Genomic DNA, 228433 nt, shown 5'->3' on the forward strand with positions numbered 1-228433 from the left:
TCTGGCGTTGATTTTTGGCACGCTGTTGAGTTCTCAAGGAACGGACGCTTCCTTCGTACTCACCCTCGCGGGCTTTCCTCCGGGCTTTCGTTCTTTCTTCGTTTCCGACTCTATCAGATCCTTTCGGGCCTGACCCCCAGTCAGCGGGGTTTGTCTTCCGGGCTGTTGGGCCCTTCCGACTCCCAGAACTCTAGTGGATTTCCCGGCCGATTCATAATCGGCCTTCCGGAATTCATTCGGGTACGCCGAATAAGCCCCCGGGCGGGAGATCTTGCTGAGTTGGGTGCCGCGACGAGGCGGCTGGATGGCTGCTCCCCGAACCTTTCGGCTCTGGAACAACCCACAGAACGCTACGGAACCCCGAGGTGGTTGTCAACCCCCCGGGCGGCGGCTTCGTCAGCCGCGGGACTGGAGGTCCTCCACGCGGTCCAGCAGGCGGGTGAGCATGTCGCCCAGCACGCCGCGCTCCGCCGTGGAGAGGTCCTGGAGGAGGTCCTCCTCGAAGACCGTGGCCGCGCGCATCGCGTCGAGCCACTTGCTGCGGCCCTCGTCGGTCAGCTCCACGATCACGCGGACCCGGTTGGACTCGTCCCGCTCGCGGGTGACCAGTCCCTCCGCCGTCATGCGGTCGATGCGGTGGGTCATGGCGGCCGGTGTCAGGCCGAGCTGCTTCGCGAGCTCGCTCGGGCCCATCCGGTACGGGGCCCCGGAGAGGACGAGGGCCTTGAGGACCTCCCATTCCGCGTTGCTGATGCCCAGGGCGGCGGTCTGGCGTCCGTACGCGACGTTCATGCGGCGGTTCAGGCGGCTGAGCGCCGATACGACCTTCTCGACCTGGGGGTCCAGGTCCTGGAACTCGCGCTGGTAGACGGCGATCTGCTCGTCGAGGCTCGGCTCGTGGACGGGCGCAATGCCGTCGGGGGTGTCACCCATGGTCCGAAGTATCGCATGACTCCGTTGGCGTCTAACTCCTTCGATGTGTAGAGTTAAGCATCGAATTTTAGGTGTGAAGACTTCGGGCTTCAGGACTCAGGCAGGTGAAAAGTGACCAAGGTGATGGGCGCCGCGATGCGGCGGATCCAGGCCGGCAACGCGCTGACGGCGTTCGGCATCGGCTTCACGGTTCCGTTCCTCTACATCTACGTGGCGCAGGTGCGCGGGCTCGGCTCGATGGCGGCCACGAGCGCGTTCGTGGCCTTCGCCGTGAGCGCCCTGGTCGCGCTGCCCTTCACCGGTCGCGTCATCGACCGCCGCGGCCCCGTCCCGGTGGTCGTCGGTGCCGCCGTCGCCGCGTCCGTCGGCGCACTGTCGCTCGGGCTGTCCACCGGCATCGTGCCGATCCTGCTGTCCGCCCTCGCGCTGGGCGCCGGGCAGGCCGTCATGCAGCCGGCGCTCGCCACGATGATCGTGTGGTGCTCCACCCCGGCCACGCGGACCCGCGCCTTCGCCCTCCAGTTCTTCATGCAGAACCTGGGACTCGGCATCGGCGGCCTCATCGGCGGCCAGATCGTCGACGAGAGCCGCCCCGGCAGCTTCACCCTTCTGTTCGGCATCGAGGCCGTGATGTTCCTGGTCCTGGCCGGCGTCATCCTCACCGTGCGGATGCCGCACGCGCCCGCCATCACCGACGCCCTGCCGAAGGACCCGGCGCAGGCCGGCGGCGGGTGGAAGCGGATGCTGGAGCACCGGGCCATGGTCAAGCTGCTCGTCCTCGGCTTCGTGATCTTCTTCGCCTGCTACGGGCAGTTCGAGTCGGGCCTGGCCGCCTTCGGCACCGAGGCCGCCCGGATCTCCCCCTCCGTCCTCGGCTTCGCGCTGGCCGCCAACACCGGGGCGATCGTCCTCGCGCAGTTCGTCGTGCTGAAGCTGGTCGAGCGGCGCCGCCGGTCGCGGGTGATCGCGCTGGTCGGGCTGATCTGGACCGCGGCCTGGCTCATCGCCGGGTTCTCCGGGCTGGGGCACGGCAGCGCCGTGATGGCCGCCGCCGCGTTCGTCAGCACGTACGGGCTCTTCGGCATCGGCGAGGCGATGCTGTCGCCGACGCTGGCGCCGCTGGTGGCCGACCTGGCGCCGGAGGGTTCGGTGGGCCAGTACAACTCGGCGTTCGCGCTGGTCAAGCAGATGGCGCTGGCCCTGGGGCCGCTGGGGGTGCCGCTGGGTGCGGGCCTGCCCATGCTGTACGTCGCGGTGTTCGTCGCGGTGTCGCTGGGGATCGCCTGGCTGGCGCTGCGCCTGGGCCGGCAGCTGAGCCCGGCGCAGGACAGGCCGGCGCTGCTGCGGGCGGAGGCGCCGGAGGCTCCGGCGGCGGTGGCCGTGGGGGCCGCTGCCGAGCCGGTGGCCGTGGCCGTGTAGGCCTCCTCCGGTTCCGCCCGTGCCTGCGGAAAGGGGTCCGGTCCTTGTGACCGGGCCCCTTCTGCGTCGTCTTCCTGCCGTGCCCTCCGTTACGCGGGCGGCTTCCGGTCCGGCAGGGCGAACTCGCACCAGACGGCCTTGCCCCCGCCCGGGGTGCGGCGAGAGCCCCAGGCCGAGGCGATCGTGGCGATGATCGAGATGCCGCGGCCGGTCTCGTCGCCGGGTTCGGCGCGGCGGCGGCGCGGGAGGTGGTCGTCCCCGTCGGTGACCTCGATGATCAGGCGGCGGTCGGTGCGGCGCAGCCGCAGCCGCATGGGCGGGGTGCCGTGCTGGAGGGAGTTCGCGACGAGCTCGCTCGCGGCGAGGACGCCCAGATCGCACAGCTCGACCGGGAAGCGCCAGGAGGTCAGGACGCCCTGGGCGAAGGCGCGGGCGCGCGGGGCGGCCTCGGTCCCGCCGAGGAGTTCCAGGGCGGCGTTGTGGAACAGCTCGGCGTCCGCGCCGGTGCGGCTGGGCTGCTGCAGGACCATGACGGCGACGTCGTCGTCGTGGTCGGCATCGATGCCGAGGGCGCGCATCAGGCGGTCGCAGATGACGGCGGGGGTGCCCTGGGCTCCGGCGAGGGCGCGTTCGAGGGCGGCGACGCCTTCGTCGATGTCCTCGCCGCGGCGCTCGACGAGGCCGTCGGTGTAGAGGACGGCGGTGGAGCCGGGGCCGAGGGCGATGGTGCCTGAGGTGTGGAGCCAGCCGCCGGTGCCGAGCGGCGGGCCGGTGGGGTCGGCTGCGCGGCGTACGGTGCCGTCGGCATCGCGGACCAGGATCGGCAGGTGGCCGGCGGAGGCGTAGGCCAGCAGGCCCTCGTTGGGGTCGTGGACGGCGTAGACGCAGGTGGCGATCTGGCTGGCGTCGATCTCGGCGGCGAGGCCGTCGAGGAGCTGGAGCACCTCGTGCGGGGGCAGGTCGAGGCGGGCGTAGGCGCGGACGGCGGTGCGGAGCTGGCCCATGACGGCGGCGGCGCGCACGCCGCGGCCCATGACGTCGCCGATGACGAGGGCGGTGCGGCCCGCGCCGAGGGTGATGACGTCGTACCAGTCGCCGCCGACGGCGGCTTCGGTGCCGCCGGGCTGGTAGGTGGCGGCGATGCGCAGGTCGTCGGGCTGTTCGAGCTCCTGCGGGAGGAGGGAGCGCTGGAGGGTGACGGCGGCTTCGCGCTGGCGGCGCTCGCTGGCGCGGAGGCGTTCGACGGCTTCGGCGTGGTCGGTGACGTCGGCGAGGTGGATGAGGACGCCGGTGTGGTGCGGATGCGGCTGCGGGTCGGCGTCGTGCCCGGGGACGGCCTTGGGGAAGTCGACGGGGGTGCAGGTCACGGTGTAGGTGCTGCCGCCGCCGGGGGCGGTGCGGTTCTTGGCGGTACGGGGCTTGCCGCTGCGCTGGACCTGGTCGAGGAGCGCGAGGAGGCCGAGCTCGCCGAGCTCGGGGAGGGCGACGCGCGCGGGGTCGCCGGCGGGGCGGGGGCCGAAGCCGGCGGTGTAGGCGTCGTTGACGTAGGCGACGCGGTGCTCGGGGCCGTGGACGAGGGCGACGAGGGCCGGGAGCCGGCCGAGGGCCTCGCGTACGGACAGCTCGTCGAGGGAGGGCACGGCGGGGGCGGTGCCGTGGGCCGGCTCGGGGCCGGGCCCGGTGGCGGGGCCGGTGCCCGGGTCGGCGGCTCGGCCTGTGCCGGTGCCGTGGCCCGTACCGGAGACGGTGGGGTCGGCCGGGCCGCCGTCGGCGGGCGCACCGGGACGGCCTGCTGCGCCGCGGGCCGCCGGGACGGCCCCCTCGCCGCGCTTGGCCTGGGCGGCGGCGTGTTCGGACCGGGCGGCGGCGCGGCGCTGCGTTCCGGGAAACCGGGCGCTCCAGCGCGTGAAGTTCACTGCGTTCAAGCCTCGTGGTGTCGCAAGTGGTCGCTGTATCGCTGGGGTGGGTCGCGGGGCGGTGTCACTGTGGGCATGTCACTCTGTGCAGGGGTGAGCACACCTATGGTCACACGCCCAGTGTGGACGACCGCACTGACAGCGTCAGCTCTGGCGGTCCTGCGGGGGGTCGGGGGCGGGTGGTGGTGCGGGGGGCCGGTGGCCGCCGCCGGCGGCGAGTTCGAATTCTGCCCTGGGGTGTTCGAGCGAGCCCAGGGAGACGATCTCGCGGGCGAAGAGGCCGGAGAGGGTCCATTCCGCGAGGACGCGCATCTTGCGGTTGAAGGTGGGGACCCGGCTGAGGTGGTAGGCGCGGTGCATGAGCCAGGCGGGGTAGCCCTTGAGCTTGCGGCCGTAGACGTGGGCGACGCCCTTGTGGAGGCCGAGCGAGGCCACGGAGCCGGCGTACTTGTGGGCGTACTCGGTGAGGGCCTCGCCGCGGAGGGCCGCGACGAGGTTCTCGGCGAGGGTCTTGGCCTGGCGCACGGCGTGCTGGGCGTTGGGGGCGCATTCGCGGCCGGGTTCGGGGGCGGTGATGTCGGGGACGGCGGCGGCGTCTCCGGCGGCCCAGGCGTGTTCGACGCCGTCGACCGTGAGGAAGGCGGTGCAGGCGAGGCGGCCGCGTCCGTTCCTCGGCAGGTCGGTGGCGGCGAGGACCGGGTGGGGTTTGACGCCGGCGGTCCACACGACGGTGCGGGTGGGGAAGCGGGCGCCGTCGCTGAGGACGGCGACGCGGTCCTCGCAGGACTCGAGGCGGGTCTCGAGGCGGACGTCGATGCCCCGGCGGCGCAGTTCGCGGACGGTGTAGACCCCGAGTTCGGGGCCGACCTCGGGAAGGATGTGGTCGCTGGCCTCGACCAGCACCCACTTCATGTCCTCGGGTTTGACGTTGTGGTAGTACCGGGCGGCGTAGCGGGCCATGTCCTCGAGTTCGCCGAGGGCCTCGACGCCCGCGTAGCCGCCGCCGACGAAGACGAAGGTGAGGGCGGCGTCGCGGACGGCGGGATCGCGGGTGGAGGAGGCGATGTCCATCTGCTCGAGGACGTGGTTGCGCAGGCCGATGGCCTCTTCGACGGTCTTGAACCCGATGCCGTAGTCGGCGAGTCCGGGGACGGGGAGGGTGCGGGAGACCGATCCGGGGGCGAGGACGAGTTCGTCGTACTCGATCTCGCGGGCGCCGGTGCCCTCGTCGGCGGTGGCGAGGGTGGTGACGGCGGCGGTGCGCTTGGCGTGGTCGATCCGCTGGACCTCGCCGATGACGATGCGGCAGGTGGGCAGCAGGCGGCGCAGGGGGACGACGACGTGGCGGGGGCTGATGGAGCCTGCGGCCGCTTCGGGCAGGAAGGGCTGGTACGTCATGTACGGCTCGGGGGTGACCACCGTGACCTCGGCTTCGCCGGCTCTGAGCCTTCTCTGGAGCTGGAGCGCCGTGTACATGCCGACGTAGCCGCCGCCCACGACGAGGATGCGCGTGGCGGGCTCGGTACCGGGGGCCGTGCCTCGGGAGTTAGCAGCCTTCACCACCCCATGACGCAACGTGGCCGGGAGTTTGTCCACAGGCCTGACGGATTGTGTGACCGGAGGGAGCAGTGGGGCGGGGCTCCCGGACGGCTCGGGCGGGGCGGGAGTTCCGCAGGTCAGAGGGTGCGAAGGGGGTGGTCTTGGGGGTGCGGAACGGAAAAGTGGGGGCGAATGCTCCGATCGGGCGGTGCTCGTACGGGGGCTGCCTCTTCTGAATTGACTCTGGCTCAACTATGTTCGTATCCCGTCGAGGAGTAGGACCGGAGCCGATGACCGTGGCTCACCTCGACACGAAGGCGGGGATGTCTCCGGGGGGAGACAAGTGATTACCGGGGGATACATATGAACATTTCCGATTTCCATGGCTCTGCGACCGCGCTCTCAGCCGAGAGCAACGGCCGCGTGATCGCCGGCACCACCGCCACGGCCGCGGCCGGGGTGGGCCGCTCCACGCCGCTGCGCGTCGACGCCCAGCGGAACCTCGAGCACGTGCTGCGCGCTGCCCGCGAGGTCTTCGGCGAGCTCGGCTACGGGGCGCCGATGGAGGACGTGGCACGGCGCGCGCGGGTCGGTGTCGGCACGGTGTACCGGCGCTTCCCGAGCAAGGACGTCCTGGTCCGCCGGATAGCCGAGGAGGAGACCGCCCGGCTGACGGAGCAGGCCCGGACCGCGCTCGGCCAGGAGGAGGAGCCCTGGCAGGCGCTGTCGCGGTTCCTGCGGACCTCCGTGGCCTCGGGCGCGGGGCGGCTGCTGCCGCCGCAGGTGCTGCGGGTCCGCTCGGCCGAGGAGGCCGCCGCCGAGGAGGCTTCCGAGGCGCGGGTTCCGCAGCAGCGGCAGGCCGTTGTGGCGGGCACGCCGGAGCTTCGGGTCGTGGGCGGGCGCACCGCCGCCGACGACGAGCCGTCGGAGGACGCGGGCGCGGGTGCGCTGCTCGAGGTCGTCGGCAAGCTGGTGGAGCGGGCCCGGGAGGCCGGCGAGCTGCGGACCGACGTCACGGTGGCCGATGTGCTGCTGGTGATAGCCACGGCCGCCCCGGCGCTGCCCGATGCGGCGCAGCAGGCGGCGGCGTCGGCCCGGCTGCTCGACATCCTGCTCGAGGGTCTGCGCTCCCGGACGGCCTGAGCCGTACGGGGCGCCGCGCCCGCGCAGCCTCCCGCCGGTCCGGGCCACCGCCCGGCGGGAGCGCCTGCGCGGCCGCGGCCTCCCCGGTGAGGCGGGAGGCGGCGCGGACATGACTCGCTCGAACGGGTGAGGGTTGGTACAGCGTTTCGCCTGCGGCGCCCGGACGGGTGGAAGGCGTGGAGACCGGTTCGGCGCGCGCCCCCCGTGTGACAGGCTTGAACGGTGTACCGGTTGAGTGTGTCGTGCGGGAGCCTTTGCGATGGGCGTTGACGGGCGCGACGAGCCGACCGGCGGTGCCGGCGGCGAGGTCGGGGCGGACAGCCCGCCCGTACGGCAGGTCCCGGCCCAGCGCGAGGCGCGCGGCCGGCACGCGGCGGCACGGACTGCGGCAGGGGGCGAACTCCCGCCGTCGGACGGTGACTTGATCGCCCGGTTGCGCGGCGGTGACGACGGCGCGTACGCGGAGCTGTTCCGGCGGCACGCCGATTCCGTACGGCGCTACGCGCGGACCTGCTGCCGCGACGGGCACACCGCCGAGGACCTGACCGCCGAGGTGTTCGCGCGGACGCTGCAGGCGGTGCGGGGCGGGGCCGGGCCGGACCAGGCGGTGCGGGCGTACCTGCTGACCACCGTGCGCAGGGTTGCGGCGGCCTGGGCGAAGACGTCCCGGCGCGAGCAGCTCGTCGAGGACTTCGCGGTGTTCGCGGAGCAGGCGGCCGCGGGCACCGAGACCGGCAGCGGGCTGTCCGGCCTGTCCGGGGACGACACGCTCGAACTGGGTGCGGACGTCCGGGCGATGCACGAGGCCGAGCAGTCGCTGGCCGTGCAGGCCTTCCGGAGCCTGCCCGAGCGGTGGCAGGCCGTGCTGTGGCACACCGCGGTCGAGGAGTCCTCGCCCAGTGCGGTCGCCCCGTTGTTCGGGCTGAGCGCCAATGCGACGGCGGTGCTGGCCGGCCGTGCCCGGGAGGGGCTCAAGCAGGCCTATCTGCAGGCGCACGTGAGTTCGGCGCTGACGGCGGGCGGGGACTGCGCGCGGTACGCGGACCGGCTGGGCGCCTATGCCCGCGGGGGGCTGCGGATCCGCGCCGAGCGCGGGCTGCGCAAGCACTTGGAGGAGTGCGTCCGGTGCCGGCTGGCCGCCGGGGAGCTCAAGGACGTCAATGCGGGCATTCCCGCGCTGCTGCCGGTCGCGGTCATCGGATGGTTCGCCGCCGGGTACGCGGCGAAGGCCGCCGGGGTGGTGGCCGGTGGGGCCGTGGCCGCCGCGGGGGCCGGGGCTGCCGCGGCCGCGTCTTCGGGCGGTTCGGCCGCGGGTGGCGCAGCCGCGGGTGGCGCAGCCGGGGGTGGTTCGGCCGCGGGTGGTTCGGCCGCGGGGGCCGGGGCCGGTGGGGCGGCGGGTGCTGCGGGGGGCGCCGGGTCCGGGAGCGGTGCGGCGGTGGTGTCCGAGGGGCTCGGGGTCTCCGCCAAGGCCGCGCTGGCCGCCGGGATCGCGGTCGCCGCGGCCGCCGGGGTGGTGTTCGCACTCGTCGGGGACGGTCCCGAGCCGGTGCCCCGGGCGAGGCCCGCGCCGGGTGTGGCCGCCTCGGCGGTGCCCGTGCCCGGGCCTTCGTCCCCGGCCGTGTCGGAGCCGCCGGCCGCGCCGGATCCCGTACGGCCCGCCTCGCCCCCGGCCTCGGCTTCGATGTCCGCGGCCGTGCCGCAGCCGGCGCCGTCGCCCGCGCTGCCCTCGCCCCGGCCGTCGAAGGCGACGCCGAGCGCCTCGGCCAGCCCCGCTCCCGCGAAGCCGTCGCCGTCGCCGTCGCCGTCGGCCACGGCGGTCGAGCCGGCGCAGGGGTTCCCGCTGGCCCGGCTCGTCCATGCCGCGGTCGGCGACCACAGCGGGCCCGAGGTGGACACCTGGCGCAGCAGCTGGGTCTGGCAGCGCCGGGGGCTGCGGATCGCCGACGTGCGCTACGCGCAGGGCATCACGGTGCACTCCCGTTCCGCGGTGCAGATCACGCTCAACCGGCAGTGCACCTCCTTCTCGGCGCGGGCCGGGGTGGACGGGCTGTCGCTGTTCACCGACGGCACCGTGCGGTTCGCCGTGTACGCCGACGGGGAGCGGCTGTGGCGGTCGGAGCCGCTCGGGTACCGGGACCCGGCCGTGCCGGTGGACGTGTCCCTCGCCGGGCACAGGACGCTGCGGCTGGTGGTGGAGCCGGCCGGGCAGGGCAGCCTGCCGACGCTGGCGAGCTGGGCCGATGCGGTGATCAGCTGCCGGTGAGCAGGGTCGCCACCTCCGGTGGGGACAGGCGCGCCCCGGCGGCCGCCTCCCGGGCGTGGGCTTCGGGGCCGAGGGCGGCGCGGGTGCGGGCAGGGAGCTCGGCCACCGCCGTCTGCTCCGGGACGGAGCGGGGGTGGCCCGCGCGCCAGGCGGTGGCCGCCGCAAGGACCCGGGCGCTCTCGGCGGGGCGGCCCGCGGCCTCGAGCAGGACGGCCGCGGTGTCGGCCATCGAGGCCAGGACGCGTTCGGCGCAGCGCGCGGCGGTCGCGGCGGCCAGGGCCGGGCCGATGCGGGCCAGGCCGGCCGCCGGACCCTGTTCCCGGGCGGTGAGGAGGGCCTCGGCGTTGTCGAGGCCGGCGGTGAACTGTGGGGGCATGGGTGCGTCCGGGGCGGCGGCGCGGGCGAGGTCGTAGTGTTCGCGGGCCTGCGCCAGGTCGCCGCGGCTCATGGCGATCAGGGCGCCGAGCAGCCCGCCGTACGCGCAGATCTCGTGGGCGGTGCCGTGCTGCGCGGCTTCCCGGTGTGCCTCGACGAGGAGCCGCTCGGCCTCGGCGTACTCCCCCTGGCAGAGGGCGGCCTCGGCGATCCGGGCGATGGCGAAGGGCACCTCGGTGTAAGCCCCGACCTCGCGGGCGAGGCGCAGGCACTCCTCGTACTCGGTGCGGGCCCAGTCGTAGCGGCCGCGGGAGAGGGCGACCTCGCCGGCGGCGCTCGCGACCTGGGAGCGGATCCAGCGGTCGCCGACCCGGGCGGCGATCTCGTGGAGTTCGGCGAGGTCGGCGTCGACGGTGCGCAGGCCGCCGGTGGTGTCGATGGCGACGTGGGTGCGGAGCATGAGGGTGACGGCGAGTTCCCAGTCGCCACCGTGGAGACGGCAGTTGGCGACCGTGGCGTCCAGGCCGGCGCGGTGGTCGAGGGTGCCGCCGGTGAGGAAGTGGGTCATCGGCCAGAGCATGGAGGGGAAGCGGGCCGCTTCGGGGCCGCCGTTGCAGTAGGCCTGCCGGATGCGCTCGGCGAGGGCGAGGTGCTGCGGGGTGGTGAACTCCTCGGGCGGCCGGCCGTCGGCGTCCAGGCTGAGGTGGAGGTGCTGCAGCCGCAGGAGGCGCCAGTACGCGGGGGTGCCCCGGGGTGGTTCGGCGGGGGTGAGGGCGGCGGCGCGCGCAGCCCAGCGGGCGCCCTCGCGGCGGTAGTCGCGCAGCCACCAGAACCAGCCGAGGGCGAGGGCGAGGCGCTGGGCGGTCTCGGCGGCGTCGGGCCCGACGGCGTCGTGCTCGACGGCCTCGGGCCGGGCGGCTGCCGTCTCGGCGGCTGCCGTCTCGGTGGTGTGGTGGAGGGCGACGCGGAGGTTGTCGAGTTCGGTCTCCATGCGCCGGATCCACGGGAGTTGGGCGGCCGAGCGCAGGAGGGGCTCGGCCTCCTCGGCGAGGGCCAGGAAGTGCGCGGCGTGGCGGCGGGCGGTGGCCTGGCGGTCGGGGGCGTGCGCGGCGGCGCGTTCGGCGGCGTACTCGTGGATGGTCTCCAGCAGGTGGTAGCGCATGCCGTCGGGGCCGGGGGCGGCGACGACGAGGGACTTGTCGACGAGGGCGCCGAGGGCGTCGGCGACGTCGAGGGGCCGGCCGCTGCGGGTGCCCGTGCCGCTGCCGTCGCCGCAGACGGCCTCGGCGGCGGCCAGGTCGCAGCCGCCGGAGAACAGCGAGAGGCGGCGCAGGACGGTGCGTTCCCCCTCGGCGAGGAGGTCCCAGGACCAGTCGACCACGGCGCGGAGGGTCTGCTGGCGGGGCAGGACGGTGCGGGCTCCGCCCGTCAGCAGGCGGAAGCGGTCGTCGAGGCGGTCGGCGATCTGGCGCGGGGTGAGCAGGCGGAGCCGGGCCGCGGCCAGTTCGATGGCGAGCGGGAGGCCGTCGAGGCGGCGGCAGATCTCGGCGACGGCGTCCGGGTCGTCGGCGGGGGTGAAGCCGGGGCGGACGGCGGCGGCGCGGTCGGCGAACAGGCGGTGTGCGGGGTCGGGCGGGAGGGGGTCGACGGGGCGGACCGCTTCGCCGGGCACGCCGAGGGGTTCGCGGCTGGTGGCCAGGATCCGTACGCCGGGGCAGCGGGTGAGCAGCAGCTCGGCGAGTTCGGCGGCGGCGCCGATGACGTGCTCGCAGTTGTCGAGGACGATCAGCAGGCGGCGGTCCGCGCAGCCCTCGACGAGCTGGGTCGCCGGGTCGGCGGCGGAGGCGGGCTTCTCGCGGGCGATGAGGGTGTTCTCGCGCAGGCCGAGGGCGCTGACGACGGCGCCGGGGACGGCTGCGGGGTCGTCGAGGCGGGCCAGTTCCACCAGCCAGCCGGGTTCGGGGTGCGCGACGGCCGCCTGCTCGGCGAGGCGGGTCTTGCCTGAGCCGCCGGGGCCGGTGAGGGTGACCAGGCGGGATCGGGCCAGGTCGGCGTGGAGGGCGGCGAGTTCGGGTTCGCGGCCGACGAAGGAGTTCAGGCGGGGGCGGAGGTTCCCGCCCCCTGCGGGCGCGGCCGGGGCCGGGCTCGGGGGCCGGGGCGGCGCGGGTGGGGCCGTCGGGGGCTGGGGGGCCAGGAGCTGCGCGTGGAGGGCGGTGAGTTCGGGGCCGGGGTCGGTGCCGAGGGCCTCGGCGAGGGTGCGGCGGGTGCGCTCGTACGCGGCCAGGGCGTCGGCGGGCCGGCCGGCCGCGCGCAGGGCGCGCACCTGCTGGGCGCGCAGGGGTTCGTCGTACGGGTGCTGCGCGATCAGCGCCTCGATCTCGGGCAGCAGCCCCGCCGGGTCGGCTGCCCCCGCGCGCAGGTCGGCCTCGATGCGGTCGCGCAGGGCGGCGGTGCGGTGGGCCTCCGGGGCGGCGGCGTGGGCGCTGCGGGCGGGCTCGGGCAGGTCGGCCAGGGCCGGGCCGCGCCAGAGGTCGAGCGCGGTGCGCAGGGTTGCGGCGGCGCGGGCGGGATCGGAGGGGAGGTCGGCGCGGCCGGTGCGGACCAGGCGGGTGAAGCGGTGCAGGTCCACCTCGTCGCGGTCGGCTATGGCCAGGCGGTAGCCGCCGGCCGGGTCCGCCAGGACGGTGTCGCGGCCGCCGAGGGCACGGCGGAGCCGGGCGACGAGGGCCTGGAGGGCGGCGGGGGCGTCCTGGGGCGGGTCCTCGCCCCAGACCTCCTCGACGAGGTCGGCCACCGGCACCGCCGCCGGGCCGCCGGCGCGCAGCGCGAGCGCCGTCAGCAGGGCGCGCAGGCGGGCACCGCCGATGGGAACGGGGGCGCCGGACGCGTCACGGGCTTCGGCGCCGCCGAGGATGAGATACCGCACCGCCCAATTCTGCCGTGTCGCTCCGCGGGGGGCGCGGGGTTATTGCGGCGGGCCGGCCGTCCTGCCGGTGCGGCCGGCGGCCGTTCCGGCGGTGCGGCCGGCGGCCGTTCCGGCGGTGCGGCCGGCGGGCGTTCCGGCGGTGCGGCCGGCGGCCGTTCCGGCGGTGCGGCCGGCGGGCGTTCCGGCGCGGGGAGTCGGGCGCGCCCGGGGGCATCGCAGGGCCGACGCGGGCGGGGTGCGGGAGGGCGGTGTCCGGCGAGGCCGGGTCCCCGGGGCTCCGCCCCGGACCCCGCGCCTCAAACGCCGGCGGGGCTGAATGGGCTGGCCCCCCGCTCCGACAGATCCCCCGAGGGCCCGGACCCTGGCGATGACGAGGGATCCGGCCGCGGGTCCGGGGGCAAGTGGTCAGGAGAGGGCTGGGCGGGGGACGGGGACGCCGTTCGGGACGGCTCTGCGGCGGGGGGTGGTCGTGCCCGTCCAGCAGGTGCCGCGGCGGGAGAGGAGCCGGGTCAGCCAGAGTTCCATGGAGACGAGTTCGGCCAGGCCGTCCAGCGGGACCGGGTGGCCCTCCGCGGCGTCGAGGAGCGCCTGTTGGACGACTCTCGCGTCGATCAGACCCGCGTCCGCCAGCAGCGGGGCCGTGAAGAGGGCCAGCAGTGAGGTGAGCGCCTCGCGCAGGCCCAGGCGGGTGGCCGTTTCGTTCGGGGTGTGGGCGGGGGCGCCCCAGCCGGGCGGGAGTTCGCGGACTCCGGCCGAGGTGAGGACGGTGCGCAGGATCGCCGCCCGGGCGCCGGGCTGGACGCGGAGGGATTCGGGCAGGGCGCGGGCGGCCCGTACGACCTGGTTGTCCAGGAAGGGGGCGTGGAGGCGCTGGCTGCGGACCTCCGCGGCCTGTTCGAAGACGCGGTGGTCGGCGGCGTGCCGGGTCAGGGCGGCGCGGGCGCGGGCTTCGCCGGGCCGCAGCGAGAGCGGGGGCCGCCCGGCGGCAGCGGCGAGGCGGATCGATACTTCCGCCAGCGCCTCCCCGGTCAGCCACCCGGCGGCGGGCCCGGGCCGGGACCAGGTGAGGGCGGCGAGCGAGGCCCCGACCGGGCCGTCGGCGGGGGCCGCGGCGCGCAGGTCGCCCTCGCGCAGCCGGGCCGCGGCGGCTTCCATGCCCGCGCGGTACGGCGTACGGGCGAGGCGGCGGGCCGCGGAGTACACGGAGAAGGGGACCAGGAGGGAGGAGGAGTCGCCGGGGGTCGAGCGGACCAGGGCCGCCATGGGGCGCAGGAGGTGCCGGCGGCGGCGGTCCATCAGGAGGTCGGCGAGCCGGGCGGGGTGGGCGTCGAGGACCTGGCGGGCTCCGTGTCCGACGAAGTGGTCGGCGGAGCCGGCGGCCAGGCGGCGGCGTTCGCGGGCGGCGACGACCAGCGAGGGCCCGGGTTCGTCGGTGAGGGGGCCGTCGAGGTCGGCGTACGGGAGGGCTTCCTCGGCGGCGGCGACGACCACGTGGTGCAGCCGGGGGTCGGCCGCGATGGCCCGGGCGCGTTCGAGTTCGGCCTCGCGGCCCTGCGGGGTGGCGAGGTCGTTGAAGGTGACGGCGAGGAGGCGGGATCCGGACCCGGGCAGGGTGCCGGGGGTGCCGGGCAGGCCGGCGGCGAGGAGGGCGAGGGTGGCGGAGGCGCTGCCCCCGGAGAGGTCGGCGCCGACGCCGGGCGCGGGGGCGCCGCGGGCCGCGCGCCGGTCGGCGGGGCCCATTCCGGGCACCGGGCCCGGGTCGTACGGCAGGGTGTCGGGGGCATGGCGGGGCGCCGTGAGCCGGGCGCGCACCGCTTCCACCAATGCTTCCCGTACGCCCTCCACCGCGGACCCCGGGTCGGCGGCGGGCGCGGCCACGGCGAGGGAGGCGACCGGCTCGTAGCCGGTGATCTCCCGCGAGCCCTCGCGCAGGATCAGCGCGTGCCCCGGCGGGATGCGCCGCACGCCCGCGTACGGTGTGCCGTCGCCCAGGGCCTCGGGGCTGTCGGGGCAGGCGAGCAGGGCGGCGAGGTGGCCGATGTCGAGCTGTGCCTCGATGAGGTCGGCGAGGGGCAGCGCGGCAGTGGCGTACGCGGTGCCGCCGGCCCATGGCGTGTAGAAGACGGGGCGTGCGCCGGCGAGGTCGCCGACGACGGTGATGCGGCGGCCGGCCTGGACGACGGCGGTGTAGCTGCCGGGCCACTGGGTGAGGTGGCGCAGGGCGCCGCCGCGGGCGGCGAGGAGGGCGCGGCGCAGTTCGGTGTCGTCGGCGCCGCAGCAGCCGAGGACGGCGATCCGGGTGAAGGGGTCGGCCGGGTCGGCGGCGAGGGTGCGGATCTCGTCGGGGCGCCAGTCGCCGACGGCCCACAGGGGGTCGGGGTCGCCCCACAGGAGTTGGGCGCCGACGGGTACGACGGTGCGGTCGGCGTCCTGGCCGGCCGGGTCGTCGGGGTGGGCGGCGTCCGCGATGCCGCCGGTCACCGGCCCTTCGTCGGCGGAGGCAGCGCGGTCGTGGTGCGGGTCCCGGCCGCCGCGGCCGTGGTGGTCGGCGACGCGGCCGGCCGTGCCGAAGCTCGCGGCGATACTGCTCCACCCGACCAACCAGCGCACCGCCGCCTCCCCAGCCCGTGGGCAATCGACCGGGGTGTGGACGGCTCGATCGGCTCGATCGGCTCAGGCGGCGCCGGGGGCGGCTGAGGGCGACCGAGGGCGCGGTCGGCCGGACCCCGGGTGGCTCGGGGTCCATGCTGCCACGAGACGGGCGTGCGGGAGTGACCGCGGAGGACGCGTGTGCCGTCGAACGTGCCGCGGTCACACGGTATTTGACGTTCCGTTCCCACCGCCCCATAGGTCGGTTTCGGCCATTCTTCGGTCGCGCCGGGCATGGCCCGCGCGCCCGGGGGCGCCCGGCCGCGGCGCTGCGCGGGCGCGGTCCGGGAGGCGGGATCCACCCCCCGGACCGTTCCGCCACCCGCGGGGATTGAGGCAGCGGCATCCCCCGGCCCGCCGGATCCACGCAGCGGGCCGACCCACGCACCGCACATCGAATCGCCGGGTCCGGAGACCGGCCAGAGCGCACGGGCGGGCGCACGGCCACACGGGCGGAGCACGGACGGGGGCGCGCGCCGTCGGCGCGGGCCCCGGCGCGGCTGTGCGGGCGGACAACAATCCCGCCATACGGAAGTCGGGGCCTTAACGCTTGGGAGGCGGGGAACTACGCTGGGTTTACGAAATGCCGGGCGCCTATGCCCGGCGGTGCACGAGTGCGCACGAGCGCGCCGGCTGCGGTACGGCCGCGTCCGCGTGCGTGCGTGCTCGTGGCTGCGTGTGAGTTGTGTGCGTTCCGCGCGTGACGAGGGGTGGCGCATGTCCAGGGAGCTCCGCGAACCCAACGAGAAGCTCGGCGCCGTCCTCGCCCTGGCGGGCATCAGCAACGCGGGGCTGGCCCGGCGCGTCAACGACCTCGGCGCCCAGCGCGGTCTGACGCTGCGCTACGACAAGACATCGGTGGCCCGGTGGGTCTCCAAGGGGATGGTGCCGCAGGGCGCGGCCCCGCATCTGATCGCCGCCGCCATCGGGGCGAAGCTGGGGCGGCCGGTGCCGCTGCACGAGATCGGGCTGGCGGACGCGGACCCGGCGCCCGAGGTGGGGCTGGCGTTCCCGCGCGACGTCGGTGACGCGGTGCGCTCGGCGACCGACCTGTACCGGCTCGACCTGGCCGGGCGCCGGGGCGGTGGCGGGATCTGGCAGTCGCTGGCCGGCTCGTTCTCGGTGTCCGCGTACGCGACGCCCGCCTCGCGGTGGCTGATATCCCCGGCGGACGGTTCCGTGGCGCGCGAGCCCGCGCCGCCCCGGGAGGCCGCGGCGGCCCGCGGGGGCGCAGCGCCCGGCACGCCGGCGGCGGGCGCGCCCGGCGCCCCGGGCCCCTCGGGCGCCCCGGCCGCGTCGGGTACCTCGGCCACCTCGATCGCCTCCCTCGCCGGCGGGTCGGCGACTGCGGCGGCATCGCCGTCCACCGTTGTGCCCGCACGGCCCTCCGGCGAAACTCCGCACGCCCCGCCCGCGGCCGGGCCGGCGCCCGTGGCGCCGTTCGTCACGGCGGCGGACGCCTCGCCGCAGCGCGTCGGCCACAGCGACGTCAGCAAGCTCCGCGAGGCCGCGGAGGACGCGCGCCGCTGGGACTCTAAGTACGGCGGCGGGGACTGGCGTTCGTCGATGGTGCCCGAGTGCCTGCGCGTGGACGCGGCGCCGCTGCTGCTCGGCTCGTACAGCGACGAGGTGGGCCGCGCCCTGTTCGGCGCGACGGCCGAGCTGACCCGGCTCGCCGGCTGGATGGCCTTCGACACCGGGCAGCAGGAGGCGGCTCAGCGGTACTACATCCAGGCGCTGCGCCTGGCCCGGGCGGCCGCGGACGTGCCGCTCGGCGGGTACGTGCTGGCGTCGATGTCGCTCCAGGCGACGTACAGGGACTTCCCGGACGAGGGCGTGGACCTGGCGCAGGCCGCCGTGGAGCGCAACCGCGGGCTGGCCACCGCCCGCACCATGAGCTTCTTCCGGCTGGTGGAGGCCCGGGCGCACGCGAAGGCGGGCGACTCGGCGGCGGCGGAGGCGGCGCTGCGGGCCTCGGAGGGCTGGCTGGAGCGGGCGCGGGCGGGCGATCCGGATCCGACCTGGCTGGGCTTCTACTCGTACGACCGCTTCGCGGCGGACGCGGCGGAGTGCTACCGGGACCTGAAGCTGCCCCGGCAGGTGCGGCGCTTCACCGAGCAGGCGCTGTCGCGGCCGACGGAGGAGTACGTGCGCTCGCACGGGCTGCGGCTGGTGGTGAGCGCGGTGGCCGAGCTGGAGTCCGGGAACCTGGACGCGGCCTGCGCCGCCGGGACCAGGGCGGTGGAGGTCGCGGGCCGGATCTCCTCCGCCCGGACGACCGAGTACGTACGGGACCTGCTGCACCGGCTGGAGCCGTACGGGGACGAGCCGCGGGTGGCGGAGCTGCGGGAGCGGGCCCGGCCGCTGCTGGTGGCCCCCGCGTAGCCGCTGTGTCAGTGGCGGGGTGCAGTATGCAGGGGTGGGAGGTGGCAGCTTGGGCGGCGGCGTGAGCGGCGACGGAACGGTCCGGGGACGGGCACGGGTGCGGGCACGGGCACGGGAGCGGGTCGACTGCGACGTGCTGGTGGTCGGTGGCGGCATCGTCGGGCTCTCGACGGCGTACGCCCTGTCGCGGCTGGCGCCGGGGACCCGGGTGGTGGTGCTGGAGAAGGAGTCCGGCCCGGCCGTGCACCAGACGGGCCGCAACAGCGGGGTGATCCACAGCGGCATCTACTACCGGCCCGGGTCGCTGAAGGCGCGCTTCGCCGTGAGCGGCGCCGCCGAGATGGTGAAGTTCTGCGCGGAGCACGGGATCGCGCACGAGGTGACCGGCAAGCTCATCGTCGCCACCGGGCGGGAGGAGCTGCCGCGGCTGCACGCGCTCGTGCAGCGGGGCCGGGAGAACGGCATCCCGGTGCGGGAGCTGGGGCCGGCGCAGATCGCGGAGTACGAGCCGGAGGTGCAGGGCCTGGCCGCGATCCACGTCGGGACCACCGGGATCGTGGACTACGGGCAGGTGGCGCGCCAGCTGGCGGAGTCCTCCGGGGCGGAGGTCGTGTACGGCGGGGCCGTGGACCTGATCGCGCGGCGCCCGTCCGGGATCGCGGTGCGGACCTCCGCGGGGGTGGTGGTCCGGGCCCGGGTGCTGGTGAACTGCGCGGGCCTGCAGTGCGACCGGATCGCGCGGCTGGCGGGCGACGACCCGGGGATGCGGATCGTGCCGTTCCGGGGGGAGTACTACGACCTGGCGCGGCCGGAGCTGGTGCGGGGGCTGGTGTACCCGGTGCCGGATCCGGCGTTCCCCTTCCTCGGGGTGCACCTGACCCGCGGGATCGGCGGCGGCGTCCACGTCGGGCCGAACGCGGTGCCGGCGCTGGCCCGCGAGGGGTACGGGTGGGGGGTCGTCCGGCCGCGGGACCTCGCGGACGAGCTGGCCTGGCCGGGATCCTGGCGGATGGCCGCCCGGCACTGGCGGTACGGGGCCGGGGAGATCCACCGCTCGCTGTCGAAGGCGGCCTTCACGGAGGCCGTGCGGCGGCTGCTGCCGGGGGTTTCGTCCGCGGATCTGCGGGCCTCCGGGGCGGGGGTGCGGGCGCAGGCCGTGCTGCGGGACGGGACGCTCGTGGACGACTTCCTGATCCGGGAGGGGATGCGGGCGGTGCACGTGCTCAATGCCCCGTCGCCGGCCGCGACCGCCTCGTTGCCGATCGGGCGCGAGATCGCCCGCCGGGCCCTGACCACGCTCCGGGCCGCCTGACCCCTCCCTCCGGGGGGCCGCCGCCCGAGCCGCCGCCGGGCCTTGCCGGCTCGGTGAGGCCTTGCCGGCGCCGTCGGGCCCTGCCGGCTCCGTCGGGAGCCCGGGCTTGCCGCCGCCCGGCGGTGCACCGTCGACTGCGGGGGGGCGGGCTGCCGCTGCGCGGAGCCGTTCCCCTCCCCGCCCCTTCCCGAAACCGGGGCTCCGCCCCGGACCCTCCCCCCAGACTCCGCCCGGGGGGACCCCCAGGGCGCTTCGCGCCCGGTGCGCTCAAACGCCGCGCGGGCTGGATTGTGCCGCTGCGCGGCAATTCCAGCCCCGCCCGGCGGGAAATCCAGCCCCGCGGCGTTTGAGGCGCGGGGGTACGGGGGCGGAGCCCCCGACTCTTTGACGGGTCCGGGGGGAGCTCGCCGCGCGGGGCGGGCGGGGCGCGGGTGGGGGACGTAGAATTCCTGGATTGTGTCTGAGTCCCATTCCACCCAGCCCAGCGTCCCGGAAGCCGCGCCGGAGGCGAAGTCCTACGTGCCGCCCAAGTGGCGCACCGAGCCCCGGTTCCCCGACGGCCCCGCCCCGGACCCGGCCGGCTCGCACCACGAGCGCCGCATCCGCAGCTTCCAGCCGCGCCGCAGCCGGGTGACCACCGGCCAGGGCGAAGCCCTCAAGCGGCTCTGGGGGACCTGGGGCCTCGACATCGACGGCCGCCACGTCATCGACCTCGACCGCATGTTCGGCGGGCTGCCCGTCGTGCTCGAGATCGGGTTCGGGATGGGCGAGGCCACCGCGCAGATGGCCGCCGCGGACCCCGACACCGGGATCCTCGCCGTCGACGTGCACACCCCCGGCCAGGGCAACCTGCTGGCCCTCGCCGAGCGCAACGGGCTGACCAACGTCCGCGTCGCGAACGGCGACGCGATCATCCTGCTGCGCGAGATGCTGCCGCCCGCCTCCCTCGCCGGGATCCGCGTGTACTTCCCGGACCCGTGGCCGAAGGCCCGCCACCACAAGCGGCGCCTGATCCAGCCCGAGTTCCTGGACCTGGCCGCGACCCGCATGGCGCCCGGCGCCGTGCTGCACTGCGCGACCGACTGGGAGAACTACGCCGAGCAGATGCTCGAAGTGCTCTCCGCGCATCCCGAATTCGAGAACACCCAGGCGGACGGCGGCTACGCGCCGCGCCCCGACTTCCGGCCGCTGACCCGTTTCGAGGGCCAGGGCCTCGACAAGGGGCACGTCGTCCACGACTTGCTCTTCCGCCGGGTGAAGAAGGACTGATGTCACTGCGCGTGGCGGGGCGACTCGTTAGAGTCATCGCGTGTTGCCCGCCGCGCCTCCCCCGGTTCGTGTTCGTGCGTGCCTGCTCGGCGCCCTCGGCGCCTCGGGCGTGGCGATCCTCGAGCTCGTGCGGGAGCAGACCGGCACCGCCGGTTTCCTCGTCGGGCTCGGTCTGGCCGTGCTCCCGGTGCCGCTGCTCATGGCGGCGTTCCGGTGGCTCGGCCGGGCCGCGCCGCGCCCCTGGGCGCAGTTGCTGTTCTGCTTCGGCTGGGGCGCCTGCGCCGCGGCGCTGATCGCCATACTGGCCAACAACTTCGCCACGGAGTGGATCTCCGCGGCGACGGCCGATCCCGACCATGCCGACGAGCTCGGGTCGGTCGCGATCGCCCCGGTCGTGGAGGAGAGCGCGAAGGCCGCGGCCCTGCTGCTGGTCTTCGTGTTCCGCAGGCGCCAGTTCACCGGCGCGGCGGACGGCTTCGTCCTGGCGGGCTTCACCGCCACCGGGTTCGCCTTCACCGAGAACGTGCTGTACCTCGGCAACGCCTTCGGTGAGGACGCCGGCAGCGGGGTCGGGGCCCTCGACTCGGTGACCGCCGCCACCTTCTTCGTACGGATCGTGCTGTCGCCGTTCGCGCACCCGCTGTTCACGGTCCTGACCGGCCTCGGCTTCGGCGCCGCGGCCGCACTGCCCCCCGCAGCCCCGCGGATCGCGCGCACCGGGCTGCCGCTGCTGGGACTGGCGGGCGCGATGGGCCTGCACGCGCTGTGGAACTGCTCCTCGCGGATCGGCGAGTACGGGTTCTACTGGATCTACGGCTGCGTGATGGTCCCGGTGTTCGGGCTGCTGCTGGGCCTGGCCGTCCGCATAAGGCGGCGTCGGCTGCACGCCGTGGCCGGGGAGTTGGCGGTGTACGCGGCCGCAGGCTGGCTGGCTGCGGCGGAGGTGCCGGCGCTGGCCTCGATGCCGGCCCGCTCACTGGCCCGGTCGCTGGCCCGGCACAGCGGGGGACGGGCCGCGGGCCGCGCGGTGGCCCGGTACGAGGAGGACGCGGCCGCGCTGGCCCTGCTGCGGCACCGGGCGCGGACGGGTCCGGCCTGGGACGCGGAGTTCGCGGGCCGGGAGCGGGAGCTGCTCCAGCGGCTGTGGCTGCGCAGGGCGACGGCCGGGCCGGCGCTGGCCCGGGCGGCGGTGCTGGAGGAGCTGCTGCCGCCGCGGACGGGCCCCGGGGAGCGGGTGTTCGTCCCGGCGGCCCGGCTTACGGGTTCAGGCCCTTGGACTGCAGCCACGTCAGCGGGTCCGTCGTCGCCCCGCCCTTGCGTACTTCCAGGTGGAGATGGGGTCCGGTGACGTTGCCGGTGGCGCCGACGCGGCCGATGGTCTCCCCGGCACCGACCTGGCCGGAGGTCACCGACATCGAGGACAGGTGGCAGTACCAGACCTCCGTGCCGTCGGCGAGGCGCAGCACGATCCGGTAGCCGTACGCGCCGGACCAGCCGGCCGAGGTGATCGTGCCGCCGGCGACGGCCTTGACGGGCGTGCCGGTGGGGGCGGCGAAGTCGAGGCCGGTGTGGTGGCCGGAGGACCACATGGAGCCGGCGGCGCCGTAGTGCGAGGTGAGGGTGTAGGAGGAGGTGGGCAGGGAGTAGCTGCCGCTGTTGCTGTCGGCGGAACCGGACGCCGGCCCGGAGCCGGCGCCGGCGGTCCGGTCCTCGTCGGCCTTGGCCTCGGCAGCCTCCTGGGCCGCCTTCTCGGCGGCGGCCTTGGCCTCCGCCGCCGCCTGCTCTGCGGCCTCCCGCTTGGCCTTGGCCTCCGCGGCGGCGGCCTCCTGCGCGGCGCGCTCGGCCTCGGCGCGGGTCTGCGCGTCGGCGGCGTCCTGCTGGGACTCGGCCTGCTGGAGGATGCGGGTGCGCAGCACCTCGCCGGCGTCGGCGTGCTGCTGCGCCTGCCGGTCGTGCTGCGCGAGGACGCCGGTCGTGGGGGCGGCGGCGTCCGCATCGGAGCCGGCCTTCGCCTGCGCGGCCGCGCCGGTGTGCGAGTCGCCGGACGGTCCGGTCAACGAGGGTATGGAGATCGGGAGTTGGGGGCGGTCCTGCGCGGTGGCGAGGGGGGCCGCGCCGACCGCGGCGATGACGCCGACGCCGAGCACGGTGGAGCTGCGCGCAAGTCCCCCGCGCTGCTTGACGACCCGGTGCTTGCCGCGCAGCGGACGCGCGGAGTCCTCGGTGGGGTTCCACTCGCCCCAGGCGCCGGCGGACGGCTCTTCCTGGACCGCTGTGCCTTCGTGGGCAGGCAAGTTGGAGGCCACCGGGGCACACTCCTCAGGGATACGCACGCGCAGGGCACCGCCTCTGCGACGGCTGGGACGACCGCGCTGCGTTATCGAACGGTAATAGACGCGGGGGAATGATTCCAAGCCGCCGTGATTGATCGTTTCGGCCAAGCGGACGCCGAACGAACGGATGTTGACCGCACTTATGCTCATTCAGTGGGGCAAACAGGGTGAAACGCAGCCGAATTCTGTATCTCTCTGGTCACACGGGCCTCTTGACGGTTCGTCACCACACTTGCATTGTGCGGCCGTTCGGTTACGCCGTGTTACGACTCTGAGGCCGGTGCGGCACGCCGCTCCGGCTGCCCCTGCGCCGGCCGGCCCACCGCGAGCAGCGCCATGTCGTCCGTCGTGCCACCCCCGGTGTGCCGGCGCACATCGCTGCTGAGCGCACTCAGCAGCGCGTCCGGCCCGGGGAAGACCCGCCCGCGCAGCCGGACCGCCGGATCGTAGAACTCCCCCGCGGCGTCGCGGGCCTCGGTCACCCCGTCGGTGTAGAGCAGCAGGGTGGCGCCCGCCGGGAACGGCCACTCCTCGGCCCGTTCCGCAGCCGCGGACAGCTCCCCCAGGCCGAGCGGGAGCGCGGGCTCCGCGGGCGCGAGCACCGCCAGGCCCCCGTCCGCGTACAGCAGCAGCGGCTCGGGATGGCCGCGGTTGAGCAGCCGCAGCACGCCCGGGCCCGCGTCGGCGTCCCCGCCCGTCGGGATCTCGCCCAGCAGGCAGGTGGTGAAGCCCTCCACCGCGTCCAGGCCGACCCGCCGCGTGCCCTCGCGGGTCAGGGCCCGCTCCAGCCGCCCGGCCAGGGCCTCCAGCGTCGGCTCGGTGTCGGCCGCCTCCCGGAACGCCCCGAGGACCACGGCCACGGCCTCCACCGCTCCCAGCCCCTTGCCCCGTACGTCGCCCACCGCGAGGCGGACCCCGTACGGGGTGTCCTGGACGGCGTACAGGTCCCCGCCGATCAACGCGTCGGCCTGCGCGGCCTCGTACCGGGCGCTGACGTGCAGCCCGCCGATGCGGTCGGACGGCGTCGGCAACAGGGCCCGCTGGGCGGCCTCCGCGATCCCGCGCGCCGAGGCGAGGCGCTCGCCGCTGCGCCGCACGACGCGGTTGGTCAGCAGGGCCAGTCCGGAGACGGTCATGACGGTGACCAGCTCGGTCAGGGCCTCGACCTGCCAGGTGGTGCCGTTGTGGACGTGCAGCAGGAACACGGCGAGCGAGGCCAGCACACCGGTGACGGCCGTGGCCCGCAGCGAGGAGAGCGGGGCGGCGATCAGCGGGGCCGCGGAGAAGAACGGGGAGCCGGTGTAGCTCGGCGGGGTCAGCAGGTCGAAGGCGAGCCCGAGCACGATCAGCGCCGCCGGCAGCGCCCGGACCACCCTCCGGGCGGCACCGCCGGCCGCGTCGTCCGCCGCCTCCGCCTCGCCGCTGCCCTGCCGCACCCCTCAAGGCTGGCCGCAGCTGCGCCGGTACGGCGACCGGGCCGGGCCGACCGGGTGAGCGGCGGCCCGGAGACGAGAAGGCCCGGACACGACGAAGGCCCGGCTTCCTGGGAAGCCGGGCCTTCGTACTGAGTAGCGGGGACAGGATTTGAACCTGCGACCTCTGGGTTATGAGCCCAGCGAGCTACCGAGCTGCTCCACCCCGCGTCGGTAGGTACAACCCTACGGCATCCGGGGCACCCCTCACCGCCATATGACGGCCGAATCGGCCACCGGGACCACATGTGCGCAGGTCAGAGGGGGTGGCGAGAGCGCAAAGAGAGCTGCGTCATCCGGCGGCGAGGCGCAGCAGCGCCAGCGAGCCGATGCCGAAGGCGATCGTCAGGTGGAAGTTCCGGGTGTGCCAGGCCGGCAGCAGCGTCGGCACGGCGAGCCACAGGCCGAAGTTGGCCGGGCCGGGGCCGGCAGGGCGGCGATGACCGCGGGCGGCACCTGCCGCAGCCAGGCCACGACGGGGGCGGGCAGGGCTGCCGCCGCGAGGAGGAGGGTCGGCAGCAGCCGCGGCCCGAAGCTGACGGCCGCCATGCCGGCGATGGTGAGGGCGAGGGCGGTGTCGCTCATCGGCCCTGGTGTTGGTGGTCCGGCTGCGGGCCGGTGGTGGCCGGTCGCACAGTTCCCCGCGCCCCTGGGGGCTGGGGCTGCGGGGTGGGCGCGGGCGTCAGTGCAGGCCCAGCGAGGCGTAGGTGGCGTCGAGTTCGGTGACGTCCAGGCCGGCGGCCTGGCGGACCAGGCGGATGGCCCGGTAGATCTGGTTGAGGTGCGCGATGTCGTGGCCGACGACCTTGCGGATCATCACCTCCATGGTTTCGCCGCCCTGTTCGCCGTGGCGGCCCGTGCGCTGCCGGTCCTCCGGGGTGAGCGCGGCGAGCAGGGCCACGTTGGAGGCGCGCAGGCCGGTCCAGGCGTCGAGCATCTGGCGGAACGGGAGGCGGGGCAGCGGGGCCCACAGCTGCTCGTCGTAGCCGGGGTAGACCGGGTTGTCCTCGGTGGCGACGAGGCGCCAGCGGAAGCCGTAGACGATGTCGACGTCGAAGAGGTGCCCCACGATGAAGGCGGCGGGCCACTCGCCCGGCTCGGGGACGGTCTCGGCGAGTTCGGTGGGCAGGTCGGCGAAGAGGGCTGCCGCCCAGACGGGGGTCTTGGCGATCACGTCGAAGGGGTCGCGGTCGGCGGCGACGTCGAGGAGGGCCTGGACGTAGGCGGCCGGGTCTTCGGTGGCGGAGGGGATGTCGATGCGGTGGACTCCGTCGGTGGTGGGGGTGGTCTGGGTCTGCGGCTGCGTCTGGGTGGTCATGCGGGTTCCCTTCGGGTGGGTCGGTGTTTGCCGGCCGGGTGCGGGCCGGTGAATGGCTGGTCGCGCAGTTCCTCGCGCCCCTGGGGGCGGTGCCCGCCGTGCGTTCGGTGCGGGGGCGTGGGGGTTGGGCGCGCAGTTCCCCGCGCCCCTGGCGGGGGCACACGCCGTGCGTTCGGTGCGGGTGCGTGGGCTGAGTGCGCAGTTCCCCGCGCCCCTGACGGGGTCGACCGCCGTTGAGCGCGTGGTTTCCCGCGCCCCTGACGGGGCCGACCGCCGTTGAGCGCGTAGTTCCGCGCGTGCCTGGCGGGGCGGGGTCAGGGGGTGTGGGCTGGTTCGGGGATCGGGGTGGGGGTGGTGGGGCGGGGGGTGGGTTTGGCGCCGAGGATCAGGAGGGCGCCCAGGGCGGCGACCGCGGCGCACACCGTCCAGTGGAGGGGGGCGCTGATGCCGTACAGGAGGCCGCCCGCTGCCGGGCCCAGGGCGCCGCCGAGGGTGTGGGCGATGCCCTCCGCGCCCTGGTAGCGCCCGCGCAGGTGCGGCGGGGAGAACTCGGCCGGGTAGGCGTTGGCGATCGGGGTGTAGATCGTCTCGGCGACGGTCCACACGACCACGGTCAGGGCCAGCAGCCACACGCTGTGCACGGCTCCGGTCAGGGCCATGCCGAGGCCGAGCAGGGCCAGGCCGGCCGCGATGACCCGGCGCGGGTTGCGCCGCTCGGTGTGCCGGGTGAGCGGGAGCTCGATCACCACGCAGAGCAGGGCGTTGAGGCCGAGCAGCAGCCCGTAGGTCTTGTTGTCGAAGCCGGCGTCGGTGACGTGCAGCGGGAGGGTCGCGGTGGACTGCCCGTAGACGAACGTCGCGGCGACCATCGAGCCGAGGAAGAGCAGGTACGGGCGGTCGGAGAGGACGGTGCGGTAGCCGCCCTTCGGTCCGGCGGCCCCGGCCGGTGCCGCCTCGTGCGGCGTCGGGCGGCCGCCCGGGAGTGTCAGCAGGGACAGCGCGCCGAAGGCGAAGGAGAACAGGGCGTCGCCGAGGAAGACGTACGTGTACGAGGCGCCGCTGAGCAGGCCGCCGACCAGCGGTCCGACGGCCATGCCCACGTTGATGGCGAGGCGCAGGACGGCGAAGGCGGTGACCCGCTGCTCCTGCGGGACCACGTCGATCAGCAGGGCGCCGGCCGCCGGCCGGTACAGCTGGGCGAAGACCCCGACGAGGCCGACGAGTGCGGTGGTGGCGACCAGTCCGTCGGTCAGGGGGACGAGGGCGGTGGCGGCGCTGCTGCCGAACATCGACACCGCGATGGCGGTGCGCCGGCCGAAGCGGTCGGCGACGGTTCCGCCCACCGCGTTTCCGACGAAGGCGCCGACCCCGACCGCGCCGAGGGCCGCGCCGGCCTGGAACGCGGAGAATCCCCGGGACACCAGGAAGAGCACCAGGAATACGTTCAGGAAATTCCCGAATTTGATGAGGAACATTCCCGAGAAGATGACCCAGGCGCTTCTGGGCAGGTCGCGCAATCGTCGGCGCAAGGGGTCCTCGCCGGCCATGGTGGGGCTCCTTCCCGGTGGGGGATGAGGGGGGATGCGGTGGTGGGCACCATGGAAACCGCCGGTCAGGGCGTCTGCATAGGGGTCGGGGGTGGCACGATTCGTGCTGGCACATTCCTGCCCGGGCCCCGCCGCCGGACGCCGCTGCGTCTTTTGTGCCGGGCATTCTTGTGCCAGCCGGAAGGCATTCTCCGGGCCGGATTCCTGCGGCAGTGTTCCGGCCATGACCGAACACAAGCTTCTCGTCGTCGGCGGACGGATACAGACGCTGCGCAAGGCGGCGGCCCTCGGAATCCGCTTCGTACTGATCCAGCACAAGGACCAGTTCGTGCCGGAGGCCGCCCGGCTCGCCGAGGCCGTCCTCATCGCCGACTACACCGACTGGGACGTCACCCGCCCTCTGGTGGAGGCCGCGCACCGGGCGTACGGGTTCACCCGCGTCGCCTCGATCACCGAGCCGGGCCTGGTCCCGGCCGGCCGGATCAGCGACCACCTGGGGCTCGGCAACACCTCCGGGGAAGTCGCGGAGCTGCTGCGGGACAAGTACGCGATGCGCCGGCACCTGGCCGCCTCCGCCTCGCCCGAGGTGCGGGCGCTGTCGGTGGCCGCGGCCGAGGTCGACGGGGCGGAGGCGCTGGCCGCCTTCGGTGCCGAGCACGGCTATCCGTTCGTGCTCAAGCCGGTCGACGCCACCGCCAGCCTGGGCGTCGTACGGATCGACGGGCCCGGGCAGGCCGCCGAGGCATGGGCCGGGGTGGAGGCGCTGCGGGCCCGTACCGACCTGCAGTGGGGTTCGTTCTTCACGATCGGCCGGTTCATCGCCGAGCAGTACATCCCCGGGCCGGAGTACAGCGTCGAGACCTTCTCCTTCGCCGGCCGGCACATCGTCCTGGCCGTCACCGAGAAGCTGACCGGCGAGGGGTTCGTCGAGCTGGGCCATGCCCTGCCGGCCCGTCTGGAGCCCGCCGACGAGAAGGGCATCGAGCAGGCCGTCGCCCGCTTCCTGGACGCGGTCGGGCTGACCGACGGCGCCGCCCACACCGAGCTGCGGCTGTCCCCCTCCGGGCCGCAGATCATCGAGAGCCACAACCGGATGGGCGGCGACCGCATCTTCGACCTGCTGCGCTCGGCGTACGGCATCGACCTCGAGGAGTGGATCGTCGCCTGGCAGTTCGGGCTGATCCCGGCGCTCACCGAGCGTCCGGCCGCCCGCCACGCCGCGGCCACCCGCTTCCTGTCCGCCGAGCCCGGCACCGTCGTGGAGATCCAGGGGGCCGAGGAGGCCCGGGCCCTGGACGGCGTCATCGACGTGGAGACCACCGTGCGGCCCGGCGACACCGTCGGGGAGCTGCGCGGCAACTGGGACCGGGTCGGCCAGGTGCTGGCCACCGGGGCGGACACCGCCGCGGCCGTCGCCGCCGCCGAGCGGCTCACCGAGAAGGTCACCGTCGTCACCCGCCCCCGCCCCGGCACCTCCGGAAAGGCCTGAACCGCACCATGAAGATCCTGCTGATCATGCGGAACACGTACGCGTGGCACCGCGAGCACATCGAGACCCTCGAGCGGATGGGCCTGGAGATCCACCTCGCCACCAAGGTCGCCCAGGCGTCCGACGACGGCCGCTTCGCGAACGTGGTCCCGCTCCGCGAGGACCTAGAGGGCGCCGAGCTGGCCGAGTACTGCGCGGCCGCGGCGCGCCGCCTGGGCATCACCTCGGCGATCACCTTCTACGACAGCGACATCGCGGTCACCTCGCGGGTCAACGAGCTGCTGGGGCACTCCTGGCCGCGTCCCGAGGCCGACCTGATCTCCCGCGACAAGCAGCTCCAGCGCACTTTCCTCGCCGAGCACGGGCTGCCGGCGCCGCGGTTCGCGGGCGTCGTGAGCGTCGAGGCGGGTCTCGCGGCCGCCGAGGACTTCACGTACCCGTTCATCGTCAAGCCCAGCGCGCTGGCCGCCAGCATCGGCGTCAGCCTGGTGCGCGACCGGGCCGAGCTGGAGCGGGCGCTGACCGACGTCGCCCGCCTCGCCGAGGAGTGGGCGGGCTACTTCCCGAGCGACACCCCGGAGATCGCGCTGCTGGAGGAGTTCCTGCCCGGCAAGGAGGTCACCCTCGACGGGGTGGTCCTGAACGGCACCTTCCACCTGGTGGGCGTCACCAACAAGATGCAGATGCCGGGCCCGTACTTCGAGGAGGACTTCTACACCCTCCCCTTCCGCACCCCGCAGGAGGAGCCCGGGCTCGTCGCGGTCGCCGAGGGCATCACGGCCGCGCTGGGGGTGCGCCACTGCCTGTTCAACGCCGAGTTCCGGCAGGACTCCGAGGGCCGCTACCGGGTCGTGGAGTTCGCCACCCGGATGAGCGGCGGGCAGAACTACCGCAACCTGCGCGAGGTCCACGGCATCGACCCGGTCCGGCTGTACGCCAAGGCGGTCCTCGCCGGCGACGACGCCCGGGCGCTGGCCGCCCTGCTCGACGGCGAGGTGCCGCGCAGCGCCGTCCCGCGCGCCGCCACCTGCATCAAGTTCGCCTACCGGACCGGCACCCTGGTCCGCAACAACGCGGGCGACGCGGCGCACTCCCCGCACTTCCGCTCGTACATCCCCGCCTCCCGGCCCGGCGACCGGCTGCGGCGCGCGCCCGAGGGCTGGTACGAGATCGCCGGCTCGCTGGCGGTGGCCGCGCCCTACCGCAGTGCCGCCGACATCGACCGGGTGGAGCGGCTCGCCGCCGAACTGGACGAGCGGCTCGACGTGGTCGTCGTACCGGGGCGGGCTCCGGCGGACACCGCGCCGGCGGCCTGACCCGCCCCCGACCGGCCGCGTCCGCACGCCCCGGCCCCGGCCCGGCCCCGGCCCCCGCCCGGCCCCGGCCGCCCCCGGCCCCCGCCACACCCACACCCCGAAGCGGAAAGAGCCCCACGTGCACGCCAACGACCCCGTGTTCCGCATGGGAATCACGGAGCCCACCGCCATCGACCCGTACAAGGCCCAGGAAGGCGAGGGGATCCTCGTCTGCAAGGCGCTCTTCACCGGGCTGCTCGCCCTCGACGAGGACGGCGCGCTCGTCCCCGCCACCGCCCGGTCCTGGGAGAGCGACCCGTCCGCCACGACCTGGACCTTCACCCTGCGCCCGGACACGGTGTTCAGCAACGGAGAGCCGGTCACCGCCCACAGCTTCGTGCGGGGCTGGGCGCGGGCCCTGGACCCCGAGGCCGACACGGAGACCGCCTACCACCTGGCGGGCGTGCGCTCCTTCACCGCCGTCGACGACACCACGCTCGTGGTGGAGCTGTCCGAGCCGGACGTGCAGTTCGACCTGAAGACGCTCCAGCCGATCTTCAGCCCGGTGCCGCTGTGCGCCGGACCCGCGCTGGACCCCGCGTACAACGACCTGCCCATCGGCAACGGCCCGTTCAAGATGGCCGGCCCCTGGGAGCACCACCGGGCGATCCGGCTGGAGCGCAACGACCTGTGGTTCGGCCCGGCGCCCGAGGTCCGCGAGGTGCACATCGACGTCCTCGACCCGGTCACCGGCCTGGACGACGAGTACGAGCGCTTCCTCGACGGCACCTACGACTACGCCCGGATCCCCCCGGCCCGCACCGCCGAGGCCGCCGCGGGCGAGGGCTTCCTGGAGCAGGAGGGCGCGGGGCTGTTCTACCTGATCCCGTTCTGCCACCAGGCCCCCATGGACTCGCTGGACGCCCGCCGGGCCCTGTCGGCGGCCATCGACCGGCAGGGGTTGATCGACACGTACTTCCAGGGGCGGCGCACCGCGGCCCACTCGCTGCTGTCGCCGTGGTTCGGCAAGGCGCACACGCCGCGCGCCGAGCTCGCCGCCGGCGCTGCTGATGCCGTGGGTGCCGCTGATGCGGACGCTGATGCCGCCGCCGCGGACTGGACGGCGTACGACCCCGAGCGGGCCCGCCGCGCGGCGCTGCGGGCCGGGCTCGGCCCGGGCAGCCGGGTGGAGTTCGCGTACAACACGGGCGCCGGCCACGACGACTGGGTCGCGGCCCTCGCCCGGGGCCTGGAGCAGGAGCTCGGCTGGCGGGTCGCGCTGCTGCGGACCGATGCCCGCGGGCTGGTCGACCACCGCACCTCGATCGCGGCGGCCGGCTTCTGCCGGGCCGGCTGGGCCTGCGACTACCCGACGCCCGACAACATGCTCTTCCCGCTGCTGCACTCCTCGTGCACGGCGCCCGACGCCGACGGCACCGCCCACGGCGACAACGAAGGCCGCTACGCCAACCCGGAGTTCGACGCGCTGCTGGCGCGCGCCCGGGCCTGCGCGGACCCGGCCGAGCGGGCCGACGCCTGGCGGCGCGCGGACCGGACCGCGATGGCGGACCTGGCGCTGATCCCGCTCTGGTACCGCACCGACCAGCGGGTGCACGCGGCCGGCCGGATCACGGGCCTGCGGATCGACTTCGACGGAAACCCCACCCTCACCACTGTCAAGGCAAGGAAGACCACGCGATGAGCGCGACGACCCCGACCGCGGCGACCACGACCGCGACTGCCCCGGCGAACGCCGCCGCGAACCCCGTCCACGACATCCTCGGCATCGGCTTCGGCCCGGCGAACCTGGCCCTGGCCATTGCCCTGGAGGAGCGCAGCTCCCCGCTCACGGCGCGCTTCCTGGAGGCCCGGCCGAGTCCGCAGTGGCAGCCGGGGATGCTGCTGGACGGCTCCGACATCCAGAACCACCCCAGCCGCGACCTGGTCACCCTGCGCAACCCGCGCAGCCGCTACAGCTTCCTGAACTACCTGCACGAGCAGGGCCGGCTGCTGCGCCACCTCAACCTGCCCTCGGAGTTCCCGCTGCGCAAGGAGTACGCCGGCTATATCCGCTGGGCGGCGGGCTTCTTCTCCCACCTGGTCGACTGCAACCAGCGGGCCGAGCGCGTCGAGGTCGTCGAGGAGTCCGGCGAGCGCGTGTACGCCGTCACCACCCTGTCCGGCAGCCGCTACCTGGGCCGCACGCTGGTCATGGGCCCGGGCCGCACCCCGTACGTCCCGGCCCCGTACGACAGCCTGCGCACCCCGCGGATCTTCCACCTGACCCAGTACCTGCCCAAGCTGGCCGAGCTGACCGGCGGGGGCCGCGAGCCGGAGTCGGTGGCGGTCATCGGCGGCAGCCAGAGCGCCGTCGAACTCGCCCTCGACCTCAGCCGCCGCTTCCCGCGGACCAAGGTGACCACGTACACCCGCTCGCACTCGCTGAAGCTGAAGGACACCAGCCCCTTCAGCGAGGAGGGCTACTTCCCCGAGTTCACCGACTACTACTTCCGGGCCTCCCGGCAGGGCAAGCAGGCGCTGGACGCGTACATGCACGGCACGAACTACTCCTCCGCCGACGGCGACGTGCTGCGCGAGCTGTACCTGACCATCTACGAGCAGGAACTCGACGGCGACCAGCGGGTCTTCGTCCGCGGCAACCACGAGGCCGTCGGCGTGGCCCCGGAGAACGGCGACCGGATCGCGCTGGACTTCCTGGAGCGCACCACCGGCGAGCGGATCAGCGAGACCGTCGACTTCGCCGTGCTGGCCACCGGCTTCCGCAACATGGGCCCCGGCCCGCACGAGGAGCTGTGCCCGCCGCTGATGGCCCCGCTCGCGCCGCTGTTCGCGACCGAGCCCGACGGCCGCCTGGCGGTGAACGGCGACTACTCGCTCAGCCCGGTCGGGGAGGGCACCCCGCCGCTCTTCCTCAACGGCCTGTGCGAGTCCAGCCACGGCATCGGCGACGCCGGCTCCTTCAGCCTGCTGTCGCTGCGCGCGGCCACCCTCGCCGACGCCCTGACCGCCCGCCTGAGCGCCGCCCCCGCCGCCGACTGCGCCGCCGTGCTGGCCGCCGCCTGACCGCCGACCAGGTCGACCGAACCGACCGAACCGACCGAACCGACCGACCGGATCCCGAAAGGACCACGTTCTCCCATGACCGCCACCATCGACACCCCGGTCGAACCGGTCTACAGCGCTCCCGCCGTCCACGGCCCGCTGCCCGGACCGCGCAGTGCCGAGCTGCTGGACCGGCAGGCCGGCCGGGAGTCCAACTCCCGCTCCTACCCGCGCAAGCTGCCGATGGCGATCCGCCGCGGCAGGGGCTCCTACGTCGAGGACCTCGACGGGAACGTCTTCCTCGACTTCCTCAGCGGCGCCGGCGTGCTCTCGCTGGGCCACAACCACCCCGAGCCGCTCGCCGCCGCCCACCGCCAGCTCGACGAGTTCGTGCACGGCCTGGACTTCCCGACCCCGGTCAAGGACGAGTTCACCGACCTGACCCTCGGGATGCTGCCCGAGCCGATGCGCGGCCGGACCCGGATCCACTTCTGCGGGCCGACCGGCGCCAACGCCGTCGACGCCGCGCTGAAGCTGTGCAAGACGGCCACCGGGCGCGAGGAGGTCATCACCTTCCAGGGCGGCTTCCACGGGGCGACCCTGGCCGCGCTGAGCGTGACCGGCCTGGTCGAGCAGAAGGAGCCGGTACGCGGCCGGATGCCGGGGGTCCACTTCTTCCCGTACTCCCACTGCCACAACTGCCCGCTCGGCCTGACCCGGGACACCTGCCGGGTCAACTGCGCCGCGTTCCTGGAGAAGGCGCTGACGGACGTCAACGGCGGCATCACCCTGCCCGCCGCGGTGATCATGGAGCTGGTGCAGGGCGAGGGCGGCGTCATCCCCGCCGAGGTCGAGTTCGTCCAGCGGATCCGCGAGGTCACCCGGCGCCTGGGCATCCCGCTCATCGTGGACGAGGTGCAGAGCGGCTGCGGCCGCACCGGGACCTGGTTCGCGTTCGAGCAGTACGGCATCGAGCCCGACGTGGTCTGCGCCTCCAAGGCGCTGTCCGGGATGGGCCTGCCCGCCTCCGTGATCCTGTACGACGAGAAGCTCGACGTGTGGAAGCCCGGCGCGCACTCCGGCACCTTCCGCGGCAACCAGCCCGCCTTCGCCGCCGGCGTCGCCACCATGAAGGTGGTGCGGCGCGACCGGGTCCTGGAGAACGTCCGGGCCCGCGCCGACCAGCTGATGGTCCACCTGCAGGGCCTGCGCGCGCTCAGCCCGTACGTGGCCGACGTCCGCGGCCTCGGCCTGATGACCGGCGTCGAGCTCACCGACCCGGCGACGGGGCTGCCGGCCGACGCCCTGGCCAAGCGGGTCCAGTGGGAGGCCGTCAGCCGCGGCCTGATCATCGAGCTCGGCGGCCGCGACGACTGCGTCGTGCGGATGCTGCCCCCGCTGAACTGCTCGGCCGAGGAGATCGACCACGCCGGGCGGATCATCCGGGAGGCCCTTCTCGCCGCCCTCGCCGCCCTCGACCTGCCGGCGGAGGCCGCCTGATGACGACGTACGACCACATCACCGGGGACACCGGGGTCCAGGACCTGGTGGTGGCGGGCTTCGGGCCCTCCGGGATCGCGCTCGCCGCCGCCGTCGAGGACCACGACGACGCCACCGGCGCCGCCCCGCTGGCCGCCCGCTACCTGGAGAAGGCCGCCGACTCCGCCTGGCAGCCCCACCTGGTCCTGCCCGGCACCGACATCCAGCACCACTTCCTGCGCGACTTCGCCACCCCGCGCGACGCCCGCTCCCGCTTCACCTTCCCCCACTACCTCCAGCAGAGCGGCCGCTTCTACCCGTTCACGCTGATGAGCGGCTACGTCAGCCGCCTGGAGTGGTCGGACTACGTGCAGTGGGCCGCCCGGCAGGTCCGCGGCACCGTCGACTACCACCGCGAGGTGCTGAGCGTCGAGCCGGTCACCGACCCCGACGGCCGCGTGCGCACCGCCCGCGTCACCAGCCGGGACCCGCGCGACGGCTCCCTGCACACCGTCCTCGGCCGCAACGTAGCCCTGGCCACCGGCCACGAGGCGTACGTACCCGAGCTCTTCCGCCCGCACCTGGGCGAGCGCGTCTTCCACGCCTCCCGGCTGCTGCCGGGCCTCGCCGCCCTCGGCGACGCCCCGCTGCGCAGCATCGCCGTGATCGGCGCCGGCCAGACCGCCGGCGAGATCGTCCTGCACCTGGCCGCGCAGCACCCCGACGCCGAGATCCACTCGGTCGTACGGCACGCCGGCTTCCGGATGTACGAGCTCGGCCACTTCAGCAACGAGGTCTACTTCCCCGACGAGACCGACTACTTCTACGGCCTGGAGGGCGAGCAGCGCGAACGGGCCCTGGACCAGGCCCGCGCCACCAACTACGCCGCCGTCGACCCCGACGTGTCCACCGCCCTCTACCAGGCCGTCTACCAGGACCGGTTCACCGGGCGGCACCGCCTGCACATGCACAAGCGGACCGAGGTCACCACCGTGGGCCGCACCGCGGACGGCCGGGTCCGGCTGGAGGCCGAGGAGGTGTTCACCGGCGGGCGCACCGCCCTCGACGCCGACGTGGTGATCGTCTGCACCGGCTACCGGGAGTCCCCGCTGCCCCGCCAGCTCGCCCCGTTCGCGCCGCACCTGCGCCTGGACTCCGCCGGCCGGCCCGAGGTCACCCGCGCCTACCGGGCCGAGACCTCCGCCGACTGCGAGGTCGGCCTCTACCTCGACGGACTCACCGAGTGGCGGCACGGCATCGGCAGCGCCACCTCCTTCAGCCAGATGGCCGCCAAGGCCGACACCATCCACCGCGACCTGCGCGCCCGCCTGCGCCGGCCCGCCGCGCCCGTCGCCGCCTGATTGGAACCCGTACCCCATGCACATCTTCACCGCCCACGAGGACGACATGGTCTTCGAGGAGGCGTACAACGTCAGCGGCCGCCGGATCTTCCCCTGGCCCGAGGCCGTGGAGGAGCCCGACTGGGGCGGCGCCTGGGTCGACGTGGCGCCCGGCGCCACCTCCACCCCGCACGACCACGACGAGAACGAGATGTTCTTCATCGTCGAGGGCAGCGGAGTGATGCGCATCGGCGGCGAGACCCGCCGCGTGCGGGCCGGCGAGACCGTCTTCATCACCCCGCACCAGGACCACGACCTGACCAACGACGGCGAGGGCCGGCTGCGCTTCGTCACCATCTGGTGGGGCGGCTCGGAGGCCGTCGCCCGGGACCGCGCCAAGTGGGCCGCCGTCTTCGGCATCGAGGACCCGGGCGCCGGCGAGCCCGCTGCCGCGTCCGCACCCGCACCCGCACCCGCGCCGGACCCGCACGCACCGGGCCAGGGGGAGGCATGAGCCCCATCGTCCACGCGCACGCCGACGCCATCGTCGTCGGCGGCGGCGTGATCGGTGCGGCCATCGCCCACCAGCTCGCCCTCGCGGGCGTCGGCCGGATCGTCCTGTGCGACCAGGGCCGGGTCAACGCCCAGGGCGCCACCTCCCGCTCCGGCGGGCTGCTGCGGCTGCACCACACGGCCGTCGCCGACACCCGTCTCGCCGCGCGCAGCCTGCCCGTCTTCGAGCAGTGGTCGGACATCATCGGCGGCTGCTGCGGCTACCGCCGCACCGGCTTCGTCATGATCGTCGGCGAGAACCACGCCGACGACCTGCGCCGCAACGCCGCCGCCGCGAGCGAGGCCGCCGGCTACCGGCGCGTCGAGGTCATCGACCCCTCCGAGCTGCGCGAGATCTACCCCGGCCTGAGGACCGAGGGCGTGGCGCTGGCCGCGTACGAGCCGGAGGGCGGCTACGCCGACCCGATGGCCGCCTCCGCCGCCCTGCTGACGGCCGCCTACCGGCTCGGGGTCTCCCCGTCCGAGGGCATCCGGGCGGTGAAGGTGCTGGAGAAGGGCGGCGCCGTCACCGGGGTCCTCACCTCCATCGGCCGCATCGACGCCCCGCTGGTGGTCCTGGCCGGCGGAGCGTGGGGCTCCGCGCCGGCCGAGTACCTCGGCATCCACATCCCCGTCACCGCCCGCCGCATCGGCCTGGCCCAGGCCGAGCTGCCGGGGGCGGGGCGGCGCGGCTCCGCGGCCTCCGTACCGACCTGCATCGACGACACCACCGGCAGCTACTTCCGGCCCGACGGGCTGGACCGCTTCTACTTCGGCGTCCCCAGCAAGCCCGACACCGAGCTCGGCCGGGACGTCGAACCGCTCACCGAGACCGAGCTGGAGGCCGCGATCGGCGCCATCGCCCACCGGGTCCCCGCCGCGGCCACCGCCCCCCTCGCCGGCACCCGCTCGGGGCTGGACGGCTACACCCCCGACAAGCGCCCGGTCGTCGGCGCGGCCGGCCCCGACGGCCTCTACCTGGCCCTCGGCTTCAGCGGCGGCGGCTTCAAGCTGGCGCCGGCCGTGGCCGAGCTCGCCGCGAAGGAGATCACCGAAGGCGGGGCCGTGCCCGGCAAGGCGGTCCAGGAGCTGCTGGAGCCGTACCGGCCGCAGCGGTTCCTCGCCGGCCGCCCGATCCGCCCGGAGGCCCCGTATGACCACATGTGAGACCGCCACCGAGGCTTCCGAGACCGGCGAGACCGCGGAGCACGAAGGGACCGGCGGGGCCGGCGCCCGCCGCCCGCTGCGGGAGGTGCTGCGCGAGGACGTGCAGACCGTCCTCGACAAGGACCCCGCCGCCGGCTCCCGCGCCGAGGTGCTGCTCTACCCGCACATCCACGCCCTGTGGACGTACCGGGTCGCGCACTGGCTGTGGGGCCGCGGCCACAAGGTCGCCGCCCGCGCCCTGTCCCTCCTCGCCCGCTCCGTCTCCGGCATCGAGATCCACCCCGGCGCGCGGATCGGCCGCCGCTTCTTCATCGACCACGGCACCGCCGTCGTGATCGGCGAGACCGTCCGCATCGGCGACGACGTGATGCTCTACCACCAGGTCACGCTGGGCTCGGTCGGCTGGTGGAAGGACCTGCGCCGGCCCTCCGGATCGCGCCGCCACCCCGTCGTCGGCGACCGCGTCGTCATCGGCACCGGGGCCAGCGTCCTGGGCCCCGTCACCATCGGCGCGGACTCCCGCATCGGCGCCCACTCCGTCGTCCTGGACGACCTGCCGCCGCGCAGCCGCGTCGTCGCCGCCGCCTCCGCCGCCCTGCCGCCGCTCGACACCGCGGCCCCCCTCGACTCCTCCGCCCTGATCCTCCCCGAAGGAACCCACGCCTCATGACCTCCTACGTCGTCACCAGCGCCCCGCCGAACCCGAACGGCGACCTCCACCTCGGCCACCTCTCCGGCCCCTTCCTCGGCGCCGACGTCCTGACCCGGCACCTGCGCCAGCGCGGCCACGACGTCCGCTACGTGGGCTACTCCGACGAGCACTCCTGCTACGTGCCGCGCCGGGCCGCCGAGATCGGCTCCACCGCGCACCCGACCGCGAAGCTCTTCGGCGACCGCATGGAGGAGACCCTCTCCCTCGGCGCGATGCACCACGACTGGTTCACCCGCCCGCTGACCGACCCGGTGCACACCGAGTTCGTCCAGCGGTTCTTCCGCGACCTGTGGGAGTCCGGCGCCCTGGAGGTCCGGGAGCTGCCCGTCTTCCACTGCGAGCCCTGCGACCGGTACCTGTACGAGGCCGAGGTGCGCGGCGCGTGCCAGTTCTGCGCCGAGCCCTCCGACGGCGTGTACTGCGAGGCCTGCGGGCTGCCGCAGGACCCGGCCGGCCTCGCCGCCCCCCGGTGCACCGCCTGCCGCACCGAGCCCGCCACGAAGACCCTGCGGCGCATCGTCTTCCCGCTGGAGCGCTGGCGGGAGCGGCTCGAGGCGTACTACGCCGATGCGCAGGCGAAGGCGGAGTGGCGGCCCCGGCTGGTGGCCTACCTGGAGGGCCTGTTCGAGCGGGCGCTGCCCGACACCCCGATCAGCCGCGAGGCGGACTACGGCATCCCGGTTCCGCTGCCCGGCTGGGAGGGCCACGTCCTCGACACCTGGTTCAGCGGCATCTGGGGCTACGCGGCCGCCACGGCGCGCCTCGCCGAGGCGAACGGCGACCGGTCCGAGTGGGAGCGGCTGTGGACCGACCCCGAGACCCGGATCGTCAACTTCATCGGCTTCGACTGCTCGTTCTCGCACGCCGTGCTGTGGCCGGCGCTGCTGCTGGCCTCGCCGGACGGGCTGACGCTGCCCTCGCAGGTCGTCATCAACGAGTTCTACCGGCTGGAGGGCGACAAGTTCTCCACCAGCCGCGGACACGCCATCTGGGGCGGGGAGTTCCTGCGCCGGGTGAACGCGGACGCGCTGCGGTTCCACCTGTGCCTGACCGGGCCGGAGCGGGCGCAGAACAACTTCTCGATGAAGGAGTTCTCCGACACGCTCAGCACGGTGCTGGCGGGGGCGCTGGAGCGCTGGACGGACACCGTGCTGGACCTGCTGGCCCAGGACTTCGACTCCGTGCTCCCCGCGGCGGACGGCGTGGATGCGGGCCCCCTGGCCGCCGAGCGGGCGGAGCTGCCCGGGCGGATCGCCGGCGCGCTCGGCGCCGAGGCCTTCTCCCCGCAGCGCGCGGCCGACGCCCTGGCCGTGGCGGTCGAGCGGGCCGACGCCGACCTGCGGGAACTGCCCCTGCTGCGCGCCGCCGGCCGGCGCGAGGAGTACGCCGCCCGGCTCGCCGCCCACGCGGAGCTGCTGGCCGCGGTCGCGGTCACGGCGGCGCCGCTGATGCCGGGCTGGTCCGCCTTCCTGGCCGGGCACCTGGGCCTGCCGGTGGACCTCGCCACCCGGATGCCGTCCTGGGACGCCCTGGACGCCCCCCTCCTGCCCTCGGGCAGCCCGCTCCCGCCGGCCGTCCCGCTGTACTTCCACGAGCTGTCGTGACGCCGCAGCCGCCCGCCGCCGCTCCTGTCCCGGGCTCCGGAGCAGGGGTGCTCGCGGGGGCCCGGCAGGTGCTCCAGGGGGTACTGGGGCTCGGGGTGTTGCTGTTGCCGCTCGGGCTGGCGCCGGTGGATCCGGCGGCGGTCCTCGCCGTGGCGGTGGCGTCGGCCGGGTGGTGCCTGCTCGTGTCCCGCGCCGGGGGGACCGCGGGAGCGGGGGCCGTCGGGTTCGTGCGGGAGCGGCTCGGGCCCCGGGCCGGCCGGGCCGCCACAGCGCTGTACTTCGGCGGCTTCGCCACCGGCCAGGCGGCCGTGGCCCTGGGAGCGGCCGACTTCGCCTGCGCCGCGGCCACGGCCGCCGGGGCCGGCGCCGCCGACGGCGACTCCGGCTGGCGCTCGTACGCGGCCGCCGGCGGCATCCTGGCCGCCGCCGCGGGCCACGCCTGGCTCACCGCGCGCGGCCCCTCCCCCGCCGCCCGGCGGCTGCGGCTCGCCGCCGTCCTCGCGCTGGCCGCCGGCTGGCGGGCGCTCGGCGGGATCCCGGCCGCCGGGGCCGGCACCGCGGGCCGGGCGGCCGCCCTGGTGGCCCTGCCCCTGCTCTTCGGCTGGGTCGGCCTCGAGGGCGCCGTCCCCGGCCCGCCGCACCGCCGCCGGGCGGCGCTCGCCGGGACCCTGCTGGGCCTCGCGACGGCAGCCGCGCTGTACGCCGTACTGCTGGGCCCGCTGCCCGGGGCCGCCCCGCCGCGCCACCCGGCCGCGGCGGCCGCCCTGGGGGCCGCCTCCGCCACCCTGTGCTGGGCCTACTGCCGTACCAACCTCCAGGCCACCGCCCTGCGTTGGACCGAGCTGACCGGGCGCTCCCGGCGCGGCGGCGTCCTCGTCGGAGCGCTGGTCGCCCTCTGCGCCCTGGCCCTCGCCGGGGCCGCCCACGGCGGCGTGTCCGTCCTGCTGCTCGGCCCGGGGGCCGCCACGGCGGCCCTGTTCTGCCTCATCGCCCTGGCGGCCCTGCGCCGCCCCCGTCCGAAGGAGTCCCTCCGCCATGACCACGAACACCACCGCCACCGCGTCCTCCAAGGTGCTGCGCGTCCCGCCGGCTGACCCGGCCACCGCCGCCGCCCACTTCCACCGCCGCTTCACCTTCGAGGCCGACGTCGCCGACGTCCACGCCGACGTGGAGTCCGGCGCCGGCGGCTTCGTCCTCGTCGACAGCCGCAGCGCCGAGGCCTGGGCGCAGGGCCGCATCCCCGGCGCCGTGCACCTGCCGACCGACGAGATCGCGGCCCGCGCCGCCGGGCTCGTACCGCCGGGCAGCGTGGTGGTCACGTACTGCTGGGGGCCCGGCTGCAACGGGGCGACCCGCGCGGCCCACGCGTTCGCCGCCGCCGGCTACCGCGTCAAGGAGATGCTGGGCGGCTTCGAGTACTGGTCCCGGGAGGGCTTCCCGGTCGAGGACGCCGCGGGCCTGCGCCGCTCCGCTCCGGATCCGCTGACCGCGCCGGTCTCGGGCGGGGGCGCGTCCTGCGGCTGCTGAGGCCGCACGGGCCGTGGGGGCGCAACCGGAGCTCCCGGCTCAGAGCAGGCCCTCCTCCACGGCCCGCTGCCCGAGCTGGAACCGGCTCTGCGCGTCCAGCTTCTCCATCAGCTCCGAGATCAGCCGCCGCTCGCTGCGCAGGGAAATCCCCAGCCGGCGGGCGGCGGCCTCGTCGGTGTAGCCCTGGGCCAGCAGCCGCAGCAGCTCGCGCGGCTGGGAGCCGGGGTCGTCCAGGCTGCGCCGCGGCGGCTCCCCGAACGGCAGCGCCGTCTCCCACACCGAGTCGAACAGCGCGCAGAACGCGGCGACGGCCCCCGGCTCCCGCAGCAGCACCGCGCCCAGCGCACTGTCCGCCGGGTCGATCGGCAGCAGCGCGAACTCCCGGTCGGCGATGACCATCCGCATGGGCAGCGACGGCGCCGTCCGCACCTCGCCGCCCCGTTCGGTCAGCCACCGCGCGTGCTCCAGGCTGGCGGGGTCGTTGCGGATCGCGTCCTGGTAGATGGTCCGGATCTTCACACCGCGCCCGATGAGATCCTCGGTGATCGGCTCGCTGGCCCTGAACTGGGCCGCCGGCACGGGCCCGCCGGGGTGGAAGCTGATCGACTCGCGGCGCGTACGGGCGGACAGCTCGCTCAGTTTGGCCCGGACCGCCTCGACGCCGAGGAACCGCTCTGCCTCGTGCAGGGGCTGGGCGGGGTGGAGTTCGGCGTACTGCGACAGCAGCGCGCTGGCCGCGGCCTGGCTCTGGGCGAGGGCGCGGTGCCGCTGGGCGATCTCGGCCTGCTGGTGGGCCAACAGCGAGTCGAGCGCGGCCTTGGGGTTCACGGCGCGCAGCCGGCCCGAGGTCCGCCAGGACGGGTCGAGCAGCGAGAGGCGGGTCAACTCCTCCAGGTCCGCGCACACCTCGTCCTCGGGGCGCGCGAGCTCCGCCGCGACGTCGGCGACGGCGAGATCCGGCCGTCTGAGGACGAGTCGGTAGAGCGCGTCCGAGCGCTCGGTCAGCCCAAGAGAAACCAACAAAGGGAGCCCCCCAGCTCGCGGTTCGGAGCGGCAGCACGGGCGCGGACCGACAACGCTGGCGGCAGGATGCGCGGCCCTCCGAGGGCCGATCTTGCACCCTGGATTGTCCATACCGGCCACGGCCCGCACAAACGCCGTCCATCACGCGGACATGGAAGGCCGGCCCGCGGACGTCTGGCACGGTTGTGTCAGATCGCTTTGTGCCACGCGAAAAGCGGCGACAGGGACTCGCCCGGCTGGGCACGATGGCGGCACGCCGGACGCCAAATCCGGCCAACCGCCCACCGTCCGCCCCGGTTCGATAAGAGGCCCTCCGCCATGCGTCGCAAGCTCGTCACCCTCATCACCGTCACCGCCGCAGCCCTGATCGCCGTCATCGGTACGAGCGGCACCGGTCAGGCCGACGTCCTGCGCCCTGTGGCCGCGGCGGCCGTACCTCCGGTCCAGGGCGAGCCGGGCTGGTCGGTCGTCACCCCGCTGGAGCCGGGCTGGTCCTGAAAAACGCCGGAGCGCCCCGCCGGGCCGAAACCCGCCGGGGCGCTCCACAAGCCGTAGGCCATGTCGGACTCGAACCGACAACCAACGGATTAAAAGTCCGCTGCTCTGCCAATTGAGCTAATGGCCCTCACGTGCTCACCCCAGAGCATAGCCGCAGAGCACCCGCAGGCCGATCGAGTATCGACCTACCGGCCCCGACGGCGCGTCCGCGCAACGGGAAGGGCCCGTCCGACACCTCGTGTCGGACGGGCCCTTTCGCTGGGGTCAGCTCAGTGCTGCCGCAGGTCAGCCGTTGCGCTTCCAGCGCGGCTTGTCGTCGCGGCGGCCGCCGAAGGAGCCGGAGGGACGGTCGTCGCGGCGGAAGCCACCGGACGGACGGTCGTCACGGCGGAAGCCACCGGACGGACGGTCGTCACGGCGGAAGCCGCCCCGGTCGCCGCGGTCGTCGCGGTTGAAGCCGCCCGACGGACGGTCGTCACGGCGGAAGCCGCCCCGGTCACCCCGGTTGTCGTCACGACGGTCGTCGCGGCGGAAGCCACCGGACGGACGGTCGTCGCGACGGAAGCCGCCGCGGTCACCGCGGTCGTCACGGTTGAAGCCGCCCGACGGACGGTCATCCCGGCGGAAGCCGCCAGAGGGACGGTCGTCACGACGGTCGTCGCGGCGGAAGCCACCGGACGGACGGTCGTCACGGCGGAAGCCGCCCCGGTCGCCGCGGTCGTCACGGTTGAAGCCGCCCGACGGACGGTCATCGCGGCGGAAGCCGCCCCGGTCACCCCGGTTGTCGTCACGACGGTCGTCGCGGCGGAAGCCGCCCGACGGACGGTCGTCGCGGCGGAAGCCGCCCCGGTCACCGCGGTCGTCACGGCGGTTGTCGCGGCGCTCGTAGGTGCCCCGGTCGTCGCGGCGCTCGAAGCTGCGCTGCTCCTGGGCGGCGGCCTGCGCGGCCTGCTCGGCGACCGCTGCGGCGACCTCGGCCTCGGCGGCCTCGGCTACCTCGGCGACCGCGGCCTCCGGGTCCTCGCCGCGCTCGCGCGCGGAGCGGGCGACCAGGCGGTCGGCCTCCTCGCGCAGCTCGGCGGCGCGGCGCGTCATGCGCTCCAGCTGCCGGGTGAGCTCGGCGACCTCGCGCTCGGCCTGCTTGGCGGCGTTGTTCGCGGAGTCGGCCTGGACCTCGATCAGCGAGCGGGCGCCGGTGATCTCGGCGACCTCCGGGTCGAAGGCGCCGGCACCCTGGACGATGTGGCGCGAGGCCTCGACGCCCGCGTCCTCCATCAGGCGGAAGATCTGGCGGCGCTGGTGCGGCAGGGCGAGGGAGACCACGACGCCCGACTTGCCGGCGCGGGCGGTACGGCCCGAGCGGTGCAGGTAGTCCTTGTGGTCGCCGGCCGGGTCCACGTTGAGGACCAGGTCGATGCCGTCGACGTGGATGCCGCGGGCGGCGACGTCGGTGGCGACGAGCGCGTTGACGTAGCCGTCCTTGAAGTCGGCCAGGACGCGGGTACGGGCGCCCTGCGTCATGCCGCCGTGGAGCGCGTCGGCCTTCACGCCGGCCTCGACGAGCTGCTCGGCGATGCGGTCGGCGCCCAGCTGGGTGCGGACGAAGATGATGGTGCGGCCCTTGCGGGCGGCGATGGCGGCGGTGACCGGCGCCTTGTCCTTCGGCTTCACGACGAGGACGTGGTGGGTCATGGTGGTGACGTTGCCCTGGGCGCTGTCGACCTCGTGGCTGACCGGGTTCGACAGGTAGCGCTTGACCAGGGTGCCGATCTCGTTCTCCATCGTGGCGGAGAAGAGCATGCGCTGGCCGCCGGCCGGGACCTGGTCGAGCAGCTCGGTGACCTCGGGCAGGAAGCCCAGGTCGGCCATCTGGTCGGCCTCGTCCAGGACCGCGACCTCGACGTTCTCCAGGGAGCAGGCGCCGCGGTTGATGATGTCGCGCAGGCGGCCGGGGGTGGCGACGAGGATGTCGACACCGCGCTCCAGGGCGTAGATCTGGTTGCCCATGGAGGTACCGCCGCAGACGACCTTCATCTTCAGGCCGAGGACGTCGCCGTACGGCTGGAGGGCGTCCGCGACCTGCATCGCGAGCTCGCGGGTCGGGGTGAGGATGACGGCGCGCGGCTTCTTCTTCTCGGTGGAGCCGCCCGCGAGGCGCGCCAGGGTCGGCAGGCCGAAGGAGAGGGTCTTGCCGGAGCCGGTGCGTCCGCGGCCGAGGATGTCCTTGCCGGCCAGGGCGTCCGGGATGGTCGCGGCCTGGATCGGGAACGGGACGGTGACACCGTTCTGGGCGAGCTTGCGCACGACGCCCTCGGGCAGACCGAGGTCCGCGAAGGTCACCTGGGGCTCGGCGTCGGCGTCTGCCGCGTCCTCGTGCGCGTCGTCGGCGGTCACATCGGCCTCGAGGGCCTCGATGATCTCGTCCGCCTCGGCGGCCTCCATGGCCTCGGTCACCACGAGGGCCTCGACCGCCTCGACGATCCCGTCGGAGTCGTTCTCGGGCATGACGGCACGGTCAGAACTGGAAATGGACATGCGAAATGCGAAACCTTCCGGAGTCTCGGCACGCGCCCAAACTCCGTGAATCGCAAATCGACCGCCTCGATGCGGTCAGCCACGGCTAGGGAGAGTACGCGCCACACGGCGCTCTTCGGATTCGGCGCCGGGCAATGGGATCAAACGATCTATAACCATACGCACCCATCCGGGGGTCTGGCAAGTCGTTCCGCCCCGATCCGCCCTGACCTGCGGCGATACCCGGTACGCCGCGACCGGGCGCCGCGGCCTGCACGGCGCCCGGCTAGGCGCTGGCCGAGGCGCTGGGCTCCGGCTGCGGCGGCGTGGGGGCCGGCGGTGTGGGGGAGCTCACGGGCGGCTCCGGCGTCGGCGTCTGGCCGGGCGGCGTGGCCGGCCCCCCGCCCGAACCACCGGCCCCGCCCCCGCCCGAGGGCGGCTGGTGCGGCCCCTGGCCGGCCCCGCCCGCCGCCGGGCCGGCCGACGGCGAGGGAGCCCCGGGCTTCCCGGCCGGCGCACCCGGGCTCGGGGTGGCCCCGGTCGCGCCGGAGGCCTTGCCGTCCTCGGCGGCCTTGCCCTCCTGGCCCTGCGCACCGGCCTTCGCGCCGTGGCCGGAGCCGTGGCCCGCGGCGGTCCGTCCGGCCGCGGCGCCCGCCGCGCCGTCGGCGCCCTGGTGGTTCCCGGCGGTGGAGGGGCCGGGCTTGGCGGCGTCCTCGCCGACGCTCATGCAGCCCGCACTGGCAGCGACCGCGAGCGCGGTGGCGGCCAGTCGGAGGGAAGCGGACAACGGGCGCACGGGAGCACCTCCGAAGGGGCGGTCGGGCCCGCAGGGGTGAGCGGGTCAATATGCCCAACTCCCTTTGCCCCGTAAGAGACACGCTCTTGGGGACACCGGCTGTCCGCAATCCGCCCGGACGCCCGCGCGCGCCCCCGGGGCTCAGGCCAGCAGCTGCCGCGCCACCTGCGACCCGAGCACCACCGCCCCCAGCCCGGCCAGCACCGAGGCCGCCACGTTCGCGGACGCCAGGAAGCGCCGGCCCTGCTCGGCCAGGCGCAGGGTCTCGTACGAGAACGTCGAGTACGTGCTCAGCGCCCCGCACAGCCCCGTCCCCACCAGCAGGCCCAGCCGGGAGGAGACCGCACCGGCCAGCGCCGCCCCGGTCAGCGCTCCGAGCACCAGACAGGCGGCCGTGTTCACCACGAACGTCCCCCAGGGGAACACCGAGTCGTGGCGCACCTGCACCGCACGGTCCGTCAGGTACCGCAGCGGCGCCCCGACGACGGCGCCCGCCACCACCAGCAGCCAGTTCACCCGCGCCCCCGGCCCGCCGCACGGCGCACCGCGAGGCGGGTCGCCGAGGCGGCCGCCCAGACCGCGGCCAGCGCCGCGGCCACCGTGAGCCCGGCGTAGCCGAGCGCGAGCTCGGCCTCGCCCCCGTCCAACAGCCGCGCGAAGTCCGCCGCGTACGTGGAGAAGGTGGTGAACCCGCCGAGCACCCCGACCCCGGCGAACGGCCGCAGCAGCGGGTGCGGCGGCTTCCGGCCGCCCTGCCCGATCAGGACCATCAGCACCCCGATCAGCGCGCAGCCGGCCGTGTTGGTCCAGAACGTCGCCCACGGGAAGCCCGTCGGCGCGGCCGGCCACAGCAGCACCAGCCCGTACCGGGCGGAGGCCCCGAGCGCGCCGCCGGCGGCGATCGCCGCCAGCACCGGGCCCTGCGGCTCGGCGCGCTGCGCCGGCACGTGCAGGTCGACGTCCGGGTCGATGGCCTCGGCATTTTCGACCGGCCGCGTCACCCGTACCCCAGGGCGTGCAGCCGGGCGTCGTCGATCCCAAAGTGGTGCGCGATCTCGTGGACCACCGTGATCTCCGTCTCCGCGATCACGTCGTCCCGGTTGTCGCACATCCGCAGGGTGGGGTTCCGGTAGATGGTGATCCGGTCCGGCAGCACGCCGGCGTACCACTCGCCGCGGTCCGTGAGCGGGGTCCCCTCGTACAGGCCGAGCAGCTCGGGGTCGTCCGCCGGCGGCTCGTCCTCCACGAAGACCGCCACGTTGTCCATCAACCGCGTCAGCTCCGGCGGGATGCGGTCCAGGGCCTCGGCGACGAGCTCCTCGAACTCCTCGCGTGTCATCTCCAGCACGCGGTCATTGTCCCTCCGCCGGGGGCCCTCCCCGGGGGCGGGAGGAAACCGTTTTGGCGATAGCTCCCCGCATCCCATATGCTTCTCACGTCCCCGACGCGCTGGAAAGCGCCCCGGCGGGCCTTTAGCCCTCATCGTCTAGTGGCCCAGGACGCCGCCCTTTCAAGGCGGTAGCACGGGTTCGAATCCCGTTGGGGGTACGCATTACCGTGTGCAAGACTGGTTCTCGCACACTGCATGGTCCTGTGGAGCAGTTGGTTAGCTCGCCACCCTGTCAAGGTGGAGGTCGCGGGTTCAAGTCCCGTCAGGATCGCTGAGACCGGAAACGGTTTCGTGGCTGGGTAGCTCAGTTGGTACGAGCGATCGCCTGAAAAGCGATAGGTCGCCGGTTCGACCCCGGCCCCAGCCACAAAAGGAAGGCCCCGTCCCTCGGACGGGGCCTTCTGCTTTACCCCTCCTCCGCCGGCGCCGCCCCGGAGCGGGCGGCGCTGCGCCGGCGCACCAGGGCCACGGCGAGCGCGCCCACGGCGACCGAGGCCAGCAGCACCCAGTCCGGCACCGCCCCCGCGACCCCCTGCACCCGCTGCTCCACCGCGTACGAGTCGTCCACGTCCAGCAGCCCGGGAAGGGCGCTCGCCCCGTCGTACGCGAGGAACAGCGTGCCCAGGGCGATGAAGAACAACCCGGACAGCAGCGAGGTGGTGTGCAGCTCCAGTCGGCCCAGCCGGAGCGGGCGCCCGCGCAGCCAGCGCCGCCGCCCGAGGTCGAAGCGCTCCCACAGCAGGGCCAGCAGGAACAGCGGTACGGCCATCCCCAGCGCGTACGCCGCCAGCAGCAGCCCGCCGTAGACCGGGCTGGCGCTGACCGCGGCCACCGTCAGGACGCTGCCCAGGATCGGGCCGGCGCAGAACCCGGCCAGCCCGTACACCGCGCCCAGCGCGTACACCGACACGGCGGTCGTCGGCCGGATCCGGCCCGAGAGCTCCGAGATCCGCCGCGGGGCGAAGCCCAGGCCCAGGACCTGTACGACCCCGAGGGCGACGATCAGCCAGCCGCCGGCCAGGACGAGCGCGTCGCGGTGGCCGTGGAAGAACCGCCCGGCGGTCGAGGAGGCCGCGCCCAGCGGGACGAGGGTGGTGGCGAGGCCCGCGTAGAAGATCCCGGTCCGGGCCAGCAGCCGGCTGCGGGAGTCGATCGAGTACGCGAAGAAGGCCGGCAGCAGCAGTGCGCTGCACGGGCTGAGCAGGGCCAGGAGGCCGCCCAGCAGGGCGGCGAGGTAGCCGATGCCGGTCACCGCGCGGCCCCGGCGCCGGCCGCGGCCCCGGCCCTGGCCTTGGCCTGCTCGATGGCCGCGGCGAAGGCGGCCTGCGGCTGGGCCCCGGCGATCGGCCGGCCGTTCACCAGGAAGGACGGGGTGGAGCTCACCCCGATGCCGTATCCCTCCTCCTGGTCCTTGTGCAGCGCCGACGCGGCGCCCTCGCCGGCCATGTCCCGCCGGAAGCGCTCCAGGTCCGGCACCCCGGCCTCGCGGGCCAGCTCCAGCAGCCGCGCCTCGCCGAAGCCCTTCTCCTTGGCTCCCTCGGCGTAGGCGGCGGCGTGGAACGGCCGGAACCGGTCCTGCTGGCCTGCGGCCCACGCGGCCCTGGCCGCGGCCTCGGACTCCGCGCCGAAGATCGGGAAGTTGCGCCACTCGATGCGCAGGGTGCCGTCCTCGACGTACTTCGCGATCAGCCCGGGCTCGGTGTCGCGGGTGAACTTGCCGCAGTAGCCGCACCGGAAGTCGGAGTACTCGATCAGCACGACCGGGGCGTCCGCGCGGCCCACGGCCAGCTTGTCGCCGGCGTCGCGGCGGGCGAGGGCGGCGAGCCCCGCGCGGGTGTCGGAGCCGGCGGACCGGGGCTGCGCGGCGGAGGACCCCCGGTCGGCGCGGTCCGCGCGGTCGGCGGGCTTGGTGGCCTGCCAGGAGGCGAGCCCGAGGGCGACGGAGGCGGCCGCGACGGCGGCCGCGATCAGCAGCGGCTTGCGCCGGGCGGCACGGCCGGACCAGGACGGGGACGGGGACGGGGAAGAGGGCATGCGGATGCTCCAGAGCTGCGGAGTGAAGGATGGGGACGAGGAGGAAAGACGGGCGCCACAGCGGGCGACCGGCCCTCCTACACCCGCATCACCGACAGCTCCACCGGCCGGGGCGCCGGCCGGTCGGGCCCGCGTACGCAGACCAGCGCACGCGGGAGCGCGCAGGGGGCCCAGCCGCCACGGGGCGCCGTCCGGCTCCCGGCCGCGACGCCGTGCTCCGTGTGGCCGCCGGCCCGCGCCGGCACGGCCGGGTCCCGGTCGGGCGCCGCCGGCCCGGGACCGCACTGCGGCGCCCCCCGGTCGGCAGCCCGTACCACCGCGGCCGCGGGGACCGCCGCCGCACCCTCGGGGCCCGCCTGGACCGCCGCGGACGTACGGGCTCCGGCAGCCCCGACCGGGGCGGCCGCTCCCGCAGCGGACCCCGCACCCGCGGCCGCGCACAGCAGCGCCAACAGGGCGCCCGCCAGCAGGCACCACACACGGCGGCGCGGGCTGCTCGGCATGGGCGGGACCTCTCACGGAAAGGCGTCGGGGGACTCGTCCCGAAATGTTACGGGTCCGCCTGACAAATGCGTTCGCCACCCGGAGGGAGCAGGTGAGATCCTCGAGCAGGTATGTCTACTTCCTTCGCCGCCCTGCAGACGCTTCTCGGTGAGATCTCCCTCCGCGACGCGCACCGCCTCGGCCGCCGCCTCGAAGGCGCCCGCCGCATCCGCAAGCCCGAGGCCAAGCAGGCCGTGCTCGACGAGATCGCCGCGGAGGCCGAGAAGGCCGCCGCGCGGCTGGCCGCGCGTGCCTCGCGGATGCCCGAGGTCACGTATCCCGAGTCCCTGCCCGTCAGCCAGAAGAAGGACGAGATCGCCGAGGCGATACGCGACCACCAGGTCGTGATCGTCGCCGGCGAGACCGGCTCCGGCAAGACCACGCAGATCCCCAAGATCTGCATGGAGCTCGGCCGCGGCGTCCGCGGCATGATCGGGCACACCCAGCCCCGCCGGATCGCCGCGCGCACCGTCGCGGAGCGGATCGCCGAGGAGCTGAAGTCCGAGATCGGGCAGACGGTCGGCTGGAAGGTCCGCTTCACCGACCAGGTGGACCCGGACGCCACCTTCGTGAAGCTGATGACCGACGGCATCCTGCTCGCCGAGATCCAGACGGACCGCGAGCTGCGCGCGTACGACACGATCATCATCGACGAGGCGCACGAGCGGTCCCTGAACATCGACTTCCTGCTGGGCTACCTCTCCCAGCTGCTGCCGAAGCGCCCCGACCTCAAGGTCGTGATCACCTCGGCGACCATCGACCCGGAGCGCTTCTCCCGCCACTTCGGCGACGCGCCGATCGTGGAGGTCAGTGGCCGCACGTACCCGGTGGAGGTCCGCTACCGGCCGCTGCTGGAGGAGGGCGACGAAGACGCGGCGGACAGCGACCGCGACCAGATCACCGCGATCTGCGACGCCGTGGACGAGCTCCAGGCCGAGGGCCCGGGCGACATCCTGGTCTTCCTCTCCGGCGAGCGCGAGATCCGCGACACCGCCGACGCCCTCATCAAGAAGAAGCTCCGCTCCACCGAGGTGCTGCCGCTCTACGCCCGCCTCTCGCACGCCGAGCAGCACCGGGTCTTCCAGCCGCACAGCGGCCGCCGGATCGTCCTCGCGACGAACGTCGCGGAGACCTCGCTGACCGTCCCCGGCATCAAGTACGTGATCGACCCGGGCACCGCCCGCATCTCCCGCTACAGCCACCGCACCAAGGTCCAGCGCCTGCCCATCGAGCGGATCTCGCAGGCCAGCGCCAACCAGCGCAAGGGCCGCTGCGGCCGCACCAGCGACGGCATCTGCATCCGGCTGTACTCCGAGGACGACTTCGCCGGCCGCCCGGAGTTCACCGACGCGGAGATCCTGCGCACGAACCTGGCCTCCGTCATCCTCCAGATGACCGCGGCCGGCCTCGGCGAGATCGAGAAGTTCCCCTTCATCGACCCGCCGGACCACCGCAACATCCGCGACGGCGTCCAGCTCCTGCAGGAGCTCGGCGCGCTGGACCCCAAGGAGAAGGACGCCCGCAAGCGGCTGACCCCGATGGGCCGCCAGCTCTCGCAGCTCCCGGTGGACCCGCGGCTGGCCCGCATGGTCATCGAGGCGGACAAGAACAACTGCGTCCGCGAGGTCATGGTCATCGCGGCGGCCCTGTCGATCCAGGACCCGCGCGAGCGGCCCTCGGACAAGCAGACCCAGGCCGACCAGCACCACGCCCGCTTCAAGGACGAGACCAGCGACTTCCTGTCGTACCTGAACCTGTGGCGCTACGTGCGCGAGCAGCAGAAGGAGCGCGGCTCGTCCTCGTTCCGCCGGATGTGCAAGCAGGAGTACCTGAACTTCCTGCGGATCCGGGAGTGGCAGGACATCTACTCGCAGCTGCGCACGGTCGCCCGCGGCATGGGCATCCACGTGAACGAGACGGACGCGCCCGAGCAGCACGTGCACGTGTCGCTGCTGGCGGGCCTGCTGTCGCACATCGGCCTGAAGGACACCGACAAGAACGAGTACCTCGGCGCCCGCGGCGCGAAGTTCGCTGTCTTCCCGGGCTCGGCGCTGTTCAAGAAGCAGCCGAAGTTCGTGATGTCGGCGGAGCTGGTGGAGACCTCGCGGCTGTGGGCCCGGGTCAACGCCAAGGTGGAGCCCGAGTGGGTCGAGCCGCTGGCACAGCACCTGATCAAGCGCACGTACAGCGAGCCGCACTGGGAGAAGGACCAGGCGGCCGTGATGGCGTACGAGAGGGTCACGCTGTACGGCGTGCCGATCGTCGCCCAGCGGAAGGTGAACTACGGGCGGATCGACCCCGAGGTCTCGCGCGAGCTGTTCATCCGCAACGCGCTCGTCGAGGGGGACTGGCGCACCCACCACAAGTTCTACGCGGACAACCGCAAGCTCCTCACCGAGGTGGAGGAGCTGGAGAACCGGGCCCGGCGCCGCGACATCGTCGTCGACGACGAGACCCTGTTCGACTTCTACGACCAGCGGATCCCCGAGCACGTGGTGTCCGGGGCGCACTTCGACTCCTGGTGGAAGCACAAGCGGCGCGAGGAGCCCGAGCTCCTCGACTTCGAGCGCGAGATGCTGCTGACCGAGAAGGCGGCCGGGGTCACCAAGGCGGACTACCCCGACTCCTGGCGGCAGGGGCAGCTGAAGTTCCGGGTGACGTACCAGTTCGAGCCGGGCGCGGACGCGGACGGCGTGACGGTCCACATCCCGCTGCAGGTGCTGAACCAGGTCACCGGCGAGGGCTTCGACTGGCAGATCCCGGGCCTGCGCGAGGAGGTCGTCACGGAGCTGATCCGCTCGCTGCCGAAGCCGATCCGCCGGCACTACGTGCCCGCGCCCAACTACGCGGCGCGCTTCCTGGACACGGCCGTGCCGCTGCAGGAGCCGCTGACGGTCACCCTGGCGCGGGAGCTGCACCGGATGGTCGGGGTGCCGGTGACGGCCGACGACTTCGACACGGCCCGCATCCCGGAGCACCTGAAGATCACCTTCCGGATCGTCGACGAGCGGCGCCGCAAGATCGCCGAGGACAAGGACCTGGAGGCCCTGCGCCTCAAGCTCAAGCCCAAGGCCCGCCAGGCGCTGTCCAAGGCGGCCGCGGCCACCGCCGAGCGGGCGGGCGGCGCGTCGGTGGAGCGCTCCGGGCTCACGGACTGGACCATCGGCACGCTGGAGAAGGTGTTCGAGACCCGGCGCGCGGGCCAGCCCGTGAAGGCGTACCCGGCGCTGGTCGACGAGGGCGCGAGCGTGGCCGTACGGCTCTTCGACACCGAGGCCGAGCAGCAGCAGGCGATGTGGCTGGGAACCCGCAGGCTGATCCTCCTCAACATCCCGGTCAACGCGGCGAAGTTCGCCTCCGACCGGCTGACCAACCAGCAGAAGCTGGCCCTGTCGCGCAGTCCGCACGGCTCCGTCCAGGAGCTGTTCGACGACTGCGCGACGGCCGCGACCGACAGGCTGATCGCGGACCACGGCGGTCCGGCCTGGGACGAGGCGGGCTTCCGGAAGCTGTACGAGGCCGTGCGCGCCGACCTGGTGGACACGACCGTGCGCACCGTCGGCCAGGTGCAGCAGGTACTGGCCGCCTGGCAGGCCTGTGAGCGGCGCCTGAAGGCCACCCAGAGCCTCGCCCTGGTGGCGAACCTCCAGGACGTCAGGGAGCAGCTGGCGGCCCTCATGCCGCCCGGTTTCGTGACGCGGACGGGGCTGCGCCGGCTGCCGGACCTGATGCGCTACCTGGTGGCGGCGGACCGGCGGCTCCAGCAGATGCCGACGGCCGTCCAGCGCGACACCACGCGCATGGAGAAGGTCCACGAGATGCAGGACGAGTACGCGTGGCTGCTGGAGCAGCTGCCGAAGGGCCGGCCGGTCCCGGAGGCGGTCACCGAGATCCGCTGGATGATCGAGGAGCTCCGGGTCAGCTACTTCGCGCACGCGCTCGGCACGGCCTACCCGATCTCCGACAAGCGGATCGTGAAGGCGGTGGACGCGGCGGCGCCGTGACCCCGGCCGTCCGGCCGCGTCCGGCGGCGTCCGGTTCGACCGCACCCCCGGAACTGCTGTACAGTCTGATGCGCAGCCACGCGAAATCGGCTGCGCATCGAGGTCCTGTGGAGCAGTTGGTTAGCTCGCCACCCTGTCAAGGTGGAGGTCGCGGGTTCAAGTCCCGTCAGGATCGCAATCGCAGCAGGGCCCGCATCCGCAGGATGCGGGCCCTGCTGCATGTGCGGCCCCGGTGCGGGGCAAGCGGGTTCGAGGGGGCTTCCGAGGGGCTCTCGAGGGGGCTTGCGGGCCGCACCGGCGGCGGACCGGTCGCATCCGCAAAAAATCCCCCGTCGGTATGAAGCGCGGTGCGCCGCCATTCCCCTACGAGTGGAGGCGGCGCTGCACAAGAGTGACAAGATGTGACCGGAGTCACCACGCGAGTTTTTGGGATGCGCACATTTATCGCACCCCTACGTGCGCTCGATTTAATATGTGCAATGGCACCCCATCCGGCCATGCATCACCGCCGGCACGATCGGCCCCGACCCGGGCACAAAAAGATCGCGCTGGACCCGGCGGAGTCCAGCGCGATCGAACGGCCGGGAACCTGTTGGGGCAGGTCCGGCCGCATGAACCAGTGGGGTTCATCGGATTGGGGGATCCGATGCAGTCCCGGTCAAGCAATAAAACAGGGGTGCTGTGCGCGACCTCAGGCCTCGCTGCGCTGCTGCGGAATTCCCGCGAGCAGGGCGCGAACCTCGGCCTCGCGGTAACGGCGGTGCCCACCCAGGGTGCGGATGGACGTGAGCTTGCCGGCCTTGGCCCAGCGGGTCACCGTCTTCGGGTCCACGCGGAACATCGTGGCAACCTCAGCCGGGGTCAGCAGCGGCTCGGCATCAGGGGTGCGAGCGGTCATGAGCGGCCTCCTCGGGAGAACCGAACCATCTCGGTTCTTTCCTCTAAATTCTGCACCTTGGCCCGCGTTGCCCGAAATGGACATACGCGGGCCGAGTCGGTTATAGGACGAACGGCTTGTCCTCGGCACTACAACTACACCATCCGTCCAGCCTTGACGGCCAAACCGACGGAATTGCCCTCCGAGGTGTTCATCAGCGGCGGAAGCCGATGGACCGCCCTATAACGGACAGTCACCCCACTGTGACGATCAGTCACAGAGCGATCAGGAGTCCTCAGACCCCCCGTAGCGTGCAATGCCGAGCATTCCGCCCTTAGTTGGGCGGAAGGAACCCTCCCCGGACTCCTTGTCCTATTTTGGCACGAGGGTAGGGGAACGGCGCAAGGGTGTGTTTAGTGCAGTCCGTCACGCTTGGGCCAATGGCCCGTATCGGGACGTAGGTCCCGGCCCAAGGACTCGGCACGACACCGAACGGCTGTTTTTACCCGATCGGCCGATGGGTGCGATAGATCCGGCATGAGATCGACACACCTTTTCCGCATCCCGCACCCGCATCACCCGCCTCTTCAGTTCGCGAACAGCCGCTCCCGCACCTCCCGCCAGCGCTCCGACAGCTCCTCGTACGCCTCGGCCGCCGCGACCTCGTCCCCGGAGCGCAGCGCCGCGAGGCCGACCGCCACGTCCCGGGCCGAGCGGTCGGCGGCCAGCCGGTCCCCCGACAGCGCGTGCACCAGCCCGCCGTAGTCCAGCTCGACCATGGACCGCGGGTGGAACTCCTCCAGCCAGCTGCCGACCTCCACCAGGGCGTCCGCGAACCCCTCGTACCCCTCCGCCTCCCGCAGCGTCCGCAGGCCGCGTGCCAGCCGCCGCCGGGCCTGCACCATCGGGGTCCGGTAGCGCAGCCGCTCGCCGGGCACGTACTCCCGCTCCTCGTCGGCCACCAGCACGAACCAGCGCAGCGGCACCTGCCACACCGCGGTGCGGATCCACGGCCGCGCGTCCGGGTTCCGCTCGCGCCAGCGCTCGTACTCCTCGGCCGCCCGCTGCCTGGCCGGCGGCGGGAGCGCCGCGTCCAGCACCGGCTGCGGGAACTCCTCGACGAGCTCCTTGAGCGCCAGCCAGCCGCGCAGCCGGGTCCGCCAGGGGCAGACCAGGAGCACCCCGTCCACGCGGGCGGTGAACGCGTCCGCGCTCTCGTGGACCGGAACCCCGACCACCGGGACCCGCACCAAGTCCGCCAGCGAGCGACGCAGTTCGTCCTGGGCCGTCGGCACCGCCGCCCGCCGGGCGTACGAGGCCCAGTGCGTGCGCTCCGGCTCCGCGAAGGCCGCCAGGGGCTCGTAGACGCGCAGGTAGGAGGCGTACGGGACGGTCGGCGCCGAGCGCGCGGACGGCAGCTCGGTCTCGGAGGATTCGCTCACGCTCTTCGTACTCCCCCGCGCCGCCCGGGCCTACTCCGCCCCGTGCCCGCCCGCGTACGCCCGCCCGCGGCCCCCGCCCGCTTGCGCTCCGGGCGGCGGGGTAGGTACTCCGCGAGTGTTCCGATCTTTGGACAGGTCGAGTGCGCGGGGCCGTCAGGTCTTACTCTGCTCCCAGCACGCCCTCCCCCACCCGCAGGGCGGGCGTCTTTCCGCCGCATCTCTTCCATGGGAGTCACCACCGTGACCGAAATGACCGACGGCGTCCTGCACACCCTGTTCCGCACGGAACAGGGCGGCCACGAGCAAGTCGTGCTGTGCCAGGACCGAGCCACGGGCCTGAAGGCCGTCATCGCCATCCACTCCACCGCCCTGGGCCCCGCCCTCGGCGGCACGCGCTTCCACGCGTACGCCTCCGACGAGGAGGCCGTCCTCGACGCGCTGAACCTCTCGCGCGGCATGTCCTACAAGAACGCCATGGCCGGCCTCGGCCTGGGCGGCGGCAAGGCCGTCATCATCGGTGACCCGGAGGTCGTCAAGACCGAGGAACTGCTGCTGGCCTACGGCCGGTTCGTCGAGTCCCTCGGCGGCCGCTACGTGACGGCCTGCGACGTCGGCACGTACGTGGCGGACATGGACGTCGTCGCCCGCGAGACCCGGTGGGCCACCGGCCGCTCCCCCGAGAACGGCGGCGCCGGCGACTCCTCCGTGCTCACCGCCTTCGGCGTCTTCCAGGGCATGCGGGCCTCCGCCCAGCACCTGTGGGGCGACCCGACCCTGCGCGGCCGCAAGGTCGGCGTGGCGGGCGTCGGCAAGGTCGGCCACTACCTGGTCGAGCACCTCCTGGAGGACGGCGCCGAGGTCCTCATCACGGACGTCCGCGAGGAGTCCGTGCGCCGCATCCTCGACAAGCACCCGCAGGTCACCGCCGTCGCCGACACGGACGCGCTGATCCGCGCGGAGTCCGTCGGCGGGCTCGACATCTACGCCCCCTGCGCGCTCGGCGGCGCCCTGAACGACGACACCGTCCCCGCCCTCACCGCGCAGATCGTCTGCGGTGCGGCGAACAACCAGCTCGCGCACCCGGGCATCGAGAAGGACCTCGCGGACCGCGGCATCCTGTACGCGCCCGACTACGTGGTCAACGCGGGCGGCGTCATCCAGGTCGCCGACGAGCTGCACGGCTTCGACTTCGACCGGTGCAAGGCCAAGGCCACGAAGATCTTCGACACCACGCTCGAAATCTTTGCGCGCGCGAAGGCCGATGGCATTCCGCCGGCCGCGGCGGCCGACCGGATCGCGGAGCAGCGGATGGCCGACGGCCGCGCCGCGAAGGCGGCGCAGGCCTCCTGACGGCCCTGCGGCCCCCTGCCGTGTGCGCCCGCCGGGGTGCGGCGAGACGGAACTCACTGCACTTCGGCGGGTCGCCCGCCAGGAAAGAGTTAAAATCGCAGCTGACCAGCGAGGACGGGGCGCCTCGATGGTCCTGCGCCGAGGCGCGTCATGCGGGCGGCGTACCGTATGGCCCCGGAAGCAGGTACCGTTAAACCCCTACGGACGGTCTCTCCGCGGAGAGTCCGCTCCGAACCATGAACGCGTGTCAGACTCTGGGGCCGTCGAGCCCCGTCACCGAGGGGGTCGAGCCATGGGGCGCGGCCGGGCCAAGGCCAAGCAGACAAAGGTCGCCCGCCAGCTGAAGTACAACAGCGGCGGGACTGACCTTACGCGTCTGGCCAACGAGCTGGGCGCATCGCCGACGGCGCCGCTGCTGCCTGTCAGCGAGCCGGTCGACGTCGATGACGAGCTGGACGAGGACGACGACCCGTACGCCAAGTACGCGGATCTGTACAACAGCGATGACGACGAGGACGAGGACGACGAGTCCGGCCCGTCGACTCAGCAGCGCCGCGGCGCTTGACTGACGCTGTCCCGTCCGCAGCACGCAGGTGGCACGGCGTGACCACCATCGGCTGAGCACGGAGCAACACGGCAGACACACGAAACCCGGTCCAGGGCCACGCCCCGGACCGGGTTTCCGTGCTGTCTCAGCTCGCGTACGCGCCGGTCAGGGCCGCACCCTCGGCGTGCTCGCCGCGCTCGGTGATCTCGCCGGCCACCCAGGCGTCGACGCCCCGGTCCGCCAGGGCGGTGAGGGCCACCTCCACCGACTCCTGCGGGACGACGGCCATCATGCCGACGCCCATGTTCAGGGTCTTCTCCAGCTCCAGCTGCTCCACCCGGCCGGCCTTGCCGACGAGGTCGAAGACCGCGCCCGGCGTCCAGGTCGAACGGTCGACCGCGGCGTGCAGGTGGTCCGGGATGACCCGGGCCAGGTTCGCCGCGAGGCCGCCGCCGGTGATGTGCGAGTAGGCGTGGACCTCGGCCGTCCGGGTGAGCGCCATGCAGTCCAGGGAGTAGATCTTGGTGGGTTCGAGCAGCTCCTCGCCGAGGGTCCGGCCGAGCTCCTCCACGTGCTGGTCGAGGGACATCCCGGCCCGGTCGAAGAGCACGTGGCGAACCAGCGAGTACCCGTTCGAGTGAAGGCCGGAGGACGCCATCGCGATGACCGCGTCCCCCGTACGGATGCGATCCGCGCCGAGCAGGCGGTCGTACTCGACGACACCGGTGCCGGCGCCCGCCACGTCGAAGTCGTCCGGGCCCAGCAGGCCCGGGTGCTCGGCGGTCTCGCCGCCGACCAGGGCGCAGCCGGCCAGGACGCAGCCTTCGGCGATGCCCTTGACGATGGCCGCGACGCGCTCCGGGTGGACCTTGCCCACGCAGATGTAGTCGGTCATGAAGAGCGGCTCGGCACCGCAGACCACGATGTCGTCCATGACCATGGCGACCAGGTCGTGGCCGATGGTGTCGTAGACGCCCATCTGGCGGGCGATGTCGACCTTGGTGCCGACCCCGTCGGTGGCGGAGGCCAGCAGCGGGCGCTCGTAGCGCTTGAGGGCGGAGGCGTCGAAGAGGCCGGCGAAGCCGCCGAGGCCGCCGAGGACCTCGGGGCGCTGCGTCTTCTTCACCCACTCCTTCATCAGCTCGACGGCGCGGTCGCCCGCTTCGATGTCGACGCCGGCGGCTGCGTAGCTGGCACCGGTGGTCTTCTCTGTCATGACAGGCGAGAGCTTTCGTGTCGTTGCTGCGTGTGGTGCCGGGCCCTGGGAGAAGCCTCAAAGACAGGGCCCGGCGCAGGTGGAGCGGGGTGCGGCGCTACGGGCGGCGCAGCGCGTCGGCGGCGTCGGCGCCGCCGGCCAGCTCGGTCTCCAGGAGCTGCTTGCCCAGCAGCTGCGGGTCGGGCAGCTCCATGGGGTACTCGCCGTCGAAGCACGCGCGGCAGAGGTTCGGCTTCTGGATGGTCGTCGCCTCGATCATCGAGTCGAGCGAGATGTACGCGAGGGAGTCCGCGCCCAGCGAGGTGCCGATCTCCTCGACGCTCATGCCGTTGGCGATCAGCTCGGCCCGGGTGGCGAAGTCGATGCCGAAGAAGCACGGCCACTTCACCGGCGGCGAGGAGATCCGGATGTGGACCTCGGCCGCACCGGCCTCGCGGAGCATGCGGACCAGCGCGCGCTGGGTGTTGCCGCGGACGATCGAGTCGTCGACGACCACCAGGCGCTTGCCCCGGATGACTTCCTTGAGGGGGTTGAGCTTGAGGCGGATGCCCAGCTGGCGGATGGTCTGCGAGGGCTGGATGAAGGTCCGGCCGACGTAGGCGTTCTTGACCAGGCCGGAGCCGTACGGGATCCCGCTGGCCTCGGCGTAGCCGACGGCGGCGGGCGTGCCCGATTCCGGCGTGGCTATGACCAGGTCGGCGTCGACCGGGGCTTCCTTGGCCAGACGGCGGCCCATCTCGACACGCGAGAGGTAGACGTTCCGGCCGGCGATGTCGGTGTCCGGGCGCGCCAGGTAGACGTACTCGAAGACACAGCCCTTGGGCTTCGCTTCTGCGAAGCGGGAGGTGCGCAGGCCGTTCTCGTCGATCGCGATGAGCTCGCCCGGCTCCACCTCACGGACGAAGCTGGCGCCCACGATGTCGAGGGCGGCGGTCTCGCTCGCGACCACCCAGCCGCGCTCCAGGCGGCCGAGGACCAGCGGGCGGATGCCCTGCGGGTCACGGGCGGTGTAGAGGGTTCCCTCGTCCATGAAGACGAGGGAGAAGGCGCCCTTGACCTGCGGGAGGACCTTGGCGGCCGACTCCTCGATCGTCAGGGGCTTGCCGTCGTCGTCCGTCTGGCCGGCCAGCAGGGCGGTGACCAGGTCGGTGTCGTTGGTGGCCGCCACCTGGGTGGCGCGGCCGTCCTGACGGGGGAGGTCAGCGACCATCTCGGCAAGCTCGGCGGTGTTCACCAGGTTGCCGTTGTGGCCCAGGGCGATGGAGCCGTGGGCGGTCGCGCGGAAGGTGGGCTGAGCGTTCTCCCAGACGGAGGCTCCGGTGGTCGAGTAGCGGGCGTGACCGACCGCGATATGACCCTGGAGCGAGCCGAGAGAGGTTTCGTCGAAGACCTGGGAAACGAGGCCCATGTCCTTGAAGACGAGGATCTGGGAACCGTTGCTCACAGCGATACCCGCGGACTCCTGTCCACGGTGCTGCAGCGCATACAGTCCGAAGTAGGTGAGCTTGGCGACCTCTTCACCCGGAGCCCAGACACCGAAGACGCCGCAAGCGTCCTGGGGGCCCTTTTCGCCGGGGAGCAGGTCGTGGTTGAGTCGTCCATCACCACGAGGCACGCCACCGAGTGTAGGCGAGATCGACCACTGGTCCGAATTGGGGACTGCCGGGAAAAGTCACAGTGCGGACAGTCGGGTAACACCTGCGGAGGGTGACCGTCTCGATATCCGGAATGCGCAGGTTGACAGCCTGCGGGCACGCCGGACAGGCTTCCGCCCCATGCAGCCCATCGGTGACCGAGCCGTCACCCTCGTCGAGCGCCGGCACGTGGACCTGGTCCGTGTCGCGAGCGCCATCTGTCGCTGCCCCGCGTAGTCCCACGCGTTCCCCGCTTTCCTTTCGGGGATTTTTTCCTGCTCTTCGCCGGTTCTTTGCCCTTCTGCCGGTTCTTCCCCTTCTTCCTTTCCTGCTGCTGCCCGCCCGGGCCGCCGCTGGCTTGCCGTGCCGCGCGCCGTCCCGCGCCGCCCGCCGGCCGGCCGGCGTCCCCCGTGGCGGGCCGGCGGGCCGTGCCCTGGAGTACCCGTGACCTCGTACGAAGCCCAGCAAGCCCAGCAAGCGCAGCCCCGGCTGTCCCGGCTGTCCCGGCGCGCCTTCGGCGGTGCCGTCGGCGCGGGCGCCGCCGCCGCGGCCGTCGGCGCGGCAGCCGCCGCGGGCCCGGCCCAGGCGGCCCCGCAGCCGGCGCCCGCCGACCCGGGAGCGGCTCCCGCCGAGCGGGAGTTCCGCGCCGCCCGCGGCCGCCAGTCCCGGCGGCCCAACATCCTGTTCATCCTGGGCGACGACCTCGGCTGGGCGGACCTGTCCTCGTACGGCTCGCCGCACATCAGGACGCCGAACCTGGACCGCCTCGCCCGCCAGGGCGTCCGGTTCACGGACGCCTACTCCGGCTCGGCGACCTGCTCGCCGACCCGGTTCAGCCTGTACACCGGCCGCTACCCGGGCCGCACCAAGGGCGGGCTCGCCGAGCCGATCGCCGACCGGTCCGCCGGGCTGGAGCCCACGCACCCGACGCTGGCCTCGCTGCTGCGCGACTCCGGCTACGCCACCGCGCTGATCGGCAAGTGGCACTGCGGCTACCTGCCGGACTACAGCCCGACCCGGTCCGGCTGGGACGAGTTCTTCGGCAACTTCGGCGGGGCCCTGGAGTACTACTCCAAGCTGGGCCTGGGCGGCGAGTACGACCTCTACGAGGGCGACGCCGCCTACAAGGACCTGCGCTACTACACCCGGATCCTGACCGAGCGGGCCTCCGAGTACGTCGCCCGCGACCACGGCGGCAGGCCGTGGCTGCTGAACCTCAACTTCACCACCCCGCACTGGCCGTGGATCGCCGACGGCGACACCGCGGCGAGCGCCGAGGTCGAGCGCCGGATCAAGGCCGGTGACGCGCGGGCCCTGTGGCACCAGGACGGCGGCTCCGTCGAGAAGTACCGGCAGATGGTCGAGGACCTCGACCGCTCGGTCGGCGCGGTGCTGGACGCCCTGCGCCGCTCCGGCCGGGAGCAGGACACGCTGGTGTTCTTCTCCAGCGACAACGGCGGCGAGCGGTTCTCGTACAACTGGCCGCTGTCGGGGAACAAGGCCTCCCTGCAGGAGGGCGGCATCCGGGTGCCGAACATCGTGCGCTGGCCGGCCCGGATCGACGGCGGGCAGGTCAGCCGGCTCCCGGTGTTCACCCCGGACTGGACGGCGACGCTGCTGGAGCTGGCCGGGGCCCGGCCGCACCCGGCGTACCCGCTGGACGGGGTCAGCCTGGCCGGGTACCTGCTGCGCGGCGAGCAGCCGGCCGAGCGGGACCTGTTCTGGCGGGTGCGCGGGGAGCGGGCCCTGCGGCGCGGGAACTGGAAGTACTACCGCGGGAAGGCGGGCCGGGACCAGCTGTTCGACCTGGCCGCCGACACCCGCGAGCAGGCCGACCGGGCCGCACTGGAGCCGGCCCGGCTGGCCGAGCTGCGCCGGGCCTGGGAGGCGGTGGACGCCGGCCTGCTGCCGTACCCCTCCTGACCCCCGGCCCCGGGGGCGGGCGGGCCGTCATTCGGCGGCGGAGGCCGCCTCGGCGGTCAGGCCGTGCCCGTCGGCCGCGCTCAGGGTGAGGGTCCGGGCCTGGATCCGCCAGGTGAGCGGGCCGCTGCCGAACAGCTCGGTCAGCGTGCGCTCCAGGTCGCCCGCCGGTCCGGTGCAGGCCATCCGGGTCGTCACCAGCGGCCCGAAGGTGAGCGAGGGGCCTTCGACGGTCACCGGGGCGCTGAACCGGTTGCAGCCGAGGGTGCCGCTCGCGGTGGAGTCGGAGCCCAGGGTGAACACGGCCTTGCCCTCGGTCCCGGCCGGGACCGGGGCGACGGTGCCGCCGCCGGCCAGCCCGCTGACCGTCCATGCGGTGGCGGTCAGGGGGGCGTCCGGCGTCGGCGGCTGCGCGACGAGGTCGAGGGTGCTGCCGTCGGCGGCCTTCAGCACGAGGTGGTCGGCGGAGGGGCGGCGGACCTCCAGGCGGCCGCGGAAGAGCTTGGCGAAGGCGGTCTCGAACGGCAGGCCCTCGCAGGCCATCGCCGTGGTGTCGCCCGGGGTCACGGTGATGGCCGACCGCTCCGGGCCCGTCCCGTACGCCACGGCCGCGCGGAAGCCGTTGCAGCCGTAGTTCCCGGAGGCCTGCGCCCGGCGCGGGTCCGTGCCGGGCTCGACGGCCAGGCGGGCGGCCGGCGGTGCGGTCAGGGTCCTGCCGTTTGCGGTCAGGCTGCGGACGGCCCAGGAGCCCTCGACGGCGGGGCCCGGAAGGGTGCCGGCGGGACCGGAGCCCTCGGCGCAGGCGGTGGTGGCGGCGGAGAGGGCCAGGACGGCGGCCAGGGCTGCGGGGAGGTGCCGGAGGGTTGGCATGCCTCTGGGACGGACGGCGGGGCGCGGCGGTTCCCGCGGGCTCACCCGTGCGGGTGCGTCAGCTCATCACCGGCAGGAGCGCCGCCAGGTCGGCCCGCTCGCCACTGGCCCTGACCTGCGCGTCCGCCACCGCCGAGGCCCAGTCCGTACGGCCGGTGGCCAGCCGGATCCAGGTCAGCGGGTCGGTCTCCACCACGTTGGGCGGGGTGCCGCGCGTGTGGCGGGGACCCTCGATGCACTGGACCACGGCGAAGGGCGGGATGCGCAGCTCCACCGAGCCGCCCGGCGCCTTGAGCGCCAGGGCGTCGGCGAGGAGACGGGTGCCGGCGGCCAGGGCCTGCCGCTCGATCGGGATGTCCGTCCCGGCGGCCCGGTTGAGGTCGTCCGTGTGGACCACCAGCTCCACCGCCCGGGTGACGAGGAAGTCGGCCAGGGTCATGTCCCCGACCCACAGGTCCAGGACCCGGTGGCCCGGGTTGGCGGCCAGCGCCTTCTCCATGCGGGCGCCGGCCTGTTCGAACAGCTCGGGCAGGGGCGCGCCCTCCAGGGTCTCCTTGGCCGCCTCCGCGATCTTCCCGGCGAGGGAGGCGGTGGCGAAGGGCCACTCCACGGCCGCCAGCTCGGGCACGGCCGCCGGCGGGCGGGCCAGCCCGGCGGCGAGGGAGTCGGCGATCCACGCGATGTGCGCGGCCAGGTCGGCCACCGTCCAGGCGCCGAGCCCGGTGCCGCGTCCGAGCTGGTCGGGGGTCAGTTCCCGGACGGCGTCGCAGATGTGGCCGAACTGCGCGGTGACGGCCGCGCGGATCTTCGCGGCGTCGTAGCTACGGGTGCGGGTCCTGGATGCCATGCGGCGAGTCTGCCCGATCAGTCGCCGCCGCCGCAGCCGCCTCCGCAGCTGCTGCCGCAACTGCTCCCGCAACTGCTGTCGCTGCCGCAGCTCGATGACGACCCGCAGCCGGAGCCGCCGCCGTCGGACGAGGACCGCTCGGCCCGGCGGGCCTTCTCCTCCTCCGCCTCCGTGCGGCGCCGAAGGCGGTACGAGGTCCCGGCGGGGCTTCCGGCGTACCGGCCGCCCCGGCGGCCGGCCAGCAGGGGAGCGGCCGCCACCCAGGTGGTGATCCGGGTGTTCCCGCCGAAGACCGCTCCCTCGAGGACCACCTCCGCGCCCTCGTACGGCGTCCCGTACATGATCGCCTCGAAGGGCTCGCTGTGGTGGTCGATGTCGTGGTGGTCCCTGCGCAGCTGCTCCTCGGTGCCGCCGAGCAGGGTCCGCTCCCCCTCGCACGTGTTCGCGAACCGGTCGCGGCAGGCGATGAGCGGCAGCGCGGAGGAGGTGCGGGCATCGGGGTACAGCCAGAGGCGGAAGTCCAGGTCGGCACGGACGCCGACGACGAGGGCCGGCTGCGGGGCCTTCCGCAGGCGGCGGGCGGCGAGGTGGGCGGCCACGCCCCGGCCGAGCAGCGGAACGCCGGGGACGAGCAGCAGCATGGCGAGGACCTGCTGGCCCGCGGCGTCGTACGGGATGCCCGGCCCCGCGCCGAGGTCCCGGGCCAGTCCCCAGGCGAGGAGGGCCGCCGCGCCGAGGCTGAGCACGCCGCCGGTCGCGATCAGCGGCAGGCCGCGGCGGCGGTGGCCGTCCGGGAGCTTCCCGGGCAGCGGGTGGCGGGCCTTGCCGGCGGCGGCGAGCACGAGGTCCCGCCGGCGCCTGCGGGAGCGCAGCCGCACCAGAACCCCGGTGAAGGCGTACGCGCACACGGCGATGACCAGCCCGTTGCCGGCCCGGCCGGCGGTGTCGTCGGCCGCGCGCCCGGCGAACCCGAACGCGGCGTACCCGGCGAGCACCGGTGCGGCGAGAGCGGTCGCGACCGGGATCAGCCGGAACCACAGGGGCAGGCCGAGCAGCAGGACCGCCGGGAGGTAGCCGTACCAGGAGGTGCCGACCTCCTCCACTGCCGGATCGTTCCACCCGAGCAGGACGGCCGCCGCGCAGACCAGCGCGGCCAGCGCCCAGCCGCCGGCGGCGGGGGCGAACACCGGGGGAACGCCCGCCCGGCGGTAGCGCTCGGCAGCGACGGGATCCCAGCTCGCAACGCCGCCGAGGGGTATCGCGGCTGGGGGAAGGTACTTGACGTGGTCGGACACGGGGTCAGTATGCGAACGGGCAGGTCACGGCCCGAGGGGCGGCGCGCTACGGAACCGCAACGACCGCTTCGGCCGGCGAGGGCGCGCGGCGAACGGCCGGGGCCCCGCCCACGGCGTGGACGGGGCCCCGTACCGCTCGAACGGGAACGAACCGATCAGGCCAGCAGGGCCGGGATCGTCGCCTCGTGGGCCTCGCGGAGCTCGGCCAGCGGAATCGTGAACTCGCCCTGGACCTCGATCTCGTCACCGTCCACCACGCCGATGCGGGTGGCGGGCAGACCGCGCGCACCGCACATGTCGGTGAAGCGGAGCTCCTCGCTGCGCGGGACGGCCACGATGGCCCGGCCCGCCGACTCGGAGAACAGGAAGGTGAACGCGTCCAGGCCCTCCGGCACCACGATCCGTGCACCGTTGCCGCCGCGCAGACAGGACTCGGTGAGCGCCTGGACCACGCCGCCGTCGGACAGGTCGTGCGCGGCGTCGATCATGCCGTCGCGGGAGGCGGAGATCAGGATCTCCGCGAGCAGCTTCTCGCGGCCCAGGTCCACCTTGGGCGGCAGGCCGCCGAGGTGGTCGTGGACGACCTGCGACCAGGCCGAGCCGCCGAACTCCTCGGCGGTGTCGCCGAGCAGGTACAGCAGCTGGCCGGCCTCCGCGAACGCCATCGGCGTACGGCGGTTGACGTCGTCGATCACACCGAGGACCGCCACGACCGGGGTCGGGTGGATCGCGGTGTCGCCGGTCTGGTTGTACAGCGAGACGTTGCCGCCGGTGACCGGGGTGCCCAGCTCCAGGCAGCCGTCGGCGAGACCGCGGGTGGCCTCGGCGAACTGCCACATGACGCCCGGGTCCTCCGGCGAGCCGAAGTTGAGGCAGTCGGAGATCGCGAGGGGCTTGGCGCCGGTCGCGGCGACGTTGCGGTACGCCTCGGCCAGGGCCAGCTGCGCGCCCGTGTACGGGTCGAGCTTGGCGTAGCGGCCGTTGCCGTCGGTGGCCATGGCGACGCCGAGGTTGGACTCCTCGTCGATGCGGACCATGCCCGCGTCCTCGGGCTGCGCGAGGACGGTGTTGCCCTGCACGAAGCGGTCGTACTGGTCGGTGACCCACGACTTCGAGGCCTGGTTCGGGGACGAGACCAGCGCCAGGACCTGCGCGCGCAGCTCCTCGGAGGTCTGCGGGCGGGGCAGCTTGTTCGCGTCGTCGGCCTGGAGGGCGTCCTGCCACTCGGGGCGGGCGTACGGGCGGTGGTAGACCGGGCCCTCGTGGGCGACGGTGCCCGGGGGCACGTCCACGATCTGCTCGCCGTGCCAGAAGATCTCCAGGCGCTCGCCGTCGGTCACCTCACCGATGACGGTGGCGATGACGTCCCACTTCTCGCAGATCTCCATGAAGCGGTCGACGTGCTGCGGCTCGACGATCGCGCACATGCGCTCCTGCGACTCGCTCATGAGGATCTCCTCGGGCGAGAGCGTCGCGTCGCGCAGCGGGACGGTGTCGAGCTCGACGCGCATGCCGCCGGAGCCGGCGGAGGCCAGCTCGGAGGTGGCGCAGGACAGGCCGGCGCCGCCGAGGTCCTGGATGCCCGCGACCAGCTTCTCCTTGAAGATCTCCAGGGTGCACTCGATGAGGAGCTTCTCCTGGAAGGGGTCGCCGACCTGGACGGCGGGGCGCTTGGTGGGCTTGGTGTCGTCGAAGGTCTCGGACGCGAGGACCGAGACGCCGCCGATGCCGTCGCCGCCGGTGCGGGCGCCGTAGAGGATGACCTTGTTGCCGGGGCCGGAGGCCTTGGCGAGGTGGATGTCCTCGTGCTTCATCACGCCGATGCAGCCGGCGTTGACCAGCGGGTTGCCCTGGTAGCAGGCGTCGAAGACGACCTCGCCGCCGATGTTGGGCAGGCCCAGGCAGTTGCCGTAGCCGCCGATGCCCGCGACGACGCCCGGCAGGACGCGCTTGGTGTCGGGGTGGTCGGCCGCGCCGAAGCGCAGCGGGTCCACGACGGCGACGGGGCGGGCACCCATGGCGAGGATGTCGCGGACGATGCCGCCGACGCCGGTGGCCGCACCCTGGTAGGGCTCGATGTACGAGGGGTGGTTGTGCGACTCGACCTTGAAGGTGACCGCGTAACCCTGGCCGACGTCGACGACGCCGGCGTTCTCGCCGATGCCGACGAGCATGGCGTCGTTCTGGGGGGCCTTCTCGCCGAACTGCTTCAGGTGGACCTTGCTGCTCTTGTACGAGCAGTGCTCGGACCACATGACGGAGTACATGGCGAGCTCGGCGCCCGTGGGCCGGCGTCCGAGGATCTCGCGGATGCGCTGGTACTCGTCCTCCTTGAGGCCGAGTTCCTTCCAGGGCTGCGCCGAGTCCGGGGTCTCGGCGGCGTGCTTGACGGTGTCCAGAGTCATGCGGAGACCAGCTTCTTCAGGATCGAGGTGAAGAATCCGAGGCCGTCGGTACGGCCGGTACCGACCAGCGGCTCCACCGCGTGCTCGGGGTGCGGCATGAGGCCCACGACGTTGCCCGCGGCGTTGGTGATGCCGGCGATGTCGTTCAGCGACCCGTTGGGGTTGAAGTCCAGGTAGCGGAAGGCCACGCGGCCCTCGCCCTCCAGTTCGTCCAGGGTGCGCTGGTCGGCGACGTAGCGGCCGTCCATGTTCTTGAGCGGGACGGAGATCTCCTGGCCCTGCTCGTAGTCGCCGGTCCAGGAGGTCCCGGCGTTCTCGACGCGGAGCTTCTGGTCGCGGCAGATGAAGTGCAGGTGGTTGTTGCGGAGCATCGCGCCCGGCAGCAGGTGGGCCTCGGTGAGGACCTGGAAGCCGTTGCAGATGCCCAGGACCGGCATGCCGGCCTTGGCCTGCTCGATGACGGTCTCCATCACCGGCGAGAACCGGGAGATGGCACCGGCGCGCAGGTAGTCGCCGTAGGAGAAGCCGCCCGCGAGGACGACCGCGTCGACCTGGTGCAGGTCCTTGTCGCGGTGCCACAGCGAGACCGGCTCCGCGCCCGCGAGGCGGACGGCGCGCAGCGAGTCACGGTCGTCGAGCGTTCCGGGGAACGTGACGACACCGATGCGAGCGGTCACGACTCCACCTTGACGACGAAGTCTTCGATGACGGTGTTGGCGAGGAACGTTTCGGCCATCTTGTGGATGCGGTCGAGGGCGGCCTGGTCGACCGGACCCTCCACTTCCAGCTCGAAGCGCTTCCCCTGGCGGACGTCGGCGATGCCCTCGAAGCCCAGGCGCGGCAGTGCACGCTGCACCGCCTGGCCCTGGGGGTCGAGGATCTCCGGCTTGAGCATGACGTCGACTACGACGCGTGCCACTGGCACTCCCGATGGGTGGTTGGTGCGAAGGCGGTTCCTTCAGCGTACCCGCCCCAAATTTCTACGCGGGTAGATTTCCCCGGGCCGCCGTCCGGCCCCCGTTTCGGCTTCACCAACGCTTCGCAAAATCCGCCGGAAAACCGCGCACCCGGCATTGCGGCGGGACACGCGGAGAGAATTAACTGGGCTTCGCAATGCAATGGGAATCGAGGTACAAAGGAATCCCCGAGGCGGCGGTATTTGCCGTTCCGCAACGGGGACGGAAAGATGCATTGCTCCGAAACATCCACATCAGCGACATCGCCGCACGTCAACGCGGGACGACGTCGCACGAAGGGACCGATATCCGTGGCGCAGCGCGTAGTGGTCACGATCTCCGACGACATCGACGGCGGAGAAGCGGCGGAAACGGTCGCGTTCGGGCTCGACGGTAAGTCGTACGAGATCGACCTGAATCTGGCCAACGCAAAGAAACTGCGGAAGACGCTCGCCCCGTACGTGGCCGCCGGCCGCCGCAAGGCCCGCTCCGGGAAGGCCTTCAAGCACACCTCCCTGGCCCCGGACCCGGCGGTCGTCCGGGCCTGGGCCCGCTCCCACGACTTCGACGTGCCGCCGCGGGGCAGGATCCCGAAGCGGGTCTACGAGGCGTACAACGAGGCCCACTGAGTCCACGGCCGACGGTCCCGGGGCGGGCCCCGGGGGCGGGCCGGCGCGGACCTGCGGGCGGATTTGGCATCCACCCCCTCCGATCCGCTAGTGTGTGGATCACGCCGAGGGGCGAGACCGCAGGTCAGAGCCTCGAAGGTCGTGCGGGTGTAGTTCAGTAGCAGAACATCCCCCTTCCAGGGGGAAGGCGCAGTGTGCGATCCCTGTCACCCGCTCTGCAACGCTTTACCGACCACTCCGGTGGATCGGGTAGAGTGATGCACGCATCGCCCGGCGGTACCGCCGAAGCGGGCATGCGGACGTAGCTCAGTTGGTAGAGCACCACCTTGCCAAGGTGGATGTCGCGAGTTCGAGTCTCGTCGTCCGCTCAGAGGACAAAGGCCCTGATCATCGATCAGGGCCTTTGTCGTATGCGCGAAAGCACGGCGCAACCGCCCGGCCCTGACAAATGTCATCAGGACCGATGACCGCGGCACGCGTGCTGCGGCCGGGGAGCCGCCAGGCTTGGGTCATGGGGAACGACGCCCGCCGAGGGCGAGGGGGAATCGGGGATGGGAAGCGTGTCCAAGCTGACCGGGTGGTGGCAGGGCCGCAGCAGCGCCGCGAAGGTCGAGCTGTACACCCGCTGGTCGTTCCACTTGATGATGGCCTTCCAGACACTGGGCATACTGACCGGACTCGGGCCCGAGATCCCCTCGACCGCCTCCACCATGCTCGTCGTGCCCTGCGTCGTGCACATCGCGCTGTGCGGACTGCTGTCCTCCAGGGCGCTGGACTGGGCCCTCGGCCGGCGCGAGCGCCCCGTGCGGCTGGCCACCGCCCTCGGCGCGCTCACCGCCGCCGAGATCGTCGGGCTGCTGGCGCTGCGCGCCGCCGGGGCGATCACCCAGGAGGGGGCCACCCCCGCCCTGGTCGTCAACCTGGTCGCCTTCGCCTCGGGTTCCCTGACCCTGGCCCTGCCCAGGGTGCGGCACATGCTCTGCATCCCGCCCGCGGCCACAGCCCTCGCCGCCTGCGCGGCGCTGGCCGCCGGCCGCTCCGCCGGGGAAGCGGCCGGCTACGCGCTCGGCGTCTTCCTCACCAGCCTGCTGCTCACCCTGGCCTGCGGCTTCTCCTCCTGGCTGCTGCGGACCGTGTACGAACTGGACCACGCCCGGGACGCCCAGGCCCGGCTCGCGGTGGCCGAGGAGCGGCTGCGCTTCGGGCGCGACCTGCACGACGTGATGGGCCGCAACCTCGCGGTGATCGCGCTCAAGAGCGAGCTCGCCGTCCAGCTGGCCCGGCGCGAACGGCCCGAGGCCGTCGACCAGATGGTCGAGGTCCAGAGGATCGCCCGGGAGTCGCAGCGCGAGGTCCGCGACGTCGTCCGCGGCTACCGGGAGGCCGACCTCGCCGCGGAGCTCGAGGGCGCGCGCGGCGTGCTGGCCGCGGCGGGGATGGACTGCCGGGTGGAGGTCGACTCCGGCCGCAGCCTGCGTCCCGAGGTCCAGTCGGCGCTGGGCTGGGTGGTGCGGGAGGCGACCACGAACGTCCTGCGGCACGGCGACGCCCGCTCCTGCCTGATCCGGCTCACCGCCCCGGAGGCGGGCGCGCTCACGCTGGTGGTGGAGAACGACGGCGCCCCCGAGGCCCCGGCCGGGCCGCCGGGATCCGGCCTCGCCGGGCTGCGGGAGCGGCTCGCCGTGCTCGACGGCACCCTGGAGGCCGGCCCGGCGGGCGGCGGCCGGTTCCGGCTACGGGCCCGGATCCCCGAACGGCACCTGCAAGAACCGGAGGCACGGGTGTGAGCCCCGTACGCGTACTGCTCGCCGACGACGAGCACCTGATCCGCGGCGCGCTCGCCGCCCTGCTGGCCCTGGAGGACGACCTCCTGGTCGTCGCCGAGGCCGCTTCGGGGCCGGAGGCGCTCGCGATGGCCCGGGCCCACCGGCCCGACATCGCGGTTCTGGACCTCCAGATGCCGGGGGCGGACGGTGTGAGTGTGGCCACATCACTCAAGGCCGAACTCCCCGACTGCAAAACCATGATCGTCACCAGTCACGGCCGGCCCGGCCACCTCAAGCGGGCCCTGGCGGCGGGCGTGCGCGCGTTCGCGCCGAAAACCGTCTCGGCGCAGCGGCTGGCGGAACTGATCCGCACGGTCCACGCGGGAGGCCGGTACGTGGACCCGGAGTTGGCCGCCGACGCGATCAGCGCCGGGGACTCGCCGCTGACCGCGCGCGAGGCCGAGGTGCTGGAGCTCGCCGGGGACGGCGCGCCGATCGCGGAGATCGCCGAGCGGGCCCACCTCTCCCAGGGCACCGTACGCAACTACCTGTCGTCGGCGGCCTCGAAGCTGGGCGCGGAGAACCGGCACACCGCAGTGCGTCTCGCACGGGAGCGAGGTTGGGTATAGTGGTTCCCGCGCTACGGCGCATGCGGACATAGCTCAGTTGGTAGAGCACCACCTTGCCAAGGTGGATGTCGCGAGTTCGAGTCTCGTTGTCCGCTCCGCGAAGAAGCCCCCGGTCCTCGACCGGGGGCTTCCTCATGTCCCCACGCCGTTCCTTACGACCACTCCTGCCCGGTGAGCCGCTCGTACGCCTCGATGTACTTGGCGCTGGTCTGCTCGACGACCTCCTGCGGCAGCGCCGGCGGCGGCAGTTCGCCCTTCCGGTCCCAGCCGGACTCCGGGGAGGACAGCCAGTTGCGGACGAACTGCTTGTCGAAGGAGGGCTGCGTACGGCCCGGCTCCCACTGGTCGGCCGGCCAGAAGCGGGAGGAGTCCGGGGTCAGCACCTCGTCGGCGGCGACCAGCGTGCCGTCCGTGTCGAAACCGAACTCGAACTTGGTGTCGGCGAGGATGATGCCCCGCTCGCGCGCGATGTCCCGGGCCCGCCCGTAGACGGCCAGGGTGGTCTGGCGCAGCAGCGCCGCGGTCTCGGCGCCGGTGGTCCGCGCGACCTCCTCGTAGGAGACGTTCTCGTCGTGCTCGCCGACCTCGGCCTTGGCGGCCGGGGTGAAGATCGGGGCGGGCAGCTCGGAGCCGTCCACGAGCCCCTCGGGCAGGGCGAGTCCGCACACCGTCCGGGTCTGCTCGTACTCGGCGAGCCCGGAGCCGGTCAGGTAGCCGCGGGCCACGCACTCGACGGGCACCATCTGCAGGTTCTTGCAGACGAGGGTGCGGCCGGCCCAGTCGGCGGGGGCGCCCTCGGGCAGCTCCGTCCCGATCACGTGGTTCGGTACGAGGTCCGCGAGCTGGTCGAACCACCACAGCGAGAGCTGCGTCAGGACGCGGCCCTTGTCCGGGATCTCGGTGGGCAGTACCCAGTCGAAGGCGGACATCCGGTCGCTGGCGACCATGACGAGGTTGCCGTCCCCGTCGCGGTAGAGGTCGCGCACCTTCCCGGTGTGGAGGTGGACGAGGCCGGGAACCTGAACCGGCTCGGGCTTTTCGACGAATCCGGACACGGGGTCTCCCTGTGGTTCTGTACGAGCGCAGCCCCATTGTCCCGTACGCCCCACCCGGCGCGTGCGACGGGGCTGCTCAGTCCCTCTTGCAGATCCGGTCGAGGAGGTTCGCGGTGGCCCGCTGGATCCGCTCGTCGACGTGCCCCGGGCGGTCCAGGGCCGGGGACCAGGCGAAGGTGCCGGACGCGAAGACCAGGGCCCCGCTGGGCGCCCGGTACAGGGACGTCTCCTGGTGCCGCTTGGCGCCCTCGCCGTCCCGGTACGGGGAGTGGGCGAGCAGGATCCGCTCCAGGTGCTCGGGCAGCTGGGTGCGCGGGAAGTACCGGTCGGCCTCGCCCGCGACGAGCCCGGGCAGTTCGTCGTTCTCGGCGGCGCCGGTCGACTCCCAGAGCCAGTGGTCGGCATTGCGCACGATCAGGGGCGCGGGCTCGGGGACCCGTCCCGCGTACTGGATGCCGAGCAGCAGCTGCTCCGGCCGGTCGACCTCGCGCCACAGGCTGGGCCGGCCGGGGCCGCGGCGTTTTCGGCAGGTCAGCAGCCGGTCCTGCACCCCGGATGCCGAGGGGGCCAGCTCGACCTGCCAGTACATGGTGTTGGCGGAGAGGAAGACCAGGGAGGTGCCGCGGTCCCGGGCCCGCTCCACGGTCCGGCGCATCGCGGCCGACCAGTACTCGTCGTGACCGGGGAAGACCAGCCCCCGGTAGCGGGCGGGATCGACGCGGCCGGCGTGCAGGTCGCGCGTGTCCGCATAGGAGAGGTCGTAGCCGTACCGCTCCGCCCACCGGATGAAGTCGTAGGCGTGCCCCACGTGCAGCGGCAGCCCGGCCCCCGCGTAGGGCCGGTCGAAGGAGACGGTCACCGCGGCGTCCTGCTCCCCCAGCAGCCGGCCGTCCTCGTCCCAGGCGTGGTAGAGGCTCGCGCCGGTCCGGCCGTCCTCCGGGTACAGGTTGTAGGCCTGCCAGGTGATGTCGGGCAGCAGCAGCAGGAGGTCGGCCGGGCGGTCGTCGCGCACGGTGAAGGGGATGTGCGAGCGGTACCCGTCCGCCGTCGTCAGCACGGCCACGTACGCGCCCGGGTTCCAGTACGTCGGCACCTGCAGCCGCCAGGACAGCCACCAGTGGTGGCAGGACACGGTCCGGTCGGCGGTCAGCGGAGCGGGCTGGACGATCCCGGACAGCCGCGGACTGGTGGTGACCTTCGCGGCGCCGTCGCCCCCGTAGTGGCCGATCCGGTAGACGTCCACGGAGAACTGCTGGGGCGGATCCACGGTGATGTGGAAGTCGATCGCCTCCCCGGGGGCCACCGCCCCCGTGGAGGTGAACCCCTTGATCTGCCGGTGCACGTCGTCCGCGGTCCGCGGGCCTCCGCCGGAGCCGCGCGGCGGCCGTCCGGGGGCCAGGGCCGGGTCCACGTACCAGGGCACGACGTGCCCGGTGTCGTCGAAGTACACCTCGCTGCCGCGGAACCACGGCAGCGGCCCCTGGCCGAAGGGATCGTTCACCGCATGGGCGAGTGCCCCTGACTCCCATCGCCGAATCCGGTCCGCACCCATTTCCGCGCCCCTCCCTCGCTCCCCCGAACGGTCTCGTCCACGGCGCGGCATCGGCCGCGGCCGATCCCAGCACATCACATAACGCACTCATTCCGTCACCGTTCGCCACAACCGGCCTCCGACAGCCGCCCGCGGGCGGAAGCGCGCGGCAGCGGACGGGCGCGCGCCGCAGCGGCAGGAGAGGACCAGCGGGAGGGGGAGGGGCAGCGGGAGGGGGAACGGGAGCAGCGAAAGGGCAAGGCGCCGGGCCACGGGTGGGAAGGGAAGCGGGGGAGAGCGCGCTGGGGGGCAACCTCAGACCAGCCGGATCGGCTTCTCGGGGCGGACGCCGAGCTCCGTCAGCCAGTCCCGCAGCGGACCGGGGTCCCCGTCCTCCACCAGGCTCAGCACCCGCGGCGCCAGATCGGAGCGCCGCTCGCCGCCGACCAGCAGGACGGGGCCGTCGAGCCAGTCCAGGCCCGGACCGGCTCCGACGCAGTCCACGGCCGCGCAGCACACCATCGCCGTCACGTGGTCGGCCAGCAGGTCCCGGCCGCTGCGCGGCGGCTGCAGCGGGAACAGCGGCAGGGCATCCACCCCGCGCGCCCCGCACCCGCCGCGGCCGCCCGCGCCGGCGCCCGCACCGCTGCGGGAACGGGAACGTTCCTCCCGGGCCAGGTCCCCGCTCAGCCGTCCGGCCAGCGCCTCCCCGGCGCCCCCGTCACCGCCCGCGAGGTAGTCCATCACCCTGTCCAGCGTGGGCCCGGCCCCCGGCGGCACGGCGAGGGCGTCCAGCGCCCCGTGCAGCCGGGCCGCCTCCGCCCGCCACGTACGGTCCACGACCTCTTCGGGATAGGCCGCCCAGTCCACCGGGGCCCAGTCCGGCCCCGCTTCGGCCGGCCCGCCGTGGAAGAGCCGCGCCGCGAGCAGCGAGGCCGCCCGGTCGACCTCCCCCGGCCGCTCCAGCAGGTCGCACGCGGGCCGCTCGCCGAGCCGCGAGGCGAACCCGTCGGCCAGCCGGTCGCGCCGGGACAGCTCGGTCAGCGCCGAGACGACCCCGGCGTCGAGGTGGGAGGGCCACCGGCCCATCCGCCAGGCGGGCAGGGCGACCCGGGTCAGCAGCCGGTCCCAGCCCGCGTACGCGAGGCCGACCTGCTCCTGGGCGACGATCCGCACCCCGTAGTCCACGCGCTGCGCCCGCTCCGAGGCGGCCGCGGCGACCCCCCGCTCCATCTCGGCGGCGTCCACCCGGCACAGCCGCAGCAGCAGCCGCGCCGCCCCGCCGATCCAGCCGAGGCCGGGCCGGCTGCCCACGTCCGCGGCGGCGTCCAGCCCGCGGACGAAGCCCCGGGCATCGGCTATGTCGGGGTGCGCCGAGGGCCCCGTACCGGCGACGACCGGCGCGAGCACGGCCCGCAGCTCGGCCACCCTCATCCACCACAGGAACGGGGACCCGATCACCAGCACGGGAGCCGCCCCGGGCGCGGCCTCGGGGCCGACGGCTATGGCACGGGCGGGACGCCGGTGCGCCGCATGCGTGCGGTCCTCCAGCCAGCTGTCGCAGTCCGGGGTGAGGGCTATCGCCGACGGCGCCGGCACCTCCATCCGGTCCGCCAGATCGCGCACCAGGCGGTACAGGTCCGGCGCCTCCGCCTCGGGCAGGGGAACCGTCGGGGTCAGCGCGGGCCCCGCCCGCACCACCACCGCGGCGAAGACCCCGCCGACGAGGAGCACCACCGCGGCCACGACGCACACGACGGCGGTCACCAGCGGCCAGGGATCCCCGGCGAGCCGCCCCGTCATGCGGGCGCTCACCAGGACCACCGCGAGCGCGGCGGGCAGCAGTCCGACGGCCAGTGCCCTGCTGCGCACCCGCAGCACGGCCAGGGCCCGGGAGCGCGCGGACGGCACGCCCCCTTCCAGATACGAACCGGTTCCGGACACGGCCGGACCTCACCCCCTCTGCCCTGCGGCGGTTTTGCTCACTCCCCCACTGTGACACCCGCCACTGACATCGCAATGCCGGTGGGCCAAGTGCCGGAATGCTTGCGCCGCACCCTAGTTGGGGAGCGCCCGGCAGTCAGCCGGACCACCCGACGATCACCCGATGGAATGGCTTTGGGTAAAGCTGGCTGCGTTCGAACGCGGCCGGATGCACTCGCACACGCACGCACGCGCGCTCCCCCGGCCCGGCCCCCCGCTCATCGGGCCGCACCGGCCCCCGCACATGCGGGCGGGCCCGGTGCGCACGCGGGTGCGCACCGGGCCCGCCCGGAATCCGCGTCGGATCCGCCCCGGATCCGCGTCGGGTCCCCTGCCGCTCAGCGCCCGGCGGCCGCCTCGGCCGCCTTCGCCGCGATGTCCGTCCGGTGCTGCGACCCCTCCAGCCGGATCCGGTCGACGGCCTTATACGCCTTCGTCCTGGCTTCCGCCAGGTCGGAACCGGTCGCCGTCACCGACAGCACGCGCCCGCCCGCGCTGACGACCGCGTCGCCCTCGCGCCGGGTCCCGGCGTGCAGCACGTACGCGTCGGGCCCGTCCTCGGCCGCGACCTCGTCCAGGCCCTCGATCGGGTCGCCGGTCCGCGGGGTGCCCGGGTAGTTGTGGGAGGCGATGACCACCGTGACGGCCGCGTCCTCGCGCCACACGAGCGGCGGCTGGGCGTCCAGGGTGCCGTTGGCGGCGCGCAGCAGCACCCCTGCGAGCGGGGTGCGCAGCCGGGCCAGGACGACCTGCGTCTCGGGGTCGCCGAAGCGGGCGTTGAACTCGATGACGCGCACGCCGCGCGAGGTGATCGCGAGACCGGCGTACAGCAGGCCGGAGAACGGGGTGCCGCGGCGGCGCAGCTCGTCCACGGTCGGCTGGAGCACCGTCTCCAGCACCTCGTCGACCAGCTTCGGGTCGGCCCAGGGCAGCGGCGAGTAGGCGCCCATGCCGCCGGTGTTGGGGCCCTCGTCGCCGTCGAGCGCGCGCTTGAAGTCCTGCGCGGGCTGGAGCGGGAGGACGGTGACGCCGTCGGTGATGGCGAAGAGCGACACCTCGGGACCGTCGAGGTACTCCTCGATGACGACCCGGTCGCAGGCCAGCGCATGGGCGCGGGCGGCCTCCAGGTCCTCGGTGACGACGACGCCCTTGCCGGCCGCGAGGCCGTCGTCCTTGACCACGTAGGGGGCGCCGAAGGCGTCGAGGGCCTCGTCCACCTCCTCCGGCGTGGTGCACACGTAGCTGCGGGCGGTCGGGACGCCGGCCGCCGCCATGACGTCCTTGGCGAACGCCTTGGAGCCCTCCAGCTGCGCGGCCTCGGCCGACGGGCCGAAGACGGGGATACCGGCGGCGCGCACGGCGTCGGCGACGCCGGCGACCAGGGGCGCCTCGGGGCCGACGACGACCAGGTCGGCGCCGAGGTCGGTGGCGAGGGCGGCCACGGCCGCGCCGTCGAGGGCGTCGACCGGGCGCAGCTCCGCCACCTCGGCGATGCCGGCGTTGCCGGGAGCGCAGTACAGCGCGTTGACGTCGGGGTCGAGGGACAGGGAGCGGCACAGGGCGTGTTCGCGGGCGCCGCCGCCGATGACGAGGACCTTCACGCCATGCAGCCTAGCCCGCCGGCCGGCCGGCCCTTCGTGCGGCCACCCAAAAGCGGCCCTCTATTCGTTCGTGTATTCCTCTATGACGGTGGCTCCGAGCTCGCGCACGATGAGGTCGTGTCCGGTCAGCGCGCTCTCGACGAGGTCGGGATCGTCCGCCTCCGGTACGTCGTCCTCGGGCGCCACCGGCGGGGGTGCCTGCGGTACGGGCGGCTGCGGCGCGGCGGCGGCCTGCGGCGGCCGGTACGACTGCTGGGGGCCGCCCGCCGGCGGCTGCTGCACCGGGGCGGGGGCCGGCGCGGCCGGGGGCGGGGTGTGGGCCGGCGCGGCCGCAGCCGGGGCGGCGGGTGCTCCGTACGACGCGGCGGGCGACGAGGGCGCCCCGTAGGAGCCCTGCGGAGCCGCCGGCGCTCCCCCGCCGCCCACGACGGCGTCGATCTTCCAGTTGACCTGGAACTGCTCGGCCAGGACGGCCTTGAGCACGTCCTCGCTGCCGCTGCTCGCGAAGTTGTCGCGGGCTCCGGCGTTGGGGAAGCCGAGCTGCAGGGTGGTTCCGTCGAAGCCGGTGACCTGGGCGTTCTGGCTGAGCAGGATCCAGGTGAACCGGCGGCGGTTCTTGACGGCCTCGAGGATGCCCGGCCACATCGCCTGCACCTGCCCGGCACCGGCGGCCATGCCGGGGGAGGGCGCGGCGGCGGGCGCGGCGGCGGCCGGCGCGGCGGGCGCGGGCGCCTGGGCGGCGGGCGCGGGGGCAGCGGCCGGGGCGGGCGCGCCCTGCCCGGGCGTGGCCGCGCTGGGCCAGGCGCCCCGCACCCCGGACCCGGGCTGCGCAGCCCCGGGCCAGGCCCCGGGCGCGGGAGCGGGAGCCGGAGGCTGGGCGGCGGCGGGCGGAGCCGGGGGCGCCGCCGCAGGCGCGGCGGCCGGAGCGGGCGCCGGGGCCGGAGCGGGCGCCGGAGCCGGGGCCGCGGGCGCCATGGCATGCGCCTCGGGCCCGGGCACGTACCCCATGGCGGGCGGGGCGGCGGCCTGGGCGGCGGCGGGGACGGCAGCCGGGACGACGGAGACCGGTCCGCTCCGCTCCAGCCGGTCGAGCCGGGCCTGGAAGGACCGCTCGTCGTCGAAGGCGGCGGGCAGCAGCACCCGGGCGCAGATCAGCTCCAGCTGCAGCCGCGGGGAGGTGGCGCCCCGCATCTCGGTGAGCCCGGCGTTGACCAGGTCGGCGGCGCGGCTCAGCTCGGCGGCGCCGAACACGGAGGCCTGGGCCTGCATCCGCTCGACCACATCGGCCGGGGCGTCGATGAGCCCCTTCTCCGCGGCGTCCGGCACGGCGGCCAGGATCACCAGGTCGCGCAGGCGCTCCAGCAGGTCGGCGACGAAGCGGCGCGGGTCGTTGCCCCCCTCGACCACCCGGTCGACCACCTCGAACGCGGCGGCCCCGTCCCCGGCGGCGAACGCGTCCACGACGGAGTCGAGCAGCGACCCGTCGGTGTACCCGAGCAGCGAAGTGGCCATGGCGTACGTCACGCCCTCGTCCCCGGCGCCGGCGAGCAGCTGGTCCATCACGGACATGGAGTCACGCACGGACCCGGCGCCGGCCCGCACCACGAGCGGCAGCACGCCGTCCTCGACCTTGGCGCCCTCGCGGCCGCAGACCTCGCCGAGGTAGTCGCGCAGCGTGCCGGGCGGTACGAGCCGGAAGGGGTAGTGGTGCGTCCTGGACCGGATGGTCCCGATGACCTTCTCGGGCTCGGTGGTCGCGAAGATGAACTTGAGGTGCTCCGGGGGCTCCTCGACCACCTTCAGCAGGGCGTTGAAGCCCGCCGAGGTGACCATGTGCGCCTCGTCGATGATGTAGATCTTGTACCGGCTGCTCGCAGGCCCGAAGAAGGCCTTCTCGCGGAGGTCACGCGCATCGTCGACGCCACCGTGCGAGGCGGCGTCGATCTCGATCACGTCGATCGAGCCCGGGCCGTTCCTCGCGAGGTCCCGGCAGGACTGGCACGTGCCGCAGGGGTCGGGAGTGGGACCCTGCTCACAGTTGAGGCAGCGGGCCAGGATGCGCGCGCTGGTCGTCTTCCCGCAGCCGCGCGGGCCGCTGAACAGGTACGCGTGATTGACCCGGTTGTTCCGCAGGGCCTGCATCAGCGGGACAGTGACATGCTCCTGCCCGATGACCTCGGCGAACGACTCGGGGCGATAGCGGCGGTACAGCGCAAGGGACGACACGTCTACGAGGTTATCCGGGCCCACCGACAAAGGCGGCCCACGTCCCCCGCACCCTGCCGCCCCGCTTCGGCCCGCCCGGCCCCGGAACGCAAAGCGCCCCTCACGCACCCGCCAGAGCCCACTTACCCTTGCTGCCTTCCGGCCCTGGGGGAGTTGGGTGAGATAGCGCCACGTGAGGGGCTACCCACACCCTAGCGGATGGAGCGCCCCGGTATCGAGTTCGCTAGCACCCCTCATCGTCTTGTATTGTTCGTCGCGGAGGATTCGCCTAGAGGCCTAGGGCGCACGCTTGGAAAGCGTGTTGGGGGCAACCCCTCACGAGTTCGAATCTCGTATCCTCCGCCAGCTCGAAGGGCCGGACCGCGCAAGCGGTCCGGCCCTTCGGCGTTCCTCCGGTTCCTGCGGTCACCGGGCCCAGGGGAGGGGGCGGGTGCCTTCCGTGTCCGGGACCCTCGCGACGCCGTCCGCGCGCATGGCGACGTGGGCCGCGGCCGGTTCCGGGGCGTGGATGCGGCGCAGGACGTCCGGCGGGAGGACGACGGTGGAGCCCGCCGGGACCTTCTCGGTGCGGCCGCCGGAGGTGACCTCGAGGGCGCCGGCGGTCACCGTCCAGACCTGCTCGCGGTTGACGGAGTGCTCGGGTCCGGTCCGGCCCGCATCCATGGAGACGGTCCAGGTGCTGAGCTCCGTGCTGCCGCGGCTGGGGGCGGCCAGGCCGGTCATGCGGGCGTTGGGGCTCTCGGTGACGTGCTCGGGGGCGGGGGTGATCACGTGCAGGGCGGGCTCCTCGGCGGGTTCGGCGGGTTCGGGCTCCGGCTCGGTCTCCGGCTTGGCGGGAGTGGTCCACTCCACGAGCTGGACGACGATGCCGTTCGGGTCGGTCAGCTGGAACAGGCGCTCGCCCCAGGGCTCTTCGCGCAGCGGCATCGTGAGGGGGGCGCCGGCCTCGCGCAGGCGCCGCTCCTCGGCTTCGAGCCCGCTGACGGTGAGCGCGAGGATCACGCCCCCCGCCTGCCGGTCGCGCTGCTCGGGCGGGAGGGCCTCGGTGCCGCGGCGCAGGAGGACCACGTCGGCAGCCGCGTCGTCGGCGCCGCGGCTCAGGCTCGCGAAGCCGTCCGCGGCCGCGGTGACCTCGTAACCGAGGTGGGTGCGGAAGAAGGCGGTGGAGGCGTCCACGTCGGCGACGGTCAGGGCGATGGTCGAGGTGGTGACGTTCACGGCGGCGGCTCCTGGCGGCGGATGCGGTGCGGACGGGCGTGTGGCGGGCGGGCGGCTCGGCGGCTCAGTACGTCCGCCGCGGCGCCTGAAAGCGGGGACGGCTGCCGTTCGCACGGGCGGCGGCCGGCGCAGCGATGCGCGGCGGCAGTTCCCGGAGCGGGCGCCGGCCGGGAGTGGCGGCGTACGGCGCCTTCCCCTGGGGGGCGGCAGTGGTGTGGGTGTGGGTGTCGAGCGGGCGCATAGGCGTCCCTTCCTGTTGGCGCTCCATGCCGGAATCTTGCTACGGGCATAACTTTATGTTGAGGCGACTCAGGCGGTCAAGGAGAATTTTGCTACGGGGGTAAGATTTCGCCCATGAGCACCGAGCTGGGACTCCGCGAGTCCAAGAAGCAGGAGACCAGGCAGTTGATCTCCGACTGCGCCACGCGGCTCTTCATCGAGCAGGGCTTCGAGCAGACGACCATCGCCGAGATCGCCGCCGCGGCGCGCGTCGCCAAGAAGACGGTCACGAACTACTTCCCGCGGAAGGAGGACCTGGCCCTCGACCACCACGAGGCGTTCACCCAGAGCCTCGCCGCGGCCGTCGCGGACCGTGCCCCCGGGGAGGGGCCGCTCGCCGCGCTCGGGCGGGCGTTCCACGCCACGCTCGTCGGGCACAGCCCGGTCGCGGGGTTCACCGGGCCCGAGTTCGCCCGCATGGTCGCGGACAGCCCCACCCTCAGCGCCCGGCTGCGCGAGCTGCACGACCAGCGCGAGGAGGCGCTCGCCGCGGCCCTGGCGTCCGTCACCCCGGACACCGCCCCGGCCATCGCCCCCCGGGCCGCGGCCGCCCTGATCGCCGCATCCGACCGGCTGCTGTTCCGCCGCATCCAGGAACTCACCCTGGCCGGCCGCACCGACGACGAGATCGAAGCCGTCCTCACCCCCGAGGCGAACCACGCCCACGCCCTCCTCACCGCGGCCCTCGGCGACTACCCGACCACCCCCGCGGCCCCCTGATCCGCAGCCGCCCGGGGATCAGCCCGCCGCACCGGTGCGCGCGAGGCTCGGGAGGACGTGGGCCAGGAGGCCAGGAGTCCGGTGCGGGCACTGTCGTCGCGGCCGGCGGCGTGGATGTTCCGGTCGGTGCCGACGTAGGCCGCATACAGGTCGGGGCGCCGGCGGGCCCAGCCTCAGGCCGATGACGCTGCCGAAGGAGTGCGCCGCCAGGACCACCCGCTCGGCTCCGAGGCGGGCGAGGACGTACCGGGTGGCTTCGAGGGCGTCCTCGTACAGCCGGTCGAGCGAGATCTCGCCCTGGGCGGCGGCGTCGGAGCGCCCGAGGGTCTTGCCGGTGCCGCGCATGTCCCAGCGGACGACCGTGAAGTGCTCCTCCCAGGCGCGGGTGCGCGGGCCGTACGCCGCGTGGGAGGCGCCGGGGCCCCCGTGCAGCTCGAGCATCACCGGATTGGCGGTGTCCTCGCCGCGGATCGAGACCCACTGCTCGATGCCGCCGATGCGGACGAAGCACTGCGCTGTACCGCTACGTCCCGAGCAAGACCGACCTCGTCGACCTGATGGTGGACGCCGCCGGCGGCACTCCGCCGGCCGTGGCCGACCTGCCCGGCGGCGGCTGGCGCGAGCCGCTGGCCGAGTGGGCCCGGCGGTGCTGGGCGCTCTACCGCAGTCACCCGTGGATCCTGACCGCCACCGCCATGCGCCGCCGGCACATGGGCCCGGGCCAGCTGGCCTGGCTCGACACCGCGCTGGCCGTGCTGGCCCGGACCGGCCTGCCCGCGGCCCGGCAGCACGACACGTTCCTGCTGATCATCGGTCACATCCGCAGCCTCGCCCAGCAGCTCGTCGACGCCGACGAGGAGGCCGACCGCGAGTGGCAGCGGCTCACCGGCGAGCTCCTCGACCGCCACCGCGACCGCTTCCCGGCCCTGACCGCCGCCCTCGCGGCCGGCGCCTTCGCTCCCCCGCAGCCGGACGAGGACCCGCTCGAGTACGGGCTGCAGCGCATCCTGGACGGCGTCGCCGCGCTGGTCGAGCGCGCCTGAGCCGGGGTCCTCGGCGGGGTCAGCGGGGAGGGCGGCGGCGCTGTCGCGGCCGCCCTCCCGCCGGATGCCCGGCCGCCGGGGGTGCGGGAGTCCTACACGTCCGACATCTTCGGCATGTCGCCGGCCGTCGTCGACATGTCGATGACGGCGAAGGCCGCGCCCTGCTGGTCCGTCAGCGCGGCGAAGCGGCCGAACGGGCTGTCCATCGGCCCGAAGTGGAGCTGCCCGCCCAGCTTCTTCGCCTTCGCCACGGCCTCGTCGCAGTCCGGCACCGCGAAGTAGACCTGGATGTACGAGGGGATCTCCGCCGGGAACTCCTCGCCCATGCTCATCCGGCCCAGCACCGGCCGGTCCGCGCCGCCGAGGTGGAAGATCCGGTAGTCCATCCCGGCCGCCTCGGGGCTGTCGCCCATGTCCATCTGCTGGGCTCCGTACGGGAAGACCCGCGGGAGGAAGTCGTCCGCCTTGCCGACGTCGCGGCTGAAGACCTCCGCCCAGGCGAAGGCCCCGTTCTCGCCGACCTTCTCGAAGCCCTTGTGGTCGCCCGCCTGCCAGACGCCGAAGACCGCGCCGCTCGGCTCCTTGGCGATCACCATGGTGCCGAACGAGCCGACCTGCATCGGGCCCATCATCACCTCGCCGCCCGCAGATCTGATCTTCTCGGCGGTGGCCGCGGCGTCGTTCGAGGCGAAGTACAGGCACCACTGCGACGGGGCGTCGGCACCGGGCATCGGCGGGACGACGGCCGCCACGGCCCTGCCGTCGGAGTAGGCCTGCGTGTAATTGCCGTACTCCGCACCGGCGGCCTCGCCGAAGGTCCAGCCCAGCACCTCCCCGTAGAAGCTCTTGGCGGCCTCCACGTCATTGAACATCGCGTCCGTCCAGCAGGGCGCGCCTTCCGGGAACTCAGCCATGGTCGATCGACTCCTGTGTCGTGTGCTCGTGCGTGACTCGCGTTCCGGTTCCGGGTTCTCACGCTAGGGCCGCGGTGCGCCTCGCGCGCGGGGAACGCGCCCGCGCGAGAGGCTGGGTGCATGGACATCACCATGCGCCTCGCCCAGCAGCCGGAGGCCGACGAGCTGCTGGGCCGCAGTCCCCTCGCCGCGCTCGTCGGGATGCTGCTGGACCAGCAGGTGCCGATGGAGTGGGCGTTCTCCGGTCCGTACACGATCGCCCGGCGGATGGGCGCGGACGACCTGGACGCGCAGGCCATCGCCGCCCAGGACCCCGAGGCCTTCGCGGCGCTGCTGTCGCAGAAGCCGGCCGTGCACCGCTACCCGGGCTCGATGGCGAAGCGGGTGCAGCAGCTGTGCGCGTACCTGGTGGAGCACTACGACGGGGACGCGGAAGGCATCTGGCGCGGCGTGGGGAGCGGCGCGGAGCTGCTGGAACGGCTGAAGGAACTGCCCGGCTTCGGCGAGCAGAAGGCGCAGATCTTCCTGGCGCTGCTGGGCAAGCAGCTGGGCGTGCGCCCGAAGGGCTGGCGCGAGGCGGCGGGCCGCTACGGGGAGGCGAACGTCTACCGGTCGGCGGCGGACATCACGGGGCCCGAGTCCCTGGCCAAGGTGCGGGCGCACAAGCAGGAGATGAAGGCGGCGGCGAAGGCCGAGAAGGCCGCCGGGGAGGGCAAGGCCACCAAGGGCGGCACGGGGGGCAGGTGACACGGGAAGCGGTCCCGGCCCGCCCTTCGCCGCCCCCGCCGGGGACGGCGACCGCTAGGCGGAGGCCGGCGCCTGGACCGGGCGGCTGCGCAGCGCCGACGCGTAGACCTCGTCCGCGTCCAGCCGGCGCAGCTCCTCCGCGATCAGCTCGGCCAGGCTGCGGATCTTCAGGGCGACCGTGCGGTCGGGGCTGCCCGGCAGGATCAGGGCGGCCAGGGCCCCGTCGGGGCGGTCGACCCGGATCGCGCCCTGCGGGGTGTCCAGCCGGACCCCGGTGACCACCGGCCCGGCCGTGGCAACCCGCTCCACCGGCACCCCGAGCCGGTCCTCCAGCCAGCGCGCCAGCAGCTCGGCGCTCGGGTTGTCCGGCTCGCTCTCCACCGCACCGCCCGTCACCGGCAGCGGCTTCTGGTCCATCGCGGCCGCCAGCAGCGAGCGCCAGGGCGTCAGCCGCGTCCAGGCCAGGTCGGTGTCGCCGGGCTCGTACACGGCGGCCCGCTCGTCCAGCGCGGCCAACGGGTCCGCGGCGGCCTCGGCGTCCGTGATGCGGCGCTGCGCCAGCGCGCCCAGCTGGTCCCGGGCCGGATCGGCGGGCGCGTCGGCCGGCCACCAGGCCACCACCGGGGCGTCCGGCACCAGCAGCGGGAGGACCACCGAGCCCGCCTGCCCGGTGAGCGCCCCGTGCAGGCGCAGCACCACGATCTCCCCGGTCCCCGCGTCCGAGCCGACCCGCAGCTCGGCGTCCAGCCGGGTCTGGCGCAGCTTGTGCGGGCCGCGGGCGGTGCGCTTGATGACCACGATGATGCGGCAGGGGTGCTCGCGCGAGGCCTCCGTCGCCGCGCGGATGGCGTCGTACGCGTGCTCCTCGTCGGTGGCGATGACGAGCGTCAGCACCAGGCCGCTGGTCGGGCTGCCGATCGCGCGCCGCGCTTCGAGCAGGGCCCGGTCGACCTTGCCGGAGGTGGTGTCGGTGAGTTCGGTCCGCATGCCCCGAAGTCTGTCAGCGCGGGCCCGCAGGCGTCACCCGGCCGCGGATCCCGGCCTGCAATCCGTCACCTGCGGCTTCGCCCGGGCCGTCATCCGCCCCCTCACCTGCGCCGCTTGGCCGTACCGAAGAGCGAGCGGGAGATCTCCCGGCCCAGCTGGGTCCCGACCGACCGGGCCAGCGAGCGGAACAGGCCGCTCCCCACCACCTGCCGCGCCAGCGACTCCTCCTGCCGGGGCGCGCCGCGGCGGCCCTTCGCCGCCTCCTTCGCCGCCTCCTTCGCCTGCTCCTTCGCCTGCTTCTCGGCCCGCTTCGCCGCCTCCGCCTCGGCCGCCGCGGCCTCCGCCGCCGCCTCGGCCGCCGCCTGCTCGGCGCTGATCCTCTCGTACGCCGACTCGCGGTCGACGGGCTCCGCGTAACGGGGCCACAGCGGCGAGGACTTGACCGCCCGGTCCAGTTCCGCCGCACCGACCGGGCCCATCAGCGACTGCGGGGCGCGCAGCCGGGTCGCCGCGACCGGGGTGGGAGCGCCCCTCTCGCTGAGGACGGTGACCACGGCCTCGCCGGTGCCGAGCTGCGTCAGGAGCTCCTCAAGGTCGTACTCCGAGTTCGGGAAGGTCTTCGCGGTGGCCTTCAGCGCCTTGGCGTCGTCGGGGGTGAAGGCGCGCAGCGCGTGCTGGACCCGGTTGCCGAGCTGGCCGAGGACGTCCGCGGGGACGTCCTTGGGCGTCTGCGTCACGAGGAAGACGCCGATGCCCTTGGAGCGGATGAGCCGGACGGTCTGGGTGATGGATTCCAGGAACGCCTTCGAGGCGTCGCTGAAGAGCAGGTGGGCCTCGTCGAAGAAGAAGACGAGCTTGGGCCGGTCCAGGTCGCCGACCTCGGGCAGGTCGGCGTAGAGGTCGGCGAGCAGCCACATCAGGAACGTGGAGAACAGCTGCGGCCTGTCCTGGACGGCCGGGAGCTCCAGGACGGAGACCACCCCGCGCCCGTCGGCGGAGGTGCGCAGGAACTCCGCCGTGTCGAAATCGGGTTCACCGAAGAACGCGCCGGCGCCCTGCTGCTCGAACGCGGTCAGCGCGCGCAGGATCACCCCGGCGGTGACGGTGGACAGCCCGCCGATGCCCTTCAGTTCGGCCTTGCCCTCGTCGGAGACGAGGAAGGCGACGACCGCCCGCAGGTCCTTGAGGTCGACCAGCTCCAGGCCCTTGGCGTCGGCGTAGTGGAAGATCAGCCCGAGGGACTGCTCCTGCGTCTGGTTGAGCCGGAGCACCTTCGACATCAGGACGGGGCCGAAGCCGGTGACGGTGGCCCGCAGCGGGATGCCCGGCCCGATCCCGCCGAGCGCGTAGAACTCGGCGGGGGCTCCGGCGGGCTGCCAGTCCTGGCCGACCTCGGCGGCGCGCTGCGCGGTCCTGTCGTTCGCCGCGCCCGGCGCCGAGATGCCCGAGACGTCCCCTTTGATGTCGGCGAGGAACACCGGTACGCCGTTCGCGGAGAGCTGCTCGGCGATGAGCTGGAGGGTCTTGGTCTTGCCGGTGCCGGTGGCGCCCGCGACCAGCCCGTGCCGGTTGAGCACCGAGAGCGGGATGCGGATCTGCCGGTCCGGCAGGCAGGCCCCGTCCCAGAGCAGGGCGCCCAGTTCGAGCGCGGGGCCGGTGACGGCGTACCCGGCGGCGATCCGGTCGGCGGCCGACGGCGCCGGGTCGGTGCTCTCGCTCATAGAACTCTCCCGAATGAGGCCCCTATGCCACTTTTGCACCGACCGGGCAAGGCTGCGCCCGCAGGCACCGGCCCGGTAGGCTTTCCGTGTGATCTTCAAGCGCATCGGAAACGGGCGGCCGTACCCCGACCACGGCAGGGAAACCACCCGGCAGTGGGCGGATGTCGCCCCGCGCCCGGTCCGGCTCGACCAGTTGGTGACGACCAAGGGGCAGCTGGACCTCGAGACGCTGCTCGCCGAGGACTCCACCTTCTACGGCGACCTCTTCGCCCACGTCGTGAAGTGGCAGGGGGACCTGTACCTGGAGGACGGGCTGCACCGCGCCGTGCGCGCGGCCCTCCAGCAGCGGCAGGTGCTGCACGCGCGCGTCCTCGAAATGGACTGACGCACCGCCAGCGCCCCACCGCGCACCCCTTCGCACCCCTTCGCGCGCTTTCGCGCGCCTTCGCACCCCCTCGCGCCCCGGGTCGGCGGGCGGAGTCCGGCGGCGGTTTCCGGCCGTTCCCGGTTCGTGCGAATTGCGCCTTTCGGGTCGGTCTTGCCCTATCAACAGATCATTCGGTGGGCATCGGCAGCGGCCGGTATTACGCTGCGCCCATGAGCATGCTCACTCCTCCCGGCATGGGCGGAAAGTACCGCGTGACGGGAGCGGCGTACCCCCGCATGAGCCGTCCGCGGCGCCGCCGCCGGATCGTCTTCACCCTGCTCGGCGCAGTCCTCGGCCTCGCCGTGCTCGGCTACGGATCGCTGCAGCTCATCCACGTGTTCCGCGGTGAGGGCGGCAGCGGGAAACAGAGCGGCGCCATGGCCGCGAAGCACTGTCCGAGCGCGCGGCCGAAGGCGGGCGCCGCACCTGCGGGCGTCACGGCCGCGAGCGCTGCCGCGGTCCCCCTCCCGCAGCCCGGAGACATCACCGTCAACGTGTACAACGCCACGGCGCGCGCAGGCCTGGCCAAGGCCGTCGGCGACGAGCTGAAGAAGCGCGGCTTCGCCGTCGGCCACGTCGGCAACGCCCCCGCCGACCTCGACAAGAAGGTCCCCGGCACGGGGCTCCTGGTGGGCTCGGCCAAGACCGACAAGGCCGCCTACGCGGTGCTCAGCACGCAGATCGAGGGCGACGCGCAGCAGAACGACGCCCGCGAGGGCGCCGACATCGACCTGATCCTCGGCGACGCCTTCAAGGACCTGAGTCCGAAGGAGGCCGCCGACAAGGAACTGGCCCTCCTGGCCCACCCCCAGCCGACGCCGGCCGCCTCCTGCTGACCTGCGCCTGCCGCCGCACGCGTACGGCGGCAGGCGCAGGTCCGTCCCGCGGGTTCCGTCCGCTATTCGGCCGAGCCGTACATGCGGTCGCCCGCGTCGCCCAGCCCCGGGACGATGTAGCCGTGCTCGTTGAGCCGTTCGTCCACCGCGGCCGTCACCACCGTCACCGGCGTGCCCGCGAGCTCGCGCTCCATGACCTCCACGCCCTCCGGCGCGGCCAGCAGCACCACGGCCGTGACGTCGTCCGCACCGCGCTTGATCAGCTCCTGGATCGCCGCGACCAGCGTGCCGCCGGTGGCCAGCATCGGGTCGACCACGTAGACCTGGCGCCCCGAGAGGTCCTCCGGCATGCGCGTCGCGTACGTGGAGGCCTCCAGCGTCTCCTCGTTGCGCACCATGCCCAGGAAGCCCACCTCGGCGGTCGGCAGCAGGCGGACCATGCCGTCGAGCATGCCGAGGCCGGCGCGCAGGATCGGCACCACCAGCGGGCGCGGGTGCGACAGCTTCACGCCGGTGGTCGCCGCGACCGGGGTCTCGATGTCGGACTGCTCGGTGCGCACGTCCCGGGTGGCCTCGTACGCGAGGAGCGTCACCAGCTCGTCGGCGAGCCGACGGAAGGTGGGGGAGTCGGTGCGCTTGTCGCGCAGGGTGGTCAGTTTGTGCGCCACCAACGGGTGATCGACGACCTGCAAACGCACAACATCCTCCAAGGCTCAAAAGTCGGGTTTCGACCTGCGACCTGCAAAAACGGCCGCACGGTTTCGCGACCCACAGCCAAAAGGCTACGCGGTGCGCGTACCCTCGTGCGCCCGAACGCCCCGGGATGCGGCCCGCCGCGCGGCCCAGCACGCTGGACGGGTGAGCACCGCAGGAGTGATCGCGGCCGTCGACGGATCGGAGCACAGCCTGCGGGCCCTGGAGTGGGCCCGCAGCGCGGCGCTCCGGCACGGCACGGGCCTCGTGGTCGCCCATGTCCTGCCCGACAGCGCCCAGCTGTACGCGGGCCGGCGCCGCGCACTGGCCGACCCGGCGGCCCCGCAGGAGTACCCCGACCCGGTCGCGGACCGGATCCGGGCCCTGCTCGCCGAGGCTCCGGAGCTGCCGGACGAGGTGCGGTACGAAGCCCTTGAAGGCTCCGTTCCGGAGGCGCTGCGGGTGATCGGGGCCGAGGCCCGGATGCTGGTGATGGGCTCCCGCGGGCGCGGCGGCTTCGCCGCCCTGCTGCTCGGCTCCAACAGCCGCGCCGTGGCCGCGACGGCGCCGTGCCCGGTGGTGGTCGTCCCGCATGCGGAGCGCGCCGCGCCCGACGCGGCCGGGGCGTCCGGAGCGTCCGGGGCGTCCGGGGCGTCCGCCGGGCGGGTGGTCCTCGGCCTGCACGCCGCCGAGACCCCCGAGGACGTCCTGGTCTTCGCCTTCACCGAGGCGGCCGCACGGGGGACCACCGTCCAGGTGGTCTCGGCGTACGCGATCCCGCCGGCGCCCGTCGTCATGGTCGACACCCCCTTCGCCGTGCTGACCCCGGAGGGGCTCGCGGACGAGGCGGACGCGGTCCCGGCCGAACGGGAGATGCTGCGTGCCCAGACCGAGCGGCTGGAGCCGCTGCGGGCGCGCTGGCCGCAGGTCCCGGTCGAGCAGGCCGCCGTCCCGGGGGACGCGGCGGGCCGCCTCGTGGACGCCTCCCGGTCGGCGGCCCTGGTCGTGGTGGGCCGCCACCACCCGCGGCGCAGCATCCGCGGGGTGGCGATCGGCTCGGTGGCCCACGCGGTCCTGCACCACGCGCACGGTCCGGTGGCCGTGGTGCCCGCCCTGTCGGACGACGCCTGACCTGCGAAGGGGTGGCATCAAACCGGCCGTCCGGGGGAAGGTGGGGTGCGGGGGTGTACGACCGGACCAGCCTGGGGTGGTGCCGATGCCCGAGACGCAGCCGAGCCGAGACGAGGGCGAGGACGCGCTGCCGGAGACTGCCGCGCAGCGCAGAGCGCGCCGTGCGCAGTTCCTGCGCGACCTGATGGAAGCGCGCGCCCTTCGCGACCGCGTCCAGCCCCGCCGCGCCCGCGCGGCCCGCATGCGCCAGCACATGCGCATGCGCACCTTCCGCTGGTGACCGCACCCGCTCCGAAGGCGGCGGCGGACCGCGGCGGGGCGCGACGCGGCGGGGTGCGGCGGGAAGCCGAACGCCCGGTCGGCAGCTGCAGGTCGGCGGCCGCAGGGCCGCGCGGAGCGCCGAAGGGGGCGGGCCGCACGGGTGGTGGCGGGGCGCGTACGCGGCCGCCGGAGGGGCGGGGCCCCGGGCCCCGGACAGGCCGCCGACCGGGTCCGCTCCGCCCGTGCAGCGACACGGCGCGGCACGACGCAAGCGCGGAAGACCTCTCGCAAAGCCGCTGTTTCTGCCACGATGCCGATTGGGCGGGGCACGAAACGGCGAGCAGCACAGCCGTTCCAACCCTCCCCACCTCCGGCCGGGGGGACCTCCAACCGGCACGCCTATGACCAGTGGGAGAGTCACGGTGTATTTCGCCGCACTGCTCGCGCGCACCGAAGACGGGTGGGAAGCGAGCGACATGGAACTCGACGACGTCGAGTCCCTCAGTGATCTGATCGATCTCGCGCGTGCCGCCGCTGTCGACGACGACACGGTGGTCGCCCTCATCGAGCAGGAGGACGCCTGGTTCGGCGTCATCCGCGTGGACGGCGAGGAGGACCCGCGGTACTTCGTCTCGAACGCCTCCGCGGCCTCCCGCAGCTCCTACGGCTCGATGCTGACCGACGAGCTGCTGGGCAGCGACGAGGAGGAGGACGAACTCGACGAACTGGACCTGGACGGCACCGAGGACGGCGAGGAGGAACCGATCACCGCGTACACCGGCGCCGACGGCGACGCGGACGAGGACCCCGGCGCCGGGACCGGCGCGGAGCGGGTGCCGGCCGGCCCGCTCGGCGACCCCCGCCTGCTGGACGACCTCGGCGTGAGCAACAAGCAGCTGATGACCCTCGACGGGGACGCCCTCTCGGAGATCGCCGAGTCGCTCGGCGCCACCGAGGTGCTGGAGGCCGTTCGCTAGTGATCACCGCGCACCACCCCACGCACGGCCCCGATCCCGTACGGGACCCGTGGCGGGACTCCATGCGCCTGGCGCTGCAGGAGGCCGCCCGGGCGGTGCCGGCCGGCGACGTGCCGGTCGGCGCCGTCGTGCTGGGCCCGGACGGGGAGCTCCTCGCCACCGGGCACAACGAGCGGGAGGCCACGGGCGACCCGACGGCGCACGCCGAGGTGCTGGCGCTGCGCCGTGCGGCCGCCCGGCTCGGGGAATGGCGGCTTCCGGGGTGCACCCTCGTGGTGACCCTGGAGCCGTGCGTGATGTGCGCGGGCGCCCTCGTGCAGTCGCGCGTGGCACGGGTCGTCTACGGCGCCGCGGACGAGAAGGCGGGCGCCGCTGGCTCGCTCTGGGACCTCGTACGGGACCGCCGGCTCAACCACCGGCCGGAGGTGGTCCGCGGCGTGCTCGCCGAGGAGTGCGCGCAGCAGCTGACCGCCTTCTTCCGCGCCCTCTGAGGCAGCCGCGGATCACCGATTTCATCGGATGCCGATCCATAGGCTAGGATCCATCTCGGTAGTGTGTCCGAGTGGCCGAAGGAGCTCGCCTCGAAAGCGAGTATGGGGCAACCCATCGGGGGTTCAAATCCCTCCACTACCGCTCCGATCGAGAGCCTCGACCCGCAAGGGCCGGGGCTCTCGGCGGTTTCCGGCCCGGCAACGCCCCGCACGACACGGCAGGCGCCCCCTACTCCGCACCGGTGAGCGCGGGCCGGCCCCGGCGTGACCGGCCGCCCGTCCGGGCCGTTGTCACGGCATGACCAAGACCCAGCGCATGCTCGCCGCCCTCGCCCTCGCGGGGGCCGCCGCGGGCCTCGCCGCTCCCGCCGCGTCCGCCACTCCCGCCGCCCCGATCACCCTGCCGGACCTGCCGCAGGCCGCCCCGGGCATGCCGGAGGGCGCGATGCCCGGCTCCGTCCAGGACGTCGGCAGGAAGCTCGACGCGCTGAACCAGCTCAACCAGCTGAACGACCTGCCGAACCAGCTGGACCCCGTCATCGCCCCGGTAGCGCCCCTCGTGAACCTGCTCGGCGCCATCCAGTAGGCGCCCCACGGGGCCGGGCACGCCGAAGGCCCCGACCGGGGTCGGGGCCTTCGCACGCGGGGCGGGGGAAGCGGCCGCCGGGGGACGAGCCGCTTCCCCCGACGGGGGCGGGCCGGCAAGCCCGGGCCGCAGTCAGGGGGGAGCGTGCGGCCCGGGCCCCGCAGTCGGACCCGGTCCCTGGCCCTCCGGTTTCCTGCCAGAACCGGTGGGCCTGCCTCCATCGTGCGCCGCCCGGGACGCCGCGCCCAGCGGCGAAGGACCTCTGGGCCCGGGTCATTGGTCCTTAAAGGTCCGGTGAGTGTCCGAACACGACCGGTTAGACTCACCCGACTTCGCAGGACCGGTTGGGGGAGGCCGACACCGCTCATGGAGACCAAGAAGATGATCACGGGAGGGCTCGTGGTGTTCGTGCTCTTCGTGATCATCACCCAGCCGGTCAAGGCGGCCGACATCGTCCGCATAGGCTTCCAGGGCATCTCGGACGCAGCCCACGGCATCGGCGCGTTCATGACCGAACTGGTGCGCTGAACCCGTACGCTGATGCGGTTTGCGGACTAACCGGCCCCCCACTCCGACGGGTGGGGGGTTTTGTGTTCCCGGCCCTCGTGGCTCCTCTGCGCCGAACACCCCATTATGCCCAACTTGCCCACAACACGGCGATATACGGTGCTTGCACACAGTGCACATGTCTTGTGATGCTATGACCGCTTTTGACGGATGAGTGGGATGAGTTGACATGAAGGGGTGGCGTGACGTGCCGGCCAGTACTGCACCTCAGGTGCCACCCCAGCAGGATCCCCCACACGGCCCCGGACAGGGCACCGCCCCGCACCCACCCGCCCCCGCGTCCGCTCCCGCGCACACCACCCCGCGCGCAGCGCAGCCGGACGCCCCCGTCCCGCCCCAACAGGACTCCCCGGAGGAGCCCCCGGCGGCCCCGAGACCGCACAGCCGGGGCGCGGACACCCGGGCCCTCACCCAGGTCCTGTTCGGCCAGCTGAAGGGCCTGCAGCCGGGCAGCAGCGAGCACGCGCGGGTGCGCGCCGCCCTCATCGAGGCGAACCTCCCGCTCGTGCGCTACGCGGCCGCCCGCTTCCGCAGCCGCAACGAGCCCATGGAGGACGTGGTCCAGGTCGGCACCATCGGCCTGATCAACGCGATCGACCGGTTCGACCCGGACCGCGGCGTGCAGTTCCCGACCTTCGCGATGCCGACCGTCGTGGGCGAGATCAAGCGGTACTTCCGCGACAACGTCCGCACCGTGCACGTGCCGCGCCGGCTCCACGAGCTGTGGGTCCAGGTCAACGCGGCCACCGAGGACCTCACCACCCTGCACGGGCGCACCCCTACCACGCCCGAGATCGCCGAGCGGCTGCGGATCAGCGAGGAGGAGGTGCTGAGCTGCATCGAGGCGGGGCGCAGCTACCACGCGACCTCACTGGAGGCGGCCCAGGAGGGCGACGGCCTGCCGGGGCTGCTGGACCGGCTCGGCTACGAGGACCCCGAGCTAGCCGGGGTCGAGCACCGCGACCTCGTACGCCACCTCCTCGTACAACTGCCCGAGCGCGAACAGCGGATCCTCCTGCTGCGGTACTACAGCAATCTGACGCAGTCACAGATCAGCGCGGAGCTCGGCGTGTCGCAGATGCACGTGTCGCGCCTGCTCGCGCGCAGCTTCGCCCGGCTCAGATCCGCAAACAGGATCGAGGCGTAACCGGATCGGGTGGAGATCCCCGGAGCGTTTCCCGACAGAACCGGCTGATTCCGCTCTGTCGCTGCAGTTATATGTCGACTTGGCGCTACAGCGTGTTGCCGACATGTGACATTCTGCTGGAACCGCGTTTGCCGCAGCCCCGGCGCCGGTATTCAGGTGGAGGCTGCGTTCGTCAGACGGACGCGCCGTACGCGACCGTCCGCGACCTCAAGGGGGTGGCATGTCCGTAGACCAGGGCAGCTCCAAGGTGCTCACGCTCGTCAAGAGCGAGGCGCCCACAGCACCCGCGGCACCAGACCGCTCGGAAGCCATCGACACCCGCACCCTCTCCCGCTCCCTCTTCCAGCGACTTGCCGCCCTGGACGCGGACAGCCCCGAACGGGCGTACGTACGCGACACCCTGATCGAGCTGAACCTGCCCCTGGTGCGCTACGCCGCCGCCCGCTTCCGCAGCCGCAACGAGCCGATGGAGGACATCGTCCAGGTCGGCACGATCGGCCTGATCAAGGCGATCGACCGGTTCGACTGCGAACGCGGGGTGGAGTTCCCCACCTTCGCGATGCCGACGGTCGTGGGCGAGATCAAACGATTCTTTAGGGACACCTCCTGGTCCGTGCGCGTCCCGCGCCGCCTCCAGGAGCTGCGCCTGGCGCTCACCAAGGCCAGCGACGAGCTCGCCCAGAAGCTCGACCGCTCGCCGACCGTGCCCGAACTGGCCGCCGTGCTCGGCGTGTCGGAGGAGGACGTGGTCGACGGCCTGGCCGTGGGCAACGCCTACACCGCCTCCTCGCTCGACTCCCCCTCCCCGGAGGACGAGGGCGGCGACGGCTCGCTGGCGGACCGCCTCGGGTACGAGGACAGCGCGCTGGAGGGCGTCGAGTACCGCGAGTCGCTCAAGCCGCTGCTCGCCAAACTCCCGGCCCGCGAACGGCAGATCATCATGCTGCGGTTCTTCGCCAACATGACGCAGTCGCAGATCGGCGAGGAGGTCGGCATCTCGCAGATGCACGTCTCCCGCCTGCTGACGCGCACGCTGGCGCAGCTGCGGGTCGGTCTGATCGGCGAATAGGAGGGGGCGGGCCGGAGCCTTCCGGCCCGTCGGCGGGGTTCCCATTTGATGCCCCGTCAGCAACACTGCGGCGATGCGAACGGCACTCCGCCGCAGGGCCGCCCTGCTCGCCCTGCCCCTGTGCACGGCCGCCGCGTGCCTGCCCCTGACCGGCTGCGGCGGTCCACAGCGCGACGGCTATGCGGCCGCGGGCGCAGTGGCCGCCGGCCCCGAGCGGCGCGCCGGCGACAACGTGGCCCCGCAGGCACCGGTGGAGTTCCAGCAGCTCGGCGGCCCGTCCGCGGCGGGCGGATCCACTTCTTCCGCCGATACGCCGAGCGGTACCCGGGATCCGCAGACCTCCGCGGGCTCCGCCGGGAGCGCAGCCATGGCGCCCCCGCCCGGCGGCACCGCAGCGGGCCCGGCCACCCCGCGGGGCAGCGGATCCACCGCCCCGCCCGGCACACCCGCCACCACCCCCGGCACGCCCACCCCGCCCGGCGGCCCAGGCGGCTCCGGCAGCAGCGGCGGCGGCTCCGGCGGCCCGGGATCAGGCACCGGAACCACGCCTGCACCGCCATCCACACCGGCCCGGCTGACGCTGAGCACGCCCATACGGACTCCCGCCCCGGAGCGCTGGTGCGAGCGCGTGACGGTGGCGTTCACCAACACCGGCACCACCGCCGCGCGTTCGGGCACGGTCGCCTTCGAGACGCACGTCATCGGCGCCCTCGGCATCGACTGGGCCACGGTCACCACGACCCAGCCCCTCCCGGCGCCGCTGCCCGGCGGTGCGACGCGGTCGCAGACGTACACGGTCTGCGTCGAGTCCTGGCGGGTGCCCCTGGGCATGCACGTGGAGACGCGCAAGACCACCGCCACCTGGAACTGAAGCCCGCAGTCCGGGCGCCCCGCGGCCCGGCACCCAACAGCCTGCGCCCAAGCCAGCACCCGACAGCCGGGCCCAAGCCGGCACCTGGCCTAGCGCAGGACGACCAGCCAGAGGGCGATGCCGAACATCGCGGCCAGCGCGATCGCGACGGCGACCCGGGCACCCGCCTTGCCGCGCTCGGGCTGCTTGCGCCGGGACCCGGGCGTGCCGGCCTCCGGGCGCGCCGGGGCGGCCTCCTCGACGAAGGCGCGGAACATCTGGGTGCTGCCGGCCGGGTCGTAGGAGTCCTCGGGGCCCGGCGAGTTGTGGTTCGAAGCCATGGCCAGGACCCTAGCGGGTTTTCCGATTCCTTTACCGCTCCTCCCCCATGATTCATTTGCCTGTAGCAACCATCCGCTTCTATGGTTGCCCTAAGCAACAAGATGGGGGGAGTCCGGTGACCGCAGCCGCAGTGAGAACGGTTCACCCGGGCGGCCCGGCGGCCGCCCCGCCGGCCGGCCGCCACGAGGAGCTGGCCCGACAGCTGGCCGGCATCGGCGCGGTCAAACGCGAGCTCGCCCGGCTCCTGCCCGCGGACTGCCCGCCCGCCGCGGCCGCCGTCCTGACCCTGCTGGACCGCCACGGCGAGATGCGGCTCGGCCGGCTCGCCGACCTCATGGCCATCGACATCTCGGTGACCAGCCGGCACGTCGCGCACGTCGTCGACCGCGGCTGGATCACCCGCGATGCCGACCCCGGCGACGGCCGCTGCCGCATCCTGCGGCTCACCCCGGCCGGCCGGGCCCTCCTGGCCGAGATCGGCACCCGCCACACCGGCGCGCTGGAACGGGCCCTCGCCGACTGGTCCGCGCACGACATCGACGTACTGAACGCCCTGCTGGCCCGGCTCCGCTCGAGCTTCTAGACAAAGGACCCACATGACCACCACCACACCCTCCGGTGTGCGGGGAGGCGCCCGGTCGCAGACCTCGTCCGCCCATGCGCCCGCGCACCCGCCCATGACGCATCCGCAGATCATGAAGGCGCTCTCCGGGCTGATGCTCGGCATGTTCGTGGCGATCCTGTCGTCCACGATCGTCTCCAACGCCCTCCCCCAGATCATCAGCGACCTCGGCGGCACCCAGTCCTCGTACACCTGGGTCGTCACCGCCGCCCTGCTGTCGATGACGGCGGCGACCCCGCTGTGGGGCAAGCTGTCCGACCTCTTCAGCAAGAAGCTGCTGGTCCAGCTGGCCCTGGTCGTCTACGTCCTCGGCTCCGTCGTCGCCGGGCTGTCGCAGAACACCGGCATGCTCATCGCCTGCCGCGTGGTCCAGGGCATCGGCGTCGGCGGGCTGTCCGCCCTCGCCCAGATCGTGATGGCCGCCATGATCTCCCCGCGCGAGCGAGGCCGGTACAGCGGCTACCTCGGCGCGGTCTTCGCCGTCGCCACCGTCGGCGGCCCACTCCTCGGCGGCGTCATCACCGACACCGAGTGGCTCGGCTGGCGCTGGTGCTTCTACGTCGGCGTGCCGTTCGCGGTCATCGCCCTGATCGTGCTCCAGCGGACCCTGCACCTCCCGGTCGTCCGCCGCGACGTCAAGGTCGACTGGCTCGGCGCCTTCCTGATCAGCGGCGCCGTCTCGCTGCTGCTGATCTGGGTCACCCAGGCCGGCGACTCCTACGGCTGGATCTCCTGGACGACCCTGGCCATGACCGGCGGCGCCGTGGTGCTCGGCCTGCTCTTCCTGCTCGTCGAGTCCCGGGCGAGCGACCCGATCATCCCGCTGCGCCTGTTCCGCAACAAGACCATCGCCCTCGCCTCGGCCGCCTCGCTGTTCGTCGGCGTCGCGATGTTCTCGGGCACCGTGTTTTTCAGCCAGTTCTTCCAGCTGGCCCGGGGCGAGTCCCCCACGATGTCCGGAATCCTCACGATTCCGATGATCGGCGGGCTCTTCGTCTCCTCCACCGTTTCCGGTCAGGTGATCACCAAGACCGGCAAGTGGAAGGCCTGGCTCGTCTCCGGCGGCGTCCTGCTGACGGCAGGGCTCGGGCTGCTGGGCACCCTGCGGTACGACACCCCGTACTGGCACATCGCGCTGTACATGGCGCTGACCGGGCTCGGCCTCGGCATGATGATGCAGAACCTGGTGCTCGCCACGCAGAACCAGGTGGCCCCCGAGGACCTCGGGGCAGCCAGCTCGGTCGTCACCTTCTTCCGCTCGCTCGGCGGCGCCGTGGGCGTCTCGGCGCTCGGCGCGGTCATGGCGCACCGGGTCACCCACTACGTCAAGGAGGGGCTGGCCGCGCTCGGCCCGAAGGCCGCGGCCATGGGACACGGCGGCACCTCGGGCGGCGGGATCCCCGACCTCGACAAGCTGCCGGCGCCGCTGCGCGAGCTGATCGAGTCGGCGTACGGGCACGGCGTCGGCGACGTCTTCCTGTACGCAGCCCCCGCGGCGCTCCTCGGCCTCGTCCTGGTGCTGTTCATCAAGGAGGTCGCGCTGAAGTCGAAGCCGGCGGTGCACGCCCCGGCGGCCTCCCCCCAGGAGTAGCCGCGGCGCCGCGTTGGCCGTCGCCAGCGGGGGCGGGCGGCTGCGGCGGCGGTCGGCAGCGCTGCGGGCGCCCGCTGGGTCCGGCGGCCGCCGCTACGGGGCCTGCGGGGCCGCGGCCTTCGCCTGGATGCCGGCGATCAGGACGTCGAGGGCCAGGCCGAAGTCCCCGTCGGGCACCCGCCGGGCCGTGGCCCCGCAGCCGTGCAGGAACTGCGAGACGGCCAGGTGGGCGCCGGTGCGCGCGGCGTCCGCCAGCCCGGTGGCGTCCAGCAGGCGCTGCAGTGCGGAGTCGAAGGCCCGGGCGTGCGGGCCGATGTTGGGGTAGGCGGCCGCCAGCGCCGCCACCCACGGGTGTTCGGCGAGCAGTCCGCGGTAGCCGCAGGCCAGCAGGCGCAGCCGGCCGCACCACCCCTCGCGGCCGCACTCCGCGGCCGTCCGGGCCGGTCCGGGCGGCGGGAGCGGGATCTCGCCCAGGGCCCGGTCCAGGGCCAGTTCGAGCAGGTCGTGCTTGGTGTCGACGTACCAGTAGAGGGACATCGCGGTGACCCCGAGCGCGGCGGCCAGGCGCCGCATCGAGAACCGGGCGAGCCCCTCCGCGTCGAGCAGCCGCACCGTGGCCCCGGTGATCCGCTCCCGGTCGAGCCCGAAGGCGCCCTCGCAGCGGCGTCTGGCGGGTGCGGCGGGTCCGGCCGCCAGCCACACGCTGGTCCGGGTGTTGTCGGGATCGGCCGCGGTCACCATGGAGGCACCCTCCTCGCACCAGGGGTCGGCCCGGAATGCCCGGTCCGCCCCCTTGATGCTAGAGGGTGCCCCTCGCGTTTCGGCAGGTTCAGGACGGTGCGGACGTGGCGCTCAGGGGCGCGGTCAGGTCGTAGAAGGTGGCGCTGCCGACGGTCACCGTGCGGAAGTTGGCCTTGACCCACGCCGCGATCGCGTTGCCGGTGTTGCCGCCGGGGCCGCGCATGCCCCCTGCCTCGCCACCCGGGCCCTGTTCGCCGCCGATGAAGTAGTGGATCTTCCCGGTCCGGACGTACTCCTGGAACTTCGCGAGCGTCGGCGAGGGGTCGCTGCCGTTGAAGCCGCCGATCGGCATCACCGGCTCGCCCGATGCCAGTTGGTAGCTCGCCGCGTTCTGGGCTCCGATGGTGGCCGCCGCCCACGTGTACCGGTCCGCGTCCTTGCGCAGGACCGCCGTGGCCTGCGCGCTCGCCTTCGTGCCGTTCAGCAGGCCGCCGGGGCCGCCGCCCTGGCCGCGCCGCCCCGGGGCGCCGGCCGCGCCCCCGGGGCGGCCGCCCGGTCCGCCGGGGAACGCCTGGCCCGGCCACCCGGGCCGCGGCTGCCGGCCGCCCTGCTGCCCTGCACCGCCCTGCTGGGGGGCGCCCTGCGGAGCACCCGGGAAGGCGCCCTGCGGGGCCCCCTGCGCGACGCCCGGGAAACCGCCCTGCGGGCCGGCGCCCGGCGGTAGTTCACCGCCGGCGAAGAAGCGTCCGCCGCCCGGCCGGCCGCCGGAGACCGCCGGCCCGGCCGTCACGATGGAGCCGGTGCTCGCCGAGTTCACCGTCGTCAGGCAGTACGCCAGCGGGCCGGCCAGGGCGGCCCCCAGGCCCAGCGCCGCCGCGCCCAGAGCGAACCGGCGGCCGAAGCGCCGGCCGAACCGGGCACCGAGGAAGAGGCCGGCCGCCGCGAGCAGCCCGGCCCCGAGCACGGTCCAGCGCAGCCACGGCAGGTATCCCGGCGAGCGGCCGAGCAGGACCCAGGACCACCAGGCGGTCAGGGCCAGGGTGCCGGACAGGGTGAGCGCGGCGGCCGTGCCGCCCCGCTCCTCCCACAGCACCGACACGCCCATGCCGACCAGCGCGGCCACGAACGGCGCCAGCGCCACCGTGTAGTACTCGTGGAAGATGCCCTGCATGTAGCTGAAGACGAGCGCGGTGATCAGCAGCGCGCCGCCCCACACCAGGAAGGCCGCGCGGGCCATGCCCTCCAGGCAGTCCGCGGACCGGCGGGCCCGCCAGGTCACCACCAGGCCGGCCACCAGCAGGATCAGGGCCGCCGGCAGCAGCCAGGAGATCTGCCCGCCGACGTTCCCCGAGAACAGCCGGTCGATGCCGGTCTCGCCCCAGCCTCCGCCTCTCCCGCCGCCGGTGCCGCCGGGCCGGCCCCCGACGCTGCCGACCTCGTTGCCGTTGATGCGGCCGAGGCCGTTGTAGCCGAGGGTCAGCTCCAGGAAGGAGTTGGTCTGCGAGCCGCCGATGTACGGGCGGGAGGACGCGGGCCAGAGCTCCACGATGGCCACCCACCAGCCGCCGGCCGCCACGGCCACCGCCCCGGCCAGCGCCAGCTGGCCCAGCCGGCGGCGCAGCCGGGTCGGCGCGCAGACGGCGTAGACGAGGGCGAGCGGCGGCAGGATCACGAAGGCCTGGAGGGTCTTCGTCAGGAAGGCGAAGCCGAGGGCGACCCCCGCGCCCACCAGCCACGCGGTGCGGGCGCCGTCGAGGGCGCGCAGCACGCAGTACACGGTGACGGTCGTCAACAGGGCCAGCAGCGCGTCCGGGTTGTTGAAGCGGAACATCAGCGCGGCGACCGGGGTGAGCGCGAAGGCGGCGCCGCTGATCAGGGCGGCGGCCGGCCCGAAGTGGCGGCGCACGGCGGCGTACAGCACGGCCGTGGTGGCGACCCCCATCAGGGCCTGCGGCACCAGGATCTGCCAGCTGCCGAGCCCGAAGAGGCGGACGGACAGCGCCATGGGCCACAGGGCGACCGGCGGCTTGTCCACGGTGATGGAGTTCCCGGCGTCGGAGGAGCCGAAGAAGAAGGCCTTCCAGCTCTGGCTGCCCGCCTGGGCGGCGGCCGAGTAGAAGGAGTTGGCGTAACCGGAGGCGCCCAGGTTCCACAGCAGCAGGGCGGCGGTGGCCAGCAGCAGGACCGCGTAGGCGGGACGCTCCCACCGGGGCCGCTGCGTCTGCGCGCCCACGGCGGCTGCGGCGGGGCCCGCCGCCGGGGACGCGGAGTGCGGGGCGGGGGCCCGTTCGGGGAACGGGGAGTCCATGGAGGGTACGGCCGTGGTCATCGCATGTCGTCCTTGGTGGGCGGGGTGCGCCGGTCGGGGAAGACCCAGGCGCGGAAGAGCAGGAACCGCAGCACGGTCGCCGCGAGGTTGGCCGTGATCAGCACGGCCAGTTCGGTGCTGTGGGCGGCCGCGGGCGTGGCCGCACCGAGGGCGGCGAGGGAGCCGCTGGTCAGGGCCAGTCCGACGGCGAACACCACGAGCCCCTGGGCCTGGTGGCGTACGGCGCGCTCGCGTCCGCGGACCCCGAAGGTGAGCCGGCGGTTGGCTGCCGTGTTGGCGACGGCCGAGACCAGCAGGGCGGCCGCGTTGGCGAGCTGGGGCCCGGCGTCGAGCCGGAACAGCGAGTACAGCGCGAGATAGGCCAGGGTGGACAGCGCACCGACGGTGCAGAAGCCCAGGAGCTGGCGGGCCAGCCCCCGGGGCACCCCGGGCAGGGCACTGCGGTCGCGCGGGTCGTCGCCGAAGGGGCGGGCGAGCCGGTCGAGCGGCAGCGCGCCGACGGCCAGGGCCCGGCCCACCCGCCAGACGCCCTTGAGGTCCTCCACCGCGGTCCGCACGAGGTGGACGGTGGAGTCCGGGTCGTCGACCCAGTCGACCGGCACCTCGTGGATCCGCAGCCCGGCGCGCTCGGCGAGCACCAGCATCTCGGTGTCGAAGAACCAGCCGGTGTCCTCCACCAGCGGCAGCAGGCGCTCGGCGACCTCCCGCCGGATGGCCTTGAACCCGCACTGGGCGTCGCTGAAGCGGGCGGCCAGCGAGGAGCGCAGCAGCAGGTTGTAGGCGCGGGAGATGAACTCCCGCTTCGTGCCCCGCACCACGCGCGAGGAGCGGGCCAGGCGGGTGCCGATGGCGAGGTCGGAGTGGCCGGAGATGAGCGGGGCGACCAGCGGCAGGACCGCGTTGAGGTCGGTGGACAGGTCGACGTCCATGTACGCGAGGACGGGTGCCTCGGAACGGGACCAGACGGTCCGCAGCGCGCGGCCGCGGCCCTTCTCCTCCAGCCGGGTGCTGCGTACGCCGTCGATGGCGGCGGCCAGCCCGGCCGCGACCTCGGGGGTCCGGTCGGTGCTCGCGTTGTCGGCGATGGTGATGCGGAAGGGGTACGGGAAGGTGCGGGTGAGGTGGTCGTGGAGCCGGCGTACGCACGGTCCCAGGTCCTTCTCCTCGTTGAAGACCGGGATCACCACGTCGAGTACGGGCTCGCCCGGCACGGGCGCGAGGTGCGCCCGTGCCGGGAGGGCTCCGGTGGAGGTGTCGGTTCGCATGGACCGAGCCTCGCCGGGCGGGCTGTCACCGCTGTGTGGTGAGGCTGTGTCCCGTCTGTGAGTCCGCGGCCGGGGGTGCGGCCGGGGCCGGGGGTGCGGCCGGGGCCGGGGTCGGGGCCGCGAGGGGGAGCAGGACCTCGAAACAGGTGTGCCCGGGGGCGCTCTGCACGCCGACGTGTCCGCCGTGCGCGCCGACGACGGCCTCGACGATGGCGAGCCCGAGCCCGGTGGAGCCGGCGGCCCGGGAGCGGGAGGCGTCCCCGCGGGCGAACCGCTCGAAGACGTGGGGGAGCAGGGCGGGCGGGATGCCCGGGCCGTCGTCGGTGATCGTCAGCCGCACGCCGGATGTTTCACGTGAAACACGGGCGGTGACGGTGGTGCCGGCCGGGGTGTGGGTGCGGGCGTTGGCCAGCAGGTTGACCAGCACCTGCTGGATCCGGGCCGCATCGGCGCGGACGGGCGCGGGCTCCTCGGGCAGTTCGAGCCGCCAGTGGTGGGCGGGGCCGGCGGCGCGGGCGTCGCTGACGGCGTCGACGACGAGCGGGGCGAGGTCGGTGTCGGCCAGGGACAGCGGGCGGCCGGCGTCGATCCGGGCGAGCAGCAGCAGGTCCTCGACGAGGCCGGTCATCCGGGTCGCCTCGGATTCGATGCGGCCGAGGGCGTGCCGGGTGTCGGGGCCGGCCTCCTCGCGTCCGCGGCGGGTGAGTTCGGCGTACCCGCGGATGGAGGCGAGGGGGGTGCGCAGCTCGTGGCTGGCGTCGGCGACGAACTGCCTCACCCGCATCTCGCTCTGCTGGCGGGCGGTGAGGGCGGAGGAGACGTGTCCCAGCATCCGGTTGAGGGCGACGCCGACCTGGCCGACCTCGGTGCGCGGATCGGCCTCGGCGTCCGGGACCCGTTCGTGCAGGGCGGGCTCACCGCTGTGCAGGGGCAGTTCGGAGACCCGGGTGGCGGTGGCGGCGACCCGGCGCAGCGGGCGCAGCGCGACGCCGACCAGGGCTTGGCCGACGAGGGAGGCCGCGATCAGCCCGGCCAGGGTGACGCACACCTCGACGGCGATCAGCCGGCCCACGGTGGAGTCGACCTGGGCCAGCGGGTAGCCGAGGGCGACGGAGCCGTCGGGCGAGGCGGTGACCCGGTACGCGCCGAGCCCGGGCAGCTCCGCATCCACGGGCGCGGGCCGGCCCCGGCCGGCCGCGGCGCGGTGCGCGACCTCCTCCAGGACCCGGGACTGGGCGGGGGTCAGCGGCCGGCGGGTCTCCAGGCCGGGACCTCCGATGGCGGCGAGGCGGGCGCCCTCGGTCGCGCCGTCCGGCTCCGACCGGATGCCCGCCGCGCCCAGCGGTGTGCCCGGGGCGCTGACGAACCACAGGCCGTCACGCCCGGCCTTCCCCGGCGCGGGGCTCCGGGGGGTGGCCATGTCGACGGCGACGCGGAGCTGCTGGTCGAGCCGGTCGACCAGATACGAGCGCAGCGCCAGGGTGGTGACGGCCCCGATGGCAGCACCGACGACGGCGATCAGCGAGACCGCGGAGACCACGAGCCGCGCCCGCAGGGACCAGGGGCGAGCGCGCAGCGACCAGGAGCCGGCCCGCCGCGGCAGCATGCGGCGGCGCCCCCGCTGCGGCCGGGGGCGGCGGAGGACGCCGCACACGCGGGAGCGCAGCCGCGGGGGGCGGAGGGCCACTACTCGGCCGGCTTGATCAGGTAGCCGGCGCCGCGCCGGGTGTGGATCATCGAGGGGAGCCCGGGGCCGCTCTCCAGCTTCCGCCGCAGGTAGGAGATGTACAGCTCGACCACGTTGGCCTGGCCGCCGAAGTCGTACGACCACACCCGGTCCAGGATCTGCGCCTTGCTCAGCACGCGCCGCGGGTTGCGCATCAGGTAGCGCAGCAGCTCGAACTCGGTGGCGGTCAGGTGGATCTCCCGGCCGGCCCGGGACACCTCGTGGCTGTCCTCGTCGAGCCGGAGGTCGCCGACGGCCAGGACGGAGCCGCCCCGGGCGGCCTGCGCCGCGCCGGAGCGGCGGACCAGGCCGCGCAGCCGGGCCACGACCTCCTCCAGGCTGAACGGCTTGGTGACGTAGTCGTCGCCGCCCGCCGTCAGGCCCGCGATGCGGTCCTCGACGGAGTCCCGGGCGGTCAGGAACAGCACCGGGATCTGCGGGATCTCACGGCGCAGCCGGCCGAGGACGGCGAGGCCGTCCATGTCCGGGAGCATGACGTCGAGGACCACCACGTCCGGGCGGAACTCCCGGGCGGCGCGGACCGCGCCGGCCCCGTCGCCCGCGCTGCGCACCTCGCAGCCCTCGTAGCGCAGGGCCATGGACAGCAGCTCGGAGAGCGGGGCCTCGTCGTCGACGACGAGCACGCGGCAGGGCCCGCCGTCCGGCCGGACGAGGGCGGCGGGGGTTGCGGCGGACGTGGACGCAGGGGAGGTGGTCGTCGCAGTCATGCGACCACGCTGGCGGCCGCCTCTGAGAGCGTTCTTGCCCCTGTCTGTGAATTTCCTGAGAAACGGCCGCCGGGCCTTCCCCGCCCCGCTCAGGCGAGGCCGAAGAGGCGGGCGCCGTTGTCGTGGCAGACGGCCCGCAGCCAGTCGTCGCCGAGGCCGAGCCGTTCCAGGGCGGTCAGCTGGTGGTCGTAGGGGTAGGGAATGTTCGGGAAGTCGGTGCCGAGCAGGATCCGGTCGCCGAGGCCGGCGAGCCGCCCGAGCTCGCCCTCCGGGAAGGTGCTGAACTGCTCCGCGAAGTCGGTGAAGGCCATGGTGGTGTCCAGGTGCACCCGCTCGTACCGCTCCGCGAGGTCGAGGAAGTCCCCGTACTCGGGCATGCCCATGTGCGCGACGACCAGCGCCAGCCGCGGGTGGCGGGCCAGCAGGGCGGTGACCGGCCCGGGCCCGGTGTGCTTGCCCGGGACGGGCCCCGAACCGCAGTGGACCACGACAGGGATGCCGGCCTCGGCGAGCAGCCCCCAGACCGGTTCGAGCGCCTCGTCGTTCGGGTCGTAGCCGCCGACCTGGAGGTGGGCCTTGAAGACCCGTGCCCCGGCCTCGACGGCCCGGCGGACGTAGGCCCCCGCCGACTCCTCGGGGAAGAAGGTCGCGGTGTGCAGGCAGTCCGGAGTCCGGGCGGCGAAGTCGGCGGCCCAGGAGTTGAGCCACGCGGCCATCTGCGGCTTGTGCGGGTAGAGCATCGAGGTGAAGGCGCGCACCCCGAAATCCCGCAGCAGGGCGACCCGCTGCTCCTCCTCGTGCCGGTAGGTGATGGGCCAGGGGACGCCGGTGAGCGGGCCGACGGAGTCGAAGTGGTCCCACACCTTGGCCAGGACCCGCTCGGGCATGAAGTGCGTGTGCACGTCGACCAGTCCGGGCAGGGCGAGCCGTTCCCGGAAGGCGCGGACCGCGTCAGCCGTTGCGGTCAAAGCCGTGGCTCCGCTCCACGGTGCCGACGTGCAGGGTGTAGCTCTCGTACCAGTCGGCGCGGCCCTGCTTCATGGCGGCCTGGTGCTCCAGGTCCTGCCGCCACAGGGCGAGGGAGTCGTGGTCGCGGAAGTAGGCGACGGTGATCCCGAGGCCGCCGGGGGTGCGGGCGGACTCGTAGCCGAGGAAGCCGGGGTTGGCGGCGACGATCTCGTGCATCCGCGCGAGGGTCTCCGGGTACCCGCTGTCCTCGGTGGTGCGGACGGAGGTGAACACCGCCATGACGTAAGGCGGTTCGAAGGCGGGCACGGGCTTGACGGGCTTGATGGTCATGTCCACCAATCTCTGCGCCGGCCTGCGGAATGTCCACGGAAAAGCGGCCCGCGAGCCCAAAGGGATCCAAGTTTTGACCTTGGTCCGGGCGCACCGGGCCGGGCGGGGGCAGCGCGTCCGCGTCCGGCACGGCTGCGGACTGCGCGGCTGCGGACGGCCGCTCAGAAGAGCCCGTCCTGCCCGCCGGCCGTATCGGGCAACGCCGCGGCCGGGGCGGTCGGCGCGTCGGTCGTGCGGCCGGCGTCCGGGGCGACGAGCTCCCAGCCGGCCAGCAGACGGGTGTCGACCACGAGCCCGTCGGCGAGGTGCAGATCGGGGCCCGCCGCTCCCGCGAGCCGGCCGGCGACGACCGCACCGGGGGCCATGGCCGTGACCACCCGGGCGGGCGCGGGCAGGCCGTCCAGCCCGAACACGGAAGCGTGGTCCGCCACTTCACAGGCCAGCGCCTCCAGCGACTCCGGCCGGTCCGGCAGGGCGGCGGCCCGCGCGTGCAGCTCGGCGACCTCCCGGGCCCGTTCCGCCGCGGCGGGCAGCAGGGCCCGTACGGCGCGCTTGCGGGCGTACGGGATCCGGTCGGGCACCCCGAGCGCGGCGCGCAGCAGCTCCTCGGTACGGCGGGCCGCCATCAGCGGGCCGCGGCCGAGCCAGGCCCAGGCCACCGCGCCCTGCTCCAGCAGCCGGACGGGGCCGCGTTCCTCGGCGGTGATGCCGACCTTGACCAGGCCGGGCCCGAACCACGCCAGGTAGACGCGATAGGTCCGCGGGTCGGCGGCACGGGTGTCGGCGGCCACGGAGAACGAGCGGTCGAGGCGGGCGCATGCGGCGCATTGGGCGTTCCCGCTGCGGACGGGCACGGCGGCGGCCGTGGGGCACGGCGTCCGCTTCCCGGCGCGGCGGACGCCGAGGCAGCGCCGCTCCCCCTGCGCCGCGAAGGCGAGCAGCTGTCCGTACGCCAGCGGGCTGGTCCGCTCGCCGCGCCCCTCGGCCCACCACCCGACGGCCGGGCCGCCCCCGCTGCTCCACCGGATGCCGGTGCACCGCCAGGTCACAGCGGCAGCGGTCGCTCGAAGAAGGTCTCCAGCACGACCGTGGCGCGGGTCCCGCTGACGCCGTCGATCGCGTACAGGCGGCGCAGGACCTCCTGGAGCTGCTCGGTCGTGGCCGTGCGCACCTTCACCAGGACCGAGGCGCTGCCCGCGATGACGTGCGCCTCCTGGATCTCCGCGATCGCCTCGAAGGCGGCGGCCGAGTCCCCCATCCAGGCGTTGGCGTCGACCATCACGTAGGTCAGCACCCCACTGCCGACGGCGGCCGGGTCCACGTCGACCGTGGTCCGCCGGATCACCCCGCGCTCGCGCAGCTTCCGCACCCGCTCGTGCGCGGCCCCGGCGGAAAGCCCGACGGCGGCGCCGAGGGCGGCGTACGACTGGCCCGCGTCCTGCTGCAGGCACCGCACGAGCGCCCGGTCGATGTCGTCCACGCGATCTCCCACCACGGCCTTCCCGTGCGCCAGACGGTACGGGATCCTGCAATCTCACCACGGAACCGAACAGAATTCAGCACTTAACCATCAGGGGAGAACCAGGTGGCTCACAGCCCGAACGGCGCGGTCTTCTCCCCCGACGAGACCGAGCCGTACGCGGCGGACACCCGAGCGGGCCACATCCATGTCTTCAAGGTCGGCGGCGACGACACCCCGAGCGGCGACCGGATCTCACGGCCCGCCCCTCGCTGGACAGCAGGTCCTGTCGGTGACGGGCCTCCCCGCATCCGCTGAAGAACGGCGCAACGCAAGAGGCCCCGGACTTTCGTCCGGGGCCTCTTCGGCTGTGCACTCGGCAGGATTCGAACCTGCAACCTTCTGATCCGTAGTCAGATGCTCTATCCGTTAAGCTACGAGTGCTTGGGCTTCCCGGGGTTTTTCGCCCCGTTGGCCTTGCGAGAACAACAATACATGGACCTTGCCGGGACGCGAAATCCATTAGCCGGACCGGCTCTGACCTGCGAAAACGTTCTGGACCATGATCGTCCGCGGGTTGGGCCCGCTGGAGGTCCGGGGCGCGCGGTGGCGCGAAAAGGGCGGCAGGGGCGGACGGAGTGCGGCCGGGGCCGGCGGGTAGGACTCCCACAAGGTGCGGGCGCGCAGGCCGACAAGAGTCGGCGGCACACGGTTCGGCACGCGTCCCCGCACACGAGTCCCTGCAGAGGACCGTGAAGAAGAGGGTGGAGAAGAGGGCGAGGAAGGCCCCGAGAAGTGCGTTCACGCAGCGAAGCCCCGGTCCGTCGGACCGGGGCTTCGTGGGCTGCGGAGGCGGAGGGATTTGAACCCTCGATGGGGGGTAAGCCCCAAACCGCATTAGCAGTGCGGCGCCATAGACCGGACTAGGCGACGCCTCCAGCACACCCCCGCGTACGAGGGTGCGTGCAGATGATGACACAGGCGCGGGGCCGGTCACCAATCCGCTCCCACGGTACTAGGACAGCTGGCCACAGGGCAAAGCCTTAATCACTCCCGGCACACGGGTCGGGCGAGCCGTCACGCGGGGCGCGGGCCGGTCGTTGGTCCCGGCGTACGACGTACGGACGATCTGGAGTGCCCCATGCTGCGACTCGCCGCCTTCGCCGTCACCTCCGCCCTGGCCGCCACGGCCGCGGGCCCGCTGCCCCCGCTCCCGCTCGCCCGACTGCTGGGCGGGCCCGACCACCTCACCGTCGCCGTGTCCAAGGCCCCCAACCCCCTGGCGAACGGCACGTACGTGCTGGAGTGCAACCCCGTCGGCGGGGACCACCCCGAGCGCGAGGCGGCCTGCGCCCGCCTCGACCGCCTCGCACGGGACGGCGAGGACCCGTTCGCCCCCGAGGACGACCGCGCGGTGTGCAGCCTGCAGCACGGCGGGCCGGCCATCGCGCGCGTGACGGGGACCTGGCTCGGACAGAAGGTGGACGCCACGTTCAGGCGAACCAACGGATGCGAGATCGCGCGCTGGAACAAGTTGGAACCTGTGCTTCCGCCCGGGCGGTCCTGACCTGCGCTGATGCGGCCGGTCCACTGCATCCCGGCAACATCGGCCACCTCGGGCCGGGGACGTGCCCTTAGACTCCTCCCGTGACATGCCGGTAGTCGTGGTCAGGGAGGAAGCTCGTCGTGAGCAGCAGGCCATCCCGAGGCGCTGCTCGCCTCGCAGCAATACTCGACGCGCTTCCGGACGCGCTGCTCCTCGTCAACGCCAACGGCACGGTCGTCAACGCGAATTCGATCGCGCTCGAGGTCATGGAGAGCCCCGGCACCGGACTCGTCGGCCGCGGCGTGCTCGACCTCTTCCCCGACTTCGACTCCAAGCTGATCCCCGGCTCGATGCGCCGGCCCGGCGACGACGACGGAGGCCGCGCCAAGCCCAAGCGGATGGTGGCGCGCCGCACCGACGGCAGCGAGTTCCCCGTCGAGGTCACCCACGCCCACCTCGACGGCCGCGACGCCTACCGCGAGCCGCAGCCCGCGTACACCGGCGACGAGCTGCTCATGCTCGTCGTACGGGACCTCTCCGAGACCGTGGACACCGAGGCCGAGCTCGCCCGCTCGCAGCGGCAGACCGAGATGATCCTGCGCGCCGCGGCCGAGGGCGTCGTCGGCACGGACACCGACGGACGGGTCGTCCTGGTCAACCCGGCCGCCGCCCAGATCCTCGGCTACCGCGCCACCGACCTCGGCAACCGCGAGCTGCACGCCCTGATCCAGCACTCGCGCGCCGACGGCTCCCCGTTCCCCTTCGAGGAGTCCCCGCTCGCCGACACGCTGCGCAGCGGCCGCAAGCACCGGGTGCGCGGCCAGGTCCTGTGGAACAAGGCCGGCCAGCCGGTCTCCGTCGACCTGACCACCTCCCCGGTGCGCGACGGGGACATGCTCGTCGGCGCCGTCATGACCTTCACCGACCGGCGGCCCTTCGACGCCCTGGCCGCGCGCCATGCCCAGCTCGTGGCCGTCCTCGGCGAGTCCCTGCGCGGCCCGTTGGAGGAGCTGCGCGGCGAGCTGGCCACCCTCGCCGCCGACGACGGGGGCCAGCTGTGGCCCGAGGCGAACCAGCTGCTGCACCACCTGGCCGCCGGGTACTCCCGGATGACCACCCTGGTGGACAACGTGCTCGGCTTCCAGCGCCTCGACGCGGGCAGCGAGAAGCTGAAGAAGAAGAACGTCCTGATGGACGGCGTGGTCAAGGCGGGCGTCGACGGCGCCGTCGAGCTGATCGGCCCCGGACGCGTCCAGTTCGCCGTGCACGCGCCGACCATCGAGGCCGAGGTGGACGCGGAGCGGGTCGCCACCGCGCTCGCGCACCTGGTCGCGGACGTGGCCGGGGTCGACGCCACCGGCAAGACCCCGCAGGGCAGCGGCTACTCCGACTCCACCATCGTGGTCGCCGCCGCCCAGCGCGGCGAGGTCGTGCGGATCGAGGTCCGCGGCCCGTACGAGGGCGGCAACCCGGTCCACGAGCCGATCGTGCGGGGCATCGTCGCCGCGCACGGAGGCGTCCTGCAGACGGTCGAGGTCCCCGGAGCGCCCGGCGGCGCGTACGTGCTGGAGCTGCCGCTCGGCTCCGGCGCGGGAACGGTGACCCTGCCCGAGCCCGAACCGGAGCCCGAGCCGGAACCGGAGGCGGCGCCGGAGCCCGGGCCCGCGAAGGGTCCGGGGCGGCGCGGCCGGCGCGGGGTGGACGCCTTCCTGGAGGACTCCCCGGAGCAGGCGGCCCCGGCCGCCGCGGCCCAGGGCGGTGGCGCGCTGGCGCTGCCGTCCGGCCGCCGGAGGGCCGGCGAGGCCGTCCCGCCCGAGGCTCCCGGAGCGGGCCCCGCGCTCGCCCAGTCGCCGGTGAACCCGGCGGGCCTGGGCACCGGCCGCCGCCGCGGCCGGGACGGCGACGGCACCGGCGAGGGCACCGGCGAAGGCGGGCCTGGCCGGCCCGTGCCTCCGCAGGGCACCGCCATGCCCGCGCTGCCCCCCGTCCCCTCCGTACCTCCGGTCCCGGTGACCGAGCACCCCGCCGGACGGCGGCGCGCCCTGGGCCAGGCGGGACCCGTGCGGCCCGGCGGACCCGTGCCCGCGACCGGCCTCGGCCCGGCCACCGCCACGGCCGGCCGCGGCCCCGCCCCGGTGGCGCCGCGGCCCGTCGCGCCGGAAGGCGGCTTCGCGCTGCCCGCCGGACCGATCCCGGCGCCCCCGGCGGGCCCGAACCCGGCCGTGCCCGGAGCCCCGGCCGCGGTTCCGGCCGGCGGCCCCGTCCCCGTCCCCGTTCCCCCTGCCGGACCCGTTCCCCCTGCCGGACCCGTCCCGCCCGGCGGATCCGTTCCTGCTGCCGGACCCGTCCCGCCCGGCGGACCCGTCCCGCCCGGCGGACCCGTCCCGCCCGGCGGACCCGTTCCTGCTGCGGGCCCCGTTCCTGCTGCCGGGCCCGTCGCCCCTGCCGGCGCCGCCCCGGCCGCCGGACCGGTGCCTGCTGCCCCGGGCGCGCCGCAGGCCTCCGCCGCCGAGGGCGAGGCTCCGGCCGGGCGCCGGGCGCGCCGTGCGCTGGGGACGCCGGGCGCCGACCCGGCGGCGGCCGCCGCACAGCCCGCCGCGGCCGCGGAGGAGTCCGCGGCCCCGACCGGGCGGCGTCGCGCGCTGCCCGCCACCCCCGCCTGGCCGGTTCCGGCGGCCCGGCCCGCCCCCGAGGACGACGGCGCCACCGGCCAGGTCGCCCTGCCCGGGGCCCGGCAGCCGCAGGACCCGCAGGCGGAACCCGGCCGGCCGATCAGCGTGCGCGCCCTCGGCACCATCGGCCAGGGCATCCCCATCGACCCCGCGGCCGCCGACGCCGCGGCCGCCGGAGCAGGAGCAGGTGCCGGCGGGTCCGGCCGCCGACGCCGTCTCGCCGAACCCGCACCGCAGGGCCGGACCTTCGCCATAGGGGCCCCCGAGGCGGGCTCCGCCGAAGGCCCCGAGCCTCTGGACGGGCCCGGAGGCGCCGTCGAGGTGGTCACGCGGCCCGTGCCGCCGCCCGTGGACGACGAACTGCCGCCGGAGCCGCTGGACAACCCGCGCCGGCTCCTGGTGTGGCCCGCGCCCGACGTGCAGACGCAGCAGGCGCTCAGCGACCGCGGCTACCGCCCGGTGGTCGTGCACTCGCGCGAGGAGGTGGACGCGCAGATCGCCGCGTTCCCCGCCGCGCTGTTCGTGGACCCGCTGACCGGGCCGATCACCCGGACCGCCCTGCAGTCCCTGCGGACCGCCGCGGTGGCCGCGGAGGTGCCCGTGCTGGTCACGGCCGGGCTGGGCCACGCCTCGCGGGAGGCGGCGTACGGCGCCGATCCGGCCGTGCTCCTCAAGGCGCTCGCGCCGCGCGACAGCGAGCAACACCCCTCCCGCGTGCTGCTCATCGAGGAGCGCGACGAGATCGCGACCGCGCTGACGGCCGCGCTGGAGCGGCGCGGCCTCCAGGTGGCCCGTGCCGGTGCCGACACCGACGCGGTGGAGCTGGCCTCGCGGATGCGGCCCAACCTGGTGGTCATGGACCTCATGCAGGTCCGCCGCCGGCGGGCCGGGATCGTGGACTGGCTGCGCGCCAACGGCCTGCTGAACCGCACCCCGCTGGTCGTCTACACGGCCGCCGGCATCGAGGCGGAGGCGCTGCCCCGGCTGGCCTCCGGCGAGAGCGTGCTGTTCCTGGCCGAGCGCTCCACCACGGCGGACGTCCAGGGCCGCATCGTGGACCTGCTGGCCAAGATCGGCGCCAACTAGCCATCCTGGCCCGATGGCCATCACCGACACGTCCGAGCACACCGTCCCCGCGGACAGCGGGGAGGTGAGCCTGCTGATCGCCCGGCAGGTGGAGCCCGGCTACGAGGAGGCGTTCGAGACGTGGGCGCGCGGGATCCTGGAGACCGCCGCGACCTTCCCGGACCACCTCGGGTACGGGCTGTTCCGCCCGGCGGCTCCGGGGGCGCCCTGGTTCCTGGTGCACCGCTTCCGCAACCAGGCGGCGTTCGAGCGGTGGCAGGAGTCCCCGGAGCGGGCCGCGTTCTTCGCGAACTGCGAGGGCCACCACCACACGGAGACGGCCCGGCGCGAACTGCACGGCATGGAGACCTGGTTCGCCAAGCCGGGCACGACCCGGCCCGCGCCGCCGCGGTGGAAGATGGCGATCAGCTCGGGGCTGGCGATCTTTCCGATCTCGCTGCTCGGCAACGCGGTGCTCGGGCCGTACCTGGTGGACGTGAACTTCGTGGTGCGGACGGCCGCCTTCGCGGCCGTCTTCAGCACCCTGATGACCTACGCGGCCATGCCCGCCGTCAGCAGGCTGCTGCGGCCGTGGCTCACGCGCGGCTGACGCAGGGGCCGCAGCAGCCGCTCCTCAGTCGAGGCGGGTGACGTCGAGCTCGCCGTCGGCGTACTGCCTGCGGATCACCTTCTTGTCGAACTTGCCGACGCTGGTCTTCGGGACGGCCTCGATGAACGTCCAGCGCTCGGGCAGCTGCCACTTGGCGATGGACTGGGAGAGGAAGGCCCGCAGCCCCGCGTAGTCCACGGTCGCGCCCTCCTTCAGGACGACGGTGGCCAGGGGGCGCTCGCCCCACTTGTCGTCCGGGACGGCGACGACCGCGGCCTCGGCGACCTCGGGGTGCGCCATCAGCGCGTTCTCCAGCTCCACGCTGGAGATCCACTCGCCGCCGGACTTGATGACGTCCTTGGCCCGGTCGGTCAGGGTGAGGAACCCGTCGGGGCTGATCACGCCGACGTCGCCGGTCCGGAGCCAGCCGTCCGGGCTGAACTTGTCCTCGGGGCGCAGCGGTTCGCCGGACACGCCGCCGTAGTAGGCGCCCGCGATCCAGGTACCGCGCACCTCCAGCTCGCCGGCCGACTCCCCGTCCCAGGGCAGGACGTCGCCGCCGGGGCCGACGAGGCGGGGCTCGACGCCCGCCGGGAAGCGGCCCTGGGTGATCCGGTACGGCCACTCCTCCTCGGCGCTCAGACCCGCCGGCGGGTGCGCCATGGTGCCCAGCGGGGAGGTCTCGGTCATGCCCCAGGCGTGGCAGACGCGGACGCCGAGCTTGTCGTACGCCTCCATCAGCGACGGCGGGCAGGCCGCGCCGCCGATGGTGACGTGCCGCATGGAGGACAGGTCGCGCGGCCGGGCGGTGACCTCGGCGAGCAGGCCCTGCCAGATGGTCGGGACGGCAGCGGCGTGCGTCGGCTTCTCCTGCTCGATCATCTGCGCGAGCGGGGCGGGCTGGAGGAAGCGGTCGGGCATCAGCATGTTGATGCCGGTCATGAAGGTGGCGTGCGGCAGGCCCCAGGCGTTGACGTGGAACTGCGGGACGACGACGAGGGTCGTGTCCTTGTCCGTCAGGCCCATCGACTCGGTCATGTTGACCTGCATGGAGTGCAGGTAGATCGAGCGGTGCGAGTAGACGACGCCCTTGGGGTCGCCGGTGGTGCCGGAGGTGTAGCACATGGCCGCGGCCTGGCGCTCGTCCAGCTCCGGCCAGTCGTAGCCGTCCGGACGGCCCGTGAGGAGCTCCTCGTAGTCGTGGACGGCCACTCCGAGCCCGTCGAGGACCGAACGGTCGCCGGCGCCGGCGACGACCACGTGCTCGACGGTGGGCAGGTGGGGCAGGAGCGGGGCGAGCAGCGGCAGCAGGGTGCCGTTGACCAGCACGACCCGGTCGGCGGCATGGTTGACGATGAAGACCAGCTGCTCGGGAGGCAGCCGCAGGTTGAGCGTGTGCAGCACGGCGCCCATGGAGGGGATCGCGAAGTACGCCTCGACGTGCTCCGCGTTGTTCCACATCAGGGTGGCCACCCGCTCGTCCTGCCGGACACCGAGCTCGTCGTGCAGGGCGTGCGCGAGGCGTGCGGCGCGGGTGCCGATCTCGGCGAAGCTTCGGCGGTGCGGCTGCGCCTCCCCCGTCCACGTCGTGACCTGGGAACTCCCGTGGATCGTCATCCCGTGCCGGAGGATCCGGCTGACGAGGAGCGGTACGTCCTGCATGGTGCTCAGCAAAGCGTCCTCCCGGTGGGCGCTGCGGCGCTGCGGCGGCTTGGATTGCTGCCGATTCTGCGCACGTACCGGTCGGCATGTCACTACCCGGAGGTACAAACTCGGCGGGGAATCGCTGTGGGGGGACTCGACCTGGTACGGAGCACAGGCCGGGGGTGCGTGAACCGGGCATCGTGCACAAGCCGGGCCCGGAGCCTGCGGCGATGTTTCACGTGAAACCGGGCGGTGTTCCCCGCGAAACGGTGTGTTTCACGTGAAACCACGAGGTAGGCGGCTCAGCGGACCGGGGTGAGCTCCGGGTCCTCGCGGAGCTTGACCAGGGCTCGGGAGACGGCGCTCTTGACCGTCCCGATGGAGACCCCGAGGAGCTCGGCGGTCTGGGCCTCGGTCAGGTCCTCGTAGTAGCGCAGGACGACCATGGCGCGCTGGCGGTCGGGAAGCCGGGTCACCGCGCGCCACATCGCATCGCGCAGGGCCTGTGCCTCGGCCGGGTCGGTGCTCTGCGGCGTCTCGGCCTCGGGGAGCTCGTCGCAGGCGAACTCGTCGACCTTGCGCTTGCGCCATTGGGAGGTGCGGGTGTTGACCAGGGCCCGGCGGACGTATCCGTCCAGGGCCCGGTGGTCCTCGATGCGGTCCCAGGCCGCGTAGGTCTTGGCCAGCGCCGTCTGCAGCAGGTCCTCCGCGTCGCACGGGTTGGCGGTGAGGGAGCGGGCAGTGCGCAGCAGGGTCGTGCCGCGGGTCCGGACGTACGCCGAGAACGACGGGTACGGCGTCGGTTGCGAGGCGAGCGTGCACACGGGCGTGGTCATGGCTCCACGCTAGAAGCGCGCGGTCCCGCGGGGGATCGGCCGCAAGTGCCGAAGCGGGGTCCGCCTCAGGTTGTAGGGGTGGGGCCCGCCCCACCTCCTGAAGGTGGAGGAGGCGGGGCGGCCGGCGGCGGGCTTCAGCCGTCGGCGCCGAGGATCAGCCCCGAGGTCGGCACTCCGGTCCCCGCCGTGACCAGGGCGTGGGCGGCGCCGCCGACCTGGTTGACGGAGGTGCCCCGCAGCTGGCGGACGGCCTCGGCGATGCCGTTCATGCCGTGCAGGTACGCCTCCCCGAGCTGTCCGCCGTGCGTGTTGAGCGGCAGGGCGCCGGCGGCCACGAAGTCGGCGGCCTCGCCCGGCTTGCAGAAGCCGAACTCCTCCAGCTGCATCAGCACGAACGGCGTGAAGTGGTCGTAGAGGATGGCGACGTCGATGTCCGAGGGCCGCAGTCCACTGGTCCGCCACAGCTGCCGGGCGACCACGTCCATCTCGGGCAGACCGGTGAGGTCCTCGCGGTAGAAAGAGGTCATGGCCTCCTGCCGGCGGGCCGCGCCCTGGGCGGCGGCCGTGATCACCGCGGGTGCCTGCCGCAGGTCGCGGGCCCGCTCGGTGGTGGTGACGACGAGCGCCTGGCCGCCGTCGGTCTCCTGGCAGCAGTCCAGCAGTCGCAGCGGTTCGACGATCCAGCGGGAGGCGGCGTGGTCGGCGAGGGTGATGGGCTTGCCGTGGAACCAGGCGGCGGGGTTGTTGGCCGCGTGCCGGCGGGCGGTGACCGCGACGTGGCCGAACGCCTCCGGGGTGAGGCGGTGGGTGTACAGGTAGCGCTGCGCGGCCATGGCCACCCAGGAGGCGGGGGTGAGCAGCCCCCACGGCAGCGACCAGCCGAGGGCGGCGCCCTCCGCCGACGGCTCGCGCTGCTGGACCCCGGAGCCGAAGCGGCGGCCGGAGCGCTCGTTGAAGGCGCGGTAGCAGACCACGACCTCTGCGATCCCGGTGGCGACGGCGAGTGCGGCCTGCTGGACGGTGGCGCAGGCCGCGCCGCCGCCGTAGTGGATGCGGGAGAAGAACGAGAGGTCCCCGATGCCGGCGGCCTGGGCGACCGTGATCTCGGGGCTGGTGTCCATGGTGAAGGTGACCATGCCGTCGACATCGGCGGGGGTGAGGCCGGCGTCGTCGAGGGCGGCGTGCACGGCCTCGACGGCGAGCCGCAGCTCGCTGCGGCCGGAGTCCTTGGAGAACTCGGTCGCGCCGATGCCGGCGATGGCGGCGCGCCCGCCGAGCGCGTCGCGGGTCCGCACGCTCATGCCCCGCCTCCTCGGGATGCCGGCGCCGACCCGGGGAGCGCGACCGTCACGGTTCCGGTGACGTGGTGGCCGATGCCGTTGGCTCCGACGATGCGGATCTCGGCCGTCTCCCCGTCGAGGGCCGTGACGGTGCCGGTCAGGGTCATGGTGTCGCCCGGGTAGTTCGGGGCGCCCAGCCGGATGGACACGGCGCGCAGCACGGCCCGAGGGCCGAGGTGGTCGGTGACGTACCGGCCGACCAGGCCGTTGGTGGTCAGGATGTTCATGAAGATGTCGGGAGAGCCCTTCTCGCGCGCGAGTGAGGCGTCGTGGTGCACGTCCTGGTAGTCGCGGGAGGCGATCGCGCCCGCAACGATCAGGGTGCGGGTGATCGGGATCTCCAGCGGCGGCAGCGCGTCGCCGACGTTCATGTGTCGTCCCCCTCGGATGCGGTTGCCTCGGACACGAGTGCGCCCAGTTCGGCGAGCAGTTCGCTGCCGCAGCCCAGGTAGGCGTCCAGCTGGCGTCCCCACAGGAAGTGCCGGTGGACGGGATGGTCGAGGTCGGCCCCCGTGCCGCCGTGCAGGTGCTGTCCGGCGTGGACGACCCGCTTGCCCGCCTCCGAGGCCCACCAGGCCGCGGTCAGGGCGTGCCCGCGGGCCGGGAGCCCCTCGTCGATGCGCCAGGCGGCCTCGTACGCGGTGACCCGGATCGCCTCCGTGTCCATGTGCGCGTCGGCCGCCCGCAGCATGACCCCCTGGTTCGTGGAGAGCGGCCGGCCGAACTGCTCACGGGTGGAGGTGTGGGCGGCGGCACGGGCCACGGAGCCGGCGCAGACCCCTGCCTGGAGCCCGGCGAAGGCGGTACGGGCCGCGGCGAGGACCTCCTCGTACGCCTCCGGGCCGCCCAGGCGCTCGGCCTCGGCTCCGGTGAGGGTGAGGCGCCCCGCGGACCAGGGGGCGGTGGTCTCCACGGGAGCCGTGTCCACGCCGGGCGCGTCCGTCCGTACGAGCCACAGGGCCCGGTCGGCGTCGGGCACCAGCACATGGGTGGCGTCGCGCAGCCAGGGCACGGCGGGGGCGGAGCCGGTGAGCCGGACGCCGGCGCGGGCGCTGAACCGGCCCCGGTGGGGGAAGGCACCGGTGGCGACCGCCTCGCCGCTGCCGAAGGCGGGCAGCAGGCGGGACCGCTGATCGGCCGAGCCGTGCGCGGCGACGGGGAGGACCCCGTACGCGCAACTGGCGGCATAGGGGACCTGCGCGGTCGTGCGGCCCTGCTCCTCCAGCAGCAGGACCAGGCCGAGCAGGCCGATGTCCTCGACCGCGGCGATCAGGCCGGAGCCGGCCAGCGCCTTCCAGAGCTCGGCGTCACTGCCGGTGCCGGCCGCGGCGAGGCGGTCGTGGGTGGACAGGTCGCCGAAGATGCGGGCGGCGAGTGCCGCCGCGGCGGCCTGCTCCTCGGTGGGGCGGAAGTCCATCAGCCCTCGCTTCCTCGGAAGACCGGCAGTTCCAGGTCCTCGTCGACCCGGAGGAACTCCAGCCGGACGGGCAGTCCGATGCGGACCCGGTCGTGGGGGATGCCGGTGATGTTGGTGATCATGCGGACCCCCTCGGCGAGTTCGACGAGGGCGACGGCGTACGGGGGGTCGAAGGCCGGGAACGGCGGATGGTGCATGACGACGTGGCTGAAGACCGTGCCCTCCCCGCAGGCCTCGACGGTGTCCCAGTCGAGGGAGGCGCAGGTGTTGCAGCCGGGCAGCCAGGGGAAGCGGAGGGTCGAGCAGGCGGTGCAGCGCTGGATCAGCAGCCTGTGCTCGCGAACGCCCTCCCAGAAGCCCTGGTTGTCGCGGTTGACGACGGGGCGGGGACGGCGTGGCGCGGGCTGTGGCTGCGGCTGCGGCTGTGCGGCCGGACCCGCCGCCGGCTGCTGCCCCGGGGGGCGGGCGGCCGGTGCGTACTTGAGGATGCGGAAGCGGTGGGTTCCGGCGGGCTCGCCGCCGGCGCGGACGTCCATGCGGGTGGTCACGAAGTGGCCGGTGCCCAGCTTCGTCGTCTTGCGCGGCGACACGGACTCGATGACGGCGTCGAAGGTGATCTCGTCGCCGGGGCGGAGCGGCCGCAGGTACTCCTGCTCGCAGTCGGTGGCGACCACGGAGGTGCAGCCGGCGCTGTCGAGGAGGGCGAGGAGTTCGTCGTACGCCGAGGAGCGGTCGCCGTGGCCCGACAGCCCGCCCATCGTCCAGGCCTGGAGCATGGTGGCCGGGGCGACGGCGTCCGGACCGGTGTAGGCGGGGTTGGTGTCGCCCATCGCCTCGCACCAGTGGCGGATCATCGGCCCGTTGACCGGGTCCTTGCCCCGGCCGCCGGTCGCGGCGGGCCGGCCCTCGAAAGCCCTGAGGAGCTCGTGGAAGCGGGCTGCCGCCGCCTCCCCGGTCCCGTCCGCGGTGCCGGACGCCGTGGCGCTCATCGCTTCCGCCCCTTCATGCCGAGCCGCGTCATGGCGACGATCTCCCGCTGGACCTCGCTGACCCCGCCGCCGAAGGTGTTGATCTGGGCGGCCCGGTTCATCCGCTCCAGCTCGCCGCCCGCGAAGGCACCGGGCCCCGGACCCCGTACGAGGGCCTCCTCGCCCACCACCTCCTGGCAGATCCGGTACACCTCGACGGCGGACTCGGTGCCGAGGAACTTCACTCCGCTGGCGTCACCGGGGGCCAGGGTGCCGCCGCCCACGTCCTGGACGAGGCGCCAGTTGAGGAGGCGTACGGCGGCCAGCCGGGCGTGTGCCTCGGCGAGCCGGGACCGCACCCAGGGGCGGTCGGCGGGGCGTTCGCCGGTGTCCGGGTCGGGGGTCCGGGCGTGGCGCAGGGCGGCCGCGTAGAAGTCCTCCGCCTGCATGCCGATGGCGGCGAGGGCGACCCGCTCGTGGTTGAGCTGGTTGGTGATCAGGCTCCAGCCGCCGTGCTCGGGGCCGACCAGGTTGGCTGCGGGCACGCGGATCTCGTCGTAGTACGTGGCCGTGGTCGTCAGGCCGCCGACCGTCTCGATCGGGGTCCACGAGAACCCGGGCGCGTCGGTGGGCACGAGGATGATCGAGATGCCGCGGTGCTTGGGGGCCGCGGGGTCGGTGCGGCAGGCGAGCCAGATCCAGTCGGCGTTCTGGGCGTTGGAGGTGAAGACCTTCTGCCCGTCGATCACCCAGTCGGCTCCGTCCCGTACCGCCCGCGTGCGCAGGGCGGCCAGGTCGGTGCCGGCGCCGGGCTCGGAGTACCCGATGGCGAAGACGGTCTCGCCGCTGAGGATGCGGGGCAGGAACCGCTCCTTCTGCTCCTGGGTGCCGTACTTCATCAGGGTCGGCCCGACGGTGTTGAGGGTGACCATGGAGACGGGTGCACCGGCCCGGTAGGCCTCGTCGAAGAACACGAACTGCTCCTCGGCCCCGCGGCCCCGGCCGCCGTACTCGGCGGGCCAGCCGAGGCCGAGCAGTCCGTCGGCACCGATGCGGCGCAGCAGGGTGCGCTGGGCGGCCGGATCCTCGGGGACGCCGTCCGGGAGGAGGTCGTGGAAGTACGCGCGCAGTTCGGCGCGGAGCCGCAACTGGCCTTCGGTCGGGGCGAGGTGCACGGTGCTGGCCTCCCGGCGTCGCGTCGCATCGACGAGTGGACCTGACTGTCCGTCAGATTCCCTGCGGGTGTCAAGGCGTAGGCCGGGAGCCGCGCACACCAGCGGGGGCGCCCGCGCCACCGGACCGGTCCACACCACGGCCGGACACCGGGCCACACGTCCCTTCGGGGCGATGTCCTCCGGACATGCCGAAAGGGGCCGCTGCCTCCGGGAACCCCGCGTCTCCCGTGCCTGCGGCCCTGCCATGCCAAGCCAAGCTTCACGCCCCCTGCACGCCTGCCGCGCGCCTCCGCGCCCCCTCGCGCCCTGCCTGCCCCGCTCCCGGGGCTCATGACCGGTGCTGTGCGCGGTCGCTCCGCCGCCGCACCCGTCCGCCCGCGTGCGCGGTACGGCCCTATGCCACGAGCGCGAGCCCGTCACGGCCGAGGGCGGGGCCGGCGACCAGGGCCGGGGCGGTGACAGGAAGACCGGAAGGGGCCGGCAGCACCGCAGCCGCGGGAGCCGGGTCAGCGGCGGCGAAGGCAGCGGGCGCGGCGGAGCGGCGGACGGAAGGGGAGGCCCCGTGCGCCTCGGCGCCGATCCGCTGCTTGATCGTCGGCGGGAGCGAGCCGCCCCGCACCAGCGCCCGCCAGGTCCGCCGGGCGAGTGGCCGGCGCACGGAGGAGGGGGCGCCGGAGCAGAGGCCGGCGGCTGCCGAGCCGGCGCCGGGCGCGGCGGCGGCCGCCGGGGCGACGACCCGCCCGCGGAACCCGAGAACGGCGAGGAGCGCCATGACCGCAGCGACCACTGCGGTCCGGACCGTGGTGAAGGTGATGCGCTGAGCCATGGCGGGGTGCCTCGATTCGCGATGTTCCGACGGGCGGATCTGCATACATTCGCCATGATGTGTCCGCAACCGGAGTGCTCCCACCCCGCGCGCCGATCTTCCGACAAACACCACCCGAAAGGCCGAGCCCCACCGCGAACGGCAAAGGGGCGCCCCGTACGGGGCGCCCCTCTCGGCCGGACGTCTGCGCCGACCTGGTGCGGTGGGTGTGGGATTTGAACCCACGGTGGCTTGCGCCACGACGGTTTTCAAGACCGTTCCCTTAGGCCGCTCGGGCAACCCACCTGGCCGGTACAGAGTACCGGGAGGTGGGAGGCGCTGGGGTCAGGAATTCTGGGCCTTGTCGTAGGCGGCCTTCGCCTCGTTGCCGAAGTACGGGCCGAACATCCGGTTCGGCAGGAAGTTGTAGCCGAAGCTGTTCACGGAGACCTGGGTGCCCAGGCCGGTGGCCTCGTTGAAGTCCTGGAACCAGGGGCCGCCGCTGGAGCCGCCCGTCATGTTGCAGCCCAGGCTGTGGTCCTTGGTGAGCAGGAAGTCCTTGCCCGTGTTGCCGCTGCAGTAGATCAGCTTCTTGCCGTCGTAGGGCGAGGCCGCCGGGAAGCCGAACGAGTACATCTTCTTGTTGTAGCCGCCGTTGAACAGGATGCCCTGGGCGCCGACGACCTGACTGAGCTTCTGCCCGTTCAGCGGGGCGACGACGGCGAGGCCGACGTCCATGTTCATGTCCTCGCTCGCGGCCCACTGGTCCGTGGCGAAGGTCTTGGTGGCCGACCACTGGCCGTAGGGAGCGTTGCCGTCGTCGTAGGCCGGGACGAAGATCCAGTTGGTGTGCCAGGCGCCCTGGTACTTCACGCAGTGACCGGCGGTGATCACCGTGCTGCCGTTGGCGCTGGTGATGGAGTCGCCCGAGCAGGAAGCGGTCCGGTCTCCGAAGGTGAAGAACACCCGGCCCGAGGTCTTCACCACCGCACCGCCGCCCGTCCACGCGCCGCCCGCCTGGGGGAACGCCGTCGGGGAGGCGGCCGCGGACGGCGCCGTGGGCGCGATCCGCGTGGCGTCCGCCGAGGTCGCGACCGGGACGCGCCCCGTACCCGGCGCCGCCACCACGTCCAGCGGAGTGGCGCCCCGCATCCGCTCGGCGGTCCAGAAGCCCGGAGTGTGCTGCGGGCGGAACGAGGCCGGGGCGTCGGCCGCGGCCGCAGGGCCGGCCGCCGTGAGCGCGCCCGCGATCAGGGCGCCCGCCGCCAGGAGGACCGATGCTGCCGTGCGATGACGATTCACGCATGACTCCTTCTGCCGCGCCCGGTCCGTTCGGGGCCGGGCAGGGGTGGGGGTGAAGAGCTGTCGGTGCGGATCGGCCGCAGGGTCGCACGTGCGGCACGAGAAGTCAGGAGACGGTCGGAACGTTCGGTCGGTTCCGGCCAGGAATTGGCCAAGTCCCTTCCGGTGTCCGGTCATACGGTCAGCAGCACTCCGGCGTACGAGACCCCGGCCACCACGATCCAGGCCCCGAGCCCGAGCAGGGCGGCCCGGCCGCCGGTCCGCGCCATGGAGGGCAGGTCGACCGCGCTGCCCAAGCCGAACAGGGCGGCGGCAAGGAGGAGTTCCTGGGCGGTGTGCGCCCAGTCCAGGGCCGCCGCGGGCAGCACTCCCGTGGCGCGCAGGGCGGCCGCGGCCTGGAACCCGGCCACGAACAGCGGCACCGGCGCCGGGCGGCGCCCCGACTCGGTGCGCACCCCGGTGCGGCGGGCCCGGAGGGAGAAGGCGACGGCCGCCACCAGGGGGGCCAGCAGGGCCACCCGCATCAACTTGACCAGCACCGCCTCGCCCAGGGCGTCCGGGCCGGCGGTCTGGGCGGTCGCCACCACCTGGCCCACGTCGTGGACGCTCGCCCCGACCCACCGCCCGAAGGCGGCGTCCGAGAGCCCGAGGGGATCCTGGAGCAGCGGGAGGACCGCGATGGCCAGCGTCCCGCAGAGGGTCACGAGCGCCACCGAGGCGGCCACGTCCTCCTCGTCGCTGCCCGACACCTGGCTGACCGCCCCGATCGCCGAGGCCCCGCAGATCGAGTAGCCGGTGGCGATCAGCAGCGGCTGGTCCCCCGGCAGCCCGAGTCGGCGGCCCAGCCAGAGCGTGCCGAGGAAGGTCGCCGCGACCACGGCCGCCACCATGGCCACCGTGGCCCAGCCCAGTCGCAGCACCTGGTCCAGGCCCAGGCCGAGGCCGAGCAGGACGATGCCGATCCGCATCAGCCGGCGGCCGGCCAGCGACAGGCCCGGGCGGCCGGCGCCGCGTACGGTCGCCCGTACCCCGGGGAGGTGGGCGGCGGTGATGCCGAGGACCACCGAGGCGGTCAGCATCGGGATCCCCGGCACGAGCCCGTGCACTCCCCAGGCGACGGCGACACCGGCGGCCGCCATCGCCAACCCGGGCCAACTGGACGGTGTTTCACGTGAAACCGTGCCGGTGCGGGCACTTCCGGCCGTGCGCACCGGGCGGTTGAGCAGCGCCATCAGTCGGCGGGAAGGGTGTAGACGCGGCGGACGCTGCTGCCCAGGCGGCTGACGTCGGCCCCGTAGACGTGGATCGAAATGGCCTTGGTGCGACAGGAGTTGCGCACTTTGTGAATGTCGCCGGGAGGGGCGAAGCCGCAGACCTCGCCGACACCGTTGACGACCTGCTCGGTGGCCACCAGGCGGGCGCCGGTGTCTCCGGTCGCGGGCGCGAGCCGGTAGCGCAGCTCGCTCTCCTCGCCCTCGTGCACCCCGGCCACGCACCAGGACACGTGGTCGTGGATGGCGGTCTCCTGGCCGGGCAGCCATACCAGCGCCACGACGGAGAAGCTGCCGTCCGCCTCGGCGTGCAGCACGTGCTGGCGGTACCGGTCGGGGCTTCCCACACACTGCTCGGGCGTGAGCAGGTCGGGGGCGGCCAGGTGCGGGGCGAGGCGCTCGCCCACCAGGTACGCGGTCAGGTCCGGGGCCAGCCCCCGGTCCACGACCGTGCGTATCTCACGGACGAGGGCGGACATCCTCGCGGTCGTCCGGGTCGGTGTCGTGGTCGTGGTGGTCATAAGGGCAGCGTCGAGGAGCCGACCCATCACGTCCAACGACAGTTCTTACCTGAAATCCCAAGCAGGGCTTATGAATTCAGCGTCCCGCCGGTCAGCAGCCGATGCGGTTCGAGGCCACGACCCTGAGGGCTTCGAGCACCACCGCAGTCGCCGGTATCCGCAGGTGGTCGCGGTAGACGTAGGCGGCGATGTGGCGGCGGGCGGCCGGTTGGAGCGCACGCCCGCACACCCGGGTCAGCGAGAGCGAGGGCAGCACGAGGGCGGGCATCATCGCCACGCCGAGGCCCTGCCCGACCATGCTCTGCACCACCAGGTTGTCGTCCGTGGCGAAGCGGATGTCGGGCACGAAGCCGAGCTCGGCGCACTCGTGCAGCAGATTGGCGCGGCAGCGCGGGCAGCCGGCGATCCAGCGCTCCTCCGCGAGGTCGGCCAGGTGCACGGCACGGCGGCGGGCGAGCGGGTGGCCGGTCGGGAGCAGCACCGTGAGCTGGTCCTCCAGCAGCCTGACCTCGGCCACCTCCTCCGGGATCTCCTCGTGGAGCCCGGGATAGGTGAAGGCCAGGGTGATGTCGCACTGGCCGCGCTCCAGTCGGCGCAGCGAATCCGGCGGCTCGCCCTCCAGCAGCTCGACCTGGATGCCCGGATGGTCCTTGGCGAGGCTGCTGAGGGCTTCCGGGACGAGGGTGGCGTTGGCGCTGGGGAAGCCGCACAGCCGCACCCGCCCGGTACGCAGGCGCGCGTACGCCTTGAGCTGGGCCTCTGCGGCGGTGAGGCTGCCGAGGATGGATTCGGCGTGCCGGGCCAGGGACTGCCCGGCCTCGGTGAGCTGCATCCTGCGGCCGACGCGGGTGAACAGGGGGGTGCCGACCGCGCGTTCCAGCGCCTTCATCTGCTGGGTGATCGCGGGCTGGGTGTAGCCGAGGACACGGGCGGCCGCCGAGTACGAACCGGAGGCGACCACTTCGTGGAATGTACGGATGTGCCGCGAATCGAACACACGGGAAGCATAAGCGGACGTTGGGAGGGGCCGTAGGCGGAATCCCGCCCACGGCCCCTCACCATCCGGCCACCGGCCGCCGGCCGCCCGGCGGGCGTCGGCGGCTACTTGTCGCCGACGCGCGAGCCGAGCGTGATGTCCACGGTGGTCGGCTTGCCGTCGCGCACGTACGTCAGCTTCACGACGTCGCCCGGCTTGTGCGTCCAGATCTCGCTGATGAGGGTCGGGCCGCTGTCGATCGGCCGGTCGCCGAACCGGGTGATGATGTCACCGGGCTTCAGGCCCGCCTTGCCGGCCGGGCCGTTGGGGTCGACCAGCTCCTCCGGCGGCGCGCCCTGTTCGGAGATCTTGGCACCGTCGACCTTGGACTGGAGGTCCACGGACACCGAGATGACGGGGTAGACCGGCTTGCCCGTCTTGATCAGCGATTCGGCGACGTTCTTCGCCTGGTTGATCGGGATGGCGAAGCCGAGGCCGATCGAACCCGCCTGGCCGCCGCCGAGGCCGCTGCTGCCCGCGGACTGGATCGCGGAGTTGATGCCGATGACCGCGCCGCGGCCGTCGAGCAGGGGGCCGCCGGAGTTGCCCGGGTTGATCGAGGCGTCCGTCTGCAGGGCGCTCATGTACGAGCTCTTGCCGCCGGAGCCGTCCCCGGAGGCCACCGGGCGGTCCTTGGCGCTGACGATGCCGGTGGTCACCGTGTTGGACAGGCCGAACGGCGCGCCGATGGCGATGGTGGGATCACCGACCGCGACCTTGTCGGAGTCGCCGAGCGGGAGGGGCTTGAGCCCCGACGGCGGGTTCTTCAGCTTGATCACGGCCACGTCGTAGCCCTGGGCCCGGCCGACGACCTCGGCGTCGTACTTCTTGCCGTCGGAGAAGGTCGCGGAGAGCTTGCCGCCGTTCGCGGCGGAGGCGACCACGTGGTTGTTGGTGAGGATGTGGCCCTGCTGGTCGTAGATGAAGCCGGTGCCGGTGCCGCCCTCGCCGTCGCCCGCGGACGCCTGGATGGTGACGACGCTGGGCAGTGCGGAGGCCGCGAGTCCCGCGATGGAGCCGGGCTCGCGCTTGAGGTCCTTCGGGGTGTTCCCCGCGGTGATCGTCGTCGAGGCGTAGCCGTTGTGGTCGTTCCGCTCGGCGGCCCAGTAGCCGACCCCGCCGCCGACGCCGCCCGCGAGGAGGGCCGCGACCAGGACGGCGGCGATGAGCCCGCCCCTGCCCTTCCGCCCGGCCGGGGGAGCCCCGTCGGCCGGGGGTGCGCCCCAGCCGCCGCCGTGGCCGCCGCCCGCCCCGTACGCCGGGACCGCGGGCGGCGGGGGCGGCCAGCCCTCCGCGCCGTGGGCCCCATGGGCCTGCGCCGGGTATGGGTGCGGGGCCGCCGGAGCCTGGGCGTGGGCCTGCGCGTAGCCCGGAGCCTGGGCCGGGGCCGGCGGGATCTGCTGCGCGGGCTCGGTTCCGGGAGCGGGCGTCGGCGGCAGCTGCTGGGTCGCCGGCTCGGCGGGCAGCGCAGCAGGGGCCGGGGCCGGAACCGCCGGGGCCTCGGCGGGCGCGGCCGGCGCGGGCGTCTTGGAAGCGGGCGCGGCGACCGGGGGTGCGGACGGGGCCGCGGGGGGCGTCGGGGCCGCGTTGCCCTCGTTCTCGGTGCTCACAGCGCTCTCTCCTCGTCACACACGACTTCGTACAACCAACGTTTCGGCCCAGCTGAACGTTCGAAGAGCCTCACAAGTTCCAGGGAAAGCGTTCCCCATCACCCGTCAGAGCACTGTAAGCCGGACCTGTGCGTCTCCCCCATCCTTTATCTCCGGCATTTCGGTCGCATCCGCACGCCGGGACCCGCCGTCCGGGGCCCGGGCGGTGGCACCATGACCCGGTGACCCATGCAACGCCGCCGCCCATCCAGGTCGTCGCCCACCGCGGCGCTTCGGAGGACGCCCCCGAGCACACGCTGGCCGCCTACCGCAGAGCCATCGAGGACGGCGCCGACGCCCTCGAATGCGATGTCCGGCTCACCGCCGACGGCCATCTGGTCCTGGTGCACGACCGCCGGGTCAACCGCACCTCCAACGGCCGCGGCGCCGTCTCCGCCCTGGAGCTGGCGGACCTCGCCGCCCTCGACTTCGGCTCGTGGAAGGACCGCGAGGAGTCCCCCGACTGGGACGCCGACCCCGACCGCACCTCCGTACTGACCCTGGAGCGGCTGCTGGAACTGGTCGCCGACGCCGGACGGCCGGTGCAGCTCGCCATCGAGACGAAGCACCCGACGCGCTGGGCCGGACAGGTGGAGGAGCGCCTCCTCTTCCTCCTCAAGCGGTTCGGCCTGGACGCCCCGCCGTCCGAGGGCCCGCACCCCGTCCGCGTCATGAGCTTCTCCGCCCGCTCCCTCCACCGGGTCCGGGCCGCGGCGCCGACCGTCCCGACCGTGTACCTCATGCAGTTCGTCTCCCCGCGCATGCGCGACGGCCGGCTGCCGGCCGGTGTACGGATCGCCGGCCCGGGCATGCGGATCGTACGCAACCACCCCGGCTACGTCCGCAGGCTCCAGAAGGCCGGCCACTCGGTCCACGTGTGGACCGTGAACGAGCCGGAGGACGTTCAGCTCTGCGCTGATCTGGGTGTAGAAGCGATCATCACGAACAGGCCACGGCAGGTTCTGTCACAGCTCGGGCGCTGACGTCCCGGTTTGCACACCCGCCCCGCGGGTCGCGTGCGTGACTGGGTGTGCCCCGGCGCATCCGCTCCGCAACCGCTGGTCATGAATGCGTCAGAGGGCTCCGCTCCACCGGTTTCCGGCCCAGGCCAGGGGGGCATCCAGACCATGGCGTGGGACTAAGGAGGTTCCGGGGGTGGCGTTGGTGGTGGCACAGGAAGTGCCCACTTCGTCGTGCATGGACGTACGCCATGGTCCTGCGGGCGTGGGTGAGGCGAGACACCGGATGCGGGAGCAGCTGCGCATCAGCGGGGTGTCCGAACCGGTCGTCGACGACGCCGTGCTGATCCTTTCAGAACTGCTCAGCAACGCCTGCCGGCACGGCAGACCGCTGGGCGCGGGAGAGATCGGGGACGGGGAGATCCGGGCCGCGTGGCGCATCGACCAGGCGGGGCGGCTGACGGTCGAGGTGACGGACGGAGGCGGTCCCACCCGGCCCGTTCCGGCCACGCCCTCGGTCACCGCGCACGGCGGCCGCGGACTGAACATCATCAGTGCCCTCGCGCAGGACTGGGGCGTCCGGGACGGAGCGGCGGGTGAGGTCACCGTGTGGGTGATCGTCGCGTGCGGGCCCCGCCACGACGATTTCGCTACGCGCGTTGCGGCCCCGGTCATCGACTTCACCGCGGCCTTCGACGACCTGGATCCCTGACCGGATCCGCCTCATCCGCACACGCGGCCGACCGGGAGCGCACGCCGACCGTGCTCCCGGCCGCACCACGGTTGCGGCGGTGCGAACGGCTAGGCTCACGCCCAGACGCAACAGCCGTACCGCCGCAACCGGGAGTCACGCACGATGGCCAAGAAGCGCCCCGCAGCCAGGACTGCAAAGCCGCAGATCGACAACGGGGAGATCCCGGTGGTGGGCGCCCGTGAGCCCTGTCCCTGCGGGTCCGGCCGCCGCTACAAGGCCTGCCACGGCGCGGCCGCCTCGCACGCCGCCACCGCGCACGTGCAGCGCCCGTTCGAGGGCCTGCCGAACGAGTGCGACTGGGTGGCGCTGCGCGAGCTCGTGCCCGCGGCCACCGTCCCGCTCTCGCTCAAGGGCGGCCTGCCCGAGGGCGTCCCCTCCGTCACGCTGGTGACCGTGCTGCCCATGGCCTGGCCGGCGCTGCGCCGCGAGGACGGCTCCGTCCTGCTCGCCCTGCAGAACGACTCCACCACCGGGGACCTCGCCCGCGACATGGCCGACACCCTGGAGCGCGCGCTCGCCACGGAACCGGGCAATCCCGTTCCGGGCCGCCGGGTTCCGGCCGAGGGTCCGCGACTTCAGGATCTCCTGGACACGGACGGCGTTTTCGAGCCGGTTGTGCACAGCGGCTTCGAATTCTGGATTCCGGATGCGGAGACCGCCCAGAACGCCTCCCCGGAGATCGCCGCCTCCCTCGAGCGCGCCAACGCCGCCGCCATCCCCACCGTCAAGCTGGCCGGTGTGGACGCGGCCTACTGGTGCGAGACCCCGGACAAGAACCACCTGCGCTGGGTCATGCCGCACCCCGAGGAGAAGCTGCTCGACGCCCTGGCGCGGCTGCACGCGGCGGGCACCTCCTCCCTCGGCGAAGGCACCCGGCTCGTGGGCTCCTTCCGGGCGCACGGGCTGATGGTCCCGGTGTGGGACCTGCCCACCGGCATGAGCGCCCAGGACGTGGAGAAGCCGGCCGCCGAGTTCGCGGAGCGACTGGCCACGGCCCTGGCCTCGGACGCCCCGCTGACCGCGGAGGAGCGCCGGGCGCGGGGCGGGCTCACCAACCGCCAGGTCACGCTGAGCTGAGCGGGAGCGGCCTCCAGGAGCGGTGACCCGAGTCACAACTCCCGCTAATCGCCTGCAAATCGGTGTCTGAATATCAGAGATCGAATTTGCGAACAGGCGATCTCTTGTTACCGTTCTTGTAGCCCGGTCGCTGGTGCATCCCCCGTCGCCAGCGACCGGGCCCTTCCATTTCGGGCCGGGTCAACCCTCGGCCGGTGCCGGTGAGTTGCTCCCGGACCGCAGCAGCAGATGCCCCTCGTCGTGCGGAGCCGCGTACTCCGCCACCGCCGAGTAGGCGTCCTGCGGCCCTGCCGAGGGCTCCCGCGGCGTCTCGCACAGCCCCGGCTCGTCCCCCGGCCCCAGCGCGCAGCGGATCTGGACCGTGTGCCCGGCCGGACCCATCACCGACAGCACCGCGTCCAGGGGGCGGCCGCTGGTGTTGCGGTAGTAGCTGCGCCCCCATGTCCGCCCCTCGGCGGCCAGGACGCACGTCTGTGCCTCCAGCCCCTCGGGGGACGAGAGTTCGGGTCCGCACCGCGAGTCGGTACGGGGCTGTTCGGGCGTCCCGGGCTCCGCCGGGGCGGCCGATTCCGGCGCCCCCGGGGCAGCGGTGCCGCCGTCCCCGCCGGACCGCTGCGCCGCTCCGCCCGGCCGGCCGTCGGCCGCGGCGGCGGCTGACGGCGTACGGGAACGGCCCGGAGCGCCGGAAGAAGAGCCCGGAGATCCGGACGAGCCGGAAGAAGAGCCGGAAGAGCCGGAAGAGCCGGAACGGCCCGCGGGGTCGGCAAACCCGAGCGACGAGAGCAACCCCCCGCCTTTTCCGTCATCCTGGCCGGCGAAATCCGGTCCGGCGATCGCTCCTGCCAGCGGGAGCGACAAGATGATCAGCACACCGGCGCCGATACCGATCAAGCGGAGATTCATTCGGCGAACATAGCGATGCAGGAATGGGGCACGGAGATCCCCGCGCCCAATTCCCTTGGAAACGCGTCGCGCTGGCACCCGTACGAGTGATCCGGAGGGGTCCGGTCTCACCGGCGGGCGCTGCGCAGCCGCTCAGTACGCGAGCCGGCTGCCCCCGCCGGACGCCCCGCTGCTCGCCTCGACGAGTGCGTCCACCACGGCCTCGACCTCGGGCAGCCACAGGCTCCCGGTGCCCGCCGGCTCGCGCTCCCAGCGGACCTGTCCGCCGCCGGACGCGGGCGAGGGCGGCAGCAGCAGGTACCCGCCCTCGCCGTGGAAGCGCAGCGCGGAGGGCACGTGGTCCTTGGCGTAGAGCAGTTCGCCGAGCCGCTCCAGCGAGTACGGCGCCACCAGCAGCGACCAGCGGGTGGGCGTGGCGGCGATCGGGCCGAGCCGCATGCCCTGCGCGTCCAGCCGTACGACGGCCCGCGCGGCCGCGGCGGCGGGCAGGCTCACCGCGCACGGTGCGGAGCCGCCGGTGGCGAGCAGGAGGGGGGCGCCCGGCCGGCGGGTCCACCACCACGCCACCATCCGGGGGTCGGTGGTGGCCGCGAGCAGACCGGGGTCGAAGGGGTGCGCACCGGGCACGGGGCAGTCGGGGTCGGGGCAGGCGCACCGGGCGCCGTCGGGCCCGCCACCGGCCCGGCCGACACCGGGGAGAACGGGCCACTGCCAGACGGAGGCGCAGGTCAGCGCCGTGTCGAGAAGGGACGGATCCGGGGAAGCCGAGGCGGGGGAAGCCGGGTCGCCGCTCTGCACCGCGGCGGGCCGAAGGGTTTTCAGGCGGTTGCGGAGCCGCTGGAGACGCCTTCCGAGGATCTCGCGCATGAGCGCTCGTTCCTTTCCGTTGAACGCCGAGGGCCACATCACACCATGTAAGCGGTGTCTCACCACACGTACACGTTTCGCGTCACTGTCCGCCAGAAGCAGGTTCACACGGTTCGTGCAGTTTTCTTACGGGTTCATGAAACGTCCGGCGGGGCGGAACGCGACCCGCGCCGGCGCCGGGACCGGCTGCCGCTGCTGAGGACGGCGGCCCGTGCCGGGCGGTTCCCGGCGGATGCCGGGCTGCGCCAACTGTCCCCGGGCATCACGGACTACGTACCCGGGGCCACTTCTGCGCTTGACCAGTCGATCCCAAAAACCATCCTCCGTCAGCTTTTTCCGGCCAAGTTCTAGCCTTGGCTGGACGGTGAGTTGCTGCCTCACGGACACCAGGATTCCCAGCGGGACAATGCTGGACATCGATCCTCGTGTGCGTGTAGATGTGGATTCATTGATGGCGGCGCAGCACGATCTGGGGGTTTGCGATGCTATATGGCGAATCGCACCAGGTGGAAAGGCGGACGCCATGAGCGCCCCGCATCTGCCGAAAGTGGCTGGAATCGATCCAGCAGTCACAGCGGTCCCGCACACTACGGCACCCGCGCCGATCCGAACCGCCCCCGCACCGGCCGCGGCCCCCGCCCCGAGCACGCTCATCCAGGACCGGCTCGCGGGCATGGTCTCCGACCTGACCACCCTCCACGAACTGACCGAGCGACTCGCCCGCGCCTGCGACCTCGAGTCCTCGCTCCAGGAGTTCCTGCGCGCCGGAGCCGCCCTCGTCGGCGCCCGCCGCGGCCTGATCGTCCTCGAACCCTCCGACGGCCTCGGCCCCACCACCACCATCGGCCTCGGCCTCGGCCGCGCGGACCTCGGGCACATCGAGACCGTGCCGCGCGCCGCGACCTCCTACGGCCGCATCCTCGACGGACTCCCCGACGCCCACGGCGGCTCCGAGGTGCTCCCGGAACCGGACGCCGCTCCCGGCATCGGCGGGTACGGCGCCCCCGTGGACCCGCGGCACCGGGAGGTCGCCGCCCGGCTGGGCTACGGCGCCAGCTACGCCCTGCCCCTGACCGCCGAGGCCACCGGGCGCCTCGGCGCGGCCGTCTGGCTCTACGACGAGCAGGCCGAACCGAACGACCGCCAGCGCGACCTCGCCGGACTCTACGTCCGCCACGCCGCCGAGCACCTGGCCCGGATGCTGGAGGTGGAACGGTCCCGCAGCCGCCTTGCCACCGTCGCCGAGGAGTTGCTGCCCAGCCGGCTGCCCCGCATCCCCGGGGTCCAGCTCGCCGCCCGCCACCACACCGGGCCGCGGGGCGGCGGCGACTGGTACGACGCGCTGCCGCTGCCCGAGGGGGCCCTCGGGCTCGCCGTCGGCTCCGTCACCGGCGGCGGGCCCAGCGCCGTCGCCGCGATGGGCCGGCTGCGGGCCTCCCTGCGGGCGTACGCCGTCATGGAGGGCGAGGACCCCGTCGCCGTCCTGTCCGACCTCGAACTGCTGCTGCGGCTGACCGAGCCCGCGCGCTGCGCCACCGCCCTGTTCGCGTACTGCGAGCCGGCGCAGCGCAAGATCCTCCTGGCGGGAGCCGGGCACGCCCCGCCGCTGGTGGTCGGCGAGCGGCGCACGGAGTACGTGGAGACCTCGCTGTCGGCGCCGCTCGGGATGCTGTCCTGCTGGGAGGCGCCGAGCGTGGAGATCGACGCCGCGCCAGGAGAAACGGTGCTGCTGTACACCGACGGGCTGCTGCGGCGCACCGGCGATGCGATGGACCGGGCCTACTCCCGGCTGCACGCGGCAGCGGCGGCGGCGCCCCGCGGCGTCCGCGAGGATCCGGCGGCGCTGTGCGACCACGTCCTGCGGGCGGTGCTGCCCGACGGCGACCCGGCTCTGGCGGCCGCTGCGGGCCCGGCGGGCGGTGTGCCGGCCGCGGCGTCCGCCGTCCCCGTGGCGCTCGGCTTCCCCGCCCCCGCGGTCGGGGGCCGTACGGTGCACGGAGAGGAGGACATCGTCCTGCTGGCCGCCCGCTTTGACTGATTTGTCACATCTGCTGCCGGGCGTCTTCCCCTCGCACATACGATGGACAGGGCCCCTACCCGGTCCTGTCTGTCGTAGCTGAGGAGAAGACGTGGCTGACGAGCTCACCCCGGAGACCCCGGAAGAAGAGCAGCCCAAGGAGACGCACAAGCAGCGCAAGAACGGGCTCTACCCGGGCGTCAGCGACGAACTCGCCGAGAACATGCGCACGGGCTGGGCCGACACCGAGCTGCACGGCCTGGAGCCGATCGCCCAGGCCGGACACACCGCCGCCCGCCGCGCCGCGCTGTCCGCGCGCTTCCCCGGCGAGCGCCTCGTCGTGCCCGCCGGCCGGCTGAAGGTCCGCTCGAACGACACCGAGTACCCCTTCCGCGCCTCCACGGAGTACGCGTACCTGACCGGCGACCAGACCGAGAACGGCGTCCTGGTCCTGGAGCCCTCCGGCGAGAGCGGCCACACCGCGACCGTCTACCTGCTGCCCCGCTCCGACCGCGAGAACGGCGAGTTCTGGCTGTCCGGCCAGGGCGAGCTGTGGGTCGGCCGCCGCCACTCCCTCGCCGAGGCCGAGCAGCTCCTGGGCATCCCCGCCAAGGACGTCCGCGAGCTCGCCGACGCCCTCGCCGAGGCCACCGGCCCGGTCCGCGCCGTCCGCGGCCACGACGCCGTCATCGAGAAGGCCCTGACCGACAAGGTCACCGCCGAGCGGGACGAGGAGCTGCGCGTCTACCTCTCCGAGGCGCGTGCGGTGAAGGACGACTTCGAGATCGGCGAGCTGCAGAAGGCCGTCGACTCCACCGTCCGCGGCTTCGAGGACGTCGTGAAGGTCCTGGACAAGGCCGAGGCCACCTCCGAGCGCTACATCGAGGGCACCTTCTTCCTGCGCGCCCGCGTCGAGGGCAACGACGTCGGCTACGGCTCCATCTGCGCCGCCGGCCCGCACGCCTGCACCCTGCACTGGGTCCGCAACGACGGCCCCGTCCGCTCCGGCGACCTGCTGCTGCTCGACGCCGGCGTGGAGACCCACTCCCTCTACACCGCCGACGTCACCCGCACGCTGCCGATCAACGGCACGTACACCGACATCCAGCGCAAGGTCTACGACGCGGTGTACGAGGCCCAGGAGGCGGGCATCGCCGCGGTGAAGCCGGGCGCGAAGTTCCGCGACTTCCACGACGCCGCCCAGCACGTGCTGGCCGAGAAGCTCGTCGAGTGGGGCCTGCTGGAGGGCCCGGTCGAGCGCGTCCTGGAGCTCGGCCTGCAGCGCCGCTGGACCCTGCACGGCACCGGCCACATGCTCGGCATGGACGTCCACGACTGTGCCGCCGCGCGCACCGAGGCGTACGTCGACGGGACCCTGGAGCCGGGCATGTGCCTGACCGTCGAGCCCGGCCTGTACTTCCAGGCCGACGACCTGACGGTGCCCGAGGAGTACCGCGGCATCGGCGTGCGCATCGAGGACGACATCCTGGTCACCGAGGACGGCAACCGGAACCTGTCGGCCGGTCTGCCCCGCGCCTCGGCCGAGGTCGAGGCCTGGATGGCGCGCCTGAAGGGCTGACCCCCGGGCGGACCGCACCACCCCCGCGACGGGCGGGACCTCGTATGCGCTGCCGTACGCAGGTCCCGCCCGTCGGCGTCTGCGCCGTGGCCGCGCGGCCGCGGCGTCTTCCCGGTGGCCGCGCGGCCCTACGAGACCTTGAGCAGGGCGTCCTCGCGCCACTTGAGGATCTTGTCGAAGCTCACCACGGCGCCGCGGCCCGGCCGGTTGCGGAACCGCACGTGGTCCGCGAGCTCCTCGATCAGCCACATGCCCCGGCCGTGCTCGTGCTCGTCCGGCGCCGCGGCATCCCGGGCGTCGCGGCGTGCCGGCGCCGACAGCGCCGCCGCCGGCGGCCGGTGCCCGGGCTCCGTCTCCGTCTCCGGCCCCGTCTCCGGAAAGCCCGGCCCCGAGTCGGTCACCTCGATCCGGCAGCAGTCCCCGTCCAGGTACGCCGTGACCCGGTAGCCGGACTGCGCCTCCGGGAGCGGCTCGCCGCCGTGGCCGGCGGGCTGCGCGGGCCCGCCGTGCTCCACTGCGTTGGCGCAGGCCTCGCTCAGCGCGACCGACAGCTCGAAGGAGATGTCCGGGTCCACCCCTGCGGTCTCCATCGTTCTCAGCAGCAGCCGCCTGGCGAGCGGCACGCTCGCGGCTTCGCGCCTCAAGTGGAGAGACCACCAGATGCTCATACGGGTACCTATTGCCGCCCGTGGCGCACCGTAAGCCCCCGACCGCCCCGGTAGCCCTCATTCGGCCGATGCGTTCCCTGCGGCGGCCGTGTACGCGTCCGGTCCGGGGCGCGCTCCGGCCGCGCGACCTGACGGCCTTGCGGACCTGCCGTAGGGAGGGCGCGGGCGCAGTGCGATGATGGCCCGGCCATGACTGTCCCCCACACGACGCCCGCCGGAGCCGGTCTCCGGCTGCTCCGGGCCGCGGTGTTCACCGCGGTCTGCGTCGTGCTGTCGGCGGGCGGGCACGCGCTGGCGTCCTGCGCCACCGTGCCCTGGTGGGCCCTCGCCCTCGCCTTCCTGGGCGTCTTCGCCGTCGCCGCCCCGCTCGCGGGCCGGCGGCGCACGCTGCCCGGCATCGCCGCAGGGCTCGCCGCCGGCCAGCTGGGCCTGCACGCGGTCTTCGGCCTCGGCCAGCACGGCGCCGTGGCCGCACAGGCGGGCGCCCCGTCCGACACCTCGCTCGCGGCACTCGCCGCCCAGCTGGTCTGCGGGGGCAACACGGTTCCGCTGACCCCGTCCGACGCCCGCCGGATCCTGGAGGCCGCTGGGCTCGACCCGGCCGCCCTCGCCGCCCAGACCGCGGCCCAGGGACACCTCGGCCACGCCCACGTGGTCCAGGCCTCCGCCGCTCCGGCCACCGGTCTGTTCAGCCCCGGCATGCTCCTCGGCCACCTGCTGGCCGCGCTCGCCGCGGGCTGGCTGCTCGGGCGCGGCGACGCCGCCCTGTTCCGGCTCGTCGAGCTGTCGCGCGGCAGCGCCGCGGTGGACCCGGTCCGCCCGCTGCGCGCCGCGCTGGCCTTCGTACGGGTGCTCGCCGCAGGGCTCGCGGGGGCGCCCGCCCCGGGTCCGCAGGCCCCGCGGACCGCGGCCGAGCCGGCCGCGGACACCGGCAGGGAAGCGCTCCAGCACACGGTGATCCGGCGCGGGCCGCCCGCGGCCCTCGCCCTCGCAGCCTGACGCGGCACCCCTTTCCTCCGGGACACCCGGGGCCCCGGTGCCGCGGAATCCGTGCGCGCCCGCGCGCGGTGCCACCGTCACCCTGCCTCTGGAGTGTTCCGCCATGAAGACCTCGACGACCTCGCGCGTCTCCCTCGCCGCCGCTCTCGCCGCCGGCGCCGTCAGCGCCGTCCTCGTCCTGTCCGGCCCGGCCTTCGCGCACGTCAGCGTGCAGCCCGGCGAGGCCGCCAAGGGCGGCTACGCCACCTTGAACTTCAAGGTCCCCAACGAGCGCGACAACGCGTCGACCACGCAGCTCGAGGTCAACTTCCCGACCGACCAGCCGCTCTCGTCGGTCATGCCGCAGGACGTGCCCGGCTGGACCGTCACGGTCGAGAAGACCAAGCTCGACAAGCCGCTCACCGTGCACGGCAAGCAGATCAACGAGGCCGTCACCAAGGTGACCTGGAGCGGCGGCAAGATCGAGCCGGGCAAGTTCCAGCAGTTCCCCGTCTCCGTCGGCAAGCTGCCGGACAACGCCGACCAGATGGTCTTCAAGGCGATCCAGACGTACGACAACAACGAGGTCGTCCGCTGGATCGAGGAGGCCAAGGAGGGCGCGGCCGAGCCGCAGAACCCGGCGCCGGTGCTGAAGCTGACGGCGGCGAAGGCCGCCGACGGCCACCACGACGATGCCAAGAAGCCGGCCGAGACCGCCGACCACGCCAAGGAAGGCCAGGGCCACGACGAGGCCGCTGCCGGAAGCGGCTCCGACACCACGGCGCGCGCCCTCGGCATCGCCGGCATCGTCGTGGGCCTCGGCGGTCTCGCGTTCGGTATCGCCTCGCGCCGCCGCGCCTCCTGATCCGGCGCCCTCCGGGGCCGTATCCAGAAACATCCGCGCAGCCGGGTCGCCGGCGCGGCCGGAAGCGGGACTCCCGCGTCCGCCGCGCCGCCCTGCCCGGCCGTGCCCCGCACACAACCCCCGATCCCAGGGACATCCTCACCATGCGCACCACACGTGTGACGACGGTCGCCGCCCTCCTCGCGGCGGCCGCGCTCACCCTCACCGCCTGCGGCGGCGAGCCCGCCGCCAAGACGCCCAAGGTCACCCAGCTCACCGGCCAGTCCGCGGCCGGCCGGGCGACCCTCCTGGACCGGCCCTTCGACAAGCCGGAGCTCGTCCTCACGGACACCACGGGCCAGCCGTGGAACCTGCGCGAGCAGACCAAGGGCAAGCCGACGCTCATCTACTTCGGCTACACCAACTGCCCCGACGTGTGCCCGCTGACGATGAGCAACATCGCCGTCGCCAAGAAGGCGCTGCCCAAGGCCGACCAGGACAACCTCCGGGTCGTCTTCGTCACCACCGACCCCGAGCGCGACACCCCCGAGTCCCTCGGTGCCTGGCTCAAGGCCCAGGACCCGTCCTTCATCGGGCTGACAGGGGACTTCCCCACGATCCAGGCCGCCGCGCGCAAGCTCGGCATCGGCATCGACCCCGCCAAGAAGGAGGCCGACGGCAAGGTCGTCTCCATGCACGGTGCCCAGGTCATCGCGTTCTCGCCCAAGACCGACGAGGGCTACGTCCTCTACGGCGAGGGCACGACCGTCGACGACTACACCAAGGACCTGCCGAAGATCGCCAAGGGGGAGAACCCGTGAACCGCCGCACCATCCGCACCCTCGCCGCCGCCCTCTCCGTGACGGCGGCCCTGGCCATATCCGGCTGCTCCTCGGACTCCGGCTCCGGCTCCGACTCCGCCGGCAAGGCGGCAGCGGACAAGCCCAAGCTGACGGTCAGCGGTGCGTTCATGCCCGAACCGGTCAACGACAAGATGGCCGGCGCCTTCCTGGTCATCAAGAACGACTCCGGGACCGCGGACAAGCTCACCGCGGTCACCAGCCCGCTCTCCGACGACCTGCAGATCCATGAGACCAAGGACCAGAAGATGCAGCAGGTCCCGTCCATGGACGTGCCGGCCAACGGCGAGCTGAAGCTGGAGCGCGGCGGCAACCACATCATGTTCATGGGCCTCAAGGACAAGCCGAAGGTCGGCGACAAGGTCACCATCGAGCTGCGCTTCGAGAAGGCCGACCCCGTCAAGGTCGACCTGGACGTGAAGGAACGGACGTACCAGGCCCAGAACACCAACGCCCACTGACGGACCGAGGGACTGACACGCCATGACGGCCACCGCCCCCGCCCCTTCCACAGCCCGCCACCGGGCCGCGGCGATCCTGCCGCGGCTCGCGCTGGTCCTCGCAGCCCTGCTGGCGACCCTGTTCACCGCGGCCGGCCCGGCCGCGGCGCACGCCGCACTCACCGCGAGCGACCCCAAGGAGGGGGCGGTGGTCGCCACGGCCCCCGCCCGGGTGACCCTGTCCTTCTCGGAGCAGGTCGCCATGGGCGACGACTCCATCCGCGTCCTGGACCCCCAGGGCAAGCGGGTGGACACCGGCGAACTGCGGGACATGTGCAGCGGATCCACCGTCCGGTACGGCACCGCCCTGCACTCCGGACTGCCGGACGGCACCTACACCGTCGCCTGGCAGGCCGTCTCCGCCGACAGCCACCCGGTCTCCGGCGCCTTCACCTTCTCCATCGGCGCCCCCTCGGCCACCAGCGTCTCGCTGCCCTCGCGGGAGGCGGGCGGCGGGCCCGTCGGCATCGCGTACGGCATCGCCCGCTACGCCGCCTACGCCGGCTTCGCGGTCCTGGTGGGCGCCTGCGCGTTCGTCCTGCTGTGCTGGCGCCGCGGAGCCGCGCAGCGGCCGCTGCAGAAGCTCGTCCTGCGCGCCTGGGTCACGCTGACCGCCGCCACCCTGGCGATGCTGGTCCTGCGCACCCCGTACACCGGGTCCGGGAAGTTCGCCGACGTGCTCGACCTCACCGGCCTGCGGGCCGTCCTGGAGACCAAGACCGGGGCCTCCCTGGTGTCGCGGCTGCTCCTGCTCGGCGCCGCCGCACTGTTCCTCGCGGTCCTCTTCGGTGCGTACGCACGCCGGCAGGCCGGCGGGACGGACGGGATCGAAGGGATCGACGGGACCGGCGCCGCGGACAGGGGGAAGCGGGCGGAGAAGGACAAGGAGGCGAGCGACCTGCAGTTCGGGCTCGGTATCGGCGGGGCCGTCGTCGCCGGCGGCATCGCCGCGACCTGGGCCCTGTCCGAGCACGCCTCCACCGGCATCCAGCCCGGTGTCGCCATGCCGGTCGACATCCTGCACCTGCTGGCCGTCGCCGCCTGGCTCGGCGGGCTCACCGCGCTGCTCGTCGCCCTCCACAAGGTGCCCTCCCTGGAGCGCGAGGCGGTCCGGCGCTTCTCCCGGGTGGCCTTCACCAGCGTCCTCGTGCTGACCGTCACCGGCCTCTACCAGTCCTGGCGCCAGGTCGGAAGCTGGTCGGCGCTGACGGGCACCGGTTACGGGCGCCTGCTGCTCATCAAGGCCGGGCTCGTGGCCGTCCTCGTCGGCATCGGCTGGGTCTCGCGGAAGTGGACCGCGCGCCTGGCCGAGGCGCCGGCGGTACTGCCCGCCGGGGTGGAAGTGCCGGCCGGCCGTGTTTCTCCCCCGTCCACCGCCGGGAGTGACCCCGGCGAGGCTCCCCGGGCCGATGTTTCACGTGAAACGGCTCGGGCCGCGGACCCGGCCGAAGGCGCCGCCCCGGAGGACCCGAAGCGGGCCGCGCAGCTGGCCCGCCAGCGGGCGGCGCGCGAGAACGCCAGGGAGCGGCAGGCCCGCGACGCGGATCCGAACCGGGCCGGCCTGCGCCGCTCGGTCCTCGCCGAGGCCGCGGTCGCCGTCGTCCTGCTCGCGGTGACCACCGTGCTCACGAGTACCGAACCCGGGCGTACCGCGGAGAAGGAGGCGGGACGCGGCTCGGGCGCGGCTTCCACCGCGGTTCCGGACCGCGCCGTGAAGGTGACCCTGCCGTTCGACACGGGCGGCCCGGCCGGCAAGGGGTCGGTGCGGCTGGAGCTCGACCCTGGCCGGGTCGGCGCCAACACCGTCCACCTCTGGGTCGAGTCCCCCGAGGGCGGGCCGCTCGACGTCCCGGAGATCAAGGTGGCCTTCACCCTGCCCGCCAAGGACATCGGCCCCCTCCCGCTCGTTCCCGAGCGGGCGACGCCGGGACACTGGAGTGCCTCCGGGGTGCAGCTTCCGCTCACCGGGGAATGGCGGATCGACGTGACGGTCCGCACCTCCGACATCGACCAGACCACCGTGCAGAAGACCGTGAAGATCGGCTGACCAGCGTGACCGAGAGCAACACCGACATCGAAATCTCCCGCCGCCGGCTGCTGGGCACCGTCGGCGCCGCAGGCGCCGCCGGACTCGCGCTGGGTGCGACGGGCGGCGCGCTGGTGCAGTCCGCCCTCGCCGACGCCCCGGCCGGATCCTCGGGCAGCCCGGGGAGCCTGGCCTCGGTCGGTGCCGCCCGCGTCGCCTTCCACGGGCAGCACCAGGCCGGCATCACCCAGCCCCTCCAGGCCAAGGGCCATGTCCTCGCCTTCGACCTGGCGCCCGGCGCCGGCCGCAAGGAGGCCGCCGCCCTGATGCGCCGCTGGTCCGAGACGGCCCGCCGGCTGATGGCGGGCGAGACCGCGCCGACGGCGGATTCGGGCATCGCCCTCGATTCCGGGCCCTGCTCGCTCACCATCACCTTCGGGTTCGGTCACTCCTTCTTCGAGCGCACCGGGCTCGTGGACCGCCGCCCGGCGGCGCTGGACCCGCTGCCGGACTTCTCCGCCGACCAGCTCGATCCGCAGCGCAGCAACGGCGACCTGTGGGTGCAGATCGGCGCCGACGACGGCCTCGTCGCCTTTCACGCGCTGCGCGCGCTGCACAAGGACGCGGGGGAGGCCGCCCGGGTCCGCTGGCAGATGAACGGCTTCAACCGCTCTCCCGGTGCCACCGCGTCCCCGATGACCGCCCGCAACCTCATGGGGCAGGTCGACGGCACCGCGAACCCCAAGCCGGCCGACCCCGACTTCGACAAGCGGGTCTTCGTGCCCGCGGCCGGTCCGGGCCCTGCCGCGCACGCGTGGATGGGCGGGGGCTCGTACGCGGTCGTGCGGCGCATCCGGATGCTGCTGGACGCCTGGGACCAGCAGAGCCAGGCCCAGCAGGAACAGGTCATCGGCCGCACCAAGGCGGATGGAGCCCCGCTGACCGGCGGCAGCGAGACCACCGCAATGGACCTCGACAAGCTGGGCCCCGACGGGAAGCCGGTCATCCCGGCCAACGCGCACGCCCGGATCTCCGCGCCCGCGCAGAACGGCGGCGCCGCCATGCTCAGGCGCCCGTTCTCCTTCCACGACGGGATCGGGGCCGACGGCGCTCCCGACGCGGGACTGCTCTTCATCTGCTGGCAGGCCGACCCGCTGCGCGGCTTCGTGCCCGTGCAGCGCAAGCTCGACCGCGGGGACGCCCTGTCGGCGTTCATCCGGCACGAGTCGAGCGGCCTCTACGCGGTGCCGCCCGGCGCGCGCGACGGTGAGTACGTGGGGCAGCGGCTGCTCGAAGGGTGAACAGCACCCCTCGGGCCGGGGCCCCGGCATTAGGCTGATCGCATGTCGGCCACCCGCTTCACGTATCTCGGTCCTGAGGGCACCTTCACCGAGGCCGCCCTTCGCACGCTGCCGGAAGCCGCGACCAGGGAACTCGTCCCGATGGTGTCGGTGGCCTCCGCCCTGGACGCCGTGCGCAACGGGGAGGCGGCGGCCGCCCTGGTGCCGATCGAGAACTCGGTGGAGGGCGGTGTCACCGCCACGCTCGACGAGCTGGCCTCGGGCGAACCGCTGATGATCTACCGCGAGGTGCTGCTGCCGATCGCGTTCGCGCTGCTCGTGCGGCCGGGCACGAAGCTGTCGGACGTCAAGACCGTCACCGGGCATCCGGTGGCCCAGCCTCAGGTGCGCAACTGGCTGCGGGCGAACCTGCCCGACGCCCTGTGGGAGTCGGCCGCGTCGAACGCCGACGGGGCCCGGCTGGTCCAGGAGGGCCGCTTCGACGCCGCCTTCGCCGGGGAGTTCGCGGCGGCCACCTACGGGCTCGTGCCCCTGGTCACGGAGATCCATGACGCGCAGAACGCGGAGACGCGTTTCGTGCTGGTGGGCCGCCCCGCCCGGCCGGCGGCCCCGACGGGTGCCGACAAGACCTCCGTGGTGCTGTGGCTCGGCGACGACCACCCCGGTGCGCTGCTGGAGCTGCTCCAGGAGTTCGCCGTGCGCGGGGTCAACCTGATGCTGATCCAGTCGCGGCCGACCGGGGAGGGCATCGGCAACTACTGCTTTGCGGTGGACGCCGAGGGCCACATCTCCGACCGCCGCGTCAGCGAGGCGCTGATGGGTCTGAAGCGGACCTGTCCCCAGGTCCGGTTCCTGGGCTCCTATCCGAGGGCGGGGGTCACCCGCAGTGAGGTCCGGGCCCCGCGGCCGGGGACGTCGGACGGGGACTTCACGGCTGCTTCGGACTGGCTGACGCGCTGCCTCGACGGCCGGCCGTAGCCGGTCCCGGCGGTTCGCCACTGTCCACAGAGTTATCCACAGGCCGAGATGGGGACCTGTGGACTAGTCGACAGTTCACTCCGGCAAGGTCGACATATCGGTCGGGCCGCCCAGGTTTCGCGCTGTAGAGCGGAAGGTGAACGGCGTCACCCCGGTATCACCGATGAACTCTTTGGGGCGAGGCATTCCCACCCGAATGAGTGGGTGCAACCGGTTTGAACGCCCATTCGCCCCGGCGGGCCGGGGGTCGGGATTGATCTCATTCCGTGTCCACAGATACGGCGCACAGCCTGTGGACAAGTCGATGGTCTGGGCGTTTCCTGTGGACAAGGTGGCCGCGCCGGCCTCGGCCGGGGAGGTCGAGATGCTCGGCTTGTTCCTCTTTTCGGGGAATGGCCGCCCTTTATGGGCCGGTCGACGGGTGCCACTTCCGGCCAGTCGATCAGAGTTTTCCATTCTCGGCAATTAGGACATAGCGACACGCAGCGTGATATCGGTGTGAGTCGGGGAAGCCCAGACCGGTAGCCTGGAGGGGTGATTGACCTTCGGCTGCTCCGTGAAGACCCTGACCGTGTCCGCGCCTCGCAGCGCGCCCGTGGAGAGGACGTCGAACTCGTCGACGCGGTGCTCTCCGCAGACGAGCGCCGCAGGTCCTCCGGCATGCGCTTCGACGAACTGCGCAATGAGCAGAAGTCGCTCGGCAAGCTCATCCCCAAGGCCTCCCCGGAGGAGCGGGCGGAGCTGCTGAAGAAGGCGGAGCAGCTCAAGGCCGACGTCAAGGCCGCCGAGGCCGAGCAGAACGAGGCCGACGAAGCGGCCCGCAACCTGCTCCTCAAGCTCGGCAACGTCGTCCACCCCGACGTGCCGGTCGGCGGCGAAGAGGACTTCACCGTCCTGGAGACGCACGGCACGATCCGCGACTTCGCCGCCGAGGGCTTCGAGCCCAAGGACCACCTGGAACTCGGCGAGGCACTCGGCGCGATCGACGTCGAGCGCGGCGCCAAGGTCTCGGGCTCGCGCTTCTACTACCTGACCGGTGTCGGCGCCCTGCTGGAGCTGGCCCTGGTCAACGCCGCCATCGCGCAGGCCACCGAGGCCGGCTTCATCCCGATGCTCACGCCCGCGCTGGTGCGCCCCCGCGCCATGGAGGGCACCGGCTTCCTCGGCCAGGCCGCGGAGAACGTGTACCACCTGGAGAAGGACGACTACTACCTGGTCGGCACCTCCGAGGTCCCGCTCGCCGCGTACCACATGGACGAGATCATCGACGCGGAGAAGCTGCCGCTGCGCTACGCCGGCTTCTCCCCGTGCTTCCGCCGCGAGGCCGGTACGTACGGCAAGGACACCCGCGGCATCTTCCGCGTCCACCAGTTCGACAAGGTCGAGATGTTCTCGTACGTCGCACCGGAGGACGCCGAGGCCGAGCACGCCCGCCTCCTCGCCTGGGAGAAGCAGTGGCTGACCAGCCTGGAGCTCCCGTTCCAGGTGATCGACGTCGCCACCGGTGACCTCGGTGCCTCCGCCTCGCGCAAGTTCGACTGCGAGGCGTGGATCCCCACCCAGGGCAAGTACCGCGAGCTGACCTCCGCCTCGAACTGCGACGGCTTCCAGGCCCGCCGACTGTCGATCCGCGTCCGCGACGGCAAGAAGACCCAGCCGCTGGCCACGCTGAACGGCACCCTCTGCGCCGTGCCGCGCACCATCGTCGCGATCCTTGAGAACCACCAGCAGGCCGACGGCACCGTGCACGTGCCCCCGGTCCTGCGCCCCTACCTGGGCGGCCGCGAGGTCCTGGAGCCGATCACCAAGTGAGCCCGGCCCCGTTCCCGTACAAGCTCGTCGCGACCGACCTCGACGGCACGCTGCTGCGTGGCGACGACACCGTCTCGGAACGCACCCGTGAGGCGCTCGCCGCGGCCACCGCGGCGGGCGCGGTGCACATCATCGTCACCGGCCGCGCCGTCCCGTGGACCCGAGCCGTCCTCGACGACCTCGGCTACCGGGGCATCGCGGTGTGCGGGCAGGGCGCGCAGGTCTACGACGCGGGGGCGCACCGCCTGCTGACCTCGGTGACCCTGGACCGGCAGCTCGCCGGCCTGGCCCTGGCGAAGCTGGAGGCCGAGGTGGGCCCGCTGGCCCTCGCGGCCAGCCGCGACGGGGTCGACGGCGACGTGCTGCTCGGGCCGGGCTACCGGGTCCAGGGGGGCCTGCCGGCCCGGTACCTGGACGACACCGCGGCCGTGTGGTCGGCTCCCCTGAACAAGCTGTACATCCAGCACCCGGAGTTGGACGACGACGCGCTCGTCAAGGTGGCCCGCGAGACGGTCGGCTCCCTCGTGGACATCGTCATGGCCGGTCCGGGGATAGTGGAGATCCTCCCGCTCGGCCTCACCAAGGCCACGGGCCTGTCCCTGGCCGCACGCCGGCTCGGGGTCAAGGCGGCGGAGACGATCGCCTTCGGCGACATGCCCAACGACATCCCGATGTTCGGCTGGGCGGCGCACGGCGTGGCGATGGCCAACGCCCACGCCGAGCTGAAGGCGGTGGCGGACGAGGTGACGACCTCCAACGAGGAGGACGGCATCGCGGTCGTCCTCGAGCGCCTGCTGGGCGCCGCCTAGCCCGCACGACAGGGAGGGTCCGGGGCAGCCCGCGCCGTACGGCGCGCTCGAAGTGGCTGCCCCGGACCTTTTGTTGCTCCCCGCACGACTCACTCTGCCCCTGGCGGAAGCGCCGTACCAGCGAATTTCGACGCACGTCAGCCGCGGCGCCTGCGCCGCCCGTAGGCGACCGTCAGGACGGCGAGCAGCGGCCCCCACAGCACGAGGGGTGCGTAGCAGAAGCTCATCACCCAGGCCGCGACTCCGGTCGGAGCGTCTGCTGCGGACATCTCCGCGTCCCACGTCCATGCACCCGCGAAGGTGATCGCCGTGACGGCCAGCGCGCCGAGCGAGGCCGGTATGACGGCGGCGAGGGGAGGAACGCTGCGCCCGCCCAGCCAGGGGACCCACTGCGGCAGCACCTCGCCCCAGCGCTGGACCAGGCCGAGGCTGAGCAGGCCGAGGCATTCCGCGAAGAGGCTCAGGCCCACCAGGTAGAGGGATGTGGGGCCGGGGAAATGGTCGACGTGCAGCGGGTTGCCGGGCTTGAAGCCCGACGGGGCCCCGAAGGCGATCGCCACACGCCACAGGCCGCTCGGCACCAGGGTGAGTGCGGCGGCCCTGGCCACCCACACCAGCGGTCGGGTGACGCCCTCGGCCGGATCGGTGCAGGCGCGCCGGGGCGGGACGGGCGTGGCGGCGACGGTGGGCGCGGACATTGTGGACTCCGTTCGGCGGGACGGCCTTTGACGCCTCAAGGCTCGTCCGGTGAAGCTCCGGGGGCCATCCGCCGATCGGCACGCCGGAAGCCTTCCCGGTCGGCACGGCTCTGCCGAACGGCAGATGGCTCCGGCCCGGCCGGGCTTCGTAGGGTCGCGGACATGTCCGTGAAGCTGCGTGCCCGCCTCCTGTACGCCCCGCTGGCCCTCGTCACCGGCGCGCTCTGCCTGGCCTGTTCCCTGGCCGGTGCGCCCGCGGCCTGGCTGCTCACCGGGGCGGTGCTGCTCCTGCCGCTGCTCACGCTGGCGGCCCGGTGGGCTCCTGCGCGCCGGGCGGTGGCCGCGTGTGCCGTGGGTGTGGCCGGGGTCGCGCTGTGGCCGGTGCCGTTCCTGCTCGACGCGAGGGCGGAGTTCTCGTCCGAGGGCGGGTGGGGGCTGTGGCTGGAGCTGGCCGGGGCTGCGGCGTTCTGGTCGCTGCCGGCGCTCGGAGCCGTGGCCGTCGGCTGCTACCTGCGCTTCCAGGCGGCCCGGCTGCGCCACGCGGTCCGTGAGGCCCGGCGGGACCAGCAGCTGGAACTGGCGCGGGACCTGCACGACTTCGTCGCCCACGACGTCAGTGCCATCGTCGTGCAGGCCCAGGCGGCCCGGTTCGTGGCCGACGGCGATCCCGGCCGGGCCCTGCCCGCCCTGGAACGCATCGAGGCGGCGGGCCTGAGTGCCCTGGCCTCGATGGACCGCACGGTGCACGCCCTGCGGGCGGCGGTCGGCGGCCCGACCGCCCCGGCACCCGGCCTGGACGCCCTGCCCGAGCTGGTGGGGCGGTTCGACGGCGCGGTGCTGGAGGCCGGCCCGGGGGCACCCGGGGCGCTCTCGCGGGAGGCGGACGCCGCCGCGTACCGGGTGGCGGTGGAGGCGCTCACGAACGTACGCCGTCACGCGCCCGGGGCCTCGGCGGTGCGGGTCGACCTGCGCCGGGCCGCTGCGGGGACCGAGCTGGCCGTGTCCAACAGCGCGCCCGCGCGGGGGTCCCGCAGCCTGCTGGCCCGCCGGTGGCGGCAGGGCGGGGGCACCGGTCTGGCCGGGCTGCGCGAGCGGGTGGAGGCGGCGGGCGGCAGGCTGGACGCCGGCCCGGACGGTGCCGGCGGATGGCGGGTTCTCGCGGTGTTCCCTGCCGTGGACCGGGACGGCAGGTGATCATGGCGGCGTGACCACACGCATCCTGATAGCCGACGACCAAGAGGACATCCGCAGCGGCTTCCGGCTGATCCTCGATTCACAGCCGGACATGACCGTGGTGGGAGAGGCCGCCGACGGCGAGAGTGCGATCGTGCAGGCGCGTGAGCTGCGACCGGACGTGGTGCTCGCGGACATCCGGATGCCGCGGCTGGACGGACTGGAGGTGACCCGGCGGCTCGCGCCGCAGACCCGGGTCGTGGTGGTGACCACCTTCGACCAGGACGAGTACGTGCAGACGGCACTGCGCCACGGAGCGTGCGGCTTCCTGCTGAAGCGGTCCGGACCCGCCCTGCTGATCGAGGGGGTGCGGGCGGCGATGGCCGGGGACACCCTGATCAGCCCGCAGATCACGGTGCGGCTGCTGAGCCGGCTTGCCCCGGCCGGGCCGGAAGCCTCCCGGGTGCCCGCTGCCTCTCCGCTGACCGGGCGTGAGGTGGAGATCGTGCGGCTCGTGGCGCGCGGGCTGACCAACGCGGAGATCGGCGCCGAGCTGTACATCAGCCCGGGGACGGCGAAGACGCACATCGCGAACGTGCAGGCGAAGGTCGGTGCGCGCAACCGGGTGGGGATCGCCGCGTGGGCGTGGGAGCACGGTGTGGTGCGTGCGGAGGACCGCGGGGTCTAGCCGGCGCCGCGGTGTTTCACGTGAAACACGGTCGGCGCTTCAGGTGGTGCGGCGCTCATGTTTCACGTGAAACAGCGGCGGTGGGCGCAGGCCGGCGTGTGAGCGGCCAGGCGAGCAGGCCGACGGCGAGCGATATGGCGTGCCCGAGATCGGTGAACGTGCTGCCGGCCAGGAGCGGGATGCCGTAGAAGGCGACGGCGCCGGCGAGGTAGAAACACCGCACCGGCCGGGGCAGGTGGTAGGTCAGCACGCCGATGGAGGCGGCCAGGCCGTAGGAGACGCCGACGTCGACGACGTGGACCATGCTGTGCGGCGCGCGGTGGTCCTGGATGGCCGTCAGGACGACCTTCTGGCTGATCAGGGTGGCCGTGATGTGAGCGGTGGCGACGACGGCGAGCCAGCGCAGGGTGCCGAGCCAGCCTTCGACGGGGGCGTGGAAGAGCTCGAAGAGGACGGCGTAAAGGGCGAGCGAGGCGGGGTTCTCGATCCAGAAGGCACTGGAGAGCAGGGCCCGCACGGGGTGCCTGGTGAGCTCGTGGATGTTGCTGCTGTGCCGGTGGAGGAGGACGTGTTCGAGAGGGGTGGGCGCGATCACGACGATGAGGCTGGTGACGGCGATGACGAGCAGCCATATGTGCGTGCCGGGCGAGGAGCGTATCCAGGACCGGACGGGCCTGGACGGCTCGGGCTCGGCGTGCTCGGTCATGCCCCGATGATGCCTCGGACGGCCGTGCCCCGCCCGGCCGGTGGGCCGGGCGGGGCACGGGTCGCGGGACCGGTGCGGCGGGTTCTACTCCTCGCCCGCCAGGGTGAGGCGGCGCAGCTTCTGGCCGGCGTAGAGGGTGGCGCCGACGGTGACCACCGACAGCAGGACCGCGGCGGTGGGCAGTGCGACGGTGGCGTCGACGTAGCCCTCGCCGGCGATCTTCTCGGCCAGGGCCAGGGCCCACTGCTGGACGCTGAGGGTCTTGGCGCCGGAGACGAGGCTGCCGAAGAGCGACTCCCAGATCAGGGCGTAGACGAGGCCGAAGACGACCGCGTGCCGGCTGACCGTGCCCAGCAGCAGGAACAGGGCGCTGTAGGCGATGGAGGCGACCAGCGCGGCGACGGTGTAGGCGACGGCGATCTGCTGGCCGTTGCCGTTGAGGATGAAGCCCGCGATCAGCGTGGGGACGGCGGAGAAGGCCATCGTGACGGCGATCGCGACGGTCAGTTTGGTCAGGATGATCGTCGGCCGCTTCACCGGCTTGGAGAGCAGGTAGACGATCGAGCCGTCGTCGATCTCGGGGCCGATGGCGCCGGTGCCGGCGATGACGCCGATCAGCGGGACCATCGTCGCGAGGGCGAAACCGCCCAGCAGGTCGGCGGCGATCTTGTCGTCCACGCCGGTGAAGACGCGCACGACGGCGGAGATGACGATGAGCAGGGCGGGCAGCGCGAAGAGGATCAGCGCGCGGCGACGGCCGAGCAGGGCGCGGTAGGTGAGCCGGGCCACGGTGGGGTTGTACACGGATGCCAGCTCCTTCAGGCCGCGACGAGGTAGGAGAAGACCGACTCGAGGGACTCGTCGGAGGGCGAGACCGTCAGCAGGCGGATGCCGTGGGCGCGGGCGACCTGCGGCAGCAGCTCGGTGAACCGCCCGAAGTCGACGGCCTGGATGCGCAGGGCGCCTTCCTGGACGTCGACCTCGATGCCTGCGGTGGACGGGTCGGCGATCAGGGCGGCGGCCAGGGCCCGGTCGTCGGAGGAGCGGACCAGGTAGCGGTGCGGGCGGTCCGTCATCAGGCGGCGGATCTTGCGGAAGTCGCCGGAGGCGGCGTGCCGGCCGGCGACGACCACCTCGATGTGGGAGGCGAGCTGTTCGACCTCCTCCAGGATGTGGGAGGAGAACAGGACGGTGCGGCCCTCGTCGCCCATGCGCCGCAGCAGGTCCATGAGCTGCATGCGCTGGCGGGGGTCCATGCCGTTGAACGGCTCGTCCAGGAGCAGCACGGACGGGTCGTGGACCAGCGCGGAGGCCATCTTCACGCGCTGGCGCATGCCCTTGGAGTACGTGGAGATCTTGCGGTCCTGGGCGTACTCCATCTCGACGGTGGCCAGGGCGCGGCGGGCCGCGGCGTCGTCGAGGCCGTGGAGTTCGGCGTTGGCGACGACGAACTCGCGGCCGGTGAGGAAGTCGTACATGGCCTCGCGCTCGGGCACGACTCCGATGTGCCGGTAGGCCTGCTCGTTGCCCCAGATGGCGGCGCCGTCGAGGGTGACGGTGCCGGTCGAGGGTGCGAGGAAGCCGCCCATCATGTTGATGAGGGTGGACTTGCCGGCGCCGTTGGGGCCGAGCAGGCCGGTGACGCCGGGGCCGATGCGCATGGTCACGTCGTTGACGGCGACGACGTTGCCGAACCAGCGGCTGGTGTGGTCGATGTCGATGGTGGTCACAGCCCGGCCTTCCGGTAGCGGGCCATCAGGGCGGCGTAGGAGCCGGCGATGAGGCCGAGGATGACGAGCAGGTAGACGAAGCCGACGCCGGCGGAGGGGCCCTCGCCGCCGGGGAAGGCGGAGGTGGCGCCGAGGAAGGCGGTCTGCATGCCGTCGATCAGGGTGATCGGGGAGAACAGGCCCATCCATTCGATCGGGCCGGTCGATCCCGCGCTGTAGGCGACGCCCTGGACCGCGGTGACCGCGCCGTAGGGGATCAGCAGCAGGGCGATGATGGCGGCGACGCCGAAGCCGCGGCGCGGGGTGAGAGCGGCCATGACCAGGCCGAGGCCGGCGAACAGGACGGAGAGCAGCAGCACGGAGACCAGCCCCTGAGCGAACCCCTTGGTCTGGTCCGCGAAGTCGAACTTCGCCAGCAGCGAGCCGATCCACATGATCAGCAGCGGTGTGGCGGTGAGGATGAACAGGGCCGAGGCCATCGCCGCGTACTTCGCGAGGACGTAGTCGACCCGCTCGATGGGCCGCGAGAAGTACAGCGGCACGGTCTTGAAGCGCAGGTCCCGGGAGACCGACTGGGGTGCCTGGGAGGCGAGGTAGAGGCCGATGACCATCTGGGTGGTCAGGGCGTACGTCGTGTACTTGATCGGCAGGTCGGTGGAGCCGGGCACCGCGATGGCGATGGCGACGATGATCAGCGCGGGGACGCACATCACCGCGAACAGGATCATCGGCAGCACCTTGGACTTCGCGGACCGGCCGAGGCCGTAGGCGCCGCGCAGTGACTGCGAGTACAGCGAGGTGCGGGCGTAGGAGCGGCCGAGCCGTGCCCCGTCGTAGGACCGGTAGCCGATGTTGTGGATCTGAGTGGCCGTGGAGGTGTCAGGCGCCATCGGTGCCGGCTCCCTTCCGCTGGTCGTGGTCGCGGAAGACCTCCGCGATGTGGTGGCGCCGCTGTTCCATGCGGACCAGGCCGAGGCCGAGGGAGGCGACGGTGTCCCGGATGACGTCGTACGTGCTCTCACCGGCGGCCTCCACGAGGAGGATGTGGCCGGCGCCGGGCAGGCCCTGCTCCTCTCCCGCGTGCAGCACGATGTCGGCGGCGGTGAGCGCCCGGCGCAGGGCGGCGGTGCCGTCCGGGTGGGCGTCGGAGTCGGTGACCTCGACCGCGAGGGTGGTGGTCGTCTGCGTGAAGTCGCTGGTGGAGCTGGAGCGCAGCAGCCTGCCGCCGTCCACGACCACGACGTGGTCGCAGGTGCGCTCCAGCTCGCCGAGGAGGTGGGAGGTGACCAGGACGGAGATGCCGAAGTCGGTGTGGACGCGGCGGATCAGACCGAGCATCTCGTCGCGGCCGACGGGGTCGAGGCCGTTGGTGGGCTCGTCGAGCAGGACCAGTTGGGGGTCGTGGACCAGCGCCTGGGCGAGTTTGACGCGCTGCTTCATGCCGGTGGAGTAGCCGCCGATGGGGCGGTACCGCTCCTCGTACAGGCCGACGTGGCGCAGGGTGTCGGCGGTCCGCTCGCGGGCGGCGGCCGGCGGGAGCCCGGACATCCGGGCCATGTGCACGACAAACTCGGTGGCCGAGACGTCGGGGGGCAGGCAGTCGTGCTCGGGCATGTATCCGACGCGCTCGCGGATGGCGCTGCCATGGGTGGCGACGTCGAGTCCGAGTACGGCGGCACGGCCCTCGGTGGCGGGGGACAGTCCCAGCAGGATCTTGATCAGCGTGGACTTGCCGGCTCCATTGGCGCCCACCAGGCCGGTGACACCCGGTCCGATGTCCAGGGTGAGCCGGTCGATGGCGGTCACTCGGGGGTACCGCTTGCTCAGGCTTTCGGTCGCGATGACAGTCACGGCTTCGACGTTAGTGGCGCGTGCCGCCCGGATCGTCAGACCTGGAGCGCGATCCCGTATCAGCCTTCAGGCGTACGGACCCTGACGCGGGTCTGATGCGGACCGGCCGACTTCGTCCACAGGCTGGTGCACGGCCCTTGACGTGATCTCCGGGCATTGTCACATTCATCAGTGGCACGTTACGGGCGGTACGGCTCTAGGGACGGACGGCTGGCATGGCTGGGGACACCGCACAGCACAGGGCACGGCACGGCGCACGGCTCACCGGGCGGGTCACCGCCGAGCTCCGCGGGTTCAGAGAGGTACAGCGCCTCGCGTACGCGTGCGCGGAGGCCGTCGCTGCGCAGCTGCGGCCGGGGGTGACCGAGCGGGAGGCCGCACGGATGCAGCGCGAGTGGCTGCGGGAGCGGGGCGTGCGGGACTGGTTCCACCTGCCGTTCGCCTGGTTCGGGGACCGTACCGCCTTCGCGGGCTTCAGGATCCCGCTGCAGTTCTTCCCGACGGACCGGAAGCTGGAGCCTGGGATGCCGTTCATCCTCGACATGGCCCCGGTCCACCGCGGGTACGCGGCCGACGTCGGGTACTCGGGCAGCCTCGGGCTGAATCCGGTGCAGGACCGGCTGATGTCCGACCTGCGGGTGCACCGGGAGCTGATCCTCCGGCAGGTCCGCGAGCGGCGCTCCCTGCGCGAGATCTACGAGAACGTCGAGCGGCTGATGGTCCGGCAGGGGTACGCCAACCGGCACCGCGCCTACCCCTTCGGCGTGATCGCCCACAAGATCGACCGCGTGAAGGAGCGGCGCTGGTCGCCGACCGCCTTCGGGTTCGGGACCCAGTCCCTCAAGGGGCTGGCGAGCGATGCCGTGCACGGACACCGTGAGGGCTGGTCCCCGCTGTGGAGCCCCTACCGCTTCTCCGACCACGCGCCGCAGCCCGGCCTGTGGGCGGTGGAGCCGCACCTGGGCTTCCGGGGAACCGGTGCGAAGTTCGAGGAGATCCTCGTGGTCACCGATTCCCGGGACCCCGAGGAGAGCGCGTTCTGGCTGGACGACGATCTGCCGCACGTGCGGCGCTGGGCCGAGGAGAAGGCAGCATGAGCGGCATGGGCGAAGGCATGGGCGAAACGGCCGGGGCCCCCGGCACCGACGGCACCGGGCGGGCGGCCGGCCCGGCCGGGGCGCGCGAGCGCCGGGTCCGCACCGGCGGGGTCGAGCTGTGCGTCGTCGAGCTGGGCGACGCGGACCGGCCCACCGTGGTGCTGGTGCACGGCTATCCGGACACCAAGGAGGTCTGGTCCGAGGTCGCGGAGCGGCTGGCCGCCCGCTTCCACGTGGTGCTGTACGACGTGCGCGGGCACGGGCGCTCCACGGCGCCGGTGCCCCTGCGCGGCGGGTTCACCCTGGAGAAGCTGACGGACGACTTCCTGGCGGTGGCGGACGCGGTCAGCCCGGACCGGCCGGTGCACGTGGTCGGCCACGACTGGGGGTCCGTACAGGGCTGGGAGTTCGCCACGGTCGCGCGCACGGAGGGCCGGATCGCCTCCTTCACCTCCATGTCCGGCCCCTCCCTGGACCACTTCGGCCACTGGATCAAGAAGCGGATGAGCCGGCCCACCCCGCGACGGGCCGCCCAGCTGCTGGGCCAGGGGGCGAAGTCCTGGTACGTGTACGCGCTGCACACCCCCAAGCTGCCGGAGCTCGCCTGGCGCGGGCCGCTCGGCAAGCGGTGGCCCGGCATCCTGGAGCGGGTGGAGAAGGTCCCGGCCGGCTCCTACCCGACCCCGTCGCTGCCCTCGGACGCCGCGCACGGGGCCTGGCTCTACCGCGACAACGTCCGCTCCCGGATGCGGCACCCGCGCGCCGACGCGTACGCCCACGTACCGGTCCAGCTGATCACGCCGACCGGGGACGCGTTCCTGTCCGAGCGGCTCTACGACGACCTGGAACGGTGGGCCCCCGACCTGGTGCGGCGCACGCTGGCGGCCCGGCACTGGATCCCCCGGACCCGGCCGGACCAGCTGGCCTCCTGGATCACCGAGTTCGTCACCGCCCGGGAGGAGCCGGCCGCGCGGGCTCCAGAGCAGAAGGCCCCGGGGAAGTACGCCGACTGGTTCGGCGGGCGCCTGGTGCTGGTCACCGGAGCCGCGAGCGGCATCGGCCGGGCCACCGCCTTCGCCTTCGCCGAGGCCGGGGCCCGGGTGGTGTGCGTGGACCGGGATGCGGAGGGCGCCGCCCGCACGGCCGACATGGCGCGGCTCATCGGGGCGCCCGAGGCCTGGGGCGAGTGCGTGGACGTCGGCGACGAGCAGGCGATGGAGAAGCTCGCGGCGAAGACCGCCGCCGAGTACGGGATCGTGGACGTGCTGGTCAACAACGCCGGGATCGGGCTGTCGGGCCCGTTCCTGGAGACCACGGCGGAAGACTGGAAGAAGGTCCTCGACGTCAACCTGTGGGGCGTCATCCACGGCTGCCGGATCTTCGGTAAGCAGATGGCCGAGCGCGGCCAGGGCGGCCACATCGTCAACACCGCCTCGGCCGCCGCCTATCTGCCTTCCAAGAGCCTGCCCGCGTACGGCACCTCGAAGGCGGCGGTGCTGATGCTGTCGGAGTGCCTGCGCGCGGAACTCGCCTCGAAGTCGATCGGCGTCTCGGCGATCTGCCCGGGCATCGTCAACACCAACATCACCGCCACCACCCGCTTCGCCGGGGCGGATGCGGCGGAGGAGAAGCGCCGCCAGGAGAAGGCCTCCCGGCTGTACGGGCTGCGCAACTTCCCCCCGGAGAAGGTCGCCGACGCGATCCTGCGGGCCGTCGTGCGCAACGAGGCGGTGGTCCCGGTGACCCCGGAGTCCAAGGGCGCCCTGTGGATGTCGCGCTGGGCGCCGGGCCTGCTGCGCAGACTCGCCAAGGCGGAAGCCGGCCTGTGAGCGGCACGGCCATACCCCCCTGTTTCCGGCGGTCGTACCATCCCTCGCAGGAGGGCCGATCCGCCATGTCGTAGGGAGCCGGGATTGTCCGATCAGGCAGTAGCCGAGTACCGGATCGAGGATCTGGCGCACCACAGCGGAGCCACGGTGCGCACGATCCGTGCGTACCAGGACCGTGGCCTGCTGCCGAAGCCGGAGCGGCGCGGCCGTTCGAACGTCTACCGGGACACGCACCTGGCGCGGCTGCGCCAGATCGCCGACCTGCTGGACCGCGGCTACACCCTGGCCTCCATCAAGGAGCTGCTGGAGGCCTGGGACGCCGGGCGCGGGCTCGGCGGTGTGCTGGGGCTGGTCGCCGAGGTGCACGGGCCGTGGACCGACGAGGAGGCCGCGCGGGTCAGCCGGGCCGAGCTCGACGAGCGGTTCGGCGGCACCTCGGACGACGCAGTGGTGGACGAGGCGTGCGAGCTGGGGGTGCTGGAGCGCATTCCGGGACGCCCGGACGAGTTCCTCGTCCCCTCGCCGCAGGAGCTGGCGGTGGCCGCCGAGCTGTATGCGGCCGGGGTGCCGCTGACGGCCATCACCGGCCACCTGCGGGAACTGCGGGGGCAGGTGGAGCACATCGCCTCGCGGTTCCTCGACTTCACCACCGAGCACGTCTTCGCGCGCTACCTGGGACAGGTACCGCCGACGGACGCGGACGCGGCGGAGGCGGCGACGATGGTCCGGCGGCTGCGGCCGCTGGCCCAGCAGACGGTGGACGCCGAGCTGGCGCGGGCGATGCGGCTGTTCGCGACCCGGCACCTCCAGCGCCACCTGGGCGCGCCCGGGGCGTTCCAGCCGTCGGGGCCGGCGGCGGTGCCGCTGCCGGCGGAGACGGTCCGGGCGGTGCAGGACCTGGTGGGTGCGGAGCACGTGGGGGAGTTCGTCCGGGCCGCGACCGAGCGCGAACTGCAGGCCCGGACGATGAACGAGCTGGCGCGCAGGGGAGGCCGGTAGTCCACAGGGCGGATCCCTCGTTTGCCGTCAAAACCCACCCAATCGGCTGTGGACAAGCCGGGGTTTCCTGTGGGCAACCCGGTGGGCGTCTCAGCTGGCGGTCTCATACGTGGGGCTGGTGGCGCCGGTGTGGTCCACGGCGCTGAGGGACTGCGGATCGACCGCGGTCTTCCGCCTGCCCCGGGCGATGCGACGGCCGGTGTGCCGCCCGGCGCCGTCCTCGGGGCCGCGTTCGGCGCCGCGGCCGGTACCGCCGTAGAGGAGCGCGGCGAGGGCCAGGCCCAGGGCGCCGCCGAGGAGCTGTGCGGCGACGAAGCCGGGCAGCGACTGCGGGGCGATGCCGGTGAAGGAATCGCTGAAGGCGCGCCCGATGGTGCCTGCGGGGTTCGCGAACGAGCCCGACGAGGTGAACCAGATCGCGCTACCGATGTACGCGGCCACCGCGGCCGGGATCATCCCGGCCCGCCCGATGCGCTCCAGCCCCCGGATCACGAGGACGAGCCCGGCGGTCGCGACGACCTCCCCGAGCAGCAGATGGCTGCCGCCGCGCACCTGGGTGGAGAAGGCCCCCGGGATGTGGCCGAACATCACCTCGGCCAGCACCGCGCCGGCGATCGCCCCCGCGGTCTGGGCCGCGGTGTAGACGAGCGCCTCGCGCCCCGCGAGCCCGTCGCCGCCGCGGCGGCGGGCCCACCAGGAGGCGAGGGTGACCACCGGGTTCAGGTGGGCACCGGACAGCGGCCCGAACAGGGTGATGATCAGTCCGAGGCCGATGGCAGAGGCGAGCGAGTTCGCAACGAGCGCGACGCCGGTGTCGCGGCTGAGGTCCGCGGACCGGATACCGGAGCCGATCACCACCACGAGGAGGCCGGCGGTGCCGACGAGCTCGGCGACCGCCCGGCGTGGCAGGGAAGCACGGATCGTCATGGGTTCTCCCCCAGGGTAGGCGTTTTATGGAAAATGTATTCCGCATCTTGAAAAGAGCGATAGCGTGCGATCCGCCAGTCCGCGAGCGCCGGAGACGGCCGAAAATCCCTGCGGCGCTCCCGTCCGGCCCGGCAAGCTGGCGTCATGGACGAAAGACGCACCGTGAAAGTGTCCAAATACGTCTCGAAACACCTGCGCCACCAGCCCGAACGCATCGGCCTGTCACTCGACCCGCAGGGCTGGGTGGAGATCGACGACCTGCTGCGCGCCGCCACCGACCACGGCTTCCCCATCAGCCGCGCCGAGCTGGACCATGTCGTCGCCGCCAACGACAAGCAGCGCTTCGCCGTCGAGGGCACCCGCATCCGTGCGAACCAGGGCCACACCGTCGCGGTGGATCTGGATCTTCCGGAGGCGGAGCCGCCCGCGTACCTCTACCACGGCACGGTCGCGCGGGCGCTCGAATCGATCCGCGCCGAGGGACTGCGCCCCATGGCCCGCCACCACGTCCACCTGTCGCCCGACCGCGAGACCGCGACCCGCGTCGGCGCCCGGCGCGGCCGGCCGGTCGTGCTCGCCGTGGACGCCGCCGCGATGCGTGCGGCCGGGCACGTGTTCCGGGTGAGCGCCAATGGGGTGTGGCTGGTGGACGCTGTGCCTCCGCAATTCCTGCGCTGGCCCTGAGCACGCCGGAATTCCGCAGAGATTGTCGTATCGGCCCCCTAATCTGTTCCTCACTCCGGGATCCGTGAGGGGGGGTACCTCGCGATCGCCGAACCATTCACGCATGTACGCGAGGTGACACTCCATGACGTCCGCATCCACGTCGTCCTCCGGCTCCGGCGCAGAGGCCGGCTCCCGCTCCGGATCCGCTTCGGGCGCCACCGGGGACTCCCCGGCCAACAACTTCCAGGTGGACCTGCGCGGTCTGGTCGACCTTCTGTCCCACCACCTCTACTCCAGCCCGCGCGTCTACGTCCGCGAGCTCCTGCAGAACGCGGTGGACGCGGTCACCGCCCGCCACGCCCTCGACCCCGACGCGCACATCCGCATCCGCCTGTCGGCGACCGCGGGCCGCGTCACCATCGAGGACAGCGGCATCGGCCTGACCGCCGCCGAGGCCCACTCCCTGCTCGCCACCATCGGCCGCAGCTCCAAGCGCGGCGGCGAACACGGCCTCGAGACCACCCGCCGGGAGTTCCTCGGCCAGTTCGGCATCGGCCTGCTCGCCTGCTTCGTCGTGGCGCGCCAGATCCGCGTCGTCACCCGCTCCGCCCGCGACCCGCAGGCAGCGCCCGTCGAATGGCTCGCCACCGACGACGGCTCGTACACCGTCCGCGAACTGCCGCACGACGCCCGCCCGGAGCCCGGCACCACCGTCATCCTCGAAGCCCGCCCGGGCGCCGAGGAGTGGATGGTCCCGGCCAAGGTCGAGCAGCTGGCCCGCGACTACGGCTCCCTGCTCCCGTACGACATCACCTTCGACGACGGCGAGGGCGGCGAGCCGCGCCCCGTCACCGACCGGCCCGCCGTGTGGGACCGGCCCTTCCCCACCCCCGCGGCGCGCCGCGTCGCCCTGGCCGGGCACTGCACGCAGCTCTTCGGCTTCACCCCTCTCGACACGATCGACCTCGACCTGCCCGTCGCCGGCGTGCGCGGCGTCGCGTACGTCCTGCCGGAGCCGACCAGCCCCGCCCACCGGGCCGGCCACCGCGTCCACCTCAAGGGCATGCTGCTCACCGACCGGGCCGACAGCCTGCTGCCCGACTGGGCGTTCTTCGTCCGCGCCGTCATCGACACGGACACGCTGCGGCCCACCGCCTCCCGCGAGAACCTGTACGACGACGAGACCCTGGCCGCCGTACGCGACGCCCTCGGCGGCCGGGTGCGCGCCTGGCTCGCCGAGCTCGCCGCGAGCGAACCCGAGCGGCTGGCCGCGTTCCTGGGCGTCCACCACCTGGGGGTGAAGTCCCTCGCCCGGCACGACGCCGAGCTGCTCGGCCTGATGCTCCCGTGGCTGCCGTTCGAGACCAGCGACGGTTCGATGAGTCTTCAGGAGTTCACGGCCGCCCACACCGAGATCCACTTCACCCGTACCGTCGAGGAGTTCCGCCAGATCGCGCCGATCGCGGCGGCGCACGGCCTCGGCGTCATCAACGCCGGCTACACCTACGACGCCGACCTGCTCGCCCTGCTGCCCGCCGTACGGCCCGACCTGAAGGTCACCGAGCTCGATGCCGGCGCCGTCACCGAGCGGCTCGACCCGGTGCCGACCGCGGCCGAACTGGCCCTCGCGTCCTTCCTTTCCACCGCCCGGACCCGCCTGGAGCCGCAGGGCTGCGACGTGGTGCTGCGCGCCTTCCAGCCGGTCTCCGTCCCCGCGCTCTACCTGGACGACCGCCAGGCCCGCCAGGAGCGCGACCGCACCGCCGCCCTGGACAGCGCCGACTCGCTGTGGACGGGCATCCTCGGCGCCCTGCGCGGCGCCGCGCCGCGGGCCCGGCTGGTGCTCAACCACAACAACCCGCTGATCCGCCGCATCGCGGCCCTGCCCGACGAGGCGCTGACCGGCACGGCCGTCGAATCGCTGTACGGGCAGGCGCTGCTGATGTCCCAGCGGCCGCTGCGGCCGGCCGACTCCACCCTGCTCAACCGGGCCTTCCTGGGGCTCCTGGAATGGGCGACCCACTCCACCGACGCCCGGGAGGGCCAGCAGTGACGATGATGACCCGCGAGGAGATCGACCGGGGGCTGGAGGAGAACCGGCAGGCGCCCAACGGTGCCGCCCGCAACGCCCACGCCGAGGCCCTGGTCAGCGCGGCGGAGGCCGGCGGAGACGCCGCCCTGTTCCGTACGGCGCTGGACAACCTGATCACCGCGTACCTCTACAGCGCCGAGTCCTCCAAGATGCTGGTGCCGTTCGCCCGGCTGCTCCAGGAGTACGACAAGGACCCCGGCGCCTTCTCCTCTTGGGAGGCCCACTCGCTGTTCTGGCAGTTCAAGTGGGTGGCCACGGCCATCGGCGACTCCCCCGAGATCCCGCTGGAGTCCGCCGCCGGCTGGCTGGAGGAGATGGAGCGCCGCTACCGGCTCGCCGGCTACAGCGAGCGGCCGGTGCGCGAGGCCGAGATGTGGCTCGCGCACGCCACCGGCGACGACGAGCGGGCCGACCGGGCGCTGGCCGCCTGGCTGGCCGCCGAACGCGACGACATGAGCGACTGCCACGCCTGCGAGCTCAACAGCCAGGGCCAGTACGCCGTCCTGCGCGGCGACGACGCCCGGGCGATGGAGCACTGGCAGCCCGTCCTGGCGGGCGAGCGGACCTGTGCCGAGGAGCCGCACCGGGTGCTGGCCACCTCGCTGCTGCCGCTGCTGCGGCTCGGCCGCCTCGAGGAGGCGCGCTCCCACCACCTGCGCGGCTACCGCCTCGCCCGCGGCAACGAGAGCCTGCTGCCGTCCGTCGGCAAGCACATCGAGTTCTGCGCGCTCAGCGGCAACGAGTCGCGCGGCCTGGAGATCCTCGCCGAACACGCCGCCCACGTGGCCCCGCTGCCCAACGTCGACGACCGGATGGCGTTCCACGGCGGCATCCTCGTGCTGCTGCGCCGGCTCAAGGAGCTCGGATACGGCGACAGCCCGGCCGTCCCGTACGAGGGCACGCCGCGGACGGTCAGCGAGCTGTACGACGTGCTGTACGCGGGCTCGCTCGACATCGCCCGCCGGTTCGACGCGCGCAACGGCACCACCCGGGTGTCGGACCGCTTCCTCGCACGGATCGGACGGGAGCCGCTGGCCGAAGTGCTGCCGCTGGGGGTCCGCAGCGCACCGCTGCCCGCACAGGGGGCCACCGGGGCACGGGCCGCGGGGGTGCCCGTAGCGGCTGGGGCTGCGGTGAAGCCGTCCCCCGCCGCGGCCGACGGCTCGGGCCTCGGGGAGCTGGTGGATCGGGCGCGCCGGGCCCGTGACACGGGGCACCCGTCGGCGGACGGGCTCTGGGCGGAGGTGGCCGTACGCACCGCCGCCCTCCCGGAGGGCGAGGTGGACCCGCTGCTCGCGGCCGACGTCGCCGACAGCCGGGCGTTGGCGGCCGCGCGGACCGGGGCCGCGGATGCGGCGGAACTGCTGGAGGCCGCCCGGGACGGCTACCGGGCCCTCGGACAGGCCGAGCGGGCCGCCTTGGCGGAGCTGCGGCTGGCGAGCGCGGCGGCGCAGGCCGGGGCCGCGCCCGAGCGGATCCGGGAGCTGCTGGCGGTGGCCCTGCGGGCTGCCGAGGCGCTGGACGCCGGGGAGCCGCTGCGCGAGCGGCGGATCGCCCTGGCCGAACTGGCGTCGCTGCGGGTGGAGTCGTACCTGCGCTCGCTGGAAGACGGTCGGGGCGAAGGACACGGGCACGCGGACGAGCACCGGCACGGGCCTGACCACGGGCACGACCACGGGCACGGCGAGCTGGCGGCCGGACTGACCGCCTTCATCGCCGACCACGCCGAGGCACTGCCGGACCTGGCGGCGGAGGCCGAGGAGATGCTGGGCCGCATCGCCCTCTCGCAGGGCGACCCCGAGCGGGCCGTCGAGCTGCTGGCGGCGGCCGCCCGGCGCTCCGTTGCGGCGGACCGGCCGTGGGAGGCAGTGGAACCGCTCGCCCTGAGGGCCGGTCTGCTGATGCAGCTGGGGCGGCCCGAGGAGGGCGAGGAAGCGGCCCGCGCCGGAGTGGAGCACGCCGCCGAGGTGACCGACGCCGAGACGCAGGGCGCCGTGCGGCTCACCCTCGCGGAGATCCTGCTGCACCGGGCCGAGGCGGCGGAGGCGGCCGAGCATGCGCTGACGGCGGCGCACTGGTTCGACCTGGCGGGCCTGAGCGCCGACGGCGGGGCGCAGGCACGACTGCTCCTGTCCCGCGCGTACGCGCGGGCGGGCCGGCACGCCGACGCGGCGGAGGTGCTGCAGTCGACGCTGCCCGATCTGCTGGAGCACGGTGAGGGACAGGCCGTGGCCGCCCGGGAGTTCCTCGGCGACCTGCTGCGGCAGTTGAACGAACCGCGGGCCGCGGCGGAGCAGTTCCTGCTGGCTGCGGAGGTGGCCAAGGGCTGGGAGGACGCCCGGCCGCAGGCGGGTCTGGCGCACTCGGCGGCCGACCAGCTCTCCGAGGCCCGGCTCGACGAGGAGGCGGTCGCGGCCTACGAACGGGCGCTGGAGCTGTACCGGGCGACGGGCGGCGCACCGGTCGCCGAGGTGCGGATCCTGCGCTCGCTGGCCTGGCTCGGGCTGCGCGGGGAGATCACCGACGCACAGGTGGCGCAGGCACGGTCCCGGATGGCCGAGGCGGCCGCGGTGCTCGACGCCGCCCTGGCCGCCGATCCGCAGGCGGAGGCGCTCCGCTACGAGCTCGCCCAGACCTGGCACCAGCTCGCCCAGGTGCTCGACCGGCGGGTGACCTCGTCCGAGGAGAGCGACGACGAGGAGGCGGCGCAGGCGGAGAAGGCGCTGCTGGAGGCTCTGCGCCTGGAGGAGATCGAGCTGGTGGAGCGGGCCGCCGCGCTCTATGCGGAGCTGGGGCCGGACCACCTGGGCAGCCTGGTCGAGTCCGTCCAGTTCGCCGCCTGGACCGAACAGGAACTGGGCCGCGAGGAGGCCGGAGCCGCCAGGATGACCGCGCTGATCGAGAAGCTGCGGGCCCAGGGCGCCCCGCCGGCCGTGGTGGACCGTGCGGAGTACACCCTCAGGCACCTGACGTCCTGAGACGCCCGCACTCCCGGTGCCCCGGCCGCTCGGCGGCCGGGGCACCGGCGCGTCAGCCGGCCAGCTGCGCGAGGCCCTCGGTGGCGATCTTCTCGAAGACTCCCTGGTCCGAGGCGAAGTCCGAGTCCGGGATGGGGGCGTGGATCACCAGCTCCGTGAAGCCGAGCTCCTGGTGGCGGCCCGCGAAGTCCACGAAGGCGTCCACGGAGTCCAGCAGGGAATTGCGCTCCGGCGTGAAGCCGGTCAGGAGGACCTTCTCCACCGACTCCGGGGCGCGTCCGATCTCCCCGCACGCCTTCTCCAGGCGGGTCAGCTGGCCGCGCAGCGCCTCGAGCGACTGCTCGGGGGTGCCCTCCTCGTACAGCTTCGGGTCGCCGGTGGTGACCCAGGCCTGGCCGTGCGCCGCGGCCAGCTTGAGGCCGCGGGGTCCCGTCGCGGCCACCGCGAACGGCAGACGGGGCCGCTGGACGCAGCCCGGGATGTTGCGGGCCTCGTCGGCGGCGTAGAAGGTGCCCCGGGTGCTCACCGCGGGCTCGGTCAGCAGCCGGTCCAGCAGCGGCAGGAACTCGGCGAAGCGGTCGGCCCGCTCGCGCGGGGTCCAGGGGTCCTGGCCCAGCACGCTCGCGTCGAAGCCGTTGGTGCCGGCTCCGACGCCGAGGGTGATGCGGCCTCCGGAGATGTCGTCCAGCGTCATGAGCTCCTTGGCCAGGGTCACCGGGTGCCTGAAGTTCGGCGAGGTGACGAGCGTGCCCAGCCGCATCCGCTCGGTGGCCGCGGCCGCCGCCGTGAGGGTGGGAATCGCGCCAAACCAAGGAAGGTCCCGGAAGGCCCGCCAGGACAGGTGGTCATAGCTGTAGGCCGTGTGGAACCCGAGCTGCTCGGCCCGCACCCACTGGTCGCGGCCGCCCTCGCGCCATGGACGGACCGGGAGAATCACAGTGCTCAGACGCAAACTCATGGGTCGAGCCTACGTCCCCGCCCATGTTTCACGTGAAACCTCGACCCGTTCCGTTTCACGTGAAACATCGCCAACGGGCACCTCGGGTGACGGGCTCCGGCACCGTAGGGCCGTGGCCATGGGCGAAGATGGAGCCGTGACCTCGGCTCCCCAGCGCCCGGACGGGCCAACCCCCACGCCCCGGCTCATCGCCACCGACCTCGACGGCACCCTGCTGCGCGACGACAAATCCGTCTCCCTGCGCACGGTCGCCGCCCTCGCCGCCGCCGAGGAGGCCGGGATCGAGGTCTTCTTCGTGACCGGCCGCCCGGCCCGCTGGATGGATGTGGTCAGCGACCACGTCCACGGGCACGGCCTGGCGATCTGCGCCAACGGCGCAGCCGTCGTGGACCTCCACGCGGGTCGCGAGTTCGTCCAGGTCCGGGCCCTGCCCCGGGCCACCGCGCTGACGGTCGTCGACACGCTGCGCGCCGCCGCTCCCGGCACGTCCTTCGCGGTCGAGATGACCACGGGCATCAACTACGAACCGCTGTACCCGCCCTTCTTCCAGGACCCCGGCGCCCACGTCGCCACCGCGGAGCAGCTGCTGAAGGAGCCCGCAGACGACGCCGGCGACCCGGACGGCGCGGACGCCGCGGGCGGCGCCCCCGCCCCGGTGCTCAAGCTGCTGGCGCACCACTCCGAGCTGGCCCCCGACGAGTTCCTGGCACTCGCCCGCAAGGTCGCCGGCGGCTACGCGGCGATCACCCGCTCCAGCCCGACGGCCCTGCTGGAGATCAGCGAGCTGGGCGTGTCCAAGGCCAGCACGCTCGCACTGTGCTGCGCCGAGCGCGGCATTTCCCCGGCCGAGGTGGTCGCGTTCGGCGACATGCCGAACGACGTGGAGATGCTCCGCTGGGCCGGCACCTCGTACGCGATGGGCAACGCCCACCCGGATGTGATCGCAGCCGCTTCCGGCCGGACGGTCGCCAACAACGAGGACGGGGTCGCCGTCGTCATCGAGCAGATCCTCGCGGACCGACTGGCGGCGCAGAGCGGGGCGGAGCAGCGGGAGCTGCAGGGGCACCGGCAGGAGAGCGAGAAGCTCTAGGGCTGGAGCGGGGCCTCCCATACGAGGGTGGTCCCGCCGCCGTGCTGCCCGATACCCGGTCCGTACGTGCTGGTGCCGCCCAGCGACTCGGCCCGGCGGCGCAGGTTCCGCAGCCCGCTGCGGCGCCCGCCCTCGGTGATGCCGACCCCGTCGTCGGCCACCTCCAGCCGCACCCCGGGCCGGCCGTCCGGCAGGGTGACGGTGGAGTCGAGGACCACCTCGATCCGCGAGGCATCCGCATGCCGGAAGGCGTTGGAGAGGGCCTCGCGCAGTGCGGCGATCAGGTTCTTCCCCACGAGCTCGCCGACCACGGTGTCGAGGGGGCCGACGAAGCGGTGGGCGGGCTTGAAGCCCAGCGGCACGGCCGCCATGTTGATCTCCCGCAAGACCCGGGTGCGCAGCCCGGAAGGGGCCTCCGCCGGCCCCTGCTGGAGCGCGAAGATCGCGGTGCGGATCTCCTGGATCGTGACGTCCAGCTCGTCCACGGCCTTGCCGACCCCGTCGCGGACCTCCGGGACCACGGACCTCCGCGCCGCGCCCTCCAGCATCATCCCGGTGGCGAACAGCCGCTGGATGACCAGGTCGTGGAGGTCGCGGGCGATCCGGTCGCGGTCCTCGAACACCGCGAGGCGCTCCCGGTCGCGCTGGGCCTCGGCCATCATCAGCGCGAGCGCCGCCTGTGAGGCGAACTGGGTGGCCAGCGTCCGCTCGGACTCGCTGAACGGGCGCCTGCCCCGGTCCCGGGGAGTGACCAGCGCACCCAGCACCCGGCCGCCGCTGTGCAGGGGCAGCATCATGCAGGGCCCGTACTGGCTGGTCAGCCTGCCGGCCGTGCGCGGATCGGAGGCCGCGTCGTCGACGAAGACGGGCTCACCCGCCAGCAGCTTCGCCACCACGGGGCTCTCGGCCGGAACCACCACTCCGAGCGAGGTGGCCGGGTGGTCGGTGGAGACGGCGACGATCTCCATCCCGCCCTCCTCGGCGGGCAGCATCACGATGCCGGCCGAGGAGTCGGCCAGACGGCGGGCCTGCTCCGCCACCACCGCGAGCGCATCGTCGGCATCCCCGCCCGAGAGCAGGGCGGTGGTGACCGCGACCGAGCCGTCGATCCACCGCTCGCGCTGCGTCGCGGCCTCGTACAGCCGGGCGTTGCCGATGGCGATGCCCGCCTCGGTGGCCAGGACCCGGACCATGTGCACGTCGTAGTCGTTGAACTCGCCGCCGCCGTTCTTCTCGGCGAGGTACAGGTTCCCGAAGATCTCCCCCTGCACCCGGATCGGTACGCCGAGGAAGGTCTTCATCGGCGGGTGGTGCGGCGGGAAGCCGGCCGAGCGCGGATCCTTCGTAAGGTCGGCCAGCCGTACCGTGCCCGCGTGCGCGATCAGCGCACCGAGCAGGCCCCGGCGGCCGTCCGGGCGGTGCCCGATGCGGTGGGCCTCCTCGGAGCCGATGCCGAAGGTGACGAAGTCCGACAGGCCGCGGCCCTCGGTGTCCACGACGCCGATCGCCGCGTACCGGGCGTCCGCGAGCTCGGCGGCGGTCTCGCAGATCCGGTCGAGGGTGGAGTGGAGTTCGAGGCCCGTACCGACGGAGCGCATGGCCTCCAGCAGCTGCGGGACCCGCGCGGTGAGCTCGGTGGACAGTGCGTGCAGGCTCCGCGTGGCCTGGGTGGCGGCCTCCATCGGATCCGGTGCCGCCGAGGCGGGATCCGGCGCCTTCGGCGGTTCCTGCGACTGCTGCAGCGACATGCCCTTGAGCCTAGTTAGTCCTGTTTACCGGGGAAACTCGGCCAGTACCGCGTGCCGCACCCGCTCCGCCGCCTGCTCGCGGTCCAGGAGCGTGCGCAGCGGCCCCTCCTCGGCGGCCAGCTCCGCGTACGTGCCGCGCTGTACGACCGCTCCCCCGTCCAGGACCAGGACCTCGTCGACGGCGTCGAGGCTGGCCAGCCGGTGCGTGATCAGCACCGTGGTGCGGCCCTCGGTCGCGGCCAGCAGGTCCGCCGTCAGGGCGTCGGCGGTCTGCAGGTCGAGGTGCTCGGCCGGCTCGTCCAGGACGAGGACGGGGAAGTCGGCGAGGAGCGCCCGGGCCAGGGCCAGGCGCTGGCGCTGGCCGCCGGAGATCCGCTCGCCGTGTTCGCCGACGAGGGTGTCGAGCCCCTCCGGGAGGCCGTCGGCCCATTCCAGCAGCCGGGCCCCGGCCAGGGCCCGCCGCAGCTCCTCCTCGCCGGCCCCGGGACGGGCGAGGCGCAGGTTCTCCCGGACGGAGCTGTCGAAGAGGTGGGCGTCCTGGGCGCACAGCCCGACGATCCGGCGGACGTCGTCGCCGTCGAGCGTGCGCGCGTCGGTCCCGCCGAGGGTGTAGGTGCCGGTGTCCGGGTCCAGGAACCGCAGCAGCACCTGCGCCAGGGTGGTCTTGCCCGCGCCCGAGGCACCGACGACGGCGATGCGCCGTCCGCGCTCCAGGGTCAGGTCCAGCCCGCGCAGGGCGTCGTCCTCCTGCCCGGGGTGCCGGACGCTCACCCCCGCCAGGCGCAGCGGGAACGGCGAGGCGGGCACCGGGGCGGGCCGCTCCGGCTCGGCGACGGGTGCCGGGGCGTCGATGACCTCGTACAGCCGCTCGGCGCTGCGGCGCACCTGCCGGCGGAACCGGACGGCCTGCGGCAGCGGGGCCACCGCCTCGAAGGCGGCCAGCGGCGTCAGCACGGCCACCGCCATCGCCACTCCCGACAGCCGCCCGTCCTGCACGGCTCCGGCGGCGAAGAAGGCGGCGGCCACCACGGTCAGGCCGCACACGAGCGCGGTCAGTCCGCTGCCCAGCCCGGTGGCGGCGGCGCCGCGCGCGGCGATGGCGGTCAGCGTGCGGTCGCTGTCCTTCGCGGCGTCCTTGCGGCGCCCCAGCGCCCCGGCGACGGTCAGCTCGGCCGTCCCGGTGAGCAGGTCGGCCACCCGGGTGGCGAGCTCCCCGCGGGCGGGCGCCAGCCGGCGTTCCGCACGGCGGGCGCAGGCACCGCTGACGGCGGGCACCCCGATCCCGGCGGCGAGCAGGCCCACGGCCAGGGCCGCCCCCGCCTCGGGCAGCAGCCAGGCGGTGAAGGCGACCGATCCGGTGCCGACGAGGGCCGCGGTGCCCACCGGCAGCAGCCAGCGCAGCCAGTAGTCCTGAAGGGCGTCGGCGTCGGCCACGAGCCGGGCCAGCAGGTCCCCGCGCCGCTGGTCGCGCAGCCCGGCGGGCGCGATGCGCTCCAGCCGCCGGAACACCGAGACGCGCAGGTCCGCCAGCATCCGCAGGACGGCGTCGTGTGACACGAGGCGCTCGGCGTACCGGAAGACGGCCCTTCCGATCCCGAACGTGCGGGTGGCGGTGACGGCCACCATCAGGGAGAGCACGGGAGGCTGCTCGGAGGCCCGGGAGATCAGCCAACCGGAGACCGCCATCAGTCCGACGCTGCAGCCCACCGCCAGCGACCCGAGCAGCAGCCCGAGCCGGAACCGCCCCTGCCAGGCCTTCGCCACGGCCCGGACCCGCCGCAGCGGATCCCGCCCGGCCGCGCCGTCACCGGCGGTCCCCGCCCCGGGGGCGCCCGGCGGCACGGTGGTTTCGGGTTCGCGGGCCGGGTCGGCCTCCACGGCGGCGGCTGCGCCGTCGGCCGGGGGCAGCTCGCGGTCCGCGGGGGCGGCCTCCGCCTCCCCTGCGGTGATCGCGACCACCCGGTCCGCGAGGGCGAGCAACGCCGGCCGGTGCACGACCAGCAGGACGGTCCGGCCCACGGCGAGGCGGCGTACGGCCTCGACCACCGCCGCCTCGGTCTCGCCGTCCAGCGCGGCCGTCGGCTCGTCCAGCAGCACCACCGGCCGGTCGGCGAGGAACGCCCGGGCCAGGGCGATCCGCTGGCGCTGACCGGCGGACAGCCCGGCCCCGCCCTCCCCGAGCACCGTCTCGGTGCCGCGCGGCAGCGCCGCCACGAACTCCCGGGCGCCGGCGGCTTCCAGGGCCCGGGCCACGGCTGCGTCGGAGGCCTCCGGCCGGGCGAGCCGTACGTTCTCCGCGAGGGTCCCCGCGAAGAGGTGCGGCCGCTGCGGCACCCATGCGATGTTCCGCCGCCACTGCGCCGGATCCAGCACGGCCAGGTCCGTGCCCCCGATCCGCACCCGCCCCGAGGTCGGTGGGGTGAACCCCAGCAGCACCTGGAGCAGGGTGGACTTCCCCGCTCCGCTGGGCCCCGTCAGGGCCACGCACTCGCCGGGGCCGGCCGTGAACGAGACCGGCCCGGGCGAGTCCCCGCCCCGCCCGGGGTGGCGCACGGCCACCTCGTCGACCTCGATCCGCAGGCCTCCGGGGCCCGCCTCGGGCACCTCGGTCCCCGTCCCCGGAGCAGCGGACGGCGTCCCGAGCACGTCGAAGATCTCGTCCGCCGCCGCGAGCCCCTCGACGGCCGCGTGGTACTGGGCCCCGACCTGGCGCAGCGGCAGGTACGCCTCCGGCGCCAGGATCAGGATGACCAGCCCGGTGTACAGGTCGAGCTCCCCGTGGACCAGCCGCATGCCGATGGAGACGGCCACCAGAGCCACCGAGAGGGTGGCGAGCAGCTCCAGCGCGAACGACGACAGGAACGCGATGCGCAGGGTCCGCAGGGTCGCCCGCCGGTAGTCCTCGGTGATCCGGCGGATCGACTCGGCCTGGGCCTTGGCCCGCCCGAACACCTTCAGCGTCGGCAGTCCGGCCACCACGTCGAGGAAGTGGCCCGAGAGCCGGGACAGCAGCCGCCACTGGCGGTCCATCCGGGACTGGGTGGCCATGCCGATCAGCACCATGAAGAGGGGGATCAGCGGCAGGGTCACCACGATGATGGCGGCCGACACCCAGTCCTCGGTGGTGATCCGGGCGAGGACCGCCACCGGGACGGCCACGGCCAGGCCCAGTTGCGGCAGGTAGCGGGAGAAATAGTCGTCGAGGGCGTCCACGCCGCGGGTGGCCAGCGCCACCAGCGAACCGGTCCGCTGTCCGCTCAGCCAGCCCGGTCCCAGATCGACGGCCCGGTCCAGCAGTTGCCCCCGCAGCTGCGACTTGACCGCCGCAGCGGCCCGGTGCGCTGCCAGCTCGGTGAGCCAGCCGAGCCCGCCCCGGCCGACCGCCACGGCGGCGAGCAGCAGCAGCGGCGTGCGCAGCGCCTCACCGTCCAGGCCCTTCTCAAAGGCTCCGACGACGATCTCGGCGAGCAGCATCGCCTGGCCGATGACCAGCCCTGCCCCGGCACATCCCAGGGCCACCACGGCCGCCAGGAACAGGCGGGTGGAGCGGGCGTACCGAAGCAGGCGCGGGTCGATCGGTTTCACGTGAAACATCCCCCAGGGCAGGGTCGGTCAGGCGGGGCGGAGACCTCCGGCAGAGCCGGGGCTCAGTGCGCGTCGGCGATGTGCTGCGTGCCGATCCGCTTGCGGAACACCCAGTAGGTCCACCCCTGGTAGAGCAGGACCAGCGGGGTCGCCACGGCCGCCAGCCAGGTCATGATCTTCAGGGTGTACGGGCTGGACGAGGCGTTGGTGACCGTGAGGCTCCAGGCGTCGTCCAGCGAGGACGGCATGACGTTCGGGAAGAGCGTCAGGAACAGCATCGCGACGGCTGCCGCGATGGTGATCCCGGAGAGCGCGAACGACCAGCCCTCTCGGCCCTTGAGGTTGGCGCCCAGCGCTCCGGCGAGCGCCGCCACGGCGACGGCCAGCGCGATCAGGCTCCAACCGTCACCGCGCTCGAGCTGGGTCCAGCCCAGGAAGACCGCCGCGAGCACCGCGGCGACCGCGCCGAGCCGGGCCGCCAGGGCCCGCGCCCGGTCCCGGATCCCGCCGACCGTCTTGAGCGAGGCGAACACCGCGCCGTGGAAGGTGAACAGGGTGAGGGTGACCAGGCCGCCGAGGAGCGCGTACACGTTGAGCAGGTCGAAGAGGCTTCCGACGTACTCCTTGTTCTGGTCGATCTTCACACCGCGGGCGATGTTCGCGAAGGCCACGCCCCACAGGAAGGCGGGGATCGCCGAGGTCCAGAAGATCGCGTGTTCCCAGTTGGCCTGCCACCTGTCCTCGTCCCGCTTGTGCCGGTATTCGAAGGCGACACCGCGGACGATGAGGCAGACCAGGATCACGAGCAGCGGCAGGTAGAAGCCGGAGAAGAGGGTGGCGTACCAGTCGGGGAAGGCGGCGAAGGTGGCACCGCCTGCGGTGAGCAGCCAGACCTCGTTGCCGTCCCAGACGGGCCCGATCGTGTTGATCAGGACCCGCTTCTCGGCGCGGTCGCGCGCGAGCAGCTTGGTCAGGACGCCGATACCGAAGTCGAAGCCCTCCAGGAAGAAGTAGCCGGTCCACAGGACGGCGATGAGCACGAACCAGACGTCGTGGAGTTGCATGGCGGGGTCCTCTCAGCCTCAGTACGAGAAGGCCATCGGCCGGTCGGAGGTACCGTCTCCGCCGATCCTCGTCGGCGGGTTGAGGTCGTCCTCGGTGAGCTCGGGCGGGCCGGCCTTGACGTACTTGACCAGCAGCTTGACCTCGATCACGGCGAGTACGGCGTACAGGGCGGTGAAGACGAGCATCGAGGTGAGGACCTCGCCCTGGGAGACGCCGGGCGAGACGGCGTCGCTGGTCCGCAGCACTCCGTAGACGACCCACGGCTGGCGGCCCATCTCGGTGAAGATCCAGCCCCAGGAGTTGGCGATCAGCGGGAAGCCGAGCGTCCAGACGGCGGCGAGCCAGTACAGCCGGGTGAGCCGCGGGTTCAGGGCCTTGCGGTAGAGGACCAGGTGGGGCCGCTCGTCCTCGCCGGTCCGCAGCGCGGGCGGCAGCAGGAACCTGCGCCGGGTGAGCCACAGCCCTGCGGCCCCGATGGCGACGGAGGCCATGCCGAAGCCGATCATCCAGCGGAAGCCCCAGTAGGCGACCGGGATGTTGGGACGGTAGTCGCCGGGGCCGAACTTCTCCTGCTCCGCCTTGTTGACGTCGTTGATGCCCGGGACGAAGGAGTCGAAGTCGTCGTTGGCCAGGAAGGACAGCAGGCCCGGGATCTCGACGGCCACCCGGTTGTGGCCCTTGTCGACGTCCCCGTAGGCGAAGACGGAGAACGGGGCGGGCGCCTCGCCGTCCCACAGCGCCTCGGCCGCGGCCATCTTCATCGGCTGCTGCTTGAACATGACCTTGCCGAGGAAGTCGCCGCTGAGCGCGGTGAGCATGCCGGCGATGACGACGGTGACCAGGCCCAGCCGCAGCGAGCTGCGCATCACGGGGACGTGCTTCTTGCGGGCCAGGTGGTAGGCGGCGATGCCGACCATGAACGCGCCGCCGGTGAGGAAGGCCGCGGACAGGGTGTGGAAGGCCTGGGTGACGGCGGTGTTCTGGCTGAGCACCGCCCAGAAGTCGGTCAGTTCGGCCCGGCCCGTGGCCTTGTTGATCCGGTAGCCGACCGGGTGCTGCATCCAGGAGTTGGCCGCGAGGATGAAGTACGCGGACAGGATGGTGCCGATCGAGACCATCCATATGCAGGCCAGGTGGATCTTCTTCGGGAGCTTGTCCCAGCCGAAGATCCACAGGCCGATGAAAGTGGACTCGAAGAAGAACGCGATCAGGGCCTCGAAGGCCAGCGGGGCACCGAAGACGTCGCCGACGAAGCGCGAGTAGTCGGACCAGTTCATGCCGAACTGGAACTCCTGGACGATGCCGGTGACGACGCCCATCGCGATATTGATCAGGAAGAGCTTGCCCCAGAACTTGGTGGCCTTGAGGTACTTCTCCTTCTCGGTCCGCACCCAGGCCGTCTGCAGGCCGGCGGTGAGCGCGGCGAGCGAGATCGTCAGGGGGACGAAGAGGAAGTGGTAGACGGTGGTGATGCCGAACTGCCATCGCGCCAGAGTCTCCGGCGCCAGAGCCAGGTCCACGTCGTCTCTCCTTACGTCGCCGTGGGCGGCACTCCGCATGCCCGAACCGGCGTGAACCGGGAGAAGGCACGCGCGCTTGTGAACGCGTTCACATTCACAAGCATTATGTCGTACCGGCTCCCCGCACTTTCATCCGGGGGGTACAAGCCCTGGCCAAGTAATTCAACATATTGTTGAATTCGGCGCATGAAGATTCGACTCTCCTGGCCCGCCGGCCAGCTCACCGCCACGCTCGACGACACTCCGACCGCCAAGGCCCTCACCGCCGCGCTCCCCATCCACGCCTCCGCGAACACGTGGGGCGAGGAGGTGTACTTCGACACCGGTGTCTCCGTCGCGCTGGAGCCCGACGCCCGCCAGGTCGTCGAGCCCGGCACGGTCGCGTTCTGGACCGAGGGCGACGCCCTCGCGCTGCCGTACGGACCCACGCCCATCTCCCGCGGGGGCGAGAGCCGCCTGGCGAGCCCGTGCAACGTGCTCGGGTCCTTCGACGGCGACCCCCGCCTGCTGGCCACCGTCCGCGACGGCGACCCGGTCCGGGTCGAGCTGGCCTAGCCGGCCCGGAGTCCCCGCGCCGGCGCCACACCCGCGCCGAGCCGGCGCTACATCTCCTTGAGGAACGCCTGCGCCGTGTGCAGGAAGATGTCGTTCGCCTCGGCCTCACCGATCGTGACCCGCAGGCCCTCGCCCGGGAAGGGCCGGACCACCACACCGGCCTTCTCGCAGGCCGCCGCGAACTCGGCGGTCCGCTCGCCGAGCCGCATCCACACGAAGTTCGCCTGCGTCGGCGGGACGACCGTCCAGCCCTGGCCCAGCAGCGCCTCGTAGACCCGGGTGCGCTCCGCGACCAGCGAGCCGACGCGGCCCATCAGCTCGTCCTCGGCGCGCAGCGAGGCGACCGCCGCGTCCTGGGCCAGCTGGCTGACGCCGAAGGGCACTGCCGTCTTGCGCAGCGCCGCAGCCACCGGCTCGTGTGCCACTGCGAAGCCGACGCGCAGGCCGGCCAGGCCGTACGCCTTGGAGAAGGTGCGCAGCACGCAGACGTTCGGGCGGTTGCGGTAGATCTCGATGCCGTCCGGCACCTCGACGTCGCGGACGAACTCGCGGTACGCCTCGTCGAGCACCACCAGGATGTCCGAGGGCACGCGGTCGAGGAACCGCTCCAGCTCGGCGCGGCGCACCGCCGTGCTGGTGGGGTTGTTCGGGTTGCAGACGAAGATCAGGCGGGTCCGCTCGGTGATCGCGTCGTACATCGCGTCGAGGTCGTGCACGTCGCCCTCGGCCAGCGGGACCTGGACGGAGGTCGCACCCGCGATCTGCGTGATGATCGGATAGGCCTCGAAGGACCGCCAGGCGTAGATGACCTCGTCGCCCGGCCCGGCCGTCGACTGGACCAGCTGCTGGGCCACGCCCACCGAGCCCGTGCCGGTGGCGATGTGCTCGACCGGAATGCCGAAACGCTCCGCCAGCTCGTTCACCAGGCCCGTGCAGGCCAGGTCCGGGTAGCGGTTGAACGCGTGGGCGGCCGCGACCGCGCTCTCCAGGACGCCGGGCAGCGGCGGGTACGGGTTCTCGTTCGAGGACAGCTTGTACGCGACCGGCCCGCCGGCGGCGGCCGGCTTCCCCGGCTTGTAGACGGGAATGCCGTCCAGCTCGGCGCGCAGCTTCGGGCTCTTCTCGCTCACCGCAGGTCCTCCTCGACCATCCCGTCCGACGTCGCCGTCGACTCAATACTGCTCACCATATGAGGATTCCGCTCTTCCGAAAATGGCCGCGCCAGGATTGCGGGGGAGCGCACGCATATATGCGTGCGCCGGTGGCCTGCGCCGTGGCGCGCATCCCTCGTACAGGTGAGTTGAGATCGTCCCGAAACCACGCCGGTTTGGCATGCCCTTACCCGCCGACCCGAGACCCGCCCGTCCACTCCTCCCAAATGCCTTTTATTCCAAGGTCATTGGGGGTGGCGAACCATGCAGAATCGTGCCTGTCAACGCGTGCATATGCATCCAGACCACCCGCCCCACCGAGCCCTACTATCGGCTCGCCATGACAGCAGCAGGGAAGCATCAGGTGAGCCGGACCGAGACCACCCGGCGGGCCGCCGGCCGACAGGGCCGGGCCGGCATCAGGGACGTGGCCGCCGCGGCGGGCGTCTCGATCACGACCGTCTCCGACGCGCTCAATGGCAAGGGGCGGCTGCCGGACGCCACCCGCCGCCACGTGCGCGAGGTCGCCGACCGGCTGGGCTACCGCCCTTCCGCCGCCGCCCGCACCCTCCGTACCGGGAAGTCGGGCCTCATCGGCCTGACCGTGACGACGTACGGGGATGAACCTTTCACCTTCACCGAGTTCGCCTACTTCGCGGAGATGGCGAGGGCCGCCACCTCCGCCGCGCTCGCCCGCGGCTACGCCCTCGTCATCCTCCCCGCCACCTCGCGGCACGACGTGTGGTCCAACGTGGCCCTCGACGGCACCGTCGTGATCGACCCCTCCGACCACGATCCCGTCGTCACCGAGCTGGTCCGCCAAGGCCTCCCGGTGGTCTCCGACGGGCGCCCCGCCGGCTCCCTGCCCGTCACCGCCTGGGTCGACAACGACCACGAGGCGGCCGTGCTCAACCTGCTCGACCACCTCGCCGCCGCCGGCGCCCGCCGCATCGGACTGCTGACCGGCACGACCACCGACACGTACACGCGCCTGTCCACCACCGCCTACCTCAACTGGTGCCAGCGCGTCGGCCAGGACCCCGTCTACGAGTCCTACCCCGCCCACGACCCGTGCGCGGGCGCCGTCGCCGCCGACCGCCTGCTCGCCCGCCCCGACCGCCCCGATGCCGTCTACGGGCTCTTCGACCCCAACGGGACCGACCTGCTCGCGGCCGCCCGGCGCTACGGACTGCGCGTCCCGGAGGACCTGCTGCTCGTCTGCTGCAGCGAATCCACCGTGTACGCCAACACCGAGCCGCCGATCACCACGCTGTCCCTCAAGCCGCGCCGCATCGGCACCGCCGTCGTGCAGCTGCTCATCGACGCCATCGAGGGGGTCGACACCGGACGGCCCGTCGAACAGGTCGTCCCGACGGAGCTGATCGTCCGCACGTCCTCGCAGCGCAGGCGCCCCCGGACGACGGTCAGCCCGCCGCGGTCACCGGCCCAGGACTGACCGTCACACCGCCGTACCGGCGGGGTCGACGGCCCCGCCGAGGATTTCAGCAACGCCGATTTCGGGCGAAAGCGGCAGGAACGATCGGTTCCGCACAGGATTCACCACCCCTGGTGCGTCACACAGCGCGAGCCGCATTCCTATGATGGGCGCACGACATCACGGATCCTCCGCCCGGGAGGCCAGGAGGGTCCGCAGGTGTACGGCAGCGCGACGGTGGTGGAGGGGTCGATGACTCAGGGGGCCGGTCAGGGACCCGCGATGCGGACGGAGACGCTGCGGGACTTCCGGGTGCCGGTCACCGAACCCCATCCGTACGGCGCGCCGCCCGCACCGCAGTCCGAGGACGCCCCTGTCTACGGCGAGTACCCCGCGTACTACGGCGAGCCGCCCGCACCGGCGCACGCCCCGGGCCGGGCCCCCGTGCCGCCGCCCCCGCCGGCGCCCGTGCCGCCCATGCCCGCGTCCGCTCCGGCCACCGTGCCCGCCCCGGCCCCGGCGCCGGCCGCGGAGGACGACCTCGGCGGCTACACCCCGACCCACCGCGACCTGCCGGTCATCGGCCGCGGCGGACCGGGCGACACCGTCCAGGTGCAGTACGTCCCCCAGGAGTCCCCGACCGGCCCCGGCCCGCTCTACGTCGTCGGCGACGTCCACGGCTACCTGGACGAGCTCGTCGCCGAGCTCCAGGCCCAGGGCCTCATCGACGCCGACCGGCGCTGGTCCGCAGGCAACGCCCGCATCTGGTTCCTCGGCGACTTCACCGACCGCGGCCCGGACGGCATCGGCGTCATCGACCTCGTCATGCGCCTGTCCGCCGAGGCGGCCGCCGCCGGCGGCTACTGCAAGGCCCTCATGGGCAACCACGAACTGCTGCTCATCGGCGCCAAGCGGTTCGGCGACACCCCCGTCGCCTCGGGCGCCGGCACCGCGACCTTCCAGGCCGCCTGGCTCCTCAACGGCGGTCAGCGCACCGACATGGAGCGCCTGGAGGACGTACACCTGCAGTGGATGTCCCGCCTGGACGCGGCCGTGCTGGAGGACGGGCACCTGCTGCTGCACTCCGACACCACCGCGTACCTCGACTACGGCGACTCCATCGAGGACGTCAACGACACCATCCACGAGCTGCTCAACCGCAACGACGCCGACATCACCTGGGACCTGTTCCGCAAGTTCACCAAGCGCTTCGCCTTCCGCGACGAGGAGACCGGCCCCCAGGCGGTGCGCGAGCTCCTCGACACGTACGGCGGCACCCGGGTCGTACACGGCCACAGCCCCATCCCGTACCTGCTCGGCGAGGTGGGCACCGAGGAGGGCGACAGCGGCCACGGCCCCGAGACGGTCCACGGACCCCACGTGTACGCGGGCGGCCTCGCCATCGCGATGGACGGCGGGGTCACCATGGCCGGCAAGCTGCTCGTCCAGCAACTTCCCCTCGCCGACTGAGGCTTGTCACGTGCGGGGCAATTCACGAAAGCCCCTGTCACGGCGCGGCATGAGCGCTCTACCATCGCTCTATCCGTAGCAGGCTCTCCTCCGTTTGTGCCGGTGCCCGGGTCTACGCGGGCCAACCGGCTCCCACGGAGCATCGGGGGATGCACATGAACAGCGCTCCGCACCTGCTGACCGAAGACCGACCGGAGTTCGATCGGCTCCTCGACGAGGCGCTGCGCACCGCACACGAACGGCCCGAGCTCGCCGCGCTGGGGCTGCGTCTGAACGCCGAACAACTGCGCACCATGGCCGTCGGGGCCATCGCCCTGCTCACCGCCGCCGCAGCGGCCGAGTACGACCACTACGTGAAGGTACGCGGCGAGCGGCGCGAGGAGCTGCGCTCGGCCCCGAGCGGGGCGGCCGGGTACCGGGAGGCCGGTCAGGAGGACGGGGAGGGCGACGGCCCGGGCATCAGCGCCATGGTCGCGGTCCTCGCGCCGGTCCTGGCCGCCACCGCCATGCTGATCTTCCTGCTGCTGGGCTACACGCTGAAGGCGGTCGATCCCGAACCGTCCTTCGCAGACACCATGTTGACGGCGGGCTGGCTCTTCGGAGCGCTCACCGTGGTCACCGTGCTGTTCGCTGCGGTCGGGCTGCTGGTGACGGCCGTCCGCAACCGCGCGACCGAGGTCGTCGCCGGGGACGCGGCCGAAGCAGCACCCGACGGGGTTGCACTGGCGCGCGAGGCCTGGCGGCGTGCGCTCCTGGAGCGGGGCATCCTGCCGTTCTTCCGGGACGCGCTCGCCGATCCCGGGGCCGGGCCGGACCCGGGGCCGGAGCCGGTGGCCGGGCCGGCGCGTTCGGGCCCCTGCACGCCGAAGGCCGGGCGCATCCCCAACCTGGGATACACCCGGCCCGACTTCACCAGTCCCGGTTCCCCCTCGCAGGGGACCCGGCCCGGCTACACGCCGCCGGACTTCACGAGCCCGGACTTCGGCGGCCCGGAGCCCGAGGCTCGGTGAAGGCGGCTGCCGCCGCTACTTCATCTCGTTGGGGCGGACCTTCCGGTCCTCCGCGGACAGGGACCTGTGGGCGAACCGGGCCAGGCCGTTCGCCCCGGCGGTCGGCTGCGGTTCCGCCGGCGTCCACACTTCGTTGCAGGTGAGGGCGTCCGGGGTGCCGGGCACGATCGTGCACGTCGTCTCGAAGATCTCGCCGCCCGTGGTCAGCACCTCGATGTTGACGATGTTGGCCTGGCTGGAGATCGACACCGCGCAGGCGTCCGTCGGGTACGTGTCCCCGGTGTCGGTCAGGTCGTACCAGCGCCACGGCGTCACGGCCGGGGTCAGGTCGCGGATGCCGGCGTAGGTGATGGTGTCGGAGAGCACCGCCTTGACCTCGCGGGATGCGGCGGGCCGGACGGCGTCCACGTCGAAGCACTGGCCGCTGGCACCCGGAGCGCCCGTCGGGCCGGTGGGGCCGGTCGCACCCCTGCCGGTGGGCCCGGTCGGCCCCGTCGGCCCCGTCGGCCCGGTGTGTCCTCTGGGCCCGCGCGGGCCCGTCGGGCCGACCTTGCACTTGTCACCGCCCGCCGTCGGATTCGCATGATCCATGGCCTTCTTCGTCGTGGACGGCCCGCAGTAGTCGCCGTCAGGCGCGACCACGGACCCTCCGGGCTGCGGCGCGACGGCCGAGGCCGGAGCCGCGATGCCGGTCAGCACCAAGGCCAGAGAGGCGAAGGCGCCTCCGGCCAGCCAGCCCGCTCGACGACGGGGCAGAGGCCCCAAGGGGGATCGGGACCTGTCCTCAGAACTCATGTACTACTCCTCGCGCACACCGGATCGAATGTTTCGGCGGAGTCCGCACACAGGGACGCACTCCGCAGCCATCCTGAAGAGCCCTTCCCGCCGCACTCGCCCGGCTCGCCCGCCGGTCAGCGGAACGGACCAGCAAACACGGCCACTTGGCGGTGTCGTACCAGCCTCCCGGGCCTGCCCACGGCGTGCCGCCGGTGCCCCGACCGGCCGTATCCCTAGGGTCGGCGGCCGTGAAGCCGACCATTTGCCTCTGCATGATCGTGAAGAACGAGTCCGCCGTCATCGAGCGCTGCCTGGCCTCGGTACGGGACCTCATCGACACCTGGGTCATCTCCGACACCGGTTCCACGGACGGCACCCAGCAGCTGATCCGCGATGCCCTGGAGGGGATCCCCGGGGAGCTCCACGAGGAGCCGTGGACGGACTTCGGCCACAACCGCAGCCTCAACATCGCCCACGCCCGCGGCAAGGCCGACTACCTGCTGCTGCTCGACGCCGACCACGTCCTGCGCAGCGAGGGGCCGCTGCCCCCGCTCGGGGCCCAGTCGTACATGCTCCGCCACGAGGGGACGACCGAGTACCGCATCAAGCGCCTGGTCCGCGGCGACCTGCCCTGGCGCTACGAGGGCGTCACCCACGAGTACCTCACGTGCGACCTCCCCGGCGAATTCGAACCCGGGCCGGGGGTGCAGGAGAACCTCGACGCGCTCTTCATCGAGGACCACGCCGACGGCGGCTCCCGGCACGACAAATTCGAGCGCGACGCCCGCCTGCTCAGCGCGGAACTCGAGCGGGACCCGTCCAACACGCGGACGGTCTTCTACCTCGCCCAGACGATGCGCGACATGGGCGACACCAAGGAGGCGATCCGGCTCTACGAGCGCCGGGCCGAGATGGGGGGCTGGGCCGAGGAGGTCTACTTCTCCCTGCTCCAGGTCGGCATCCTGAGCGCCGAATCCGGCGACTGGCCGGGTGCCATGGACGCCCTCACGCGTGCCTGGGAGTCACGGCCCGGCCGTCTGGAGGCCTGCTACGAACTGGCCTCCCGGCTGCGGCTGCTGGGACGCCACCACGCCGCGCACGCGATCACCTCGGCGGTCCTGGACCAGCCCGCACCGGACGACCTGCTGTTCATGCACCCGTGGGTCTACCGGTGGGGGCTGCTCTTCGAGCACTCCATCACCGCGTACTGGGTCGGCGACATGGAGGCCTCACTGCACGCCTGCGACCGGCTGCTGGCCCTGCCCGACCTGCCCGAGCCCTACCGGCGCCAGACGGAGACCAACCGCGGCTACGCCCTGGCCCGCGGCGGGTCGTCCATCCCGGTTTCACGTGAAACATCGAAGCGCAGGGCGAAGGCCTAGCCTGCGGCGCGCTCCCCCAGGGGCCGCCGCCGCAGCGCCGCATCGGCCAGCGCCGGCGGGAGCCAGACGCCGTCGGGCCGGTACAGGTTGGTCCCCGGCGGCACGATCGCGTCGATCCGGTCGAGCGCGGCGTCGTCGAGCACCACGGAGGCGCCCTTGAGGAGCGACTCCAGCTGGTCCATGGTCCGCGGGCCGATGATCACGGAGGTGACCGCGGGGTGCGCGACGGGGAAGGCCACGGCCAGCTCCGGCAGGGTGCAGCCGATCCCGTCGGCGAGCTCGACGAGCTGCTCCACGGCCTCCAGCTTGGCGACGTTCCCGGGGATGGCCGGATCGAAGCGCGCCGGTGTCAGCGCGGGCCGGCCCGAGGTCAGGTCGATCGGGCCGCCGAGGCGGTACTTGCCGCTCAGGAAGCCCGAGGCGAGCGGGCTCCAGGTGAGCACGCCCATCCCGTACCGCTGGGCCACGGGCAGGACGTCGGCCTCGATCCCGCGCGCCAGGATCGAGTACGGCGGCTGCTCGGTACGGAACCGAGGCAGCGCCCGCCGCTCGGCGGTGTGGTGCGCCTCGACGATCTCCTCCGCGGGGAAGGTCGAGCAGCCGAAGGCGCGTATCTTGCCGGCCCGCACCAGGTCGCCGAGGACGGACAGGGTCTCCTCGACGTCCGTCGTGTGGTCGGGCCGGTGCACCTGGTAGAGGTCGATCCAGTCGGTGCCCAGACGCCGCAGGCTGTCCTCCACCGCGCGCACGATCCAGCGCCGCGAGTTGCCGCTGCGGTTGCGGCCCTCGCCCATCTGGAAGTGCACCTTGGTGGCGAGCACGACCTCGTCACGCCGCCCCTTGAGGGCCTTGCCGACGATCACCTCGGACTCGCCCGCGGAGTACATGTCCGCCGTGTCGAGGAAGTTGATCCCCCGGTCGAGCGCGGCATGGACGATCCGCACGCAGTCGTCGTGGTCCGGGTTGCCCACCGCCCCGAACATCATGGTCCCCAGGCAGTGCGTACTGACTTCCATGCCGGTCCGGCCCAGGCTGCGGTATGTCATGGTCATGGGCCCGCACTGTAGGAGTTGGAGCGCACTCCAGTGCAAGCCCCTTTCCGCCAGGGCCCGTTCGGGACGGCACGGGACCGGCCCGCGGCCGCGGGCGGGGCTCCGGGGAAGCCCCCTCTACCTCCCCGGAGCGATGCGCCGGCGGCGCCGCGGTCAGTCCGCCAGCGGGAGGTAGACCCGGTTGCCGCTCGCCGCGAACTCGGCGGACTTCTCCGCCATGCCCGCCTCGATCTCCTCGGCCTTCAGGTCACCGCCGTGCTCGCGGCGGATGTCCTGGGAGATCTTCATCGAGCAGAACTTCGGACCGCACATGGAGCAGAAGTGCGCGGTCTTCGCCGGCTCGGCCGGAAGGGTCTCGTCGTGGAACTCCCGAGCCGTGTCGGGGTCGAGGGCCAGGTTGAACTGGTCCTCCCAGCGGAACTCGAACCGCGCGTCCGACAGGGCGTCGTCCCACTCCTGGGCGCCCGGGTGGCCCTTGGCCAGGTCCGCCGCGTGGGCCGCGATCTTGTAGGTGATGACGCCGGTCTTCACGTCGTCGCGGTTGGGCAGGCCCAGGTGCTCCTTGGGCGTCACGTAGCAGAGCATGGCGGTGCCCCACCAGGCGATCATCGCGGCGCCGATGCCGGAGGTGATGTGGTCGTACGCCGGGGCGACGTCCGTGGTGAGCGGGCCCAGCGTGTAGAACGGGGCCTCCTCGCAGATCTCCTGCTGGAGGTCGATGTTCTCCTTGATCTTGTGCATCGGGACGTGGCCCGGGCCCTCGATCATCGTCTGGACGTTGTGCCGCTTGGCGATCGTGTTCAGCTCGCCCAGCGTCTTCAGCTCGGCGAACTGTGCGGCGTCGTTGGCGTCCGCGATCGAGCCGGGGCGCAGGCCGTCGCCCAGCGAGTACGTCACGTCGTACGTCGCGAGGATCTCGCAGAGCTCCTCGAAGTTGGTGTAGAGGAAGTTCTCCTTGTGGTGCGCCAGGCACCAGGCGGCCATGATCGAGCCGCCGCGCGAGACGATGCCCGTCTTGCGGCGGGCGGTCAGCGGAACGTACGGCAGCAGCACGCCGGCGTGGACCGTCATGTAGTCGACGCCCTGCTCGGCCTGTTCGATGACCGTGTCCTTGTAGATCTCCCAGGTCAGCTCCTCGGCCCTGCCGTCGACCTTCTCCAGCGCCTGGTAGAGCGGCACGGTGCCGATGGGCACGGGGGAGTTGCGCAGGACCCATTCGCGGGTGGTGTGGATGTTGCGGCCGGTGGAGAGGTCCATCACCGTGTCGGCGCCCCAGCGGGTGGCCCAGGTCATCTTCTCCACCTCCTCCTCGATGGAGGAGGTGACCGCGGAGTTGCCGATGTTGGCGTTGACCTTCACCAGGAACTTCTTGCCGATGATCATCGGCTCGATCTCCGGGTGGTTCACGTTGGCCGGCAGCACCGCGCGGCCCGCGGCGATCTCCTCGCGGACGACCTCGGGGGAGACGTTCTCGCGGATCGCGACGTACTCCATCTCCGGGGTGATCTCGCCGCGGCGGGCGTACGCGAGCTGCGTGACGGCCTGGCCGTCGCGGCCGCGGCGCGGCAGGCGGGGGCGGCCGGGGAAGACGGCGTCGAGGTTCTTGAGGCCACCGCGCGGCGAGGTGTGCTTGATGCCGTCGTCCTCGGGGCGCACGGGGCGGCCCGCGTACTCCTCGGTGTCGCCGCGGCCAATGATCCAGTTCTCGCGCAGCGGCGGCAGGCCGCGGCGCACGTCGGTCTCGATCTGCGGGTCGGTGTACGGCCCTGACGTGTCGTAGAGCGTCACGTCCTTGCCGTTGGTGAGGTGGACCTGGCGAACCGGCACCCGGATGTCGGGGCGGGAGCCCGCCACATAGCCCTTGTGCCAGCCCGGCTGGCGCTCGGTCTGGCCGTCGGCGTCCTGGCCGACGGCAGGCGTGCGTGCGTCCTGAATGGTCATGAGACCTGATCTCCCTACGCCGGCATTACCCGGTAACAGGTTCGGCGGTCGACGCAGCCTCTTCCCCTACGCGCGCCGTGTGCGCGTACGGTGATCAGCGTCCTCTCAGCCCGGTGCTCCGAGCTCCCGCGTTGTGCAAAGGTGACCCCACGCTAGCGTCATCTGTGGCGTGCTGAACAGTGGGCCCCCTCATCTCTTGCGATGATCGGCCGGTGACGTCCTCCCCGCAGCCCCCGTTCGAGCCCGCCGAGCCCGCTGACCACGGCCCAGCCGATGGCCACGACCACGGGCCCGGGAACGGGCACGGGCACGGCCCGGCGAACGGGCACGGAGCCGGCCATGCGCACGGCCACGGCCACAGCCACGGCCACGGGCCGGCGGCGCCCGTCTCGCTGCACCTGCGCAAGGTCATCGCCGCCGTACTGATCCCCTTCGCCGCCGCGGTCTTCATCGGCATGGCGGTGCTCTGGCCGGGCGGTGCCCCCTCCCACGAGCGCTCCGGCGTGGGGTTCGACCGCCAGACGCAGCAGGCCAAGGTCGTCGCCCTCGAACGTGTCGACTGCAAATCGGTGAACGCCTCTCAGGTACCGCCCACCGGCAGCACCGCCACCCCTGAGGGCCGGGAGGCCGTGGCCTCCCAGACGGGCGAGTGCAAGAAGGCGACGGTCGAGGTCGCAAGCGGCCCCGACAAGGGCCGCACCTTCTTCGAGATCGTCCAGCCGGGCGCGCCGCGGCAGTTGGAGTACGGCCAGGAGGTGGTCGTCGCGTACGCCCCGGACGCGCCGCGGGACCTGCAGTACTCCGTGATCGACGTGAACCGCAAGCTGCCGCTGGCCCTGCTCGCCGGCCTGTTCGCGGTGGCGGTGGTCGTCGTCGGGCGCATGCGGGGCATGTTCGCGCTGATCGCCCTGGCCGTCAGCTTCGTCGTGCTGACCCTGTTCATCCTCCCGGCGATCCTCCAGGGGTCGAACCCTCTGGTCGTCGCGGTGATCGGGGCGAGCGCCATCATGCTGATCGCGCTCTACATGTGCCACGGGCTGACCGCCCGCACCTCCGTCGCGGTCCTCGGCACACTCGTCTCGCTGCTGCTGATCGGGCTGCTGGGCTCGCTGTTCATCGACTGGGCCTTCCTCAGCGGCAACACCGACGACAACACGGGGCTGATCCACGGGCTCTACCCGGGCATCGACATGAGCGGCCTGCTGCTCGCGGGCGTCATCATCGGATCGCTGGGCGTGCTCGACGACGTGACGGTCACCCAGACCTCGGCGGTCTGGGAACTGCACCACGCGGACCCGTCGATGGGACCGCGGGCCCTGTACCGCGCGGCCATCCGCATCGGCCGCGACCACATCGCCTCGGTCGTCAACACGCTGGTGCTGGCCTACGCCGGCGCGGCACTGCCTCTGCTCCTGCTGTTCTCGATCGCGAACAGCAGCGTGGGTTCGGTGGCCAACAGCGAGCTGGTGGCGGAGGAGATCGTCCGCACCCTCGTGGGATCGATCGGACTGGTGGCCTCCGTGCCGGTCACGACGGTGCTGGCGGCGCTGGTGGTGTCCGCCGACCGGCCCGGCGCCCCGGACGGCGCCCCGGCCGCGGCCCGCGCGCGCGGCGGGCGGGGCCGGCGGCGGCGCAAGCGCTGACCGCTCAGCCCGCGTTCTGCTCGTTCTGCCGCGCCTCCGCCAGGATCCGGTCGAGCGCCTCGTCGAGGCTCACTTCGAAGTCGCCGAGGCTGCGCTCCTGGCCGAGCGGGACGAGCCGGTCGGTGCGGTCGAGGAAGGCGACGAGCGGGGCCGCACCGGCTCGGAACAGGGCCCGGTCGCCACCGACCTGGAGCCGGATGTGCACGTCGGACAGCTCCTCGGTCGAGGTGGGGGCGATGTGCACGTCGCCGTCGCCGCACGGCTTGTTGATGCCGTCGAGAAGGAGCTCTCTGCCGAACGCCCAGGTCACGGGCGCATCTCCCGGAAGGTGGAAGGTCAGGCGGACCGCGTAGGGGTCACGGGCGTCGTACCGGAGCTCCACCGGGATCCGGAACGAGAGCTCCTCCGAAACGAGGAAGCTCATCATGACCTCTGCCTGCACCGACTCGCGCATTGCCTACCCCGCTGTTGTGGAAGTGGCCAGGAATGACCCCCCAAGACCCTCTTGACAAGAGTGGTGGAAGCACTGGCGTATCACAAGGAGTGAGTTTTCAGATACTGATAGAGAAGGAGAGGGTGCTCAACAGCGCGCCTACTTCACTCTGTAGCCGATTGACCACAGAGGGCAATCGATCTTCCTGATGCAGGGGGAGAGAAATGGCCATCGTGGCCGCGGTGTCCCCCGCCGTGATCGGGATCGCCGCGCAGACCGTCCCCAGTGCGTACTCCTGATACTCCATCACCGGCTGCATCCGGCCCAGGGAGGCGATCCGCGCCTCCAGGGCGCGCTGGTCCCGCACGGTGTAGGCGGTGATGGCCTCGACCGGGTGGCGGTCGTAATAGTCCTTGCGCGTCGCCTCGTCGAGCTGCGCCAGCAGGCACTGCCCGATGGCATGCGCGTGACCGGTCGCACGGAAGTCCGCCCATTCCTCGACGGCCGGATCGTCCGGGGTGTCCGAGACGCCCACCACCTCGATCTCACCCTCCCGGAACACCGCGAAGTAGACGGGCGCTCCGACGGCGTCGCGGAAGTGGGCGAGCGAGTCGAGGATCATGCTGCGACGTTTCTGCTGCAATCCTGCGCCCGCCAGCCGCGCGGCGGCGGGCCCGAGCACGAAAACGCCGCTCTCCCGGCGCAGATAGCCCTCGTGCGTGAGGGTGCGCAGCAGGTGGTACGCGGTGGGAAGCGGAAGCCCGGCCTCACGGGCCAGCTGTTTCGCCGGCGCTCCGCCGCTGTGGGACCCCGCGGCTTCGAGCAGCCTCAACGCCCGTTGGACGGAACCGATCAGCGTCGGCACACCGGCACTGTGAACCGAAGACAAAAGCACACCCCCAGGCGTGGCGGCGGGCTTCGGGCACCCGCCCTGCGGGGGCCGCCCCCGCACATGCCGTGGGTCCCCTGGGGTCGCACTCGGCCGTACTCGGTAGAGCCGCGTCGGACGGCGGCATTACCGGTGCTCAGGCCAAGGGAACGGCACAGATTGCCACTGTATCGGCCGATTCCCGCGCCGTGAGCGGTTCAGCGGCCGGCGTTCCCCCACTCGGGTGAGGCGGGGAAGTGCACGGACCCGGCCGCGCCCACCCCTCCCGCCCGGCCTACCACTTGTCGTACGAGGACTTCGTGCTGCTCCCGGCGAACTTCTTCACCAGGAAGACCAGACCGCCGACCAGGGCGACGAGCAGCAGCAGCTTGAAGACGAACCCGATCAGGGCACCGAGGATGCTCGTGATGACGCCGCCGAAGACGAAGACCACCAGAAGCGGGATCGCCACCCACTTCACCCACCAGGGCATGCCTGCGAACGTCTCCCGGATACCGTCCATGTCCTCGACCTCTTCTCGCTCGCGTTCGCGCCCGCGGCGCGTTCTCCTGCTCCCGATGCTAGGAGTCCGCGCCCGGCGGCGGGGACCCGCAAGCCCCCGCCCTCCCCTGATCCGCCCCCTAGGGGGATCTGCGGCCCGACCCTCAGCGCCGGCGGCCCGTCAGGCCTCCGGCGGGGAGAAGACCACCAAGACCTTCAGGTCCTCGGTGATGTGGTGGAACCTGTGCGGCACTCCGGCCGGGACGTAGACGACGCTGCCGCGGGCCACCGTCGTCGTCTCCTCCCCCACCGTGATCGACGCGCGGCCGCTGACGACGAAGTACACCTCGTCCTGGCGGTGCGGCTGCTGCGGGTCGCTCTGGCCGGCATCGAGCGCGTACAGCCCGACCGACATGTTCCGCTCGCGCAGGAACTGCAGGTAGGCGCCGTCGTTCGCGAGCCGCTCCGCCTCGAGCTCGTCCAGCCGGAAGGCCTTCATCTTCGCTGTGCCCCTCGTGTTCGCTCGGTCCCGGGCATCCGCTGATCTGCTGATGTCCCACCGGGATCTTCTCTGCCACGATCAGACACATGACCAATTTCGTAGTCAAGACGCTGGCCAATGCGGCGGCTCTGGCCGTCGCCATCTGGCTCCTCGCCGGCATCACGCTCGACGACCAGTCCCCCCTGGGGCGCCGGGCCCTGACCCTGATCCTCGTCGCGCTGGTCTTCGGCCTGGTCAACATCGTCGTCAAGCCGATCGTCAAACTCTTGTCGCTGCCTCTGTTCGTCGTCACCCTGGGCCTGTTCACGCTCGTCGTGAACGCCCTGATGCTGCTGCTGACGTCCTGGCTGGCCGAGCAGCTCGACCTCAGCTTCCACGTCGACGGCTTCTGGACCGCGGTCCTCGGCGGCCTGATCATCTCCGTCGTCTCCTGGGCCGTGAACCTGGCCCTGCCCGACAAGAGCTGAGCGGGCCGCCGTGTACCGCGTGTGCTTCGTCTGCACGGGCAACATCTGCCGCTCCCCCATGGCCGAATCCGTCTTCCGCGCCCAGCTCGCCGAGGCCGGACTCGACCACCTGGTCGAGGTGGACAGCGCCGGCACCGGCGGCTGGCACGAGGGGGACCCGGCCGATCCGCGCACCGTCCTCGTCCTGGAGGCCGCCGGGTACGAACAGGACCACCGCGCCCGGCAGTTCCGGGCCTCCTGGTTCGCCTCCCTCGACCTCGTCATCGCGCTGGACGCGGGCCACCTGCGGGATCTGCGGGCGCTGGCGCCCACTCCCGAGGACGCCGGCAAAATCCGCCTGCTGCGCTCCTACGACCCGTCGGCCACGGCTGCCGAGGCCGACGTACCGGATCCCTACTACGGCTCCCTCGACGGGTTCGAGGAGTGCCTGCGGCTCGTCGAGGAGGCCGGCCGGGGCCTGCTGGAGGCCGTACGCGAAGCCCTGAAGGAGCACACCGCATGACCGAGGACCGCGAACACGCCGCGGCGGGCGCCGCCGAGGCCCGCCCGGGCGGCGCGACACCCCCCTCGACGGGCGAGGGCACCCGGGCCGTGCGGGCCGGACTTCCGGACCCCGTCAAGAACGAACCTCCGCTGCCCGGGCCGGTCTTCGCCGCCCACTTCCACCTCCCCGGCGACGTCGAGGGCCCGTACACCTACGGCCGGGACACCAATCCGACCTGGACCCTGCTGGAGCGGGCCATCGGGGAGCTGGAGGCCCCCGGCCGCGACGACGTGGACACCGTGGTCTTCGCCTCCGGCATGGCCGCCGTCTCCGCCGTCCTGCTGTCCCGGGCGCGCACCGGGGACACCGTCGTCCTCCCCGACGACGGCTACCAGGCCCTGCCGCTGCTGCGGGAGCAGCTCGAGGCGTACGGGATCCACGTCCGCACCGCCCCGACCGGCGGCGACGCCCAGCTCGGCGTCCTCGACGGGGCCCGGCTGCTGTGGATCGAGACCCCGTCCAACCCCGGTCTCGACGTGTGCGACATCCGGCGCCTGGCCGAGGCCGCGCATGCCGGCGGAGCGCTGGTCGCCGTCGACAACACCCTCGCCACACCGCTCGGACAGCGGCCGCTGGAACTCGGCGCGGACTTCTCCGTGGCCAGCGGCACCAAGGGCCTGACCGGCCACGGCGACCTGCTGCTCGGCTACGTCGTCTGCCGCGACCCGGAGCTCGCCGCGGGCATCCGGCGCTGGCGCAAGATCATCGGCGCGATCCCGGGCCCCATGGAGGCCTGGCTCGCCCACCGCTCCCTGGCCACCCTCCAGCTGCGCGCCCGGCGCCAGTGGGCCAACGCCCTGGCCGTCGCCGAGGCGCTGGCGGGCCGCGGCGAGGTGGCCGGACTGCGCTACCCGGGCCTGCCCGCGGACCCGTCCCACCCGACGGCCGCCCGGCAGATGCGGGGTTTCGGCTCCGTGGTCTCCTTCACGCTGCCCGACCGGGCGCACGCCGAGCGCTTCCTGGCCGCGCTGCGCCTGGTCGAGGACGCCACGAGCTTCGGCGGCGTACGGTCCACCGCCGAGCGGCGCGGACGGTGGGGCGGGGACCCGGTGGCCGAGGGATTCATCCGGTTCTCCGCCGGGGCCGAGGATCCCGAGGACCTGGTCGCCGACGTGCTGCGCGCCCTGGACTCCGCGGCCGGGGGAGGCGCCTGAAGCGGCCGCCTGCGGGCAGGCCGCCTGCGAGGGCGGTCCCGGCGAGGGCAGTCCCGCGGGGGCACTCCGCGCCACGGCGGTCCGTGCGGGGGCAGTCCGCGCGAAGGCGGTCCGAGCCTCCCCCCTCGTGGCTCGGACCGCCCCGGGTTCCCGCGCGAAGAACCACGTGGTCAAGGCTAGTTGACTCTGCGTCAGAGTCCAATCACGGTAGCGACAGGGGCCTATCGGCATATTTATAGTTGAAGGCCCCCACGGAGAGGGGCCCTCATGGACCTGGCCCTGCTGCGCACCTTCGTCGCCGTGCACCGGGCCGGCTCGTTCACCCGGGCCGCGGCCCTCCTCGGGCTGTCCCAGCCGGCCGTGACCTCGCAGATCCGCACCCTGGAGCGCCAGCTCGGGCGGCCACTGTTCCACCGCCGGGCCCGCGGGGTCACCCCCACCGCCGTCGGCGACGAGCTCGCCCACAAGGCCGCCCCGCACCTCGACGCCCTGCTCCAGATCACCGAGGCCGAGCGGGAGGCGGCCGGCGCCTCGCGCACCCTGCACCTGGCCGGTCCGCCCGAGTTCCTCTGCATGCGGGTCCTGCCGGCGCTCGCCCCCCTCGTCGGCCAGGGCCACACCCTGCGGACCGCCCTGCAGACGGGCGCCGAGGAGACCCTCGACGGCCTGGCCGCCGGCCACCACGACCTCGTCGTGACCACCGCCCGTCCGCGCGGCGGGCTCTTCGGCGCCACCGCCCTGTGCGACGAGGAGCACGTGCTGGTCGCCGCGCCGTACTGGGCGGCCCTCGTCGACCCGGACCGGCTGCGGGAGAAGGACCCCGCCGCCCTCGACGGCATTCCGCTCGTCGAGGTGCACGAGAGCCTGCCGCTCGTCACCCGCTACTGGGCCGCCGTCTTCGAGACCCGCCTCGAGGCCGGTGCCGGCGCCCGGCCCGATGCCGCCACCGTCGTCGTGCCCGATCTGCGGGCCGTGCTCGCCTGCGTCCGGGCGGGCGCAGGCCTGGCCGTCCTGCCCCGCTACCTGTGCCAGGACGCCCTCGACCGCGGGCACGTCGTCGCCCTGCTGGAACCGCCCGTACCGCCGCTGCGCACCTGGTTCCTCGTGGTGCGCACCGGGAGCCTGTCCCTGGCGCACCTGGCCCGTGCCCACGAGCGGCTGATGCGCGCCGCCGCCCACTGGTGAGCATTCCGGTTTCGGCACGTGGCGCGTTTCGGAAGGGGAGTCCTGGGCCACTCTTCTCCCATGACCGAACGTCCTGTGGTCAAACGCACCGCCCGCGCGATCCTGCTCGACGGTGACGACCTGATCCTCATCAAGCGCACCAAGCCCGGCGTCGACCCGTACTGGCTCACGCCCGGCGGCGGGGTCGAGCCCACGGACGACACCGTCGTCGACGCCCTCCACCGGGAGGTCCACGAGGAACTCGGCGCGAAGATCACCGATGTGGTGCCCTGCTTCGTCGACACCGTCGAGCACATCGCCGACGGGGGAGTGACCGGAGTGAAGGTGCAGCACTTCTTCGTCTGCCGCCTCGAATCCATGGACCCCAGCCAGCGGCACGGCCCCGAGGTCGACCAGCCCGAAGGCGAGTACGAGATCGTCCGCGTCCCGTTCAGCCGGGTGGGCATCGCCGCCGTCCACCTCGTCCCGCTGTCGCTGCGCCACTACCTGGACGGCAATATCGAGGGCGTGCGGGCCATGCACGCGCCCGACCTCGGCTGATCCCCGCCCGAGGGGCCGCCGGCGTCAGCCGGCGGCGCCCACCAGTTCCTCCACCGCGTCGTAGCGGATCCGCTCCCCGGGGATGCCGATCCGCTTGAGCTCGTCCACACCGCTGCGGATCATCGCCGGCGGGCCCGAGATGAAGGCGTCGTACGAGCTCCACGGCCCGTGCTCACCGACCGCCTGGGGCAGCTGCCCCGCGAGCCCCTCGCCGATCACCGGGCGCACCGAGAGCCAGGGGTGCGAGCGCTGGAGCCCCAGCAGCGTGTCCTTGTCGTACAGGTCGCCGTCGGTGCGGGCGCCGAAGAACACCTCCACGGGACGGCGCTCGCCGTGCTCGGCCACGTCCTCGATGAGGGCCTTGATGGGGGCGATGCCGGTCCCGCCGCCCAGGCACAGCATTCCGTTGTCGGTGCTGTGGTCCACCACCATCGATCCGGCCGGCGGGCCCAGCCGCAGCACGTCCCCGGGGCGGGCGTGGCGGACCAGGGCGTTGGAGACCCAGCCCGCCGGCACGGCCTTGACGTGGAAGGAGAGCAGGCCGTCGGCGCGCGGGGCCGAGGCGAAGGAGTAGTGCCGCCACACCCGCGGCCACCAGGGGGTCTCCAGGCTCGTGTACTGGCCCGCCAGGAAGGCGTACGGCTGGTCGGGGCGGACGGTGATCACCGCGATGTCCGGGGTGCGCAGGTCGTGCGACACCACCTCCGCATGCCACCACGCCGGGGCCCTCTGCTCGTCCTCGGCCGCTGCGTCGATCATGATCTGGGAGATCGCCGTGTACGCCCGGACCCACGCGGCCTGCGCCTCGGGTCCCCAGGTGTGCTCGGCGTACCGGGTGAGCGCTCCGATCAGGGCCTCGCCCACCACCGGGTAGTGCTGCGCCACCGTGCCGTACTTGCGGTGCCCGGTTCCCAGCCGCCGCAGGTACGGCGTGAGCACCTCCGGATTGTCGATGTGCTCTGCGGCGGTCAGCAGCGCCTTCAGCAGGCGGTCGCGCTGCGCGTCCATCGCGGCCGGGAACATGCCGCGCACTTCGGGGTGCGCGCTGAACACCAGGGCGTAGAAGTACGAGGTGACCTTGTCGGCGATGGGTGCGATCTCCGCGAGCGTCCGGCGGATCAGCACTGCATCGGGGGAGGGCGCGGCCGGGCCGCCCCCGGACGGTATCCGGGCCGTCGCTCTGGCCGATCTGGTGGGCGGAGCGTCCATGCGGTGCCTCGCTTCGGGCATCTCGGTCGGTAAGCACGCCACGGCCTCAGAATCCGTGGTTCCGGGGTTCACAGCCTGCCAGCCGACCCAGAGGCCCGCGGGGGAATGGAGAAAATCCGCGTTTCGAACCCACTTTCCTCCTAAGATGCGTCAACTCCCGGGCGTGCCGCGGACACCAGCTGGTATGCCTCGCGCAGGTCCCGCCCCTCGTAGACATGGGTCGCGCGCTCCTTCAGAGCGGGCCGTGCGTTGACCGCCACCGACACCGCCACCGCTTCGAAGAGCACCGCGTCGGTCGCCGAATCCCCGTACGCGACACAGTCCGTCCGGCTCACGCCGAACCGGGTGCACAGCCGGTCGGCGACCGTGACCTTGTCCTTCGGCGTCAGGATCCCGCTCACGTCCACCGGCCGGGTGAACGGCACCTCCGGGAAGACCGAGCCGTGGGCGGCATGGGCACCCCACTCCAGCAGCAGCTCGACGAAGAACGAGGGCGACAGCGAGATCACCGCGCAGTAGTCCCCCCGCTCCCGGACCTCCCGCCACACCTCGCGGATGCCGGCCAGCCACGGAGATCCGTCGAACGCCGCCCGGACATGTGCGGGCGTCAGCTCCGCCCACAGGGCGTGCACCTCCACGGAGAACTGCTGCGGGCTGATCTCCCGGGCCCCGAACGCCCGCTCCAGCCGGGCGATCTCCGTACCCAGGCCGAGCTGCCGGGAGATCTCCGCGGGCGCCGCCGAGCCGTACATCAGCGTGCCGTCGAGGTCGAAGAGGTGCAGACGCGTCATGGCAGTCGAGGCTAGCCCGCCCGATGTTTCACGTGAAACCTTCGGCAAGGTTTCACGTGAAACATTCGGCGGTGGGTCGCCGAACATCCGCCGAATTCCCCTGGACGCCCCCCATCCGGTGATCCAATCTGGGCCGGTGACACCACCACACCTCACCGAACTGCCGATCCGTGCGCTCACCGTGGAAGACCTCCGCCACTGCGCCGACCTGTCCGAAGACCGCGGATGGCCGCGCGAGGACCACAAGTGGGGACTCCTCCTCGCCGCCGGCAACGGCTACGGGATCGATGCCCCCGACGGGCCGGGGCTCGCCGCCGCCTGCGTCGTCACCTCCTACGGCCACCCGCACTCCGATCCGGAACTGGCCGCCATCGGAATGGTCCTGGTGGCCGCGCGGTACGCACGCCAGGGCCTGGGCCGCCGCCTGATGGCGCACGTGTGCGACGACGTGCTCAAGGGCGTCCCGCTCACCCTCCATGCCACGCCGAACGGCCGGCCGCTCTACGAGGAGCTCGGCTTCGCCACCACCGGCCGGGCCGAGATGCTGCGCGGCTCCTTCCGCCCGGACCCGGCGGAGGCGGAGCCGCGCGGCGTCCGGGTCCGCCCCGCCACCGGCGAGGACATCCCGCGCATCCTCCGCCTGGACACCGAGGTCTTCGGCACCGACCGCACCCACATGGTCACCCGGCTCCCCGCCTTCGCGGACCGGCTGTTCGTCGCCGAGGACGCCGGGGGCGGCCTCACCGGGTACGCCGCTATCTGGCCCAATATGGAAACCCATGTCATCGGCCCGCTGATCGCGCGGGACACCGCGGGAGCCCGGGCCCTCGTCACCGCGCTCGCCGCCGCCACCGACCGGCCCCTGCGCACCGACGTCGACGTACGCCACGAGGAGCTGGTGGCCTGGCTGAAGGAGCGCGGCCTGGAGTCCGTCGCCTTCAACGCCGTCATGACCCGAGGCCTCCCCGGCCTGCCCGGCGACTGGACCCGCCGCTGGGCTCCGCTCACCGTGGCCGCCGGCTGAGAAAGGAGCAGTCCATGCCCGGCTCCGCCGAGCTGTCCATCCGTCCCGCCACCGAGGAGGACCTGCCGGCGATCGTCGCCCTGCTGGCCGACGACCCCCTCGGCGCCACGCGCGAGTCGCCGGACGACCTCGCCCCCTACCGCGCGGCGTTCGAGCGCCTGGCCGGCGACCCCCACCAGCACGTCGTCGTGGCGGTCCGCGAGGGCCGCGTCGTGGGGACCCTGCAGCTGACCGTCATTCCGGGCCTGTCCCGCAAGGGCGCCACCCGCTCCGTCATCGAGGGCGTGCGCGTCCACGCCGATGAACGCGGGAGCGGCCTGGGCACCCGGTTCATCGAATGGGCGATCGACCGGTCCCGGCAGGAGAACTGCCAACTGGTCCAGCTGACCTCGGACGTGACCCGCACCGACGCCCACCGCTTCTACGAGCGGCTCGGATTCACCGCGTCCCACGTCGGGTTCAAGCTCGCCCTCTGACCACCGCGGAAGGCCGGGCCGCTGCCCCGGGCCCGGCCTACGATCGGGAGGATGAGCGCCCGCCTCCCCCTGGTCACCACCGCCGGCCGCCGCCACCGGCTCGGCCGCAGGCACCGCTTGGCCCCCTCGGCGCATGCGGCCACCGTCGTCGAGGCCGCCGATGCCGTCGTCGCCCTGCACGCCACCGACGCCGCGACCGTCTTCCTCTCGGTCCGGGCCCGGCTCCGCGCCGGCGGGCCCGAAGCCGTCGAGCAGGCCCTGTACGAGGACGTCAGCCTGGTGCGGCTGCTCAGCATGCGCAACACGCTCTTCGCCGTGTCCGCGGCACTCGCCCCGTACGTCGATGCCGCGAGCGCCCGCGGCATCGCGGCCAGGGAGCGGCGGAGCCTCCTCAAGCACCTCGCGGAGGACGGCCAGGGCCTCGATGCCGACTGGCTCGCCAAGGTGGAGGCTGCCGCGCTCGATGCGCTCGACTCCCTCGGCCCCACCACCGGCAGCCGGCTCTCCGCCGCCGTGCCCGAGCTGCGCCGGAAGATCACCATCGGCCGAGGCCGGGCGTACGAGGCCGAGACCGGTGTCGCCACCCGCGTCATCCGGCTCCTGGCCGCCGACGGGCGGATCCGCCGCGACCGGCCGCGCGGCTCCTGGACCTCCAGCCAGTTCCACTGGGTCCACACCGACCCCTGGCCCGCCGTGGCCGCCGCCGAAGCGCGGGCCGAACTCGCCCGGCGCTGGCTGCTCGCGTACGGCCCGGGCACCGAGGCCGACCTCAAGTGGTGGACCGGGTGGACCCTCGCCGACGTCCGCAAGGCGCTGGCAGCCGTCGGCCCGGACGAGGTCCGCCTCGACGACGGGGCGACCGCGCTGGTCGCCCCGGGGGACACGGGCGACGAGCCCGCCCCGGAGCCGTGGGGCGCACTGCTGCCCGCGCTCGACCCCAGCGCCATGGGCTGGTCCGACCGCGCCTTCCACCTCGACCCCGCCCACCGGCCGGCGCTCTTCGACCGTGCCGGGAACATCGGTCCGACCGTCTGGTGGAACGGCGAGATCGTCGGCGGCTGGGCCCAGCGGGCCGACGGCGAGATCGTCTGGCGGATGCTGGCCGACCGCGGCCGCGACGCCGGTGAGGCGGTCGCGGCCGAGTCCGGCCGGCTGGGACGCTGGCTGGGGCCGGCCCGTGTCACCCCGCGCTTCAGAACGCCGCTGGAGCGCGAACTCTCCGCGTAGGCGGTCGCGGTCGGACCGGCGGCTCAGCCGATGCCCCGCCACCCCTCCGGGTCCACCCCGCCCGGCACCGGGGCCTGGGGGTCGTAGGGCTCGCGGGTGAACACGAACGACGCCACGTCGAGGTGGCTCACCGTGCCGTCCGGCCGCCGCACCGCCCGCAGCGTCTCCCCCGCGTAGTAGCCGGACAGGCCCAGCCAGCTGCCGTCCGGCTGCGCACGGAAAGCCGTCGAACGGCCCGTCCCACCCACCGGGCCGAGGTGCAGCCGCCCGTCCGACGCCAGTCGCACCGCATGTGCGGCCGTTCCCCAGTACCAGGGCCCGCACAGCTCCAGTGCGACCGGCTCGGCCTCGGTGAAGGGCTTCCACGGCGAAGGGATGCGCGGCTCCGCGTCGGCCACGATGCCCACCAGGTCGGCGGCGACCCCCGCGGCCGGCAGCCCGGAGGTGCAGTTGGCCAGGACCACCGCCGCCACGTCGTCCGCCTCGCTCGTCCACAGGCCCGCGACGAAGCCCGGCAGCGAGCCGCTGTGGCCCGCGAGACGGCGCCCGCCGCTCTCCATCAGCTGCAGCCCGAGCCCGTACCCGAGCTCCGCCACCCCGCGCTCCGCAGGCGCCGCGGGGGCGGCCATTTCCCGGACGGTGTCCCGGCTCAGCACGCGCTCGTCTCCGTGCATCAGGAAGCGGGCGAAGGCCGACAGGTCGCGGGTGGTGGACCACAGCTGCCCGGCTGGAGCCATCAGGCCGAGGTCCTGCAACGGTTCGGGCATCATCACGTCGGCCCACGGGTGGACGGCCCAGCCGCCCGCATGCGGGGCCTGCGGCTGCGCGGAGGTGCGCTCCAGCCCCAGCGGTTCGAGCACCTCGTCGCGCAGCACCTCTTCCCACGGCCTGCCGCGTACGGCCGCGACGAGCGAACCCAGCAGCGTGTAGCCCGGGTTGGAATAGTGGAAGCGCCGGCCCGGCTCGAACACGAACGGCCGCTCGCCCAGTATGTCGGCGAGCTCGGGCCGCGAGGAGCCCGGTGTGCGCTCCCACCACTCGCCCGGCGTCTCCGCGGCCAACCCGCCTGCGTGGGACAGCAGCTGTCCGACGGTCACCTCGCCGGCGCCCGTGCCCGGCAGGTGCTTCTCCAGCGGGTCCCCGAGGGACAGCAGTCCCTCGTCGCGCAGCCGCAGGACGAGGACGGCGGTGAACGTCTTGCTGATCGATCCGATCCGGTACTGCACGTTCCCGTCCGGGCCGTGGCCCTCGACCGAGGTCCGGGACCCTTCCCAGACCAGCGCGCCGCCGCGCGAGACGGCGGCGACCACCGAGGGGGACCGCCCCTCGCTCTGCGCGACGGCGATCCGGTGGCGCAGGGCGCGCCGGGTGGAGGGCAGCAGTTCCAGGTCTTCGTCCAGGGCATCCATGCCCGGGATGCTACGTGTTGGCCATGTCCACGAACCGCGAATAATGGCCCTGGAAGGCGACCGTGATCGTCGCCGTGGGGCCGTTTCGGTGCTTCGCCACGATCAGGTCGGCCTCGCCCGCGCGGGGGGACTCCTTCTCGTACGCGTCCTCGCGGTGCAGCAGGATCACCATGTCGGCGTCCTGCTCGATGGAGCCCGACTCACGCAGGTCGGAGACCATCGGCTTCTTGTCGGTGCGCTGTTCGGGGCCGCGGTTCAGCTGGGACAATGCGATCACGGGCACCTCGAGCTCCTTGGCCAGCAGCTTGAGGTTTCGGGACATGTCCGAGACCTCCTGCTGGCGGCTCTCGGGTCGGCGCGCGCCGCCCGACTGCATCAGCTGGAGGTAGTCGATGACGACGAGGGCGAGGTTGTTGCGCTGCTTGAGGCGCCGGCACTTCGCCCGGATCTCCATCATCGACAGGTTGGGGGAGTCGTCGATGTACAGGGGGGCCGCGGAGACGTCGGGCATCCGGCGCGCCAGGCGCGTCCAGTCGTCGTCGGTCATCGTGCCGGAGCGCATGTGGTGCAGGGCCACGCGGGCCTCTGCGGACAGCAGGCGCATCGCGATCTCGTTGCGGCCCATTTCGAGGGAGAAGATGACGCTCGGCAGGTTGCTCTTGATGGAGCAGGCGCGGGCGAAGTCCAGCGCGAGCGTCGACTTTCCCATGGCGGGTCGGGCGGCGATGACGATCATCTGGCCCGGGTGGAGGCCGTTGGTCAGCGAGTCGAGGTCCGTGAAGCCGGTCGGCACGCCCGACATCTGGCCGCTGCGCGAGCCGATGGCCTCGATCTCGTCGAGCGCGCCCTCCATGATGTCGCCGAGCGGGAGGTAGTCCTCGGAAGTCCGCTGCTCGGTGACGGCGTAGATCTCCGCCTGAGCGCTGTTGACGATCTCGTCGACGTCGCCGTCGGCCGCGTATCCCATCTGCGTGATCTTCGTGCCCGCTGCGACGAGGCGGCGCAGGACCGCCCGCTCGTGGACGATCTCCGCGTAGTACTCGGCGTTCGCCGCGGTCGGGACCGACTGCACCAGCGTGTGCAGGTACGCGGCCCCGCCGACCTTGGCGATCTCGCCGCGCCGGGTCAGCTCCGCGCCGACGGTGATGGGGTCGGCCGGCTCGCCCTTGGCGTACAGGTCGAGGATGGCCTGGTAGATGGTCTCGTGCGAGGGCCGGTAGAAGTCGTGGCCCTTGATGACCTCGACGACGTCCGCGATCGCGTCCTTGGAGAGCAGCATGCCGCCGAGCACCGACTGCTCGGCGTCGAGGTCCTGCGGCGGGACGCGCTCGAAGCCGCCGCCGTCCCAGGAACCGCCCTCGCGGCCGCGCTCGTGCTGCTCGTCCCCACGGCCCCGGCCCTCGCCTCCGCGGCGCGAGCGGGTGGGCAGACGGTCGCCCGGACCGCTGTCGGCCCAGGGGTCGTCCATGGGCTCGGGCATACTCACCGGGCCGCCTCCTCCCGTCCGCGGACGCGGACCTCGCCGTGCGACTCTTTGTAGGACACGGCTCTGACATGTGGGACACCCGAACCGGCTGAGGCCGAGTCGGGCAACGCACAACGGTAGGGCCGACGGCGACGTCAGCCAATCTTGTTATCCACAGGCTGTGTGGATGAGATGTGGACGACGGACCCCAAGCTGTGGGTAACTCCCCGGAAGCTGTGCACGGACCGGGGGACGGCGCTGTGGACAAAATCACCAGACCGCCCCCTGCACCCCCCTGACCTGCCTTTTCTTCCTCCACTGCCTGTGGGGGAGAAATTTCTGGGCCCCGTCTTCGACTTCGCCTCCAACGGGGTGTCGAGACGGCGTGAACCAGCTCATACGTAAGGATCCCAGGCACCTTGCGTCTATTACCTGTGGAAGATTAGATTGAGCGCATGACACAGGCCACCGCCCCGCTGAAGGCTGCCCCGAGACGGCACGACCGCGAGATCCTCGCCCTCGCCCTCCCTGCGTTCGGCGCCCTCGTGGCCGAGCCCCTCTTCGTCCTGGCGGACAGCGCCATCGTGGGCCACCTGGGCACCCCCCAGCTGGCCGGCCTGGGCATCGCCGCCGCCCTGCTCACCACCGCGGTGAGCGTCTTCGTCTTCCTCGCCTACGCCACCACCGCGGCGGTCTCCCGCCGCGTCGGGGCCGGAGACCTGACGGCCGCCATCCGGCAGGGCATGGACGGCATCTGGCTCGCCCTGCTGCTCGGCGCCGCCGTCATCGCCTTCGTGCTGCCGACGGCGCCCTGGCTGGTCTCCGCCTTCGGAGCCTCCGACGCCGTCGCCCCGTACGCGGTCACCTACCTGCGGATCTCCGCCCTCGGCATCCCGGCGATGCTCATGGTCATGGCAGCCACCGGCGTCCTGCGCGGCCTCCAGGACACCCGTACACCCCTGTACGTCGCCGTCGCCGGGTTCGCCGCCAACGCCGGCCTGAACGCGGCCCTCGTCTACGGCGGCGGCCTGGGCATCGCGGGATCGGCCTGGGGCACGGTCCTCGCGCAGTGCGCCATGGCGGGCGCCTACCTCGTCGTGGTCGTCCGCGGGGCCCGCAGGTACGGAGCCTCCCTGCGCCCGGACACCGCCGGAATCCGGGCCTGCGCCCAGGCCGGCGTACCGCTGCTGGTCCGCACGCTGTCCCTGCGCGCCATCCTGATGATCGCGACGGCCGTGGCCGCCCGCCTGGGCGACGCGGACATCGCCGCCCACCAGATCCTGCTCTCCCTGTGGAGCCTGCTGGCCTACGCCCTCGACGCGATCGCCATCGCGGGACAGGCGATCATCGGCCGCTACCTGGGGGCGGACGACACCGAGGGGGCCAAGGCCGCGTGCCGCCGCATGGTGCAGTGGGGCATCACGGCCGGGATCGTGCTCGGTGCGCTGCTGATCGCGGCCCGCCCGATGGTCGTCCCGCTGTTCACGGCCGACCCGCTCGTGGAGCAGGCGCTGCTCCCGGCCCTCGTGGTCGTGGCGGCCTGCCAGCCGGTGTCCGGCGTGGTCTTCGTGCTCGACGGGGTCCTGATGGGCGCGGGCGACGGCCGCTACCTCGCCGGGGCCATGCTGGCGACGCTGGCGGTGTTCGCCCCCGCCGCACTGCTCGTACCGGCCCTCGGCGGCGGGCTGACCCTGCTCTGGTGCGCCATGACCCTGATGATGCTGGTCCGCCTGGTCACCCTCCAGTTGCGCTCCCGCTCCGGCAGATGGCTGGTCGCCGGAGCCACGCGCTGAGGGCTGCGGCCGGACAGCGGCCGCGGGGGGCCGTGTTTCACGTGAAACATCAGGCGTGTTTCACGTGAAACACGCCCGCCGGCGCACGTTCGCCGGAACGACGAAGGGCCGCACCCCTGGGGGTGCGGCCCTTCACACGCAGCACTTAGGCGGCGACGACCTCGACGCCCACGTTCGCGGCGACCTCGGCGTGCAGACGCACGGAGACCTGGTACGAACCGAGGGTCTTGATCGGGGCAGCCAGCTCGACGCGGCGCTTGTCGACCTTCGGACCACCGGAGGCCTCGATCGCCGTGGCGATGTCGGCCGGGGTCACGGAGCCGAAGAGGCGGCCGGCGTCACCCGAGCGGGTGGCCAGGCGGACCTTCGTGCTCTCGAGCTTGGCCTTGACCTCGTTGGCCTGCTCGATGGTCGCGATCTCGTGGATCTTGCGGGCGCGGCGGATCTGCGCCACGTCCTTCTCGCCACCCTTGGTCCAGCGGATCGCGAAACCGCGCGGGACCAGGTAGTTGCGAGCGTAACCGTCCTTGACGTCGACGACGTCGCCGGCGGCACCGAGGCCCGAGACCTCCTGGGTCAGGATGATCTTCATTAGTCGGTCACCCTTTCCTTATCGCGCGGTGGACGTGTAGGGCAGCAGCGCCATCTCACGGCTGTTCTTCACGGCCGTGGCGACGTCACGCTGGTGCTGCGTGCAGTTGCCGGTGACGCGGCGGGCACGGATCTTGCCGCGGTCGGAAATGAACTTCCGCAGCATGTTCGTGTCCTTGTAGTCCACGTACGCGGTCTTGTCCTTGCAGAACGCGCAGACCTTCTTCTTAGGCTTGCGCACAGGCGGCTTCGCCATGGTGTCTCTCCTGTGTGATCAAGAAGTGGGGGTGCGAGCTTCCCTAGAAGGGGGGCTCGTCCGAGTAGCCGCCGCCGGAGTTTCCACCCCAGCCACCGCCGCCCTGCTGCTGACCGCCGGCCGGCGCGCTGGACGCCCACGGGTCGTCGGAGGGGCCTCCGCCGCCCTGCGGGGCGCCGCCGCTGGGGGCTCCGCCCCAGCCACCGCCGCCGCCCTGCTGCTGGCCGCCGCCGTACCCACCCTGGCCACCGCGACCGGTGGTCTTGGCGACCTTGGCCGTGGCGTTCTTCAGGCTGGGGCCGACTTCCTCGACGTCCAGCTCGTAGACCGTGCGCTTGACACCCTCACGGTCCTCGTACGACCGCTGCCTCAGCCGGCCCTGCACGATGACGCGCATGCCCCGCTGGAGGGACTCGGCGACGTTCTCGGCCGCCTGCCGCCACACCGAGCAGGTAAGGAACAGGCTCTCGCCGTCCTTCCACTCGTTGGTCTGACGGTCGAAGGTGCGGGGGGTGGACGCGACACGGAACTTCGCGACCGCCGCACCCGAGGGGGTGAAGCGCAGCTCGGGGTCGTCGACGAGATTGCCGACGACCGTGATGACGGTCTCGCCTGCCATGGATGAACCTCTCGGCGGGGATTGCTGCTGGCTGCTGTGCTACTCGAACCCGATTACCGCTGAACCGGGGTTCAGTGGGTCTCGGGGCGAAGGACCTTGGTCCGGAGAACCGACTCGTTCAGGTTCATCTGGCGGTCGAGCTCCTTGACGACCGCAGGCTCGGCCTGCAGGTCGATGACCGAGTAGATGCCCTCGGGCTTCTTCTTGATCTCGTAAGCGAGACGACGACGGCCCCAGGTGTCGACCTTCTCGACCTTTCCGTTGCCCTCGCGGACGACGGAGAGGAAGTTCTCGATCAGGGGGGCGACAGCGCGCTCCTCGAGATCGGGGTCGAGGATGACCATCACTTCGTAGTGACGCATGTGGAACCCACCTCCTTTGGACTCAGCGGCCACGGTCGTTCCGTGGCAGGAGGGTCGTGATGCGTGCGCACGGCGTCCTGAGAGCAGACACCGCGCAGACCGTACAGACTACCCCGCCCCCTCCTTCCGGTTGAAATCCGGCAGCGGGGCGCCACAATCTGTAGGCAACGGGTGTGCGCGGTGCTATGCCCCGGCCCTGCCGGCGGCTGCCCCGCGGCACCGCTCTGCGTCAGCCAGGAGGTGCCTTTCCGATGGCACAGGCAATGCAACGGCAGTCCATCTCGCTCCTCGCCACCGACGGCAAGCCCCATCCGCTGCAGGACACCCTGTTGGCGATCACCCTCGTCCTCGGCGCCGTGTCGTTCATCACGGCGTTCTTCCCCGACCTGCACCTGCTCACCTCGTGGACGGGGCTCATCGGGATCCTGACCGGCGCGTACGGCCAGTTCATCTCGGAGACCACGCGCGAGCGCTTCGCGCTGATCATCGGCCTCGGCGCCGCCGGCATCGGCTTCTTCCTCGGCATGGCGCACGGCGGCCTGTTCGGGGGCTGGCTGGGCTGACCGGGGCACCTCCGCGACAGGGCGCCGACCCCCGGAAGGCGCGGACCAGCGCTTTCCGGCCCGTCCCCCAGATGGGCGGCGCCCTTGTCGCAGTAGGCTTCGCGCCATAGCCAGCGAAGCCGCCGGAGGAGACGCCCCGCATGAGCCTGTCCCTGAGGACCATCAGCCGAGAGCAGCATCTGGGATATCTCCAGAGCCTGCCCTCGGCTAGCCACTGCCAGGTCCCGGCGTGGGCCGACGTGAAGAACGAGTGGCGCTCGGAGAACCTCGGATGGTTCGACCAGAACGACGAACTCGTCGGTGCCGCACTCGTGTTGTACCGCCAGCTGCCCAAGGTGAAGCGCTACCTCGCGTACCTTCCCGAGGGGCCCGTCATCAACTGGTTCGCCCCGAATCTGGAGGAGTGGCTCCAGCCGATGCTGGCGCACCTCAAGCGCCAGGGCGCCTTCACCGTGAAGATGGGCCCGCCCGTCGTCATCCGCCGCTGGAACTCGGCCGCCATCAAGGCCGGCATCCAGGACCCGGAGGTCAAGCGGCTGCGTGACGTGGAGGCCTCGCACATCGAGCCCCGCGCCTTCGAGGTGTCCGACAAGCTGCGCCGCATGGGCTGGCAGCAGGGCGAGGACGGCGGCGCCGGCTTCGGCGACGTCCAGCCCCGCTACGTCTTCCAGGTGCCGCTCGGCGGCCGCTCGCTGGACGACGTCCTCAAGGGCTTCAACCAGCTGTGGCGCCGCAACATCAAGAAGGCCGAGAAGGCCGGCGTCGAGGTCGTCCAGGGCGGCTACGACGACCTGCCGACCTGGCAGCACCTGTACGAGATCACGGCCGAGCGCGACAAGTTCCGCCCGCGCCCCCTCAGTTACTTCCAGCGCCAGTGGACGGCCCTCAACTCCGAGGACCCCAACCGCATGCGGCTGTACATCGCCAAGCACGAGGGCGAGGCACTGGCCGCGGCGACCATGCTGACGGTCGGCCAGCACGTCTGGTACTCGTACGGCGCCTCCGCCAACCACAAGCGCGAGGTGCGGCCCTCGAACGCGATGCAGTGGCGCATGCTGCGCGACGCGTACGCGCTCGGCGCCAGCGTCTACGACCTGCGCGGCATCAGTGACACCCTGGACGAGAACGACCACCTGTTCGGCCTGATCCAGTTCAAGGTCGGTACGGGCGGCGAGGCCGTCGAGTACGTCGGCGAGTGGGACTTCCCGCTCAACAAGATGCTGCACAAGGCGCTCGACATCTACATGTCGCGTCGCTGACCCGCTGCATCCCCCACACGCACCGCTGCATCACGCAGCCAACCCAGAGAGGCTCCGGACGGGCATGGCGCTCACGCTCTACGTCGACACCGCGCGCTGGCGTGCGCACCAGAAGCAGATCCAGGACCAGTTCCCCGGAATGATCCCGGTCTGCAAGGGCAACGGCTACGGCTTCGGCCACGAGCGGCTGTGCGAGGAGGCGACCCGGATGGGCGCCGACGTCCTGGCCGTCGGCACGACGTACGAGGCCGCCACCATCAAGGACCTCTTCGGCGGCGACCTGCTCGTCCTCACACCGTTCCGGCGGGGCGAGGACCCGGTGCCGCTGCCGGACCGGGTGATCCGCTCGGTGTCCTCGCTGGACGGGGTCCGCGGCCTGGTCGGCGCCCGCGTGGTCATCGAGTGCATGAGCTCGATGCGCCGCCACGGCATCTCCGAGCAGGACCTGGGCCAGCTGCACGCCGCGATCGAGGACGTGCGGCTGGAGGGCTTCGCCCTGCACCTGCCGCTCGACCGCCCCGACGGCTCGGACGCCGTCGAGGAGGTCATCGGCTGGATGGACAAGCTGCGTGCGGCCCGGCTGCCGCTGCACACGATGTTCGTGAGCCACCTGCGGGCCGAGGAGCTCGCCCGGCTGCAGCAGCAGTTCCCGCAGACCCGCTTCCGGGCCCGGATCGGCACCCGGCTGTGGCTGGGCGACCACGACGCGACCCAGTACCGCGGCAGCGTCCTGGACGTCACGCGGGTCGCCAAGGGGGACCGGTTCGGCTACCGCCAGCAGAAGGCGGCCTCCGACGGCTGGCTGGTCGTGGTCGCGGGCGGAACCTCGCACGGCGTCGGCCTGGAGGCCCCCAAGGCCCTGCACGGCGTGATGCCGCGCGCCAAGGGCGTCGCCCGGGCCGGCCTGGCCACCGTGAACCGGAACCTTTCGCCGTTCGTCTGGGCGGGCAAGCAGCGCTGGTTCGCGGAGCCGCCGCACATGCAGGTGTCGATCCTGTTCGTGCCGTCCGACGCCCCCGAGCCGCAGGTCGGCGACGAGCTGGTGGCGCACCTGCGGCACACCACCACCCAGTTCGACCGGGTCCTGGACGCCTGAGCCGCGGGGCGCCCCGGCGGGAGGATCAGTCCCCGCGGGGGGTGCCCCACTGCACACGCTGTCCCTGCGAGGGCGCCGCATCCTGCGGCGCCCTCGCGGCGTCCGAGAGCACGAACACGTCCGCGGCCCCGTCCAGGACACCGCCTGAGGGGTCGTCCGAGCCGTCGCGGCGCACGACGTCCCGCTCGGGCAGGAGGATGTCGCGGACGACGATCGCGCACAGGTAGAGCGTCGCCAGCAGGTGGGCGGCGATGGCCAGCTGGTAGCCCTCCGGCGGCAGGCCCTGGTGCTTGTCGCCGCTGTTGATGTAGGCCAGGTAGAGCCAGATCCCGAGGAAGTAGACGACCTCGCCGGCCTGCCAGACGAGGAAGTCCCGCCACCGCGGCCGGGCCAGCGCCGCCAGGGGGATCAGCCAGAGCACGTACTGCGGCGAGTAGACCTTGTTGGCCAGGCAGAAGACGGCCACGACCAGGAAGGCCAGTTGCGCGAAGCGCGGGCGGCGGGGCGCGGTCAGCGCGAGCAGGCCGATGGCTGCGCACAGCAGCAGCGTCAGGCCCGTCGCGTAGGTGTTGGCGTCGTCGAGGGGGTTGCCGGAGCGCTGCGAGATCAGCAGCCACACGGAGCCGAAGTCGATGGGCCGCTCCTGGCTGAAGGTGTAGAACTTCTTCCAGCCGTCCCAGGCCGGCAGCATGACGGGCACGTTGACCACGAGCCAGGAGGCGGCGGCGCCCAGGAGGGCCGCGCCGAAGGCCCGCCACTTCCCGGCCCGCCAGCACAGCACGAACAGCGCCCCCAGGAGCAGGACGGGATAGAGCTTGGCGGCGGTGGCCAGGCCGATCAGGACTCCGCAGAGCAGCGTGCGGCCGCGCGACCACATCAGCATCCCCGCGGCGGTCAGGGCGATGGCGAGCAGGTCCCAGTTGATCGTCGCGGTGAGGGCGAAGGCGGGAGCGAGGGCGAAGAGGAGCGCGTCCCAGGGCCGGCGGCGGTGGGTGCGGGCGACGCACACGGCGATGACCGCGGCGCAGGCCATCAGCATCCCGGCGTTGACCATCCAGTACATCTGCTCGCGGTGCTGCACGGAGCCGCCGCCCGGGGTCAGCCAGGACGCGACCTGCATGAAGAGACCGGTGAGGACCGGGTACTCCAGGTACTCCATGTCGCCGGGCAGGCGGTCGAAGTACGGCGTGAGGCCGTCGGCGAAGCCGCGTGCCACGAACAGGTGGGGGATGTCGGAGTAGCAGGCGTGGGTGTACTGCGAGCCGGCGCCCCGGAACCATGCCCAGTCATAGCAGGGGAGCTTCTGGACCATGCCCAGCGCGAACATCCCGAGGGCGACGAGCACCACGACGCGCACGGGGTGCAGCCAGTGGCCGCCCAGCCGGGCGTGGCGGCCGACGGGGCCGCCGATGATCTCGCTGCCGGCCGCGGCGACCTCGTCCTGCTGGGTGGGCAGTACGGGACGCTCCTCGTGCACCTTCGTCATGCGCTCATCCTGCCGTACGGCGCCGGACGCGCGGGAGGGCCGCCGCACCGTGTGCGACGGCCCTCCTCCGGCCGGGGGACGGATCAGCCGGACGTGCCCGTGGTGGCACCCCAGCTGGTGACGCCTCCGGCGCGTCCGGGTCTGGGGGTGGGCGTGGGGGACGGTGACCCGCTGGCGCCGCCGGTGCCGCCCGCGCCGCCGCTGCTGGAGAAGCAGTCCAGCTGCCACGGCTTGCAGGGCTTGCCTCCGCCCTTGGAGGGCGTCGGGGTCGGGGAGGGGGACACCGACGGGGACGGGGAGGCCGACAGGGACGGCGAGACGGACACCGAGGGGCTCGGCGAGGGTGCGCCGGGACCGTCCGCGATGACACCGATCTTGTCCGCCTCGGGGAAGTCCTTCACCGGGGCGTCCTTGAGGGCGTCCTTCATGTAGGCGGTCCAGATCGCCGCCGGGATGTCACCGCCGTGGATGGAGTCGATGCCGCCCACGCCGTTCATGGAGATGAGCTTCTTGTCCTTGGAATTGGGGTCGGTACGGAACAGCGTGACCGAGGTCGACAGCTGAGGGGTGTAGCCGACGAACCAGGCGGACTTGTTCTCGTCGGTCGTACCGGTCTTGCCGGCGGCCGGCCGGCCGAGCTTCTTGGCCTTGGTACCGGTGCCGTTCTCGACGACGTTGCGCAACACCTTGGTGACGTTGTCGGCGATGGAGTCGTCCATCGCCCGCTGCTCCTTGGGCGGCTCGAAGCCGGGGAGCTCCTTGCCGTCCTTCTCGACCTTGCGCACGGAGAACGGCTCGCGGTGGACGCCGGAGGCGGCGAAGGTGGCGTAGGAGTCGGCCATGCGGATGGCGCTCGGGGTGGAGGTGCCCAGGGCGAACGAGGCGTCGTTGTTCGGGTTCATCGAGTCCTCGAGGATGCCCGTGGACTTGGCGACCTCGCGGACCTTGCTGTGGCCCACGTCGAAGACGAGCTGGGCGAACGGCACGTTGATGGACTTCTCCATCGCCTCGTTGAGGGTGACGAAGCCGTAGGGGTACTCGCTCTCGTTCTTCTGCCGGAACGGCTGGCCGGAGGCGTCCCGCAGCGGCTTGCCGTCCCGGTTGTTGATCACCGTGAGGTCGTTGGCCTGGTACTTGCTCTCGGGCGAGATGCCGCGGCCGCCCGAGTTCTGGGTGCCGTACTGCATGGCGGCCGCCAGCACGTACGGCTTCCAGGTCGAGCCGACCGGGACGCCGATGGTGTTGGCGTTGTTGCTGAAGTACTTCTTGTCCATGCCGGGGCCGCCGTAGAGGGCGACGATCGCGCCGGTCTTGACGTCCACGGAGGCGGCGCCGAACTGGACGAAGGTGTCGTACTCGGGGCGGGCCTTCTCGTCGAGGAAGTCGTTGCGCGTGTCCTCGACCGCCTTGACCAGGGCGTCCACCTTGGGCTTCTGGAAGGTGGTCCTGATCTGGTAGCCGCCCCGGGCCATCTGCTCCGGGCCGATCTTCGCCACCTTCATGACGTACTGCTTGGCCGTCTCGACCAGGTAGCCGGTCTGGCCGGACAGGCTGCGGGCCTGCTCGGGGTCGACGAGCTTGGGGAACTCCTTGAACTGGTCGCGCTCGGACTTCTGCATGCGGCCGACGGCCACCTCGCGGTCCAGGACCCAGGCCCAGCGGGCGTGCGCGCGCTGGGTGTTCTGCTCGGGGGTGGCCGTGGGACCGATGCCGCCGTCCGGGTTGTAGAGGTTCGGGCCCTTGAGCACGGAGGCGAGGAAGGCGCTCTCGGAGGGGGTGAGGTCCGAGCAGTCCTTGCCGAAGTAGGCGCGTGCGGCGGCCTGGATGCCGTAGGCGTCGCGCCCGTAGTAGGCGGTGTTCAGGTAGCCGGCGAGGATGGTGTCCTTCTCCTCGGACATGCCCAGCTTTATCGAGATGAAGAGCTCGGTGACCTTGCGCTTGAGCGTCTGGTCGGAGTCCAGGTACGTGTTCTTCACGTACTGCTGGGTGATCGTCGAGCCGCCCTGGGTGGATCCGCCCTTGGCCATGTTCCACACGGCCCGCAGGATGCCCATCGGGTCGACGCCCTTGTCGGTCTCGAAGGACTCGTTCTCCGCTGCGATCACGGCGTTCTGCATCGACTTGGGGATCTTGTCGATGCCGACGATCTGGCGGTTCATCGAGCCGCCCGTGGCGACCATCTGGCTGCCGTCGTCCCAGTAGAAGACGTTGTTCTGGGCCTGCGCCGCCAGGTTCGGGTTCGGCGTGTTCACCGCGGCGATGCCGATGCCGGCGCCGGCCGTGACGATGGCGAAGAAGCCGAGGGCCGTCCCGCCCACCAGCTTCCAGGACGGCAGGAAGCGCTGCCAGCCGTCCTTGTCGGAGCGGGGGTAGTTGATCAGGCGCTTGTCCGGGCGCCCCCCGCCGCGTCCGCGGCTTCCGCTTCCGCGCTGGGGGGCCCTGCGCGCGTCGGCGCGGCCGCCGTGGGCGCGCGGGTCTGCGTACGGCCCGCTGTGCGACGCGGCGGGGACGTCGCGTGCGGGCACGGCGCCCCGTCCGGGGCGCTGCTGGGCGGCCCTACGGGCCGCGGCACGTCCGCCGCCCTCGGGCTGCGGCGGTTTGCGGCGGTGCTCGCTCATCGAACGACTACTCCTCGGGCAGGCGAGTGGCCTGGAAGCGGCTGGTGAGTTCCGGTTCCCCCGGTGTCCTGGCGCACAGACTACGCACGCTCAAAACCCGAACAGTGCCGAAGTTCACCCCAAATCAGGCAAGTCGCCTCCTGCGAATTGGTGATGTGATGCCGGTCACCAGATCACCACTTGTCGCCGGAGACGCCCCGTTCTATCGTCTGGATGTATCGAGTCGATACATCAGCTCGGTATAAAACCGCAGGGGCGAGGGGAGGCAGGCAGATGAGCAGACGTTCAGGCATCCTCGAGTTCGCCGTACTCGGCCTGCTCCGCGAGGCCCCCATGCACGGCTACGAGCTCCGCAAACGGCTCAACACCTCGCTGGGGGTCTTCCGGGCGTTCAGCTACGGGACGCTCTATCCCTGCCTCAAGACGCTGGTCGCCAACGGCTGGTTGATCGAAGAACCGGGCAACGGCCCGGAGGACGCTCACACCACTTCACTCGCAGGGCGCCGGGCCAAGATCGTCTACCGGTTGACGGCCGCCGGCAAGGAGCACTTCGAGGAGCTCCTGTCCCACACGGGCCCGGACGCCTGGGAGGACGAGTCCTTCGCCGCCCGCTTCGCCTTCTTCGGACAGACCGAGCGGGACGTGCGCATGCGCGTCCTCGAGGGCCGCCGCAGCCGGCTGGAGGAGCGACTGGAGAAGATGCGCGCCTCCCTCGCCCGGACGCGCGAGCGCCTCGACGACTACACGCTCGAGCTCCAGCGGCACGGAATGGAGTCCGTGGAGCGCGAGGTGCGCTGGCTGAACGAGCTCATCGAGAGCGAGCGGGCGGGACGGGATCGGAAACGACCCGGCCCACCCGACGAAACTGCAAAGTGAGGCCTGCACCGCGCAGGCCTCGTCCGAGAACAAACAGGGAGCAACCGGAATGGGTTCGGTTCGCGTAGCCATCGTCGGCGTGGGCAACTGCGCCGCCTCGCTGGTGCAGGGCGTCGAGTACTACAAGGACGCCGACCCGGCGGCCAAGGTCCCCGGACTGATGCACGTCCAGTTCGGCGACTACCACGTCGGTGACGTCGAGTTCGTCGCCGCGTTCGACGTCGACGCGAAGAAGGTCGGCCTCGACCTCTCGGACGCCATCGGCGCCAGCGAGAACAACACCATCAAGATCTGCGACGTCCCCACCACGGGCGTGACCGTGCAGCGCGGCCACACCCTGGACGGCCTGGGCAAGTACTACCGCATGACGATCGAGGAGTCCTCCGAGGCCCCGGTCGACGTGGTCCAGGTCCTCAAGGACCGCGAGGTCGACGTTCTGGTCTGCTACCTGCCCGTCGGTTCCGAGGACGCGGCGAAGTTCTACGCCCAGTGCGCCATCGACGCCAAGGTCGCCTTCGTCAACGCCCTCCCGGTCTTCATCGCCGGCACCAAGGAGTGGGCCGACAAGTTCACCGAGGCCGGTGTCCCGATCGTCGGCGACGACATCAAGTCGCAGGTCGGCGCCACGATCACGCACCGCGTGATGGCGAAGCTGTTCGAGGACCGCGGTGTCCGTCTCGAGCGCACCATGCAGCTCAACGTCGGCGGCAACATGGACTTCAAGAACATGCTGGAGCGCGACCGCCTGGAGTCGAAGAAGATCTCCAAGACGCAGGCCGTCACCTCGCAGATCCCCGACCGCGAGCTCGGCGAGAAGAACGTCCACATCGGCCCGTCCGACTACGTGGCGTGGCTCGACGACCGCAAGTGGGCGTACGTCCGCCTCGAGGGCCGCGCCTTCGGCGACGTCCCGCTGAACCTGGAGTACAAGCTCGAGGTCTGGGACTCCCCGAACTCCGCGGGTGTCATCATCGACGCCCTGCGCGCCGCGAAGATCGCCAAGGACCGCGGCATCGGCGGCCCGATCCTGTCGGCCTCCAGCTACTTCATGAAGTCCCCGCCGGTCCAGTACTTCGACGACGAGGCCCTGGAGAACGTCGAGAAGTTCATCCGCGGCGAGGTCGAGCGCTAGTCACCGCCGCAGCGCCGAGGCACCGGGAGTCCCCGACACCTGGTCTTCGACCGTTCTTCCGCGGAGGGTCCCCGGACAATGTGCCCGGGGACCCTCCGCGTGTGTGACCCTTGCCCTCATGCCTGTCGTACGTGATCTGCGCGTACTCCTGCGCCTGAGGGACTTCCGCAACCTGCTCGCCGTACGGCTCCTCTCCCAGGCGGCCGACGGCGTCTACCAGGTGGCGCTCGCCACCTACGTGGTGTTCTCCCCCGAGAAACAGACCTCTCCCGCGGCCATCGCGTCGGCCATGGCGGTCCTGCTGCTGCCCTACTCGGCGATCGGCCCCTTCGCCGGGGTACTGCTGGACCGTTGGCGCCGCCGCCAGGTCCTGCTGTTCGGCAACCTGCTGCGGGCCTTCCTCGCCTGCACCACCGCGATCCTGATCGTCGCGCAGGTGCCGGACTGGCTGTTCTACGCCTCGGCCCTGTCGGTGACCGCCGTCAACCGCTTCGTCCTGGCCGGTCTGGCCGCCTCTCTGCCGCGGGTCGTCGCCCCCGCCCAGCTCGTCACCGCCAACGCGCTCTCCCCCACCGCCGGCACCCTCGCGGCCGTGGCCGGCGGCGGCATGGCCTTCCTGCTGCGGCTGCTGGCCTCCGGCTCCAACGCCCTGGTCGTCATGGTCGGCGCCGCCCTCTACCTGTGCGCAGCCCTCGTCTCGCTGCGCCTGGCCGCCGGCCTGCTGGGGCCGGAGCACCCGCCCGGCGTCCTCCACCCGTCGGTCGCCCAGGGGGCCGCGCTCACCGTGCGGGGCATGGTCGAGGGGCTGCGGCACCTGGCCGGGCGGCGCGAGGCCGCCCAGGCGCTCACCGCCATGACCTTGATGCGGTTCTGCTACGGGGCCCTGACCGTGACGCTGCTGATGCTCTGCCGGTACTCCTGGTCGGACAGCGAGTCCGAGGGCCTGGCCCTGCTGGGGGTGGCCGTGGGGGTCTCGGGCGCCGGATTCTTCGCGGCAGCCGTGGTCACGCCCGGGCTGGCGGGGCGCCTGGGCACCCACGGCTGGATCACTGCCTGCGCCGCCTCGGCCGCCGTCCTGGTCCCCGCGCTCGGCCTGTTCTTCCTCCCGGGGCCCATGCTCGTCGCGGCCTTCGTCCTCGGCCTCGCCACCCAGGGCGCCAAGATCGCCACGGACACCGTGCTCCAGTCCCGCGTCGACGACGACTACCGAGGCCGCGTCTTCTCCGTCTACGACGTGCTCTTCAACATCGCGTTCGTCGGTGCGGCCGGCGTGGCCGCGCTCATGCTGCCCCCCGACGGGAGGTCCGCGGCGCTGGTCATCGGGGTCGCCGCCCTCTACGCACTGACCGCCGCCTACATGCTGCGGCGTCGATGTTTCACGTGAAACATCGACGCCGTCCCGCGGTCAGGACTGCGCGGCCCACCACTGCTTGAGGGCCGCGACCGCGGCGTCGCGCTCCATCGGGCCGTTCTCCAGCCGCAGGTCCAGCAGGAACGCGTAGGCCTTGCCGACCACCGGGCCGGGGCCGACGCCCAGCTCCTGCATGATCTCGTTGCCGTTCAGGTCGGGCCTGATCGCGTCCAGCTCCTCCTGCTGCTGGAGCTGCGCGATGCGCTCTTCCAGGCTGTCGTACGTGCGGGAGAGCGCGTTGGCCTTGCGCTTGTTGCGGGTGGTGCAGTCCGACCGGGTCAGTTTGTGCAGCCGCTCGAGCAGCGGCCCCGCATCGCGGACGTAGCGCCGCACCGCGGAGTCGGTCCACTCGCCGTCGCCGTAGCCGTGGAAGCGCAGGTGCAGCTCCACCAGCCGGGAGACGTCCTTGACCATGTCGTTGGAGTACTTCAGCGCGGTCATGCGCTTCTTGGTCATCTTCGCGCCGACCACCTCGTGGTGGTGGAAGGAGACCCGGCCGTCGCTCTCGAACCGGCGGGTGCGCGGCTTGCCGATGTCGTGGAGCAGGGCCGCGAGCCGCAGGACCAGGTCCGGGCCCTCCTCCTCCAGGGCGATGGCCTGCTCCAGCACGATCAGCGAGTGCTCGTAGACGTCCTTGTGCCGGTGGTGCTCGTCGCTCTCCAGCCGCAGTGCGGGCAGCTCCGGCAGCACGTGGTCGGCCAGCCCGGTGTCCACGAGCAGCCCGAGGCCCGTGCGGGGGTGCGCGGACAGCAGGAGCTTGTTGAGCTCGCCCTGGATCCGCTCCGCCGAGACGATCTCGATCCGGTCGGCCATCGCGTTCATCGCCGCCACCACGTCGGGGGCGACCTCGAAGCCGAGCTGGGCGGCGAAGCGGGCCGCGCGCAGCATCCGCAGCGGGTCGTCGGAGAACGACTCCTCGGGGGTGCCCGGGGTGCGCAGCACGCGCGCCTGGAGGTCCTCCAGACCGCCGTGGGGGTCCACGAACTCCTTCTCCGGCAGCGCGACGGCCATCGCGTTGACGGTGAAGTCGCGGCGGACGAGGTCCTCCTCGATCGAGTCGCCGTAGGAGACCTCCGGCTTGCGGGAGGTCCGGTCGTAGGACTCCGACCGGTAGGTGGTGACCTCGATCTGGAAGCCGGCCTTGTGCGCGCCCACCGTGCCGAAGGCGATGCCGACGTCCCAGACCGAGTCGGCCCACGGCCGGACGATCTTCAGGACGTCCTCGGGGCGGGCGTCGGTGGTGAAGTCGAGGTCGTTGCCGAGACGGCCGAGCAGCGCGTCGCGTACGGACCCGCCGACCAGGGCGAGGCGGAAGCCCGCCTCCTGGAAGCGGCGGCCGAGCTCGTCGGCGACAGGGGCGACCCGCAGCAGTTCACTGACCGCGCGGTGCTGCACCTGACTCAGGGCACTGGGGTTGTCTTCGTTGGCGTTCGGCACAACAGAAAAGGGTACGTGCCCCGCCCGGTGCGGGCTTCCCCGTTTGTGCCCACCCCCGGCACACCGGGGTCCGCACGCGGACCCGATCATGTGGGGCAAGGCGCGGCACTCGCGCACAGCGGGTCTCGTTACCATGCGTGGACGCACGAACGACGACCACTGACACTTCGAGGGACGGGCTAGCGCGTGGCCGAGGCGGCAGTCAACCAGGGGGCCCACCCCCGCCCTGCCCGGCGCCGCCGGCTGAGCCGCGCAGCCGCGCTGCTGGCCGGTACACCCCTGCTCGCCGCCCTGGCCTGGGCACCGGCGCCCCCGGCGCAGGCCGCCGACGGGGGCACCGTCGACGTCCAGCTCACCAGCGTGGCGCCCGCCGCCCCCGTCAAGACCGACACGCTCACCATCTCCGGGACCGTGGTCAACACCGGCCGCGAGACGATCACGGGCGCGCACGTGGGCCTGCGGGTCGGGCCGGTGCTGGGGGACAGGGCCTCGATCGACGAGGCCGCGGAACGCGCGGGCTTCCGGGCCGGCACGGACCCGGGCGAGATCGACCAGGCCTACTCCGTCAAGATCGCCTCGCTGCCGTCCAAGGTCAGCCAGACGTTCACGCTGTCCGTCCCCGTCAACAAGCTGGAGCTGGACAAGGACGGCGTCTACCAGCTGGGCGTCTCCCTGTCCGGGGAGACCGACAGCCGGCCGTACGAGCAGGTCCTCGGCATCAAGCGGACCTTCCTGCCCTGGCAGCCGGAGGCCGCTGCCAAGCGCTCCCAGCTCACGTATCTGTGGCCGCTGATCTCCCCCACGCACCTGACCGCCGAGACCGGCTCGGACGAGGTCCAGACCCCGGTCTTCCTGGACGACTCGCTCGCCGACGAGCTGCGGACCGGCGGCCGCCTGGAGCGGATGGTCTCCCTCGGCAGGGAGCTGCCGATCACCTGGGTCATCGACCCCGACCTGCTGTACACGGTCGACGCGATGACCAAGGGCTACCGCTTCCGCACCCCGGACGGAAAGATCGTCCAGGGCAGGAACAAGGCCGTCGCCGAGCAGTGGCTGAGCTCGCTGGAGGCCGCCGTCCAGGGCAAGAAGGTCGTCGCCCTGCCCTTCGCGGACCCCGACATCGCCTCCCTAGCCCACCAGGGCAAGGACGTCTCGGGCACCCTGGGCCAGCTCCGGCCGGCCACGGACAAGGCCAAGCAGGCCGTGGAGACCGTGCTGCACGTCACGCCGTCCACGGACTTCTCCTGGCCGGTGGACGGGGCGATCGACCCGTCGATCGTGAACGTGGCCACCTCGGCCGGCGCCCACAACGTCCTCGCCCGCAGCGACAGCCTCCAGGAGACCGGCGCCCTCGGCTACACCCCGTCGGCGGCCCGCCCCATCGGCGCGGGCGTCACCGCCGTGGTGGCCGACGCCGACCTGTCCACCGCCTTCGAGGGCGACATGCTGAGCGCCGCGAACTCCACGCTGGCCGTGCAGCGCTTCCTCGCCCACAGCCTCGCGCTGAACCTGCAGAAGACCGACAGCCAGCGCAGCTTCGTGGTGACCCCGCAGCGCATGCCGACCGCCACCCAGGCGCAGTCCATGGCCGAGGCCGTGCGGGCGCTCCAGGCGGGCCGCTGGACCCAGCCCGCGGACCTGGACGCCGCGGCCGCCGCCAAGCCCGACGCCGGTGTCAACACGCAGGTTCCGGGTGCCGGCCAGTACCCCGAGGCCCTGCGCAAGACCGAGCTGCCGGTCGCCGCCTTCGAGAAGATCCGCACCACGCAGAACACCCTCGACCACTTCAAGGTCATCCTCAGCGCTCCCGACCGCGTCGAGATCCCGTTCGGCAACACCACCAACCGCGAGATGTCCACGTCATGGCGGGGCCGCCCCCTGGAGGCCGGGCTCTACCGGGACCAGGTCCAGGAGTACCTGATCGGCCTCACCGAGAAGGTCAAGGTCGTCCCCAAGTCCGACGCCACGCTGTCCGGGCACAGCGCGACGATCCCGGTCAGCGTGCAGAACAGCCTCGTCCAGGACGTCCACCACCTCGTCCTGCGGGTGAAGTCCGCGAACCCCACGCGCCTGATGTTCGGCGACAAGGGCGAGGACGAGCAGGAAGTGACCGTGCAGGGCGGGCACAGCCAGACGGTGAAGTTCACCGCCAACGCCACGGCGAGCGGTCCCGTCGAGGTCACCGCCCAGCTCTTCACCGAGAACGGCATGCCCTACGGCAAGGAGCGCAGGTTCACGGTGGAGGCCACCGAGATCACCCCGACCGTGATGCTCGTCATCGCCGGCGGTGTGCTGCTCCTGGTCCTGGCAGGCATCAAGATGTACGCCAGCCGCAAGCGCGTCGCGGCCCGGGCGGCCGCCGAGGAGAGCACGCAGCCGAGTGACGGGACCCCGGACACCGGAGTGCAAAGCACCGGGCCGTCCGGCGCGGGTGAGACAGTGGACCGTTGAGCGATGCCGTGGCCGGCCGGCCTGGGGACGATGAGGTGGGGTTTCGATGAACGCGCCGTACGACGGTGACCGTGCGCAGGGCACTGGCGCGCCCGCGCCTTCCCCGGGCGCGGACCCGGGCACCGCAGTGCCCGGGCAGGCAGGCGTACCCGCCCCCGCGCCGGGCCGCGACCCGTACGTCCAGGACGCCTACGAGCGGGACCCGTACCGGTCGCAGGACCTGTCCGCGCAGGACCCGGTCGCCGAGGTGCTCTACGACCGCGCCTCGCACCCCCCGCCGCCGCCCGGCACCTACCGGGAGCCCGGCCCGCTGTACGCGGCCCCGCAGGCCCCGTCGCACGGCCCCGACCCGCGGGTGTGGGCGCAGACCCCGCCGCCCGAGCCGGACGGGCCGTCGCGCCACCTGCGCTACGGCGACCGCGCGACCACCACCGAGTTCGTCGGCGTGGACTCGCTGGTCACCAGCGCGGCGGAGGAGCAGCCCGAGCCCGACGCCTTCGCACACCTGTACAAGGACCAGCAGGCGGTGCCCGGCGCGCCCGCCGAGGACGCACCCGTTGCCGCACCGGCACCGAGCAAGCCCGCCGGCCGCGCCGCCGGCCTGCTCAAGTCCAGCGCCCTGATGGCCGCGGGCACGATCGTCTCGCGCATCACCGGCTTCCTGCGGACCCTGGTCATCGCCGCCGCGATCGGCGTCGGCACGTTCAACGACACGTACCAGATCGCCAACACGCTGCCCACGATGATCTACGTGCTGGTCGGCGGCGGCGCGCTCAACGCGGTCTTCATCCCGCAGCTGGTGCGCGCCATGAAGAACGACGACGACGGGGGCGAGGCCTACGCCAACCGCCTGCTGACGCTCGTCGTCGTCCTGCTGGCCGCGATCACCACGATCTGCGTGCTGGCCGCACCGGTGTTCATCACCATGATGTCGCCGAAGATCGCCTCCGACCCGCACCAGATGGACGTCGCGGTCGCCTTCGCCCGCTACTGCCTGCCCACCATGTTCTTCATGGGCGTGCACGTGGTGCTCGGTCAGATCCTCAACGCCCGCGGCCGCTTCGGCGCGATGATGTGGACCCCGGTCCTCAACAACATCGTGGTCATCGCCACCTTCGGCGCCTTCATCTGGGCCTTCGGCGGCTTCACCACCTCCGGCGTCAGCGCCACCACCGTCACCCCGGAGGGCGTGCGCCTGCTCGGCCTCGGCACCCTCCTTGGCCTCACCGTGCAGGCCCTGGCGATGCTGCCCTACCTGCGCGACGCCGGCTTCTCCCCGCGCCTGCGCTTCGACTGGAAGGGCCACGGCCTGGGCAAGGCCGCCCGCCTGGCCAAGTGGACGTTCTTCTTCGTCCTGGCCAACCAGATCGGCCTGGTCGTGGTGACGCAGCTCGCCACCTGGTCCGGCTCGGTCGCCGAGAAGCAGGGCCACCCGGGCACCGGCATCACCGCCTACAACTACGCCCTGCTGCTGTGGCAGATGCCGCAGGCCATCATCACCGTCTCCGTCATGACGGCGGTGCTGCCCCGCATTTCCCGCTCCGCCCACGACGGGGACGCCGCCGCCGTCCGCGACGACATCTCCTACGGGCTGCGCACCTCGGCCGTCGCGATCGTGCCCTGTGCCTTCGCGTTCCTCGCCCTCGGCGTCCCCATGGCCACCCTGCTCTACGCCGGCTCCGGCGCGGGCGCCCAGAACATCGGCTACGTGCTCATGGCCTTCGGCCTCGGACTCATCCCGTACTCCGTGCAGTACGTCGTCCTGCGCGGCTTCTACGCGTACGAGGACACCCGCACCCCCTTCTACAACACGGTCATCGTCGCCGCCGTCAACGCCGCGGTCTCCACCGCCGCGTTCTTCGTGCTCCCCGCCCGCTGGGCCGTCGTCGGCATGGCCGCCGCCTACGGCCTCGGCTACACCGTCGGCGTGGGCGTCGCCTGGAAGCGCCTGCGCAAGCGGCTCGGCGGCGACCTCGACGGCGCCCACGTGCGCCGCACTTACACCCGCCTCACCGGCGCCTGCATCCCCGCTGCCGCAGTGGGCGGCGGGGCCGCCTACGCCGTCACGCAGTGGCTGGGCAGCGGAGTCCTCGGCTCAGCCCTGGCGCTGACCGCCGGCGGCGCCGCCCTTGCCGTGGTGTTCCTGGTCGCCGCCAAGCGGATGCGCATCGAGGAGCTCAACGCCATGGTGGGCATGGTCCGCGGGCGTATGGGCCGCTGATGCGTACAACCGTCGCACCCCTTCGCGTGTCGTGCATAGCACCGGACTGTGGGCACAATTGGCATGACTTCGCAGACTGGCCGACAGCGCGTAACGGATGGGGAGGCAGGAACGACGGTGGCGGAACGTAGCACGGCTGCCGTCGACGTGGCCGACAACGGCGGCGACCAGCCGCCGGTCGCTGATGCGGCGAAGGCCACGGCCGACGGGGTGGACACCCAGAACGGACGAGCCGCGGACGGACCCATGCCAGAAAAGGACGGCGAGCGCAGGAAAGCGGCTCCTGCTGCCGCGCCCGAACTGCACAGCGGCCACAAGCTCGCACGGCGCTACCGCCTCGAGGAGTGCGTCACCCGTCTGGACGGTTTCAGCAGCTGGCGCGCGATGGACGAGAAGCTGCGCCGCGCCGTCGGCGTCCACCTGCTGCCGGCCGACCACCCGCGGGCCCGCTCCGTCCTGGCCGCCGCCCGCTCCTCCGCGCTGCTCGGAGACCCCCGCTTCGTCCACGTCCTCGACGCCGTGGAGGACAGCGACCTCGTCTACGTCGTCCACGAGTGGCTGCCCGACGCCACCGAGCTGACCGCGCTCCTCGCCGCCGGCCCCCTGGAACCCCACGAGTGCTACCAGCTCGTCAGCCAGGTCTCGCAGGCCATGGCCGCCGCGCACCGCGAGGGCCTGGCCCACCTGCGCCTGACGCCCAGCGCGATACTGCGCACCTCCACGGGCCAGTACCGCATCCGCGGCCTGGCGGTGAACGCCGCCCTGCGCGGCATCACCAGCGACACCCCGCAGCGCACCGACACCGAGGCCATCGGCGCCCTGCTGTACGCCTCCCTCACCCAGCGCTGGCCGTACGAGACGGACGCCTACGGCCTGGCCGGCCTGCCCAAGGGCGTCGGCCTGATCCCGCCGGACCAGGTCCGCGCCGGGGTCCACCGGGGCCTGGGACAGCTCGCGATGCGCGCCCTCGCCAACGACGGCGCCACGGCCTCCCGCCAGGAACCCCCCTGCACCACCCCCGAGGAGCTGGCCAAGGCGGTCGCCGCGATGCCCCGCATCCGGCCCCCGGAGCCCGCCTTCACGGCCCCGCCCGAGTACCAGCACACCACCTACCAGCAGGGCAGCTACGGCCGTCCGTCCACGCACCCCGGCATGCCCGGGACCCAGCCCATCGCCGTTCCGCCGCCGCCCCCGCTGCAGAGCCGCACCGGCCGCGTCCTGAAGTGGGGCGTGGCCGCCCTTCTCATCGCGGCCCTCGGCCTGGGCAGCTGGCAGCTGGCCGACACCCTCCTGGACCGCGTCAAGGGCGACAGCGGCGGCAACAGCACCTCGCAGCCCCCCAAGTCCGGCGAGGGGCCCAAGGGCCCCAAGCCGAGCAAGCCGCTCCCCATCGCCGACGCCTCCGTCTTCGGCAAGGACCCGATCAAGCCCGAGGATGCCCGGAAGGCCGTCGACGGCGACTTCGACACCGCCTGGAGGACGCTGCGGTTCGACGGCTACGGGGGCAAGTTCGGCAACCTGGACAGCTACGACGACGGCAGCGGCATCATCGTCGACCTCGGCAGCGTCAAGGAGGTCACGGGCTTCGAGGCGGACATGTTCACCGCCGGCCACAAGCTCGAAGTGCGGGCCGCCGCCCCGGAGGCCTCCTCGGCGCGCACCATCGCCGACTTCCCCCAGGAGCTCCACAAGCTGGGCAACACGGGCAAGAAGGTGGAGGGCACCCTCACCACCCCGGTGAAGACCCGCTTCGTGCTGGTCCACATCACGGTGCTGCCCTCGGAGAAGGGCGACTCCTACCGCGGCGGCATCAGGGAGATCAGGGTCCTGGGGCCGGTCGAGTAGCCCGGCCCCGAACGGCAGGTCCGGGGTCCGCCGCTGCGCCGCCGGCACGGCGGACCCTCGTATTCGTCCCGCCCGCCCCGTACGCTCCCTTCGGGGAGGGGAGGTGTGATGCACGACGCGACGACCGGCGAGGACAGCGACCGGGACCTGCTCACGCGGCACGTCGCCGGCGACCCCGACGCCTTCGGCGAGCTCGTGCGCCGCCACCGCGACCGCCTGTGGGCGGTGGCCCTGCGCACGCTCGGCGACCGCGAGGAGGCCGCGGACGCCGTGCAGGACGCCCTCGTCTCCGCCTACCGGGCGGCGCACACCTTCCGCGGCGAGTCCGCCGTGACCACCTGGCTGCACCGCATCACGGTCAACGCCTGCCTCGACCGGGCCCGCAAGGCGGCCTCCCGCAGGACCGCTCCCCTCGACGACACCGAGCGCCTGGAGCGCCTGCTGGAGCCCCACGAGTCCGCCGAGGCCCCCGCGGAGCGCCAGGACCTCCACCGCCAGCTGCTGGCCGCCCTCGCCACCCTGCCGGCCGACCAACGCGCGGCCCTGGTCCTCGTGGACATGCAGGGATACTCCGTCGCCGAGGCGGCCCGCGTCCTGGACGTCCCCACCGGCACCGTCAAGAGCCGCTGTGCGCGCGGCCGCGCGAAACTCGTCCCGATACTCACTCATCTGCGCTCGAATGCCGTGGATAACACCGCCGTGGAGCGGGGAAGGAACCGGACGCCGGGGACACCCGTCCCACCAGCGGCAGACCCCGGTCATCCAGCCCCGGGCGCAGACACGGTGAAGGGCGGAGGTGGACGAACGTGACTCCCGCAGCCGACACGATCCGGCACCCTGACGTCTCGGAGATCTCCGACCTGACCGAGGGGCTCCTCTCCCCGGCCCGGACCGCAGAGGTACGCCGGCACCTGGGCGACTGCCCCCTGTGCGCCGACGTCCACGCCTCCCTGGAGGAGATCCGCTCCCTGCTGGGCACCCTGCCGGGGCCGCCCCGCATGCCGGCCGACATCGCCGGGCGCATCGACGCGGCCCTCGCCGCCGAAGCCCTCCTCGCCTCCACCACTCCCCGGGCCGGGGACCGCCCCTCCGCCGCGCCCCACGGCGACCCGGATGCCCTCCCCGGGGCGGTCCGGGCCGAAGCGCCGGGCACACCCCCCGGTCCGGGCGGCCGGCGCCCGGCCGGTCACCCGGTCGGCGCGTCGGGCCCCGGGCGCGGCCGCGCCCGCCGCCGGATCGCGGTCCTCGGCGGCCTGGCCGCCGCCGCTGCCTGCGCCCTCGGGGTCTTCCTCGCCGGCAACCTCTCGGGCAACGGCTCCCCGGACACCGCCGCCCGTCATGCCACCACCAGCGAGAACCCGCCGGCGACGGCCGCGGGCGGCTACAGCGCCCAGGGACTCCCGGACGACGTCCGCAGGCTCCTGGCGGCGGGCCCCGGAGCCAAGGCCTCCACGACGGAGGGCAACCGCACCTACGGCCTGGAGAACACCCCGGCCGCCCCGGGCCTCATCCCGGGCGAGCGCTCCGGGACCGACGCCGCCGCGGTCCCGCCCTGTGTCCAGCAGGGCACCGGCCGCCCCGACACCCCGCTCGCCGCGGAGCTCGGCAGCTACGAGGGCGCCAAGGTGTACCTCCTCGTCCTTCCGCATCCGGGCGACCCGGAACGGGTCGACGCCTATGTCATCGGAACCGACTGCGCCGACACCCCCGCGGGCGGCCCCGGCAAGCCTCTGCTGACCAGGACCTACCCTCGGAGCTGACAGCTTGCGGCCCGGACTGGAGCGGGCCGGGAATGCGCGCGCCGTAGGATCCGTTGGGTGGGTTGAGACTCCACAAGGCCCCCGGCAAGCAGCAGCGCGCAGTCCACAGAGACGAGGAAGAAACCCGTGAGCGACGTACGTAACGTGATCATCATCGGCTCCGGGCCGGCCGGTTACACCGCCGCCCTCTACACCGCACGCGCCTCGCTCAAGCCGCTGGTCTTCGAAGGCGCCGTCACCGCCGGCGGCGCGCTGATGAACACCACCGAGGTGGAGAACTTCCCCGGGTTCCGGGACGGCATCATGGGCCCGGACCTCATGGACAACATGCGCGGCCAGGCCGAGCGTTTCGGCGCCGAGCTCGTGCCGGACGACATCGTCTCCGTGGACCTCACCGGTGAGATCAAGACCGTCACCGACACCGCCGGCACCGTGCACCGCGCCAAGGCCGTCATCGTCGCGACCGGCTCCCAGCACCGCAAGCTCGGCCTGCCCAACGAGGACATCCTCTCCGGCCGCGGCGTCTCCTGGTGCGCCACCTGCGACGGGTTCTTCTTCAAGGACCAGGACATCGCCGTCGTCGGCGGCGGCGACACCGCGATCGAGGAGGCCACCTTCCTCTCCCGGTTCGCCAAGTCCGTCACCGTCGTCCACCGCCGCGACGCCCTGCGTGCCTCCAAGGCCATGCAGGACCGCGCCTTCGCCGACCCGAAGATCAAGTTCGCCTGGGACAGCGAGGTCGCCGAGATCCACGGCGACCAGAAGCTCTCCGGCCTCACCCTGCGCAACACCAAGACCGGTGAGACCTCCCAGCTGCCCGTGACCGGCCTCTTCATCGCCGTCGGCCACGACCCGCGCACCGAACTGTTCAAGGACCAGCTGGAGCTCGATGACGAGGGCTACCTCAAGGTCGACGCCCCCTCCACGCGCACCAACCTCACCGGCGTGTTCGGCGCCGGCGACGTCGTGGACCACACCTACCGTCAGGCCATCACCGCCGCGGGCACCGGCTGCTCCGCCGCCCTCGACGCCGAGCGCTTCCTCGCCGCCCTCGCGGACGCCGAGAAGGCCGCCGCGACGGTCTGACCCCTTAAAGCCCCCACCCCAACACCCCGCAGGAAGAATGAGGAGGCCGCTGTGGCCGGCACCGTCAAGACCGTCACCGACGCCAATTTCGACACCGAGGTACTCGGGAGCGACAAGCCCGTCCTGGTGGACTTCTGGGCCGAATGGTGCGGCCCGTGCCGCCAGATCGCGCCGTCCCTGGAGGCCATCGCGGCCGAGTACGGCGACCAGATCCAGATCGTCAAGCTCAACATCGACGAGAACCCGGCCACCGCCGCCAAGTACGGCGTCATGTCGATCCCGACTCTGAACGTCTACCAGGGCGGCGAGGTCGCCAAGACCATCGTCGGGGCCAAGCCGAAGGCCGCCATCCTGCGTGACCTCGACGCCTTCATCGAGGCCAAGACCGCCTGATGTTTCACGTGAAACGGGGCCGCCCCCTGGAGGGGGGCGGCCCCGTTTCACCATCTCCGGCCCCCTCGGGGCCGGCCGCTCACAGCGGACGCAGCGCCGGCTCCTTGCGGGCCGCGCCCAGCAGACGGTCCAGCGCCATCTCCACGTCTTCCTTCCAGGACAGCGTCGAGCGCAGCTCCAACCGCAGCCGGGGATGCACCGGATGCGGCCGCACCGTCTTGAAGCCCACCGCGAGCAGATGGTCCGCCGGCAGCAGACACGCCGGGCCGTCCCACCGCGCATCGCCGAACGCCTCGATCGCCCGGAACCCGCGCCGCAGCAGGTCCTTGGCCACCGTCTGGACCATCACCCGGCCCAGCCCCTGCCCCTGATACCCCGGCATGATCCACGAAGTGATCAGCTGCACCGCATCCGGAGACACCGGACTGGTCGGAAAGGCCGTGGACCGCGGAACATAGGCCGGCGGCGCGTAGAGCACGAAGCCCACCGGGACATCGTCCACATAGACCACGCGGCCGCACGAACCCCACTCCAGCAGGACCGCGGAGATCCACGCCTCCTTCTCGAGCTCCGGAGTCCCCGCTTTCACGGCAGCCTCACCGCTGACGGGATCGAGCTCCCAGAAGACACAGGACCGGCAACGCCCGGGCAGGTCCTGGAGATTGTCCAGTGTGAGAGGTACCAGCCGACGCCCCATGAGCGCATGGTATCCACAGCCCGAATCAGGAGAAACCGCAACAAGGCAAAGGGCGGACCGCGCCGGCACCCACCGGCACGACCCGCCCCTCGGCGGCCCGGGACTCACTCCCCGGACAGGCCCTGCTCCAGCACCCGGCCCTCGCCCGGCGCCATCGTCGTCAGGATCCGCTCCAGATCCTCCATCGAGGCGAACTCGACGGTGATCTTCCCCTTCTTCTGGCCCAGATCCACCTTCACCCGGGTCTCGAACCGGTCCGACAGCCGCGTCGCCAGCTCGCTCAGCGCCGGGGACACCCGCGCACCCGCGCGCGGCCCCTTGGGCTTGACGGTGGCCGCGGGCTCCGAGCCCATCAGCGACACGATCTCCTCGACCGCACGGACCGACAGGCCCTCGGCCACGATCCGGGCCGCCAGCTGGTCCTGCGCCTCCTGGTCCTGCACACCCACCAGCGCACGGGCGTGCCCTGCCAGCAGGACGCCCGCGGCAACCCGGCGCTGAACCGGCGGCGACAGCTTCAGCAGCCGCAGCGTGTTGGTCACCTGCGGACGGGAACGTCCGATCCGGTCCGCCAGCTCGTCGTGCGTGCAGTTGAAGTCGTGGAGCAGCTGGTCGTAGGCCGCAGCCTCCTCCAGCGGGTTCAGCTGCGCCCGGTGGAGGTTCTCCAGCAGCGCATCCAGCAGCAGCTTCTCGTCGTCCGTCGCCCG

The 228433-nt window shown here is 73.2% G+C and carries 198 protein-coding genes, 14 tRNA genes, 1 other RNA gene and 1 riboswitch (1 of these 214 cut by a window edge); of the genes, 108 read left to right on the forward strand and 105 right to left on the reverse strand.

Going from position 1 to position 228433, the window contains the following annotated elements:
* Window positions 1-396 precede the first annotated feature (396 nt).
* Window positions 397-933, reverse strand: a complete 537-nt coding sequence (locus AB0953_RS00005; RefSeq protein ID WP_366857052.1) for a MarR family transcriptional regulator — start codon at window positions 931-933, stop codon at window positions 397-399.
* 123 nt (window positions 934-1056) lie between these two features.
* On the opposite strand from AB0953_RS00005, the gene AB0953_RS00010 reads away from it, so the two are divergent.
* A complete protein-coding gene (locus AB0953_RS00010) occupies window positions 1057-2352 on the forward strand; it encodes an MFS transporter (protein WP_366857647.1) in 1296 nt (431 codons plus the stop codon).
* Between the two features lie 89 nt (window positions 2353-2441).
* On the opposite strand, the gene AB0953_RS00015 is transcribed toward AB0953_RS00010, so the two are convergent.
* Both AB0953_RS00015 and AB0953_RS00020 read right to left on the reverse strand, forming a co-directional pair.
* The gene (locus tag AB0953_RS00015; protein WP_366857648.1) at window positions 2442-4268 is read right to left on the reverse strand and encodes an ATP-binding SpoIIE family protein phosphatase; all 1827 of its coding nucleotides are present in this window, start codon (window positions 4266-4268) and stop codon (window positions 2442-2444) included.
* Window positions 4269-4412: 144 nt separating this feature from the next.
* Window positions 4413-5831 (reverse strand): NAD(P)/FAD-dependent oxidoreductase, encoded by a 1419-nt coding sequence (locus AB0953_RS00020; RefSeq protein WP_366857053.1) that lies wholly within the window; start codon window positions 5829-5831, stop codon window positions 4413-4415.
* Between the two features lie 339 nt (window positions 5832-6170).
* Between AB0953_RS00020 and AB0953_RS00025 the strand changes: the two genes are divergently transcribed.
* Together AB0953_RS00025 and AB0953_RS00030 are read left to right on the forward strand one after the other, a co-directional pair.
* Window positions 6171-6950 (forward strand): helix-turn-helix domain-containing protein, encoded by a 780-nt coding sequence (locus AB0953_RS00025; protein ID WP_366857054.1) that lies wholly within the window; start codon window positions 6171-6173, stop codon window positions 6948-6950.
* A gap of 259 nt (window positions 6951-7209) precedes the next feature.
* Window positions 7210-9213 (forward strand): sigma-70 family RNA polymerase sigma factor, encoded by a 2004-nt coding sequence (locus AB0953_RS00030; RefSeq protein WP_366857055.1) that lies wholly within the window; start codon window positions 7210-7212, stop codon window positions 9211-9213.
* Here AB0953_RS00030 and AB0953_RS00035 read toward each other — a convergent pair.
* Entirely contained in the window at window positions 9200-12514 is a 3315-nt protein-coding gene (locus AB0953_RS00035; protein WP_366857057.1) for a BTAD domain-containing putative transcriptional regulator, read from the reverse strand. The genes AB0953_RS00030 and AB0953_RS00035 overlap by 14 nt on opposite strands.
* Before the next feature lie 405 nt (window positions 12515-12919).
* Entirely contained in the window at window positions 12920-15124 is a 2205-nt protein-coding gene (locus AB0953_RS00040; RefSeq protein ID WP_366857058.1) for an asparagine synthase-related protein, read from the reverse strand.
* Between the two features lie 756 nt (window positions 15125-15880).
* Between AB0953_RS00040 and AB0953_RS00045 the strand changes: the two genes are divergently transcribed.
* The 4 genes from AB0953_RS00045 to AB0953_RS00060 all read left to right on the forward strand — a co-directional run bounded on the left by AB0953_RS00045 (window position 15881) and on the right by AB0953_RS00060 (window position 21477).
* Window positions 15881-17548 (forward strand): sporulation protein, encoded by a 1668-nt coding sequence (locus tag AB0953_RS00045; RefSeq protein ID WP_366857059.1) that lies wholly within the window; start codon window positions 15881-15883, stop codon window positions 17546-17548.
* Between the two features lie 97 nt (window positions 17549-17645).
* A complete protein-coding gene (lhgO, locus tag AB0953_RS00050) occupies window positions 17646-18860 on the forward strand; it encodes an L-2-hydroxyglutarate oxidase (RefSeq protein WP_366857060.1) in 1215 nt (404 codons plus the stop codon).
* Between the two features lie 519 nt (window positions 18861-19379).
* The gene (gene trmB, locus AB0953_RS00055; RefSeq protein WP_366857650.1) at window positions 19380-20129 is read left to right on the forward strand and encodes a tRNA (guanosine(46)-N7)-methyltransferase TrmB; all 750 of its coding nucleotides are present in this window, start codon (window positions 19380-19382) and stop codon (window positions 20127-20129) included.
* A 43-nt stretch (window positions 20130-20172) separates the two neighbouring features.
* Window positions 20173-21477 (forward strand): PrsW family intramembrane metalloprotease, encoded by a 1305-nt coding sequence (locus tag AB0953_RS00060; protein WP_366857651.1) that lies wholly within the window; start codon window positions 20173-20175, stop codon window positions 21475-21477.
* Here the strand turns inward: AB0953_RS00060 and AB0953_RS00065 are convergent.
* The 6 genes from AB0953_RS00065 to AB0953_RS00090 form a co-directional block, all read right to left on the reverse strand.
* Window positions 21386-22423, reverse strand: coding sequence for a M23 family metallopeptidase (locus AB0953_RS00065; protein ID WP_366857652.1), 1038 nt, complete (start codon window positions 22421-22423; stop codon window positions 21386-21388). The two genes, AB0953_RS00060 and AB0953_RS00065, sit on opposite strands and share 92 nt — an antisense overlap.
* A gap of 302 nt (window positions 22424-22725) precedes the next feature.
* Window positions 22726-23898 carry a PP2C family protein-serine/threonine phosphatase gene (locus AB0953_RS00070; RefSeq protein ID WP_366857061.1) on the reverse strand — a complete coding sequence of 391 codons (1173 nt, stop codon included), beginning with the start codon at window positions 23896-23898 and terminating at the stop codon, window positions 22726-22728.
* Between the two features lie 133 nt (window positions 23899-24031).
* Window positions 24032-24105 (reverse strand) — tRNA-Met (locus AB0953_RS00075).
* A gap of 174 nt (window positions 24106-24279) precedes the next feature.
* Complete coding sequence (locus AB0953_RS00080) at window positions 24280-24519, reverse strand: AzlD domain-containing protein (protein ID WP_366857063.1); 240 nt, start codon at window positions 24517-24519, stop codon at window positions 24280-24282.
* 97 nt (window positions 24520-24616) lie between these two features.
* A complete protein-coding gene (locus tag AB0953_RS00085) occupies window positions 24617-25252 on the reverse strand; it encodes a DinB family protein (protein WP_366857064.1) in 636 nt (211 codons plus the stop codon).
* Window positions 25253-25566: 314 nt separating this feature from the next.
* On the reverse strand, window positions 25567-26799 hold the full coding sequence (locus AB0953_RS00090; RefSeq protein ID WP_366857065.1) for an MFS transporter: 1233 nt from the start codon (window positions 26797-26799) through the stop codon (window positions 25567-25569).
* 223 nt (window positions 26800-27022) lie between these two features.
* On the opposite strand from AB0953_RS00090, the gene AB0953_RS00095 reads away from it, so the two are divergent.
* The 12 genes from AB0953_RS00095 (at window position 27023) to AB0953_RS00150 (ending at window position 41027) form a co-directional block, all read left to right on the forward strand.
* On the forward strand, window positions 27023-28288 hold the full coding sequence (locus AB0953_RS00095) for an ATP-grasp domain-containing protein (protein WP_366857066.1): 1266 nt from the start codon (window positions 27023-27025) through the stop codon (window positions 28286-28288).
* Between the two features lie 8 nt (window positions 28289-28296).
* On the forward strand, window positions 28297-29604 hold the full coding sequence (locus AB0953_RS00100; protein ID WP_366857067.1) for an ATP-grasp domain-containing protein: 1308 nt from the start codon (window positions 28297-28299) through the stop codon (window positions 29602-29604).
* 118 nt (window positions 29605-29722) lie between these two features.
* A complete protein-coding gene (locus AB0953_RS00105; protein WP_366857068.1) occupies window positions 29723-31285 on the forward strand; it encodes an ABC transporter substrate-binding protein in 1563 nt (520 codons plus the stop codon).
* Entirely contained in the window at window positions 31282-32667 is a 1386-nt protein-coding gene (locus AB0953_RS00110; protein WP_366857069.1) for a SidA/IucD/PvdA family monooxygenase, read from the forward strand. The genes AB0953_RS00105 and AB0953_RS00110 overlap by 4 nt, the downstream gene beginning before the upstream one ends.
* 75 nt (window positions 32668-32742) lie before the next feature.
* Window positions 32743-34146 carry a diaminobutyrate--2-oxoglutarate transaminase family protein gene (locus tag AB0953_RS00115; protein ID WP_366857070.1) on the forward strand — a complete coding sequence of 468 codons (1404 nt, stop codon included), beginning with the start codon at window positions 32743-32745 and terminating at the stop codon, window positions 34144-34146.
* Window positions 34146-35486 (forward strand): SidA/IucD/PvdA family monooxygenase, encoded by a 1341-nt coding sequence (locus tag AB0953_RS00120; protein WP_366857071.1) that lies wholly within the window; start codon window positions 34146-34148, stop codon window positions 35484-35486. The genes AB0953_RS00115 and AB0953_RS00120 overlap by 1 nt, the downstream gene beginning before the upstream one ends.
* A 16-nt stretch (window positions 35487-35502) precedes the next feature.
* A complete protein-coding gene (locus AB0953_RS00125) occupies window positions 35503-35979 on the forward strand; it encodes a cupin domain-containing protein (RefSeq protein WP_366857072.1) in 477 nt (158 codons plus the stop codon).
* On the forward strand, window positions 35976-37184 hold the full coding sequence (locus AB0953_RS00130) for an FAD-binding oxidoreductase (protein ID WP_366857073.1): 1209 nt from the start codon (window positions 35976-35978) through the stop codon (window positions 37182-37184). Before AB0953_RS00125 ends, AB0953_RS00130 begins: the two co-directional genes overlap by 4 nt.
* Window positions 37171-37854: a serine O-acetyltransferase EpsC gene (epsC, locus tag AB0953_RS00135; protein WP_366857074.1), complete on the forward strand. Its 684-nt coding sequence runs from the start codon at window positions 37171-37173 to the stop codon at window positions 37852-37854. Before AB0953_RS00130 ends, epsC begins: the two co-directional genes overlap by 14 nt.
* Window positions 37851-39500, forward strand: coding sequence for a class I tRNA ligase family protein (locus AB0953_RS00140; RefSeq protein ID WP_366857075.1), 1650 nt, complete (start codon window positions 37851-37853; stop codon window positions 39498-39500). Before epsC ends, AB0953_RS00140 begins: the two co-directional genes overlap by 4 nt.
* A complete protein-coding gene (locus AB0953_RS00145; RefSeq protein ID WP_366857076.1) occupies window positions 39497-40594 on the forward strand; it encodes a hypothetical protein in 1098 nt (365 codons plus the stop codon). Before AB0953_RS00140 ends, AB0953_RS00145 begins: the two co-directional genes overlap by 4 nt.
* On the forward strand, window positions 40536-41027 hold the full coding sequence (locus AB0953_RS00150; RefSeq protein ID WP_366857077.1) for a rhodanese-like domain-containing protein: 492 nt from the start codon (window positions 40536-40538) through the stop codon (window positions 41025-41027). Before AB0953_RS00145 ends, AB0953_RS00150 begins: the two co-directional genes overlap by 59 nt.
* Window positions 41028-41066: 39 nt before the next feature.
* Here AB0953_RS00150 and AB0953_RS00155 read toward each other — a convergent pair whose 3' ends face one another.
* A complete protein-coding gene (locus AB0953_RS00155; RefSeq protein WP_366857078.1) occupies window positions 41067-42050 on the reverse strand; it encodes a helix-turn-helix transcriptional regulator in 984 nt (327 codons plus the stop codon).
* Between the two features lie 318 nt (window positions 42051-42368).
* Here AB0953_RS00155 and AB0953_RS00160 point away from each other — a divergent pair, with 318 nt between their 5' ends.
* Window positions 42369-42548, forward strand: coding sequence for a hypothetical protein (locus AB0953_RS00160; RefSeq protein ID WP_366857079.1), 180 nt, complete (start codon window positions 42369-42371; stop codon window positions 42546-42548).
* A 54-nt stretch (window positions 42549-42602) separates the two neighbouring features.
* Here AB0953_RS00160 and AB0953_RS00165 read toward each other — a convergent pair.
* The 6 genes from AB0953_RS00165 to AB0953_RS00190 form a co-directional block, all read right to left on the reverse strand.
* A tRNA-Lys gene (locus tag AB0953_RS00165) sits at window positions 42603-42675 on the reverse strand.
* Window positions 42676-42833: 158 nt separating this feature from the next.
* On the reverse strand, window positions 42834-45083 hold the full coding sequence (locus AB0953_RS00170; RefSeq protein ID WP_366857080.1) for a DEAD/DEAH box helicase: 2250 nt from the start codon (window positions 45081-45083) through the stop codon (window positions 42834-42836).
* A 265-nt stretch (window positions 45084-45348) separates the two neighbouring features.
* Window positions 45349-45858 carry a hypothetical protein gene (locus AB0953_RS00175; RefSeq protein ID WP_366857081.1) on the reverse strand — a complete coding sequence of 170 codons (510 nt, stop codon included), beginning with the start codon at window positions 45856-45858 and terminating at the stop codon, window positions 45349-45351.
* 141 nt (window positions 45859-45999) lie between these two features.
* Window positions 46000-46374, reverse strand: a complete 375-nt coding sequence (locus AB0953_RS00180; RefSeq protein WP_366857082.1) for a CrcB family protein — start codon at window positions 46372-46374, stop codon at window positions 46000-46002.
* Window positions 46371-46859 (reverse strand): CrcB family protein, encoded by a 489-nt coding sequence (locus AB0953_RS00185; RefSeq protein WP_366857083.1) that lies wholly within the window; start codon window positions 46857-46859, stop codon window positions 46371-46373. Before AB0953_RS00185 ends, AB0953_RS00180 begins: the two co-directional genes overlap by 4 nt.
* Window positions 46856-47206 carry a metallopeptidase family protein gene (locus AB0953_RS00190; protein WP_366857085.1) on the reverse strand — a complete coding sequence of 117 codons (351 nt, stop codon included), beginning with the start codon at window positions 47204-47206 and terminating at the stop codon, window positions 46856-46858. Before AB0953_RS00190 ends, AB0953_RS00185 begins: the two co-directional genes overlap by 4 nt.
* A gap of 127 nt (window positions 47207-47333) precedes the next feature.
* Between AB0953_RS00190 and AB0953_RS00195 the strand changes: the two genes are divergently transcribed.
* The 3 genes from AB0953_RS00195 to AB0953_RS00205 all read left to right on the forward strand — a co-directional run bounded on the left by AB0953_RS00195 (window position 47334) and on the right by AB0953_RS00205 (window position 47615).
* A tRNA-Glu gene (locus AB0953_RS00195) sits at window positions 47334-47406 on the forward strand.
* 39 nt (window positions 47407-47445) lie between these two features.
* Window positions 47446-47519, forward strand: a tRNA-Asp gene (locus AB0953_RS00200).
* A 22-nt stretch (window positions 47520-47541) separates the two neighbouring features.
* Window positions 47542-47615, forward strand: a tRNA-Phe gene (locus tag AB0953_RS00205).
* 39 nt (window positions 47616-47654) lie between these two features.
* On the opposite strand, the gene AB0953_RS00210 is transcribed toward AB0953_RS00205, so the two are convergent.
* The 3 genes from AB0953_RS00210 to AB0953_RS00220 all read right to left on the reverse strand — a co-directional run bounded on the left by AB0953_RS00210 (window position 47655) and on the right by AB0953_RS00220 (window position 49785).
* Window positions 47655-48500 (reverse strand): cytochrome c biogenesis CcdA family protein, encoded by an 846-nt coding sequence (locus tag AB0953_RS00210; protein WP_366857086.1) that lies wholly within the window; start codon window positions 48498-48500, stop codon window positions 47655-47657.
* Complete coding sequence (locus tag AB0953_RS00215; protein WP_366857087.1) at window positions 48497-49282, reverse strand: thioredoxin domain-containing protein; 786 nt, start codon at window positions 49280-49282, stop codon at window positions 48497-48499. The genes AB0953_RS00210 and AB0953_RS00215 overlap by 4 nt, the downstream gene beginning before the upstream one ends.
* Before the next feature lie 77 nt (window positions 49283-49359).
* The gene (locus AB0953_RS00220) at window positions 49360-49785 is read right to left on the reverse strand and encodes a hypothetical protein (protein WP_366857088.1); all 426 of its coding nucleotides are present in this window, start codon (window positions 49783-49785) and stop codon (window positions 49360-49362) included.
* Window positions 49786-49896: 111 nt separating this feature from the next.
* Here AB0953_RS00220 and hrpA point away from each other — a divergent pair, with 111 nt between their 5' ends.
* On the forward strand, window positions 49897-53829 hold the full coding sequence (gene hrpA / locus AB0953_RS00225; RefSeq protein ID WP_366857089.1) for an ATP-dependent RNA helicase HrpA: 3933 nt from the start codon (window positions 49897-49899) through the stop codon (window positions 53827-53829).
* 101 nt (window positions 53830-53930) lie between these two features.
* Window positions 53931-54004: transfer RNA gene (locus AB0953_RS00230), tRNA-Asp, on the forward strand.
* 516 nt (window positions 54005-54520) lie between these two features.
* Here AB0953_RS00230 and bldC read toward each other — a convergent pair.
* Together bldC and AB0953_RS00240 are read right to left on the reverse strand one after the other, a co-directional pair.
* Window positions 54521-54727 (reverse strand): developmental transcriptional regulator BldC, encoded by a 207-nt coding sequence (gene bldC, locus AB0953_RS00235; protein WP_003949541.1) that lies wholly within the window; start codon window positions 54725-54727, stop codon window positions 54521-54523.
* A 566-nt stretch (window positions 54728-55293) separates the two neighbouring features.
* A complete protein-coding gene (locus AB0953_RS00240; protein WP_366857090.1) occupies window positions 55294-56148 on the reverse strand; it encodes a hypothetical protein in 855 nt (284 codons plus the stop codon).
* 225 nt (window positions 56149-56373) lie between these two features.
* On the opposite strand from AB0953_RS00240, the gene AB0953_RS00245 reads away from it, so the two are divergent.
* Both AB0953_RS00245 and AB0953_RS00250 read left to right on the forward strand, forming a co-directional pair.
* A complete protein-coding gene (locus AB0953_RS00245; protein WP_366857091.1) occupies window positions 56374-57498 on the forward strand; it encodes an amino acid dehydrogenase in 1125 nt (374 codons plus the stop codon).
* Window positions 57499-57742: 244 nt separating this feature from the next.
* Window positions 57743-58063, forward strand: a complete 321-nt coding sequence (locus AB0953_RS00250; RefSeq protein ID WP_366857092.1) for a DUF3073 domain-containing protein — start codon at window positions 57743-57745, stop codon at window positions 58061-58063.
* A 127-nt stretch (window positions 58064-58190) separates the two neighbouring features.
* Here the strand turns inward: AB0953_RS00250 and purM are convergent, their stop codons facing one another.
* On the reverse strand, window positions 58191-59261 hold the full coding sequence (gene purM, locus AB0953_RS00255; RefSeq protein ID WP_366857093.1) for a phosphoribosylformylglycinamidine cyclo-ligase: 1071 nt from the start codon (window positions 59259-59261) through the stop codon (window positions 58191-58193).
* A gap of 97 nt (window positions 59262-59358) precedes the next feature.
* A complete protein-coding gene (gene purF, locus AB0953_RS00260) occupies window positions 59359-60876 on the reverse strand; it encodes an amidophosphoribosyltransferase (protein ID WP_361910330.1) in 1518 nt (505 codons plus the stop codon).
* Window positions 60877-61036: 160 nt separating this feature from the next.
* On the opposite strand from purF, the gene AB0953_RS00265 reads away from it, so the two are divergent.
* Window positions 61037-61132, forward strand: a complete 96-nt coding sequence (locus AB0953_RS00265; protein WP_366857094.1) for a putative leader peptide — start codon at window positions 61037-61039, stop codon at window positions 61130-61132.
* Window positions 61133-61339: 207 nt separating this feature from the next.
* Window positions 61340-62818 (forward strand): sulfatase-like hydrolase/transferase, encoded by a 1479-nt coding sequence (locus AB0953_RS00270; RefSeq protein WP_366857095.1) that lies wholly within the window; start codon window positions 61340-61342, stop codon window positions 62816-62818.
* A gap of 27 nt (window positions 62819-62845) precedes the next feature.
* On the opposite strand, the gene AB0953_RS00275 is transcribed toward AB0953_RS00270, so the two are convergent.
* The 6 genes from AB0953_RS00275 to purS form a co-directional block, all read right to left on the reverse strand.
* The gene (locus tag AB0953_RS00275; protein WP_366857096.1) at window positions 62846-63685 is read right to left on the reverse strand and encodes an META domain-containing protein; all 840 of its coding nucleotides are present in this window, start codon (window positions 63683-63685) and stop codon (window positions 62846-62848) included.
* Between the two features lie 58 nt (window positions 63686-63743).
* Window positions 63744-64532 carry a sterol carrier family protein gene (locus tag AB0953_RS00280; protein ID WP_366857097.1) on the reverse strand — a complete coding sequence of 263 codons (789 nt, stop codon included), beginning with the start codon at window positions 64530-64532 and terminating at the stop codon, window positions 63744-63746.
* Window positions 64533-64549: 17 nt separating this feature from the next.
* Window positions 64550-65827 (reverse strand): hypothetical protein, encoded by a 1278-nt coding sequence (locus tag AB0953_RS00285; RefSeq protein WP_366857098.1) that lies wholly within the window; start codon window positions 65825-65827, stop codon window positions 64550-64552.
* A 155-nt stretch (window positions 65828-65982) separates the two neighbouring features.
* Window positions 65983-68232 carry a phosphoribosylformylglycinamidine synthase subunit PurL gene (purL, locus tag AB0953_RS00290; protein ID WP_366857099.1) on the reverse strand — a complete coding sequence of 750 codons (2250 nt, stop codon included), beginning with the start codon at window positions 68230-68232 and terminating at the stop codon, window positions 65983-65985.
* Window positions 68229-68909, reverse strand: a complete 681-nt coding sequence (purQ, locus tag AB0953_RS00295; RefSeq protein ID WP_366857100.1) for a phosphoribosylformylglycinamidine synthase subunit PurQ — start codon at window positions 68907-68909, stop codon at window positions 68229-68231. Before purQ ends, purL begins: the two co-directional genes overlap by 4 nt.
* The gene (gene purS, locus AB0953_RS00300) at window positions 68906-69151 is read right to left on the reverse strand and encodes a phosphoribosylformylglycinamidine synthase subunit PurS (RefSeq protein ID WP_179174904.1); all 246 of its coding nucleotides are present in this window, start codon (window positions 69149-69151) and stop codon (window positions 68906-68908) included. Before purS ends, purQ begins: the two co-directional genes overlap by 4 nt.
* A gap of 348 nt (window positions 69152-69499) precedes the next feature.
* Between purS and AB0953_RS00305 the strand changes: the two genes are divergently transcribed.
* The 6 genes from AB0953_RS00305 (at window position 69500) to AB0953_RS00330 (ending at window position 72307) form a co-directional block, all read left to right on the forward strand.
* Window positions 69500-69817, forward strand: a complete 318-nt coding sequence (locus AB0953_RS00305; protein WP_366857101.1) for an Lsr2 family protein — start codon at window positions 69500-69502, stop codon at window positions 69815-69817.
* A 143-nt stretch (window positions 69818-69960) separates the two neighbouring features.
* Window positions 69961-70032, forward strand: a tRNA-Gly gene (locus AB0953_RS00310).
* 80 nt (window positions 70033-70112) lie between these two features.
* A tRNA-Gly gene (locus AB0953_RS00315) sits at window positions 70113-70185 on the forward strand.
* Window positions 70186-70368: 183 nt separating this feature from the next.
* Window positions 70369-71604: a histidine kinase gene (locus AB0953_RS00320; RefSeq protein ID WP_366857102.1), complete on the forward strand. Its 1236-nt coding sequence runs from the start codon at window positions 70369-70371 to the stop codon at window positions 71602-71604.
* Window positions 71601-72212: a response regulator transcription factor gene (locus AB0953_RS00325; RefSeq protein ID WP_366857103.1), complete on the forward strand. Its 612-nt coding sequence runs from the start codon at window positions 71601-71603 to the stop codon at window positions 72210-72212. The genes AB0953_RS00320 and AB0953_RS00325 overlap by 4 nt, the downstream gene beginning before the upstream one ends.
* Window positions 72213-72234: 22 nt before the next feature.
* Window positions 72235-72307: transfer RNA gene (locus AB0953_RS00330), tRNA-Gly, on the forward strand.
* Window positions 72308-72364: 57 nt separating this feature from the next.
* On the opposite strand, the gene AB0953_RS00335 is transcribed toward AB0953_RS00330, so the two are convergent.
* The 6 genes from AB0953_RS00335 to ffs all read right to left on the reverse strand — a co-directional run bounded on the left by AB0953_RS00335 (window position 72365) and on the right by ffs (window position 80793).
* Window positions 72365-73267 (reverse strand): phosphoribosylaminoimidazolesuccinocarboxamide synthase, encoded by a 903-nt coding sequence (locus AB0953_RS00335; protein WP_366857104.1) that lies wholly within the window; start codon window positions 73265-73267, stop codon window positions 72365-72367.
* A 76-nt stretch (window positions 73268-73343) separates the two neighbouring features.
* Window positions 73344-74819: a N,N-dimethylformamidase beta subunit family domain-containing protein gene (locus tag AB0953_RS00340; protein ID WP_366857105.1), complete on the reverse strand. Its 1476-nt coding sequence runs from the start codon at window positions 74817-74819 to the stop codon at window positions 73344-73346.
* Between the two features lie 294 nt (window positions 74820-75113).
* Complete coding sequence (locus AB0953_RS00345) at window positions 75114-76742, reverse strand: hypothetical protein (RefSeq protein ID WP_366857107.1); 1629 nt, start codon at window positions 76740-76742, stop codon at window positions 75114-75116.
* Between the two features lie 377 nt (window positions 76743-77119).
* Window positions 77120-78382: a phosphoribosylamine--glycine ligase gene (gene purD, locus AB0953_RS00350; RefSeq protein ID WP_366857108.1), complete on the reverse strand. Its 1263-nt coding sequence runs from the start codon at window positions 78380-78382 to the stop codon at window positions 77120-77122.
* A 60-nt stretch (window positions 78383-78442) separates the two neighbouring features.
* The gene (locus AB0953_RS00355; RefSeq protein ID WP_366857109.1) at window positions 78443-80608 is read right to left on the reverse strand and encodes a DNA polymerase III subunit gamma and tau; all 2166 of its coding nucleotides are present in this window, start codon (window positions 80606-80608) and stop codon (window positions 78443-78445) included.
* 86 nt (window positions 80609-80694) lie between these two features.
* Window positions 80695-80793: signal recognition particle sRNA small type (ffs, locus tag AB0953_RS00360), an RNA gene on the reverse strand.
* A gap of 72 nt (window positions 80794-80865) precedes the next feature.
* On the opposite strand from ffs, the gene AB0953_RS00365 reads away from it, so the two are divergent.
* A tRNA-Ser gene (locus AB0953_RS00365) sits at window positions 80866-80953 on the forward strand.
* A 60-nt stretch (window positions 80954-81013) separates the two neighbouring features.
* On the opposite strand, the gene AB0953_RS00370 is transcribed toward AB0953_RS00365, so the two are convergent.
* A complete protein-coding gene (locus AB0953_RS00370) occupies window positions 81014-81826 on the reverse strand; it encodes a VOC family protein (RefSeq protein ID WP_366857110.1) in 813 nt (270 codons plus the stop codon).
* Window positions 81827-82180: 354 nt separating this feature from the next.
* Here AB0953_RS00370 and AB0953_RS00375 point away from each other — a divergent pair, with 354 nt between their 5' ends.
* Window positions 82181-82825: a TetR/AcrR family transcriptional regulator gene (locus tag AB0953_RS00375; protein WP_366857111.1), complete on the forward strand. Its 645-nt coding sequence runs from the start codon at window positions 82181-82183 to the stop codon at window positions 82823-82825.
* Window positions 82826-82843: 18 nt separating this feature from the next.
* Here AB0953_RS00375 and AB0953_RS00380 read toward each other — a convergent pair whose 3' ends face one another.
* Window positions 82844-83266 carry an alpha/beta fold hydrolase gene (locus tag AB0953_RS00380; protein WP_366857112.1) on the reverse strand — a complete coding sequence of 141 codons (423 nt, stop codon included), beginning with the start codon at window positions 83264-83266 and terminating at the stop codon, window positions 82844-82846.
* A gap of 116 nt (window positions 83267-83382) precedes the next feature.
* Here AB0953_RS00380 and AB0953_RS00385 point away from each other — a divergent pair, with 116 nt between their 5' ends.
* Window positions 83383-83868 (forward strand): TetR/AcrR family transcriptional regulator C-terminal domain-containing protein, encoded by a 486-nt coding sequence (locus tag AB0953_RS00385; RefSeq protein ID WP_366857113.1) that lies wholly within the window; start codon window positions 83383-83385, stop codon window positions 83866-83868.
* A gap of 92 nt (window positions 83869-83960) precedes the next feature.
* On the opposite strand, the gene AB0953_RS00390 is transcribed toward AB0953_RS00385, so the two are convergent.
* The gene (locus AB0953_RS00390; RefSeq protein ID WP_366857114.1) at window positions 83961-84782 is read right to left on the reverse strand and encodes a VOC family protein; all 822 of its coding nucleotides are present in this window, start codon (window positions 84780-84782) and stop codon (window positions 83961-83963) included.
* Between the two features lie 120 nt (window positions 84783-84902).
* On the opposite strand from AB0953_RS00390, the gene AB0953_RS00395 reads away from it, so the two are divergent.
* Window positions 84903-85529: an HhH-GPD-type base excision DNA repair protein gene (locus AB0953_RS00395; RefSeq protein WP_366857115.1), complete on the forward strand. Its 627-nt coding sequence runs from the start codon at window positions 84903-84905 to the stop codon at window positions 85527-85529.
* A gap of 54 nt (window positions 85530-85583) precedes the next feature.
* Here the strand turns inward: AB0953_RS00395 and opcA are convergent, their stop codons facing one another.
* Complete coding sequence (opcA, locus tag AB0953_RS00400) at window positions 85584-86516, reverse strand: glucose-6-phosphate dehydrogenase assembly protein OpcA (RefSeq protein WP_366857116.1); 933 nt, start codon at window positions 86514-86516, stop codon at window positions 85584-85586.
* Window positions 86517-86617: 101 nt separating this feature from the next.
* On the reverse strand, window positions 86618-88237 hold the full coding sequence (locus AB0953_RS00405; RefSeq protein ID WP_366857117.1) for a helicase HerA-like domain-containing protein: 1620 nt from the start codon (window positions 88235-88237) through the stop codon (window positions 86618-86620).
* An 88-nt stretch (window positions 88238-88325) separates the two neighbouring features.
* On the opposite strand from AB0953_RS00405, the gene AB0953_RS00410 reads away from it, so the two are divergent.
* On the forward strand, window positions 88326-88622 hold the full coding sequence (locus AB0953_RS00410; protein WP_114058229.1) for a type II toxin-antitoxin system VapB family antitoxin: 297 nt from the start codon (window positions 88326-88328) through the stop codon (window positions 88620-88622).
* Between the two features lie 212 nt (window positions 88623-88834).
* Entirely contained in the window at window positions 88835-89500 is a 666-nt protein-coding gene (locus AB0953_RS00415) for a LytR C-terminal domain-containing protein (RefSeq protein WP_366857118.1), read from the forward strand.
* A gap of 62 nt (window positions 89501-89562) precedes the next feature.
* On the opposite strand, the gene upp is transcribed toward AB0953_RS00415, so the two are convergent.
* Window positions 89563-90198, reverse strand: a complete 636-nt coding sequence (upp, locus tag AB0953_RS00420; RefSeq protein ID WP_179176580.1) for a uracil phosphoribosyltransferase — start codon at window positions 90196-90198, stop codon at window positions 89563-89565.
* A gap of 160 nt (window positions 90199-90358) precedes the next feature.
* On the opposite strand from upp, the gene AB0953_RS00425 reads away from it, so the two are divergent.
* The 10 genes from AB0953_RS00425 to AB0953_RS00470 all read left to right on the forward strand — a co-directional run bounded on the left by AB0953_RS00425 (window position 90359) and on the right by AB0953_RS00470 (window position 97293).
* Window positions 90359-91324 carry a universal stress protein gene (locus AB0953_RS00425; RefSeq protein WP_366857119.1) on the forward strand — a complete coding sequence of 322 codons (966 nt, stop codon included), beginning with the start codon at window positions 90359-90361 and terminating at the stop codon, window positions 91322-91324.
* Between the two features lie 85 nt (window positions 91325-91409).
* Window positions 91410-91604, forward strand: a complete 195-nt coding sequence (locus AB0953_RS00430) for a hypothetical protein (protein WP_366857120.1) — start codon at window positions 91410-91412, stop codon at window positions 91602-91604.
* Window positions 91605-92007: 403 nt separating this feature from the next.
* Window positions 92008-92562 (forward strand): hypothetical protein, encoded by a 555-nt coding sequence (locus AB0953_RS00435; RefSeq protein WP_366857653.1) that lies wholly within the window; start codon window positions 92008-92010, stop codon window positions 92560-92562.
* Between the two features lie 62 nt (window positions 92563-92624).
* Window positions 92625-93053 (forward strand): tRNA adenosine(34) deaminase TadA, encoded by a 429-nt coding sequence (tadA, locus tag AB0953_RS00440; RefSeq protein ID WP_366857654.1) that lies wholly within the window; start codon window positions 92625-92627, stop codon window positions 93051-93053.
* 57 nt (window positions 93054-93110) lie between these two features.
* Window positions 93111-93195 (forward strand) — tRNA-Ser (locus tag AB0953_RS00445).
* Window positions 93196-93351: 156 nt separating this feature from the next.
* On the forward strand, window positions 93352-93639 hold the full coding sequence (locus AB0953_RS00450; RefSeq protein WP_366857121.1) for a hypothetical protein: 288 nt from the start codon (window positions 93352-93354) through the stop codon (window positions 93637-93639).
* A 366-nt stretch (window positions 93640-94005) separates the two neighbouring features.
* On the forward strand, window positions 94006-94167 hold the full coding sequence (locus AB0953_RS00455) for a hypothetical protein (protein WP_361903536.1): 162 nt from the start codon (window positions 94006-94008) through the stop codon (window positions 94165-94167).
* Between the two features lie 226 nt (window positions 94168-94393).
* Window positions 94394-95353: an RNA polymerase sigma factor SigF gene (locus tag AB0953_RS00460; RefSeq protein WP_366857656.1), complete on the forward strand. Its 960-nt coding sequence runs from the start codon at window positions 94394-94396 to the stop codon at window positions 95351-95353.
* A gap of 220 nt (window positions 95354-95573) precedes the next feature.
* Window positions 95574-96422 (forward strand): RNA polymerase sigma factor SigF, encoded by an 849-nt coding sequence (locus AB0953_RS00465; RefSeq protein ID WP_366857122.1) that lies wholly within the window; start codon window positions 95574-95576, stop codon window positions 96420-96422.
* A gap of 73 nt (window positions 96423-96495) precedes the next feature.
* A complete protein-coding gene (locus tag AB0953_RS00470) occupies window positions 96496-97293 on the forward strand; it encodes a hypothetical protein (protein WP_366857123.1) in 798 nt (265 codons plus the stop codon).
* An 89-nt stretch (window positions 97294-97382) separates the two neighbouring features.
* Here AB0953_RS00470 and AB0953_RS00475 read toward each other — a convergent pair whose 3' ends face one another.
* On the reverse strand, window positions 97383-97613 hold the full coding sequence (locus AB0953_RS00475; protein ID WP_366857124.1) for a hypothetical protein: 231 nt from the start codon (window positions 97611-97613) through the stop codon (window positions 97383-97385).
* Window positions 97614-97744: 131 nt separating this feature from the next.
* Here AB0953_RS00475 and AB0953_RS00480 point away from each other — a divergent pair, with 131 nt between their 5' ends.
* Together AB0953_RS00480 and AB0953_RS00485 are read left to right on the forward strand one after the other, a co-directional pair.
* A complete protein-coding gene (locus AB0953_RS00480; RefSeq protein WP_366857125.1) occupies window positions 97745-98197 on the forward strand; it encodes a MarR family transcriptional regulator in 453 nt (150 codons plus the stop codon).
* A gap of 13 nt (window positions 98198-98210) precedes the next feature.
* Window positions 98211-99827 carry an MDR family MFS transporter gene (locus AB0953_RS00485; RefSeq protein ID WP_366857126.1) on the forward strand — a complete coding sequence of 539 codons (1617 nt, stop codon included), beginning with the start codon at window positions 98211-98213 and terminating at the stop codon, window positions 99825-99827.
* Between the two features lie 93 nt (window positions 99828-99920).
* Here the strand turns inward: AB0953_RS00485 and AB0953_RS00490 are convergent, their stop codons facing one another.
* From AB0953_RS00490 to AB0953_RS00530, 9 genes are all read right to left on the reverse strand, one after another.
* Window positions 99921-100568 (reverse strand): TetR/AcrR family transcriptional regulator, encoded by a 648-nt coding sequence (locus tag AB0953_RS00490; protein WP_366857127.1) that lies wholly within the window; start codon window positions 100566-100568, stop codon window positions 99921-99923.
* A gap of 88 nt (window positions 100569-100656) precedes the next feature.
* Window positions 100657-102897: a glycosyltransferase family 39 protein gene (locus AB0953_RS00495; protein ID WP_366857128.1), complete on the reverse strand. Its 2241-nt coding sequence runs from the start codon at window positions 102895-102897 to the stop codon at window positions 100657-100659.
* Window positions 102894-104162: a bifunctional glycosyltransferase family 2/GtrA family protein gene (locus tag AB0953_RS00500; protein WP_366857129.1), complete on the reverse strand. Its 1269-nt coding sequence runs from the start codon at window positions 104160-104162 to the stop codon at window positions 102894-102896. Before AB0953_RS00500 ends, AB0953_RS00495 begins: the two co-directional genes overlap by 4 nt.
* 25 nt (window positions 104163-104187) lie before the next feature.
* Complete coding sequence (locus AB0953_RS00505) at window positions 104188-105768, reverse strand: ATP-binding protein (protein WP_366857130.1); 1581 nt, start codon at window positions 105766-105768, stop codon at window positions 104188-104190.
* Window positions 105769-105848: 80 nt separating this feature from the next.
* On the reverse strand, window positions 105849-106616 hold the full coding sequence (locus AB0953_RS00510) for a response regulator transcription factor (protein ID WP_366857131.1): 768 nt from the start codon (window positions 106614-106616) through the stop codon (window positions 105849-105851).
* 89 nt (window positions 106617-106705) lie between these two features.
* Window positions 106706-107584 carry an amidohydrolase family protein gene (locus AB0953_RS00515; RefSeq protein ID WP_366857132.1) on the reverse strand — a complete coding sequence of 293 codons (879 nt, stop codon included), beginning with the start codon at window positions 107582-107584 and terminating at the stop codon, window positions 106706-106708.
* Window positions 107568-107915: an antibiotic biosynthesis monooxygenase gene (locus AB0953_RS00520; RefSeq protein WP_366857133.1), complete on the reverse strand. Its 348-nt coding sequence runs from the start codon at window positions 107913-107915 to the stop codon at window positions 107568-107570. Before AB0953_RS00520 ends, AB0953_RS00515 begins: the two co-directional genes overlap by 17 nt.
* Before the next feature lie 161 nt (window positions 107916-108076).
* A complete protein-coding gene (locus AB0953_RS00525) occupies window positions 108077-108964 on the reverse strand; it encodes a DUF2797 domain-containing protein (protein ID WP_366857134.1) in 888 nt (295 codons plus the stop codon).
* Window positions 108961-109395: an Lrp/AsnC family transcriptional regulator gene (locus AB0953_RS00530; protein ID WP_366857135.1), complete on the reverse strand. Its 435-nt coding sequence runs from the start codon at window positions 109393-109395 to the stop codon at window positions 108961-108963. The genes AB0953_RS00525 and AB0953_RS00530 overlap by 4 nt, the downstream gene beginning before the upstream one ends.
* Before the next feature lie 105 nt (window positions 109396-109500).
* Between AB0953_RS00530 and AB0953_RS00535 the strand changes: the two genes are divergently transcribed.
* Entirely contained in the window at window positions 109501-109692 is a 192-nt protein-coding gene (locus AB0953_RS00535) for a hypothetical protein (protein WP_366857136.1), read from the forward strand.
* Between the two features lie 53 nt (window positions 109693-109745).
* Here the strand turns inward: AB0953_RS00535 and AB0953_RS00540 are convergent.
* Window positions 109746-109818 (reverse strand) — tRNA-Arg (locus tag AB0953_RS00540).
* 403 nt (window positions 109819-110221) lie between these two features.
* Window positions 110222-110312 (reverse strand) — tRNA-Ser (locus AB0953_RS00545).
* A 203-nt stretch (window positions 110313-110515) separates the two neighbouring features.
* Between AB0953_RS00545 and AB0953_RS00550 the strand changes: the two genes are divergently transcribed.
* The 3 genes from AB0953_RS00550 (at window position 110516) to AB0953_RS00560 (ending at window position 115267) form a co-directional block, all read left to right on the forward strand.
* Window positions 110516-110941 carry an SSI family serine proteinase inhibitor gene (locus AB0953_RS00550; RefSeq protein ID WP_366857137.1) on the forward strand — a complete coding sequence of 142 codons (426 nt, stop codon included), beginning with the start codon at window positions 110516-110518 and terminating at the stop codon, window positions 110939-110941.
* Between the two features lie 119 nt (window positions 110942-111060).
* Complete coding sequence (locus tag AB0953_RS00555; protein ID WP_366857138.1) at window positions 111061-114678, forward strand: PAS domain-containing protein; 3618 nt, start codon at window positions 111061-111063, stop codon at window positions 114676-114678.
* Window positions 114679-114691: 13 nt separating this feature from the next.
* Window positions 114692-115267: an antibiotic biosynthesis monooxygenase gene (locus AB0953_RS00560; protein ID WP_366857139.1), complete on the forward strand. Its 576-nt coding sequence runs from the start codon at window positions 114692-114694 to the stop codon at window positions 115265-115267.
* 24 nt (window positions 115268-115291) lie between these two features.
* On the opposite strand, the gene AB0953_RS00565 is transcribed toward AB0953_RS00560, so the two are convergent.
* From AB0953_RS00565 to AB0953_RS00630, 14 genes are all read right to left on the reverse strand, one after another.
* Entirely contained in the window at window positions 115292-116941 is a 1650-nt protein-coding gene (locus AB0953_RS00565) for a long-chain fatty acid--CoA ligase (protein WP_366857140.1), read from the reverse strand.
* A 272-nt stretch (window positions 116942-117213) separates the two neighbouring features.
* Window positions 117214-117747, reverse strand: a complete 534-nt coding sequence (locus AB0953_RS00570) for a SigE family RNA polymerase sigma factor (protein ID WP_366857141.1) — start codon at window positions 117745-117747, stop codon at window positions 117214-117216.
* Between the two features lie 134 nt (window positions 117748-117881).
* Complete coding sequence (locus tag AB0953_RS00575; RefSeq protein WP_366857142.1) at window positions 117882-119048, reverse strand: lipid-transfer protein; 1167 nt, start codon at window positions 119046-119048, stop codon at window positions 117882-117884.
* Window positions 119045-119458: a MaoC family dehydratase gene (locus tag AB0953_RS00580; protein ID WP_366857143.1), complete on the reverse strand. Its 414-nt coding sequence runs from the start codon at window positions 119456-119458 to the stop codon at window positions 119045-119047. Before AB0953_RS00580 ends, AB0953_RS00575 begins: the two co-directional genes overlap by 4 nt.
* Window positions 119455-120504 (reverse strand): acyl-CoA dehydrogenase family protein, encoded by a 1050-nt coding sequence (locus AB0953_RS00585; RefSeq protein ID WP_366857144.1) that lies wholly within the window; start codon window positions 120502-120504, stop codon window positions 119455-119457. Before AB0953_RS00585 ends, AB0953_RS00580 begins: the two co-directional genes overlap by 4 nt.
* Complete coding sequence (locus tag AB0953_RS00590; RefSeq protein WP_366857145.1) at window positions 120504-121493, reverse strand: OB-fold domain-containing protein; 990 nt, start codon at window positions 121491-121493, stop codon at window positions 120504-120506. Before AB0953_RS00590 ends, AB0953_RS00585 begins: the two co-directional genes overlap by 1 nt.
* Entirely contained in the window at window positions 121490-122647 is a 1158-nt protein-coding gene (locus AB0953_RS00595; protein WP_366857146.1) for an acyl-CoA dehydrogenase family protein, read from the reverse strand. The genes AB0953_RS00590 and AB0953_RS00595 overlap by 4 nt, the downstream gene beginning before the upstream one ends.
* A gap of 394 nt (window positions 122648-123041) precedes the next feature.
* Window positions 123042-123473, reverse strand: a complete 432-nt coding sequence (locus AB0953_RS00600; RefSeq protein WP_366857147.1) for a DUF6344 domain-containing protein — start codon at window positions 123471-123473, stop codon at window positions 123042-123044.
* 200 nt (window positions 123474-123673) lie between these two features.
* Window positions 123674-123758, reverse strand: a tRNA-Ser gene (locus tag AB0953_RS00605).
* Between the two features lie 39 nt (window positions 123759-123797).
* Window positions 123798-124754, reverse strand: a complete 957-nt coding sequence (locus AB0953_RS00610; protein ID WP_366857148.1) for a peptidase — start codon at window positions 124752-124754, stop codon at window positions 123798-123800.
* A 173-nt stretch (window positions 124755-124927) separates the two neighbouring features.
* The gene (locus AB0953_RS00615; protein WP_366857149.1) at window positions 124928-125986 is read right to left on the reverse strand and encodes a putative sulfate exporter family transporter; all 1059 of its coding nucleotides are present in this window, start codon (window positions 125984-125986) and stop codon (window positions 124928-124930) included.
* Window positions 125986-126546, reverse strand: a complete 561-nt coding sequence (locus AB0953_RS00620) for a cysteine dioxygenase family protein (protein ID WP_366857150.1) — start codon at window positions 126544-126546, stop codon at window positions 125986-125988. The genes AB0953_RS00615 and AB0953_RS00620 overlap by 1 nt, the downstream gene beginning before the upstream one ends.
* Window positions 126547-126637: 91 nt before the next feature.
* On the reverse strand, window positions 126638-127543 hold the full coding sequence (locus tag AB0953_RS00625; RefSeq protein ID WP_366857151.1) for a LysR family transcriptional regulator: 906 nt from the start codon (window positions 127541-127543) through the stop codon (window positions 126638-126640).
* A 104-nt stretch (window positions 127544-127647) separates the two neighbouring features.
* Window positions 127648-129192, reverse strand: a complete 1545-nt coding sequence (locus tag AB0953_RS00630; RefSeq protein ID WP_366857152.1) for a trypsin-like peptidase domain-containing protein — start codon at window positions 129190-129192, stop codon at window positions 127648-127650.
* A 221-nt stretch (window positions 129193-129413) separates the two neighbouring features.
* On the opposite strand from AB0953_RS00630, the gene AB0953_RS00635 reads away from it, so the two are divergent.
* The 3 genes from AB0953_RS00635 to AB0953_RS00645 all read left to right on the forward strand — a co-directional run bounded on the left by AB0953_RS00635 (window position 129414) and on the right by AB0953_RS00645 (window position 132021).
* Complete coding sequence (locus AB0953_RS00635) at window positions 129414-130214, forward strand: glycerophosphodiester phosphodiesterase (protein ID WP_366857153.1); 801 nt, start codon at window positions 129414-129416, stop codon at window positions 130212-130214.
* Between the two features lie 85 nt (window positions 130215-130299).
* Complete coding sequence (locus AB0953_RS00640; protein WP_366857154.1) at window positions 130300-130902, forward strand: ATP-binding protein; 603 nt, start codon at window positions 130300-130302, stop codon at window positions 130900-130902.
* A 144-nt stretch (window positions 130903-131046) separates the two neighbouring features.
* Window positions 131047-132021 carry a DUF5926 family protein gene (locus tag AB0953_RS00645; RefSeq protein ID WP_366857155.1) on the forward strand — a complete coding sequence of 325 codons (975 nt, stop codon included), beginning with the start codon at window positions 131047-131049 and terminating at the stop codon, window positions 132019-132021.
* A gap of 180 nt (window positions 132022-132201) precedes the next feature.
* Here the strand turns inward: AB0953_RS00645 and AB0953_RS00650 are convergent, their stop codons facing one another.
* Window positions 132202-132414 (reverse strand): hypothetical protein, encoded by a 213-nt coding sequence (locus AB0953_RS00650; protein ID WP_366857156.1) that lies wholly within the window; start codon window positions 132412-132414, stop codon window positions 132202-132204.
* A gap of 642 nt (window positions 132415-133056) precedes the next feature.
* On the reverse strand, window positions 133057-133791 hold the full coding sequence (locus AB0953_RS00655) for a bifunctional DNA primase/polymerase (RefSeq protein ID WP_366857157.1): 735 nt from the start codon (window positions 133789-133791) through the stop codon (window positions 133057-133059).
* Between the two features lie 406 nt (window positions 133792-134197).
* Between AB0953_RS00655 and AB0953_RS00660 the strand changes: the two genes are divergently transcribed.
* Window positions 134198-135829 (forward strand): PP2C family protein-serine/threonine phosphatase, encoded by a 1632-nt coding sequence (locus AB0953_RS00660; protein WP_366857158.1) that lies wholly within the window; start codon window positions 134198-134200, stop codon window positions 135827-135829.
* A 91-nt stretch (window positions 135830-135920) separates the two neighbouring features.
* Window positions 135921-137387 carry an aminopeptidase P family protein gene (locus tag AB0953_RS00665; RefSeq protein ID WP_366857159.1) on the forward strand — a complete coding sequence of 489 codons (1467 nt, stop codon included), beginning with the start codon at window positions 135921-135923 and terminating at the stop codon, window positions 137385-137387.
* 128 nt (window positions 137388-137515) lie between these two features.
* Here AB0953_RS00665 and AB0953_RS00670 read toward each other — a convergent pair whose 3' ends face one another.
* Window positions 137516-138055, reverse strand: a complete 540-nt coding sequence (locus tag AB0953_RS00670; RefSeq protein WP_366857160.1) for an ATP-binding protein — start codon at window positions 138053-138055, stop codon at window positions 137516-137518.
* A 189-nt stretch (window positions 138056-138244) separates the two neighbouring features.
* Here AB0953_RS00670 and AB0953_RS00675 point away from each other — a divergent pair, with 189 nt between their 5' ends.
* The 9 genes from AB0953_RS00675 (at window position 138245) to AB0953_RS00715 (ending at window position 148163) form a co-directional block, all read left to right on the forward strand.
* The gene (locus AB0953_RS00675) at window positions 138245-139054 is read left to right on the forward strand and encodes a hypothetical protein (protein WP_366857162.1); all 810 of its coding nucleotides are present in this window, start codon (window positions 138245-138247) and stop codon (window positions 139052-139054) included.
* A 103-nt stretch (window positions 139055-139157) separates the two neighbouring features.
* Window positions 139158-139898, forward strand: coding sequence for a YcnI family protein (locus tag AB0953_RS00680; RefSeq protein WP_366857163.1), 741 nt, complete (start codon window positions 139158-139160; stop codon window positions 139896-139898).
* A gap of 143 nt (window positions 139899-140041) precedes the next feature.
* Window positions 140042-140698, forward strand: a complete 657-nt coding sequence (locus AB0953_RS00685; protein WP_366857164.1) for an SCO family protein — start codon at window positions 140042-140044, stop codon at window positions 140696-140698.
* Window positions 140695-141198 (forward strand): copper chaperone PCu(A)C, encoded by a 504-nt coding sequence (locus AB0953_RS00690; RefSeq protein ID WP_366857165.1) that lies wholly within the window; start codon window positions 140695-140697, stop codon window positions 141196-141198. The genes AB0953_RS00685 and AB0953_RS00690 overlap by 4 nt, the downstream gene beginning before the upstream one ends.
* Before the next feature lie 22 nt (window positions 141199-141220).
* Window positions 141221-143284, forward strand: coding sequence for a copper resistance protein CopC (locus tag AB0953_RS00695; protein WP_366857166.1), 2064 nt, complete (start codon window positions 141221-141223; stop codon window positions 143282-143284).
* A gap of 5 nt (window positions 143285-143289) precedes the next feature.
* Window positions 143290-144564 carry an iron uptake transporter deferrochelatase/peroxidase subunit gene (efeB, locus tag AB0953_RS00700; RefSeq protein WP_366857167.1) on the forward strand — a complete coding sequence of 425 codons (1275 nt, stop codon included), beginning with the start codon at window positions 143290-143292 and terminating at the stop codon, window positions 144562-144564.
* 42 nt (window positions 144565-144606) lie between these two features.
* Entirely contained in the window at window positions 144607-145542 is a 936-nt protein-coding gene (gene pheA, locus AB0953_RS00705) for a prephenate dehydratase (protein WP_366857168.1), read from the forward strand.
* Window positions 145543-146076: 534 nt separating this feature from the next.
* Window positions 146077-147354, forward strand: coding sequence for a serine--tRNA ligase (gene serS, locus AB0953_RS00710; protein ID WP_366857169.1), 1278 nt, complete (start codon window positions 146077-146079; stop codon window positions 147352-147354).
* Window positions 147351-148163 carry an HAD family hydrolase gene (locus tag AB0953_RS00715; protein ID WP_366857170.1) on the forward strand — a complete coding sequence of 271 codons (813 nt, stop codon included), beginning with the start codon at window positions 147351-147353 and terminating at the stop codon, window positions 148161-148163. The genes serS and AB0953_RS00715 overlap by 4 nt, the downstream gene beginning before the upstream one ends.
* Before the next feature lie 137 nt (window positions 148164-148300).
* Here the strand turns inward: AB0953_RS00715 and AB0953_RS00720 are convergent, their stop codons facing one another.
* Window positions 148301-148861 carry a hypothetical protein gene (locus tag AB0953_RS00720; protein WP_366857171.1) on the reverse strand — a complete coding sequence of 187 codons (561 nt, stop codon included), beginning with the start codon at window positions 148859-148861 and terminating at the stop codon, window positions 148301-148303.
* Between the two features lie 162 nt (window positions 148862-149023).
* Between AB0953_RS00720 and AB0953_RS00725 the strand changes: the two genes are divergently transcribed.
* Window positions 149024-150055, forward strand: a complete 1032-nt coding sequence (locus tag AB0953_RS00725) for a histidine kinase (protein WP_366857172.1) — start codon at window positions 149024-149026, stop codon at window positions 150053-150055.
* A 10-nt stretch (window positions 150056-150065) separates the two neighbouring features.
* Complete coding sequence (locus AB0953_RS00730; protein ID WP_366857174.1) at window positions 150066-150722, forward strand: response regulator transcription factor; 657 nt, start codon at window positions 150066-150068, stop codon at window positions 150720-150722.
* Between the two features lie 55 nt (window positions 150723-150777).
* Here the strand turns inward: AB0953_RS00730 and AB0953_RS00735 are convergent, their stop codons facing one another.
* The 5 genes from AB0953_RS00735 to AB0953_RS00755 form a co-directional block, all read right to left on the reverse strand.
* Window positions 150778-151428 carry a rhomboid-like protein gene (locus AB0953_RS00735; RefSeq protein ID WP_366857175.1) on the reverse strand — a complete coding sequence of 217 codons (651 nt, stop codon included), beginning with the start codon at window positions 151426-151428 and terminating at the stop codon, window positions 150778-150780.
* An 84-nt stretch (window positions 151429-151512) separates the two neighbouring features.
* Window positions 151513-152232: an ABC transporter permease subunit gene (locus tag AB0953_RS00740; protein WP_366857176.1), complete on the reverse strand. Its 720-nt coding sequence runs from the start codon at window positions 152230-152232 to the stop codon at window positions 151513-151515.
* 14 nt (window positions 152233-152246) lie between these two features.
* Window positions 152247-153158: an ABC transporter ATP-binding protein gene (locus AB0953_RS00745; RefSeq protein WP_366857178.1), complete on the reverse strand. Its 912-nt coding sequence runs from the start codon at window positions 153156-153158 to the stop codon at window positions 152247-152249.
* A complete protein-coding gene (locus AB0953_RS00750) occupies window positions 153155-154048 on the reverse strand; it encodes an ABC transporter permease subunit (protein WP_361903694.1) in 894 nt (297 codons plus the stop codon). Before AB0953_RS00750 ends, AB0953_RS00745 begins: the two co-directional genes overlap by 4 nt.
* Window positions 154038-155009 (reverse strand): ABC transporter ATP-binding protein, encoded by a 972-nt coding sequence (locus AB0953_RS00755; RefSeq protein WP_366857179.1) that lies wholly within the window; start codon window positions 155007-155009, stop codon window positions 154038-154040. The genes AB0953_RS00750 and AB0953_RS00755 overlap by 11 nt, the downstream gene beginning before the upstream one ends.
* A 215-nt stretch (window positions 155010-155224) precedes the next feature.
* Here AB0953_RS00755 and AB0953_RS00760 point away from each other — a divergent pair, with 215 nt between their 5' ends.
* From AB0953_RS00760 to AB0953_RS00770, 3 genes are all read left to right on the forward strand, one after another.
* Window positions 155225-156106, forward strand: a complete 882-nt coding sequence (locus AB0953_RS00760) for a M24 family metallopeptidase (protein WP_366857180.1) — start codon at window positions 155225-155227, stop codon at window positions 156104-156106.
* Between the two features lie 17 nt (window positions 156107-156123).
* Window positions 156124-157935, forward strand: coding sequence for an SDR family oxidoreductase (locus AB0953_RS00765; protein WP_366857657.1), 1812 nt, complete (start codon window positions 156124-156126; stop codon window positions 157933-157935).
* Window positions 157936-158019: 84 nt separating this feature from the next.
* Window positions 158020-158934 carry a MerR family transcriptional regulator gene (locus AB0953_RS00770; RefSeq protein WP_366857181.1) on the forward strand — a complete coding sequence of 305 codons (915 nt, stop codon included), beginning with the start codon at window positions 158020-158022 and terminating at the stop codon, window positions 158932-158934.
* Window positions 158935-159024: 90 nt separating this feature from the next.
* On the opposite strand, the gene AB0953_RS00775 is transcribed toward AB0953_RS00770, so the two are convergent.
* The gene (locus AB0953_RS00775; RefSeq protein ID WP_366857182.1) at window positions 159025-159861 is read right to left on the reverse strand and encodes an aquaporin; all 837 of its coding nucleotides are present in this window, start codon (window positions 159859-159861) and stop codon (window positions 159025-159027) included.
* A 144-nt stretch (window positions 159862-160005) separates the two neighbouring features.
* On the opposite strand from AB0953_RS00775, the gene AB0953_RS00780 reads away from it, so the two are divergent.
* From AB0953_RS00780 to AB0953_RS00790, 3 genes are all read left to right on the forward strand, one after another.
* Window positions 160006-160545: an RNA 2'-phosphotransferase gene (locus AB0953_RS00780; RefSeq protein ID WP_366857183.1), complete on the forward strand. Its 540-nt coding sequence runs from the start codon at window positions 160006-160008 to the stop codon at window positions 160543-160545.
* Window positions 160546-160669: 124 nt separating this feature from the next.
* Window positions 160670-162580 carry an HSP90 family protein gene (locus AB0953_RS00785; protein WP_366857184.1) on the forward strand — a complete coding sequence of 637 codons (1911 nt, stop codon included), beginning with the start codon at window positions 160670-160672 and terminating at the stop codon, window positions 162578-162580.
* Complete coding sequence (locus AB0953_RS00790) at window positions 162577-165597, forward strand: tetratricopeptide repeat protein (RefSeq protein WP_366857185.1); 3021 nt, start codon at window positions 162577-162579, stop codon at window positions 165595-165597. The genes AB0953_RS00785 and AB0953_RS00790 overlap by 4 nt, the downstream gene beginning before the upstream one ends.
* Window positions 165598-165649: 52 nt before the next feature.
* Here AB0953_RS00790 and AB0953_RS00795 read toward each other — a convergent pair whose 3' ends face one another.
* Complete coding sequence (locus tag AB0953_RS00795; protein ID WP_366857186.1) at window positions 165650-166555, reverse strand: LLM class flavin-dependent oxidoreductase; 906 nt, start codon at window positions 166553-166555, stop codon at window positions 165650-165652.
* A gap of 118 nt (window positions 166556-166673) precedes the next feature.
* Here AB0953_RS00795 and AB0953_RS00800 point away from each other — a divergent pair, with 118 nt between their 5' ends.
* A complete protein-coding gene (locus tag AB0953_RS00800; RefSeq protein ID WP_366857187.1) occupies window positions 166674-167645 on the forward strand; it encodes a Cof-type HAD-IIB family hydrolase in 972 nt (323 codons plus the stop codon).
* Here the strand turns inward: AB0953_RS00800 and AB0953_RS00805 are convergent.
* From AB0953_RS00805 to AB0953_RS00820, 4 genes are read right to left on the reverse strand one after another with little or no spacing between them, the layout of a single operon-like run.
* Window positions 167642-169393: a GAF domain-containing protein gene (locus AB0953_RS00805; RefSeq protein ID WP_366857188.1), complete on the reverse strand. Its 1752-nt coding sequence runs from the start codon at window positions 169391-169393 to the stop codon at window positions 167642-167644. The genes AB0953_RS00800 and AB0953_RS00805 overlap by 4 nt on opposite strands.
* Before the next feature lie 24 nt (window positions 169394-169417).
* Complete coding sequence (cydD, locus tag AB0953_RS00810; RefSeq protein WP_366857189.1) at window positions 169418-172987, reverse strand: thiol reductant ABC exporter subunit CydD; 3570 nt, start codon at window positions 172985-172987, stop codon at window positions 169418-169420.
* Between the two features lie 53 nt (window positions 172988-173040).
* Window positions 173041-174042 (reverse strand): cytochrome d ubiquinol oxidase subunit II, encoded by a 1002-nt coding sequence (gene cydB / locus AB0953_RS00815; RefSeq protein WP_366857190.1) that lies wholly within the window; start codon window positions 174040-174042, stop codon window positions 173041-173043.
* Window positions 174043-174060: 18 nt separating this feature from the next.
* On the reverse strand, window positions 174061-175563 hold the full coding sequence (locus AB0953_RS00820; RefSeq protein ID WP_366857192.1) for a cytochrome ubiquinol oxidase subunit I: 1503 nt from the start codon (window positions 175561-175563) through the stop codon (window positions 174061-174063).
* 186 nt (window positions 175564-175749) lie between these two features.
* Between AB0953_RS00820 and AB0953_RS00825 the strand changes: the two genes are divergently transcribed.
* On the forward strand, window positions 175750-176118 hold the full coding sequence (locus AB0953_RS00825) for a cyclophilin-like fold protein (RefSeq protein WP_366857193.1): 369 nt from the start codon (window positions 175750-175752) through the stop codon (window positions 176116-176118).
* A gap of 47 nt (window positions 176119-176165) precedes the next feature.
* Here the strand turns inward: AB0953_RS00825 and hisC are convergent, their stop codons facing one another.
* Window positions 176166-177248 (reverse strand): histidinol-phosphate transaminase, encoded by a 1083-nt coding sequence (gene hisC / locus AB0953_RS00830; RefSeq protein ID WP_366857194.1) that lies wholly within the window; start codon window positions 177246-177248, stop codon window positions 176166-176168.
* Window positions 177249-177609: 361 nt separating this feature from the next.
* Here hisC and AB0953_RS00835 point away from each other — a divergent pair, with 361 nt between their 5' ends.
* The 3 genes from AB0953_RS00835 (at window position 177610) to AB0953_RS00845 (ending at window position 181184) form a co-directional block, all read left to right on the forward strand.
* Window positions 177610-178725 (forward strand): LacI family DNA-binding transcriptional regulator, encoded by a 1116-nt coding sequence (locus tag AB0953_RS00835; protein WP_366857195.1) that lies wholly within the window; start codon window positions 177610-177612, stop codon window positions 178723-178725.
* A 231-nt stretch (window positions 178726-178956) separates the two neighbouring features.
* Window positions 178957-180174, forward strand: a complete 1218-nt coding sequence (locus AB0953_RS00840) for a metallophosphoesterase (RefSeq protein WP_366857196.1) — start codon at window positions 178957-178959, stop codon at window positions 180172-180174.
* A 149-nt stretch (window positions 180175-180323) separates the two neighbouring features.
* The gene (locus AB0953_RS00845) at window positions 180324-181184 is read left to right on the forward strand and encodes a hypothetical protein (protein ID WP_366857197.1); all 861 of its coding nucleotides are present in this window, start codon (window positions 180324-180326) and stop codon (window positions 181182-181184) included.
* Window positions 181185-181199: 15 nt separating this feature from the next.
* On the opposite strand, the gene AB0953_RS00850 is transcribed toward AB0953_RS00845, so the two are convergent.
* Window positions 181200-181775, reverse strand: coding sequence for a hypothetical protein (locus tag AB0953_RS00850; protein WP_366857198.1), 576 nt, complete (start codon window positions 181773-181775; stop codon window positions 181200-181202).
* Between the two features lie 434 nt (window positions 181776-182209).
* Between AB0953_RS00850 and AB0953_RS00855 the strand changes: the two genes are divergently transcribed.
* Window positions 182210-183343, forward strand: coding sequence for a glycosyltransferase (locus tag AB0953_RS00855; RefSeq protein WP_366857199.1), 1134 nt, complete (start codon window positions 182210-182212; stop codon window positions 183341-183343).
* On the opposite strand, the gene AB0953_RS00860 is transcribed toward AB0953_RS00855, so the two are convergent.
* On the reverse strand, window positions 183340-184389 hold the full coding sequence (locus AB0953_RS00860; RefSeq protein WP_366857658.1) for an aldo/keto reductase: 1050 nt from the start codon (window positions 184387-184389) through the stop codon (window positions 183340-183342). The two genes, AB0953_RS00855 and AB0953_RS00860, sit on opposite strands and share 4 nt — an antisense overlap.
* Before the next feature lie 159 nt (window positions 184390-184548).
* The gene (gene thiC / locus AB0953_RS00865) at window positions 184549-186336 is read right to left on the reverse strand and encodes a phosphomethylpyrimidine synthase ThiC (RefSeq protein ID WP_366857201.1); all 1788 of its coding nucleotides are present in this window, start codon (window positions 186334-186336) and stop codon (window positions 184549-184551) included.
* Window positions 186331-186476, reverse strand: a riboswitch (TPP riboswitch). It overlaps the preceding gene by 6 nt.
* Before the next feature lie 72 nt (window positions 186477-186548).
* Here thiC and AB0953_RS00870 point away from each other — a divergent pair.
* Complete coding sequence (locus AB0953_RS00870) at window positions 186549-187979, forward strand: YibE/F family protein (protein WP_366857202.1); 1431 nt, start codon at window positions 186549-186551, stop codon at window positions 187977-187979.
* Window positions 187980-187983: 4 nt separating this feature from the next.
* Here AB0953_RS00870 and AB0953_RS00875 read toward each other — a convergent pair whose 3' ends face one another.
* From AB0953_RS00875 to AB0953_RS00890, 4 genes are all read right to left on the reverse strand, one after another.
* A complete protein-coding gene (locus AB0953_RS00875) occupies window positions 187984-188433 on the reverse strand; it encodes an SsgA family sporulation/cell division regulator (protein ID WP_366857203.1) in 450 nt (149 codons plus the stop codon).
* A gap of 97 nt (window positions 188434-188530) precedes the next feature.
* Window positions 188531-189277 carry a helix-turn-helix domain-containing protein gene (locus tag AB0953_RS00880; protein WP_366857204.1) on the reverse strand — a complete coding sequence of 249 codons (747 nt, stop codon included), beginning with the start codon at window positions 189275-189277 and terminating at the stop codon, window positions 188531-188533.
* Window positions 189278-189575: 298 nt separating this feature from the next.
* The gene (locus AB0953_RS00885; RefSeq protein ID WP_366857205.1) at window positions 189576-189803 is read right to left on the reverse strand and encodes a DUF5326 family protein; all 228 of its coding nucleotides are present in this window, start codon (window positions 189801-189803) and stop codon (window positions 189576-189578) included.
* Window positions 189804-189962: 159 nt separating this feature from the next.
* Entirely contained in the window at window positions 189963-190280 is a 318-nt protein-coding gene (locus AB0953_RS00890) for a cupin domain-containing protein (RefSeq protein ID WP_366857206.1), read from the reverse strand.
* 89 nt (window positions 190281-190369) lie between these two features.
* On the opposite strand from AB0953_RS00890, the gene AB0953_RS00895 reads away from it, so the two are divergent.
* From AB0953_RS00895 to AB0953_RS00915, 5 genes are all read left to right on the forward strand, one after another.
* Window positions 190370-190750: a phage holin family protein gene (locus AB0953_RS00895; RefSeq protein ID WP_366857207.1), complete on the forward strand. Its 381-nt coding sequence runs from the start codon at window positions 190370-190372 to the stop codon at window positions 190748-190750.
* Window positions 190751-190760: 10 nt separating this feature from the next.
* On the forward strand, window positions 190761-191252 hold the full coding sequence (locus AB0953_RS00900; RefSeq protein WP_366857208.1) for a low molecular weight protein-tyrosine-phosphatase: 492 nt from the start codon (window positions 190761-190763) through the stop codon (window positions 191250-191252).
* Window positions 191249-192448: a cystathionine gamma-lyase gene (locus AB0953_RS00905; RefSeq protein WP_366857209.1), complete on the forward strand. Its 1200-nt coding sequence runs from the start codon at window positions 191249-191251 to the stop codon at window positions 192446-192448. Before AB0953_RS00900 ends, AB0953_RS00905 begins: the two co-directional genes overlap by 4 nt.
* A gap of 267 nt (window positions 192449-192715) precedes the next feature.
* On the forward strand, window positions 192716-193633 hold the full coding sequence (locus tag AB0953_RS00910; protein WP_366857210.1) for a LysR family transcriptional regulator: 918 nt from the start codon (window positions 192716-192718) through the stop codon (window positions 193631-193633).
* 60 nt (window positions 193634-193693) lie between these two features.
* Window positions 193694-194173 carry an NUDIX hydrolase gene (locus AB0953_RS00915; protein ID WP_366857211.1) on the forward strand — a complete coding sequence of 160 codons (480 nt, stop codon included), beginning with the start codon at window positions 193694-193696 and terminating at the stop codon, window positions 194171-194173.
* Between the two features lie 24 nt (window positions 194174-194197).
* On the opposite strand, the gene AB0953_RS00920 is transcribed toward AB0953_RS00915, so the two are convergent.
* Both AB0953_RS00920 and AB0953_RS00925 read right to left on the reverse strand, forming a co-directional pair.
* Entirely contained in the window at window positions 194198-195403 is a 1206-nt protein-coding gene (locus AB0953_RS00920) for a globin domain-containing protein (protein WP_366857212.1), read from the reverse strand.
* A 119-nt stretch (window positions 195404-195522) separates the two neighbouring features.
* Window positions 195523-196173 (reverse strand): HAD-IB family phosphatase, encoded by a 651-nt coding sequence (locus tag AB0953_RS00925; protein ID WP_366857213.1) that lies wholly within the window; start codon window positions 196171-196173, stop codon window positions 195523-195525.
* Window positions 196174-196309: 136 nt separating this feature from the next.
* On the opposite strand from AB0953_RS00925, the gene AB0953_RS00930 reads away from it, so the two are divergent.
* Genes AB0953_RS00930 through AB0953_RS00940 form a run of 3 tightly spaced genes read left to right on the forward strand, consistent with a single transcriptional unit; the run spans window position 196310 to window position 198900 of the window.
* Window positions 196310-197197 (forward strand): GNAT family N-acetyltransferase, encoded by an 888-nt coding sequence (locus AB0953_RS00930; protein ID WP_366857214.1) that lies wholly within the window; start codon window positions 196310-196312, stop codon window positions 197195-197197.
* A gap of 14 nt (window positions 197198-197211) precedes the next feature.
* Window positions 197212-197673 (forward strand): GNAT family N-acetyltransferase, encoded by a 462-nt coding sequence (locus tag AB0953_RS00935; protein ID WP_366857215.1) that lies wholly within the window; start codon window positions 197212-197214, stop codon window positions 197671-197673.
* 51 nt (window positions 197674-197724) lie between these two features.
* Window positions 197725-198900 (forward strand): winged helix DNA-binding domain-containing protein, encoded by a 1176-nt coding sequence (locus AB0953_RS00940; protein WP_366857216.1) that lies wholly within the window; start codon window positions 197725-197727, stop codon window positions 198898-198900.
* A 23-nt stretch (window positions 198901-198923) separates the two neighbouring features.
* Here the strand turns inward: AB0953_RS00940 and AB0953_RS00945 are convergent, their stop codons facing one another.
* Window positions 198924-200309, reverse strand: coding sequence for a serine hydrolase domain-containing protein (locus tag AB0953_RS00945; protein WP_366857217.1), 1386 nt, complete (start codon window positions 200307-200309; stop codon window positions 198924-198926).
* Window positions 200310-200319: 10 nt separating this feature from the next.
* Entirely contained in the window at window positions 200320-201795 is a 1476-nt protein-coding gene (gene dnaB / locus AB0953_RS00950) for a replicative DNA helicase (protein ID WP_366857218.1), read from the reverse strand.
* 434 nt (window positions 201796-202229) lie between these two features.
* Here dnaB and AB0953_RS00955 point away from each other — a divergent pair, with 434 nt between their 5' ends.
* A complete protein-coding gene (locus tag AB0953_RS00955; RefSeq protein ID WP_366857219.1) occupies window positions 202230-203567 on the forward strand; it encodes an MATE family efflux transporter in 1338 nt (445 codons plus the stop codon).
* 145 nt (window positions 203568-203712) lie between these two features.
* On the opposite strand, the gene rplI is transcribed toward AB0953_RS00955, so the two are convergent.
* From rplI to rpsF, 4 genes are all read right to left on the reverse strand, one after another.
* On the reverse strand, window positions 203713-204159 hold the full coding sequence (rplI, locus tag AB0953_RS00960) for a 50S ribosomal protein L9 (RefSeq protein WP_361903806.1): 447 nt from the start codon (window positions 204157-204159) through the stop codon (window positions 203713-203715).
* An 18-nt stretch (window positions 204160-204177) separates the two neighbouring features.
* A complete protein-coding gene (gene rpsR, locus AB0953_RS00965) occupies window positions 204178-204414 on the reverse strand; it encodes a 30S ribosomal protein S18 (protein WP_005315025.1) in 237 nt (78 codons plus the stop codon).
* A gap of 43 nt (window positions 204415-204457) precedes the next feature.
* Window positions 204458-205033: a single-stranded DNA-binding protein gene (locus AB0953_RS00970; protein WP_366857220.1), complete on the reverse strand. Its 576-nt coding sequence runs from the start codon at window positions 205031-205033 to the stop codon at window positions 204458-204460.
* A gap of 71 nt (window positions 205034-205104) precedes the next feature.
* A complete protein-coding gene (gene rpsF, locus AB0953_RS00975; RefSeq protein WP_003956532.1) occupies window positions 205105-205395 on the reverse strand; it encodes a 30S ribosomal protein S6 in 291 nt (96 codons plus the stop codon).
* A gap of 251 nt (window positions 205396-205646) precedes the next feature.
* On the opposite strand from rpsF, the gene AB0953_RS00980 reads away from it, so the two are divergent.
* The 3 genes from AB0953_RS00980 (at window position 205647) to AB0953_RS00990 (ending at window position 208313) form a co-directional block, all read left to right on the forward strand.
* Window positions 205647-205958 carry a hypothetical protein gene (locus AB0953_RS00980; RefSeq protein WP_366857221.1) on the forward strand — a complete coding sequence of 104 codons (312 nt, stop codon included), beginning with the start codon at window positions 205647-205649 and terminating at the stop codon, window positions 205956-205958.
* Window positions 205959-206098: 140 nt separating this feature from the next.
* Window positions 206099-207217, forward strand: coding sequence for a peptidoglycan bridge formation glycyltransferase FemA/FemB family protein (locus tag AB0953_RS00985; RefSeq protein WP_366857223.1), 1119 nt, complete (start codon window positions 206099-206101; stop codon window positions 207215-207217).
* A gap of 64 nt (window positions 207218-207281) precedes the next feature.
* Window positions 207282-208313 (forward strand): alanine racemase, encoded by a 1032-nt coding sequence (locus AB0953_RS00990; RefSeq protein ID WP_366857224.1) that lies wholly within the window; start codon window positions 207282-207284, stop codon window positions 208311-208313.
* A 25-nt stretch (window positions 208314-208338) separates the two neighbouring features.
* Here AB0953_RS00990 and AB0953_RS00995 read toward each other — a convergent pair whose 3' ends face one another.
* Together AB0953_RS00995 and AB0953_RS01000 are read right to left on the reverse strand one after the other, a co-directional pair.
* Window positions 208339-209799 carry a glycosyltransferase 87 family protein gene (locus AB0953_RS00995; RefSeq protein ID WP_366857225.1) on the reverse strand — a complete coding sequence of 487 codons (1461 nt, stop codon included), beginning with the start codon at window positions 209797-209799 and terminating at the stop codon, window positions 208339-208341.
* A gap of 83 nt (window positions 209800-209882) precedes the next feature.
* Window positions 209883-212417: a transglycosylase domain-containing protein gene (locus AB0953_RS01000; RefSeq protein ID WP_366857226.1), complete on the reverse strand. Its 2535-nt coding sequence runs from the start codon at window positions 212415-212417 to the stop codon at window positions 209883-209885.
* A gap of 273 nt (window positions 212418-212690) precedes the next feature.
* Between AB0953_RS01000 and AB0953_RS01005 the strand changes: the two genes are divergently transcribed.
* The 3 genes from AB0953_RS01005 (at window position 212691) to AB0953_RS01015 (ending at window position 215809) form a co-directional block, all read left to right on the forward strand.
* Window positions 212691-213293: a helix-turn-helix transcriptional regulator gene (locus AB0953_RS01005; RefSeq protein WP_361903828.1), complete on the forward strand. Its 603-nt coding sequence runs from the start codon at window positions 212691-212693 to the stop codon at window positions 213291-213293.
* A gap of 49 nt (window positions 213294-213342) precedes the next feature.
* A complete protein-coding gene (locus AB0953_RS01010; RefSeq protein ID WP_361903831.1) occupies window positions 213343-214425 on the forward strand; it encodes an inositol-3-phosphate synthase in 1083 nt (360 codons plus the stop codon).
* Between the two features lie 118 nt (window positions 214426-214543).
* A complete protein-coding gene (locus AB0953_RS01015; RefSeq protein WP_366857227.1) occupies window positions 214544-215809 on the forward strand; it encodes an MFS transporter in 1266 nt (421 codons plus the stop codon).
* 21 nt (window positions 215810-215830) lie between these two features.
* Here AB0953_RS01015 and AB0953_RS01020 read toward each other — a convergent pair whose 3' ends face one another.
* Entirely contained in the window at window positions 215831-217273 is a 1443-nt protein-coding gene (locus tag AB0953_RS01020; protein ID WP_366857228.1) for a CCA tRNA nucleotidyltransferase, read from the reverse strand.
* Between the two features lie 186 nt (window positions 217274-217459).
* Here AB0953_RS01020 and AB0953_RS01025 point away from each other — a divergent pair, with 186 nt between their 5' ends.
* The 7 genes from AB0953_RS01025 (at window position 217460) to trxA (ending at window position 227029) form a co-directional block, all read left to right on the forward strand.
* Window positions 217460-219724, forward strand: a complete 2265-nt coding sequence (locus AB0953_RS01025) for a DUF6049 family protein (protein ID WP_366857229.1) — start codon at window positions 217460-217462, stop codon at window positions 219722-219724.
* A gap of 46 nt (window positions 219725-219770) precedes the next feature.
* Window positions 219771-221945 carry a murein biosynthesis integral membrane protein MurJ gene (gene murJ / locus AB0953_RS01030; protein WP_366857230.1) on the forward strand — a complete coding sequence of 725 codons (2175 nt, stop codon included), beginning with the start codon at window positions 219771-219773 and terminating at the stop codon, window positions 221943-221945.
* 117 nt (window positions 221946-222062) lie between these two features.
* A complete protein-coding gene (locus AB0953_RS01035) occupies window positions 222063-223790 on the forward strand; it encodes a protein kinase family protein (RefSeq protein WP_366857231.1) in 1728 nt (575 codons plus the stop codon).
* A gap of 108 nt (window positions 223791-223898) precedes the next feature.
* Entirely contained in the window at window positions 223899-224600 is a 702-nt protein-coding gene (sigM, locus tag AB0953_RS01040; RefSeq protein WP_366857232.1) for an RNA polymerase sigma factor SigM, read from the forward strand.
* Window positions 224597-225550, forward strand: coding sequence for a hypothetical protein (locus tag AB0953_RS01045; protein ID WP_366857233.1), 954 nt, complete (start codon window positions 224597-224599; stop codon window positions 225548-225550). The genes sigM and AB0953_RS01045 overlap by 4 nt, the downstream gene beginning before the upstream one ends.
* A gap of 126 nt (window positions 225551-225676) precedes the next feature.
* A complete protein-coding gene (gene trxB / locus AB0953_RS01050; RefSeq protein ID WP_366857234.1) occupies window positions 225677-226636 on the forward strand; it encodes a thioredoxin-disulfide reductase in 960 nt (319 codons plus the stop codon).
* A 51-nt stretch (window positions 226637-226687) separates the two neighbouring features.
* Window positions 226688-227029, forward strand: coding sequence for a thioredoxin (gene trxA, locus AB0953_RS01055; protein WP_366857235.1), 342 nt, complete (start codon window positions 226688-226690; stop codon window positions 227027-227029).
* A gap of 79 nt (window positions 227030-227108) precedes the next feature.
* Here the strand turns inward: trxA and AB0953_RS01060 are convergent, their stop codons facing one another.
* Window positions 227109-227726, reverse strand: coding sequence for a GNAT family N-acetyltransferase (locus AB0953_RS01060; RefSeq protein ID WP_366857236.1), 618 nt, complete (start codon window positions 227724-227726; stop codon window positions 227109-227111).
* Window positions 227727-227830: 104 nt separating this feature from the next.
* Window positions 227831-228433, reverse strand: partial view of a ParB/RepB/Spo0J family partition protein gene (locus tag AB0953_RS01065; protein ID WP_366857237.1) — the 3' portion only. It continues 477 nt past the right edge of the window; only the last 603 of its 1080 coding nucleotides appear in the window; its start codon lies off the right edge, out of view; it ends in the stop codon at window positions 227831-227833.

It is taken from the genome of Streptomyces sp. NPDC046866, assembly GCF_040704625.1.
In the GTDB taxonomy this organism is placed as follows: domain Bacteria; phylum Actinomycetota; class Actinomycetes; order Streptomycetales; family Streptomycetaceae; genus Streptomyces.

What these genes read in the sequence shown, in the direction of transcription:
- AB0953_RS00005 (WP_366857052.1), bottom strand. Translation starts at nt 933, where the DNA reads ATGGGTGACACCCCCGACGGCATTGCGCCCGTCCACGAGCCGAGCCTC.
- AB0953_RS00010 (WP_366857647.1), top strand. Translation starts at nt 1,057, where the DNA reads ATGGGCGCCGCGATGCGGCGGATCCAGGCCGGCAACGCGCTGACGGCG.
- AB0953_RS00025 (WP_366857054.1), top strand. Translation starts at nt 6,171, where the DNA reads ATGAACATTTCCGATTTCCATGGCTCTGCGACCGCGCTCTCAGCCGAG.
- AB0953_RS00030 (WP_366857055.1), top strand. Translation starts at nt 7,210, where the DNA reads ATGGGCGTTGACGGGCGCGACGAGCCGACCGGCGGTGCCGGCGGCGAG.
- AB0953_RS00045 (WP_366857059.1), top strand. Translation starts at nt 15,881, where the DNA reads ATGTCCAGGGAGCTCCGCGAACCCAACGAGAAGCTCGGCGCCGTCCTC.
- AB0953_RS00080 (WP_366857063.1), bottom strand. Translation starts at nt 24,519, where the DNA reads ATGAGCGACACCGCCCTCGCCCTCACCATCGCCGGCATGGCGGCCGTC.
- AB0953_RS00085 (WP_366857064.1), bottom strand. Translation starts at nt 25,252, where the DNA reads ATGACCACCCAGACGCAGCCGCAGACCCAGACCACCCCCACCACCGAC.
- AB0953_RS00090 (WP_366857065.1), bottom strand. Translation starts at nt 26,799, where the DNA reads ATGGCCGGCGAGGACCCCTTGCGCCGACGATTGCGCGACCTGCCCAGA.
- AB0953_RS00095 (WP_366857066.1), top strand. Translation starts at nt 27,023, where the DNA reads ATGACCGAACACAAGCTTCTCGTCGTCGGCGGACGGATACAGACGCTG.
- AB0953_RS00100 (WP_366857067.1), top strand. Translation starts at nt 28,297, where the DNA reads ATGAAGATCCTGCTGATCATGCGGAACACGTACGCGTGGCACCGCGAG.
- AB0953_RS00110 (WP_366857069.1), top strand. Translation starts at nt 31,282, where the DNA reads ATGAGCGCGACGACCCCGACCGCGGCGACCACGACCGCGACTGCCCCG.
- AB0953_RS00115 (WP_366857070.1), top strand. Translation starts at nt 32,743, where the DNA reads ATGACCGCCACCATCGACACCCCGGTCGAACCGGTCTACAGCGCTCCC.
- AB0953_RS00120 (WP_366857071.1), top strand. Translation starts at nt 34,146, where the DNA reads ATGACGACGTACGACCACATCACCGGGGACACCGGGGTCCAGGACCTG.
- AB0953_RS00125 (WP_366857072.1), top strand. Translation starts at nt 35,503, where the DNA reads ATGCACATCTTCACCGCCCACGAGGACGACATGGTCTTCGAGGAGGCG.
- AB0953_RS00130 (WP_366857073.1), top strand. Translation starts at nt 35,976, where the DNA reads ATGAGCCCCATCGTCCACGCGCACGCCGACGCCATCGTCGTCGGCGGC.
- epsC (WP_366857074.1), top strand. Translation starts at nt 37,171, where the DNA reads ATGACCACATGTGAGACCGCCACCGAGGCTTCCGAGACCGGCGAGACC.
- AB0953_RS00140 (WP_366857075.1), top strand. Translation starts at nt 37,851, where the DNA reads ATGACCTCCTACGTCGTCACCAGCGCCCCGCCGAACCCGAACGGCGAC.
- AB0953_RS00150 (WP_366857077.1), top strand. Translation starts at nt 40,536, where the DNA reads ATGACCACGAACACCACCGCCACCGCGTCCTCCAAGGTGCTGCGCGTC.
- AB0953_RS00160 (WP_366857079.1), top strand. Translation starts at nt 42,369, where the DNA reads ATGCGTCGCAAGCTCGTCACCCTCATCACCGTCACCGCCGCAGCCCTG.
- AB0953_RS00170 (WP_366857080.1), bottom strand. Translation starts at nt 45,083, where the DNA reads ATGTCCATTTCCAGTTCTGACCGTGCCGTCATGCCCGAGAACGACTCC.
- AB0953_RS00215 (WP_366857087.1), bottom strand. Translation starts at nt 49,282, where the DNA reads ATGCCCTCTTCCCCGTCCCCGTCCCCGTCCTGGTCCGGCCGTGCCGCC.
- AB0953_RS00220 (WP_366857088.1), bottom strand. Translation starts at nt 49,785, where the DNA reads ATGCCGAGCAGCCCGCGCCGCCGTGTGTGGTGCCTGCTGGCGGGCGCC.
- hrpA (WP_366857089.1), top strand. Translation starts at nt 49,897, where the DNA reads ATGTCTACTTCCTTCGCCGCCCTGCAGACGCTTCTCGGTGAGATCTCC.
- bldC (WP_003949541.1), bottom strand. Translation starts at nt 54,727, where the DNA reads ATGACCGCTCGCACCCCTGATGCCGAGCCGCTGCTGACCCCGGCTGAG.
- AB0953_RS00245 (WP_366857091.1), top strand. Translation starts at nt 56,374, where the DNA reads ATGGGAGTCACCACCGTGACCGAAATGACCGACGGCGTCCTGCACACC.
- purM (WP_366857093.1), bottom strand. Translation starts at nt 59,261, where the DNA reads ATGACAGAGAAGACCACCGGTGCCAGCTACGCAGCCGCCGGCGTCGAC.
- AB0953_RS00265 (WP_366857094.1), top strand. Translation starts at nt 61,037, where the DNA reads ATGCAGCCCATCGGTGACCGAGCCGTCACCCTCGTCGAGCGCCGGCAC.
- AB0953_RS00275 (WP_366857096.1), bottom strand. Translation starts at nt 63,685, where the DNA reads ATGCCAACCCTCCGGCACCTCCCCGCAGCCCTGGCCGCCGTCCTGGCC.
- AB0953_RS00280 (WP_366857097.1), bottom strand. Translation starts at nt 64,532, where the DNA reads ATGGCATCCAGGACCCGCACCCGTAGCTACGACGCCGCGAAGATCCGC.
- purL (WP_366857099.1), bottom strand. Translation starts at nt 68,232, where the DNA reads ATGACTCTGGACACCGTCAAGCACGCCGCCGAGACCCCGGACTCGGCG.
- AB0953_RS00320 (WP_366857102.1), top strand. Translation starts at nt 70,369, where the DNA reads ATGGGAAGCGTGTCCAAGCTGACCGGGTGGTGGCAGGGCCGCAGCAGC.
- AB0953_RS00340 (WP_366857105.1), bottom strand. Translation starts at nt 74,819, where the DNA reads ATGGGTGCGGACCGGATTCGGCGATGGGAGTCAGGGGCACTCGCCCAT.
- AB0953_RS00375 (WP_366857111.1), top strand. Translation starts at nt 82,181, where the DNA reads ATGAGCACCGAGCTGGGACTCCGCGAGTCCAAGAAGCAGGAGACCAGG.
- AB0953_RS00380 (WP_366857112.1), bottom strand. Translation starts at nt 83,266, where the DNA reads ATGCTCGAGCTGCACGGGGGCCCCGGCGCCTCCCACGCGGCGTACGGC.
- AB0953_RS00385 (WP_366857113.1), top strand. Translation starts at nt 83,383, where the DNA reads ATGGTGGACGCCGCCGGCGGCACTCCGCCGGCCGTGGCCGACCTGCCC.
- AB0953_RS00390 (WP_366857114.1), bottom strand. Translation starts at nt 84,782, where the DNA reads ATGGCTGAGTTCCCGGAAGGCGCGCCCTGCTGGACGGACGCGATGTTC.
- AB0953_RS00395 (WP_366857115.1), top strand. Translation starts at nt 84,903, where the DNA reads ATGGACATCACCATGCGCCTCGCCCAGCAGCCGGAGGCCGACGAGCTG.
- opcA (WP_366857116.1), bottom strand. Translation starts at nt 86,516, where the DNA reads ATGCGGACCGAACTCACCGACACCACCTCCGGCAAGGTCGACCGGGCC.
- AB0953_RS00405 (WP_366857117.1), bottom strand. Translation starts at nt 88,237, where the DNA reads ATGAGCGAGAGCACCGACCCGGCGCCGTCGGCCGCCGACCGGATCGCC.
- AB0953_RS00415 (WP_366857118.1), top strand. Translation starts at nt 88,835, where the DNA reads ATGAGCATGCTCACTCCTCCCGGCATGGGCGGAAAGTACCGCGTGACG.
- AB0953_RS00430 (WP_366857120.1), top strand. Translation starts at nt 91,410, where the DNA reads ATGCCCGAGACGCAGCCGAGCCGAGACGAGGGCGAGGACGCGCTGCCG.
- tadA (WP_366857654.1), top strand. Translation starts at nt 92,625, where the DNA reads ATGCGCCTGGCGCTGCAGGAGGCCGCCCGGGCGGTGCCGGCCGGCGAC.
- AB0953_RS00450 (WP_366857121.1), top strand. Translation starts at nt 93,352, where the DNA reads ATGACCAAGACCCAGCGCATGCTCGCCGCCCTCGCCCTCGCGGGGGCC.
- AB0953_RS00455 (WP_361903536.1), top strand. Translation starts at nt 94,006, where the DNA reads ATGGAGACCAAGAAGATGATCACGGGAGGGCTCGTGGTGTTCGTGCTC.
- AB0953_RS00465 (WP_366857122.1), top strand. Translation starts at nt 95,574, where the DNA reads ATGTCCGTAGACCAGGGCAGCTCCAAGGTGCTCACGCTCGTCAAGAGC.
- AB0953_RS00470 (WP_366857123.1), top strand. Translation starts at nt 96,496, where the DNA reads ATGCGAACGGCACTCCGCCGCAGGGCCGCCCTGCTCGCCCTGCCCCTG.
- AB0953_RS00475 (WP_366857124.1), bottom strand. Translation starts at nt 97,613, where the DNA reads ATGGCTTCGAACCACAACTCGCCGGGCCCCGAGGACTCCTACGACCCG.
- AB0953_RS00485 (WP_366857126.1), top strand. Translation starts at nt 98,211, where the DNA reads ATGACCACCACCACACCCTCCGGTGTGCGGGGAGGCGCCCGGTCGCAG.
- AB0953_RS00490 (WP_366857127.1), bottom strand. Translation starts at nt 100,568, where the DNA reads ATGGTGACCGCGGCCGATCCCGACAACACCCGGACCAGCGTGTGGCTG.
- AB0953_RS00495 (WP_366857128.1), bottom strand. Translation starts at nt 102,897, where the DNA reads ATGACCACGGCCGTACCCTCCATGGACTCCCCGTTCCCCGAACGGGCC.
- AB0953_RS00500 (WP_366857129.1), bottom strand. Translation starts at nt 104,162, where the DNA reads ATGCGAACCGACACCTCCACCGGAGCCCTCCCGGCACGGGCGCACCTC.
- AB0953_RS00505 (WP_366857130.1), bottom strand. Translation starts at nt 105,768, where the DNA reads ATGCTGCCGCGGCGGGCCGGCTCCTGGTCGCTGCGCGCTCGCCCCTGG.
- AB0953_RS00510 (WP_366857131.1), bottom strand. Translation starts at nt 106,616, where the DNA reads ATGACTGCGACGACCACCTCCCCTGCGTCCACGTCCGCCGCAACCCCC.
- AB0953_RS00520 (WP_366857133.1), bottom strand. Translation starts at nt 107,915, where the DNA reads ATGACCATCAAGCCCGTCAAGCCCGTGCCCGCCTTCGAACCGCCTTAC.
- AB0953_RS00550 (WP_366857137.1), top strand. Translation starts at nt 110,516, where the DNA reads ATGCTGCGACTCGCCGCCTTCGCCGTCACCTCCGCCCTGGCCGCCACG.
- AB0953_RS00560 (WP_366857139.1), top strand. Translation starts at nt 114,692, where the DNA reads ATGGCCATCACCGACACGTCCGAGCACACCGTCCCCGCGGACAGCGGG.
- AB0953_RS00570 (WP_366857141.1), bottom strand. Translation starts at nt 117,747, where the DNA reads ATGACCACGCCCGTGTGCACGCTCGCCTCGCAACCGACGCCGTACCCG.
- AB0953_RS00575 (WP_366857142.1), bottom strand. Translation starts at nt 119,048, where the DNA reads ATGAGCGTGCGGACCCGCGACGCGCTCGGCGGGCGCGCCGCCATCGCC.
- AB0953_RS00580 (WP_366857143.1), bottom strand. Translation starts at nt 119,458, where the DNA reads ATGAACGTCGGCGACGCGCTGCCGCCGCTGGAGATCCCGATCACCCGC.
- AB0953_RS00585 (WP_366857144.1), bottom strand. Translation starts at nt 120,504, where the DNA reads ATGGACTTCCGCCCCACCGAGGAGCAGGCCGCCGCGGCGGCACTCGCC.
- AB0953_RS00590 (WP_366857145.1), bottom strand. Translation starts at nt 121,493, where the DNA reads ATGAGCGCCACGGCGTCCGGCACCGCGGACGGGACCGGGGAGGCGGCG.
- AB0953_RS00600 (WP_366857147.1), bottom strand. Translation starts at nt 123,473, where the DNA reads ATGGCTCAGCGCATCACCTTCACCACGGTCCGGACCGCAGTGGTCGCT.
- AB0953_RS00615 (WP_366857149.1), bottom strand. Translation starts at nt 125,986, where the DNA reads ATGGCGCTGCTCAACCGCCCGGTGCGCACGGCCGGAAGTGCCCGCACC.
- AB0953_RS00620 (WP_366857150.1), bottom strand. Translation starts at nt 126,546, where the DNA reads ATGACCACCACGACCACGACACCGACCCGGACGACCGCGAGGATGTCC.
- AB0953_RS00640 (WP_366857154.1), top strand. Translation starts at nt 130,300, where the DNA reads ATGCGTCAGAGGGCTCCGCTCCACCGGTTTCCGGCCCAGGCCAGGGGG.
- AB0953_RS00645 (WP_366857155.1), top strand. Translation starts at nt 131,047, where the DNA reads ATGGCCAAGAAGCGCCCCGCAGCCAGGACTGCAAAGCCGCAGATCGAC.
- AB0953_RS00655 (WP_366857157.1), bottom strand. Translation starts at nt 133,791, where the DNA reads ATGCGCGAGATCCTCGGAAGGCGTCTCCAGCGGCTCCGCAACCGCCTG.
- AB0953_RS00660 (WP_366857158.1), top strand. Translation starts at nt 134,198, where the DNA reads ATGCTGGACATCGATCCTCGTGTGCGTGTAGATGTGGATTCATTGATG.
- AB0953_RS00670 (WP_366857160.1), bottom strand. Translation starts at nt 138,055, where the DNA reads ATGAGCATCTGGTGGTCTCTCCACTTGAGGCGCGAAGCCGCGAGCGTG.
- AB0953_RS00675 (WP_366857162.1), top strand. Translation starts at nt 138,245, where the DNA reads ATGACTGTCCCCCACACGACGCCCGCCGGAGCCGGTCTCCGGCTGCTC.
- AB0953_RS00680 (WP_366857163.1), top strand. Translation starts at nt 139,158, where the DNA reads ATGAAGACCTCGACGACCTCGCGCGTCTCCCTCGCCGCCGCTCTCGCC.
- AB0953_RS00685 (WP_366857164.1), top strand. Translation starts at nt 140,042, where the DNA reads ATGCGCACCACACGTGTGACGACGGTCGCCGCCCTCCTCGCGGCGGCC.
- AB0953_RS00695 (WP_366857166.1), top strand. Translation starts at nt 141,221, where the DNA reads ATGACGGCCACCGCCCCCGCCCCTTCCACAGCCCGCCACCGGGCCGCG.
- pheA (WP_366857168.1), top strand. Translation starts at nt 144,607, where the DNA reads ATGTCGGCCACCCGCTTCACGTATCTCGGTCCTGAGGGCACCTTCACC.
- AB0953_RS00720 (WP_366857171.1), bottom strand. Translation starts at nt 148,861, where the DNA reads ATGTCCGCGCCCACCGTCGCCGCCACGCCCGTCCCGCCCCGGCGCGCC.
- AB0953_RS00725 (WP_366857172.1), top strand. Translation starts at nt 149,024, where the DNA reads ATGTCCGTGAAGCTGCGTGCCCGCCTCCTGTACGCCCCGCTGGCCCTC.
- AB0953_RS00735 (WP_366857175.1), bottom strand. Translation starts at nt 151,428, where the DNA reads ATGACCGAGCACGCCGAGCCCGAGCCGTCCAGGCCCGTCCGGTCCTGG.
- AB0953_RS00750 (WP_361903694.1), bottom strand. Translation starts at nt 154,048, where the DNA reads ATGGCGCCTGACACCTCCACGGCCACTCAGATCCACAACATCGGCTAC.
- AB0953_RS00760 (WP_366857180.1), top strand. Translation starts at nt 155,225, where the DNA reads ATGGCTGGGGACACCGCACAGCACAGGGCACGGCACGGCGCACGGCTC.
- AB0953_RS00765 (WP_366857657.1), top strand. Translation starts at nt 156,124, where the DNA reads ATGGGCGAAACGGCCGGGGCCCCCGGCACCGACGGCACCGGGCGGGCG.
- AB0953_RS00775 (WP_366857182.1), bottom strand. Translation starts at nt 159,861, where the DNA reads ATGACGATCCGTGCTTCCCTGCCACGCCGGGCGGTCGCCGAGCTCGTC.
- AB0953_RS00780 (WP_366857183.1), top strand. Translation starts at nt 160,006, where the DNA reads ATGGACGAAAGACGCACCGTGAAAGTGTCCAAATACGTCTCGAAACAC.
- AB0953_RS00785 (WP_366857184.1), top strand. Translation starts at nt 160,670, where the DNA reads ATGACGTCCGCATCCACGTCGTCCTCCGGCTCCGGCGCAGAGGCCGGC.
- AB0953_RS00795 (WP_366857186.1), bottom strand. Translation starts at nt 166,555, where the DNA reads ATGAGTTTGCGTCTGAGCACTGTGATTCTCCCGGTCCGTCCATGGCGC.
- AB0953_RS00800 (WP_366857187.1), top strand. Translation starts at nt 166,674, where the DNA reads ATGGGCGAAGATGGAGCCGTGACCTCGGCTCCCCAGCGCCCGGACGGG.
- AB0953_RS00805 (WP_366857188.1), bottom strand. Translation starts at nt 169,393, where the DNA reads ATGTCGCTGCAGCAGTCGCAGGAACCGCCGAAGGCGCCGGATCCCGCC.
- cydD (WP_366857189.1), bottom strand. Translation starts at nt 172,987, where the DNA reads ATGTTTCACGTGAAACCGATCGACCCGCGCCTGCTTCGGTACGCCCGC.
- cydB (WP_366857190.1), bottom strand. Translation starts at nt 174,042, where the DNA reads ATGCAACTCCACGACGTCTGGTTCGTGCTCATCGCCGTCCTGTGGACC.
- AB0953_RS00825 (WP_366857193.1), top strand. Translation starts at nt 175,750, where the DNA reads ATGAAGATTCGACTCTCCTGGCCCGCCGGCCAGCTCACCGCCACGCTC.
- AB0953_RS00835 (WP_366857195.1), top strand. Translation starts at nt 177,610, where the DNA reads ATGACAGCAGCAGGGAAGCATCAGGTGAGCCGGACCGAGACCACCCGG.
- AB0953_RS00840 (WP_366857196.1), top strand. Translation starts at nt 178,957, where the DNA reads ATGACTCAGGGGGCCGGTCAGGGACCCGCGATGCGGACGGAGACGCTG.
- AB0953_RS00845 (WP_366857197.1), top strand. Translation starts at nt 180,324, where the DNA reads ATGCACATGAACAGCGCTCCGCACCTGCTGACCGAAGACCGACCGGAG.
- AB0953_RS00850 (WP_366857198.1), bottom strand. Translation starts at nt 181,775, where the DNA reads ATGGATCATGCGAATCCGACGGCGGGCGGTGACAAGTGCAAGGTCGGC.
- AB0953_RS00860 (WP_366857658.1), bottom strand. Translation starts at nt 184,389, where the DNA reads ATGACATACCGCAGCCTGGGCCGGACCGGCATGGAAGTCAGTACGCAC.
- thiC (WP_366857201.1), bottom strand. Translation starts at nt 186,336, where the DNA reads ATGACCATTCAGGACGCACGCACGCCTGCCGTCGGCCAGGACGCCGAC.
- AB0953_RS00875 (WP_366857203.1), bottom strand. Translation starts at nt 188,433, where the DNA reads ATGCGCGAGTCGGTGCAGGCAGAGGTCATGATGAGCTTCCTCGTTTCG.
- AB0953_RS00885 (WP_366857205.1), bottom strand. Translation starts at nt 189,803, where the DNA reads ATGGACGGTATCCGGGAGACGTTCGCAGGCATGCCCTGGTGGGTGAAG.
- AB0953_RS00890 (WP_366857206.1), bottom strand. Translation starts at nt 190,280, where the DNA reads ATGAAGGCCTTCCGGCTGGACGAGCTCGAGGCGGAGCGGCTCGCGAAC.
- AB0953_RS00895 (WP_366857207.1), top strand. Translation starts at nt 190,370, where the DNA reads ATGACCAATTTCGTAGTCAAGACGCTGGCCAATGCGGCGGCTCTGGCC.
- AB0953_RS00905 (WP_366857209.1), top strand. Translation starts at nt 191,249, where the DNA reads ATGACCGAGGACCGCGAACACGCCGCGGCGGGCGCCGCCGAGGCCCGC.
- AB0953_RS00910 (WP_366857210.1), top strand. Translation starts at nt 192,716, where the DNA reads ATGGACCTGGCCCTGCTGCGCACCTTCGTCGCCGTGCACCGGGCCGGC.
- AB0953_RS00915 (WP_366857211.1), top strand. Translation starts at nt 193,694, where the DNA reads ATGACCGAACGTCCTGTGGTCAAACGCACCGCCCGCGCGATCCTGCTC.
- AB0953_RS00920 (WP_366857212.1), bottom strand. Translation starts at nt 195,403, where the DNA reads ATGCCCGAAGCGAGGCACCGCATGGACGCTCCGCCCACCAGATCGGCC.
- AB0953_RS00925 (WP_366857213.1), bottom strand. Translation starts at nt 196,173, where the DNA reads ATGACGCGTCTGCACCTCTTCGACCTCGACGGCACGCTGATGTACGGC.
- AB0953_RS00935 (WP_366857215.1), top strand. Translation starts at nt 197,212, where the DNA reads ATGCCCGGCTCCGCCGAGCTGTCCATCCGTCCCGCCACCGAGGAGGAC.
- AB0953_RS00940 (WP_366857216.1), top strand. Translation starts at nt 197,725, where the DNA reads ATGAGCGCCCGCCTCCCCCTGGTCACCACCGCCGGCCGCCGCCACCGG.
- AB0953_RS00945 (WP_366857217.1), bottom strand. Translation starts at nt 200,309, where the DNA reads ATGGATGCCCTGGACGAAGACCTGGAACTGCTGCCCTCCACCCGGCGC.
- AB0953_RS00955 (WP_366857219.1), top strand. Translation starts at nt 202,230, where the DNA reads ATGACACAGGCCACCGCCCCGCTGAAGGCTGCCCCGAGACGGCACGAC.
- rplI (WP_361903806.1), bottom strand. Translation starts at nt 204,159, where the DNA reads ATGAAGATCATCCTGACCCAGGAGGTCTCGGGCCTCGGTGCCGCCGGC.
- rpsR (WP_005315025.1), bottom strand. Translation starts at nt 204,414, where the DNA reads ATGGCGAAGCCGCCTGTGCGCAAGCCTAAGAAGAAGGTCTGCGCGTTC.
- AB0953_RS00970 (WP_366857220.1), bottom strand. Translation starts at nt 205,033, where the DNA reads ATGGCAGGCGAGACCGTCATCACGGTCGTCGGCAATCTCGTCGACGAC.
- rpsF (WP_003956532.1), bottom strand. Translation starts at nt 205,395, where the DNA reads ATGCGTCACTACGAAGTGATGGTCATCCTCGACCCCGATCTCGAGGAG.
- AB0953_RS00980 (WP_366857221.1), top strand. Translation starts at nt 205,647, where the DNA reads ATGGCACAGGCAATGCAACGGCAGTCCATCTCGCTCCTCGCCACCGAC.
- AB0953_RS00985 (WP_366857223.1), top strand. Translation starts at nt 206,099, where the DNA reads ATGAGCCTGTCCCTGAGGACCATCAGCCGAGAGCAGCATCTGGGATAT.
- AB0953_RS00990 (WP_366857224.1), top strand. Translation starts at nt 207,282, where the DNA reads ATGGCGCTCACGCTCTACGTCGACACCGCGCGCTGGCGTGCGCACCAG.
- AB0953_RS00995 (WP_366857225.1), bottom strand. Translation starts at nt 209,799, where the DNA reads ATGACGAAGGTGCACGAGGAGCGTCCCGTACTGCCCACCCAGCAGGAC.
- AB0953_RS01000 (WP_366857226.1), bottom strand. Translation starts at nt 212,417, where the DNA reads ATGAGCGAGCACCGCCGCAAACCGCCGCAGCCCGAGGGCGGCGGACGT.
- AB0953_RS01005 (WP_361903828.1), top strand. Translation starts at nt 212,691, where the DNA reads ATGAGCAGACGTTCAGGCATCCTCGAGTTCGCCGTACTCGGCCTGCTC.
- AB0953_RS01010 (WP_361903831.1), top strand. Translation starts at nt 213,343, where the DNA reads ATGGGTTCGGTTCGCGTAGCCATCGTCGGCGTGGGCAACTGCGCCGCC.
- AB0953_RS01015 (WP_366857227.1), top strand. Translation starts at nt 214,544, where the DNA reads ATGCCTGTCGTACGTGATCTGCGCGTACTCCTGCGCCTGAGGGACTTC.
- murJ (WP_366857230.1), top strand. Translation starts at nt 219,771, where the DNA reads ATGAACGCGCCGTACGACGGTGACCGTGCGCAGGGCACTGGCGCGCCC.
- sigM (WP_366857232.1), top strand. Translation starts at nt 223,899, where the DNA reads ATGCACGACGCGACGACCGGCGAGGACAGCGACCGGGACCTGCTCACG.
- AB0953_RS01060 (WP_366857236.1), bottom strand. Translation starts at nt 227,726, where the DNA reads ATGGGGCGTCGGCTGGTACCTCTCACACTGGACAATCTCCAGGACCTG.